217 protein-coding genes and 4 pseudogenes (2 of these 221 cut by a window edge) are annotated in these 230686 nt (G+C 42.6%); 69 read left to right on the top strand and 152 right to left on the bottom strand.

Annotated features, from left to right (window positions below; genetic code table 11):
- The 21 genes from MHB37_RS11950 to MHB37_RS11850 form a co-directional block, all read left to right on the top strand.
- Positions 1 to 3996, top strand: the 3' portion of a protein-coding gene (locus MHB37_RS11950; RefSeq protein WP_405169288.1) for a phage tail spike protein. It extends 429 nt beyond the left edge of the window; only the last 3996 of its 4425 coding nucleotides appear in the window; the start codon falls outside the window, past its left edge; the stop codon is at positions 3994 to 3996.
- Positions 3997 to 4083: 87 nt separating this feature from the next.
- Entirely contained in the window at positions 4084 to 4794 is a 711-nt protein-coding gene (locus MHB37_RS11945) for a hypothetical protein (RefSeq protein WP_405169287.1), read from the top strand.
- Between the two features lie 129 nt (positions 4795 to 4923).
- Positions 4924 to 5664, top strand: a complete 741-nt coding sequence (locus tag MHB37_RS11940; RefSeq protein ID WP_405169286.1) for a hypothetical protein — start codon at positions 4924 to 4926, stop codon at positions 5662 to 5664.
- 120 nt (positions 5665 to 5784) lie between these two features.
- Positions 5785 to 6276 (top strand): hypothetical protein, encoded by a 492-nt coding sequence (locus MHB37_RS11935; protein WP_405169285.1) that lies wholly within the window; start codon positions 5785 to 5787, stop codon positions 6274 to 6276.
- 19 nt (positions 6277 to 6295) lie between these two features.
- Complete coding sequence (locus MHB37_RS11930) at positions 6296 to 6901, top strand: phage tail domain-containing protein (RefSeq protein WP_076130184.1); 606 nt, start codon at positions 6296 to 6298, stop codon at positions 6899 to 6901.
- Positions 6902 to 6917: 16 nt separating this feature from the next.
- Positions 6918 to 7562 (top strand): hypothetical protein, encoded by a 645-nt coding sequence (locus MHB37_RS11925; RefSeq protein WP_076130185.1) that lies wholly within the window; start codon positions 6918 to 6920, stop codon positions 7560 to 7562.
- Positions 7562 to 8203 carry a hypothetical protein gene (locus tag MHB37_RS11920; RefSeq protein ID WP_405169284.1) on the top strand — a complete coding sequence of 214 codons (642 nt, stop codon included), beginning with the start codon at positions 7562 to 7564 and terminating at the stop codon, positions 8201 to 8203. The genes MHB37_RS11925 and MHB37_RS11920 overlap by 1 nt, the downstream gene beginning before the upstream one ends.
- Before the next feature lie 20 nt (positions 8204 to 8223).
- Positions 8224 to 9375 (top strand): hypothetical protein, encoded by a 1152-nt coding sequence (locus MHB37_RS11915; RefSeq protein WP_405169283.1) that lies wholly within the window; start codon positions 8224 to 8226, stop codon positions 9373 to 9375.
- Between the two features lie 24 nt (positions 9376 to 9399).
- Positions 9400 to 9942 (top strand): hypothetical protein, encoded by a 543-nt coding sequence (locus tag MHB37_RS11910; protein WP_076130188.1) that lies wholly within the window; start codon positions 9400 to 9402, stop codon positions 9940 to 9942.
- A gap of 83 nt (positions 9943 to 10025) precedes the next feature.
- On the top strand, positions 10026 to 10649 hold the full coding sequence (locus MHB37_RS11905; RefSeq protein ID WP_076130189.1) for a hypothetical protein: 624 nt from the start codon (positions 10026 to 10028) through the stop codon (positions 10647 to 10649).
- 19 nt (positions 10650 to 10668) lie between these two features.
- Positions 10669 to 11019: a hypothetical protein gene (locus MHB37_RS11900; RefSeq protein ID WP_076144787.1), complete on the top strand. Its 351-nt coding sequence runs from the start codon at positions 10669 to 10671 to the stop codon at positions 11017 to 11019.
- A 17-nt stretch (positions 11020 to 11036) separates the two neighbouring features.
- Positions 11037 to 11606 carry a hypothetical protein gene (locus MHB37_RS11895; protein ID WP_405169282.1) on the top strand — a complete coding sequence of 190 codons (570 nt, stop codon included), beginning with the start codon at positions 11037 to 11039 and terminating at the stop codon, positions 11604 to 11606.
- A 4-nt stretch (positions 11607 to 11610) separates the two neighbouring features.
- Entirely contained in the window at positions 11611 to 12729 is a 1119-nt protein-coding gene (locus MHB37_RS11890; RefSeq protein ID WP_405169281.1) for a hypothetical protein, read from the top strand.
- A gap of 16 nt (positions 12730 to 12745) precedes the next feature.
- On the top strand, positions 12746 to 15709 hold the full coding sequence (locus MHB37_RS11885) for a hypothetical protein (protein WP_405169280.1): 2964 nt from the start codon (positions 12746 to 12748) through the stop codon (positions 15707 to 15709).
- Positions 15710 to 15766: 57 nt separating this feature from the next.
- Entirely contained in the window at positions 15767 to 16936 is a 1170-nt protein-coding gene (locus tag MHB37_RS11880) for a discoidin domain-containing protein (RefSeq protein ID WP_405169279.1), read from the top strand.
- A gap of 49 nt (positions 16937 to 16985) precedes the next feature.
- Entirely contained in the window at positions 16986 to 18152 is a 1167-nt protein-coding gene (locus tag MHB37_RS11875; protein ID WP_405169278.1) for a hypothetical protein, read from the top strand.
- A 62-nt stretch (positions 18153 to 18214) separates the two neighbouring features.
- Positions 18215 to 20212 (top strand): hypothetical protein, encoded by a 1998-nt coding sequence (locus MHB37_RS11870; protein ID WP_405169277.1) that lies wholly within the window; start codon positions 18215 to 18217, stop codon positions 20210 to 20212.
- A gap of 40 nt (positions 20213 to 20252) precedes the next feature.
- On the top strand, positions 20253 to 22070 hold the full coding sequence (locus tag MHB37_RS11865) for a DNRLRE domain-containing protein (RefSeq protein WP_405169276.1): 1818 nt from the start codon (positions 20253 to 20255) through the stop codon (positions 22068 to 22070).
- A 67-nt stretch (positions 22071 to 22137) separates the two neighbouring features.
- The gene (locus MHB37_RS11860; protein WP_076130198.1) at positions 22138 to 22692 is read left to right on the top strand and encodes a phage holin family protein; all 555 of its coding nucleotides are present in this window, start codon (positions 22138 to 22140) and stop codon (positions 22690 to 22692) included.
- A gap of 14 nt (positions 22693 to 22706) precedes the next feature.
- On the top strand, positions 22707 to 23549 hold the full coding sequence (locus MHB37_RS11855; RefSeq protein WP_076130199.1) for an N-acetylmuramoyl-L-alanine amidase: 843 nt from the start codon (positions 22707 to 22709) through the stop codon (positions 23547 to 23549).
- Between the two features lie 18 nt (positions 23550 to 23567).
- Positions 23568 to 23954 (top strand): hypothetical protein, encoded by a 387-nt coding sequence (locus MHB37_RS11850; protein ID WP_405169275.1) that lies wholly within the window; start codon positions 23568 to 23570, stop codon positions 23952 to 23954.
- Between the two features lie 243 nt (positions 23955 to 24197).
- On the opposite strand, the gene MHB37_RS11845 is transcribed toward MHB37_RS11850, so the two are convergent.
- Positions 24198 to 24587 carry a zinc ribbon domain-containing protein gene (locus tag MHB37_RS11845; protein ID WP_405169274.1) on the bottom strand — a complete coding sequence of 130 codons (390 nt, stop codon included), beginning with the start codon at positions 24585 to 24587 and terminating at the stop codon, positions 24198 to 24200.
- A 393-nt stretch (positions 24588 to 24980) separates the two neighbouring features.
- Between MHB37_RS11845 and MHB37_RS11840 the strand changes: the two genes are divergently transcribed.
- Positions 24981 to 26180, top strand: coding sequence for a tyrosine-type recombinase/integrase (locus MHB37_RS11840; protein WP_405169273.1), 1200 nt, complete (start codon positions 24981 to 24983; stop codon positions 26178 to 26180).
- Between the two features lie 296 nt (positions 26181 to 26476).
- On the opposite strand, the gene MHB37_RS11835 is transcribed toward MHB37_RS11840, so the two are convergent.
- The gene (locus tag MHB37_RS11835) at positions 26477 to 26818 is read right to left on the bottom strand and encodes an ArpU family phage packaging/lysis transcriptional regulator (protein ID WP_405169272.1); all 342 of its coding nucleotides are present in this window, start codon (positions 26816 to 26818) and stop codon (positions 26477 to 26479) included.
- 769 nt (positions 26819 to 27587) lie between these two features.
- Between MHB37_RS11835 and MHB37_RS11830 the strand changes: the two genes are divergently transcribed.
- From MHB37_RS11830 to MHB37_RS11800, 7 genes and pseudogenes are all read left to right on the top strand, one after another.
- Positions 27588 to 27755, top strand: a complete 168-nt coding sequence (locus MHB37_RS11830; RefSeq protein ID WP_254924592.1) for a hypothetical protein — start codon at positions 27588 to 27590, stop codon at positions 27753 to 27755.
- A gap of 441 nt (positions 27756 to 28196) precedes the next feature.
- Positions 28197 to 28816 (top strand): annotated as a pseudogene (locus MHB37_RS11825) (dihydrodipicolinate synthase family protein); the annotation flags it as partial.
- A gap of 246 nt (positions 28817 to 29062) precedes the next feature.
- Positions 29063 to 29248: a hypothetical protein gene (locus tag MHB37_RS11820; RefSeq protein ID WP_139330169.1), complete on the top strand. Its 186-nt coding sequence runs from the start codon at positions 29063 to 29065 to the stop codon at positions 29246 to 29248.
- A 638-nt stretch (positions 29249 to 29886) separates the two neighbouring features.
- A complete protein-coding gene (locus tag MHB37_RS11815; protein WP_405169271.1) occupies positions 29887 to 30972 on the top strand; it encodes a hypothetical protein in 1086 nt (361 codons plus the stop codon).
- 618 nt (positions 30973 to 31590) lie between these two features.
- Entirely contained in the window at positions 31591 to 31842 is a 252-nt protein-coding gene (locus tag MHB37_RS11810) for a DUF3951 domain-containing protein (RefSeq protein ID WP_036686019.1), read from the top strand.
- 572 nt (positions 31843 to 32414) lie between these two features.
- Complete coding sequence (locus tag MHB37_RS11805; protein ID WP_339173500.1) at positions 32415 to 32945, top strand: GNAT family protein; 531 nt, start codon at positions 32415 to 32417, stop codon at positions 32943 to 32945.
- Between the two features lie 515 nt (positions 32946 to 33460).
- Positions 33461 to 34288: a hypothetical protein gene (locus tag MHB37_RS11800; RefSeq protein WP_076189826.1), complete on the top strand. Its 828-nt coding sequence runs from the start codon at positions 33461 to 33463 to the stop codon at positions 34286 to 34288.
- Positions 34289 to 34450: 162 nt separating this feature from the next.
- On the opposite strand, the gene MHB37_RS11795 is transcribed toward MHB37_RS11800, so the two are convergent.
- Genes MHB37_RS11795 through MHB37_RS11785 form a run of 3 tightly spaced genes read right to left on the bottom strand, consistent with a single transcriptional unit; the run spans position 34451 to position 35288 of the window.
- Positions 34451 to 34777, bottom strand: coding sequence for a YolD-like family protein (locus MHB37_RS11795; protein WP_076279830.1), 327 nt, complete (start codon positions 34775 to 34777; stop codon positions 34451 to 34453).
- Positions 34778 to 34789: 12 nt separating this feature from the next.
- Positions 34790 to 35128: a hypothetical protein gene (locus tag MHB37_RS11790; protein ID WP_076130556.1), complete on the bottom strand. Its 339-nt coding sequence runs from the start codon at positions 35126 to 35128 to the stop codon at positions 34790 to 34792.
- On the bottom strand, positions 35091 to 35288 hold the full coding sequence (locus MHB37_RS11785; RefSeq protein ID WP_305953709.1) for a hypothetical protein: 198 nt from the start codon (positions 35286 to 35288) through the stop codon (positions 35091 to 35093). Before MHB37_RS11785 ends, MHB37_RS11790 begins: the two co-directional genes overlap by 38 nt.
- Positions 35289 to 35466: 178 nt before the next feature.
- Here MHB37_RS11785 and MHB37_RS11780 point away from each other — a divergent pair, with 178 nt between their 5' ends.
- Positions 35467 to 35640 carry a hypothetical protein gene (locus MHB37_RS11780; protein ID WP_405169270.1) on the top strand — a complete coding sequence of 58 codons (174 nt, stop codon included), beginning with the start codon at positions 35467 to 35469 and terminating at the stop codon, positions 35638 to 35640.
- Positions 35641 to 35706: 66 nt separating this feature from the next.
- On the opposite strand, the gene MHB37_RS11775 is transcribed toward MHB37_RS11780, so the two are convergent.
- Positions 35707 to 35946, bottom strand: coding sequence for a hypothetical protein (locus MHB37_RS11775; RefSeq protein ID WP_076189823.1), 240 nt, complete (start codon positions 35944 to 35946; stop codon positions 35707 to 35709).
- 134 nt (positions 35947 to 36080) lie between these two features.
- Between MHB37_RS11775 and MHB37_RS11770 the strand changes: the two genes are divergently transcribed.
- Positions 36081 to 37040 carry a hypothetical protein gene (locus tag MHB37_RS11770; protein ID WP_405169269.1) on the top strand — a complete coding sequence of 320 codons (960 nt, stop codon included), beginning with the start codon at positions 36081 to 36083 and terminating at the stop codon, positions 37038 to 37040.
- A gap of 33 nt (positions 37041 to 37073) precedes the next feature.
- On the opposite strand, the gene MHB37_RS11765 is transcribed toward MHB37_RS11770, so the two are convergent.
- The 5 genes from MHB37_RS11765 to MHB37_RS11745 form a co-directional block, all read right to left on the bottom strand.
- Positions 37074 to 37508 (bottom strand): hypothetical protein, encoded by a 435-nt coding sequence (locus MHB37_RS11765; protein ID WP_081386269.1) that lies wholly within the window; start codon positions 37506 to 37508, stop codon positions 37074 to 37076.
- A 78-nt stretch (positions 37509 to 37586) separates the two neighbouring features.
- Positions 37587 to 38051 carry an NUDIX domain-containing protein gene (locus MHB37_RS11760; protein ID WP_076183322.1) on the bottom strand — a complete coding sequence of 155 codons (465 nt, stop codon included), beginning with the start codon at positions 38049 to 38051 and terminating at the stop codon, positions 37587 to 37589.
- A 48-nt stretch (positions 38052 to 38099) separates the two neighbouring features.
- The gene (locus tag MHB37_RS11755; protein WP_339173492.1) at positions 38100 to 38543 is read right to left on the bottom strand and encodes a hypothetical protein; all 444 of its coding nucleotides are present in this window, start codon (positions 38541 to 38543) and stop codon (positions 38100 to 38102) included.
- A gap of 125 nt (positions 38544 to 38668) precedes the next feature.
- The gene (locus MHB37_RS11750) at positions 38669 to 38959 is read right to left on the bottom strand and encodes a DJ-1/PfpI family protein (RefSeq protein ID WP_405169268.1); all 291 of its coding nucleotides are present in this window, start codon (positions 38957 to 38959) and stop codon (positions 38669 to 38671) included.
- A complete protein-coding gene (locus MHB37_RS11745) occupies positions 38956 to 39747 on the bottom strand; it encodes an AraC family transcriptional regulator (RefSeq protein ID WP_340395493.1) in 792 nt (263 codons plus the stop codon). The genes MHB37_RS11750 and MHB37_RS11745 overlap by 4 nt, the downstream gene beginning before the upstream one ends.
- 311 nt (positions 39748 to 40058) lie before the next feature.
- On the opposite strand from MHB37_RS11745, the gene MHB37_RS11740 reads away from it, so the two are divergent.
- A complete protein-coding gene (locus tag MHB37_RS11740) occupies positions 40059 to 42557 on the top strand; it encodes an Ig-like domain-containing protein (RefSeq protein ID WP_405169267.1) in 2499 nt (832 codons plus the stop codon).
- A 118-nt stretch (positions 42558 to 42675) separates the two neighbouring features.
- Here the strand turns inward: MHB37_RS11740 and MHB37_RS11735 are convergent, their stop codons facing one another.
- Complete coding sequence (locus MHB37_RS11735; protein WP_405169266.1) at positions 42676 to 43101, bottom strand: GNAT family N-acetyltransferase; 426 nt, start codon at positions 43099 to 43101, stop codon at positions 42676 to 42678.
- Between the two features lie 12 nt (positions 43102 to 43113).
- On the bottom strand, positions 43114 to 43755 hold the full coding sequence (locus MHB37_RS11730; protein WP_405169265.1) for a uridine kinase: 642 nt from the start codon (positions 43753 to 43755) through the stop codon (positions 43114 to 43116).
- A gap of 118 nt (positions 43756 to 43873) precedes the next feature.
- On the opposite strand from MHB37_RS11730, the gene MHB37_RS11725 reads away from it, so the two are divergent.
- Positions 43874 to 44122 (top strand): hypothetical protein, encoded by a 249-nt coding sequence (locus tag MHB37_RS11725; protein WP_076136059.1) that lies wholly within the window; start codon positions 43874 to 43876, stop codon positions 44120 to 44122.
- A gap of 132 nt (positions 44123 to 44254) precedes the next feature.
- Positions 44255 to 44932, top strand: a complete 678-nt coding sequence (locus MHB37_RS11720; protein WP_405169264.1) for a DUF1796 family putative cysteine peptidase — start codon at positions 44255 to 44257, stop codon at positions 44930 to 44932.
- Here MHB37_RS11720 and MHB37_RS11715 read toward each other — a convergent pair.
- Both MHB37_RS11715 and MHB37_RS11710 read right to left on the bottom strand, forming a co-directional pair.
- The gene (locus MHB37_RS11715) at positions 44922 to 45242 is read right to left on the bottom strand and encodes a hypothetical protein (RefSeq protein WP_340917982.1); all 321 of its coding nucleotides are present in this window, start codon (positions 45240 to 45242) and stop codon (positions 44922 to 44924) included. The two genes, MHB37_RS11720 and MHB37_RS11715, sit on opposite strands and share 11 nt — an antisense overlap.
- A 256-nt stretch (positions 45243 to 45498) precedes the next feature.
- Positions 45499 to 46395, bottom strand: coding sequence for an SDR family oxidoreductase (locus MHB37_RS11710; RefSeq protein ID WP_076141729.1), 897 nt, complete (start codon positions 46393 to 46395; stop codon positions 45499 to 45501).
- Positions 46396 to 46651: 256 nt separating this feature from the next.
- On the opposite strand from MHB37_RS11710, the gene MHB37_RS11705 reads away from it, so the two are divergent.
- A complete protein-coding gene (locus MHB37_RS11705; RefSeq protein ID WP_076130567.1) occupies positions 46652 to 46843 on the top strand; it encodes a DUF6199 family natural product biosynthesis protein in 192 nt (63 codons plus the stop codon).
- Position 46844: 1 nt separating this feature from the next.
- Here the strand turns inward: MHB37_RS11705 and MHB37_RS11700 are convergent, their stop codons facing one another.
- On the bottom strand, positions 46845 to 48440 hold the full coding sequence (locus MHB37_RS11700; RefSeq protein ID WP_076189814.1) for a helix-turn-helix domain-containing protein: 1596 nt from the start codon (positions 48438 to 48440) through the stop codon (positions 46845 to 46847).
- A 121-nt stretch (positions 48441 to 48561) separates the two neighbouring features.
- Complete coding sequence (locus MHB37_RS11695; RefSeq protein WP_076130569.1) at positions 48562 to 49584, bottom strand: ABC transporter substrate-binding protein; 1023 nt, start codon at positions 49582 to 49584, stop codon at positions 48562 to 48564.
- Positions 49585 to 49872: 288 nt separating this feature from the next.
- Here MHB37_RS11695 and MHB37_RS11690 point away from each other — a divergent pair, with 288 nt between their 5' ends.
- The gene (locus tag MHB37_RS11690) at positions 49873 to 50928 is read left to right on the top strand and encodes a LacI family DNA-binding transcriptional regulator (RefSeq protein WP_036685989.1); all 1056 of its coding nucleotides are present in this window, start codon (positions 49873 to 49875) and stop codon (positions 50926 to 50928) included.
- 176 nt (positions 50929 to 51104) lie between these two features.
- Entirely contained in the window at positions 51105 to 53540 is a 2436-nt protein-coding gene (locus MHB37_RS11685) for a GH36-type glycosyl hydrolase domain-containing protein (RefSeq protein ID WP_405169263.1), read from the top strand.
- Positions 53541 to 53640: 100 nt separating this feature from the next.
- Here the strand turns inward: MHB37_RS11685 and MHB37_RS11680 are convergent, their stop codons facing one another.
- From MHB37_RS11680 to MHB37_RS11665, 4 genes are all read right to left on the bottom strand, one after another.
- Positions 53641 to 53949 carry a hypothetical protein gene (locus MHB37_RS11680; protein ID WP_076130570.1) on the bottom strand — a complete coding sequence of 103 codons (309 nt, stop codon included), beginning with the start codon at positions 53947 to 53949 and terminating at the stop codon, positions 53641 to 53643.
- 104 nt (positions 53950 to 54053) lie between these two features.
- Complete coding sequence (locus tag MHB37_RS11675; RefSeq protein ID WP_076212728.1) at positions 54054 to 54689, bottom strand: pyridoxamine 5'-phosphate oxidase family protein; 636 nt, start codon at positions 54687 to 54689, stop codon at positions 54054 to 54056.
- Between the two features lie 18 nt (positions 54690 to 54707).
- Positions 54708 to 55277: an HIT family protein gene (locus tag MHB37_RS11670; RefSeq protein ID WP_341171787.1), complete on the bottom strand. Its 570-nt coding sequence runs from the start codon at positions 55275 to 55277 to the stop codon at positions 54708 to 54710.
- A gap of 90 nt (positions 55278 to 55367) precedes the next feature.
- Positions 55368 to 57335 carry a glycoside hydrolase family 127 protein gene (locus tag MHB37_RS11665; protein ID WP_405169596.1) on the bottom strand — a complete coding sequence of 656 codons (1968 nt, stop codon included), beginning with the start codon at positions 57333 to 57335 and terminating at the stop codon, positions 55368 to 55370.
- A gap of 162 nt (positions 57336 to 57497) precedes the next feature.
- On the opposite strand from MHB37_RS11665, the gene MHB37_RS11660 reads away from it, so the two are divergent.
- From MHB37_RS11660 to MHB37_RS11640, 5 genes are all read left to right on the top strand, one after another.
- Positions 57498 to 58364 (top strand): AraC family transcriptional regulator, encoded by an 867-nt coding sequence (locus MHB37_RS11660; RefSeq protein ID WP_076183289.1) that lies wholly within the window; start codon positions 57498 to 57500, stop codon positions 58362 to 58364.
- A gap of 2380 nt (positions 58365 to 60744) precedes the next feature.
- Positions 60745 to 61347 (top strand): YitT family protein, encoded by a 603-nt coding sequence (locus MHB37_RS11655; protein WP_076218939.1) that lies wholly within the window; start codon positions 60745 to 60747, stop codon positions 61345 to 61347.
- Positions 61348 to 61429: 82 nt separating this feature from the next.
- Entirely contained in the window at positions 61430 to 62692 is a 1263-nt protein-coding gene (locus tag MHB37_RS11650) for a DNA polymerase IV (RefSeq protein ID WP_076189810.1), read from the top strand.
- Positions 62693 to 62849: 157 nt separating this feature from the next.
- Positions 62850 to 63614, top strand: coding sequence for a threonine/serine exporter family protein (locus MHB37_RS11645; RefSeq protein WP_076129956.1), 765 nt, complete (start codon positions 62850 to 62852; stop codon positions 63612 to 63614).
- Between the two features lie 28 nt (positions 63615 to 63642).
- A complete protein-coding gene (locus MHB37_RS11640; RefSeq protein ID WP_036685970.1) occupies positions 63643 to 64071 on the top strand; it encodes a threonine/serine exporter family protein in 429 nt (142 codons plus the stop codon).
- 109 nt (positions 64072 to 64180) lie between these two features.
- On the opposite strand, the gene MHB37_RS11635 is transcribed toward MHB37_RS11640, so the two are convergent.
- From MHB37_RS11635 to MHB37_RS11620, 4 genes are all read right to left on the bottom strand, one after another.
- Complete coding sequence (locus MHB37_RS11635) at positions 64181 to 65065, bottom strand: DegV family protein (protein ID WP_076183845.1); 885 nt, start codon at positions 65063 to 65065, stop codon at positions 64181 to 64183.
- Positions 65066 to 65593: 528 nt separating this feature from the next.
- Positions 65594 to 66055, bottom strand: coding sequence for a DIP1984 family protein (locus tag MHB37_RS11630; RefSeq protein WP_076129955.1), 462 nt, complete (start codon positions 66053 to 66055; stop codon positions 65594 to 65596).
- Between the two features lie 2 nt (positions 66056 to 66057).
- The gene (locus MHB37_RS11625; protein ID WP_341144172.1) at positions 66058 to 66582 is read right to left on the bottom strand and encodes an N-acetyltransferase family protein; all 525 of its coding nucleotides are present in this window, start codon (positions 66580 to 66582) and stop codon (positions 66058 to 66060) included.
- 2 nt (positions 66583 to 66584) lie between these two features.
- Positions 66585 to 68603, bottom strand: coding sequence for a Na+/H+ antiporter (locus MHB37_RS11620; protein ID WP_076129954.1), 2019 nt, complete (start codon positions 68601 to 68603; stop codon positions 66585 to 66587).
- A gap of 251 nt (positions 68604 to 68854) precedes the next feature.
- On the opposite strand from MHB37_RS11620, the gene MHB37_RS11615 reads away from it, so the two are divergent.
- Positions 68855 to 69616: an MBL fold metallo-hydrolase gene (locus MHB37_RS11615; protein WP_339173461.1), complete on the top strand. Its 762-nt coding sequence runs from the start codon at positions 68855 to 68857 to the stop codon at positions 69614 to 69616.
- A 77-nt stretch (positions 69617 to 69693) separates the two neighbouring features.
- Here the strand turns inward: MHB37_RS11615 and MHB37_RS11610 are convergent, their stop codons facing one another.
- From MHB37_RS11610 to MHB37_RS11425, 38 genes and pseudogenes are all read right to left on the bottom strand, one after another.
- Entirely contained in the window at positions 69694 to 70329 is a 636-nt protein-coding gene (locus MHB37_RS11610; RefSeq protein WP_405169262.1) for an NAD(P)-dependent oxidoreductase, read from the bottom strand.
- 18 nt (positions 70330 to 70347) lie between these two features.
- Positions 70348 to 71241: a beta-1,6-N-acetylglucosaminyltransferase gene (locus MHB37_RS11605; RefSeq protein ID WP_143762697.1), complete on the bottom strand. Its 894-nt coding sequence runs from the start codon at positions 71239 to 71241 to the stop codon at positions 70348 to 70350.
- A 67-nt stretch (positions 71242 to 71308) separates the two neighbouring features.
- Entirely contained in the window at positions 71309 to 72175 is an 867-nt protein-coding gene (locus tag MHB37_RS11600) for a VOC family protein (protein ID WP_076189804.1), read from the bottom strand.
- Positions 72176 to 72329: 154 nt separating this feature from the next.
- Positions 72330 to 72611, bottom strand: a complete 282-nt coding sequence (locus MHB37_RS11595; protein ID WP_256715847.1) for a GNAT family N-acetyltransferase — start codon at positions 72609 to 72611, stop codon at positions 72330 to 72332.
- A gap of 68 nt (positions 72612 to 72679) precedes the next feature.
- Positions 72680 to 73024, bottom strand: a complete 345-nt coding sequence (locus MHB37_RS11590) for a low molecular weight protein tyrosine phosphatase family protein (protein ID WP_405169595.1) — start codon at positions 73022 to 73024, stop codon at positions 72680 to 72682.
- 36 nt (positions 73025 to 73060) lie between these two features.
- The gene (locus MHB37_RS11585; RefSeq protein ID WP_405169261.1) at positions 73061 to 73612 is read right to left on the bottom strand and encodes a GNAT family N-acetyltransferase; all 552 of its coding nucleotides are present in this window, start codon (positions 73610 to 73612) and stop codon (positions 73061 to 73063) included.
- Positions 73609 to 74367: a peptidase E gene (locus tag MHB37_RS11580; protein WP_143759908.1), complete on the bottom strand. Its 759-nt coding sequence runs from the start codon at positions 74365 to 74367 to the stop codon at positions 73609 to 73611. Before MHB37_RS11580 ends, MHB37_RS11585 begins: the two co-directional genes overlap by 4 nt.
- A gap of 5 nt (positions 74368 to 74372) precedes the next feature.
- Positions 74373 to 74975 (bottom strand): GNAT family N-acetyltransferase, encoded by a 603-nt coding sequence (locus tag MHB37_RS11575; RefSeq protein ID WP_051491425.1) that lies wholly within the window; start codon positions 74973 to 74975, stop codon positions 74373 to 74375.
- A gap of 81 nt (positions 74976 to 75056) precedes the next feature.
- A complete protein-coding gene (locus MHB37_RS11570) occupies positions 75057 to 75791 on the bottom strand; it encodes a metallophosphoesterase family protein (RefSeq protein ID WP_339248028.1) in 735 nt (244 codons plus the stop codon).
- A gap of 625 nt (positions 75792 to 76416) precedes the next feature.
- Positions 76417 to 76941 (bottom strand): hypothetical protein, encoded by a 525-nt coding sequence (locus MHB37_RS11565; RefSeq protein WP_339190614.1) that lies wholly within the window; start codon positions 76939 to 76941, stop codon positions 76417 to 76419.
- A gap of 175 nt (positions 76942 to 77116) precedes the next feature.
- Complete coding sequence (locus tag MHB37_RS11560) at positions 77117 to 77539, bottom strand: Rrf2 family transcriptional regulator (RefSeq protein ID WP_076100677.1); 423 nt, start codon at positions 77537 to 77539, stop codon at positions 77117 to 77119.
- 349 nt (positions 77540 to 77888) lie between these two features.
- Positions 77889 to 78716 carry a hypothetical protein gene (locus MHB37_RS11555; RefSeq protein WP_405169260.1) on the bottom strand — a complete coding sequence of 276 codons (828 nt, stop codon included), beginning with the start codon at positions 78714 to 78716 and terminating at the stop codon, positions 77889 to 77891.
- A 376-nt stretch (positions 78717 to 79092) separates the two neighbouring features.
- A pseudogene (locus MHB37_RS11550) lies at positions 79093 to 79683 on the bottom strand (4'-phosphopantetheinyl transferase family protein); the annotation flags it as partial.
- Positions 79684 to 79739: 56 nt separating this feature from the next.
- Entirely contained in the window at positions 79740 to 81164 is a 1425-nt protein-coding gene (locus tag MHB37_RS11545) for a B12-binding domain-containing radical SAM protein (protein ID WP_405169259.1), read from the bottom strand.
- An 18-nt stretch (positions 81165 to 81182) separates the two neighbouring features.
- Complete coding sequence (locus tag MHB37_RS11540; RefSeq protein WP_405169258.1) at positions 81183 to 81926, bottom strand: hypothetical protein; 744 nt, start codon at positions 81924 to 81926, stop codon at positions 81183 to 81185.
- A 21-nt stretch (positions 81927 to 81947) separates the two neighbouring features.
- Positions 81948 to 83120: an NAD(P)/FAD-dependent oxidoreductase gene (locus MHB37_RS11535; protein ID WP_405169257.1), complete on the bottom strand. Its 1173-nt coding sequence runs from the start codon at positions 83118 to 83120 to the stop codon at positions 81948 to 81950.
- Positions 83117 to 84124 (bottom strand): hypothetical protein, encoded by a 1008-nt coding sequence (locus MHB37_RS11530; protein ID WP_076129942.1) that lies wholly within the window; start codon positions 84122 to 84124, stop codon positions 83117 to 83119. The genes MHB37_RS11535 and MHB37_RS11530 overlap by 4 nt, the downstream gene beginning before the upstream one ends.
- Entirely contained in the window at positions 84117 to 84377 is a 261-nt protein-coding gene (locus MHB37_RS11525; RefSeq protein WP_175617289.1) for an acyl carrier protein, read from the bottom strand. Before MHB37_RS11525 ends, MHB37_RS11530 begins: the two co-directional genes overlap by 8 nt.
- A gap of 18 nt (positions 84378 to 84395) precedes the next feature.
- Positions 84396 to 87737, bottom strand: a complete 3342-nt coding sequence (locus tag MHB37_RS11520) for a non-ribosomal peptide synthetase (protein WP_405169256.1) — start codon at positions 87735 to 87737, stop codon at positions 84396 to 84398.
- Between the two features lie 38 nt (positions 87738 to 87775).
- Positions 87776 to 88063, bottom strand: a complete 288-nt coding sequence (locus MHB37_RS11515; RefSeq protein ID WP_076129939.1) for a hypothetical protein — start codon at positions 88061 to 88063, stop codon at positions 87776 to 87778.
- 27 nt (positions 88064 to 88090) lie between these two features.
- A complete protein-coding gene (locus MHB37_RS11510) occupies positions 88091 to 89743 on the bottom strand; it encodes a carbamoyltransferase (protein WP_405169255.1) in 1653 nt (550 codons plus the stop codon).
- Positions 89737 to 92322: an excinuclease ABC subunit UvrA gene (gene uvrA / locus MHB37_RS11505; RefSeq protein ID WP_405169254.1), complete on the bottom strand. Its 2586-nt coding sequence runs from the start codon at positions 92320 to 92322 to the stop codon at positions 89737 to 89739. Before uvrA ends, MHB37_RS11510 begins: the two co-directional genes overlap by 7 nt.
- A complete protein-coding gene (locus tag MHB37_RS11500) occupies positions 92315 to 94048 on the bottom strand; it encodes a hypothetical protein (protein WP_139329832.1) in 1734 nt (577 codons plus the stop codon). Before MHB37_RS11500 ends, uvrA begins: the two co-directional genes overlap by 8 nt.
- A 10-nt stretch (positions 94049 to 94058) precedes the next feature.
- Positions 94059 to 95252, bottom strand: coding sequence for a glycosyltransferase (locus MHB37_RS11495; protein WP_339173433.1), 1194 nt, complete (start codon positions 95250 to 95252; stop codon positions 94059 to 94061).
- 2 nt (positions 95253 to 95254) lie between these two features.
- Positions 95255 to 95521 carry an acyl carrier protein gene (locus tag MHB37_RS11490; RefSeq protein ID WP_036685924.1) on the bottom strand — a complete coding sequence of 89 codons (267 nt, stop codon included), beginning with the start codon at positions 95519 to 95521 and terminating at the stop codon, positions 95255 to 95257.
- Between the two features lie 14 nt (positions 95522 to 95535).
- The gene (locus MHB37_RS11485; RefSeq protein ID WP_076129934.1) at positions 95536 to 96705 is read right to left on the bottom strand and encodes a peptidase U32 family protein; all 1170 of its coding nucleotides are present in this window, start codon (positions 96703 to 96705) and stop codon (positions 95536 to 95538) included.
- 3 nt (positions 96706 to 96708) lie between these two features.
- Complete coding sequence (locus MHB37_RS11480; protein ID WP_076129933.1) at positions 96709 to 97905, bottom strand: glycosyltransferase; 1197 nt, start codon at positions 97903 to 97905, stop codon at positions 96709 to 96711.
- The gene (locus MHB37_RS11475; protein ID WP_179088803.1) at positions 97902 to 98816 is read right to left on the bottom strand and encodes an NAD(P)-dependent oxidoreductase; all 915 of its coding nucleotides are present in this window, start codon (positions 98814 to 98816) and stop codon (positions 97902 to 97904) included. Before MHB37_RS11475 ends, MHB37_RS11480 begins: the two co-directional genes overlap by 4 nt.
- Before the next feature lie 8 nt (positions 98817 to 98824).
- Positions 98825 to 100306 (bottom strand): class I adenylate-forming enzyme family protein, encoded by a 1482-nt coding sequence (locus tag MHB37_RS11470; protein ID WP_076129931.1) that lies wholly within the window; start codon positions 100304 to 100306, stop codon positions 98825 to 98827.
- A 12-nt stretch (positions 100307 to 100318) separates the two neighbouring features.
- On the bottom strand, positions 100319 to 101113 hold the full coding sequence (locus MHB37_RS11465; protein ID WP_036685913.1) for an ABC transporter permease: 795 nt from the start codon (positions 101111 to 101113) through the stop codon (positions 100319 to 100321).
- Between the two features lie 5 nt (positions 101114 to 101118).
- The gene (locus tag MHB37_RS11460) at positions 101119 to 101910 is read right to left on the bottom strand and encodes an ABC-2 family transporter protein (protein WP_038570104.1); all 792 of its coding nucleotides are present in this window, start codon (positions 101908 to 101910) and stop codon (positions 101119 to 101121) included.
- Complete coding sequence (locus tag MHB37_RS11455; RefSeq protein ID WP_076129930.1) at positions 101907 to 102914, bottom strand: ATP-binding cassette domain-containing protein; 1008 nt, start codon at positions 102912 to 102914, stop codon at positions 101907 to 101909. Before MHB37_RS11455 ends, MHB37_RS11460 begins: the two co-directional genes overlap by 4 nt.
- Positions 102911 to 104059 carry a DegT/DnrJ/EryC1/StrS aminotransferase family protein gene (locus MHB37_RS11450; protein ID WP_218641646.1) on the bottom strand — a complete coding sequence of 383 codons (1149 nt, stop codon included), beginning with the start codon at positions 104057 to 104059 and terminating at the stop codon, positions 102911 to 102913. Before MHB37_RS11450 ends, MHB37_RS11455 begins: the two co-directional genes overlap by 4 nt.
- Positions 104060 to 104071: 12 nt before the next feature.
- Entirely contained in the window at positions 104072 to 104929 is an 858-nt protein-coding gene (locus MHB37_RS11445) for a hypothetical protein (protein WP_076129929.1), read from the bottom strand.
- A 26-nt stretch (positions 104930 to 104955) separates the two neighbouring features.
- Positions 104956 to 105651: a hypothetical protein gene (locus MHB37_RS11440; RefSeq protein WP_036685905.1), complete on the bottom strand. Its 696-nt coding sequence runs from the start codon at positions 105649 to 105651 to the stop codon at positions 104956 to 104958.
- Positions 105648 to 106760, bottom strand: coding sequence for an FAD-binding protein (locus tag MHB37_RS11435; RefSeq protein WP_405169594.1), 1113 nt, complete (start codon positions 106758 to 106760; stop codon positions 105648 to 105650). The genes MHB37_RS11440 and MHB37_RS11435 overlap by 4 nt, the downstream gene beginning before the upstream one ends.
- Positions 106761 to 106763: 3 nt before the next feature.
- Positions 106764 to 106850, bottom strand: a pseudogene (locus tag MHB37_RS11430) (4Fe-4S binding protein); the annotation flags it as partial.
- The gene (locus MHB37_RS11425) at positions 106847 to 107650 is read right to left on the bottom strand and encodes an electron transfer flavoprotein subunit beta/FixA family protein (protein WP_256715848.1); all 804 of its coding nucleotides are present in this window, start codon (positions 107648 to 107650) and stop codon (positions 106847 to 106849) included. The pseudogene MHB37_RS11430 and the gene MHB37_RS11425, both read right to left, overlap by 4 nt.
- Before the next feature lie 222 nt (positions 107651 to 107872).
- Between MHB37_RS11425 and MHB37_RS11420 the strand changes: the two genes are divergently transcribed.
- Both MHB37_RS11420 and MHB37_RS11415 read left to right on the top strand, forming a co-directional pair.
- Complete coding sequence (locus tag MHB37_RS11420) at positions 107873 to 108859, top strand: hypothetical protein (protein ID WP_076129926.1); 987 nt, start codon at positions 107873 to 107875, stop codon at positions 108857 to 108859.
- A 33-nt stretch (positions 108860 to 108892) separates the two neighbouring features.
- Positions 108893 to 109981 carry a hypothetical protein gene (locus MHB37_RS11415; protein ID WP_076129925.1) on the top strand — a complete coding sequence of 363 codons (1089 nt, stop codon included), beginning with the start codon at positions 108893 to 108895 and terminating at the stop codon, positions 109979 to 109981.
- A 196-nt stretch (positions 109982 to 110177) separates the two neighbouring features.
- On the opposite strand, the gene map is transcribed toward MHB37_RS11415, so the two are convergent.
- The 6 genes from map to MHB37_RS11385 all read right to left on the bottom strand — a co-directional run bounded on the left by map (position 110178) and on the right by MHB37_RS11385 (position 115608).
- Positions 110178 to 110924, bottom strand: coding sequence for a type I methionyl aminopeptidase (gene map, locus MHB37_RS11410; RefSeq protein ID WP_036685897.1), 747 nt, complete (start codon positions 110922 to 110924; stop codon positions 110178 to 110180).
- A gap of 32 nt (positions 110925 to 110956) precedes the next feature.
- A complete protein-coding gene (locus tag MHB37_RS11405) occupies positions 110957 to 111943 on the bottom strand; it encodes a hypothetical protein (protein ID WP_405169253.1) in 987 nt (328 codons plus the stop codon).
- A 168-nt stretch (positions 111944 to 112111) separates the two neighbouring features.
- A complete protein-coding gene (locus MHB37_RS11400) occupies positions 112112 to 112738 on the bottom strand; it encodes an SGNH/GDSL hydrolase family protein (RefSeq protein ID WP_076279848.1) in 627 nt (208 codons plus the stop codon).
- Between the two features lie 164 nt (positions 112739 to 112902).
- Positions 112903 to 114081, bottom strand: a complete 1179-nt coding sequence (locus MHB37_RS11395; protein WP_036685891.1) for an NAD(P)/FAD-dependent oxidoreductase — start codon at positions 114079 to 114081, stop codon at positions 112903 to 112905.
- Positions 114082 to 114121: 40 nt separating this feature from the next.
- Positions 114122 to 114565, bottom strand: a complete 444-nt coding sequence (locus MHB37_RS11390; protein WP_036685888.1) for a DUF1641 domain-containing protein — start codon at positions 114563 to 114565, stop codon at positions 114122 to 114124.
- Between the two features lie 200 nt (positions 114566 to 114765).
- Positions 114766 to 115608, bottom strand: coding sequence for a DUF2785 domain-containing protein (locus MHB37_RS11385; RefSeq protein ID WP_339248014.1), 843 nt, complete (start codon positions 115606 to 115608; stop codon positions 114766 to 114768).
- Between the two features lie 221 nt (positions 115609 to 115829).
- Here MHB37_RS11385 and MHB37_RS11380 point away from each other — a divergent pair, with 221 nt between their 5' ends.
- Complete coding sequence (locus MHB37_RS11380) at positions 115830 to 116447, top strand: nitroreductase family protein (RefSeq protein WP_076129923.1); 618 nt, start codon at positions 115830 to 115832, stop codon at positions 116445 to 116447.
- A 110-nt stretch (positions 116448 to 116557) separates the two neighbouring features.
- On the opposite strand, the gene MHB37_RS11375 is transcribed toward MHB37_RS11380, so the two are convergent.
- From MHB37_RS11375 to MHB37_RS11345, 7 genes are all read right to left on the bottom strand, one after another.
- Complete coding sequence (locus tag MHB37_RS11375; RefSeq protein ID WP_076129922.1) at positions 116558 to 117178, bottom strand: hypothetical protein; 621 nt, start codon at positions 117176 to 117178, stop codon at positions 116558 to 116560.
- Between the two features lie 3 nt (positions 117179 to 117181).
- Positions 117182 to 118066, bottom strand: coding sequence for an EFR1 family ferrodoxin (locus tag MHB37_RS11370; protein ID WP_405169252.1), 885 nt, complete (start codon positions 118064 to 118066; stop codon positions 117182 to 117184).
- Positions 118067 to 118697: 631 nt separating this feature from the next.
- On the bottom strand, positions 118698 to 119840 hold the full coding sequence (gene dnaN / locus MHB37_RS11365; RefSeq protein ID WP_076189789.1) for a DNA polymerase III subunit beta: 1143 nt from the start codon (positions 119838 to 119840) through the stop codon (positions 118698 to 118700).
- Positions 119841 to 120176, bottom strand: a complete 336-nt coding sequence (locus MHB37_RS11360; protein ID WP_256715846.1) for a hypothetical protein — start codon at positions 120174 to 120176, stop codon at positions 119841 to 119843.
- A gap of 918 nt (positions 120177 to 121094) precedes the next feature.
- Positions 121095 to 121580, bottom strand: a complete 486-nt coding sequence (locus MHB37_RS11355; protein WP_076189788.1) for a DUF3888 domain-containing protein — start codon at positions 121578 to 121580, stop codon at positions 121095 to 121097.
- A 60-nt stretch (positions 121581 to 121640) separates the two neighbouring features.
- Positions 121641 to 122603, bottom strand: a complete 963-nt coding sequence (locus MHB37_RS11350) for a phosphotransferase enzyme family protein (RefSeq protein WP_076189787.1) — start codon at positions 122601 to 122603, stop codon at positions 121641 to 121643.
- The gene (locus MHB37_RS11345) at positions 122600 to 122761 is read right to left on the bottom strand and encodes a hypothetical protein (protein WP_175618940.1); all 162 of its coding nucleotides are present in this window, start codon (positions 122759 to 122761) and stop codon (positions 122600 to 122602) included. The genes MHB37_RS11350 and MHB37_RS11345 overlap by 4 nt, the downstream gene beginning before the upstream one ends.
- Positions 122762 to 122935: 174 nt before the next feature.
- Here MHB37_RS11345 and MHB37_RS11340 point away from each other — a divergent pair, with 174 nt between their 5' ends.
- Positions 122936 to 124150, top strand: a complete 1215-nt coding sequence (locus tag MHB37_RS11340; RefSeq protein WP_076190144.1) for an MFS transporter — start codon at positions 122936 to 122938, stop codon at positions 124148 to 124150.
- A 76-nt stretch (positions 124151 to 124226) separates the two neighbouring features.
- Here the strand turns inward: MHB37_RS11340 and MHB37_RS11335 are convergent, their stop codons facing one another.
- Genes MHB37_RS11335 through MHB37_RS11325 form a run of 3 tightly spaced genes read right to left on the bottom strand, consistent with a single transcriptional unit; the run spans position 124227 to position 126219 of the window.
- Positions 124227 to 124937 (bottom strand): SAM-dependent methyltransferase, encoded by a 711-nt coding sequence (locus tag MHB37_RS11335; RefSeq protein ID WP_076305295.1) that lies wholly within the window; start codon positions 124935 to 124937, stop codon positions 124227 to 124229.
- 38 nt (positions 124938 to 124975) lie between these two features.
- Positions 124976 to 125275 (bottom strand): hypothetical protein, encoded by a 300-nt coding sequence (locus MHB37_RS11330; RefSeq protein ID WP_076100716.1) that lies wholly within the window; start codon positions 125273 to 125275, stop codon positions 124976 to 124978.
- A 50-nt stretch (positions 125276 to 125325) separates the two neighbouring features.
- On the bottom strand, positions 125326 to 126219 hold the full coding sequence (locus tag MHB37_RS11325) for a LysR family transcriptional regulator (RefSeq protein ID WP_405169251.1): 894 nt from the start codon (positions 126217 to 126219) through the stop codon (positions 125326 to 125328).
- 131 nt (positions 126220 to 126350) lie between these two features.
- Between MHB37_RS11325 and MHB37_RS11320 the strand changes: the two genes are divergently transcribed.
- Positions 126351 to 127091 (top strand): SDR family NAD(P)-dependent oxidoreductase, encoded by a 741-nt coding sequence (locus MHB37_RS11320; protein ID WP_341171799.1) that lies wholly within the window; start codon positions 126351 to 126353, stop codon positions 127089 to 127091.
- Positions 127092 to 127568: 477 nt separating this feature from the next.
- Here MHB37_RS11320 and MHB37_RS11315 read toward each other — a convergent pair whose 3' ends face one another.
- From MHB37_RS11315 to MHB37_RS11305, 3 genes are all read right to left on the bottom strand, one after another.
- Entirely contained in the window at positions 127569 to 131189 is a 3621-nt protein-coding gene (locus tag MHB37_RS11315) for a X2-like carbohydrate binding domain-containing protein (RefSeq protein ID WP_405169593.1), read from the bottom strand.
- A gap of 350 nt (positions 131190 to 131539) precedes the next feature.
- Positions 131540 to 132298, bottom strand: coding sequence for a DUF6612 family protein (locus MHB37_RS11310; protein ID WP_339281967.1), 759 nt, complete (start codon positions 132296 to 132298; stop codon positions 131540 to 131542).
- Positions 132299 to 132520: 222 nt separating this feature from the next.
- A complete protein-coding gene (locus MHB37_RS11305) occupies positions 132521 to 133762 on the bottom strand; it encodes a metallophosphoesterase family protein (protein ID WP_339281966.1) in 1242 nt (413 codons plus the stop codon).
- 226 nt (positions 133763 to 133988) lie between these two features.
- Between MHB37_RS11305 and MHB37_RS11300 the strand changes: the two genes are divergently transcribed.
- The 3 genes from MHB37_RS11300 to MHB37_RS11290 are packed head-to-tail and all read left to right on the top strand — an operon-like array spanning position 133989 to position 137397.
- Positions 133989 to 134702, top strand: a complete 714-nt coding sequence (locus MHB37_RS11300) for a polyphosphate polymerase domain-containing protein (protein WP_076193893.1) — start codon at positions 133989 to 133991, stop codon at positions 134700 to 134702.
- A gap of 2 nt (positions 134703 to 134704) precedes the next feature.
- Complete coding sequence (locus MHB37_RS11295) at positions 134705 to 135433, top strand: DUF4956 domain-containing protein (RefSeq protein ID WP_036683492.1); 729 nt, start codon at positions 134705 to 134707, stop codon at positions 135431 to 135433.
- Between the two features lie 29 nt (positions 135434 to 135462).
- Positions 135463 to 137397, top strand: coding sequence for a CotH kinase family protein (locus tag MHB37_RS11290; RefSeq protein WP_341086292.1), 1935 nt, complete (start codon positions 135463 to 135465; stop codon positions 137395 to 137397).
- Between the two features lie 112 nt (positions 137398 to 137509).
- Here MHB37_RS11290 and MHB37_RS11285 read toward each other — a convergent pair whose 3' ends face one another.
- From MHB37_RS11285 to MHB37_RS11240, 10 genes are all read right to left on the bottom strand, one after another.
- Positions 137510 to 138151, bottom strand: coding sequence for a DUF1775 domain-containing protein (locus MHB37_RS11285; protein WP_405169250.1), 642 nt, complete (start codon positions 138149 to 138151; stop codon positions 137510 to 137512).
- 63 nt (positions 138152 to 138214) lie between these two features.
- Entirely contained in the window at positions 138215 to 138874 is a 660-nt protein-coding gene (locus MHB37_RS11280) for a response regulator transcription factor (RefSeq protein WP_038570057.1), read from the bottom strand.
- On the bottom strand, positions 138871 to 139644 hold the full coding sequence (locus tag MHB37_RS11275; protein WP_254857126.1) for a sensor histidine kinase: 774 nt from the start codon (positions 139642 to 139644) through the stop codon (positions 138871 to 138873). Before MHB37_RS11275 ends, MHB37_RS11280 begins: the two co-directional genes overlap by 4 nt.
- Positions 139645 to 139931: 287 nt before the next feature.
- A complete protein-coding gene (locus MHB37_RS11270; protein ID WP_339281964.1) occupies positions 139932 to 140825 on the bottom strand; it encodes a hypothetical protein in 894 nt (297 codons plus the stop codon).
- A gap of 20 nt (positions 140826 to 140845) precedes the next feature.
- Entirely contained in the window at positions 140846 to 141766 is a 921-nt protein-coding gene (cysK, locus tag MHB37_RS11265; protein ID WP_076193883.1) for a cysteine synthase A, read from the bottom strand.
- A gap of 147 nt (positions 141767 to 141913) precedes the next feature.
- A complete protein-coding gene (locus MHB37_RS11260; protein WP_405169249.1) occupies positions 141914 to 145804 on the bottom strand; it encodes a discoidin domain-containing protein in 3891 nt (1296 codons plus the stop codon).
- A gap of 266 nt (positions 145805 to 146070) precedes the next feature.
- Positions 146071 to 147765, bottom strand: coding sequence for a methyl-accepting chemotaxis protein (locus MHB37_RS11255; RefSeq protein WP_076193881.1), 1695 nt, complete (start codon positions 147763 to 147765; stop codon positions 146071 to 146073).
- A 161-nt stretch (positions 147766 to 147926) separates the two neighbouring features.
- Positions 147927 to 148625, bottom strand: a complete 699-nt coding sequence (locus MHB37_RS11250) for a Crp/Fnr family transcriptional regulator (RefSeq protein ID WP_036683474.1) — start codon at positions 148623 to 148625, stop codon at positions 147927 to 147929.
- A gap of 94 nt (positions 148626 to 148719) precedes the next feature.
- Complete coding sequence (locus MHB37_RS11245) at positions 148720 to 149244, bottom strand: hypothetical protein (protein WP_076130648.1); 525 nt, start codon at positions 149242 to 149244, stop codon at positions 148720 to 148722.
- 24 nt (positions 149245 to 149268) lie between these two features.
- The gene (locus MHB37_RS11240; RefSeq protein WP_076193879.1) at positions 149269 to 150780 is read right to left on the bottom strand and encodes a DUF4153 domain-containing protein; all 1512 of its coding nucleotides are present in this window, start codon (positions 150778 to 150780) and stop codon (positions 149269 to 149271) included.
- Between the two features lie 112 nt (positions 150781 to 150892).
- On the opposite strand from MHB37_RS11240, the gene MHB37_RS11235 reads away from it, so the two are divergent.
- The gene (locus MHB37_RS11235; RefSeq protein ID WP_076193877.1) at positions 150893 to 152587 is read left to right on the top strand and encodes an ABC transporter substrate-binding protein; all 1695 of its coding nucleotides are present in this window, start codon (positions 150893 to 150895) and stop codon (positions 152585 to 152587) included.
- A gap of 71 nt (positions 152588 to 152658) precedes the next feature.
- On the opposite strand, the gene MHB37_RS11230 is transcribed toward MHB37_RS11235, so the two are convergent.
- The 7 genes from MHB37_RS11230 to MHB37_RS11200 form a co-directional block, all read right to left on the bottom strand.
- Entirely contained in the window at positions 152659 to 154647 is a 1989-nt protein-coding gene (locus tag MHB37_RS11230; RefSeq protein ID WP_076193875.1) for a CotH kinase family protein, read from the bottom strand.
- 88 nt (positions 154648 to 154735) lie between these two features.
- The gene (locus MHB37_RS11225; protein ID WP_076130644.1) at positions 154736 to 155227 is read right to left on the bottom strand and encodes a DinB family protein; all 492 of its coding nucleotides are present in this window, start codon (positions 155225 to 155227) and stop codon (positions 154736 to 154738) included.
- A gap of 31 nt (positions 155228 to 155258) precedes the next feature.
- Complete coding sequence (locus MHB37_RS11220) at positions 155259 to 155702, bottom strand: GNAT family N-acetyltransferase (RefSeq protein ID WP_076193873.1); 444 nt, start codon at positions 155700 to 155702, stop codon at positions 155259 to 155261.
- Between the two features lie 124 nt (positions 155703 to 155826).
- Complete coding sequence (locus MHB37_RS11215) at positions 155827 to 155961, bottom strand: hypothetical protein (RefSeq protein WP_256715869.1); 135 nt, start codon at positions 155959 to 155961, stop codon at positions 155827 to 155829.
- A 79-nt stretch (positions 155962 to 156040) separates the two neighbouring features.
- Positions 156041 to 156574 carry an AAA family ATPase gene (locus tag MHB37_RS11210; RefSeq protein WP_076193871.1) on the bottom strand — a complete coding sequence of 178 codons (534 nt, stop codon included), beginning with the start codon at positions 156572 to 156574 and terminating at the stop codon, positions 156041 to 156043.
- Positions 156575 to 156690: 116 nt separating this feature from the next.
- A complete protein-coding gene (locus MHB37_RS11205; RefSeq protein ID WP_076130640.1) occupies positions 156691 to 158109 on the bottom strand; it encodes an NAD-dependent malic enzyme in 1419 nt (472 codons plus the stop codon).
- Between the two features lie 323 nt (positions 158110 to 158432).
- Positions 158433 to 159008 (bottom strand): hypothetical protein, encoded by a 576-nt coding sequence (locus MHB37_RS11200; RefSeq protein WP_076193869.1) that lies wholly within the window; start codon positions 159006 to 159008, stop codon positions 158433 to 158435.
- Positions 159009 to 159147: 139 nt separating this feature from the next.
- On the opposite strand from MHB37_RS11200, the gene MHB37_RS11195 reads away from it, so the two are divergent.
- On the top strand, positions 159148 to 160143 hold the full coding sequence (locus tag MHB37_RS11195; RefSeq protein WP_076193867.1) for an acryloyl-CoA reductase: 996 nt from the start codon (positions 159148 to 159150) through the stop codon (positions 160141 to 160143).
- Positions 160144 to 160443: 300 nt separating this feature from the next.
- Here the strand turns inward: MHB37_RS11195 and MHB37_RS11190 are convergent.
- A pseudogene (locus MHB37_RS11190) lies at positions 160444 to 161031 on the bottom strand (cupin domain-containing protein); the annotation flags it as partial.
- A 171-nt stretch (positions 161032 to 161202) separates the two neighbouring features.
- Between MHB37_RS11190 and MHB37_RS11185 the strand changes: the two are divergent.
- The gene (locus MHB37_RS11185; RefSeq protein WP_081387925.1) at positions 161203 to 162060 is read left to right on the top strand and encodes an alpha/beta hydrolase; all 858 of its coding nucleotides are present in this window, start codon (positions 161203 to 161205) and stop codon (positions 162058 to 162060) included.
- A gap of 696 nt (positions 162061 to 162756) precedes the next feature.
- On the opposite strand, the gene MHB37_RS11180 is transcribed toward MHB37_RS11185, so the two are convergent.
- Entirely contained in the window at positions 162757 to 163263 is a 507-nt protein-coding gene (locus MHB37_RS11180; RefSeq protein ID WP_036689814.1) for a hypothetical protein, read from the bottom strand.
- A 201-nt stretch (positions 163264 to 163464) separates the two neighbouring features.
- On the opposite strand from MHB37_RS11180, the gene MHB37_RS11175 reads away from it, so the two are divergent.
- A complete protein-coding gene (locus MHB37_RS11175; protein WP_076187014.1) occupies positions 163465 to 163734 on the top strand; it encodes an excalibur calcium-binding domain-containing protein in 270 nt (89 codons plus the stop codon).
- Positions 163735 to 163736: 2 nt separating this feature from the next.
- On the opposite strand, the gene MHB37_RS11170 is transcribed toward MHB37_RS11175, so the two are convergent.
- The 5 genes from MHB37_RS11170 to MHB37_RS11150 form a co-directional block, all read right to left on the bottom strand.
- Positions 163737 to 164498, bottom strand: coding sequence for an ABC transporter permease (locus MHB37_RS11170; RefSeq protein WP_076193865.1), 762 nt, complete (start codon positions 164496 to 164498; stop codon positions 163737 to 163739).
- Complete coding sequence (locus MHB37_RS11165) at positions 164495 to 165244, bottom strand: ATP-binding cassette domain-containing protein (RefSeq protein ID WP_076193863.1); 750 nt, start codon at positions 165242 to 165244, stop codon at positions 164495 to 164497. The genes MHB37_RS11170 and MHB37_RS11165 overlap by 4 nt, the downstream gene beginning before the upstream one ends.
- A gap of 122 nt (positions 165245 to 165366) precedes the next feature.
- Positions 165367 to 166992, bottom strand: a complete 1626-nt coding sequence (locus MHB37_RS11160) for a glycoside hydrolase family 9 protein (RefSeq protein ID WP_076193861.1) — start codon at positions 166990 to 166992, stop codon at positions 165367 to 165369.
- Positions 166993 to 167149: 157 nt separating this feature from the next.
- Positions 167150 to 167899 (bottom strand): GTP pyrophosphokinase family protein, encoded by a 750-nt coding sequence (locus MHB37_RS11155; protein WP_076130330.1) that lies wholly within the window; start codon positions 167897 to 167899, stop codon positions 167150 to 167152.
- A 662-nt stretch (positions 167900 to 168561) separates the two neighbouring features.
- Positions 168562 to 169140: a TIGR00730 family Rossman fold protein gene (locus MHB37_RS11150; RefSeq protein WP_076193859.1), complete on the bottom strand. Its 579-nt coding sequence runs from the start codon at positions 169138 to 169140 to the stop codon at positions 168562 to 168564.
- A 97-nt stretch (positions 169141 to 169237) separates the two neighbouring features.
- Between MHB37_RS11150 and MHB37_RS11145 the strand changes: the two genes are divergently transcribed.
- Positions 169238 to 169555 (top strand): MazG nucleotide pyrophosphohydrolase domain-containing protein, encoded by a 318-nt coding sequence (locus MHB37_RS11145; RefSeq protein ID WP_076130332.1) that lies wholly within the window; start codon positions 169238 to 169240, stop codon positions 169553 to 169555.
- An 83-nt stretch (positions 169556 to 169638) separates the two neighbouring features.
- Here the strand turns inward: MHB37_RS11145 and MHB37_RS11140 are convergent, their stop codons facing one another.
- The 3 genes from MHB37_RS11140 to lepB form a co-directional block, all read right to left on the bottom strand.
- Positions 169639 to 170499 carry an alpha/beta fold hydrolase gene (locus tag MHB37_RS11140; RefSeq protein WP_076193857.1) on the bottom strand — a complete coding sequence of 287 codons (861 nt, stop codon included), beginning with the start codon at positions 170497 to 170499 and terminating at the stop codon, positions 169639 to 169641.
- A gap of 263 nt (positions 170500 to 170762) precedes the next feature.
- Positions 170763 to 171800, bottom strand: coding sequence for an HD-GYP domain-containing protein (locus MHB37_RS11135; protein ID WP_076193856.1), 1038 nt, complete (start codon positions 171798 to 171800; stop codon positions 170763 to 170765).
- 184 nt (positions 171801 to 171984) lie between these two features.
- Entirely contained in the window at positions 171985 to 172482 is a 498-nt protein-coding gene (lepB, locus tag MHB37_RS11130; protein ID WP_076130335.1) for a signal peptidase I, read from the bottom strand.
- Positions 172483 to 172637: 155 nt separating this feature from the next.
- Here lepB and MHB37_RS11125 point away from each other — a divergent pair, with 155 nt between their 5' ends.
- Positions 172638 to 173615: an alpha/beta hydrolase gene (locus tag MHB37_RS11125; protein WP_076193854.1), complete on the top strand. Its 978-nt coding sequence runs from the start codon at positions 172638 to 172640 to the stop codon at positions 173613 to 173615.
- An 84-nt stretch (positions 173616 to 173699) separates the two neighbouring features.
- On the opposite strand, the gene MHB37_RS11120 is transcribed toward MHB37_RS11125, so the two are convergent.
- A complete protein-coding gene (locus MHB37_RS11120; RefSeq protein ID WP_076130337.1) occupies positions 173700 to 174101 on the bottom strand; it encodes a DUF4265 domain-containing protein in 402 nt (133 codons plus the stop codon).
- Between the two features lie 369 nt (positions 174102 to 174470).
- Entirely contained in the window at positions 174471 to 175328 is an 858-nt protein-coding gene (locus MHB37_RS11115) for an SDR family oxidoreductase (RefSeq protein ID WP_076193852.1), read from the bottom strand.
- A gap of 203 nt (positions 175329 to 175531) precedes the next feature.
- On the opposite strand from MHB37_RS11115, the gene MHB37_RS11110 reads away from it, so the two are divergent.
- Positions 175532 to 176341, top strand: a complete 810-nt coding sequence (locus tag MHB37_RS11110; protein ID WP_143759902.1) for a hypothetical protein — start codon at positions 175532 to 175534, stop codon at positions 176339 to 176341.
- A gap of 24 nt (positions 176342 to 176365) precedes the next feature.
- On the opposite strand, the gene MHB37_RS11105 is transcribed toward MHB37_RS11110, so the two are convergent.
- From MHB37_RS11105 to MHB37_RS11040, 14 genes are all read right to left on the bottom strand, one after another.
- Complete coding sequence (locus MHB37_RS11105; RefSeq protein WP_036689792.1) at positions 176366 to 177157, bottom strand: lipid II flippase Amj family protein; 792 nt, start codon at positions 177155 to 177157, stop codon at positions 176366 to 176368.
- Positions 177158 to 177181: 24 nt separating this feature from the next.
- Entirely contained in the window at positions 177182 to 177592 is a 411-nt protein-coding gene (locus MHB37_RS11100) for a DUF2809 domain-containing protein (protein WP_076193850.1), read from the bottom strand.
- A 9-nt stretch (positions 177593 to 177601) separates the two neighbouring features.
- Positions 177602 to 178027 carry a hypothetical protein gene (locus tag MHB37_RS11095; protein ID WP_076130341.1) on the bottom strand — a complete coding sequence of 142 codons (426 nt, stop codon included), beginning with the start codon at positions 178025 to 178027 and terminating at the stop codon, positions 177602 to 177604.
- Positions 178024 to 178611 (bottom strand): histidine phosphatase family protein, encoded by a 588-nt coding sequence (locus MHB37_RS11090; RefSeq protein WP_076193848.1) that lies wholly within the window; start codon positions 178609 to 178611, stop codon positions 178024 to 178026. The genes MHB37_RS11095 and MHB37_RS11090 overlap by 4 nt, the downstream gene beginning before the upstream one ends.
- Positions 178612 to 178627: 16 nt before the next feature.
- Positions 178628 to 179101 (bottom strand): NUDIX domain-containing protein, encoded by a 474-nt coding sequence (locus MHB37_RS11085; protein WP_076130372.1) that lies wholly within the window; start codon positions 179099 to 179101, stop codon positions 178628 to 178630.
- Between the two features lie 30 nt (positions 179102 to 179131).
- The gene (locus MHB37_RS11080) at positions 179132 to 179581 is read right to left on the bottom strand and encodes a DUF4362 domain-containing protein (protein ID WP_076193846.1); all 450 of its coding nucleotides are present in this window, start codon (positions 179579 to 179581) and stop codon (positions 179132 to 179134) included.
- Positions 179582 to 179749: 168 nt separating this feature from the next.
- Positions 179750 to 179896, bottom strand: coding sequence for a hypothetical protein (locus tag MHB37_RS11075; RefSeq protein WP_155288116.1), 147 nt, complete (start codon positions 179894 to 179896; stop codon positions 179750 to 179752).
- Positions 179897 to 179945: 49 nt separating this feature from the next.
- Positions 179946 to 180422, bottom strand: a complete 477-nt coding sequence (locus tag MHB37_RS11070) for a DUF523 domain-containing protein (RefSeq protein ID WP_076193844.1) — start codon at positions 180420 to 180422, stop codon at positions 179946 to 179948.
- A 146-nt stretch (positions 180423 to 180568) separates the two neighbouring features.
- Positions 180569 to 181135 (bottom strand): putative ABC transporter permease, encoded by a 567-nt coding sequence (locus tag MHB37_RS11065; RefSeq protein WP_036689784.1) that lies wholly within the window; start codon positions 181133 to 181135, stop codon positions 180569 to 180571.
- 164 nt (positions 181136 to 181299) lie between these two features.
- Complete coding sequence (locus tag MHB37_RS11060; RefSeq protein ID WP_038570027.1) at positions 181300 to 181479, bottom strand: hypothetical protein; 180 nt, start codon at positions 181477 to 181479, stop codon at positions 181300 to 181302.
- Between the two features lie 166 nt (positions 181480 to 181645).
- The gene (locus MHB37_RS11055; protein ID WP_036689781.1) at positions 181646 to 181825 is read right to left on the bottom strand and encodes a hypothetical protein; all 180 of its coding nucleotides are present in this window, start codon (positions 181823 to 181825) and stop codon (positions 181646 to 181648) included.
- A 94-nt stretch (positions 181826 to 181919) separates the two neighbouring features.
- Positions 181920 to 182606: an LrgB family protein gene (locus MHB37_RS11050; RefSeq protein ID WP_076130346.1), complete on the bottom strand. Its 687-nt coding sequence runs from the start codon at positions 182604 to 182606 to the stop codon at positions 181920 to 181922.
- Positions 182606 to 183016, bottom strand: coding sequence for a CidA/LrgA family holin-like protein (locus MHB37_RS11045; protein WP_036689778.1), 411 nt, complete (start codon positions 183014 to 183016; stop codon positions 182606 to 182608). Before MHB37_RS11045 ends, MHB37_RS11050 begins: the two co-directional genes overlap by 1 nt.
- A 187-nt stretch (positions 183017 to 183203) precedes the next feature.
- Positions 183204 to 183878, bottom strand: a complete 675-nt coding sequence (locus tag MHB37_RS11040; RefSeq protein WP_076130347.1) for an NAD(P)H-dependent oxidoreductase — start codon at positions 183876 to 183878, stop codon at positions 183204 to 183206.
- 150 nt (positions 183879 to 184028) lie between these two features.
- Here MHB37_RS11040 and MHB37_RS11035 point away from each other — a divergent pair, with 150 nt between their 5' ends.
- Positions 184029 to 184421, top strand: a complete 393-nt coding sequence (locus MHB37_RS11035) for a helix-turn-helix domain-containing protein (protein WP_076130348.1) — start codon at positions 184029 to 184031, stop codon at positions 184419 to 184421.
- Between the two features lie 16 nt (positions 184422 to 184437).
- On the opposite strand, the gene MHB37_RS11030 is transcribed toward MHB37_RS11035, so the two are convergent.
- The 10 genes from MHB37_RS11030 to MHB37_RS10985 form a co-directional block, all read right to left on the bottom strand.
- Positions 184438 to 184815 (bottom strand): YkvA family protein, encoded by a 378-nt coding sequence (locus tag MHB37_RS11030; RefSeq protein WP_081383451.1) that lies wholly within the window; start codon positions 184813 to 184815, stop codon positions 184438 to 184440.
- 110 nt (positions 184816 to 184925) lie between these two features.
- Entirely contained in the window at positions 184926 to 185564 is a 639-nt protein-coding gene (locus MHB37_RS11025; RefSeq protein ID WP_076130349.1) for a Vat family streptogramin A O-acetyltransferase, read from the bottom strand.
- A gap of 165 nt (positions 185565 to 185729) precedes the next feature.
- Complete coding sequence (gene rhaA / locus MHB37_RS11020) at positions 185730 to 187004, bottom strand: L-rhamnose isomerase (protein WP_076193842.1); 1275 nt, start codon at positions 187002 to 187004, stop codon at positions 185730 to 185732.
- Positions 187005 to 187090: 86 nt separating this feature from the next.
- Entirely contained in the window at positions 187091 to 188581 is a 1491-nt protein-coding gene (gene rhaB / locus MHB37_RS11015) for a rhamnulokinase (RefSeq protein WP_405169248.1), read from the bottom strand.
- Positions 188582 to 188607: 26 nt separating this feature from the next.
- On the bottom strand, positions 188608 to 189336 hold the full coding sequence (locus MHB37_RS11010; RefSeq protein ID WP_405169247.1) for a lactate utilization protein C: 729 nt from the start codon (positions 189334 to 189336) through the stop codon (positions 188608 to 188610).
- Positions 189329 to 190882 carry a LutB/LldF family L-lactate oxidation iron-sulfur protein gene (locus tag MHB37_RS11005; protein WP_405169246.1) on the bottom strand — a complete coding sequence of 518 codons (1554 nt, stop codon included), beginning with the start codon at positions 190880 to 190882 and terminating at the stop codon, positions 189329 to 189331. The genes MHB37_RS11010 and MHB37_RS11005 overlap by 8 nt, the downstream gene beginning before the upstream one ends.
- Positions 190879 to 191607, bottom strand: a complete 729-nt coding sequence (locus MHB37_RS11000) for a (Fe-S)-binding protein (protein ID WP_405169245.1) — start codon at positions 191605 to 191607, stop codon at positions 190879 to 190881. The genes MHB37_RS11005 and MHB37_RS11000 overlap by 4 nt, the downstream gene beginning before the upstream one ends.
- A gap of 26 nt (positions 191608 to 191633) precedes the next feature.
- Positions 191634 to 192392, bottom strand: a complete 759-nt coding sequence (locus MHB37_RS10995; protein ID WP_405169244.1) for a DeoR/GlpR family DNA-binding transcription regulator — start codon at positions 192390 to 192392, stop codon at positions 191634 to 191636.
- Between the two features lie 40 nt (positions 192393 to 192432).
- Positions 192433 to 194502, bottom strand: coding sequence for a bifunctional aldolase/short-chain dehydrogenase (locus MHB37_RS10990; protein ID WP_280752757.1), 2070 nt, complete (start codon positions 194500 to 194502; stop codon positions 192433 to 192435).
- A gap of 216 nt (positions 194503 to 194718) precedes the next feature.
- Positions 194719 to 195219 carry a GNAT family N-acetyltransferase gene (locus MHB37_RS10985; RefSeq protein WP_076130357.1) on the bottom strand — a complete coding sequence of 167 codons (501 nt, stop codon included), beginning with the start codon at positions 195217 to 195219 and terminating at the stop codon, positions 194719 to 194721.
- 381 nt (positions 195220 to 195600) lie between these two features.
- On the opposite strand from MHB37_RS10985, the gene MHB37_RS10980 reads away from it, so the two are divergent.
- Together MHB37_RS10980 and MHB37_RS10975 are read left to right on the top strand one after the other, a co-directional pair.
- Complete coding sequence (locus MHB37_RS10980) at positions 195601 to 196509, top strand: alpha/beta fold hydrolase (RefSeq protein WP_405169243.1); 909 nt, start codon at positions 195601 to 195603, stop codon at positions 196507 to 196509.
- Positions 196510 to 196538: 29 nt separating this feature from the next.
- Complete coding sequence (locus tag MHB37_RS10975; RefSeq protein ID WP_076280898.1) at positions 196539 to 197402, top strand: sugar phosphate isomerase/epimerase; 864 nt, start codon at positions 196539 to 196541, stop codon at positions 197400 to 197402.
- A gap of 63 nt (positions 197403 to 197465) precedes the next feature.
- Here the strand turns inward: MHB37_RS10975 and MHB37_RS10970 are convergent, their stop codons facing one another.
- Entirely contained in the window at positions 197466 to 197702 is a 237-nt protein-coding gene (locus MHB37_RS10970; protein ID WP_405169242.1) for a hypothetical protein, read from the bottom strand.
- Positions 197703 to 197844: 142 nt separating this feature from the next.
- Between MHB37_RS10970 and MHB37_RS10965 the strand changes: the two genes are divergently transcribed.
- The gene (locus tag MHB37_RS10965; RefSeq protein WP_076280900.1) at positions 197845 to 198873 is read left to right on the top strand and encodes a glycosyltransferase family 4 protein; all 1029 of its coding nucleotides are present in this window, start codon (positions 197845 to 197847) and stop codon (positions 198871 to 198873) included.
- Positions 198874 to 199030: 157 nt separating this feature from the next.
- Complete coding sequence (locus MHB37_RS10960; protein ID WP_405169241.1) at positions 199031 to 199999, top strand: family 43 glycosylhydrolase; 969 nt, start codon at positions 199031 to 199033, stop codon at positions 199997 to 199999.
- Between the two features lie 73 nt (positions 200000 to 200072).
- Here MHB37_RS10960 and MHB37_RS10955 read toward each other — a convergent pair whose 3' ends face one another.
- Positions 200073 to 200867 (bottom strand): AraC family transcriptional regulator, encoded by a 795-nt coding sequence (locus MHB37_RS10955; protein WP_076130362.1) that lies wholly within the window; start codon positions 200865 to 200867, stop codon positions 200073 to 200075.
- A 133-nt stretch (positions 200868 to 201000) separates the two neighbouring features.
- Here MHB37_RS10955 and MHB37_RS10950 point away from each other — a divergent pair, with 133 nt between their 5' ends.
- Positions 201001 to 202344, top strand: a complete 1344-nt coding sequence (locus MHB37_RS10950) for a glycoside hydrolase family 30 protein (protein ID WP_405169240.1) — start codon at positions 201001 to 201003, stop codon at positions 202342 to 202344.
- Positions 202345 to 202433: 89 nt separating this feature from the next.
- Here MHB37_RS10950 and MHB37_RS10945 read toward each other — a convergent pair whose 3' ends face one another.
- The 5 genes from MHB37_RS10945 to MHB37_RS10925 all read right to left on the bottom strand — a co-directional run bounded on the left by MHB37_RS10945 (position 202434) and on the right by MHB37_RS10925 (position 210078).
- Positions 202434 to 204851: a glycoside hydrolase family 31 protein gene (locus tag MHB37_RS10945; protein ID WP_256717237.1), complete on the bottom strand. Its 2418-nt coding sequence runs from the start codon at positions 204849 to 204851 to the stop codon at positions 202434 to 202436.
- A gap of 22 nt (positions 204852 to 204873) precedes the next feature.
- Positions 204874 to 206478 carry an extracellular solute-binding protein gene (locus MHB37_RS10940; RefSeq protein WP_076303044.1) on the bottom strand — a complete coding sequence of 535 codons (1605 nt, stop codon included), beginning with the start codon at positions 206476 to 206478 and terminating at the stop codon, positions 204874 to 204876.
- 48 nt (positions 206479 to 206526) lie between these two features.
- Positions 206527 to 207450: a carbohydrate ABC transporter permease gene (locus MHB37_RS10935; RefSeq protein ID WP_076130365.1), complete on the bottom strand. Its 924-nt coding sequence runs from the start codon at positions 207448 to 207450 to the stop codon at positions 206527 to 206529.
- Positions 207451 to 207467: 17 nt separating this feature from the next.
- Positions 207468 to 208391 carry a sugar ABC transporter permease gene (locus MHB37_RS10930; protein WP_076130366.1) on the bottom strand — a complete coding sequence of 308 codons (924 nt, stop codon included), beginning with the start codon at positions 208389 to 208391 and terminating at the stop codon, positions 207468 to 207470.
- 82 nt (positions 208392 to 208473) lie between these two features.
- Complete coding sequence (locus MHB37_RS10925; protein ID WP_076130367.1) at positions 208474 to 210078, bottom strand: extracellular solute-binding protein; 1605 nt, start codon at positions 210076 to 210078, stop codon at positions 208474 to 208476.
- A gap of 256 nt (positions 210079 to 210334) precedes the next feature.
- Here MHB37_RS10925 and MHB37_RS10920 point away from each other — a divergent pair, with 256 nt between their 5' ends.
- The gene (locus tag MHB37_RS10920) at positions 210335 to 212059 is read left to right on the top strand and encodes a sensor histidine kinase (protein ID WP_076130368.1); all 1725 of its coding nucleotides are present in this window, start codon (positions 210335 to 210337) and stop codon (positions 212057 to 212059) included.
- A 14-nt stretch (positions 212060 to 212073) separates the two neighbouring features.
- Positions 212074 to 213684 (top strand): response regulator, encoded by a 1611-nt coding sequence (locus MHB37_RS10915; protein WP_076186963.1) that lies wholly within the window; start codon positions 212074 to 212076, stop codon positions 213682 to 213684.
- 88 nt (positions 213685 to 213772) lie between these two features.
- Here the strand turns inward: MHB37_RS10915 and MHB37_RS10910 are convergent, their stop codons facing one another.
- Both MHB37_RS10910 and MHB37_RS10905 read right to left on the bottom strand, forming a co-directional pair.
- Positions 213773 to 213901, bottom strand: coding sequence for a hypothetical protein (locus MHB37_RS10910; protein WP_256715861.1), 129 nt, complete (start codon positions 213899 to 213901; stop codon positions 213773 to 213775).
- 1548 nt (positions 213902 to 215449) lie between these two features.
- Positions 215450 to 216544: a glycosyltransferase family 2 protein gene (locus MHB37_RS10905; protein ID WP_076193817.1), complete on the bottom strand. Its 1095-nt coding sequence runs from the start codon at positions 216542 to 216544 to the stop codon at positions 215450 to 215452.
- A 181-nt stretch (positions 216545 to 216725) separates the two neighbouring features.
- On the opposite strand from MHB37_RS10905, the gene MHB37_RS10900 reads away from it, so the two are divergent.
- Both MHB37_RS10900 and thiD read left to right on the top strand, forming a co-directional pair.
- A complete protein-coding gene (locus MHB37_RS10900) occupies positions 216726 to 217607 on the top strand; it encodes a DUF4850 domain-containing protein (protein ID WP_339190556.1) in 882 nt (293 codons plus the stop codon).
- Between the two features lie 131 nt (positions 217608 to 217738).
- Entirely contained in the window at positions 217739 to 218551 is an 813-nt protein-coding gene (thiD, locus tag MHB37_RS10895) for a bifunctional hydroxymethylpyrimidine kinase/phosphomethylpyrimidine kinase (protein WP_038570000.1), read from the top strand.
- Between the two features lie 199 nt (positions 218552 to 218750).
- On the opposite strand, the gene MHB37_RS10890 is transcribed toward thiD, so the two are convergent.
- The 6 genes from MHB37_RS10890 to MHB37_RS10865 form a co-directional block, all read right to left on the bottom strand.
- Complete coding sequence (locus tag MHB37_RS10890; RefSeq protein ID WP_405169239.1) at positions 218751 to 220094, bottom strand: glycoside hydrolase family 30 protein; 1344 nt, start codon at positions 220092 to 220094, stop codon at positions 218751 to 218753.
- A gap of 63 nt (positions 220095 to 220157) precedes the next feature.
- Positions 220158 to 221795, bottom strand: a complete 1638-nt coding sequence (locus MHB37_RS10885) for a sugar ABC transporter substrate-binding protein (protein WP_038569996.1) — start codon at positions 221793 to 221795, stop codon at positions 220158 to 220160.
- Positions 221796 to 221850: 55 nt separating this feature from the next.
- Positions 221851 to 222738: a carbohydrate ABC transporter permease gene (locus MHB37_RS10880; RefSeq protein ID WP_036689738.1), complete on the bottom strand. Its 888-nt coding sequence runs from the start codon at positions 222736 to 222738 to the stop codon at positions 221851 to 221853.
- Positions 222739 to 222752: 14 nt separating this feature from the next.
- Entirely contained in the window at positions 222753 to 223694 is a 942-nt protein-coding gene (locus MHB37_RS10875) for a sugar ABC transporter permease (protein ID WP_036689816.1), read from the bottom strand.
- 179 nt (positions 223695 to 223873) lie between these two features.
- On the bottom strand, positions 223874 to 224881 hold the full coding sequence (locus MHB37_RS10870; RefSeq protein WP_036689737.1) for a LacI family DNA-binding transcriptional regulator: 1008 nt from the start codon (positions 224879 to 224881) through the stop codon (positions 223874 to 223876).
- Positions 224882 to 225052: 171 nt separating this feature from the next.
- Positions 225053 to 225955 carry a transcriptional regulator gene (locus MHB37_RS10865; protein WP_076130581.1) on the bottom strand — a complete coding sequence of 301 codons (903 nt, stop codon included), beginning with the start codon at positions 225953 to 225955 and terminating at the stop codon, positions 225053 to 225055.
- A 150-nt stretch (positions 225956 to 226105) separates the two neighbouring features.
- Between MHB37_RS10865 and MHB37_RS10860 the strand changes: the two genes are divergently transcribed.
- Positions 226106 to 227611 carry an alpha-N-arabinofuranosidase gene (locus MHB37_RS10860; protein WP_076187265.1) on the top strand — a complete coding sequence of 502 codons (1506 nt, stop codon included), beginning with the start codon at positions 226106 to 226108 and terminating at the stop codon, positions 227609 to 227611.
- Between the two features lie 72 nt (positions 227612 to 227683).
- Here the strand turns inward: MHB37_RS10860 and MHB37_RS10855 are convergent, their stop codons facing one another.
- Together MHB37_RS10855 and MHB37_RS10850 are read right to left on the bottom strand one after the other, a co-directional pair.
- A complete protein-coding gene (locus MHB37_RS10855) occupies positions 227684 to 230065 on the bottom strand; it encodes an alpha-L-arabinofuranosidase C-terminal domain-containing protein (RefSeq protein WP_076303050.1) in 2382 nt (793 codons plus the stop codon).
- 176 nt (positions 230066 to 230241) lie between these two features.
- Positions 230242 to 230686, bottom strand: the final stretch of a protein-coding gene (locus MHB37_RS10850; protein WP_339247915.1) for a family 78 glycoside hydrolase catalytic domain. Its footprint extends 2222 nt past the window's final position; only the last 445 of its 2667 coding nucleotides appear in the window; its start codon lies off the right edge, out of view — the gene reads right to left on this strand; the stop codon is at positions 230242 to 230244.

Here is a 230686-nt window from a genome sequence, read left to right as displayed (position 1 = left end):
GCCGGAGATATTGATGTTGATTTTGAACTGTCTAAACGCAGCTTTGAATTCTTAGATAATAAAATACTCGGCTCAATTTATGATATTGGAAATACTTATAATGCAGTAACTATCTTCGATACAGAAAATAAATTGATACACATGAAAAAACCCGAAGTATTTGGACTAGATACAGGCTTAACTTTTTCCTATGAGAGTCTCTTGAAAAGTTTTGATAAAAAATCAGACGGAAACGAGGTTGTGACAAGACTATACCTTGTTGGGAAAGATGGTCTCACTATCAACTCCATCTCCTCTACTGGTCAAAGCTATCTCGAAGATTATTCATATTACATGTATCCTTTCACCAGAGACGAAAATAAAAATGTTCTTGAACATAGTTATTCAATGACCGACTCACTCTGTCATGCAATTTTGGATTATCAAGAATTAATTGAGAAAAATAAAGATCAATTTCAGTTATTAAAAACTCAGCGTGATAATTACAGTACAGTTATTTCAAATAAACAGTCTGAACTAGTTGACCTTCAAAATCAGCTAAAGGTAATTTATAATATCGTCGATAATTATCAACTTGGCAATAATAATGCACCAACCATGTTTTTTGAGTCACTAAACTATGATGGAATCACGAAAACTGTGGATTTTAGTTCCCTTCAAACTATGTATCAATATGGCGTGATGATAAAACTTTCTAACGCACAAAATGTACAAGTATCTCTGAATGGTAACTTAAAAACAATTGCCTCGAATAAGTGGACACTATTGGGAAAACTCAAAGATTTAACTACTAGTAGCATTTTACTAATTGGCAGCGGTATTTCTAATATTGAAATACAGGTCACCGCTATAAATGATTCAGAGTTTAATAATCTGAATAATGATGATATTATTATTGATCGTTATTCTCCAAATAATAAGCAGATGCAAATCGACGTTAAAAAAGCAGAAATACAAGAACAAGAAAGCTATCTTACTATTATTATGGATCAGATAACCTCTCTCCAATCCATTTTATCTAGTAGCAGCAATTTTACCCCTTCTCAACTAATAGAACTACAATCGTTTATTAAGGAAAATACATATAGTAATGATAATTGTATTGATCCTCTAGATCTACTTACTGAGGGTCAAAAACATTTTGATGAAGTAAAAGTACCACAATTAACAATGGATGTTGATGTAGTCAATTTTCTAAATGTGATCGAGGAACAGTCAAAATGGGATAAACTTGTATTGGGCGATTATATTACCGTAAGATATGAGCGCATAGGAGTAAAAGTAAAAGCAAAAATAATTGAAATTAATTATGATTTTGAAGGACAAACTATCTCACTTACAATCGCTAATGTAAGAAACGATGGCAGCGCAGCATCAAAAATGAATGACTTTTTGAAGAAGAATGCAAATTATTCTACTACAATCGATGCAAATAAAAAGGATTGGCTAAGCGCAGTTACAGATGTTTCTGACATGAGTTTGTTGTTTGATCAATTCTGGGATAAAGTCACCAATCAAATTAATATGAGCGTTAATAATACTGTTTTAACTGATAACCGAGGAATAACAGTTTATGATCCAAATGATATGTTAAGATTTCTAAGAATTACGGCTGGTAGCATTGGAATCACAAAAAGTGGTGGATTAAGATATGAAACAGCCTTAACACCTGATGGGATTATTGCAGAAACACTGTTAGGAAAAATTATCCTTTCACAACGTGTTATTGTAGGTGATGCAGCAGGGATTTGGATGATGGAGGGACCACGCACAACCATAAAAGATAGATATGGTCGGGTTGCAATGATGTTGGGATTATACGAAGAGAATCCAGATAAGTTTGGGATGATTATTAATCGTTATAATGGTAACGATATTAACTCTACACTAATCAACAAGGTCATAGCTAATTCTGAGAATGGGTTTACAATTCAGCGATGGAATGGTCATTCATTTGATGATAAGTTTTATGTTGATACTGATGGCTTACTTTTTGCTGAAGACATGACTACTAAACGTCTTAAAATAATATCTGATCAAAATGAATTGTTACTTGATAGTTATACCAAAGAAATGAATATTGGTAAGTTCACTGAGATAATTACTGATGGAAAACTTACAGGTATTGAAAAACTTCAAGTTCTGGGTGAAAGAACCCGAATAATGTCGGAGTATGCTAAGCTACTTGATCAAGCAAATATTTATAAAACTACAAGCAGAGATGCCTTGATTATGATTGACATCCCTCCTTTTACATTGGCTTACAACAATCTGATTTCTTACCTCTCTCCACTTCTCTCTGATAATAATATGACTATTACTTCAGATATTGATAGGGACGAATTCATTTTGAAATTTAAAGTATACTACGATCAGGTTGTTGCTATTGTTCAGGCGATTAATGATTCTATTAAATATAGTAGTTTGCAATTGGGGTCACTCTACAACGGTGTATTATTGGATTCAATAAATGGAGTTACCGTTACACGTTCTGATGAAATGTATCGAACAAGGCTAAACGCAACCGATGGAATCTCAATAGAAAAACAAGTCAATGGTAATTGGATTAAGAAGTTCTATATTAACGTTGAAGACAGTCGGCTTTGGGTTGAAGAATTGGTCGCCAAAAAGCTAACGATTGTTAACGATTTTAATGATGTATTTTTAGATATTGATTCCAGTTATCTTAACATTGGTCGGTTCACAAATATCATAACCGATAACAAGCTGACCTCTATTGAAAAGCTAACTTTAAAACAAGAGTGGCAAACTATTCAAACTGAGTATGTCAAATTACTACAGCAAGCCAATCAGTATAAAACATCTCAAAGAGACAACTATCAAACCATACTCATTGACATTCCCCCATTTACCTCTGCATTTAACGATCTTGTTGCTTATGTAATCCCCCTATTAGCTGATATGAGCGTGACAACCGACATTGATAGAGATGTATTCGCCAACAAGTTTCAAGCATACTACAATCAGGCACAAAGGATTATAAATGAAATAACAGACGCGGTTAAATGGAGTAGTTTACAACTTGGTCAAAGCTATAACAAAGTAGTTATTGACGCAATAAACGGTATTACAGTTACTCGATCAGATAGTATAGTTGAAACTGTACTGAATGCCACAGATGGAATCTCGATTAAACGTAACGGAGAAAAGGTTTTTTACGCGGACACATATGGTGTACTTCATGCAATCGATCTTGTTGCCAAGCGATTAAAAATTACTAGTGATCCTTTCGGTGGAGAATCAGAAGATGCTCTAATGATTGATGCATCGACTAAAAGGTTGTATTTGGATAGATGGGATCTTATTGGTGCGTCTCGTATAGAAACAGAAATGCTTGCAGCTTCAATAGTATCTGCTGAATTTGGTTTTATTTCTGATCTTACTGCACAACGTCTTTCAACAATGACTCGTTCAGCTATCGGTAGTTGGGCAAATTATATAAACATCGAAGGAAACTCCATACAGTGGATAACTGGTATAGCAGCTCAAGGCTCACATAAGACGCTCTCAGATGGAAGAGCGTTATATTGGGTTGACTCTTCTCAAACGGGGCGTATGACTACAGATGTAACTTCTTGGCCTGTTTATGAGTATGTTGTTGATAATAATAATAAGAAAATCAAAGCACAGTTTTCATTTGATGGTACAGGCAATGATGCTAACCCTTTTATTGATATGGGTATTGGTGACGGATCGCCAAACGGAGCAAAGGCAAAAATAGCAAAATACAACGGTGGACTGAAAATTAATTATGGAAGTAGTAACTATGGTTTTGAACGAAGTGTTAATGTTGCCGATGCTGGTATAACAATCAACTCTGAAAAAGGTAATACTACGATATTGACAAAAGATTTTACTGTAACTTCAGACAATGGGACTATCAAAATTGGTAATTCGACAGGTGCCATTATTGAAATAAGACAAGATAACAAAATAATGTTTAAAGCATCTGAGTTTCTCTTTGAAAACATATAAAGTTAATTATTTACTTAGAAAATCCGATATATAATGGTATATGATGTAAGTAAAATATAACCATATATAAATTGGAGGGTACATAAAATGAAGAAGATTTCAACATTTGCGCTTGGTTTAATAGTAGGAATATCACTCACAGCAGCAACATCAGTAGGAGCAGCAACTATCTATCTTAAAGCAATTCCTAAAACAGTAAAAATTGTAGTAGGGGACAGTCAAAAGTCTGTAGAAGCAATGAACGTAAATAGCAAATTATACATTCCTGTTCGTGATGCTGGAGATAGTTTCGGATACTCAGTAAGCGGCGTAACTTCCTCTGCTGTTACATTTCAAGAAGGAGTATCTGTTGGATCTTCTGAGACTGGGTCAAACAAAAGTAAAACAGAATCAAGCAATGTAGGAGGAGAGTATGTGCAAGGATTGCATGATAAATACTCAACAGACGGTATACTAGATGTTGATAAAGTTAAGGCTGGAATTGCAGCAGCAGAAATAACAGTGAATGCACAAGATAAAGAAACTGGAAATAGTCTACTGCATTACGTAATCAAGGAGAATAACTTTGCTGTTTATAATGTGATCAAAGTGAATAGTCTGAATGTTAACCTGCAAAACAAGGAAGGAAACACCCCTCTTCATACCGCAATAATTGAAAAAAATAATTTTTACTTTGGAGAGTTAATAAACCAATATAAGGCTGATGCCAAGATTAAAAACAATCAAACTAAACAACCTATTGACCTATCTGAGAAAAATTCATCTGAATATATTATGTTGAAAGGTTACATGATGTAGTCCTCCTTTATGCTATATCCTACGAAAAAGAGCCAGTACAATTTGTATTGGCTTTTTTGTATGCTATGTCATTTTTCTCCCCCCCTTTTCATGGTACAATTTACCTATAAAAAATAGGGGGTTTTTTGTTTGAAAAAAACAGTTCTTGTCTTATTATTATGCATAATCCTGAGCGGTTGTGGAAATCAAAAGAAAATTGATGAATTTATAACAGTAGCTGATCAATATGTGGTTGAGTCTAAATATGAGACTGCCATTGATACATATGAAAAAGCACTTGAGCTTAAAGAAGATCCATCAATTAGACAAAAGATTTCTGAGGTAGAAGAGAAACAATTCCTACAACAGATAGATGCCATTAAAAAATATAGGCAGAATGGAGAATTAGAAAGTTCTGTTGCTTTAATAAATAAACTTCTGGACAAAAAAGAGAATCCAGAACTAAGAACACTCTTAAGCGAAATAGAAAAAGAAAAGATTGCAGTTAGTAAAGTTAAATCATACCAAGAGAAAATCAAAGATGTAGTTAGTTACTATCTGCAAGACTCTAATTATATTAGTCCTGTAAAAGTCAATGAGGCAAACGGTATTTTACGTGAAGCAATATCAAACCTAGAATCACTTGATTCATCTGGAGATGCAGCAATTTACTCTTATATTAGAGAAGTTAAAGATAATTATGATTATGGTGTGGTTAAACGTTTTACTGAAAGCACAATGACCGACGATGCAGATGTCTCTGAATCCCTGGGTTTTATGTTTGATGAGATGGCAAGTATTAATGAAGCAACAGGAGAGTACTTTATTCTATTCGTAGGCGAGTCTGTCAAAGCTATAAATAATCTTTCATACCCTTCTAAATATAAATGATACAATTCATGAGGGATGTATTTAGATATCGCTATTTCATATAAAATAACAGTTTCATCAAGAAAGCCTCCACTAAAACCCTTATAAATTAAGGGTTTTTTATTATGTCTTTTTTAGGATGTGAATAAAATCGCAAAAATTGCAGTCAATGGTTCAAAAATTGTAGAAGTAACAAAACCTGAGCATGTAACTTATAGCATTGAGAACTATGTTCCGAAATACTGTGCTGGATATGATCCAGATACAAATCTATGTGTGAATTGGCAAGGGGGATATTGGACTTCTGCGGGTTCTGGTTCAACAGGAGCCAAAATTACTGGAACTGTTTCATCTTCCTCATCTCTTAAAGTAACAGGAAATAGTGCTGCAAAAATCGGAGATACCACTAATGAAGCTTGGGTAGCCTCGCCTCCAATTCCCTCAAGTAATGGTTCAACGAGATATACGGCAACTTCTCCTGTTTCTGGTAGTGGACAAGGCTCCATCACCGAAGGGAATGGTAAAAATGTAAAGCTTAATGGACAACTAATTGCAACTGTAGGAGCAGAAGTTACAACATGTTTAGGCAATAAAACAATAATTGCAGATGGAAATAATCTCATCAATATGTAAGTAAAGAAGGTGAACAAAAATGACGATACGTGATTCCCTCTTCTTCTCTTTTGCTGGAAAGGAGTCAGTTGACTATGGCATCTACAATGTCAATATGGAATCAGGAATGCAAGAAGAAATATTCGCTCCGTCTGCTGAGATTATCGAGGAAACAACTAGAGGAAGAGATAAACCATATTTTCAAGGATTAAAACGTGAACCATTGAAGTTTTCAGTAAACTTTGCATTTAAAGATACTTGGGATACTCAAAAAATTAGAGAAGTTGCTCAATGGCTAACCTCTCATGAGTACTATAAAGAACTATATTTTACTAATGAAATCGGTAATTCCCCTGAGCGAATCTTCTATGCGCTGGTTGTTGAAGATCCCACTCTTATCCACAATTGCTTGAAGCAAGGGTATATCAAACTTACCTTTAGGTGCGATTCTCCCTACTCTTATACTCCAATAACCACTAGTAGAGAATATATATGGGAAAAATCCTCTGAAAGTGTCGGAATAACTGACTTTTCACAAGGCGATATGAAATCACTTATAGTTAATAGTTCTGGGCATTTAACTCTAAACCCAATTAAACCAAAATGGAGTGACTATCCCAAAGGAACAAAATGGAGTGACCTTTAAGAAAGGAGATTAAAATTTGGCGACAACATCGAATAAGCTTGCTTTAAAAATCCCTTCATATACGGATGAAGTCGAACAAACGATCAAGGATCTCGTTGAGAACTTCATTATTCTTGATAACATATCTGAAGAATATGTATCCAAACCGCCTACCGATGGTTTGTTTAACGCTGGTAAACGTCTATGGAATAATTATCAGTCAACGCAGACACATGTAGGATGGTCAAACACGAGAACAGGAAATTGCGCACCTATTTGGGAACCTTCTAAGTTTTACAGTGTCGGAAGTAAAGTTGTACCTGCTAGAGATAACGGGCATTTTTATGAATGTATCCAAGGAGGGAACTCTGGAGTTACAGAACCAATATTCCCTGTATCAGCAAATGGTCAAGTTCTAGATGTAAGAGGTTCTAATACTTGGATTGCATCTCACATGTATAAAGTGAATGATATCGCACTGCCAAGTATAGACAATGGAAGATTCTATTTGTGTATTCAAGCAGGTGAATCTAATGCCTCTGAGCCCGTATGGTCATTGGTTGATGGTAATACCGTATATGATAAAAATGCTGCTTGGAGAAGCTATAGAATCGCAAGATGGAAAGAATCAGGTTCAGCAGCTTTATTTAAAGCTTTTGGAAAGTTTGACGAGGTAATCTGATGACAAATTGGAAAAGTATTTGCAATCTTACTGGTTACTATACTTCACCTGTACTTACCATCCCTTTGGTGTGTGATGGTGCATTAAGTAAGATTTCATGGATATCATCTATAGATCATGAAGATAGGGTTATTGTACAATCTAGGCTTTCTCAAGATGGCTTTAATTGGTCAGAATGGCGCGAGTGCACTAACAATGGTAGCATTCCTGAAATAAATGAAAACACCTACATGAATAACTTGAAAATTATGATCCGAATTATAGTTGATGCAAAAGATCATCTTGTCCCTCCTACAATTCAGAATAGTATCCTATTCTATTTCGAACCAGTCATTGTCTTCAACAACAAAGGAAACGTAAATTGCAAACCAGAAGTATGGATAACCAAAGTGGATAATGGAAGCTTGAGTATTATTAATACTTCAAGAAATAATGATGAATTCAAGTTTAATGATTTGGTAGATAAGGAGGTAATTTACGTGAACAATGATCGAGAAGACATACAATCAAGCAATGCCATTACCTATAGGTACAAAGATTTTAACGATAACTACCTTAACTTTCCTCCGGGTATGAACATCTTAAAGATCGATGGCAAAGCTAAGATAAAATTTAAATACCAATTTGGCTTACTCCAGTAATTAAAAAAGGAGATTATATATTGGCTAATGTTCAAACATATTTAGAATATAATGATCCACTAACAATTATTTTTCGCTCAGGTAGCCCAACTGATCCTTACAAGGATAGAGCTGATTCACTACCTGTCATAAATAACATGATTACACTTTTAGAAATTCCATCTAAATCAGATCGTGTCACAATTGCTGGGATGACTGAAATCGATCAAGAAGTCTTTGAAAACAGACCTTCTCTCTTACCTACCGAATTCCTCGTTAATTACTCCATTGGTGCTATACAAGTACATAGTTCACTCGAAGGAACAGCTCAATTATGTAGATATAAAGGTAAGGGTTTGATAATGTACCCTGCTAGTCGCATCTATGCTCTAACAAATAGAAATCCAGATGTGGTTGTAACATTGCAAGATTACATAGAAGAAATTCAAAGAAAACTTAATGAAACATATGATGGAATTACTCGGCTAGAGAGTACGATACTTCATTCAGTCGAGGTAACGGAGAGAGCAATATTAGCTACCGATAATGCAAATCAAGCAACTGAAAAAGCAGAAACTGCTGCGAAATTGGCTCAAAGTGCTTATGACACTACTAGACTTGTATTTTTAGAGCCTGTTGCTACTCTACAAGACATTCCCTCGAAGTACCCAACCCCTCTCGTTGGTTGGACAGTTCAAACCTATAAAGATGGAAAAAGATACCGTTATGATGGAAGTCGTTGGATTGAAATTGATATTTTTGGATCTAATCTGCAAGTTGTCAATGAATACAAAGATGGACTCATGTCTATTGCAGAACATCTGAAGTTAAAATCATTTCCTATTGAATTAAAAGAAAGAGTAATTGCATTTTCATTACCAGATGCCGTTCAAGGAATTATTGAGAATTTCATCGTATTTCCATTCAAAGGCGAAATCACTGAACTGAGCGGTTATTGTGCTACATCAGGAGAATTGGTTACAATCCTCTCTTTGGAAAAAACGAGAGACCTTAAAAATTGGTCAGAGATCACAGATAGAAGATTGCAATTTGAACCCAATCAAAATTTTGATGATAAAAAAGTTACTTTTCGAAACATTAATGTGGAAAAGGGCGACATTTTTAGGATCAACCTTACTCAGCAAGGGTTAGGAATAAATAATTTAACAATAGCTTTAAAAATAAAAATATAATACATACTAAGGAGTTTATAACATATGGCTAATCCTATCATCAGTTGGTATAACGCGCTGCATTCAGCACCTATTGCCACGCCTTTTAGTTTTGGTACTGTTGATGCAGACGATCTCTCCCCTGCTTTCACCTTTAATATCTGGAATAATAAAGGTGGGACAACAGATGTATCAAAAATGGAGGACTGCACAATTACAACACGAGACATGTCTGGTGGTCTTGGTAATACCAGTGGTTCTGAAATCGAAGTTGTAAAAAACAATTGGTTCCATTGCCAAGTTGATTCACTTGGTGAGTCCGATTTAGCTCAAGAATCCAGTCGTATTGGTAAGGACTACAGTAAGCCCATTGGTACTACAGGTTCAACTAATAAAGATAACACCGGAGCATCATATCCGACTCCTATTAAGCCAGCAGCAAAAGAAATCTTGGGAGTAAAGAACAATGGTGTTCCTACAGATGCTGCTGGTAATTTCGCCACAGTAACCTTACAGGCTGATGTACCACTTGAAGCAAAAAGCGGCCAGCAAAGCTTCAAGGTAAGGGTTTCGTATAGGTACGTTTAAAATTAAATATATATAAAACTATTAAAGAGACACTTTTGTGTGTCTCTTTTTTTATTCTCACAATACAATGTGGAGGGATTTTTTTGATTTTAGGAAACTCGCATTATCGTTTTTCGCCTGTTAAAGAAGGACAAAATTTTATATGGGTCGCTGATTATATGGATGGAACATATCTATCTGAATATAATTTTGAAACCAGAGTACAGAATAATTATTATCAAATCGACAAAACCAAATTAATCCGTTTTGGACTCATTGGAATGGGATCACAAATCTATTTCGATGTTGCTAACGGAATTTTTAATATTAATAAAAATCGAATACAAATCTCCTATATTGCCAATGAAGTTGAGTATCCATTGACAGGTAGGACATTTTTATATAATGACATCACTCAATATAAAGATGCTATTGGTGATGGAAAACTTTTATCTAAGACAGCAAGCGGAAGAATTAAAAACCATATTGAATCACATGTCATTGGATATAAAAAGGCAATGGACTTAGCTGATGTTAATATCAATTTTAAGAATCTTTTACATATCCCTCAGAATAAAAACATTCCACCTTATTTAGAAATAAAGATCTCAGTAGACAAAGATTTAGATGGTGAATTAGTAATTAGAGTTAACGGATTAGTAGCTAATAAAATTCATGCTCCACTAATTAAGAATAGAGCTGGAGTTTACAATTGGGAGCTAATTTAAAAACAAAGGAGAAAAAGACTTGGATAACTTTTATACAGATAACTATGGAAGAGTTTGGGGAAATAAAGCTATTGCTGATGAAGTAATTATCACAACATCTAACAATGAAATTACTATTTCATCAGGAAATCATGAATACACTTTTAACGTTCCTACAGGAGTTTATAAATCCATGTATGTTACTGGAACATCAGAACTTATTGAAGCGATTAAGACTGTAATACAAAACAACTCTTATCCAATCGAGGTCTTTTTCGGTGGGAATCATAAGGATGTAAAATACAATTCAATTGTATTTAGATTGTCTAATGGTGAAGAAATACAAGATATTACAGGTACATTCTACGATCACTTTTTTGATGCTGTATAAATGGAAGGTGAACTGAAATGGCAACACAAGAAATAGGAATACCTATTGAGTTTGAAAAAGGAACTTTTAATAACACTGTCTTTTTAAACGGAAAACTTCAACTTATTGAGTTAGCAAAAGATGATAATAACCAAATCATATATGCTCCAGAAGGATATTGGATCTCTGAGACTATACGTGTAGCAGATAAAGTTACATCCTTCAAATACATAGCGAAAAATATTATGGGCAGCGGTTCGTATAAGATTTACACTTCTTCATCTCCTGATGGTTTTGAGTGGACTGATTGGGCAGAAGTAAATGCTGTTGATGGGAAAATTAATTCTCCGGTTGGATATTATGCAAAGATCAAAATTTTCATAAATGCAACTTTGAGTAACATATCCATTACGATTGACAATTTTGAGACAAATGGAAAATATAATAACTCTTTTGTCAATTCTTCAAATGGTGTTTTAGAGCTAAAGAAGACATACATTTCACCTTATGTAAAAGGTTCATCTGTTAGTGAAGGATCGCTATCAAAAGCTCCAGTGATGAAAACACAATTTAAAAAAATAGATAGCATTAATATTATTGGAGGGTAAAGTCATGGGATTTCCAGCGACTACAGGGTCATTAAAAACAAAAGTTAGTGATATGAAACTCGGTGATTACATTGTATGCAAGTACGTAGCTTCTAGTGGAGTTGTGGGTGTGTTCAGTGAACTTGGGACAAGTACTGCTACGGAAATACCGGTGATAGGGTCAGCAACTCCTAATGGAAGTTTTTATTTAGTAAAGGTTGATAAAGGCTTGTTGGCTGCTGATAGAGTTATTCAGCATTTAATATCGTGGGAAGCCCTGAACTCAGGCAAAGTAATTCAAGGAATTGAATTTGTAACTTCCTCAATTAATCAAATGCCTATAATGACAGATTATAATATTCCATCAAATATCAATATAACAAAATATCCATCCAATCAGGATGGTAATGGTCAAGCATTCCGCATGTTTGATTCAGATACCAATACACAAGCAGGTTTGTTTACAGTGATGAATGGTGGAACTTTTGCTGACAACTATATTCAAATAGAGATGGATATTCCTAGATGTGTTAATCAAATGACAGTAACCTTCCCTACATCAAACGTTACAATTGATTACTATCCATCTGGTTGGACATTTCAAGGTTCAATAGATGGGAATATATGGGATACCTTATATGTGCAAACTGGACTAACTGCTTGGCAGAGAGGTGAAGTTAGAGGTTTTAAAATAATCAATAACACCTCTTACAAGTATTACAGACTTTTTCGTGTGACTGGACCGAAAAATATAGCGTACTTTGGAGAGATGAAGCTTGAAGATGCCAGTAGTTATGCAACAATCCGTTCACTCACAGGTGGAGTTACTTTTGCTGATGCTAATGGTAATGGCATTACCACTACTACTGATTTGGGATATGGCATGCTTCCTACAAACAACGAATGGGACAGATATATATCTAACTTTCCATCTAGCAAAATTCAAGTGGGGAAGACATTGGATGATGTATTCCATTGGAATGGTGTAGCTACATGGAGTCAAGATACTCCGAATTTAGCTATTAAAGCGTCTACGTCAAGAATAGCTAGAGGGTACGATTCTTTAAAAGGTGGCAGACACAACGGAAGCGCCCAAGCAGTTACATTTTATGGATTTCGTCCTGTCTTCGAATATCAAGAATAATTAGGAGGTGAAATATATGGCTACGATAGGACAAGCGTTAACAGCGCCCGAAAGTGGGTGGACAAGATATGACAATAAAGATGGGAAGTTCATTTTTTCAGGAAGTTGGGGAAGTAGTGTTAACTCAAACCATTGGAATGGGGAGGGTATATACAATGGCAGTGCTGATGCCAATTCTAAAATAACCTTTCGATTTTATGGTACAAAGTTAAGGTGGATTGGATTCTCATCGAGTGCCTATCATTCAGCAGTTAAAATTACTATTGACGGAATTTCTGAAACATTTAGTTCTGTAGGCAATGAAGTATATCAAGCGCTTCAATATGAAAAAACTGGACTATCTTTAGGTGTCCACACCGTAGAGGTAAGTGCCAATTCTGTTGCGAAGTATTTTTACTTTGATGCTATTGATGTTGATTCAGGTGGATATATCATAACTACTTTGTTAGGACAAGCGTTAACAGTACCAGAAGCAGGTTGGCAACGTTATGACAACAACAACGCAGCCATTCAATACATTGGAAGTGGGTGGCTGACAGACACTAATGCTGGACATTATCAGGGGACAGCGAAATTTACAAAAAACCCAACAGATAATATAAAGTTCACATTCATAGGGACAAAGATAAGAATAATTGCATCTAATGATGTATGGTCTGCCCTGACAGCTACTATTAAGATTGATGGTTTGCCACAAGTCTATAATCAATTTTATAGTAATGGTTATCAAAAGTTGGTTTTTGAAAAAACTGGATTAGAACTGTCACATCATACGATTGAGATAATCGCTAGTGGTGCAACATCCACTCTCAATGTAAATTTAGATGCTATTGACATTGACTCGACTGGCAGACTATATCATCCAGATGAGGTAACTGTTATTAAAGATCTTGCTATCGGTAAACGAATTCGATGTCATTATCAAGCTTACACAGGTGCTATAGGTACATTTAGTGGACTAGGAAAAGAAACTTCTGACTTTATTCCTTTCGTAAGTTCAGCTACGCCAGATGGAGACTTTTACTACATCATGGTTGAGGATTGGAATGGGCAGAAGAGATTGATTGCAGATAGAAATGTCCAACATAGTATATCGTATGATGTGCTAAATAGTACAGGTATAGCTAGTGGCAGTGGACTACCAATGACCGAAATTCTTGGAATAGGTTTCTTTAGTAGTGTTGTATATGTAAATCCTGTTAATGGATCGGATACTAACTCTGGTTCATACATCTCTCCTGTAAAAACCATAAACAAAGCCTTAGAGGTATCTATTCAAGGTGGGGCTATAAGGTTGCTTGACGGCATTCATACTATCAACACCACCAATATGTCACTCCATGATTTATGTACGATTAAGGGTATTACTTTTGTGGGCAATAATAAAAAGACAATTTTAGAAGTACCTTCATGTTTAGGCGCATATGCACAAGGTGTAGGAACAAGCGCCTATTTTTATAATATGATAATTCGTAGAAGTGATAGCGGTTTGGGCGATGCCCGAATGTTGTGGTACAGTTCCAACGTGGATTATAAATTGAGATTCTATAATGTAGCTTTTACTAAAAGTCCCAATGGTTCTTTCCCATCTAGTTGGCATTTTGTATGGTCACCTAATGTTGTAGTTAACAATAATGCATACTTTGACAATTGTTCATTTGTTGCTACTCCTACAAATGTAGAAAGCGGATCAACGACTGATGTAGTTAGATACCGAAACTGTGCTTTCGGAAATTCAACTGTATCTTCAAAAACACTTGGTGGTTTGTTCAATTCAACTTTTGACTCATCGTCATTAAATATAACATCAGGTAACTGGATGAATGCTGGTGTAGGTTTTAATTCAGATGGGACAGCAACAAACATTGGTGTGTATGGTGGGGGATATAACTGGTCTACATTCGTAGTGAAACAAATGGATACGGAACACAAACTTACCGTTCGTCTTCCAACTGGTGGTATATCTGCAACAGATAAGGACAACGAATGGGACAAATACATTGTTAGTTCTACTTTGAATGGGACAATTAAGGCAGGAGATGATAATGTTTGGAATTGGAGTGGTAGTGGTTTCGTTTGGTGTAGTACGTCATATTCTACTGCAACTCATAGAATAACAAGAGGTAAGACTACAGCAGACGCTAGAGATTACTATTCATCAGGCACATCTAATCTTATTATTCAATTCCGCCCTGTCCTTCTAATCGACTCTCAACTACTAAATAAATCATTTGTTTTATTTAATGGTGAATATAAGAAGTGGGTAGAAGGAAGTCCTGCAATCGTCGAATATCAACCTACTACAGCTATACCGAAAATGACATCAAACACCTCTCCAAATGGTCGTGCATTTTCAAGTTCGATATGGGGATCAGCTTATGATGCTTGGTACGCTTTTGATCAAATAGACAACAACGAAGGATTTGCTACCGCAGGTGGAACTGTAGTAGGACACCTCGGATACGAGTTCCCAACTGTATTAAAGATAGGAAAATATGCTGTAAGAAGTAATGCTTCTTTCACATACCTTCCTAAAAACTGGACATTTGAGGGTTCTAAGGATGGTACTAGTTGGACTGTTCTAGATACAAGATCAAATGTAACATGGACAACCGCAAACGTTGACAAGGAGTACATTATTCAAGCACCACAAGATTATAAAATGTATAGGTTGAACTTCACAGCAAATAATGGAGCGTCTTATACATCTATAAATGAGTTGAAGATGTATATTGTGACTAATGAATTTCCTGCCATCCCATCATCTTTAAAAACAATTTCGATAACATTACCTTCTGTAGACACTTTTAAAAGTGAGGGAATGAATGATTTATCTGTATTAAATAGAAAGTCTAATATATTTACTTTCCCAATGGATGACAACGGGACATCTGGCTCTGTGTTAGGTAGCGGCAAAGTTTTTAAAGAGAAGATTGATTTGAAGAGGTTCTTTGATGTTAATAGTTTGAGTGTGAAGTAGAGATTAATTCTCTACTTCTTTTTTTATTGAAATAAAAATTAAGTGCGAGGTGTTAAAATGGCGTACTTCGGTAATGAAAGTGCAGTCCCAACAATGACTTCATATAATACTCCAAGTGGTATCGTAACTTGGAGTAGCGAATCTACAGCAAGTTCATCTTATAAAGGGTGGAATGTTTTTGCTAGGAATACTACTTTTTGGCAATCTGGTAACGTTGCTTCTGCATGGGTAGCGTATCAATTTCCAACCGAGAAAAGAATAGCAAAGTATACTCTTGAAGCAGGTGCTTATCCTAATGCTGCACCAAAAACTTGGACTTTTGAGGGTTCAAATGATGGTTTGGCTTGGGATGTTTTGGATACACAAACTACTACGCAAACATGGGCGGTTGGCACTAAAAGACAGTATAGTATTAATAATCTAAAGTCTTATTTTAGATACAGAGTTAATGTTTCATCTAATATGGTTTCTGATGCTTATTCTGTATGCATTACAAATATTGAGATGTTTGAAATGTTTTATTCGAATAAAATCTTACTTTCATCAGGTGAACGAACTTATAGTCTGTCTAGAAAATACACAGAGAGTCTTATTCCAATCATGACTAGTAATACAACTCCTAGTGGGATAGCAAGTGCAAGCGATGAAACTGCTACCCCTGCTTTTCGTGCATTTGATGGAGAAGCTACGTCTACTAGATACTGGGCTCCAAATGCAAAAACTTATGGATGGGTGGCATACGATTTTAAAACGCCAACACTAGTAGGTAGGTACGATTTAACGATTATATTAAGCAACCCAACCTTTGGACCGAAAAGTTGGACATTCGAAGGAAGCAATGACGGTCTTAATTGGGTTGTTTTAGATACCCAGAATAATCAGACTACTTGGATTAATAATACTCCCAATGTTTATGATATAAAAACACCTTCGTATTATCAGAGATATAGGCTTAACATAACAACCAACAATGGAGCAGTTAGTGTAGGCGTTGGTGAGATGAGATTTTATGGAATTAAACTTCTAGCATTGGTATCATTTCATAAAAATCCTGATGAAAAAATGTTTGAAACTTATGGCATGAGTGAAATTGCAGACTTATCTATAAATATTGGTGAAACTAGTGAACCCATCAACACTAGTGATCTATTAGGTACAGGTAAAACATTCGAGCACACTGTTAATATGTCAAAGCGTCAAATAAATAAAATTTTGCTCGGAGGATAATCGTGAATAGAGGAAATGACTTATTAAAAAAAGGTAAGGTGAATAATGGATGGCTTATTATAGTGGAAATCTAATTCCGAAAATGACAAGTAATACTACTCCCAGTGGAGTTGCAAGTGCAACGACTTATGAAGCAAATCCGGCATGGAAAGCCTTTGATCAAGATGACTCAACCTATTGGCAAAGTGGATATTATGGACAAGCATCGGCAATTAGGTATAATTTTATCTCTCCTCAAAAAATCAGAAAATATACAATGACTTGTTATGGGAATAAAGCTCCGAAGAGTTGGAAATTCGAAGGGTTAAGTGCAGATGGTGTAGCTTGGATTATGCTTGATAGTCAGACAGGTCAGATCGGATGGAATGCCGTTCCTTTTAGAGAGTTTTTTATTAATAATGATAATTATTATACTGCTTATAGAATAAATGTTATCGAAAATAATGGTGACACTTATTACACATATATTTACGGGATAGAAATGATGGGCATAGTCTATGACCAAAAATTCTTGATTTCATCAGGTGATGAAAATGATGCTATCTCAGTCCTAAACAAAGCCAGTTCTGGAGAGACATTGATTCCCAAAATGAGTGCCAATATTGGAAACGGTATCACTCTGAGTGGAGACAGTGATAATTTAACATACCCCTTATGGCAAGCATTTGATAGGAATCCTACAAATACTAGTTGGTTATCTAATAATAAAGAGTCTGCCGCAATCATTATGCGCATTGACGGAAATGATAAAATACCTTATTCAATTACAGTTCAGTGCGGTTCATCAAACCTTGCTCCTGTTACATGGAACTTTTATGGTAGTAATGATGGTGCAACATGGAGTTTGCTTGGCAGTAAAAGTGGCGATACAGGCTGGACAAATTTTGAAGTAAGAGAATTTCTACTCCCAAGTGTTGATGAAGCAAATAGTTATTATAAGTTTGAAATAATAAAATCCCAAAACGATGATAGAAAGGCTTGTCAGGAATTTAATATTATTTATGCTTCTGATTCATCTAAAGTGAAATACATGAAAGAAACCGAACGTAATTTTATAAGCCATGGAATGGAAAAATCAAACACAATAGACTTGTCAAAAATGTTCAAGAAAAAGGTTTATATAGAGCAAAACTCTAAATCAATTGGAAGTGGAAAAGTGTATAAAAAGTTGATAGATACTTCAAAAATTTCAATCAAGAAAGTATCAATCACATAAACTGTACAAATGAAATGATTGTTTTATTGAAAGTTTGCTATTAGGAAAAGAAGGTGTAATATATGACAGTTGTAGGAGAAGTATTAACAGCACCAGAGAGTGGCTGGAAAAGGTATGATGATACACATGTTAAATACGTATATTCATCAGGGTTCTCAAATTCTCCCTCTACAAGTTACTATAATGGGGGAGCAAGAATTTCAACATCTATAAGCCAAACAGTTGATTTTGGCTTTTGGGGAACAAAAATTAGAGTTATAGGAAATATGCATAACTTAGGTTCAAAAAACATATCAATTTCCATTGATGAAACAACTTATTTGTTTTCAGAGTATAATACCAACATTATTCAACAAGCACTTGTATTTGAAAAAACAGAATTAACTCGTAAATTTCATAAGGTTAAGATTACTACAAATGATGCTTCTTATGTATTATTTGATGCTGTGGATATAGATGCAGATGGAGTACTTGGTGAGTATCCCAGTAGAACTTTTGTATATAACAATTCAACATATAAAAAATATACAACCAATGGATGGGAGGTAGTTGCCTCTTCCGAACCCACACAAGTCGATTACCAAACTCAAGGAATGGCAGACTTATCGATTATTCCTGAATCTGCTTGGTCACAACTGACAGGGAACGTGGAGTTATGCTTATACACTGATGATCCTGCTAAAACAGAAGTTCAATTCTCCATTGAGACAAAGCCATTTACAATTGCAGAAGAATGGGCAGATAAAACTATAAAAGTGATAGAATACACTGACAATCCAATACAAACCGAGTCCTCAATCACGCTAGAGACAGAACCATTTAGCTTATATGATGAGTTAGGTGACAGTGTAGATGTTCTGTACTACACAGATGATCCCACTAAAACAAAAGCTGAGTTGAATGTCACAGCTAATTATAGTCCGCTGGATGATATCCAAAGTGACTTCGAAGTGGTCACATGGACTAATGATGAAAATGATGAAGCATCAAGATCACTTGAAATAAAAGCTCTCCCTTTTGCTCAACTTATCCTCACTCCAAACGACATTAAAACATATGGAAATATTAAATCATTCGTTGCAAGCAAAATTGATCAGACTATTGATGGCACTTTAAGATTCATTGTTTCTTTTGATTCTGGTATCACATGGAAAATCAGCAGATTTGGGAAATGGGAGTCTGTAGCCATTGATGATTTAGACAGTATTAAAAAAAGAGGTATGAGCTTAACTACAATCAATTCACTCCCTGCTGCCAGTATAGTTGGAATAAATAGGATTGGATACTATATTGACAATAGTAAACATCGAAATGAAGATGCTAAGTTAGATTATTTGAAAATTATATCAAACGCACCAGTCAATGATATTAAATTTAATGATCTGGCATTTTACTTACTCAATACCACAGCTAATATTATCAAGCTAAATCTACAAGGCAACAAGTTAGTTGGTCAGTTAGATGATGCAGATACAGGTAGATTACAGTATAGGGTTAGTTTAAATAATAAACCCTATTATCCAGCCAATGGAGAATTTACTGCCCTCGCTCCATCCCCTTTAAACATCAGTTTTAATATATCCGAGAGAGATATTATTTTTGACCAAGAGAATGTTTTAAAAGTTGAATTTCAAGATTACTGGGGATTAACTGATTTCTGGCAAACTACATTCATCGGTACATACTCAGGCATTATGTTCAAAGATGAGAGTGGAAAGTTTTATTCAAACTCTTTTGGAGAAGTATTAAAACAATTGGACTTTGGTGATTTAATTGCTGGTCAATCAACTTTGGAACAGAAAGTCATCGTAAAGAATCAACTAGGAGTGAAAGTTCAAAACCTCATCCTAGAAGTTATGAAGGATAGATTACCAGAAGGAGTAAAAATAGAATTGTCACGTTCTAATTTCCCATTTACTCCTGAAGAACCATTGTTATTCAACATGTTTTTTGATGAGAATGAAGAATTTAATTTCTATGTAAGAATAGTTACAGAATTAACGGCTCCAGCATCACCAAATGGTCAATTTGAGATAAGAGCAAAAGCAGATTCCGTATAGTAAACGATGATCTCAATGCAATGAGATAGGATGTGTGTAAGTGGATGAAATAAATGACATTAGTAGTACCATAATAATTAAAAATAGATTATCAAATCGTATGCAAGGTAGTTTTACCCTTTTCAGACCTGCTGAAGATTTTCTAGATAGTTCTATCATCATCATGCAACATAATGGAGATGATTTAAGGTCAACGATTTCAGTAAAAGTTGAGAAATATGTTGATGTGGATTCCATTATAGATATCAAATATCGTGGGAACAGTAATACAGAAGCAGAAATTGAGGCAATAGCAGCTAACTATATGAATGCTTCTATTGAAGTAAGACCTCATAACCAAATGTTTGGTAAGTTCATGCTTATGGAAGCACCTAAAGTTAATGTTAAGCTATCACCAATGGCTGATGCCACAACACGTAGCCGTGATGATTTACGAACAATCAACTATGGTGATACAAGAAGTATGCTGACAGGTAAAAGCCCTGACGAAGATTTCGGTGCATTTATACAATTTAACGATTTATATAAAGCTATCCCAGATCTTAAATATATTGAGAGCGCAAAACTTAGGCTTTATTACGCTACGTTTATTGAAGGTGGTAATCTTGAATTACACCAACCCAATACCATCTGGAGAGAACTAGGTGTAACAGATGCCAATAAACCTCATTCGGTTGAGCTTTTAAATGATAAGTATTCAATCAATACTATTGAAAGATACATAGAATTTGATGTTTTTGATATTGCAAAAAGATGGCAATCTGGGTCATTAGATAATTATGGTTTTATAATCTCTACATCTGATGACAGTAGATATACGTTCTTTACCAGAGAATCAGATAAATCACCAGAATTAATAATCAACTACATTACATCACAAGTATATAGCATTGGTAGAAGTGAGTTAGAATCAAGTATCTTTATCTATGGTAGAGGAAACAGTGACCTATCTGCTAAGTTGATTGTCGATAGTGATATAGGAATTGATAATCTCGAATCTTCCCTGTACGTTCACAGAGCAGCAGATTTCCTACCCAACGATCTTTCAGCTAAAATTGTAGGATCAAAACCCGATTTATTTTCGAAATTGACTGTTCAAAAAAGAACTTTTAGTGATCTAGAATCCACAATTACTGTTGGTGTCCGTACCATGACAGAGATTATTTCTGGAATTGGTGTGAGTAATCCCGATATGGATTCAGTATTAACTGTTGATCCTAATATGTCATTGGCTAGTTTAATTACGGTGTATAAGCCAACTTTAGAATACTTGGATTCAAGCATCGTTTCGAATGTTCCTGATTTATTCTCGACAATTACTGTTTCTAAATATAAAAAGGCTGAAAATGAACTAGAATCTACTTTAATTGTTAAATCTGGCGAAGAATCAAATATTGATTCCATTATTTCAGTATCTCGTAGGGATATTGAAGGATCAATAACTATCAGAGTACAAGAGGACACTGAATTATCTGGATATATTCAAGTTCCAGATCGATATGATTTTGATTCTATACTCGGCTATTCGCACCCAGATATGGCTTCTGTATTAACAGTTAAATATGCTGATTTTATGGATAGTCAGATATATGTAAAAGATAAAGAATATTTAGACTCAATAATTGATGTAAAGAACATCACTGAAATGTCTGGATTCTTAATGGTTAAAGCATTTGATCAAATTGATGGCGAGTTAGCTGCAAATAATCCTGATTTGTTCGGGACGATATTACCAAGAGTTGCTGGAGACAATGATCTAGTTAGCCAGATGTTGATTAAAAAGAGAAATGTTAGTGATTTGAATAGTTACATTAGTGTTCGAGGGCAAGGCAATCGCAATTTTGTAATTATATTTTAATAAAAACTTAGGCTCCTTTAAAAAGGAGTCTTTTTGTTATATCAATTTGATTTTGGAGGAACCTATTGTGTACTGGAGGCAAATCGCTATAGATACATATGCTCATATTAAATTTTATTTTACAGATCTTGGATCGACAATTTGGGGCATGGTTGTTGGACTTTTTTTATTTATGATAGGTGAGGTTAATACATCTCTTTACGCAATTTTAACTCTATTTGTTTTAGACATACTTACTCGTATATACGCCAATTCGAGAAAATATGGAGGATATATTGAGGCTACAAAAACAGGAAAAATAAGATCCAGATTAGCTGTTCAAGGTATGGTTTCTAAGATGTTTACTTATTTCATTGTCCTCTCTATTGCAAGAATGATTTCCTATGTTGTTCCGATTGGTGTAATCAGCGAAGGTCTATCTTCAGTGATTTTCGCGATACTAATTATGGTTGAAATTCAGAGTGTTCTAGAAAATCTTTTGGATGCAAAACCTGATAAGAATACAAAGAAATTACTTTCTTTATTACTTCTTAAATTCAGAAAAGAAACAAATCGGATCGCTGATGTTGATGATTCTGAAACCGAATCTGAAGAGCAATCTATTTCAGAAAGCACAAATTAATAAAGGAGAATATTATGAAACAACAAGGGAATTTCCTTTTAATGAAACAAGAAGAGTTTAAAGAATGGCTAGATAAGCAGATTATTACTAGATCAATTAAGAAACTTCAAGTTCATCACACTGCCTCTCCAAATTACAATACACGGAAAATGGTTAATGGAATAGCTCAACAAGATCACTTTAGATGCTTGGAAGGAATGCGTGATTTCCATATTAAAGATAATGGCTGGTCTGCTACTGGACAGAACTTAACTATCTTTGAGGATGGCTGTGTTGCTGTAAGCTTAGATAGAGATTTAAATCAAACTCCTGCTGGGATAGGTTTTGCAAATAGTGGAATGATCTGTATTGAGAATATTGGTAATTTTGATAAAGGTGGAGACAAAATTACAGACACGCAAAGAGAAGCAATCGTGCATGTCTATGCTTGTCTGGCAAATAAATTAAATATCCCTATTTCTACAGATAACATTGTTTATCATGCATGGTATCAAGCTGATGGAACTAGATTACCAGATTATATTCAGGGAAAATCTAAAAAAACGTGTCCGGGCACTGCCTTTTGGGGAGACGGGAATTCTATTGCTGCTGCAAAAAAGACATTCCTTCCAGCTATTCAGAGTGAATTGAATAGACTTAATAAGAAACCACAAACGGTAATCACTCAACCACAACAAAATACAAAGGATGATGAAAAAGTGCAAGCAGTTAAGATTATTCTAACTAAAGATAATAGTGTGTCTGATGATGATGGATTTTTAAAAGACAATTCTAACTATGTTCCAATCAGTGTATTAAAAGCTTTAGGCCATAAAGTATCTTGGGACAATGAAACCAAAAAGTTGTACATTAGCTAGTTAAGGAGATTAAGTAATATGAATGATTTATATATTTACATAATTGTAGTCTTTTCTATTGTATCCGTTGGCACATTGTATATTTACGGAAAGTCTAGAGGATTTATCAAAAGTAACCTATCACTTGATATTACAGACGCTCTATCATTGTTTCGATTGATTACTGAGGTTGTACCTCTTGGTGCTGTCGTAAAAGATAAAGCTACAGCTATTTTTGATATAGCTGACTTTGTTGCTGAATACATACATGATTTAGACAATTCAATCGAAGACATAGATAAAATATCAATGGATACGGTTTTACTTCTGCTTGCTGAGTTAAATATCACCCCTACTGAGTCAGAAAAGAAACTAATTAAGATAACTCTTGATGCAAGTTTTGAGTGGCTAAAAAAGAACGTTTAAGCGTGTTTCGCTCTATTTAATCACTAAAAATAATCAAAATATTGTCATCCTAAATAAACCCCATAAAATTCCGATTTTATCAGCTTTAAACACGTAAAAAACCCTTATTTATCAAGGGTTTCTGAATACAAATTCTAAATTTATAGCCTCCCTCAAGAGAAAAACGAAGAAAAATCAATGTCATACTAAAATGACTGATTTAAGTCTTCGTTCTTGAGGGAGGCTATTTTTTTCATTTTTGGTTTAATAGTAAATCCCATCATCGGATACAAACGTCCTAGTGTTATCATTATATAAGATTTCTATAGTTTTATTCACGGGATCAATATTAATTTGTTTTACTGCTTCAGAAATTTCCTTTGAAGTTATTTGTTGAGTTTGGTCATTTGTCTTCTTAGGTCTCCCTCTTGTTTTTGGTACACTAGACACTGCTCCAGATTTAACCTGTTCTATTTCAATGTGATTAGCAACTAAATAAACTAATTTTCTTTGCTCAACCACATGACGTACACAAGTCCTATAATTAGAGTACGAAGAGCAGACATACTTTTCCTTATCTCGTTCTCTCATGCCCTTGTAGTTACCACCACAATTAACACATTTGATTTTTTTAGAAAAGAGGTACAATTTCATCCTCCTCTTTATAATGAATAAATTCCGCTTAGCTTATTATACAACAAAAGTTAGCTAGACATTCTCCCATTATTTATTGCCTCCCTCTATTTTCAGATTTTCATTATAGAGGTTTTCTCTTTCTTCTCTTCGCATCCTCACTTCTACTCCAACAAACGCAACTGAAATGGCTCTCTAGCACTAATCATTCCATGCTAGGTTGAATATTTTGTTTTTATAAATAAATATATACAAAATAAAACTGAGGTGTGGTAGAGTTATAGTGTGATTATATTAATAAATATATTTATAATAACAATAAAAATTCCTATGGTTTATTTCTTAATACGATATAATAAGAGTGAGATATGTCTTACCCCTACCTCTTATTATAATTAATAAGGAGGTATTTATTTGCCAGTATATAAAGACGAGTCTAAAAAGAAAAATAAGTGGTGGTATGAGTTTGAAGCCGGGAAAAAGCCAAATGGAAAAAGGAACGTAATTAGGAAAAAAGGTTTCTTCACAGAAAAAGAAGCAAAGGCGGCAATGGTTAAAGCAGAAAGCGAATACTATGAAGGAACATACATTGATCCGTCTAAAACACTTTTTGGTGTGTATTTGTTAGATCAATGGTTGTCTATTAAGCCACTTGCAGAGTCAACAAAAGACATGTATGACAGCTATATCAGAAACCACATCTTAGGAACGATGATTGCAGAAGCGCCATTAGCAAATTTAACAATTATTATGATTCAAGATTTTATCCAAATGTTAAAAGAAAAGAAAATAATTATTGGAAAGAAAACACCAAAAGAAACTATGTTATCACCAAACACCATCAAGAAGATTTATTCAATAATTAATACTTCCTTGAATGATGCCGTTACGATGAAGAAGATAAAAGAGAACCCAGCTAAAAAAATCATCAATAAACCTGCAACTCAGAAAACTAAATCCACTGTTTGGAATCAGGCACAGATAAGGAAGTTTGTTGAGAGTGCGGAAGGAAAAAGTCGGTATAGTCTGGTATTCAGATTCACTTTGATGACAGGATTGAGACAAGCCGAAGTGTTGGGGCTACGTTGGAAAGATGTTAATTTTGAGCAAAGTATTATTCGAATTCAGCAAACCATTACACATGATGGCAAAACACTAAAAGATGGGGCAAAGACTGATAGTAGTGTTAGACCTGTTAAACTAGACAGTAAAACAATGAATGCATTAATTAAACACTACAATATGCAGCAACTAGAAAGGAAGGAGTTTGAATCAAAAGTGGCTGATAAAAAAGCAGATGGCAAAAGTTATTTTAATGGACGTGAATACCGCGACCATGATTTAGTATTTCCTACTTTGCTAGGTACACCATGTACACCCAGAAACTTATCTAGAGCATACACTAATTTGTTAAAGAATATTGATGTGCCTAAAATTACTTTTCATGAATTACGCCACACTCAGGCAACGTTGCTTTTGACTAAAAATGTTCATCCGAAAATTGTCTCGGAAAGATTAGGTCATTCATCTGTAAAAATCACACTCGATACTTACTCACATATGCTTCCTGAAATGCAAGATGCGGCAGCCGATTGCCTAGCAGACGTGCTTTAAAATAGGGGGCATTTTGGGGGGCAGGAACCTCTAATACTAGACAAACTAGATGATACTATAAGATCAAATATTGTTGTGAATTTCAAAAAAACCCTTATAAAATGGGACTATTTGATTCTAAATGGACTAAATGATAGTGTTAATTATACTGGACACACATTTGACAGGGTAGGGGTCATGGGTTCGAACCCCATCCGTCCTATACGTGAAAGCCTTGATATTCAAGGCTTTTTTTGTTTTCTATTCACTTATCATTCTATTGAAATCCTTCATGATACGAATTTGATAAGCTTTGCCTATATCTTCTGATCCGTGATGTAATCATATTCGGTTATCATATATCTTTCTTTAATCAAAAATGATTCCATTCGTGGAAGCCTATTTACTACAATCCTTTCAATTCTCTCACAGTACTCCTTACGTGCTGCTAAACTATCAACATTGTGTATGGCAATATTCGCGGTTTGATCTGAAGTTGTTCCCGTTTCGCTTCTCGGAGTAGTTGACCATGCTGCTGTCGTGGCTGCTTCGCGTTCCTCAAAAGTTAGGAATTTATTCTCTCGATACTTATCAAAAGCCGCTTCAACCGCAGCCTGCGTCCGTTCTCTATCTATCTCTGGCAGGAAGCTTTGTTGCACCTGCTATCACCTCACTGTAAATAATCCCCCGACCGAAGCCGGGGCGTGTACCATCTTAAAACGGCAGATCGTCATCATTTTTCGGGATTACCGGACCATTCTTATCTCCTGAAGCAGCTACCTCCTCCAGAGTGAGTTGGTCCTTGTCTTCCAATTCAATCGTACCGTCTGGATTAACCCTTCCTCATACGTCTTCTCTTGGCTCTTCATGATCCTCTTCTTCGTCATCACCACGGAACTCCTCGATGCTCATTTGAGATTGCTTATTGAAATGTGCTGCTATATGAACTTTCATTTATAATTACTCCTCTCAAATTTGGGTTTTATGAAAAAATAACGTCTGCAGCTAGTGCGATAATTGAAGCAACACATATTGCTGCCATGTGCATGCCACGTTGCTTGTAAAGAATAGATTCTTTGTCAGCTGCTGAAATAAAAGATAGGATAGCGATAAAAGCAAAAATAATCTCAATCCACGTTGACGTCAGTTCCTCCCTCAATCCGTGATATATTAAATAAGAGGTGAATTTTATGAACGGTAAGAAAGTTATCACTATTCTTTTATCCATCTCTTTACTAGGTGTGATTGCTTACTTCGGAATAGCTTATGGATTACTATGGTATATCTTTAATGGGTAAGAAATGAAGATTATCCATCCCCTTTATAAGTTCAGTACAGCCAAACTATCTCTTATATCCTCCTTGTGGGAGAGAGTCTTTTTTTTGAAATTTGTTATAATTAAATAAAAACTTTTAATGAGGTGTTATCTTGCAATATTTTTTTTTAATACCGTTGGCATTTGTTTTGGCAATTCCCTTGGTTTTACTGTTAAAAGGTGATTATGGAACCAAAAACAAGGTTTCAGATAAAACTACTAGCATAGAGAAAAAATTAGACAGAATAATAGAATTACTTGAAAAAGATAAGGATGCATAAGCATTTTTATCTTTTTTCATGTCGCAATATGTATCTACTACGTCATAACCTTTGTGAGAGGAGGGCTATTAACCCTCTCTGTCCATGTATCTTCGTACTGAGAGTATCCGATTTTGAATCTGTTATGAGCCGATTTCAAGCGAGACGAACTGATAAAATAACTCAACTCGCTGGGACACTCCCAGCGTATTACGCCATCTTTGATATCTTGATATACAAAGGTAAGGATACGGAGTTTGTACATCTGGAGTCCCGGACCAAATCTGGCATGCTTCGAAGCCCAGTATTTACAGAGTTTATCGTATAAGCACTAATAGACCCTTCAGGCATAAGCTTGACAGGTTATTTTATGTTTGTTCTGAATCTAAATCGCTACGGGACAAACGTGGCAACTCATATTTTTTAACAACACCTAGCCTCTAAAATTGGTCCCTTTTTTTATTAAAGATGATGACAAGCATAAGTGCGATTCGAACTTCAGAAGTACTTCGATTAGCGGAAGATGCACAACAAGCTGGGGCAAGTGCAGTACTCTTGGCTCCTATCTCCTATCAGGCACTAACAGATGAAGAGGTGTTTTTTCTATACGAGCAGGTGACAAGTTCACTCTCCATTCCACTTTGTGTTTATGATAATCCCGGCACTTCACATTTCCATTTCAGTGATGAGCTGCACAGCAGAATTGCTGTAGAAAAAATCAGAGCTGTTATTCCACTCCATGTTACGTTTGGAATAAGCGGGAATCCATCCGCATATCCAGGCTTGAGTGCAGGTTGTGACTTATGGTCTCAGTGCTAGGTGGTTTATTTCCGAGGTTATGTCTAGATATCACAAGAATGACTCAAAGTGGCCATTTAGAAGAAGCACAACACCTTTCAACATTACTAGAACCGATCTGGAAGTTATTCAATAGCTACGGTAGCCTTCGAGTGATTTCAGCAGCTGCTGAAATAATTGGCTTAATTAAAAGTCCTAGTCTTCCCTTGCCTTTACAACCATTAAACAAATCCGTTAGGAATCACCTGAATATCATTCTAAAGGAATTAAAGTTTACTGTATAAACTTAATATAATTCATTGGGAAGTATATATGCTGCTCTATAACACTGGTAAGGATCGTTAGTTTTCATCAATATAACAAATACCCCATCAACCTTAAGTGATTGATGGGGTATTTGTTATAGTCATGCTTATGCCAAAATCACGTTTAAAATATTACAACATTGTCAATTGTCAACTATTTTGCGTTCCTTAACAATGAAGTGGGTATTTTATGAATATAATCATCTTATGCAAGGGGGCTTTAATATGAATCTCACACTGATTTTTCACGCAATTGAAACAGAATTACAACTACAAATACATTTAGTCAGTGGAGAGACATATGTTGGTTTTTGTCAGGAGAGCGACTCTACAGGTTACTTCACAATAAGAACTAAGAGTGGTTTATTTTCTTTTCCTTCTTGGGCGATCAAACGGATTAAAGAAGTGTGATATCGTAGGTTATTGAATGCATGCTCTAAATTCAAATCACTTCCAAACAAAATGAGATCCAGCAAGTTTAATAGATCCGGTGCATCCCCTCTACAATCCCACCATAATCTATAAGATGACCTATTGGATCTGGTTCCAAACGAAACCAATCCAAGTATGAGTATCCATAGAGTTGCTGGTTTCCCCACAATAAAGTATGTCTCTCTGTATTGAAAATCTTTATTGTTCATCAGTACAAAAACTCCTTGTTCTCCGAACTATCTATTTCTTCGCAACCAATCTTTTTTCTGCTTTAAAGTCCATCTTAATAACTTTATTGTTGTTCATGTAATTATCCCACGAATCATACTTCCAATTAGGTGAAAAGTTATGACTAATCACATCGATGTAAATACGACACTAAGTAAACACTTCCCGCTTCTGGCACATCTTTATTGTAAAGACACTTCTTGCATTGTAGCTGTTGCTCTTGAAGAAAAACGTGGACAAAATTGAGATTAACTCCTGACTGTCCTTGGTGAAGGGGAAGTATCCGATCTTTTTACAACTCCATAACAACTATCCTCCTAATTCTATAATAACCTGGTGTTAAGATGTATAAAGATTCATCATCTTAGATCCCAATGGAGGTAATCCGATTGAACAAGAAAAAGCGGTCCGCTACATTAGTTGTTATCCTGTTTTCAGCTGGTGTGCTTGCAGCCAGTGCGCTGCTCGTCCCCAGCCTGATGAATTCCGTAGTTTTCGCCAAGAACAGTTCGTCAATTCAGGGCAGTAACCGGCTGGCTTTGAGTGAAAGCACGATACCCGTGCTGAAGGTGGAGGCGCCGGCGCCAGTATCCACCATACAACAAGACCTGTATCAACAGATGACAGCGGCGCAAATCCAGCAAATCTATGACTTTATAGACAAGGCAGAAGATCCCCATACTTCAGGTCGGGAAGAAACCGAATCCGAAATCAACCGCAGACAAGTGTTGGACGATAAGTATGTGTATGACGGCCTCCGCCCCAAGCAGCAGCTGCCGTTAAAGGCTGGACAAGCAGATTTGTATCTAGATTTAGAAACCAATACGTACACCTACCCGGAGAGGAGTATGACTGATGAGGAACTGTTACAGCTGATTGACTGGTACTACCGGCTGAATTACTTCGTGTCCAAACGAAATCCGACTGTACCTCAGCTTCAGCCTCAGAAAATCAGCCAGGTTGAAGCTGAGGCACTGGCCTCTGACAGTGTGCGCAAGCTGTTCGATGCCGACGTGTCCAAGCTAAAAACATCGGGAATGCTGATTGAGCTGGGACTAACCAAACGTCCAACCTGGACAGTTCATTTTGCTCCTTACAAGACGCTTACCCTGCTCGGATCAGGCGAGGTATTCTGGGAATATGATGTGTTGATTAATGCAACAACCGGTGCCGTAGAGGATACGACAGCCATTAATTTGGCACTGAAGAGAACTCCCATCGACGACGACGCAGCCGGCACCATCCAGAAGGATGCCAGTTGGATTCATAAAGCCGTGCAGGTCATCACGGACAAGCAGGGAGAAACAAGAACCATTGTCAAAGCTTATCTAACCGATACCGAGTTTAACAACAAACGCGGGATAGTGGATGTTAAACTGTTGCTGGAAGATGGAAGTAGCTATACCGCGGAGTTCCGCTATCCCGATCAGACCCTTCGCTGCCTAATCTATGAAGCTTCTGACAAAGCCAATTAAGCGGAAACGTTACAGAAATACAGCAGTCGGGGCACCGCCGCCACACTGACTTTTTCAAGACCAGTTATTAATGTAATTGTGAGTATTACGCGATCACCAGATGGTTCTGATTCAGGTTGATCTGCCTTCTGAGGGGTAGCTGATGCTTTTGTTTGAAACTTAACTTTCCATTATTATTCAATGTAGTAACTACATAAAAATTGGTCTTACCGTTAGAAACAGATATATCTAAAAACCTATCTTATTACCAAGAAGCACAGTAGATGAAATACACAACATTAAAGGTTCTGTCTCTAAGAGCAGTATCTGTCGATATGGTGCAGAGGTTACATTTAAAGATGAGATCGGATATCCATATGAGTATGGTGTCTGTAAAACAACCTTTCTGTGATGCTTTAAAGTAATTAATATTTATAACTGTCAAACCACTTCATGTGTAGGTATGACTATTGTGCTACACTTCATTCGTATGTTCGAAGGTTCCACCATTTGTAAAATCTAGTGGCCCAAGCATTTCCTACTGTGCATCAAATCTCAGTCGAATGAATAGTACTCAGCAGCCTGAATCTTGTAAATATTAACATTTGATTATAAAATCAAACAAAGGCGGTGTTAACAATGAGATTAGTACTGTTCATGTTGGCTGGAGTAGGCGCGATTTTCTATCTCTCATTAGGAATCATCATTGTAAAGGTAATCCTTACAAGAAAATTACCAAATAATAATTACACTCCATTTGACTACATCACGGCCCAATCTCCTGTTGAGTTTCACGATGAGAAAAAAGAGATAGAAGAAAATGCAGACCATGGTGATGATAAGGACAAAAACATCATTTCATTATCAAAACGACGACCTTCTCTTCCCTGATGCGCAATAGGCTGCTACTTCTTCATAGCCTTTGGGAGAGGATTTCTGTAACTTCCTCTATCCCTTAATGTCATGTATCTTCGCACTACGTTTCACTCAATCATTTTTTGTTAAACTAAATTTAGATTTTGGTAATTTGTTTAGAGAGGAATTAATGATTTGAAAATATCTATCCAAACATTCTTAATCACCATGTCTTTGGTATTTGGAATTATCATCGTACAAAAAAGCCTTCAATTAATTTTTTCATCTTCGGTACTTATTAGATCACTAAATGTTGTAATGATTATTATTCTTTCTGGCTGTATTGGCGCTTTTATAAGAACATTACTTCTGCCAAAAGAGAAATAGGCTGCATTACCGCTAGATAGCCTCTATACTTCGCAATATGCGTCTACTTCGTCATGACCTTTGGAGGGACACTCCTACTCCTTGAATGATCTGTATCTTCGTACTGTGACATAAAAAAACTCTTACGTTATAATAGTGTTGAATTAAATATTGAAGGGACTGAACTATGCGCAGATATCGATATCTTAACCCCAAAATAAATAGATAATGGAGGTAATATATTGATTACAGAAATACAAACCGAAAGACTAATATTAAGAAAAATGAAATTATCTGACTCTGCTAGTTTGTTTAACATTTGGTCTGATCCAGAGGTTACAAAGTTTATGAATATCAATAGTTTCACTGAGGAAAGCCAAGCAGTAGAAATGATTAAAATTCTTAATAACCTGTCTTTGGAAAACAAAGCTATTCGTTATTCCGTAATTGAGTTAGAATCAAATCGCATAATTGGTTCCTGCGGTTATAATTCTATAGATTCTTCAAATGCTAAAGCAGAGATTGGATACGATATTAGTAAAGATTATTGGGGTAAGGGATATGCTCCTGAGGCCATTCAATCTCTAATGGATTATGCGTTCAACACTTTAAATTTCAACAGGATAGAAGCAAAAGTCGAACCCGAAAACAATAATTCCATCAGAGTTTTGCAAAAGTTAAACTATACATTCGAAGGAACAATGAGAAAGTGCGAAAAGTCCAAAGGAAAGTTTATTGATTTAAGCATTTTCTCAAAATTAGTAACAGAGTAACTTTTAATGGGTGGGCCTACATTTTTATGGTGTAGGCTTTTTATTTACTTCACGTTGCTCAACTCAACTAAATGAATAGTTTGCGGCTACTTCGTCATAGCCTTTGGGAGAAGAGGGATACTCCTACTCATCTAATGAACTGTATCTTCGTACTGTGTATTAAGTAGAGCAACTGTTGTCACATCCTCCAAACGATGTACACATTCTTCCAGTTTGTACTCACAAAACATAATACGGTAAATGATTTAATCAATAGCAACCTTTTAGTTTATGTCGTAGCTGCTGCTATTCTTGAGGCATTACATAATCTATATGACTTTTTATGTGGCCATCTAGAGCGGTAATCTACTACTACCAAAGCTTTCCCAGGCACACATCATGGCGCAATAATGGATAGATTTACTCTATTGGTCCCTATTAATCATCTATTTTTTATATGGAGCACTTAATTGACCATCTATTGATTACATTGTATAATACAGGTATATTATGTAAAATAAAGGCAGGTGAGGCCGTTGGATGGAAATATCGATTTAGATTTAGATATAAATCTTCTAGATCTTGATCCAGCCGTAAAAGTTCTTAAAATGATATATTCTTTTGAAAGCTGGCCCAATCTTCTAAAACTAGCAGATACCTTTTTCAACCGAATAACTCAAATTTATAATAATTACACACACAATAATGAACTGGAACTAAAACACCAACGACCTTTAATTTATTATTATGGATACAGCTTGCTTATGTTGGGACTAGCCCACAAAGAAATCGAAAATTATGATAAAGCTCGAACTTACATTAAAGCTTACAGTGATTTGAGTTGGTTCAAGGGATTAGATGCTGAAGGATTAAATGAGGTAGCCTATTATAAGTACATATCAGAGCCAAATCTCTTAGAAGTAGAAGTGCTTTCCGGAAATATTCAATTCATAGATCGTTATGTTTCTTTCCTTTTATCCAACACTAAAGAAGTTCTACCGGGACTGATAACTTTGTTAAAAACAGCTACTAATTTCAATTTAAACATTGAATCTCATTTAGAACTTTTCTCTAATAGTATTTCAAAATTTGAGGATACCGCTGCTGATGAAATTATAATAAATTCCTACCAAGAAACTTTTTTTATTAATATGATCAGATATAAAACAAAAATTCAAGATTATAATACAGCTATCAAATATAGCATGAAATTATTAGATTCTGCAGAGGTCACAAACTCTGATAAAATCTTTAAACAAGCAGTAGTATACTTCGAATCATTACGTTCATGTGCTGATGCTACTCAGATTAAAGATTTTGAAGAGAAAATAATAAATTTCAAAGAAAGGGTTGAGTCTCTGTGAAAAAATTTGCCGTCTCTTTATTGTTGGTCCTCACTATCGTCAGCATTGCGCCAGCACTGCCAAGTACCTCACCAGTGGTCTTATTCCACGGAGCAGAACATTAACATCAGAAGTACAGCGCGGGTTAGGAGATTGCTCCTAACCTGTTTTTTATGAAGTGCATTATGTAGTTATTGCAATAACATCCTCCATCTTGAACCAATCCCACTCCTCCTCCGACCAGCGGAGTTTAATTCCCTGTTGTTTATCCAGCTTCATCACAATACCTCGTTTTAATATATTCTCCATGGGATCAAACAGAGTGAGTGTAATCGGGCTGTGCTCTTCCATCGAACGATATAACAATATTTCAAAGCGCTCTATCTCCTGTAGATCTAGAGTGGGTTTTTCACGACGTTCCTGCTCATTATTGTCATCTATAATCCGGTTTTTATGTTCGGGCAATATCATTCTGCTACACTCCCATACGTTCTCTAATTTTTTCATCATGAAGCTGCCCTCCTAATAATCCGTCCAGTAGTTCGTTTTACTACCATCTATCCCCCATTGGAGTTCTTGTGGCTCTGACTTTCTCTTTTTAAACCTAGGGTCAATCCTTTCCCAGCCTTCAATAATTCGGGCGCTCTCGGGTGGAGTGTGTGGGGTCCATTCTATATATTTTTCGTTAACTAATTCCCTAAGCCCACTAATGATCTTATCTGGTGTCCGTCCACTCTTGATCTCTAACTCCTGTAGAGTTGGCATATGAGCATGATGCACGGCAGAGTGGCGCATGATCATTAGTAGCTTTCGTGCGGTGTCACTAAGCATAGCGCTTTTTTTGCACAGGCTGCCAAGCAAGAATATTAGCCTCCAGAAATACGCGCGGAGCTCCGGTTGATAAGCAAGTTGCGCGAATATATCCCCCACGAATCCCTTTCACATCAATTTTACGTTGAGATATCTTACCTGATTTATCTTGGTACACTATTTCAATGGTTTGACCCATACTTATTTGCATAATTACTCACCTTCCAAGGATAAGAACGTTTGTTTGTATTATAACCAAACGTACGTTCGTTAATCAATGTAAAAATATCCCGCCAGGCATGAATTATTACATACAAAGTCATCGCCCAAGTTTATAATTTGTTCTATAAGCATTTATTGCATTTCTGCAAACAAACTAAGGAGTATGAGTGTTTTTTATATGTTATAGGGGGAAACGAATATTAGGACCGATGACTGAGGCTGAAGCTATGCGTGAATGGTTTACACTCTCCGGTACAGTGAAGGAGATTTATATTATTGAGGTAGATGAGAACAATAAGGTAAGACGCCAGATCGGACCCACAAAGAAGAAAAAGAAATAAGTATAAAGTAGAAAACGTAAAAACACCCCGCCGACCCATTAAGGTTGACGAGGCTGTTTTTAATTTTTAAAAAGGAAACTGAGTAAGCGAGACTATTAACAATACAATCCCAACAATCGAGGATAGCACAGCCATTTTATCTTTCGTTTTCAAATACAATGCCGCTCCATTAAATATTAAAGCTCCGCACATCCCCAGCATAGTCCAAGACACTATCACTTGATCCTGGCCGCGGAAAAATGTGATTCCCAGAATGATTGTTGCTGCACTGAATAAAATACCGCACACTCTTAGTACTTTCAGCAAAATGCTCACCTCCGACAAATAAAACACGCTAATCTAATATATTGGTTCCGCCATAAATTATAATTCATAGATTACTATTCCTATATCTGGTAGAATTAATTAGCAATTATTAGCAGATTTAGGGGGATATAAAATTGAACAAAAAAGCTTTTTTATGTATCGTGGCAACTATTGTAATCCTTTCAGGATGTGGCAGCTCCACAACAAATTCAGAGAAAAAGAATACAACGTCTACAGGAATTACACCGTCCGAAGCAACAGCCAGCCCTTCAGAGCCCACTCCTGAGCCAAAAAAGAAACTTACAGCTTCCGAGAAACTGGCTCTCAACTATGTAGAGATTTTCCTCAATGGTTCAGATATCGAAGCGAAAAAGAAATTCGTATCCGAAAATATACTTCCAGATGTACAACCCATTTTCCAAATGGCTGAATCTACTGAGACACCCGAGAATAATAAACTTAAGAATCCTACAGTAATTGAAACAGCTGATTATACGGACAAAGATGGCGGAAAAGATAAACTCGTGCTTATCCAAGGTGAGAAGTCTTCCTCCAATAGCGAACTTATCATTTTTATTAAAAATGACAAAGTTGGTTGGGGGTATTCGTCTAATGACAAAGATAAGGATGCATTTAACGAAGTGAGGAAACTCTTCAAGGAACCTGTAAATAATACCTCTGATTCAGGTAATGCAGGTACAACTGAACAGTCTCCTGAAGCGATGCTTAAAGAAATCAGTAATTTTGTCGTTTCAGATATTTGGAATGATGGATTTGTTGATATCAGCTGGTATGCAGGTTCAGGAACTGGCTCTACGGGTGAAACAATAGATATAGATTTTACAATCGAGCAATTAGGAAAAGCTATGATTCAAAAAATGGAATACGATAGTTATATCAGCAACCTTGATGCAAAATATGATTCAATTAAAAGCATCTGGGCTAAGCTCACGGGTGAGATGGATCGTATGTACAAACAAATCCAAGATACGCCTCCTATTGCAAATGATGCAACCACCAAAATAGATACAGGATTATTCACCCAGTACTTGGAAGCCTTTACTGATGAGGTTAACAAATTACCTAATACTTAGATTAAAAAATAACGTCCCTGCCGGCCGCCACGGTTAGCAGGGATTTTGTTCGGCTTTAATGGCTTGCGACTCAAAATAGTAATCCACCAGAGCATAGATGAAACCAGCAATACCGAAAAAAATAATAGCTGTACTACTATTCAAATGGTATTCCCGTATAAAGCGTTCATCGTACACCTCGTAAAAGAAACCATATCCCGCAATACCACTCAATAAGAATATCATTATGCGGTTTACTAAAGGATTAACTATCTTTCGAATAACCCATGATAAAGGAAGCAGTATAACCGGGTAAAGAAGAACTGAAAAGAGGAACACCAGAAAAATAAAAGCAAACCCAATGTTTTGAAAACCGTAATATTCTGTTGTACTTATTTTAGTTCCTTCCCAAAGCTCCAATCCAAAGGCTGCCAGGGTGAATAAAATCGTCGAAATAAACCATAACATTATAGGCTTAACTGCACGCAAAACAATCCCACCATCTTTATGCTTTTTATACTTACAGCCGATTTTTCAAATCATCATTTCGCACTTGGTTTAGATGGATTACCTTTTTACCTTGCTGAATAATTCTTGCATGTAATCTTCCGTCATGTATTCTCTAAACTCTTTATCTAATAAGTCTATTTCATCTTGATTTATCCATTGGTAGTTAAAAATAGTCCCACAGTCTTCACCTTCTCCTTCTCCAGTGAAGCTCCACTTTTCAGGTAATCTCGTTTCTGGAATTAGAAGGTAGTCATGTCTTTCGACATTCGCATCTATAAAATCCTTATAATAATATTGTGTGCCTATTTTCTTTACTAATTTAAATTGTTTAAGTCCACTTTCTTCTTGAATTTCCCTGAATAACGCTTCTTCTTCTGTTTCCCCGGCATCGACATTTCCACCTACTAATCTAAAGGGTACTTCTGGTTCATTAAGATAGACTAATAAAGTCTTTTCTCCAACTTCATTGTCTTGCAAAATAAATCCGTATACCTTCTTTCTAATCGGTTTTCCTATCTTCATCGTGACACCTCATATCTTCAACATCTCTTCTGGGACTAAGTGGCTCTTCTAATATTGTTTTTCGATCTCCACACTATTTTTTTGTGCCCATTTATTTAATAGTGTAAAAATATCTTTTGCTTCATCCTTATTTACCTGTATCGTAATTATTTTTTTCTTTTTTCGAGCCGGAATTATATGAAAAAATATTGAAATAGGATTATGAATCACAATTTTTTTCAAGGAACCACACGTAATATTTGTTTCACCAATTACTACACTATCATCTAGTACTTCAAGTTTATGCTTTTCCTTTTGACTTTTTAACGAAATAAATAGAAAAGGAAAAACTGGCAGGACAAAAAATAAATAATAATAAACACTAAGATCAAAAAACACATTCAAACCTACGTATAAAGCATTGGCTAATAAACAATATGAAGTTAAATAAGGATATTTTTTACTATGAGGAAAAGTTACCAGCATTCTATTGCTATTGTTTGTGTCCAACATACTTACACCTCTATTCATCACCTTAATTATTTCACTTTGGATATTATATCATTAATTCCCATATATTATAGTTATGATTTCCCTTTGGAAGGGTTAATTGTCTTTGTAATATGGGTAATCCATCTTCACTTAGTCTGAATCCATGTTATAAAATTAGTATCGAATCTAAGTTGTCGAGTCGAAAACCCTCCAGGGATAAATATCAAATCATAGGCTGACAGATCAGGGGAAACCTGGTTTATTTTCAACGTCAATCCTCGATCATCCGTGACTTCTTCCTTGTTGGAACAAAAATCCCACGATACATTTTCTATCGCCTTTAGAACTCCCATCCGGGTAACCGCATCGTAAAAACCAACAAAATCTAACGTTGTCATCCCATCAAATAGAATATAAGCCATCCTCATCATTTTCATTCTACACACTCCTTCGATACTTTTCGGCGAAATTCATTGGGGGTGATCCCGTATTCATTTTTAAAAACACGATAGAAAGAACGCAAACTATTGAATCCGGAATCAAACGCGATATCCGTGACCGGATGGGTAGTGGATAACAGCAGCATATGAGCAAAGGCTACCCGTTGGCCATTGATGTAATCACGAAATGAAATATGAAACTGCTCAGAAAAGATTCGGGAAATGATAAATTTACTAATGCCAAGCTCTCTTGAAAGCGTATTCAGATTTATGTGATCTAAAAAATGCATGTCGATGTAAGCTAGGATTTTGGGGACGAGATCCATTTCTTTTTTATAGTCTACTTTTTTCATTAACAGTAACGGCAGCGCGTGCCCTAATACTACAGAGGTATAAGCCTTGAGCAGACGAACATCACATTGTTCTTTATATAGTTTATACAAGGTTTCCAGCAGATCTTGAAGCACCTTTTGTTTCGAAACTATAGGGTTATCCGGAACATGATTAAGCAAATCCCCCGCAAAATCCCCCGGAAAAGTGGCGTCAAAAAAGAACAGCAGGATCTGGCTTTTCTCTAGGGTTTTGTAGCTGTGAGGTTGATTGGAGAAAATAATCGCTATGTCTCCTTCAGACAAATCATACTCTTTTCCATTGATGTTGATATTGATTTTGCCGGACAAAACCATTGTCATCTCTACATTTTTGTGTAGATGAAGAGGATAAGTGTTATTGGTAGAAATAAAGGAGTGAAACGCCTGGTCACGATGCTGATATTTAATATTCATGTTTTTCTCCCTATCGTCATGGAATGCCAAGCACTATAGCTGCTGTAATACTAAGAACATAATATGAATTTGTTCGTTTACGCAAGAACCAAAGAGCAATAGTTGGCACAAAAAAAGATTTTTTTGGCAGGTAAATACGCCCTAAAAGTTTTAAAGTATTACCAGTAAGCTGCTTGTCGCAGACCAGTAACATTTCACTGAGAGGAGGAAGTATAACAGGAACAGCATTCAGCGATAAGACTGTATCCATGTTATACGTCAAAAAGATGAAATGGAAGAGTAAAAAATCAGGTAAGGTTATAGGTGTCTTATTGAGTTTTTCGGTAGCGTTTTCATTTTTAGGAGGTCACACACTTGCAGCTTCAGGGCAGGCAGACGGAGACAAAAGTTTTGCGGGTGCCTCTATTCTTGCTTTTCCTGGCGCGGAAGGTGGCGGCGCCTATACAAGCGGTGGTCGAGGGGGCGATGTATTCATCGTAACTACCCTTGAAGATTACGCTGTAAAAGACAAACCGATTGCAGGGTCCCTTCGCTATGGGATTTTATCTACGCCTAAAGAGGGTCGTACCATTGTTTTTCATGTTTCCGGAACGATTGAACTGAAGAGCACGTTAAGTCTCAATAATATTAAAAACCTGACCATCGCTGGACAAACCGCTCCAGGCAACGGAATTACCATTGCAGGTTGGGATACCAATATCAGCAATTCAGAGAATATCATTATTCGGTACACCGCTTTCCGTCCGGGTGCCACTAATGTGTATAATGGCAGTGATTCAATGGATGCGCTTTGGGGGAGAGACAACAACTACTTCCTCATTGACCATTGTTCCTTCAGTTGGAACACAGATGAAACTCTATCTTTATATAGAGGCGAAAATGGCACGATCCAGTGGTCCATTATTTCCGAAAGTCTGACTCTATCCGGGCATTCCAAAGGAAGACATGGCTACGGCGGTATTTCAGGCGGAGACAAAACAACATTCCATCACAATCTGTATGCGAACCATACCTCGCGAAACCCAAGACTAGGCGGAGGTTACGCAGGTGCGGCAGATGCTGATCATGTGGCGGTTGTTCAGTTCTCGAACAATGTAATTTACAATTGGGGCTTTAACGGCACTTATGGTGGAGGTTTTACTTTTACTAACTTTATGAACAATATCGAAATTGCCGGCCCAGGTACAAGAGAGAATGTAACTAACCGAGTGATTGACGCCGGTGAAGCTACCAAGCTGGGCGGTTTCTATATTGCTGGAAACAGAATTAACGGTAAGCTCACAGGCTTACTGAATGATTCTTCAGATTATGTGAAATTTTCTGGCGTACAGAGTGGTGAACAAAAGACGACCCTTGCAGCCACACCATATCTTTCCGCGGACAGTACTGGAGTTAACCATGGTATTACCAATAAAGCATTTGATAATTATGTTAAGTCCGGCGTAAAGCAAGCGAATGAATCACTATTAAAAAGCATTCTGCAACAAGCGGGAGCTACCTATCCACGTCGCGATGCTATCGATGCAAGAATTGTGGCAGAAGTCGAGCAGAACTCGGGAAGATATATCAACACTGAACATGAAGTCGGGGGTTACATTTCAGACTTTGGCGTCATTGAGGCTCAATATGATAAGCAATTTGACACTAATAAAAACGGAATAGACGACAAGTGGGAAAAGAAAAATAAAATCTGGGGCATCAAGGATGCATACAAAACGGTTACTAAAAATGGTTACACCTGGCTTGAGCTTTATATTAACGGCCTAGTTGATATGAAACACGTCGCCGAAAACCCTGATGCTAAGCTTTTAGCGCCAGAAAACAATGCACAATTTGTTACCGGGAAAGAGGTCGAAGTTAAAATTAATGCTTCCCCTAAATCCGGAAACAAAATAAAAAAAGTTGCTGTATATAATGGTTCTAAATATCTTGGAGAAGCAGCCAAAAAAGGCAACACATACACATATACCCTCAAGAATTTAACGGATGCTTCATACTATATTTCTGCAAGAGTGACCGATACCCAAGGAAATGAGACGCAGACCACAGCCACTAACATCCATATCAATGCTGCTACCTCTTCCCTGGCTGGAAAGGGTTGGACTACAGCAGATATCGGTGATCCGAACATTAAGGGTTCCGGAAGTATGACAAATGATGTGCTTACCGTTAAAGGCAACGGAAAGCTTGGAAAAAGTGAAGGTGGCACAGAACGATCCGAAGCAAACAATGCAACCAAAGATGACTTCCACTTCGTGTATAAAGAAATGAACGGAGATATGGAATTTACCGCGAAGCTCGAAGAAATCGGGGCCGTTGACAACCATGCCTTCACCGGGCTAATGATCCGCGATGACTTGAATAAAGACAGCGCCGCCGCGGCCCTTGGTATCTCCTATGTGAAGTTGTCCAAAGAGACCAGCTGGTCATCTTATCTGACGGGCAGAAACATTAAGGGTGGAGGATTTGATGAATTAACTGAAACTTTAGACAGCGTATCTGCTGCTGAAAAAGCTGGCATTCAACTTGTTTCAGATATTCCATTTAAAATTAATGGTGTGGAGCAAGGGTATTGGCTCAAGCTTGGTCGTAAGGGAGATGTTTTCTATGCTTACGGATCAACGGACGAAAAAGACTGGAAGCTAATTGGCGAGCGAACTATTGTTATGGAGGGTTCGGTATATGTCGGATTCGCCGTTGACAGCAATGATGTCGCCAATAAGATTGAGCAACTGAACTATGCTAAGTTCTCTAACCTTACTGTGGAGAATACATTCACTCCAATAGGTGACTCAGCGATAAATAAATAGCGTCTGTTCATCTCCACAGTTCCAAAAAGACGGAAGCCAGTAAAGCGGCTTCCGTCCTTTTATTGCTATCCAATTGGACCAGCACAATAAATTGCCTGATTCACTGTTCAATATGGCTTTAAAGTTTTTTCTTTAACATTACTTCATCATCCTTAACATACCCGCTCAATTCATACGCTTTAATGGCTACACGATTATCTTCTCCTGTTAAAATCTTAACTGTTTTGACTCCACGATAATAAAGCTGACTTTCCAGAAAAGAAATTAGTGCAGTAGCGACACCATTTCTACGAGCTGACTCTTTTACATACATTTCAGTAATTTCACCATATGCTTCATTATAACAAAATGATTTCAGACTTTGAGCACAGCCAAAACCAACTACTTCATCCCTTAAAGTAGCCACGGCCACCACTTCATTATTGCTGTTCAAACACTTGATGATCTCTGGCACAGGACGTTTTACTCCACCATTGAACTCATGATTTAATCTAGACAAAACATCCGCGTCACATATCGTTGCTAGCCTAACATTTGGAAGCATTCTCTTCCCCCTCTACAACGTTCCCTTTTCAAGAACAAACTCTTCATTGGAATTTTTTAAAACGATATCAAATTTATGATGATAAGAATGCATAAACAACTCATATTGCATCCTGCGCTGTTCATGGGATTTTCTTAAATAATTAATATCTGTTCCTCTTTCAGAAACATCACGTATACTCCTTCTCATCAACTCGGTTTCTCCATCCGTGTATAAGTAGATTTTCAGATCATACAAATTCGGATCAGTAAAGGCAACACTCATGCCTTCTACAATATTTACCTTCTTTTGTGAAGATATGAACATATTTTTTGTATAGTCCGTGCCAATTGTGTAAAAATCCAACCCATCCCTCAACATATGAATGTCTCTCTCTAAAGCAAATATATGATGAGCAGCAGGATGACAAGCTGTCACTTTATCGTGATAATGTACATTCTTATATTCATAGTCGATAGAAGTGTATTTTCTAAGACTAGATTCAACAATATAGGGGTCTGTATTAATATAATTCACATCATCCTGCTGCAAAAGCTTTAAAAGATTATTAGCAAACGTTGTTTTTCCAGATGCACCATGACCCGAAATCCCAATGATGATTCTATTAGCCTCACCGCTAATCAAATTAGCTATCTTATGTAACACCTTGTCCATATTATTCGCCCCTCTCCCTACTCGATCCTATGTATTCCTTACTCCGCTATGGTTTAGCACATTAAAATCAATGGTGCATTTTATATAAAGAAACTTAATAGAAAGGGGTAGATCTTCCATGGCTACTCGTCAGCCAGATTTAGTATTGATCAGTTGGAGCAGAAATCCTTTGGTTGCTGGATCAGCACGTAGGATTATTGCCGCCCGTGTTATTGGAAATGCCGTGCCGTGCAGACCTAGCTTGAGACCCAACGGATTGCTTAACACCGCTTTGGCTTGCTTATTAGACAACGATGTTGGTTTTAAAGTGGTCTTTCGTAAAAAAACTTCAAGCATTAGTGGATATATTTTGTTACAACGTAACTAATAGATTTAGGGGGCAGTGACATTGCTGCTCTCTTTTTCCTGTGTATCTCATTGCACTTAAAGTCCAATCAACCCTAGAAAATGGTGTATATAATTTATTAGAAACTGAATCTGATTGAAAATGGGTGAGTCCATGAAATTACAAGCTGTGAAAAAAAGCTATGATTTAATAGTAAGCTTAGGGATGTCTTGTGCTCCTGCTATAAATCTGCAAAGAAATAGCTTGAGGAAATTCTCCATGCCGCTCGACTGGATGGTTTCTTATTCATTGGCTGATGTAAATAGACTTTATAAGAATAGATTTCAAAATTTCATGGAATTAATAAATCTGCAAATTCTTGATGAAACACATTTTTTTCTGGAGGATGGATTACCAGTCTATCCTAATGGGAATAAAAATGCACTAGTGAAATCCTATTTTATTCAGGATACTTTATATAACATTATCTCAGTTCATGATTTTCCAATCCAGCAAGGTAAACACTGGTCTATAACCTATCCTTCGTATAAAGCGAAGCTGGAATTACGAATTAATAGATTTTGGGACAAGTTAATCCACAGTAAAAAAACTTTATTCATTAGATGGTCCGCCTCATATGAACAGGCTGTAGAGCTACAGTCAATTTTGTCTGATTTATTAAAACCGAACGAATTTATTATTCTTATTCTTATTCCCGTTCGTGAATCAACCTCGGTACAAGAATTAAATTGGAACATTAATGATATTTGTGTGTTAGAAGTTCCTGAGGATATGAACGATTATGATAGCTGGGATTATATTTTGAAAGACATACACGTAACTAATAACTAATTTCGCTTTGATCGATCATATGATTAATTATTTCCTCTGCTGCAAAAACATATGGATACAAATACAGCCTACTGATGCTGACCAATAAAGCAATAGGGTTACTAATTCCAAAATCGTATTGACTCCCATGCGCTGCTGGATTTGCGGGTTCAGGCTCTACAAGATCATACTTCTCCATCAGCCTTTCCTTGGTTCCACTATCTACTACTGTTCCGTTTCCTTTATCCGCAAGGACAGATCCCGATTGAAAACACGCCATGAATAAGACACAGCAAATGGTGAGGATCGCTAGTTTCTTTTTTCGCATCATACATCTCCTAATTCTTTCTGGGTCTCCCCTATAACTTAGAGCCGTTCAAATTATTTCTTGGGTAATCGCAGGAAAACTATGTATTCGACAATCTTGATCAGTATAGATCATATTCCATGAAAATAATGGGAGAAAAAGTCTCGAATTCTATAATACTCCTTTCTATATATAAAAACAAAAGCACCCAAAGCTAAAATTAGCAGGGTACTTTTGGATGCTTCGCCGTATTTACAATATCAACATTCCGCTGAGCGGTTTATGGAGTTGGAGTTCCGCCGTTCGCATTCAGTGTTTCGCCACTGATATAGCTAGATTCCTGGCTAGCCAGGAATACATATGCCGGAGCCATCTCCGCAGGCTGTCCCGGACGACCTAGTGGTGTGCTCGACCCGAACTCCTTCAGCACTTCCTCCGGTTGCCCACCCACAACTTGAAGAGGTGTCCATACGGGACCAGGTGCTACTACATTGACGCGAATCCCCTTATCAGCTACTTGCTGAGCGAGAGACTTACTGAATGTATTAATAGCAGCCTTGGTGGTCGCGTAGTCCAAAAGGATCGGTGAGGGATTATAAGCTTGAATAGAAGAAGTGTTAATAATGGTGCTGCCCGGTTGCATATGCTTCACCGCAGCTTTGCACAGCCAGAACATAGCATACACGTTCGTCTTAAATGTGTCGTCAAAATGCTTCGTAGTGAGATCAGCGATGTCTGGAACGAATTGCTGTTTGCCCGCGATATTGGCTAAAATATCAATTCCACCTAGCTCTTTAACCGCAGTATCGACGAGTTGTTCGCAGTATGTCTCATCCTTCAGATCGCCTGGAATGGCGATTGCAGTACGACCCGCTTCCTGCACTAGCTTGACCACCTGCTTTGCATCTTCCTCTTCCTCGGGCATATAAGATAGAACAATATCTGCCCCCTCACGAGCAAAAGCAATAGCAACAGCACGGCCTATACCGCTGTCGGCTCCCGTAACTAACGCTTTACGTCCGGTCAGACGCCCAGTTCCTTTATAGGTATCTTCTCCTGTATCAGGTACTGGATTCATTTTCTTCTGCAGACCCGGCTCCTCTTGTTGCTGCTGAAATTCCGGTCCAGCCTTAGTGTACTGAGTGGTAGGATCTTGCATCGTATATTGGTTAGACATCGATCAATTCCTCCTTTATTTTTAGAAATACATTTTTATATTTTCCGAACTCTTTGTTATGTAAACACAACCAGCACGCCTCTAAACATTCACCTTCAATAACATAGCCTTGAATAGTGCCGCAAAAATACCCCAACCACCTGTCAAGGTGGCTAGGGTATCCCCCGCCTAAAAATAAATATATGGAAGCTCACTTGTTAGTTAGGGAACGCTCCGTATAGTCTGGCGTATACATTAGATAAAGGAGTGATAAATCATGGGCTTTTTTATATTCCTCTTTGTACTGTTAGCATTGCTTAATATCTTCTTTCCTCATTTGGGATGGTACATGCGCTATGGCTGGATGATGAAAGGTGATGTAGAACCCAGTGATGCCTATTTATTAATGACTCGCATCAGCAGTATAGTGGCACTTATTATCCTCTTTTTTATCTGGACTAGTTTCTGACTTACCCTAACGCTCTTAACACATCTTCAATCTTGCGCTGATGTGACAATACCCCATAATTCATCCAGGCCATAAAATCCACCTCATATACACAGCGATTACGAACAGCGGGCAGATTGCGCCAAAGTGGTGTATCCAACAGCTCCCGTCCTTCTCCTTCCTGTCGATCAAAGGTAATGAACAAATGATCTGCAGTGAGGCTCGCAAGCTCTTCTCTTGTTAGGCTCACCCGCTTCTGTCCACGGGTCAACTTCGGAACCAATTCATGGGGCTGCAAACCTAAATCCTCATGGAGTACGCTACCTGTATACCCCAATTGCCCGCATCCGTAGAGATTGATTCCGTAGGAAGATATTCTAAGGCATGCTACAGTCTGCCCTTGGACAGAACGGTTTAGCTCTCGTCTAGCTTGCTGCGCCCGATGCTCATAATTGCCGATCACTTCCTGGACACGATCCGTTCTGCCAAAGACGGCTGCTGCGGAAAATAACGTGGCCCGCCAATCCTCTTGATGAAAAGGCAGCTTGAACAACGGAGCAATTTGGCTGCACTCATCCAGGTGCCAACGCTGAAAGCCATCATCCAGCAGGATCAGTTCGGGCATGTACTGGGAGAGCTCCTGCCAATCGCCAGTCGAAATATCAACCGCAGGCACATCGAGGAGGGACAGATACTCTTGCTTCCCCCACTGAGCGTGAGAATATTGCGCCACTGGTGTAATATCCAGAGCCAGCAGGTAGTCTTCCAGAAAAGGAGCGAACACCCGTAGCCCTTCCTGATGGAAGCTTCTGTATTGGCCGGGCGTAACGCCCACCGATCTTTTGAAACGCCGGTTAAAATAATACTCATTGCTATACCCTACAGATAACGCGATATCATGCATACGGTCATTCGTAAGCAGCAACTGCTGCTGCGCCCTTTCAATACGAAGTCCGTTCAAATGCTCTAAGGGAATCCGCCCTGTCACTTCTTTAAAAATCTGTGTGTAGCGGGCACGTGTAATGCCTGCCACTTCAGCTAATTGATCGACGGTTATGGCGTGATTGTAGTGTTCCTGCATATAGCGGATGGAACGCTGTACCGCCTCATGGGCTCCTTTCATCTGGATGACAGAGGAATTTGCCCGCATGATCAGCAGCAGTAACTCTTGAAAGCGGGTATGGCCTGCGAACCATTCAATCTCTTCCGTACTTCTGCGACTATGATAGATAGCCTCCAGCAGTAATGCACATTGTGAAAAAGGTCTGCAGCTTAGCGGGCCGGACTGGAGAATTCCTTCTTTAGTCCCCTTTTCCATTCCACTCTGCCTGCTTCCCCCCGTTTCGATGACTTCAAACGTAAGCCTATAGAAGCTAAGTCCTCGCTCCTCTGCATTGATTTTGCTTATTAGCCCAGGTTCGAACAAGAACCCGACACCTTTTTCCAGAGGAAAACGCTTCTCCTCGGCTTCTAACCATCCCTGTCCTTCCGATACAATGATCAGGGTATGATTTTGAAACACTAAGGTCTGTCCGTTCACCGATAAGGATTGGGCTTCTATGTTAATCAAGCTATAGAATAGCCTCTTTTTATTGCTGTCTTGTAAATCTTCTGCCATTCTAGTGCCCTCCAATTGAGAACCATTTTCATTCACTTTACTATAGTTTAGAATAAAAAAGAAGGTCTATCAACTATGCTGATAGACCTTCTTTATGCTATTCCTTACGACGGCTGCCGTTTTATTTCACCATAGCTTTCAGCAAGTCATCAAGCTTCATCGAATTGGCTGTGATGGCACCAGTCTGCCAGTGGGAACGTTCCATTCTATAAACATTCCCGTTCTTCACCGCCGGCAGGCTCTTCCACAACGGGCCATCAAGGATTTGAGTCGCTTCCTGATTCCCTTCAGTATCCCAGCCCCCGTTGTCAGGGAACACAATGATATGATCCGCTTCGAGCTGAGGGATAAGCTCTTCGGAGATAATAGATTGATATTCGGTCATTTCTGCCGCCATAGGCACAGGTGTCAGGCCAAATTGAGAATAAATTACACCGGTGAAACGGTTTTTAACACCGAATAGAGCAAAGGTTTTATCCGCTACGTTGAGCCGGATCACTGCTACTTTTTCCTGACCCAGGGCCTGTTGCAGCTTAGCTTTCCCCTCTGCCACTTTCTGATCGTACGCTGCAAGGACAGATTCCGCCTTCTCCGGAATACCGAGGGCATCTGCAATAGCCGTAAGCACTTGTCTTGAGTCTTGCAACACCGCCTCAGGTAGACGATAGGTTGGTGCTATCTTGGAATATTGTTCATATTTCGCCGCATCCGCACCTCCATCCACAATAATCAAGTCAGGGTCTTTTTCCAGCAACACTTCCATACTACCGGTAATATCAAATTCTGGTACATCAAGATTTAAATAATCCTGTTTGCCCCAGCTTGGATGATACCACTGCACCACCGGGGTAATGCCCAATGCCTTCAAATAATCTTCAACATAGATCCCGGCTACCCGTTGTGGTTTAACTGGAATTTCGACATCCCCGAATTCCCCGGCAATCATCCGAGTTGCACCCTCTTCTGCGGCATTTCCATTTCCTTCAGTTGGTGCGCTAGTGCTCGCTGAGGTAGATTCCTCTGCATTCTGTGTCTTAGCAACGTTTTCTTTCGCAGTATTGTTATTCGTTCCGCATGCTGCCAGCGCAGTTATTGCCATTATAAGTACCGCTGCCCATAAAAACTTCTGACCCCATCTTGCCATTGATCCCTTCACTCCTATGCTTTATTGTCATTGATTATCATTCTCAATAACCTTTATCACAATAGTAGCATGACTTTCATAGCTTTCAATGCACTTTCTCCGCAAAAAACTTATACAAACTATTTCTAGTTGTTCTGCTCTATCATTATTCGGTAGGATTCTTCTTCTATTAAAAATATGTCATCCTTTATTAATTTAATCGCAAAATTTCTTTTTTTACGATTGATTTATACGATGCTTTCGCTTACAATAAACTCATAAACGCGCGTTTATGAAAAGAGGGGAAACATGCGCAGCGAAGATATTGCTAAGTTGGCCGGGGTTTCCCGAAGTACGGTATCCCGCGTGATCAACAACTATTCCAATGTTCCTGAAGAAACCCGGGCCAAAGTGCTGCGGGTGATTGAGCAACATCAGTACGAACCGAACAGCTTTGCACGGGCTCTGGCCGGTAAGAAAACCGATACCATCGGATTGTTCGCCATCAGTATGAACGAGAAAGAGAACACTACCCGAATTTATCAGAACAATTACTTTGCACCATTCGTCGATGCCGTAGTCGACACGTCGAATGCCCGCGGATGTTACGTTCTGATTCATACGGTATACTCTCCAGACGATTTTCTGAAGGTAAAACAAGCTTTTCTGCAAAAACGGATTGACGGTGGTATAATTGTCGGCACTCAGAAGGATATTAATATCGTCCGCGAAATGGTGGGACTCGATTCTCCGCTAGTACTGATTGATTATGATATCTCAGAGATTATGTCGGAGCATCTTGACCGCAATCATTTGGCCATTGTGAATTCCAAAGATTACGAGGGCACCACAGAAGTGATTGAACATTTAATCTCCTTAGGCCATCAAGAGATCGGCATTATCTGTGGGCAAATGAATACGTACTCTGGTCGAGAACGCTACACGGCCTATGAGGACACGCTGAAAAAACATGGTCTGCCTATGAATGAGAAGTTTATCCTAAAGGGTGATTTTCTGAAAGAGACGGCTTATGAAGAGGTCAAGAAGCTGCTTGCTTCTGGTGAACCTTTGCCGACTGCCTTTTTCTCTTCCAACGATGACATGGCTATTTCAGCGATGGAAGCGTTCTCCGAACATGGAATCATTGTCCCTGAGGATATCTCCATTGCGGGTTTCGATGACATTCAGCTGGCATCCCGTATTCAGCCTAAGCTGACCTCTGTACGCTTGCCGATTTATGAAATGTCCAAGGCTGCAGTGGAAAAAGTAATCGAGCTGTGTGATTCGCAGCAGCCGACTTTCAGCACGATCAGCTTTCCAGCTCGTTTAGTGGAGAGAGATTCCTGTCAACCGCCGAAGAAGTAGCACAGATTCATCCTTCACTGAAGAATACATATTTTTCTGTGAAGCTGCTATCATCGGTTCTCGAAATCACTGCCTAATACTATCTTTTAGAAACAACGGAAAGAATCCCTTCCCTCGAGGGAATTTTTCCTGAAACTTATAAACGCGCGTTCACAATCGAAAGGAGACTTTCTCACATGAAATTCGGTACCTTTGACGACACTCGTAAAGAGTATGTAATTAACACACCAAAAACACCTTACCCTTGGATTAACTACCTGGGTAATGAACAATTTTTCGGACTTATTTCTAATACTGCTGGTGGCTATACCTTCTATAGAGACGCTCGTCTCAGAAGATTGACCCGTTACCGTTACAACAATATCCCAATGGATGCTGGCGGCCGTTACTACTATCTTTATGATGATGGTGATTTCTGGACTCCAGGCTGGATGCCAGTAAAACGTGATCTGGACTTCTACGAATGCCGTCACGGTCTTGGCTACACCTCCATTACTGGTGAACGCAACGGTATCTCTGTAAACCAGCTTGCTTTTGTACCTATGGGTCATAACGCTGAAGTACATCGTCTTGTAGTGAAAAACACGGGTTCCGCGAAGAAATCCGTTAAACTGTTCTCTTTTGCAGAGTTCTGTCTTTGGAATGCACAAGATGATATGACTAACTTCCAACGCAATCTCAGCACTGGTGAGGTTGAAGTGAAGGATTCTGTTATCTATCACAAAACAGAATACCGTGAGCGCAGAAACCACTATGCTTTCTACTCTGTTAACAAAGAAATCGCCGGCTTTGATACTGACCGCGAAGCTTTCGTAGGGATGTACAATGGTCTGGAAAGCCCGCAAGCTGTTGCTGCAGGTGAACCAACTAACTCCGTTGCCAGCGGCTGGTCCCCTATCGGATCGCACGCCCTGAACATTACTCTGGAGCCGGGCGAAGAGCAAAGCTTCATCTTTGTCCTTGGTTACATTGAAAACCCAGAAGAAGACAAATGGGAATCTCTGAACGTAATCAACAAAAAACCAGCAGAGGCTATGATCGAGCAATTTGCTACAGACGCTCAAGTGGACGCCGCTTTGGCTGCACTGGCTGCACACTGGGATAACCTGTTGTCCAAATATCAAATCCAAAGTGGCGACGACAAGTTGAACCGTATGGTTAACATCTGGAATCCATATCAATGTATGGTTACCTTCAACATGTCCCGTTCCGCTTCTTACTTTGAATCCGGTATTGGCCGTGGTATGGGCTTCCGCGATTCTAACCAAGACTTGCTCGGATTTGTACACCAAATTCCTGAACGTGCTAAAGAACGTATTCTCGATATCGCCGCTACACAATTTGAAGACGGCAGTGCCTATCACCAATACCAGCCGCTTACCAAAAAAGGTAACAATGAAGTCGGTACCGGCTTTAATGATGACCCGCTTTGGTTGATCCTCGGCACAGCTGCTTACATCAAAGAAACTGGCGACACATCGATTCTTGATGAGCAGGTTCCTTTTGACAGCAATCCGGATAACACAGCTACTCTGTTTGAGCACTTGAAACGCTCCTTCGAGCATGTAACTAACAATCTCGGACCTCACGGCTTGCCGCTGATTGGTCGTGCAGACTGGAATGACTGCTTGAACCTGAACTGCTTCTCTACAGAGCCGGGCGAATCTTTCCAAACTACTGCCAACATCGAAGGCCGCGTAGCGGAATCCGTATTTATCGCGGGTCTGTTCGTCTTCGTTGGACCGGACTATGCAGAAATCTGCCGGATGCGCGGACTTAATGATGTAGCTACGGATGCAGAAGCTAAGATTGACAACATGCGTGAAATCACACTGACTCACGGTTTCGATGGTGACTGGTTCCTGCGCGCTTATGACCACTATGGCGACAAGATCGGTTCCAAAGAAAACGAAGAAGGTAAAATCTTCATCGAACCACAAGGTATCTGTGTTATGGCCGGTATCGGTGTGGAAGATGGTCAAGCTGAAAAAGCTCTGACTTCCGTGCAAGAGCATTTGGATACTAAATACGGTATCGTATTGCAACAGCCACCATATTCCAAGTACTATCTGAACCTGGGTGAAATTTCTACGTACCCTCCGGGCTACAAAGAAAATGCTGGTATTTTCTGCCATAATAACCCTTGGATCATGATCGCTGAAACTGTACTTGGACATGGCGACAGAGCGTTTGAAATTTACGCTAAAATTGCTCCTGCTTACTTGGAGGACATCAGCGAAATTCACCGTACTGAACCTTATGTATACTCGCAAATGATCGCAGGTAAAGATGCCGTTCGCCACGGGGAAGCTAAAAACTCCTGGTTAACTGGTACTGCGGCTTGGAACTATGTAGCGATTACACAATCTATCCTTGGTATTCAAGCGGACTTCAATGGTCTGAAGATCGATCCTTGTATTCCTACAGAGTGGGACAGCTTTGAAATCACCCGTGTCTTCCGTGGAGATACTTATGTGATTCAAATCAAGAACCCGAACCATGTATCCAAAGGTGTAGCTAGTCTTACCTTGGATGGCGCAGCTGTAGAAGGTAACATCATCACTCCAGTTGGAGACGGTGCTGTACACCAAGTAGTTGTAGAACTGGGTTAATACAAAAAAAATCCGCTCACCGTTCGTTTGAACGATTGAGCGGATCGGATCTAAAATTAACAGTAGATGCCCCCTGAAGGATTCAGGGGGCATCTTTTTTTTACCCTTCCACAATATCTGCTCTTAAATCACTCGCAACCTCAAGCATTCTAGGAATCACGGCTTCATTGGCGCCAGAAACATAAATATCGCCCTGATAATGTCTAAATGGGATTGTTGTATCACCATAGCTCCACATAAAGAAATCTCCCTCAATGGACATGGTAGTGGCACCTGTTACTGTAAAAACTGATGTATAGGTGAAATCAGGTTTGGATGCGAAATATTGCTTACACTCTTCTAAAGATAGGGTTGTTGCTGAATCTCCAGCATTCTGCATTGCTCTTGTCATCCGATAACGTTTACTCATTGTGATGCCTCCATTATTATCTGTAAAATGATCAGTTGCCTTATCCAGATCAAATATAGCATACAATGAAGGGCAAATCCCATTCCATTTCTAAGTCGAAAATGTTAATATAGCCGTTTTTCATAGCTTTCTTTTAGTGATTTTGAGATATCCTCTGGAGTAACTCCAAGTTTACGGGCATGCTGCGCCAGTATTTTTGATGGATTAGGCAAGACTTCTTTCGCAAGCCAATGATCGTCATCCCACAAATGTGACCGCTTAAAGGCTTTTGCACAATGCATATAACATTCTTCAACTTCCACGCCAATTCCAATGATCGGGACTTTACCATGCGCTTCCATAGGTTTCAATATATCTTCATCCTTAACTATACTCGCGTGCCCATTTATTCTTAATGTTTCTTCAAGTCCGGGGATGATGAATATCAAACCGACTTTTGGGTTCTCAAGTATATTTCGCAAAGAATCAAACCGTCTATTCCCAGGGCGTTCAGGGATCACTAAATGTTTATCATCCAACACGTGAACAAAACCTTCTGCGTCCCCGCGCGGAGAGACATCACAAGCACCGGACGAACCGCTTGTAGCCATAAAAAGCATTGGAGATTTTGAGATATAATCACGGCAATGATGATCTATAACAGTTATGGTTTTGTTGTTAACCAATTCGCTTGGGTACCCAAATAAAGACCTCAGCTCTTCTTCTGACTCTATAACTTTTTCGAAAAAGTTTGACTTCATACTTCTCCCTCCCTCAACTTAATAAGCCCCAATGTTCTTATTTTTGCTCAAATATCCGCTTAATAATTGGGCGAAATTTTTTCTTGTTGATTCATCCGATAACTTCCCATAAGTGCCATACAGATTATCCCCATGATATCTTGGAAACACATGTAAATGATAATGCCATACATCTTGGCTGCCATCCGGCTCATTATGTTGTCTAGAAGAAACGCCATCACATTTATAAACTTCTTTAAGACCTTTAGCAATTTCAATTTCCAGCTCATGTATCCGGTTTGAGATCTCAACCTCCAATGTGTAAATATTCTCGATATGCTGATTAGGGATGATTAAAACATGCCCTTCATTATTCGGATACCAATGAGAAGCAATTAAAGCCGTTATGTAATGATCTTTATAAATAATATCCGCTTGCTTAGAATGCACATCTTCATTTTCAATGCCCGAAACCAACAAACAAAAGGGACAAGTATAACCCTCTGGAGCATGATTATAAATATAGCCCGCCTCCACTGTTATAGGATTTAAGAATATTTCTATGTTTCTTCTAATTTCGCCATTTTGCGTGTGTTCTCCTTTTTGCAAAAAGAAAAGGACAGACTGTAAATTACAGCTGTCCCCTTAGAAAATACTGATAAAACACAGTCATTCCCGAGATCAATGTCTACCTATAACTTAAACGCTGGCTTCCGGAATCCATACCTTCATTTCACCACTGCCACGATTTCCCCATAAGTAATACGGAACCGCCTTAACTTTTACGGTTTGAACTGGTGCCTTGACTCTGCTGTAAAGCTCACCACTCCAGCCCTCTTTATCTACACGTAGCCCCTCTGCCTCGACAACAACAGCGCCGCCGAGCAACGTCTCATCAAAAGCCGCAGTAAGTTCACTGCCTTCTTTTAAAGAAATCGAGCTTAACGGCTCACCATTATCGATACTTTCAAGACAATACACAAGAGGTCCACGCTGAATCGTTACTTTTTGAGCATCAGCACGCAAACTTGGATGTGCGTAGATACGATGTGCCTCCATAGGGTCATGCACTTCGATTACATCTCCTGCTCTCCACAGTCTCCGGATAACGAGGTATCCCTGCTCGATGTTCTCAGCAGTATTCATTGCTTCACCGTTGACTCTGATCTCCATTCCTTGGCTCCAAGATGGAATCCGTAAGGCAATTCCAAACTCTGCTTCCGCTGCGGGATTAATCTTCAACGAGACTTTACCTTCCCATGGATAGTTACTCTCTTGCTGAATCGCAACATCTGTTCCACCCAGCTTTGTTGTCAGCTCACTGCCAATATACAAATTCATATAGAGCGTATCACCATGGATCGTATAGATATATTGATTCAGCGAAGTCAGCAGACGCGCCACATTCGGAGGACAGCAAGCGCAGCCAAACCAACCTTGGCGCTCGGACTTCACATGATGTTTATCTGGGTTGCAGCTGCATGCCTTAGGCCATACTTCCAGTGGATTCACATAAAAATAGTGCTTACCATCCTGTGCCATTGAACCTAACACATTGTTATAAAGCGCCCGCTCCATGACGTCGGCATAACGTGCATCCGGCGATATTCTCAGCATCCGCTGTGCAAAAAAGATCAACCCAATAGATGCACAAGTCTCTGCGTACACCGAATCGTTAGGCAGATCATAATCGAAGGTGAAAGCCTCACCCCGATGCGTAGATCCGATCCCGCCAGTAATGTACATTTGCTTAGTAGTGATGTTATTCCACAGTCTCTCGCATGCTTCGCGAAGGGTATCATCTCCCGTAAGTGCGGCTAGATCAGCCATGGCAGTATACATATAAACCGCACGCACAGCATGTCCTACAGCCACTTCCTGTTCTCTTACCGGAAGATGACTTTGGTAATATTTTAAATCTAAATTCTCCTTCTGACCTGTGAAAAAATTGATACTCCCCAGACTATCCCATTGTTGCTTTAAGAAATTCGGCTGTTGACCTCGCTCATTAATAAAAAAGCTGCTGAGCTTCAAATACCGCTCCTCACCTGTGAGCCGATACAGCTTCACGAGCGCAAGCTCAATCTCCTGATGGCCATCATATCCCCGCATTTTTCCTTCTTCCGGACCAAACACAGAATCGATATGATCAACCATTCGGCACATGATGTTGAGCAGTTTTCTTTTGCCTGTAGCCTCGTAATAAGAAACGGCTGCCTCAATGAAATGCCCAGCACAGTAAAGCTCGTGGCAATCGTTCAGATTAGTCCAGCGTTTGCCGGGTTCTTTTATCGTAAAATAAGTATTTAAGTACCCGTCTTCCTGCTGCGCTTCTCCAACGAGGTCAATCACTTCATCCGCTTGACGCTCCAGCTCAGGGTCACGTTTGATGCTTAAGGAATAACCTACGGCCTCCAGCCACTTGGCTACATCACTGTCTTGAAATACCCAGCCGTAAAATTTACCGTTCTTCCGGCCCGCAGCAATCTCAAAGTTAGCAATGGCATGACTGGGCTCAGCTCCCGCTGCTTTATCGTGCAATGCCTCGTATTGATACGGGATTACAACATCCTGAACCAGCTTTATATAACTTCCCCAGAAATCATCTTTAATGCTAACGGATTGATCTTTTACAACTTGCTGATCCTGGATCGTTTTATTCATCATCATCTTCCCCTTAGCCTTATTTTATACTCGCTAATTACAATTATAGAGCGTACAATAGATAAAAAATATAATCAGAAGCAACCCCTTTTTTGTACTATTTCACACTCCTAATTCCAAGGACAATTTAAGCTCGGACTACGATAAAAAGAGAGGTAGAACACAGTGAGTCCTTCCTATGTACATTTCGCAGCGCCGCCTTTTCCATATTTTCTGGAATGCAATCACACTGTTTATCAACCCGGAGAGCAGCATCCAAATAGAAGCCATATCGGCTTATTTGATCTGATTATTGTAGAGCAAGGTTGCCTATTTATCGGTGAAGAGCATAATCAATGGGAGGTTGCGGCTGGGCATACGCTGCTTCTGCTGCCTGACCGCTATCATTATTCCGTTAAGTCTTGCGAGGAGCTGACTTCGTTTATTTGGATTCATTTTCATACCCTCGCAGATTGGTCAAGCTCTGATGGCGAGCCCGTGTATATCAACCGAGAGACACATTTCCGGCAGTTTCTTACTCATCCATATACCATTCGCATCCCGCAGTTTGGTCCCCTTCCTGATCCCTTTAAACGGAGTGGACAAGCTGAGAAGCTTTTACAGCTGTCCACTGGAAGACGTTCCAGTGCAGTTTGGGAGCAGCAAAGGATTTTTGAAGAAATGCTGCGGATGATGGATCTAGCGCAGCATGATACTTCAGAAAGTCATGCGGTAGAGATCGCCGAGAGGACAGAGACTTATATCCGCAATCATTATGCGGAGCCTCTCTCCAATGCCTCTTTAGCGGATGCGCTGCATTTTCATTATAACTACCTTGCCCGCTGCATGAAACGCGTATATGGACTGACTCCGATGGAGTATTTAACGGATTACCGTTTGGAACAGGCCAAGCTCCTTCTGCTTAAAACAGAGATGCCTATAGCTGCGATCGCAGAACGTATCGGTTTCGAGAGCACCGCCTACTTCTCGCGTCGCTTTACTCAGCAGATCGGAATCTCTCCGCTTCGCTTCCGCAAGCGGTATTCCCGATAACGGCAAAAACAGCATGCCTCATAATTGGAGGCGTGCTGTTTTCGTTGTTAATGCGGTGCGCTGTTGTAGCTTTCTTGTGTGCTGCTGGCTTTCTTCTGCGCTGCTGGCTTTCTTGATCAGCTATGAATTAATTGGACGCGAGATGCTCCTCTAGCTCGGAGAAACTTAGGTAACTATTGTGATGGAGCAGTACTCCGATTGGCAGATTTCTTGTGTACCCGTGATCCGTCCTAAATCCTTCTACTGCTCTTACTTCTTACTTCTTGCTTCTTGCTTCTTGATTCTTGATTCTTGCTTCTTGCTTCTTGATTCTTGCTCCTTGCTCCTTGCTCCTTGCTCCTTGCTCCTTGCTCCTTGCTCCTTGCAATAATTTTACCAGTTTACCTTCCTAGGCGTGGCCCACTCATACTTACCATAGCTCAACGCTGATTATGCGGCTCGACCCTCCAAAGCTTATCAGCAAGTAACTCACCGTATAGCCATCACACTACTCTCTATATCCCCCGGAGACGCGTCTGCTTAATCATCCATTCATAGCATTCCCCGTTGCGGACCGGATTGCAGCTATTTTTGATTTTCGATCCATTTTGCGGCATTTTCGGACTGTATAGCTCTTATTGCTCATAATTTTCTCCAAATCGGGCTACATTTGTGGGAATAACTGCAACTGAGTCCGATAGTGTGACAAAACGAGCGAAATCATGGAAATAAGAGCAACTGAGTCCGAACAGTTGCTGAAAAGAACGCCGCCTGCCAAATTTGCTCCTAATCGTGCTAGCCATTGTTTAAACTAGCTGTCTGGGGCTCAACCTATCTACTCCGTGCGAGAAATTAGTTACCTGTTGCTCAAACTAGCCGCCTACGTCTCGATACCTGCTACCTTTTGCTAGAACTTGATCGTATCGGACCGTATTGCAGCTATTTCAGCATATGGGTTCATTTTGCGAAGGTTTCGGACTGTATAGCTCTTATTGCTAATAATTTGCTCCGAATCGGGCTACATTTGTGGGAATAGCTGCAACTGGGTCCGTTAGTGTGACAAAACGAGCGGAATCATGGAAATAAGAGCAACTGAGTCCGAACAGTTGCTGAAAAGAACGCCGCCTGCCAAATTTGCTCCTAATCGTGCTACCCAGTGCTTAAACTAGCTACCTCTGGCTCAACCTATCTACACCGTGCGGAATTAGTTACCTAGGACTTAACCTAGCTACTCCGTGCGCAATTAGTTACCTATGGCTCAACCTATCTACACCGTGTGCGGAATTAGCTACCTATGGCTTAACCTAGCTACTCCGTGCGCAGAATTTGTTACCTGTTGCACAACCTAGCTGTCTACGTCTCGAAATCAGCTACCTTTTGCTCGATCTTGATCGTAACGGACCCTTTTACACCTATTTGTGATTTTCGGCCCATTTTTCGGAAATTTCGGACTGTATAGCTCTTATTACCCTTAATTTGCGCAGAAAAGGAGCGCATTTGAACGAATAGCTGCAACTGAGTCCGATAGTGTGACAAAACGAGCGGAATCATGGAAATAAGAGCAACTGAGTCCGAACAGTTGCTGAAGAACGCCGCCTGCCAAATTTGCTCCTAAACGTGCTAGCCATTGTTTAAACTAGCTGTCTGGGGCTCAACCTAGCTACACTGTGCGGAATAGCTACCTATAGCTCGACCTATCTACACCGTGCGCGGAATTAGCTACCTATAGCTCAACCTATCTACACTGTGCGGAATTAGCTACCTATAGCTCAACCTATCTACTCCGTGCGCAATTAGTTACCTATGGCTTAACCTAGCTACTCCGTGCGCAGAATTTGTTACCTGTTGCGCAACCTAGCTGTCTACGTCTCGAAATCAGCTACCTTTTGCTCGATCTTGATCCTATCGGACCCTATTGCACCTATTTGTGATTTTCGGCCCATTTTTCGGAAATTTCGGACTGTATAGCTCTTATTGCTCATAATTTGCTCGCAATCGAACCACATTTGTGGGAATAGCTGCAACTGGGTCCGTTAGCTCGAAAAAATGCCTTGTATCTGCCTAATAAGGTCTTCTGGGTCCGCATGGAGGCTGGGCGGTGAGTTACTCAAATCTATTGAACGTTGCGGACCCTATTGCACCTATTTGCGATTTTCGGCCCATTTTCCGGAAATTTCGGACTGTATAGCTCTTATTGCTCATAATTTGCCCGCAATCGGACCACATTTGTGGGAATAGCTGCAACTGGGTCCGTTAGCTCGAAAAAATACCTTGTATCTGCCTAATAGGGTCTTCTGGGTCCGCATGATTAGGCCCGAAATCAGTTTTTTTGCTTCACTGCAATTTTTTGGAAGTGACAAGCATATTTATAAGACATGCCTTTAATGTGGAGATGTTAAATATGCAGTCATTATTGAGATACGCGATCATCCTGATCGGAAGCTTGCTCATTGCAGCAGCAACTAATTTTTTTCTAGTCCCATATAAAATCCTAGATGGGGGAATAATAGGAATAGCCCTCATCATCAATTATTTATCCGATGCCAAAATCGGTATAGCTGTCCTTCTCTGCAGCTTTCCGATTTTCCTGTTAGCCTGGCTGAAGGAACGCGATATCTTTTTCAATAGTGTATTAGGTTTATTGACCTCATCGTTTCTGATTGAGCTTCTCGGTCCTTTGCAGTACCACTTTCTGTATTATTTTGAGTTCGGCTCCATTTCCAGCGCCATTATTGGCGGTTTTTTAATGGGAACGGGTCTTGGGCTTATGCTGCGGTTCAAAGCCAGTACAGGCGGAACGGATCTGCTTGCTCAATATATCAAAAGGTATCTCCCGCTTAACCTTGGACTCATCATTTTTTTGACAGATTTTATAATTATCGGCGCGGGGGGACTCCTGATTTCCAAAGAAACCTTCTTCCACTCCATCCTCACGATTATCGCTGGGGGTGTGGCCACAGGTCTCTGCACCTTGGAGACTGAAGAGAAATGGGAAAAAATATGAATATACACGATCATATGTTCGTATTATAATAATAAGAAAAATCATCTACCCTATCTCTACCTCACCTGGAGAGTGTGAATCTATGAATAAAGAGCGTGTTATTTTGTTATCCGATTGTCAGAGCTTTTACGCCTCCGTGGAGAAGGCCTCTAATCCGCAATACAGCAACAAACCGCTTATTGTCGCCGGAGATCCGGCTAGACGAAGCGGGATTGTGCTTGCCGCTTGTCCGTTAGCCAAATCTTTTGGCATTACTACCGCCGAGACCTTGAAGGAAGCACTCGCGAAGTGCCCCGAAGTAATCGTCGTCAGACCACATATGCAGCAATATATCGATGTTTCCTCCCAAATCACGGACATTCTACGCAAATTCAGTGACCTCGTAGAACCTTATTCCATCGATGAGCAGTTTATTGATATCACCGGCAGCCTCAGCTTATTCGGAAGCCCAAGACAGATCGCTACGACCATTCAGGACTTAATCCGCAGAAATACAGGTGTGCGCGCACGTATCGGTATAGGTTATTCCAAGGTTACCGCCAAAATGGCTTGCGACCTGTGGGCCAAGAAGAACCCGGAGGGTCTATTTACCCTCACTCAGGAAGAGCTTCCAGATGTACTTTGGCCGCTGCCCATTAGTGAGTTGTTTATGGTAGGCCGCCGCATGTCCGCGCACTTCCAAAGCATGGGCCTCACAACGATTGGCCATTTGGCACAGATGCCGCTAAGCGAGCTGAAATGGCGCATGCGGGAGAAATTCCATAAAAAATGCGATATCGATGCCGAGCTATATTGGCGAATTGCCAATGGCATCGACGATAGCCCTGTAAGTCCCGCTACCTATGAAGTAGCCCCCAAGAGCGTCGGGCACCAAATGACACTGCCACGGGATTACTATACACTGCAAGAGATCAAGACCATCATTCTGGAGCTCTCAGAGCTGGTGTGCAGGCGCAGCCGCAAGCTGAAGGTGCATGGTGCAGTCGTGTCTGTTGGCTGCCAAGGCGCCAGCTTTGATGACCCCAGCGGCTTCTCGAGACAGACTACGATGAGCGATCCTACGAATGCAACCCAGCTGGTATACGAGGCCGCCCTCGCTCTTTTCAAACAGCATTGGGAAGGTCAGCCTGTGCGCCGAATTCATCTAAGCCTGTCCAATCTGTCTGACGAAAGCCAATATCAGCTAACCTTATTTGAGTCGCGCCCCCGCTACCGTGAGCTCGAACGGGCCACTGATGCGCTGAAGAATAAATACGGGGAATCGATCATTGGACGCGCTGCATCGTTCACAGATGCCGGACAACTTAAGGACAGATCCGGAAAGATTGGCGGACACTATAAATAAACAGTGCATCTTTATACATTTTATTTCTGAAACTATATTAAAATATATCCCATATCGTTTATAATGCTATATTGAGGTTGTTATTTTCACACAATGAAGCGACAATCATAAGTATATACACATAGATATGTAACATTCCAGGGGAGGACCGGAGAAGTTGGAAAGCACGAGCAACACTAACACTACCTATTATGAAATCGTTGATCTCTGTCTTCTTGCTGGCAAGATCATGCTGCAAAACGGTGCAGAAACCTACAGAGTAGAAGATACAATGACACGTATGGCTGCTTCTCTCGGTTTTCCAGGGGCACATAGTTATGTGACACCAACCGTTATTATGTTCACCACCAATAGAACGGAGCCCGTTAAGTTATATCGGATTGCCGAGCGAACCACAGATCTGCAGAAAGTCTCAGAGGTTAATGATATCTCGCGGCGTCTGAACGAGCGTCAGATTACAGCCGAGGAAGCTCGGACACGATTAGGTGAGGTCGATGATGCCGCACATGCGTATCCGGTATGGCTGCAAATCATAGCAGCGGCGCTTACCGGCGCTTGCTTCACCGTTATGTTTAAGGGCAGCTTGTGGGATGCTCTCCCCGCATTACCGATTTCCGGGTTAGGTTTTGCTGCGGTTATCTACCTGCATCGTCTTGTGCAGACTAGATTTTTTGCAGAGTTCTCTGCTTCCTTCCTGATCGGACTTCTGGCCTTCTATTCTGTAAAGCTGGGCATAGGTCAAGAAATGGACAAAATCATCATCGGCTCCGTGATGCCTCTAGTACCCGGTCTACTCATTACTAATGCCGTTCGTGATCTGATGGCTGGTCATCTGGTCTCAGGCATATCCAAAGGAGCAGATGCCTTTCTAACTGCTTTTGCGATCGGTACAGGCATTGGGCTTGTACTATCACTATTTTAATTTTCCATGTGAAAGAGGTTAGCCCTTCATGATTTTGCAACTTATAACCAGTTTTATCGCCGCGGCAACCTTCTGTATTTTATTTAATGCGCCTAAGCGCGCTCTACTGCAGTGTGGTTTTGCTGGAATGGTAGGCTGGATGGTGTATGTAATCCTTGATGTAGAGTGTGGGCCTGTTGTTGCTACGTTTGCGGCTACTGTAGTGGTGGGCATCGTCAGCCAGCTGTTTGCCCGATCCTTCAAAATGCCGGTTATTATTTTTAGTGTAGGCGGTATTATCCCACTTGTTCCGGGTGGCCTTGCTTACGATGCTATGCGTAGATTTGTAGAAGAAAACTATAATCTGGCTGTAGAAATCGCTGTTCGGGCATTAATGCTCTCTGGCGCAATTGCGGCTGGACTGGTACTGAGTGAAGTTATCGGACAAATGTTCCGCCGTCGTGCAAGCAAAGCATAACCTTCTTACAACGTCATCTCATAGATTCAAAAAAAAGAAATCGTCTCTTGGTATAATGAGGATCATCCGTCCCTCTTCCAAGAAGCGATTTCTTTGTTTACTATCCTATCTACACAAGTACTGCTACAGGTTCAACCTCCGAATAAATACTATTGATCCGGTTATTTTTAATCCAAGAAAGTCCCACGGTACCTTCACCCGCATGAACAGCCACGGCAGGAATGTAAGTCATAATCTCCGTACGTAAATCAGGCGCCATCTCTTTGATGTCTTCTTCTAGCTTCAGCGCCATTTCTAAATTATTGGAATGCATGATGCACACATCGCTAACAAGTCCAACATCCTGTTTAAAGATATCTAACAGCGCCTGCTTCGTCTTCTTCATCGTGCGGATTTTTTCCACAACAATGACCTTGCCCTCGTCAAAACGCAGCAGCAAATTTATCCGTAGTAATTGACTAAGAATTACCTGTGTACCAGAAACACGCCCACTACGGTGAAGCTGGGACAAGCTTGCAGGAATTAAGTAGAAGGACATATTTTGAATGATATTCTCTATCTTTTCTTTAATCTCTAGGCCAGTAAAGCCCATCTTGTGCCAATGAATACCTCGCGTAATCATTTCCCGAATCGGATAAGCGCCAACCTTGGAATCAATTCCAATAACATTAGCTTCCGCTATTTCAGCACCTTGCATGGAAGCATTGTATGTTCCGCTAAGCCCTGTCGAAAGATGCACCGCGATAATCTCATCATATTCTTCCTTCAACCGTTCGTATAACTCGATAAACTCACCGATTGGCGGCTGTGAGCTGCCTACTTGATCATGCTGACGCATTTTCTCATAGAACTCATCGATCGTAATATCTATATTTTCTTTATAACACTCGTTGTTAATAATCAGACGTAAAGGAACAATATACACATGGTTGTTCTTGGCGAATTCAGGATCGATTGTACATGTACTGTCGGTTACCCAGGCAATTGATTTCATGGTCACTTGTCACTTCTCTCTTTCATGAAAGGAATAGTAGAATGTTTGAAGAGACAAGGGCCACTAAACCTTCTCGGCCAATGAATCACTCTCTCATCCTGTACAATCAACATACGAATAGATCAGCGGTTTAGGAAGTCCTCGTGCGTATTCGTAAATTATACAAGATAACGAGCGATAAGATAGGCAAAACAGGCCGATAATGCAAATTTTATTCAACTTTTTTCAACTTTATTCGACATTATTTCACATTATGTATGACGAATATACCTATCCTAATAGAGACAGTTCATGTTATGTAAAAGCCTAACCACAGCAAAAATATCCCCGTCCCCACCCTCACCGTTCTTACATAAATCAGCGCTTGGTAGTTACATTAATAGGTACTCTTTACAGTTGTTACAGTACGGGGCTAAGTTATGATTGGTCAGATATGGCCCGGCATCTGTCAATTTGTCCAACTTTCCCTGTTGGCGGGTTGCGCTCGCCTTTATAAAGATCAGTTACCTTCTGCTGTGATAAAGCTTTTTACGGTGTGATTAAGGCTACCGTCCAGTTTTTCTCCTGAATTTTAAAATCCAACTCGCGATAAGACTTAGACAGTTCATCAATCCGCTTCTGAATCTGAGCGACATCCACCGTTCTCTGGAAACGAACCTCAGAGCGGCTATACCGATCCTGAGTGATCGAAGCTTGCTCAAGCAAATCGCTAAACAGCTTCCGCAGCTGAAGCATTTTATCCCGTTCGGCTAGGGCGTCGGCAATACTCCAATTCTCATTGAAGGCAACAGATGAATTCGTTCGATTAATCGCTCGAATCAAAATCGTCTGCTCGTTAACAGCTATTTCTAGCTCATGCAAAAGAGCCTCCGGCTGCTCTGCCGGATCTTCCCCCTCCTGCACCTTAACGACCCGATCGAGCCGCTGCTTTAGCTGCGCGATTTTACGGGTAAGATCACTTCGGTTCACTAATGCTTCCGCAAGTTTCATCTTTAAGTTCCCCCTAAGATTTTCTGATAGCTGGCGATATCCAGTCTTCGACCAAATTTACAGCCAATCTCCTTGAAGTAGGCACATTGTTCATATCCATTCTTTGAGAAAAGCTGGCGACTGCGTTCATTCTCTGCGCAAACGGTAGCTACTAACACATGGAAATCCAGTTCGGCAGCTCTCTTTTCAATAAAACGTAAGGCATGCTGTCCTATTCTTTTACCCACACAAGCCGGTTTCAAATACACACTGATCTCCCCAGAGCTATCATAAGCCGGCTTACTCTTATGTCTAGCAATCAGAACATAGCCCTGAATAACATTATCCCAGGATAATATAACGTATGATTTGAACCGCGGATCATCATTCATCACTGATTGCCGCATTTCGTCCAAACTTAAAGGCTCGGTATGAAAAGAAACCGTAGTGTTCAGCACGTAATAGTTATAAATATCGAGTACATCCGACAGATGCTCTTCGCGAATTTCAGTGAATAACAAGCTTTCTCCCATTACTTTGTTCAACACAGCTAATCCTCCCAAATGGATGTTTCCAAATGATCGACGAACTTGCGTAATTTACCGGCTAGCTTGCGGTTAATAGTTCCATCCTGGTACATTTGCTGCACCTTATCCCGTTGCTCCTGAATAGCTTTCAGTTTCAATTCAAGCTTTTGATCATCAACGAGACCATCCTTTGTCCAGCCTTGACCCTGCTCGAAGCGTGAGATTAGTTGCTCATAACTGCATGCAACCTTCTCTACTGCTTTTCGGTTGTTCTCATTCATACTTGCATTAACAGCAGCTATTGCTGCGCGGGACATAGAAACCTTAGCTTTTCTTGCACATTCAGCCTGTTGCAGCATTTGTTGGCTAGCTTCCCGTTCGTTTTGTCCTGAGAACATCCCCGCAAATAGCCTTCTAATCTCTGTAAGGGATAATCTAATTTGAGAGTTGAGACTTCTGGCTAAGAAAACTTCACTATGATCCAAGAATTCTTCCATTTTCTGAGCCACTGAGGCAGGAATCTCATTGTTAGTAAGCAATCGGGTCAGCTCTTTGCGTTCAGCATGCAAGCCCACTATCCTTGCTTCAACCCCAAGCCGACGGAGTTCCTCAAATGCCGGATCGTTCGCTTGATCCTCGCGGTTCAGACTATAAACCTTTTCTCTAAATTCACTCAAAGCTGGCTGTGCGGAATCCTTGCTCTCCTCCGTCATCATACTTTGAAGCAGCGTTATCCCGGCAGCAACGACCTTAGATTTGGCCGCCTGTTCAACCTCAGTGTCCCCTGGTTCGGCAACCGGCTCTTCTTTACCTGCGAGAATTGGTAAAAAGATACTAGCGATCAGCAGTGACATCAGAATCACACCCGCAGCGATAAAGATAATTAGATCACGTTCAGGAAAAGGTGAGCCATCTCCTAACACAAAAGGAATCGAAAAGGCACCGGCTAAAGTAACCGCGCCTCGCACCCCTGAAATGGTCAGGATTAGCATGGACTTTATAGACGATTTTTCCATTTTTTGCAGGCCGGCGCCAGCCAGGGAAAATACATATACCCATATAAAACGCAGCACAAAAAGCAGTAACGTTATCGCTAATACATAACCAATCACCATAAGATTGTCCACCGCTGTATCCCGGTAGATCACTTCAATAACATCTGGAATCGACAATCCGAGAATAAGGAAGACCAAGCCATTCAAGATGTAGAGCAGCACAGACCATGTGCTGGCGGATACCAGCTGTAGCTTATACTGTGGCGAGACCGCACGATCCTTCTCGACCGCATGAATTATCCCCGCTGCAACCACAGCTAAAATGCCGGATACCCCTATTTCTTCACTGATCAGATACACAATGAAAGGAGTCAGGATTTGCAGCAGCACATGTACTGTGATGTCCTCCATCCCCAGTCTGCGGATAAATACACTGAACCGAATCAGGAGGAACGCGAGTATTGCTCCGACAATTAGCCCACCTAAAGCGATAATCACAAAGCTAATGGAGGCTTTCGGCAAAGAAAATATGCCTGTAACAGCTGCTGCAATAGCGAAGTTAAACGCAACAAGGCCAGAGGCATCATTCATCAATGATTCGCCCTCTAGAATACGATGAATACTCTTGGGAAGATGTACTCTCCCAGCGATTGCACTTACCGCCACAGCATCTGTCGGCGATAAGATCGCTGCCAGCGCAAAAGCAGCTGCGAGTGGAATGGTGGGAATCATCCAGTTAATGGAATAACCAGCGATAAGCACTGTAGCAAATACCAAGCCTAGTGCCAGCATTAAGATTGGTGCCCGCAGGTTCCATAACTCATTTCTTGGTGTTCGCTTTCCGTCATTGAACAAAAGCGGAGCAATAAATAACACGAAAAACAACTCTGGCTCCAGTGACATATGTATTCCCAAAGGCAGTAGTACGACCACTACACCCAAGCCAATTTGTATTAAGGGTATCGGCACGAAGGGAATGAATCGGTTTATGATGTTGGATATTGCGATAAGCCCAAGTAGGACGAGTACAACTAGAAATGTCTCCAAACCACATCAACTCCCTTTTTTATATTTGATTATTATATCGCAAAGCTTTAGGCAAGGGCAAAATCTAGCAAAAGATTCTTAACATTAAAATCCCCTACAAATTCCACAAAAATTCCATCAGATACATATTGACATAAATATTTATTTGTGTTATAATAAAATATTTATCTATTGTTTTTATTTTCAGTTTTGAGTAATATATGCATTAGCCTCACGGCGTCGCTCTTATTATCAATCACGGAGGGATAATAATGTACATTGCTCAAGGAATAGAAATGCTCGAGATTACAGCGCAGGTTATGGGTGGAAAAGACACGATTTACCCCACGCTACTCTGGGATGAACATGCCGCCGTACTCGTCGATACCGGATTCCCGGGTCTACTCTCTACTTTCAAAGAGGCTCTAAAAGAAGCGGATGTGCCTTGGGAGAAGCTCCGTACCCTTATTATCACGCATCAGGATTTAGACCATATCGGTTGCCTCCCTGCCCTATTGGCTGATGAAGATCTAGAGCTTACTGTTCTGGCTCATGAAATTGAGCAGCCCTATATTCAAGGAGAGCGAATGCTCCTTAAGCACACTCCTGAAGCTTTAGCGGCGGCAGCGGCTATGATCCCAGCTCATGTACCTGAGGAGTGGCGGCGTGCCTTCCTCTCTGTATTAGCCCATCCTCCTAAAGGAAAAGTGGATCAAACGCTTGTGGATGGAGAAAAGTTACCTTTTGCCGGTGGAATTACGGTGATCCATACCCCTGGCCATAGCCCAGGGCATCTCAGTCTTTACCATCATGATAGCCGTACACTTATTGCCGCCGATGCCTTGACCGTTCAGGATGGCGAGCTACAGGGTCCCACTCCTTCCGCCACACCTGACATGGAGCTGGCTTTGTCCTCTCTGAACAAATTCTCTGAGTATGAGATCGATACGGTCATTTGTTATCACGGTGGACGCTACCGCGGAGATGCAAACAGACGTATTGCTGAACTAGCAGAAGGAAAAGGAAAGCTGTAATGATACAAAAGAAGACAGAGCCTGAAATCCGGCTCTGCCTTCTCTTGTTATATAGGATCGTTATTCTTCATTATCACTTAAGACTCTGAACCCACCGTAAACCGTTCACGAATATGCTGCGGCTGTTCGATTTCATCGACAATAGCAACGGCATAATCTTCGTAGCTGACATAACTCTCGCCTTTGGAGTTCACCAGAAGATTATCCTTACCTTTTACATAAGAACCTGTTCTTGTGCCGATGGCAAAATTAGCAGATGGACTAACAAAGGTCCAAGAGAGTGCATCTGTTCCTTGCAGAATCTCCAGATTCTTGGCTTGATTCGTCGCTGTTGGCTTAATAAGGTCAGGAAAGTCATTCGTATCCACTACTTTAAGCGTTTTGGCTTCATCTACATAAAGACTTCCTGCACCCCCAACTACAATCAATCTTGTATCGGGCGAAGCCTTCAACGCTTCAATAAGCACATTCCCGGCATCCACATGCAGATGTTCTTGTCCAAACGGCGCACCAAAAGCATTCACAACCACATCGAACCCCTGCAAATCTTCAGCGGTAAGTGCAAATACATCCTTTTCAATGACATTCGCTTTACTATTTGTTACTTTAGATGCATCCCGCACAATCGCTGTAACTTCATGACCTCTATCCAACGCTTCCTGCGTAATTCGGCTTCCAGCTTTTCCACTTGCTCCAACAACTGCGATTTTCATATGATTGTCCTCCTGAGTTTACGATGTTTTCGCTTTAATATTTATATCAAGGAGCTCCTGAACGATGGTTCTATCGATATCGAGATCAAATTTTCTCCCCCAAAAGCATTCCGTGCCCCGTTGAGTGATCCGATCATAGTCTTCTATCGTTAGCGTTCTAGGATAATCCGGTCCTGTTTCCCAATCTGTATACCGCTTAATTTCATTCAGCACATGCATCTTATAAACACTATTCAAAATTATCGTATGGAAAAAAATTTCGTCTCCACATAAAGTGTTCCTAAAAAATCTGACGTATTCCGGAGAGCTTTTTGTAAAATCCAAGATGTACTCCATACATCCACCTGTAATAGACATCCAGTTTGAGCCTTTATATAAACCGTTCGGCAGAGCGCTTAATCTTCTTTGCAGAAACGGAACGCTCATAATTAGTTTAATGTACCTCATTCGGATCGCTGTCATACGCCGGGTCCTTGAGATGAGGAATCTAGGATAATAAACTGAGACCCGCTCGTAACATCCCCAAGTTTCCGCAGCATTAGGCAGCTGCAAATACTTCACAAATTCCTTACCTTCATTCACCTTAAAGAAATCTAGAATCACTTCATTTGAAGCAAGAGGCAGATCCTGACCGCTTAGGATGTGGATATAATTGAAATCCCCATGTTCTTTGATCAGCGAAAAGCACTTCAAAATGCATTCAATCTGGCTGTAATGCCCCCACTGCACATCAATAGGCTTTTCCACAAAATGAATATCGTTACGATGAATAATATCAGCTTCAATATTACTTTTCTGATCGACATGAAGGAAAAACTCTACGGACTCGTTAGTTAAACTATCGATTAGCAAATTGATCTGCTCCGGATTCTTATGACAAAGAATGATATACGCCATTTTGAATGCTTCCAACAAACTTCACCCTTCCGCCCATCTATTTCCAATATTATAAAATAAATGGACGAAAATGGATATATAATTATCTCTCTAAAACAAGTCTGATTCCAATGTTCCAAGGATCTTGGAATGTAGGATTTCCATTCACTTCTGTAACTGCGTAACCAGCCTGCCGAACTCGCTCCACCACAGCGTTGCGTTCCTCTTCATTCGTAAGAATTAAGGTAAAATAATCAATCCCCACAGTATCAGCTGGAGCCGCAGGTGCGCCCTGTCCGGCCCAAACATTCAGCCCGATATGGTGATGATAGCCACCAGCAGAGATAAACATAGCAGCACTTCCATAATTAGCTGTTAGTTCAAAACCAAGCAAATCGACGTAGAAGGCTTTCGCCTTATTTAAATTCCCCACATGAAAGTGTACATGCCCAATCACTGTTCCCGCTGGCAGCCCGCTCCATGATAAACCTTCAGAAGCTGCCAATAGTCCATCTACATCCACTGGATCAGTGGACATCATTACATGCCCTTCTGCATCATATTTCCATTCACTCTTAGGACGATCTCGATAGATTTCAATCCCATTATTATCTGGATCCTGAATATACAACGCTTCACTGACCAGATGATCCCCCTGCCCCACTTCAATCCCCGAAGAGATCAAATTGCGCACAACCAATCCAAGGCTAGGACGATCTGGAACAAGGATAGCGAAATGATACAACCCAGCCACAGAATTAGGGCGGATCACCCGCGCATTTTCAATCTCCCGCAAGATTAATAACACATTCTGACCGTCAGCGGTCATTTCCACTTCGCGGCCAGTCTGCCGCAAAACGCTTAATCCCACAACATTCTGATAAAAGGTGAGCGAACGCTCCAAATTGCTTACTCTAATCTGTACCAGACCGATCTGAGTGTCTGGTTGAAGTATTGTTTTAGTCGTCATTATAAATTCCTCCCAATCATGCTGTAACTGTTTTAGTTACAAATTAACTATCTTTAGTATAGTTACCTTCTATATGTTTGTCAATTACCTATAAAAAAATCATGTCGACTGGTTCACAGCCAAACATGATTCACAGGAACATATAATAAGTAATTCAAAAAAAGGTTTCCGGGTATTTCAACTCTCCCTTAATCCTCTGCAGTACGCCTTCCTTCAGCTCACAGACCATAAAGACATTCTCCGGTACCGCGAATTGTTTCAACTCCAGCCCATGTAGCCCTGCGGGTTGAAATCCGAATCTTGGATAATATTCGGGATGCCCGATCAAAAAGACAAGCTCATATCCGAGCGTTCTACATCTTTCTAACCCTTCTTGGATCAGCGCCTTGCCGATTCCTTGCTTCTGAACGAATGTTTTCGACCAACTGCGCTTCATCTTCCCGATCACCAAAAGCCTCAACATTCACTTGAAATACTCCATTATAGTCTGCCACAGTTTCTGTTCTAATCCTCATTTTTGTTGCTCCATTCCAGAAAATATTCGGATACACTGGATTCCAGAAGGCCGATCAAATCTTCATCCATATACTTATAGTCATCAGCTATGTTCAGGCAAATTATCTTTTTGCCCCTTACACAGTCTCTAAATTTATCTTGAATTCTTCGAACATGTTTCTTCTCCATCACAAAAATCACATCCGCCCAACCCAAATGCCCTTCAGAAATTTTAATTCTGGCATGATCTTCAGTCCCTGCAGATCTCACTTCATGGCCATCAATTCCTTGAAAAATCTTCTCCGCAGTTAGACTCCGCCAGCGATTCTGGCTGCAGACAAACAGTAGTTTAATAAGTGCACCTTCCTTATCCGATTGTTAAAAAGATATTTATTGTCTCGACTGCTTCGTGTATTCAATCAACCAACAATCTCTTAGCTCTCCTTCATGTTGTTCGTGCTGTTCAAGGTATTTCTTCTTCACAAAGCCAATCTTCTCGTATACTCTAAGGGCTCTTTCATTCCAGGCTTGCGGGTCCATGACAATTTTATCCGCCTGTTTTGCTTCGACTAGATAATTGACTGTTTCTTTAATGAGTCGCGAACCCATTCCTTGATTCCATAAATCAGGCTCGCCAATAAACTGGTCCATCCCAAAGATTTGACCTTCGAATCCCACGTAGCCGTACACCTCTAATTCTTCATCATCTATAAGATAGAACTGGAGATAACCTATATCCCGCTCCTTGTATTGCACAATACACCGTGTAACTTCAGCTTGCTCGTCGTAAAAATGCTCCTTCACCAGCTCCAAATCATGCGGGCGATCACGACCTTCATAGAACTCCAGTACAACGGGGTCTGAGAGCCATTTTACAAGTAATGCGGCATCGTTTAGCTCAAGTGTTCTCAGTCTGATCTCTTGCTTTTCAAAAATAATCATAACGCACTATACAGTTCATAAAGAGGTCTGTAGCTTGGATGTTCTTCTATTTCCGTTACGACAACACCTTGCTCGGAGTCAATCACACGGTAGGCTTTAGCTTCTTCTCTGGTCGACATCACTTTATATTCCTTATCTTTATAGATGATTGCACAATTGTTATCCACCGCGATTCCAGGCAAACCTCCACCTTTAACCATGCGTGTAAAATCTTCAACCCGAATATCCTCATTATAATGCGGACAATGAATGCCCGGCAGAATCCCCATGGCTTCAAGCTTGATATACTGCCATTCCCCCTGATCGTCGAACGCCTCAGAGTCACTATGCCCATATTCAAACCAACAGATGGAACCTGCGCTAAGCCCGGCCAATACGGTTCCAGAGGAATAAGCTTCTTTCAAAAGCGTATCTACCCCTGTATTTTTCCAAATCTCCAGCATCTTTCGGGTATTGCCTCCACCCACATAAATCAAATCAGCAGCTGTAATTAAATCTGTAATCTCATCATGAGTGTAGGTTTGGCTCACAAGCAATAAGTGACTTGTTTCACATCCAAGAATATCGCCATATACTTTGCTAAAAGTATCACAATATCCCGGCGCATCACTACTGGCTGTTGGAATAAATAACGCCTTCGGCTTAGCCTTTTGAGTTAGCTGCACAACTTTACGATCAATTTCCAGCGTTTCAAGCTCGATTAACTCTCCCCCGCCAATCACTACGATAGTGCCCATGATTTCCCCTTCTTTCACTAGGATTACATCCTATTGCTCACTCTTGGCTTACCGATGCTTGCAAAATATTCCTCTGCCAAAATGCTGTAGATCTCCAGATCCACCAGCCCTTTACCTGACCATACATGCGCCTGCCTTAACGTGCCTTCTTTCGTAAAGCCATTTTTCAAAAGCACCCGCTTCGATCGTTCATTAAAGGGCATAACCTCAGCTTGAATTCGATTGACTTCTGCAGTCTCAAATAAATATTTCACCACTAACTGAATGGCCTGAGCTGCAATCCCTTTTCCCCAATAAGGTTCCGCCAAAAAGTAACCGATCGTCACCATATCCACCTTTTGATTAAAATCCATAACTTCGATGATACCTAGCAGTATGTAAGGGTTATTTTTGAGGAAAATCCCCCATTTCACTCTTACCCCTTTGGTAAAATCACGTTCGAAATGACCGATCATATTCTTGACTGTATCTTTATTATGTTTCGGAATAATTCCACAGTACTCAAATACTTGATCATTGCTATATATCCCAAATACCTCATTAAGGTTGCTGACTTCAATCTTTTTCAGTAATAATTGCTCGGATTCCAAAGTAGGGAATTGCTCAAATACGTGACTAAGCTTCAATTTGTTCCCTCCATTACTTTTTGATGGCTTGGATTAAGGTTGCAGTTTGATTTTTCGTTTCCTTTATTATCCTTTCCTTTATTATCCCCGGACACTTCCCCTGTACTGCGCGGTTCTAAGCTCACGAATATAAGGCTCTGCAGCTGGCATATCTGCCTCAACGGCCTGTTGAACAGCTAACTCGATGTCATAAGGCACTCTTACAAATTGCATATTCAAAGGAGCTGCTGACACTCCCATGTATTCTCCCTCCATAATCACATAAGATGCCTGGGTTAGATCAAGCGGATTCCCCACACTGCCTACGTTAAATAAGGTCTTACCTTCTAGATGTTGAATAAAAGCATTATGAATATCCCCGTAACCTACGATATCCGCTTGTCGTTTCTCCTGGCAGAGATCAGAATAATCAAACAAAGATAATCGCTTTTCATAATCATCCCAAGGTTGAACACGTTCATACAGGCTTCGTGGCGAAGCATGAAATAACCGTACAAATTTACCACTCATCATAAACTCAATCGAAAACGGCAACGTGCTTAAATAAGCTAGGCGCTCTTGACCTAACAACCCGCGGCACCACCGAGCCATCTCAAAATCAACATCCTGATTCATTAAATCATCCCAGTTCCCCATAACACTGATTTCACAATTCTTTTTTATGATATCAACGGCTAGGTCTGAGTCCGGTCCTTTTCCAACAATATCGCCTAAACAAAAGACTCTGCTGATTCCCCGCTGCTGGATGTCATCTAAAACGGCCGTAAGGGCCGGTATATTTCCATGAATGTCTGAGATTATTGCAATTTGCTCCACTGTAGAACCTCCGTATATATTGATCTTTAAAAAAGTTACTTATCCTAAACTAATTGTAATTGTACTGCATCAGCGGCTGTTGCTGCTCATTTAGCAGCCGCTGCTCGTTTATAGGGCATTTTTGCCTTTCTTTTCGCTCATCCATCGACTGTTGCTCGTATATAGGGCATTTTTGCCTTTCTTTTCACACTTTCAGCGACTATTGCTCGTTTATAGGGCATTTTTGCCTTTCTTTTCACACTTTCAGCGACTATTGCTCGTTTATAGGGCATTTTTGCTTCTCTTTTTGCTTCTTTGGATGATTTCAGCCAAATCTGAGGCATTTATACCGTATATTCCACCATTCCAGCTACTTCAGCACATTTCAACGGTATTTATACCGTAAATTTCACCATTTTAGCCACTTCAGCACATTTCAAAGGTATTTATACCGTACATTCCACCATTCCAGCTACTTCAGCACATTTCAACGGCGTTTATACCATACATTTCACCATTTCAGCTACTTCAGCCCGTTTCAACGGCATTTATACCTTACATTTCACCATTCCAGCCACTTTAGTACATTTCAACCGCATTTTATACCGTACATTCCACCATTCCAGCTACTTCGTTCTAGTCACACTTAATCTTTTGTAAACTTTATGGATTGTAAAATATCCTCTATCCTCTTCATATCTTCTTTATGTACTTCATCCACACTATAAGGGAACTGCACCATAAATGACATTTCCGGTTCCTCAATAACGTAATAGATAGCTTTTCCTTTACTCCCTTCCTCTTCGAATACTTCAGTTTCGTACTTTACGGACTCTAACCCGCCTAAACTAGCTTTACTTTTTGTCAGCTCCGCCCCGTTGTTGTAATTCGTTTGGGCATCCTCGAGCCATTTGTTGACAAGCTCCATGTCCTTAGGCTTAAATCCAAAGAGCATTACTCCCGGACCTTTAAGTCCCTCAGCAGGTTTATAATCAGTCGTAGAGACTATCAACCATAATGGCGCTCCATACTTCTCAGTTACAACCCAATCATCCGGATAGTTAAAGGTGATTCCAAAATTAGTATCCTCGTATTTAGTGGTATCCTTTGATTCATTACATCCGGTAATCATTACTATAATTAGTAGTATAGGCAGTAATTTCTTTAACATTCTTTAGCTCTCCCTCAATGTATGTATGTATATTATCTTTAATCCGGCTTATAAATACAGATTCTATATTCTCTCTTACTTCCCTTCTTTGACCATAAACCTAATTAAGCCAAAAAAGACCAGAATCACGTTTTCACATGTTCTGGCCTTACTTCTAAGCTGTGATATGGAGGAATCATAGTTCTGGCATTTCATTCACAATCTGTTCCAATGTAACCTCCTGGAGAACATTCTCCATTGCTTTTTGGGCGAGTGAGAACACAGGTACAATTGCACTGGCTATATTCTTGCCAACAGGACAATCTGGATTAGGATGCTCATGTACAGAAAACAACGAGTCCTCTTCCACCGCATTAACTGCCTTATAAATCTGCAGCAGCGTAATCTCGGATGCGCTACGTGTAAGCGAGGCGCCTGCGACTCCGGGGCGTGCATTTACTAGTCCTGCTTTTTGCAGCATACTCGTAAGCCGACGGATAACTACAGGGTTTGTGTTTACGCTACCAGCTATCCACTCCGATGTGCTTTTGCCTTCTTTATTGCTGTCAATCAACGTTAATATATGAATGGCTACCGCAAATCGGGTGCTAATATTCATGGAAATCTCTCCTTCTGCCTTGCTGCAAAACATCCTTCAGATGCAACTATAATAGTTACATTTCATGCATTTGTCAAACTTTTGAGGACATGAACAACTTATAATCTATCAATATCCTCCATATAGATTTGGATGGTGCATTTTAATGAAAAAAGATCGTTGGGACATATTTTTAATAATAATAGCTGTCTTTGAATTTATTAATATAACCTACAGTTTAATATTCGAACAATCCATAGAGTGGTTTTCTTTGATTATATTAATTCTCTTTGTTTCTTTAATTGTTAATTCTAATATAAGTAAAAACAAAAAAAATGATTAAATACAACTGCCAAATGGCACTCGTATCCTAAGTGTCTTTTCCTATCTTATCGAATTCCTTTAGGATCTCAGCCACCTGGGCAGCATATTTTTTACTCAGACGCGATTTGCCAAGATTACTCTTCACAATCTTAAGGATTCGGGCATCTCGGCTCTTTGCAAATCTCTCCAGCATAACAAAGCCTTCTTCAGGCTCATTCGCCACAAATACACTCAAGCTGTATTCAAGTCCCTTAGATAATACACGAAAATGCTCAGCGTCCTCATGTTGCGCTCCCCCAACATCTATACTCTCCATGATTCCGTCAGCCAACTGAAGACAATATAGCGTATTTTCTTTCTTTTTTAAAAGAGGAGGATGCGCTAATGCCGCTACAAAAGCCCGTTGCTCAAGCCTGTTCGCACCCTTCTCCCACATGTCAATCAGCTGCCTGAGCAGGGTGAAATCATCCTCCCCTATACTTTGCAGCGCCATAGCAGACGCTTCACGCACCCTCCATCGCGAATCATTCATAGCTGTCTTGATGATGTTTTGAATCACTACTTGCTGCTCTTCTCCAGCGTAACTGTAATAAGCACCCAACGCCCTAACTGCACAAAACGGCAGAAACTCACGGGGATCATTCACCCCAGCTTCAGCTTCACTAATGTCAGTCCAAGAGACGAGCAGCTCCCAGCCTGTATCTGTTAGATTAGGATGAGCGAATTGTTTGGCAAAATGGTCTGAGAGCTCCAAATTCACTCGTGGTCCTGGGAGTTTACTCTCCTGCATCATCAAATCATTAAGCTGTACCCACAGCTCCTTATCGTTTACCCATTGCTGAAACGGCACTTCAATCATCTTTTGCTCAGCCATCTCTGGTCCCTCCGATAGTTATCTTCAGATTCGAACGATTCCTTGCATCGCATATGCGAGTTTCCTGTTCCATCAATATTTGATCAAATCTCCAGCATTAATCACTCATGGACATTTTACATCACATCAATGGCTTATGCATATAACAGATGAGGAATATTAACACCTTAGCAGAAAACTTCAAATCTAGATAAAGCGAAAACGTGCAAGACGAAAAGCAACTTATCTGTAGATAAGCCGCTTCTCTGTAACAAGTTCAATATCACCTAGGCTTAGATCGTTAAAAAGCATCCAATAGTTGCATGCAATCCTGGTGAAATTGGCATTGGTTTACCACTGAAACCTCCCCGGGAAATAAAGGGTTTTGCGCACATACGGCTAATTTATATTTCTCATCAATATGATACTGCTTAAAGTGATACAATCCGATTGCGTCATGGTTCTCCAATTGAATTCCGTTGTTTAAACGAAACGAAAACGAGTTCAATGGAAGAGATAATCCCTTCCCTATCGCTTTGATATAGCTTTCTTTAAGTGTCCAAAGGTCAAAGAACAGACTCATCCGGCCCATCTCTTCACATTCCGTCAATTGGACATATTCATCTTGCGAAAAAAAACGCTTAGCAATATTAAGATCGGCTTGCTGAATCTGCTCAATGTCAATACCGATCGGCAATTCATCCAATGCGCAAACCACCCATTCTCCTGAATGCGAAATATTAAACTCTACAGTACCCTCCCTTTTTTTTAGGGAGGGTTTTCCGTAGACATTTGTAACAAACTCGAGATCGCGGTTGTTCACTTTTAACCGTTTATTTAAGCTTACACGAACCAGCAATTCAGCAATAAGAGAATGCTGTAACGCTTCCACTCTTTTAAAGCGTTTAAGCCGCTCTCTCTTTTGTTGGGGGATGCGCCACATTAATGTTTCTAACGCAGGTTCAGATATTAGCTCAGCCACCTTCACCCCGAAAATCTCCATCGCTCATCGCTACTCCTTCAGCTCATAAGTACTTGCGGATCCTATTCATGAAAGGACAACACGTCATTCTCTATAAAAGCATCCTTCTCTACAATTTTCCGCTTATAATTCCTTACTTTTGCATCATCTTTCTCTCCTTGAAGTGCAAAAAAACTATCCCGTGTTTCATCAGAAATTCCCCAGAATTTTTGCATCACCAAGGAAGTATGCATGTAACTTTCTTCACCATCTTTATAAATCCCAAAATTAAAAAGCTGTTCCTTCACCTGTTCATATAGCTGTGTGCCAACATAAGGAACATTAATATTTATCACATAATTATCAGCCTTTAAGGCTTTAAAAAAAGGTAACATCTCTATATAATCTTGGTCATTGAATCCAGGGCATCCCAGCAAAATATAGGCTGTCCGTTTGATTCCCGCCTCCGCTGCCATGCGGAAAGCTTCCTCGACTTCCGTCAATCTAATTCCTTTATTCACCACTTGCAGCATCCTTTGGTTGGCCATTTCCACACCAAATTTCAAATGCACGCACCCCGACTGCTTCATCTTATCAAGGATATTCTGTCTCACACAAATGTCCACGCGCGCCTCTGCCCACCAGTGAAACTCAGGGTACTCCTCTTTTAGTTCAATCAGCAATCTAAGCATTTCTGAAGTGCGTTTGCCTAAGCCCGGCAGAAAGATCATATCTGAGAAATAAAATCCAAATACATGCATTTGTTCAATGCGGTAGCGGATTTCGCTAACAAAACGTTCGGGAGACATAAAGGAAACATTGCAGCCGCGCAGCGAGGGTTGATAACAGAATGTACAGCGTTTGGGGCACCCGCGCATAGACATAATGTAGTCCCAGTCTTCCGGCTTATTTTTCTGCGCTAAATATGAATCTGTCAATATCGGCAGATCGTTTAATTGCTGGGCCCATTTAACAGGCAGCATTCCCCTTGCATTCTCCTCTACTACAGAAACCGCAAGATCCTCGCCTTCTCCAACAATGATCGTATCCAAATCAGCCATATCCTTCAGCTTGGCATGTTTAAGCAAATGTCCATAACCAATACAGGTAACCTTATCTCCCCATCTCTTCTTTATCTCTTTTGCAAGGTATGCACAGGACTGAGTGCTTCCAAGCTCGACAGTAGGCATCAGAACATCGCCAACACCAATAAACACATAATCAGGCTGAAAGCATTCTAACTCATTTATGACCATATCAAAGCTTTCATGCCCCCGAGTACAGCGTTCCTGCATAAGCCAGCTGTTCATAGTCATACTGTACCGCTCTGTATAATCATGATCATCTGGAGCATTATCGCCATTAATTAACGTGACTGCATGACCCCTACGATGCAATATCTCGGCTATGTAATGCATAGCAGGACTGATCCTATTGTTTTTCGACTCAATAAGCCGGTAAAACGGGGGAATAACACAGGCTACTCTTTTACTCTGACGATCTGCCATTGATTTCGGCCTCCATTGTTAAATTTTAGTGAAACTGAGGTCTGAATCTGAGACGATGGAAGAACCGACTTTGGCAGCGGAACCGGGAAGTGTTCCAAATCTGGCACCCAAAAAACTGGCAGAGAATTGGGGCATCCAGCCATGCACATTAAAGCAGCCATTTCGGTCAAAACCGGCAATTAACATTCCCGAACGGTCGTATCTCCCTCTTGGAAGCCAAATCCAGTATTCCGAATCCGGGGTATTACCTGTCAAAAATCTCACTCTAGCCACGAAAAGAAGATACCTTTCCAAACTAAAGTTAAGATCCCCGCTGTCTTCCACCAAGTGTGCAACCTCTAGCCCTGTGTGTTTCATTAATGAAGGCGACAGCGCAGCCGATGTGCGAATCCAGCAATCTTCCTGCTCCGTTGCGGCTGTCACAAGTGGATCTTTTAAGGCCCAGCTTGAAATTCTTGTAAGCTCACCAATCTGTTCCCGTGTAATTCCCTTGGGAAAGCACAAAATAATTTCTCCATTTTCTCTCGATGAACGAATCTCTTCGCTTGTAAAAGGACAAGTCGATAGTTCGAATTTTCTGCCAATGATCTGATCTACCCCCATCCCACGATACCAGGATTCAAGCTCCAGACGCAGCATTTCGGGATCATCCGGTGAATGCTCAAGGTTTGCGGTAAACCGTTTGAGATCCGTCCGCTGAAGCACATTTGCGTTTAGCATATTATCTATAAGCTTTAACATTTGGTTCTTAGAGTTCTCCATTTCAATAAACCTCCTATACTTCTAAATCTTGTAGTATTCATTAATTTTTCTGCCTGCTGCAGTTAGCCAGCGATTGGACCGCAATGATGATATGTCTAATGTTTGTGCGGAATTCCCGGCTATTTCTTCACTGATTAGGAGTCCGGCGGCCGGGCTGTGCATAAAACCATGTCCGCTGAATCCTGACGCATGGTAAAACCCCTGGATTTTGTTATCAGCGCCCAGCACCGGATGGGAGTCCAGCGTGTCATCATAATACCCTCCCCAGCAGGATTTGATGGTTGCTTCCTGGAGACGAGGCAGTCGACGAAGAGCAGCTTCCAGATGTTTATATTCCCATTCCGGGTCTGAGTAGTTGTAATCCGGATCTTCGCATACCCCTGCAACAAAGGGCTTATTCAAGCCCGTTAACAGACCGCCTGTCTCCTTATGTAAGCCTAGACCTTCCCCGGGGAACACAATAACGGGAAAATCGGCGGGCAGCCATGGGAGCACATCTGTAACCAACAACTGCTGATGGCAGGGGATTACCGGCAACTCAATTCCGGCTTTAGCAGCCACAAATTTGGACCAGGGGCCTGTAGCATTTACAACAACTCGCGAAGTTATCGCTCCTTCTGACGTTACCACTTGCTGTATCGCGGAACCGTCAGTAATAAAGTCCGTTACAGCGACTCCAGGATAATATTTGACACCCAGCTCTCTGGAGAGCCGAATATACGCGCTTGTAATCTTATTGGGGTCGATCAATCCATCCTGCTTATTGTAAGTTGCACCGGCTACATCCTCGAGAACCAGCATCGGCAGCTTCTTTTGAATCTGCTTAGGCTCCATCCATTCCGTTTGCACACCCAACCTTTGCTGCAAAAGCATCGCATCATAAAACTCGGAAAGATTATCTTGTGCCGTGAAAATAAACATATATCCGCACTGGTCCATTTCATCCTGAACAAGGTTATACGAATCAAGCTGCTCCAGCAATCGAAAACTTAACTTGGACAATTCAATATTTATCTCCGTTGTAAACTGACTTCGCATCCCGCCTGCGCAGATAGATGTGGTTGCTCCGCCTAAACTTCCGCTTTTCTCAAGCACTACCACATCGGTTATCCCTTTTTTGGCTAAATAGTAGGCTGTACATGCCCCGACTGCTCCAGATCCAATAATAACAACTTCACATTTATCGGGTATCACCGAGAATTCTCCTTTTCTTCTATTTTGCTGATTACAGTACTAAACTCTTTCAAAAGCGCTGAAAGAAGCGCGCGCTCTTGCTCATCGATACTCTCCACTGTGCGTGCAGCGATCCGCAACAGGTTAAGGTCAGGCTCAAGATGATATTTCACCAAAATGTTTCTGAGAATAAGAGTGGTTTCGTATATATCCTCATAGCCTTTCATAATGAAATCAGAAAGGTTATATCCACATTGAGACAAATATCCAAGCCTGTTAACCATGCATTTTTTGTGCTCCCAGAGTAAATGAAACGGACGAACACAATAGAAAATTTCGTTACGCGCCAACCTATCTAAATAGTCTAGCAGCGCCCCATACACCTTCATCCCCCAACACGAACCTCCATCTGTTTCCGGGCAGGTTACCATGGTTTTCGGCTGGCGTGAATAGTAATAATCCCCTAGGCTTGCGATCAGTGTAGTTGGCTCAAAATGCATCTTATCAGCTTCATTTAGCCGGACAGAGCGAATCGAATGCCGCTCGAATGCATGAGCGCGCAGCGATGATATGATCTGATCGGCGGGAAGCTCATGAAACTCGAAGATTTTATCGTAATCCGAGCCAGCAATACTAAATGTATGACTAAGATCATCATAGCCGTAAATCATAAAATTCCTTTCGAAATGAACCTTATTAAAATAGTGCTTACCTTCTATATAAAATTCATCCAAGCTTACTTCGACATACTCCTTCTCGGCAAGACAATCCAAAATCTGTTTTACAGCAACACGTTCAGGACCAAGCCTGATCTCTTTAAAATTCAGATAGGGGAAATGCCCCAAAGATTGCTCGGGTGACAGAAATTCAAGATCCATCACATCCATATTCGCTCCAAGATATAAATGAATATAATGGTTATGCAGCCAATCCATCTTACTAGAGCAGACTTCCACTACACTGAGCAGATGAGAACTGTTCATGCTGCTGTTCACCATAGGGTACTTGATCGGCAGGTTAGGCATCTGTGGCACATCCTTCACCATTTTTACTCCAGAGATATGCCGTTAAATCTCCAACCGTAGGAAAATGTCCTGCTACCAAAAGGTAAGGATCAAAGTCCAATTGCAACGCCCGCTCAACTTCAACAATAAATTTGATGTAAGTAAGCGAATCCATTTCCAGATCTGTGAACGCACTTTCGGGCTCCAAGGAAATATCACACTTTACAAATAGGCGCAGCAATACCTCCACCCGCTGTTGTATTTGGTCCATCATATCCTCCCTGTCCATCATTTATCTCTGGCCTAATGTTCCTTCGCCTACTTGCAAAATTTCTTCCAATGACATTCCTAGTTGAGATAACACTGATTTCGTCAGCTGTCCTTGGGCTGCAGCTGAGGACGGTTCAGACAGCATGTCCGCCATTCTTGCAATCGTAAATTCGCCTAGGTACAACTCCATAATGGTTATGTTTGTATTGAATCTTTTGTTGACAATACTAACTAGCTTTAGAGCTAATAACGAATGGCCGCCCAGATCAAAAAAATTCTCGGCAACGCCGATCGCACGGCCCTCCAAACTCAACAACTCTTGCCAGATAGATTCTATCTCTGCCTGAAACTCATTTTTAGGAAGTAGAGCGCTGCTCACTTCTTTAAATCTCACATCAGGCAGCGGAAGCGCCTGGCGATCAACCTTGCCATTTCGATTTAACGGAAATCTCTCAAGTTTCATAAAGATGCCAGGAATCATATAGGCCGGCAAATACGCTCTCGCATAGTTTCGCAGCTCCGCAGCAGCAATCTCTTCATCGCTCACATAATAGGCAATCATAAGCTGCCCCCCGTTATTCTGCTTCAGCGGATGGACAAGAATCTCTTTGATCCGGTTGTAACGGCGAAATACGGCCTCGATTTCACCCAGTTCTATCCGCGCACCGTTGAGCTTGATTTGTTGATCTGTTCTTCCCCCATAAATAATCGTGCCGTCTTCGAGGAATTTGCCCATGTCTCCTGTGCGGTACAGACGTTCAGCAGCAGGATGTCTGGAGTAAGGATTGGGTACAAAACTGCGGTTAGTCAGCTCTTCATTTCCGATGTATCCTAGGCCCACTCCTATTCCGCCAATACATATTTCTCCGTAAACCCCAACGGGAACCGGCAGAAGATACTTATCCAGAATGTAAATTCGGAGATTGGAAATCGGTTTGCCGATCGGAACACTTGAATGGCCTCGGCCTTCCGCACAGTCCCAGCAGGTTACATCAATGGCTGCCTCAGCGGGCCCGTACAAGTTGAACAAACGCGCAGCGGATTTAGAGAAAAAAGAATCACGTAATGTGGTACTCAGCTCTTCTCCACTGCAAATGACATTTTTAAGTGAAATGCAGTTTTCTATTGGAACGGAGTCCATAAACTGCTGCAGTATGGCCGGAACAAAATGAATGGTCGTAATATGCCTTTCGACAATCACATTCCCAATATATTCGGGATCATGCGGTTTATCCGGTCGGGCTAATACCAATTCCGCTCCATGCAGTAATGGCCACAGCAGCTCCCATACTGCCACATCAAAAGTGAGCGGTGTCTTCTGCAGCACTTTATCGGTCTCATCCAAACCAAACTGCCGCTGCATCCAAAGAAGCCGGTTGTATAATCCCTCATAGCTGTTCATCGCGCCCTTCGGGGTTCCGGTTGAACCGGAAGTATAGATAACATAGGCTAAATCGCTGGGCTCGGCCGGCTCATTGTGCACAATTTCACATCTTAAGTCAGCTGAATAAGAGCTAATCCCGACGAGGACCACCTTATGCATCGGTTTAAACAGAGCCGCATATTGTTCCTGGGTGATGATCAGTGCACACGACGACTCACAAATCATATGGGCCAGACGTTTGGAGGGCAGCTGTGGATCAAGCGGCATAAATGCCCCGCCGCATTTAATTACCGCCAGAATTGAGGTGACTAGCTCAACAGATCTCTCCAAGCCCAATCCAACAAGGCTGCCACGCCCGATCCCCAATTGCATCAGCCTCGAAGCAAGCATATCTGAGGCCAGATCAAGCTCCTCATAACTCATGTTGTCTTCTTCGCTCAAAAATACAGCCCGCAGATGACTATGCTTCTCAGCTTGTTTTTTGATCTGGCTTATGAACCTTCGGCTGTCCAGACAGCCGAAATCGGTACAAGTATCATTCCATTCGTAGATCACTTTATTGATTTCTTCCGCGGTCAAAAACATGTGGCTGCTAACCGTAGCCTCCGGTCGCTGCAGCAGCTGCTGGAGAATGTTAATGTAGTGGTAATGGAATTGCCTCAATGAGGCCGCGTACCATTTATCATTGTTGTATTCGTAAAATAATTGCACTCCGCTTCCGGTATCATTAAGCCCAATCGTCAGGTCAAAGGCCGAAGAGCTTTTATCTGCCTTTAACGCTTCAACAGTTAGGTTGGATAACTCCAAATCCGTTTTGCCGCTCTGCACATAAGTAAACATCGTTTGAAACAGCGGATTTTCCCCTGGCCTGCGATCTGGATGCATAATACTGACCAGCTTGTCGAAAGAGACTTGTTGATAGGCAATGCCCTCATTAATTGTTTCTTTCTCTTTATTCAAAACTTCAAAGAAGCTGTCTTCAGTCTGCACATTGGTGGTGAGTGGCAACGTATTGGCAAAAAAACCGATAAGATTCCTTACTTCAATGCGGTTACGGTTAGCCATGGTTGAGCCGATAATCAGGTTAGACTGACCGGTGTATCTAAACATCAGGACCCGGTAGGCTGCCAGCATAACGTTATAGACCGTGAATTCAGGGTGACGTTTTATAAAATCCAGCATTTCATTATAGGCATCCTGCGGCAACTCTCCCCCATAATTGCACTCCGAATCGGTTGGTCCAGCAGCTTCAGGCATTGCCGCAAGATTTAAATCAAGCCGCGTATCTGCCGAAGCTAACTTGTTGCTCCAATAATCCATTAGTGTTGAATTGCCGGCATTTGCAATATATTTTTGTTCCCAGACCGCATAAGCAGAATACTGTACCGGCAATTCAGGCAAGCGTGCCACCCTGCCTTCTTCCAAAGCGTTGTAGATCTCCCTGAATTCATTTGTAAAAATATCCAGAGACAACGCATCTGAAATGCTGTGATGGAAACGAAATATCAGTAAATGCTCGGTTGGGCTCATCTGCACCAGTACCGCCTCAAATAAAGAGCCTCCATTTAATTCGAACGGTTTATTAATCTCCATTACCAACCAATCCAGCGCCTGTTTCTCCATCTCTGACTCAAGACAATCCAGACGCTCAATCCTGACCGTTGCGGGCTGTGGAACCGTCTTTTGGTAAGGTTCCCCGTCTTTTTCGTAAAATACAGTGTCTAAAATTCGATGCCTTTCCTTCAAGATACCCAGACATTCAGTCAAGTGTTTATAATTCAGACAACCCTTCAAGCGGTATTGTATCGTCATATTGTAAGCGGAGCTGGTAGGGTTCAATTGATGCAAAAACCATAATCTGCGCTGAGCACCGCTCAGCGGAATATCAGTTAAATCGGAATCAGCACGGATAGGAGGGAGACTTCTATGCATTCGCTCGGCCTGCAGCAGCGCTTCCCAATTTGATAAACCTCGAGTCATACTTCATCCTCCCGATTCTTGGAATTAAAAATCATGCATCAGGAAATTGCCTTATCATTGAGCAACACTTTAAGACAGTTAATAATCGTCAGGGGAGACTCAAAGGTCTCCGGAGTGAGACAGTTGTCTGGAATCTGAACCCGGAAGACTTCCTCCAAATCGTACAGAAGATATAAAGCCCGAAACGAATTAACTCCCCATTCGCTTAAAGTTCTGTTCAAATCAGCAGCCTGTAGCGTCTCTTTCTGTTCTACTGTGGGTAAGGCTCCATTTTTGCGGATTAGTTCCATCACTGTCGCTTGGATATATTCCTCATCTCTGTTCATAACGGTCAAATCCCCTCGTTTCCCGTATTATTTTTCGATTAAGTAATTGCCGACCGCCAGCGCATCCATAGCGGAGGTATAGAAGGTTTTGATGGCGTCGTATGGAGTCTCACACACCGGTTCTCCTCGTGTGTTAAGCGATGTGTTCATTATCAGCGGAATTCCAGACAACTTATAATGCTCGGCAATAAGCTGATGCCAGACCGGATTCACCTCGCTTCGGACCGTTTGCGGTCTAGTGGATCCATCTACATGCACGATGGCAGGAACAGCTTGCCTTCTCTCTTCTTTGACTGTGTAGGCTTTCAGCATATACGGCGAATACTGCGCCTCCTCCACCAACCAATCCGAATGTTCATCCATAATACTTGGCGCCAGCGGTCTCCAGGATTCTCTGAATTTGATTTTTTGATTGACTTTTACATATGAATCATAACTTGCAGGACTGGCTGTTATGGAACGATTGCCCAATGCCCTTGGCCCCATCTCGGCTGCGCCTTGGAACCAGCCAATGACTTTACCTCTATCAATCAGTTCTGCCGTCTGCCGGCAAATATCGGATGAATAGTTATACTTCAAACCAAGCTTTTTTAATACCTCCGATATATGGTTGTCATCATAGGAAATTCCCCAGTAAGGAGTCTTCAGTCTGCCCTTTACAGGGAGAACGGAACGTTCTTTAGAGGCAATCATGGCAGCTCCGATACAGCCCCCAGCATCATTGGTTGCCGGTAATACGAAGATTTCATCGAACATTCCGAGGCGTTCCAGCCTTCCATTCGTCGTACAATTGAGAGCAACACCTCCGCCTATCACCAAATTTTTACTGTTGCCTTGCCGGATGGTCTGCTGGCAAAGATGCACAATAGTGTCTTCCAGCGCCTGCTGCGCCGATGCGGCAATATCTTTGTGCTTCTTGCTGTATTCGACCGTATAATTGAGCCCGCCATACAGTGTATTATTGCTATAGATACGTTTTGGAGGATCACCGAATTTACGGTACATTTCCTTCATCCATATTCGGGTCAGCTTGTTATACTTATCCTCCAAACCAAGCGAACTATCAGGTTCTCCGATAGGAATCTCGTACCCGTCTTCCGTCAACCGTACAGAAAAGTCATAGACTGACTCTCCATAAGAGGCTAATCCCATCAGCTTTCCTTCTCCCGATGCTCCAAGCTGTAAATAATCACTGACTATGGAATAAAAAAATCCAAGCGATTGTGAAATCCCGTATTCTTGCTTAACCTCAATATGCTCATTCTTCCCATAGGCTACTGTGGTTGAAATATCGTCTCCTTGTCCGTCCATGACCAAAATCACCGCATCATCGAACCCGGATAAATAGTAGGCACTTGCCGCATGGCATAAATGGTGGCTGACCGAAATGATAGTGGGCATTTTTTTGCCTGATAATACCGGGTGCTTCTTGAATTTCTCCAATATCCCCAATTCTTCCGCTTTTTGCGGGTCCCATGATAAAGCAATCAGATCGATATCTTCAAAAGCAACGCCCGCTTGTGACAGACAATTGAGGAGCGACAAAACCGGGGGCTCTCCGTAAGCATGTTTTTTTCGGCAAAAACGCTCCTCCTCAGCATAGGCCACCAAAACGCCATCATGAACCAAACATGCCGCTGAATCATGTCCTAGCCCACCGCTTAAACCAAGAATTAACACGTATACTCCCCCTCTAAGTTTTGTTGATATTGATTGAGAAGCTGATTTACAATTCGACCTGTTTTGGAATTCTTGATTTCCGCGATGTTCTCTGGTGTGCTTTCACCCAAGACTTGTCCCCCCTCCAGGCCTCCCTCCGGCCCCATGTCAATAATCCAGTCCGCCATGACTAAGACATCGGTATTATGTTCTATCACAACGACAGAATTACCCGAGTCGACCAACTGCCCAAGCATATCAATCAGCTTAATCACATCATGCGGATGCAGGCCTGTTGTTGGTTCATCAAGCAAGTACAAGGTGTGGTGTCTACTGCTTTTGGAGAGCTCTCTGGCCAACTTTACCCGTTGTGCCTCCCCGCCGGACAAAGTGGTTGCCGGCTGGCCCAGAATTAAATAATCCAGCCCAATACGGCACATCACATCCAGCTTGTTATATACGGATGGTTCATCCGCGAACAGTTCCATCCCTTCTTTTACAGAGCAAGCCAATACATCTGAAATGCTATGGTTTTTATACTTTACATCCAGAATCTCCGGCTTAAATCGTTTGGTCCGGCATACAGGACATGGGGTCTCAACCGACGGTAGGAATTGCAAATTCACTTGCACAAGCCCGGCTCCCTGACAGCGTTCGCATCGGCCGCCGGGTACGTTGCAAGAAAAGTGTTTGGCCTGGAGATTACGCATTTTCGCTTCAGGCAGCGCAGCAAAAATATTCCTTATCGCCGTGTACACATCTGTGTAAGTTGCCGCGTTTGATCTTGCAGTCTGACCGATAGGGGATTGATCAAAGCTAATGACCTTATGCACATTCTCCCAGCCCTTAACATCTGCATAGGCATCAGTCTCGGTGCTTTGGGTAAAATGAAGCTGTGCGGATCGAGCCAGAACGTCGAACATAAGAGTCGATTTCCCCGACCCTGATACCCCGGTCAGCACAACGAGCTTGCCCAACGGGATATTCACACTTACCTCCTTAAGGTTATGGCGATTGGCGTTTGTAATCTCAATGCATTTCCCGTTTCCTCTGCGGCGCTGTTCAGGAAGAACCACTGTATCTTCACCAGCGAAATACTGCCCGGTCCATGATCTGCTGCACTGAATCAGCTGCTGCACGGAGCCAGCCGCAACCACTTCTCCCCCTTGCTTGCCCGCACCCGGTCCGATGTCAATAATGTAATCGGCCGCCCGCATAACATCCGGGTCATGCTCGATAACTAGAACCGTATTTCCAAGATCACGCAACTGCCGGAGCACCCGGAGCAGGCCTTCGGTATCTATCGGGTGAAGGCCAATTGTCGGTTCATCGAGAATATACAAAACTCCTGTTAAGCTAGCTCCGATTAATGAGACGAGCTTAAGCCTCTGCATTTCTCCCAGAGATAAAGAAACGGTGGATCGGTCCAAGCTTAAGTAGCCGACACCCACTTCAATCAAGCGAGCCAGCTTTTTTTCCATTTCGGAAACGATGTTCATAAGCGGATCCTGACTTCCCTCTAGCTGTTGAGCGGACACTTTACGCAACCAGCCAAGCAAATGGAAGAGCGGCATTGCAGATGCTTCGGTGATACTTTTCCCGGCTAGCGTAACCGCTCGACTGTCTGTGTTCAGCTTCGTACCGTGACAATCCGCACACTCTTGCAGATGAAAGAATTTTTCAATCTTCTCTCGATAGTCCGATTCGTGTCCGCGTTCCTTGTATCTGCGTTCCAGGTTGGTCAGAATTCCCTCGAACCTTCCCTCTGCAGCATAAGTTGGAGGGGTCTTCTCAGGAAAATGCCTGATAAATCGCTGGCTGTATACACCGAAATACAGCAGATCCCGTTCGACCGTGCCCAAATCTCTCAAGGGTTTATCAGAATCAAACACAAATCCGTAATAGTTACCGGCTGCAACCAAATTATCGGCCATTAACTGTGCTCCATGAGGATTGCTCCCCTTAAGTGCACACTGCTTCAAGCTGAGGCTGTCATTGAAAATTTCTTGTAAATTCGGTTTTCGTTCAACCCCCAAGCCCATACAAACCGGACATGCGCCTTCAGGTTTATTGAAAGAGAAATGGGACATGGTCAATGCTCTAAGCTCATGGCTGCACTCTGGGCACACGGCTTTGCCCTCATCGGAATAGGACATAGGAAGATCTTTAATCTCTGTTTCGATCGACTCATAGTTTTCCTGCCAGATGTCAGCACTACTTGGACCCTTGACTTGGCTTCCGCAATTAGGGCAAGGTCTTTCTCCGCTTTTGGTAAACAATATACGAAGCAAGGTGTACAATTCCGTTGTAGTTCCAACGGTTGACCGGGGATTTCGGTTAGTGTGGCGCTGGTCAATACAGATGGAAGGCGACAACCCTTCAATAGAATCAACCTTAGGTTTGTGGATAAAATCACTTATCATACCGAGCGAATCCATGTATTGCCTCTGACATTCCTGCTGCAAGGTATTCATGGCAAGCGTTGATTTGCCGGAACCAGACAATCCAGTTAACACCACTAGTTTGTTTCGGGGGATAGACAGAGATATATTTTTCAGATTGTTTTCTCTCGCACCTTGAATTTTAATCCAGTCATTCAATGTGATCGGCTCCTTCATGAGACATCGTCATATGCTGCCGTATGAATGTTATCCATTCGGTCTTCGCTTCAGAAATGTTCATCAGCTCACTGAAGCATGATTCATGGTTAAAAGCTACTAACAGATTTCCTTGCATCTTTGATGCTGGTTTTCGTTTTTTGCCGCTCCATATTTCTCCTTCAAAAAAACAATAGCTATCTTCATCAGTTATACAAACCCCGCCTTGAGACTGGTGGCTTTGATTTAACCAGACATACACCAACACTGTAAGGGAAGCAGGATCGGCGGTACCGTGACGTATTACTTGGTCCGCAGTCATCAGTCGGTCATGTTCCCGAAATATGGATTTCTTCTTCAATAAATCCACATATTCAAAAAAATGCTGTCTCGTATTATAGTCGCTCAGGAACTGACGAATAAGCGGACTATTCATAGATGCGAGAACATAAGCCTGCGGTTTTGTTACTAATAGTGTCTGATAAGCATATTTGGCGTACGTATATACAGAATCCGGCAGATTGCAGCTATATCTCAGCATCGTTTGACGCAGCAACCGATGAAGTTGCAGCGGGTCGGCGCATTCTTTTAAACTGGGCATTGGGCATTCATCCATATATCTAATTCCCGTTGTTAGCGGACGCGAGAATTTAAATACAATACCATCCTTGAACCAGTTATTTAACTGCTCCACCATCCGGTCTGATAAATTCGAACTTCCGGCAGCAGACCAATACTCCCTCTCATTGAACAGCTTGCTGATTTCGGTCTGATAATAGTAAGTACCTGCATTTAATTTAACAATCCGATCTGTGAAAAACAGATATGCCTCTCCAGTGATGGAGACGAGCAAACAATCGTAATTAACTAAACGGAGCTGGACGATATCCGAAGCCGCCAAGCCGCATAATCGGAGCACCGCAAAATAAAATGACATAAGCGGCGTACAATTAGCGGTTAGTGGAAAGTGATCTTCAGCCAAGGTCAACAATTCATCATAACTAAACGTTGGAGCAGTAAATTTGCTTGACCAGCTGCTGTTACGATCAGGCCGCTCAATCTGGAAATTGATATTTTCACTTGCAAAATGATATAAGGACTCCAGCGTCCCTAGAGCGGTTGGCTGAAACAGCAATGCTGCCAGATCAGCTACGCGCAAAGACAGCATATTGGATAGAATGGCCGCACATTCCAATTCAGAGTGCACTTCCCGGGAACGTATATTTCGTGGAATTGCCCGAGCGTATAAATTCGCCGGCAGAGGATCGTTGCTGTTTCTAACAATCTCCAATTCCGCTTCATTGGTCCACCAGAAGAGATCAGTCATGGAATAAGTATCGTAATAAATTAGATCGGCTTCGGCCGAACCAAACGGTAGCCAGCTTTTCTCGATCGTTACAACCTTCCATTCTTTTTTGTCTTCAACATAGCGCATAGTATAAATATGCTCATCCTTTAGCTGGTCAAACTCTTCATAAGTAAAGGTCAAAGTACAGGCAGCAACAATTTCAGCAAGACTTATTCTGACATTTCGTACGTTAAATTCTATGCAAGTCGGAACTGTTTTTTGTAAATACCCATGGAACCATGCCCGCTGTGATTCAGCTTCCATTTCATCTTCGAAATACTGGGTCTCCAGCCAAAGTTCAATATCTCCTGTTGTTAAAGCGCGATGAAGACAGTCGAGCAATGTAACGGAAATGGCGGATGTATCCAATGTCTTTTCCACACTCTTCACCTCACCTTGCTGACATTTCGGATTGCAGCATATTCTCCAGATACAGTTCGAATTTTTCAGGCTGGGCCTCCGTTATAAATTCCTGCGCGGCAGCTTTAGAGGCTGCAGAAATGGATTCGTAGAGTGTCCTGTCCGTCAGCAGCCGTTGCAAAGTCTCCACCCATATGGCAGTATCCTGTTCGGGAATAACCGGCATTGTATGTCCTGTTGCTTCATCCTTGTAAGTTTCCGTAATCGGCGTCACCGGAAGATTATAGTCAACCTTGCATTTCGATTGCATGAGACCGCCTTGGTCGCTTGCAATAACAGGAATACCTCTTAGCATCGCTTCAATTACTGTCTGCCCAAAAGCTTCAGCGCAGATGGAAGGATGAAGCCACACTCGTACCTGTTCAAAAATCAAATTCATCTCGCGCTCCGGTTCAAGCAGTGTCACATTAGGCAGAGCACGTAAAGCGGATTGTTCCTCCTGCTTCAAATCGCCCCATGTAATTATCGCAGCAAAAGGATAGTCCGGAAAAGCTTGAGCCAGCTTCAGAAAAATGGATAAACCCTTTATCTCTGTAGGGTTGCATATCGCGATGTATCCTCTGTTGAAATTATGAAAGGTTGGAAAAATACCATCCCCATAAATTGGGAAACGTAGCGAAACAGCATTGGTATAACTACCCCATTCGGTGATATTATGAGCTACGAAATCACTGTCACCAATAAAGCCGGAGACCTGGGCAAGCTCCTGTCGGAGCAGCGGATTTTCGATCCAGCTATGCGGCCCAAAAGGGAGAGTGATCACATCATGACAAATCACAACCAATTTTGATGCGCTTCCAGCCACGAGCTTTATTCCCGCAGCAACCATGGTGTGGTAAGCCATATTCACAAGAACCACGTCCGGCTTACCTTTTTTCATCAAATCCCCTGCTGTTCTGTATAACAGCATAACACTCGTGGTGAAATGGCATTCTACACCATTTACTGTACCCTGAAGACTATGCGCGGAACGAATAATATCGTTTACCCCATGCTCCTGCAGCTGTTCCTCCACCTGTAACAGAGAATCTTCCTGGTCTACCAGATGGACTACTCTACATTGATGTCCCCTGGCAGCCAGGGATTCGAATACTGCACGGTTAGCCTTGACGGCCCCTTGATAATAGGCAAAATAAGCACCTTCAGAAAGAAACAAAAGATTCATCGTCAGCTGCTCACCCTTTCCGACTGTCCCTCAATATATGCCGTCAATTTTCCGGTATCATTTAATAGTTCCAGTGCCAGGTCATCATCTTCAATGACGATTCCAAGCTGCTGTTCAATCTTAACGATAATCTGCAAAGCAATCAGTGAATCCATATGGAACGCTTCAAGTAAATCCGCTTGCGCATCCAGTTCCTCCATTGTAACCTCCTTGCTCAAGACCTCTGAAAAAATAGCGGCCAGCTTACCCAGAATCTCCTTGTTCTGCATGCTTTTATCTCCTCTCAGAAAACCTTTGGTTGCCGCTCTGCCGTATCTTGTACCAGCTGCTGCAGCATGTTCAAGCTCTTGGTCCGGGCAGAAGGATCAGGAAACGAAAGGGCTTCAACGGCAAATTGATCGCAATACCCGCATACCGCACAATCCAGCGACCGGCAATCGACTTCTTTGAAAAAATCAATAAAACCTTGCAGCTTAGAATTGTCAAGATAAACATCCAATAAGGTCAGGGCACGGATGCTCTGGCGGCTCTGCTGCGTTTGCCGGGAAAAAACCGCCTTTTCTCGTGTAACCGCACCGGCGGCTCTGCGATGGTTGGTGTGAACGATGTTCAAAATATCAGCCAAGTTCCCCGGATACTGCCTATCATGATAGGCTTTCGCCGCCTGCAACAGCCAGGCAGTAGATTTTGACCGGTCTGTCAGCTTAAAACGGTGTATGCCTATCTTCTCATATTCCGCCAAATCCTCAGGCCTGATCCAGCGCGCCTTCATGATATTCCCTGGATCATTAAATTTCTCGTAAGTGCATTTGACGGAGCAATAATCCATAAAGCTTTGGTTATCCGTTCCACGGTTGGATGAGCCATGGCTCATTACATTGTCATGATAGACCTGCATTGGACATTCATAGAGACAGGTCTGATTGACAATGACCTGGATTTCACATTCAACGCTGTTCTGTATACGTTCAAGCAGCCTGAAATCTCTGGCTATATTTTCTCTCACTGTGATCTCTTTGACGCCCATTGAATCAAAGTATTTTGCCCGTTCCACACTTTCGACCACCGCAAAGGAGGACAAGCTCACTTTGATCTCAGGATGTCTTCTCCTGCAAATATCCACAAGCAGCTGATTGGCTAAGGTGATCCAGTCTACACCTATTTCAGCAGCCCAATCCATTTGATCTACAATTTGTCGGTAGCCTTCATCCTCATATTCCCTGTTGCCGAGACAGGAACTGTTCATCAAATAGTTAAACTCTTTGTTGTACATATGGGCCCGCTTAACCGCTTGTTCAATATCGCTCCGCGTACTTATCGGCATTGCCGCAGCCGATCTTCCGCTTCCACAGCCCTCCTTAGAAGAACCACCGAAGAAGCAGCTGATATATTCGTATCCGCCCAGCTCGTCAATAAGCTGGATATCGCCGTTATATGGAACAGATATCTTCATAAATTACACCTGCCAGCTATTTTTTTGTGCCAGTGCGATCAATGCAGCACAGCAATTCTCAGTTCCGCTTAAAGTCCTCAGCTTGGACCTATAATGCCCGCGAAGCTCAGCCAAATTATCGTTCAACGCTGTCTCAACAATCTTACGGATACGGCTTGGTCTGAATGCTTGAACGGGTAGTTTATAAGTGAGCCCAAGATTTTGGAGCTGCGTACAATTATAGTCCCGTTCAAAATGTTGACCGGGAATGGTTATGCTCGGAAGTCCATGCAGCATTGTCGTAAGCATAGTATCTTGTCCGCCATGAAAGATTACCAGAGCTGCTTCCGGCATAATTTCAGCAGCCGGGATAAACCAATGGAATTGAATATTGTCGGTATGGTCAGGAAGCGCCTTAAGCTCATAATGAAATCCGCATAAACAGGCAACACGGTAGGGTTGCTTGTCAAAGATCTCTTTGACCAGCTCAATATAAATTAAAGGGGGAATGGCACTAACGCTTAAATAAATAAAAATTAGCGGCTTGTCCTGCCAGTCCGGATGCCACTGCAGATTTGAAGATTGTCTTGCCTCCAAATCCAGAATGTAACCGGCGAAATCGCACTCCTTCAACGCAGCCAGCTCCGGCTCCAGTTCCGGTAGTGTCGGTGCCATTTTAATCGTTGCTCTTGAAAATAATAATTCAGCCAGATTGGAAACAGAATCCAGTGAATAATCCGCCAACACCTCGTTAAAAGCGGCGATAGCTTTGGCAGATCCCGGATACTGTAGGTTGGCCGGGAAGGCTGGATGGCTTGGCCAGCTCGCAATCATCAAAGCGGGAATCTGGGCCACGGCAGCTGAAATGGAAGCACTCGGACGAGACTCGGCAAATATAGCGTTGGGTTTAAAAGCCTGTATCGCCTTCAGTTCAGCCTCAACCGCTTGACGGATAAAGCCCGATTCTGCCATCCCTGTCCACTCCACATAATCGGCAGCACTGCGAACATCTCCGGAATTCGCTGAAGGAAGCGGAATCGGATAGTCATAAACCTGAAAGCCGTTGGCTCGGACAAATTCAGCAAGCTTGCCGCCAATCACAAAGCTGACCGTGCAACCTTGGCTTTGCAGAACCTTGGCAATGCCCAGCGTTTTGCTTACTGATCCTACAGAACCGGAGCTAGGGGGGCTTGGAAGAAGCATAATTCTTGGCGGACTCACAAACTATTCACCTCGCTTCTATTGGACATTTCTTCGATTAAATAAGGAATCGCATGGGCGTAAGTAGGGTATGCCAGCCGTACATCGGCATTCTTTTTTATCTTTTCGTTTCCCATACGTACGGAAAGGGCGCGTAAACCATGTATACTTAGTCTGATACGCTCAGTGACAGCCTCAGGAGAAATCCATTGTATTTCAGACAGTTGAGCATATTTCCGAACCTCTTTTATCAATTCCTCCTGTGTTAGAGGAAGATCATCACTCACGTTATAAATCTCTTGAACAACAAGATTGCTCCAGGCCAACTGCATCATTGAAATAACATCGTCAATATGCACTTTAGATGAGTAACTGCGTCCGTTCCCCAGCATCTGAGTGCAGCGCATTAATTGCCGGATATAATTATGCTCAAGCGGGCCGTACACTTCAGCGATCCTGAGAATGATATAAGAAAATTTCGCATGGGTGCAGTATTGCTGGACCAGCTGCTCCATTTCGAGTGTAATTCTTCCAAATGGATGAACGGGATGGCACAGTACAGATTCATCGGCCACACAAACGTTGTCGCTTCCATATACAGCCCCATTGCTTGCCACAATGAACTTGCCATACGTTCCGCTGCGCAAAAGTTGGTCCAGCAGATTCCGCGTCCCCTCTACATAAAGCTGCCTCATCCGGGACACAGAACCAGAATGTTTGCCGGCAAGATGATAGACGACATCAATATCCTCCCCTATGCCATCCATCGTTTCAGGGTTCAGAACGTCGCCTACCCACAGTTCCATACCCAATTCTGCAAGTGTTTCGCCAACGCCTTTTTCCTTCGGCAATACAAGCCCTCTGACAGCATGTCCCTGTTCCAGTAAACTGCTTGTTAACCTGCTCCCGATAAAACCGCTGCAACCTGTCACCAGAAATCTCATGGCGTCAGGATGTGACTGGCTGCTTGATTCTGATTTCTCAGCTTCTTCCCATAGCGACCCTTGGGAATGTTATCCGTCCACTTGATTACTCTAGGCACCTTATATGCCGCAAGTCTCGCTGAACAGAATCTGATAATATCATCGGCTGATACCTGGGCATCCAGCGGCACAATCTCCGCAATCAGCTTGCTGCCATAGTATTTATCGGAAACACCAAATACAAGTGCTTCTTTAATGCCGTTATGGAGCAGCAGGACTTGTTCAATCTCTGCCGGATTTACCAAATGTCCGCCGACATTGATGTTATCAGAAAGCCGCCCCGACAAATACAGATACCCAGCCTCATCCAACCTTCCCAGATCACCCGTACGTACCCAACCCTGTTGAAAGACCTCTGCCTGCAACTCTGGCTGCCCGTAATACCCGCACGATATATGAGCGCCGCTGACCCATATCTCTCCCTCCTCTCCATGAGCAACCTCGTGCCCCTCCGGGTCAAGCAGCCGAATAGAAACTCCCAGATGTGGCTGTCCCACCGAATCTCTGATCAGTTCTTGCTCATTTGAAGGATTATAGGCAATTGCCCCACCTTCGGATGAACAGAACAATGAACGGATAGACTTGCCCGATAGCTTATAAAAGTCATTAAAAGTCGCTGCGTCCAGATGGGCAGAACAGCTGATGCACAGTCTCACTTTATCCCAAGCTACACTTGAGGATGACACGACTGACTCATTAAGCAAGGCATACATATAGGGAACCGCAAAAAGAATCGTTACCTCTTTGCGATTGATCTGCTCGCAAATTCTAGCAGGCATTGTTCCCTTCGACATGATTAATGTAGCACCGGCACAGAGGGCCGGTAGGACTACAGTGGTTAGCGTCGCGGGCAGCCACGGCGAAATCGGTGTGAACAGCTTGTCGTTTGCAGTAATCTCAAGCCCTCTACAGATAGCCATTACATTATTGTAGATGGCCCGATGGCTGAACTGTACACATTTAGGCGGTCCAGTCGTTCCTGAGGTATAAAAATTCAAAGCAATATCTTCATCAGACTGCTTATCTGCCTGTAAAAAAAGCGTTGCAGTCCTAAAAATAAACATCGGTACTCTGAGTACGAGCTCAAGCTGACTGCTGCCCTCCGAATCAATTGGATCGCAAATTAAATACTGACAATGGCTTGACGAGTGCATTCTCTCCAGTTCCGGTAAGTTCTTCACAGGTTCAAATGGGATCGGAACGGCTCCCGTATGCCAGCATGCAAGCCACAGCATGATAAAAGCAGATTTGTCTGCAACGGCTAAGGCAACTCTGTGCCCGGGCCGGATCCCCGCGAGATCCAGCTTCTCACTACTGTGCTCCAGTTCCTGCCGTAGCTCTTCATAAGAGATCGTTGATCCTTCATAATCAATGGCCGTAAGCCCTGGATTATTCAAGCAATTGAAATAAATCAAATCAAATATGGAAGAAGTGTCCACTTAGAATCCTCCTCAGCTTGAAGCACTTGCATATTTTTTCACTGCTCGTTTAAAAAACGCACTGGCTAACATTAGCAAAACCGCAGCTAGCAAGCTGCCTCCGAATAAATAGGATAGGCTTACCCTGCCCACTAATGCTTCTGCAGGAATAGAAACGATAAAGGCGACAGGAACGATCCAGGTAAGCGCCAATTGGATTGGTTTCTGATATACATTGACCGGAAATCTACCCATCTGCATGATACTGTCGAATATACTCAACATCGGACTTCCGGCATACCAAAACGCCAAAGAGCTTAATAATAGCAGTATTGAGTACAACAGCAGTAAAGCATTGCAAATGGCCCATACAAACATCAGACAAGTGGATATTCCTATCGCTTCTTGCATTTGAGAAACGCCAAGCACCATCACCGCTACTCCCACCATAACATCAAACAGATTAAGCGGAGACCAGTATCTCGTGCTCACATAAAATTGGGTCTCAATCGGTTTGAGCAGTGTTAAATCAAATCCTCCAGTCCATAGCTCCCCTTCCATCCCGGCTAATGAGCCAAGGCTTGGACCAACAAATAGATTTTTCATTGCCAAAATAAAATAGTAAACGCCCGATAATGCCAGCGTATCCGCAAAAGTCCAACTGTTAAGCGAATTTGTGTTGGAAAAGAGGATCGCGATCCCGCCAATCGTCCCGGTTAAATTAATTGCGGTATACAAAATTTTGATTAGAAAGTCACCGCGGAATGACGCTTCCTTTAGAAGCGCTGTAGAGAAAAACAATCTCAGCAAACGCATATATCTCAGCATGTTCCCTACCCTCCCACGGCCATGTATGCACGAATCCCTTTTTTCCACACTAAACGGTTACATAATATGATAACGACCGCCCAAATGAATTGAACAATTATGCCAAAAACAAGCTGTGAATGATCCAACTTTCCAAGGGAAAACTCTATCGGAAAGCTGATCATATATTGAAAAGGCAAATAATCCGAGATATCCTGCATAAATCCCGGAAGCAACGACGAAGGCGCTACCTGTCCGGCCAGCAAAAATACCAGGGTGTCGTTAATAGAAAGCAAGGACTTGATTTTATTGGTGAAAAATGCAAACAGGGAAAGTGTATAGGCCAGCATAAATCTGATTATTTGAGCCATGAGAAGAAGATAAACGGCCACCAGCAAGTCCAGACCGGATATAGCCAGTCTGAAGTTCAAAAAAATGGCAGCCACGCCGGCAACAAATATAACAAAAGGCATACAGACGATTTTGACAGCCAAATCTGACGCAACCACATCGTAAAAAGGCGATATCGGCCTCAACAATACAATCGACATCTTGCCGCCATAGATTTGATCGCCGACCGTCCAGTGTGAGGTAGGGTAGGTCAGCTGGTTCACAAGAATTAACAGAATATAATACCTCACAAAATCCTGCTGAGTGAACCCGGTTATGCTCCCATCCCCCGCAGCAACGGTCCAAACAAACATATAGATGATAGGTCCCATCATCCAACCAAGCGTCAATGTCCAGAAAAACCCTTTCTCAGCCATAAACCCGAACATAGTCCTACGTATCAGCGCAAAGCCTCCGCGAAAATTCAAAGGAGCCTCCCCTCTCGATACACTTCATCAATTACAGAATCGATTGGAGCATCATTGATTGTTACATTTCCAATGCAATAGCTATTAAAGATTTCTGAAACAATCTCAGGTACAGCTTCCTTCTGAATCTTAAACAATACGTAGCTTTCCGCAAGCTCCATGACCTGCAAGCTGTCAGTAAACTTCTCCTTTAGCTCTTCAATTGTGCCCGTTACGTCTTCATCCATAAAACTGACTTTGAGAATGCGGTAGGGAGCTATTTTACCGCTCAGCTGCTCCAGAGATCCGTCGTATAACAGCTTGCCTTGATTGATCAGTACAACCCGTTTACAAAGGGAAGAAATATCCTCCATATAGTGACTGGTAAGCAGGATGGTTGTCTCATGTTTTTGGTTATACTCCTTGATAAAACTGCGAAGCCGCAGCTGCATGCTGACATCTAGCCCCAAAGTAGGCTCATCCAAAAACAATACACGTGGCTGGTGTAACAACGCTGCTGTTAATTCACACTTGGAGCGTTCTCCCAAAGAGAGATTCCGCGCCTGATTCTTAAGCAGATGCCCTATATCCAGCAGTTCTTTTAGCTCATTGAGTCTTTGTTTAAAATCAGCATCAGAGACTCCGTATATTTCCTTCATCACAAAGAAAGAGTCCTCGACCGTAATATCCCAGGTTAACGTCGATTTGTTCCCCATTACCATACTGATGTTGCGCAGAAACTTATGTTGGCGTTCCCACGGTTTGAAGCCATAGACGGAAATGTCGCCTGATGTCGGATACAGGATACCGGAGAGCATCTTCAGCGTGGTTGTCTTTCCCGCGCCGTTAGGTCCGATGAACCCGACAATTTCTCCCGGCTCAACCCTGAGGTCGATACCTTTTACCGCCTCAACTTCGTTGTATTCCATTTTGATCAGACTTTTAAACGCATGCTTTAACCCATGTTCTCTTACAGGGACGCGATAGACCTTTCTCAGATTATCAATAATAATGCCCTCTTTCATTGCTGCCCCCTTAACTCTGCGACCACACTTAAGAATACAGCCAAAACATAATCGATCTGCTCATCAGTCAAATTGGGATAAATCGGCAAGCAGATATGACGCCGACAATAATCATCCGCTAGCGGATATTCCCCACTGAACTGTAGGGAAGCAGCGATCGGCTGCCTATGAAGCGGCGTTGCATATACCTCCCCTTGGAGCGAAACGCCTTTCTCCTTGAGTCTGTCCTTCAAATCGGAACTATCAACGTCCAAAGGCACTATAACAATGTACTTATACCAACTGCATCTGTCCTGCGGCATCACAATCTCGAAATCAGGAAGATTTTTCGTAAAGAAGGAAGTATAACGGTTGGCGATCGCTTCCCGTTGTTCAATGATCGCGTCGAGTCGCTCAAACTGGGTAAGCGCTATCGTAGCTGTGATATCACTCATTCGATAATTGTTGCCAAGCGAGGTGTGGTAAGTCTCCCAGGGCTGGGGCTTGCCATGATTGCGGAACATTCGCAGCTTCTCAGCCATTGAATGATCGTTTGTGACAATGATCCCTCCTTCCCCCGAGGTAATGATTTTCGTGGCAAAAAAGGAATAACTTCCGGCAATTCCGAAAGCTCCCGCACCTTTTCCAGCCATCCTGCTGCCATGTGCATGAGCGGCATCTTCAAATAACCAGAGCCCCTGCTCATCGCACCATTGCCTGATTTCTTCAATCTCCGGTGTAACAATTCCGCCAATATGTACGATAATAACCCCTCGGGTACGACTTGTGGCCTGCTTCTTTATTTCAGCCAGCGACACCGAGAATGTACGGGGATCAATATCAACAAGGCGAACATGCCCTCCGGCAAACAGGACACTGGAAGCCGTGGCAATAAACGTATTTGCCGGAACCAGCACTTCCTGCCCCTTTACTTCGAGCACTCTCATTACCGCTTCAATCGCACTTGTACCCGAATTAACCGCAATGGCATGAGTAACTCCTACATACCGGGCAAAACGTTCCTCCAGCTCCTGTACATACCTACCCTGACTCAACGCTCCTCTCGACAGACAATCATCAATTCGCTCCATAATGATACGCCGCTCCTGCTCAGAAAATGCAATATCGAGTGCGGGTACATCCATAACACCTTGTGTCAACTGCATGACGAACCTCCTCTACCAGTCATAGACTACAGTTTTCCCTTCAAAAAAGCCTTCCGCCGCTTGCCTGATAAATTGCTCCATATGTTCCGCATGAATATGTTGGGCAATTAGGCTGGTTACTTCAAGCTCTTGCTTCCCAATTCTGCGAGAGATTTCCTGAATACGGTCATGCGTTATGGATTCCTTAAGTATTCCAGGTCTTGTCAGATCAATAAATTGTATGTGCTGGTCTGGTGGATCGTTTTTTAAAGCCGAATGCCGTTGAACCTGCGAGAGCAGGTCCGAATCAAGTGCAACAATGGCTCTCTCCTCGCAGTCCCACACACCGCTATTTAACCCGGCCCAAATCTCATCCTTGGCCTCCTTCTTTTCAACACTGAAGCTCAAATCTTCATCCTGCTCAAGCAACCTTAATAAAAGCTTTCCTAGCAGTCCCATTCCCCACAGTTCCACCGTTTTAATGCCTTCATCTGCCAGCTCTTCACACACATTTAGTGCCACACAAAACATAGGAACAAACGCAGCTGTCACAGGGTCTAAGTCGTTGGAAATAAAGATCTGACCATCCACCCCACTGTGCAGAGGGACACATACATCCTTTGTATAATGAGGAGAAAACACAAGAGCCTGGCCTACGCGATGCTCTGCTCCAAGCCCCGCTTTAGTCACTACTCCGACACTGGAGTAAGGATAATGCCCTGGTAAATGGCATGCCCCATGAAAAAGCTGCAAGCAGGATGGGTCCTTTACCGTTCCCGTTAAAGTAAAACGGTTGGTAATGAACAATTCATTAGGACCCGGTTCCGCCTTGCGAGCAGTGGTGAAGTGTACACTAGGCTGAGGCCCCGATTCAGTGAACTTATTGTACATAGCCGAAATAACCGTCTCCTTACTGTTTATATATGGTCAGGTATCCAGGTATAACGTCCGCCCACCATAGGCGAGTGGAAATTCGGCATCCAGCCATGTGCTGTAAACTCGCCAGCCGAGTCGAAACCAACCACAAGCATCGCCTTTCCTTCATATTTGCCGTTGGTAATCCACATCTTTGTCCTTATATCCGGTGTTTGTCCTGTCAGATGCCTCATGCGGGCGACAAATACCAGATACCGCTCCAGACTCATTCCCAATTTTCCGGTTTTCTTGTATGTACGCTGTATTTCCACAGCCGTCCGATCCAGCATATCCGGTTCGGTTGTCCGCGGAACGGTGAACCAGAAATCCTCAATTTCCGGAGTTGCTGCGACCAGTTCACTCTCCAGCGCCCAATTGCGGATATTAAACAAGCAGCCTAATTGCTTGCGACTGACGCCTTGGGGAACACATAAAATGATCTCGTTTCTTCGGTCCGCTTCTTCTAATTCTTCTCTCGTAAACTGCGGCATCCGAAGTGAAAATTTTCGCTGGATGATATATTCGATTCCTAATGTTCTGTACCAATTCTCCATCTCGCTCCGGATGTATTCCGGAGAATATGTGTCGTGGACATCACTTTGAAACCTGAACATATCCTCCTTCTGAAGCAAGTGCTCATCGAGCATGACGCCAATCGTATGCAGCGTTTGTTGTCTTAATAGCTCCTTCTCAATCATCGCCCAACCTCCTGTACTGTGTTCAATGCCGACAATATTTCAGGTATGACTGTAAAAAGATCGCCTACGATCCCATATGTGGAGTAATCAAAGATAGGTGCATTGCGATCCGTATTTATTGCAATTATCGTCTCCGAATGATGCATCCCAACCTTATGCTGCACTGCCCCAGACACTCCGCAGGCAATGTACAGTTTGGGCTTGACCATTTTACCTGTCAGTCCGACTTGATGCATACTATCCATCCATCCACATTCTACAAGCGGTCTGGTAACCGCTACTTTCCCCCCAAGCGCATCGGCGAGCGCATAGATTAAACGAAGATTGTCTGCGTTTTGAATGCCTCTCCCGGCAGCAACAATAATTTCTGTAGTCTCGATGTTCTCCTTGCCCGCGGCTTCTTCAATTACTCCCATAAACTGCAGGACTGAGGAAGAGCAAGAATACTGGGAGCTTAGATCAACAATCTTGCCCTGCACGACGTGTGCGGTCTCAGCAGCGGAATAAAAATTGGTTTTTACAGTTGCCATTTGCGGCCGTCTTGCCGGTATTTTTATCTCAGCGAATTGCTCGCCCATTTGCGTCGGTCTGGTAATAATAAAATCCCCATGATCCGGTCCCATCTTCAAATCGATGCAATCGGCGCATAGCCCCGTCCGCAGGCGGACTGCAACTCTGGGGAAAATAGACCTCCCCCATGCGGTAGCCATACCTAGCACGACAGACGGTCTTTGATCCCGGAGCACCGCAGAAATCAAATTATAATGTATATCTTCGGCGTAACGCTGTATGCCCGGTTTGTTCACCATCCACACCTCATTTACTCCCCATTGAAGCAGACGCTGGGCTAGGTCTTCTATACGCTCTCCGACCACCAAAGCACAAATGCGCTGGGCTCTCATAGCCTGCAGCTGTTTTGCTGCGCTAACCAGTTCCGGAAAATATGAAGAGAGCGCGCCTTCAGCATGTTCCACAACAAGGCAAATACCTTCATGCTCAGGGTACGGTTGTTTGGTCTCCTGTACCCTGTCTTTCATTATAATGGCTTGGTTAGGACAGCAAGACGTGCAGACTGAGCAATAAGTACATGCCGCAACGTCGATACGCAAGCCCTCATCCTCATCTTTGATTGCAGCCGCGGGACAGCGTTTTAAACACAGGAGGCAATATGTGCATTGTTCCTGATCAATCCTAATCATCCACTTCTAACCTCGCTGATTTTGCTGATTATCGGCTCCAATACCCGTAGATATTCATCGCTTTCTAGCAAAATCCCCTTTCTTTCGGAGTGCTGTTCGTACACTGAAACTACTTCAGTAGCCGAGCCTGCCAAACCAACCGTCTGTGGGTCAAGGCCAAGGTCATGACAGGACCATACCAGAATATCCTTGGTTCTGGCATGCAATTTGGCAGCAATTGTTAGCGGTTTCAACTCAGAGACGGCTGTCATTCCACCAATACTCAATACTGCCGGAAGCCGGCAAGACTGTCTGGTTGTTACCCCTTCGTCATGCTGGCGGTGGAACAATACCTCATCAGTCGAAATATCCTCAAACCGTGTTACATTTATCGCGTGGGGGATATCTAGATACTCGCCGATTCCCGGACCTACCTGACCGGTATCACTGTCGGTTGAATGGCTGCCGGTCAGAACCAGATCACATCCACCAAGCTTCTCAACAGCACGAGCCAGTACCAGCGATGTCGCCAATGTATCCGAACCGGCAAAAGAAGCGTCGCTGAGCAGGACAGCCTCATCGATCCCATAACCCATGAACTCCTGTAGAACCGTTTTACAACCGGGAGGGGCCATGGAAATAAGAGTTACATTAGCATTACAGCTATTCTTCAGCTCCAATGCCACATGGATGGCTTGCCGGTCCGGATAGTTTAGCTCAAAGGTTGCCTTCGGTGGCGGTGAGGCCGAGATCTTACGGCCATCATCAATGCCACGCACATTGTATTTGTTCACGTGTGCAATAAACTTTAAACAAACCACTATTCGCAATATATCGCTCCCCCCATCACATTCTGCAGCTTTTTTTACCAGAGAAACGTATGCCAAAATGTTTCCAAAAGTACTATTCTTCGCCAGATTACCACTTCCCTTTATTATCATAATATGATTATCATCACATAATTGGAATGAACAATTATTATAGTATAATAATGTCATTTATTTCATTTTTATTTAAATATAATGGAAATATGGAGGTGTAAATTGAGTAAAATTACTTTACCCGTTTCCGATCCACTAATAAATACTTCCAACACTTATGGGACTTTGTTTTCTATTATTTCTTCGGATAACCGCATATGGCCCTGGGTTTATTCCAACTTCATTCAGCTGAGATATGTAACGGATTGGGAAACTTACTTTTTTGACAATCATGAGCTTCTTGTTGATTATTGCCCATTTCTCAATAAGTTCATATTGCCTAGAACCATCATTTCCAAGTGGTCTTCCTTTACGGATTTCGTTGTAGACTCTATCAACGGCGATTGCTATGTATGGTGCCATCTCGACCGGTACTTTATATCTGCATATCAGGAGTTCGGCCAAGAGCACCGTTTTCACGAGACATTAATTTACGGCTACGATCTTGATCGCCAAACAGTCTGCATTCGGGACAATATTACGGGCGGTAAATTTATGACCGCTCAATGCACCTTTTCCGAACTGGAATCTGCCTTTGACTATCTGTGCAGAGAAGAAAATTTTATTACGCGTGTAACTTTGCTTAGCAAAATCGATGCAGAATTTGATTTAAACGTCGAACAGATTGTCGACAGCTTGCAGCGATATCTATCCTCCAAGCGCACATTTGATTTTATTAACCATACCACTACCAGCATTTATGGACAAAGTGTGTACCAACACCTCATTTATCAAATGGAGCACCCTAAAGAGGATGACCCTGAGCTTGACATTAGAGCTTATCATTTGCTGTGGGAGCATAAGAAGCTTATGGTTTTAAGAGTTAAATATCTCCAACAAATAGAACTCCTGATGCAATGCAACCGATGGATTGAACGTTGTACTGAGCTTGAAGAACGTTCTCTTCTGAACAGAAATATGGTGCTTCGGTATAATCTGTCCATGGACCCCAAGGTGCTAGACGCACTCAAACATTCTCTGTTGACCATACAAACAGACGAAGCCAAATTATTGGGCGAAATAATAAGCGCGCTCGGCTCCAAGGGATGAATTGGAGAATTAGCAGCAGTTGGAGGGACAATTATGCAGACGTTGCAGACGTTAGAAATGGAATATTACTATAATTCTGCAGGGGAGCCTATTGCAGAGGTACAGTCACTGGGAAACTGCTATACCCGTAATATTTTTTTCATGCTAAAAAGGTATGTCAATGACTCTAGCGTATTGTACAAGATGTTTTTAGATGATTTTAATCTGAAATTAGTTACCCATACTGACAGTGACCAGTTTGAATTAAGCTTGAACGAGATCAAAGATCCCGAGGATTATATAACAGTCGCTAATAAACATACTTTTAGCAACAATGCAGAGGCAGCCATCCAGACGATAGAGACACTGTTAGCAAATAACGAAGTCGTATTTGTCAATACGTTAATGAAACGAGTCCCCTTTTATAGAACATTTGAATTAAGCCCGGCTCTGGAAACAGATCATATTGTGGATGGGCATATATTTTTGATCCTAGGGCAGACGGCAACTGATTTTTATTTCTTGGACAATTATATAAATTACAACAAAGAGTATTTCAAGCCTTATCCGCATAACAAAAATATCGGTCAAGATGCCAAAACTTCGTTTATGGATGCCTACAATCGGCAGTTTTCCTGTTTCACAGTGCATCCTAATCAAGATGAGCTTGCTGAATTGCCAGCCCGAGCCTCGCTCATTTTAAGAACCGCGCTATCGAATTATTATAAGCCGCCCTCTTGTACCGAAGGACGCCTTGAATATATCGGACGATCAGCTATCCAGGAACTGAACAATCTGTTTGCAAGTGGACGCTTCATCCTCAATACAAAGATTTCAAACCGCCCCCATGACCTTTACTCTTTAACCCGGACGACGCTCACCCGTCATTCAGATAGAAAAAAAGTATTGCTGTTGCTGCTGAATTCCTTAGCGAATCCTAATGCTCTCAGCGATGTCATTCATTATGCTCGGCAAAGCATCGAACAATGGGAACTTTTAAGGAATGTTATGACCAGGCAGTATATCATGAATGAATTTACACTTACTGACCAGATGGAAGAATACATGGCCTATGTCCTTCATGCGGAAGACCTGTTTTATCATTCCATTGAAAAAAACATCGATAACTTATGCCAAATATAGGATATAAGCGTAACGCCTCATCCTAGAAAAAAAGAGACTTGTCAAATAGACAGGTCTCTTTAAAGTATTTACCGCATTGCCACTTATCACGGCTAATAACAACTTCGCTAACGACATGGAAGGAACGGAGGGTCCGGGTAAGGGCTTTTGCTCATATCCCCCTCCATCCTCCACCCCTTTAAGTCGCCATTCGAGCTTACACACTAGTCAGAATAACAGGCTCACCTTTAGTCACGATAATCGTATGTTCAAACTGTGCTACCCGACCGTTATCTACAACACTTAGCGTCCAGCCATCCGATTGCTGCTCCACATAGTCCGCTCCAGTCGAGAGGAAGGGCTCTATCGTAATTACTTGTCCTTCCTTTAGCACCGTGGTCACTCTTGGATTATAGAAGGGTAGAATTTCAAAAGGCTTCTCATGCAGTGATTTGCCAATTCCATGGCTGCACAGATTACGCACCACTCTATAACCGCGTTTGCGAGCTTCAAGTTCCATCATTCTGCCGATCTCGTTAACCTTCATTCCTGCCCGCAGATGATTGATCACACTCATCATGGTTTCCTCTGTACTCCGGCATAAACGCAGAATATCATCGTTATAGGGCGGCAGTTGAAAAGAAACGCCAGCATCCCCATAATACCCATTCAGCTCAGCAGAGACATCAATGTTGATCAAATCGCCAGCATTAATCACTCTCGGACCCGGAATACCATGAGCAACCTCTTCGTTCACACTGATGCAGGTGCTGCCCGGGAAATTATAAGTTATCTTCGGGGCTGAGGATGCTCCGAAGCTTTCCAGAATCTCAGCTCCAATAAGATCTAACTCCGCAGTCGTCATCCCAGGGGTTACTTTCTTTTTCATCTCGGCGATGGTGTGGCCCACCACTTTTCCAATAGCTTTTAACCCTTCTAAATCTTGTACCGTATCACTTGTCATCCAACACACATTCCTCTCACTTCATGAATTAATCATTTGTCGAGCCTCTGAAATGCACTCCCTACCCACTGAAAAGTATCTTCCACTTGTTTGCCTGCTGCGTTATCGTAGTAACTTCTCTTGAAGCTATGCTCATCAACTTTATCCAGCTTTATGGAATACCGCTCAGGACTGCTGATAAACAGCTGATTTTCAGGTTTAATAGGCAGTTCTTCTATCACTTTATTTCTTCTGAGTGTAAAAAGCTTGTAGAAATAACCGTTACTCGTTCCATATTGTCCGATCGTAAAATCGGGATCACCATCTCCATTATAATCCTCAAACTGAAGCTGGAAAAAATCATTAAAGGTCTGGGCAAATTGATCATTTAACGGATAGCTACTCAGTGTTCTTCCATGCTCATCAGTCACTACTAGCCTAAATCGGCCACTCCAGTTTCTTCCCGCTAACGGACTCGGTGTAGTCCAATCTTCGCTATATGTCCCCTCTAGCAGTTGCAGATTTAAAAATCCCGCTCTCCCTGTGACCGGAGACAGTTCATTATGTGATAGGGTTACTGGACCTGTTACCTCGACAGAAGTCTCCACAGGGTCTGCCTGTTCAATGTTCTCCGTATCGATTGTTCCATAAATGAGCTTTCTTAACTGGTCAGAGTTTTTCACAGGAATTGTATAGCCCTGACTGCTGTTCTCTGCTGTAGTAAACATCCCTTCATGTCCAAGTTGATCTCCAAGCGCTATGTAATAATCTTCCGAATAGCCGTCCCCATAAACAAGCTTCATTTCAAATTCCGGACCCCAATCCAGATCATCAGAAAATTTTTTACTCTTGTTCATAGCCTCCGCAAGCGTCTTGATCAAAACAGAATCCTTTAGCGTTAAGCTCTCTGAGTGCAAAGGACGATCCGCTTGTTTCTGATCACTCGTTGCCACGGGTGTCAACGACACGCCTTCGATCCATCTGGCATTGATGAAGCCCAAATCACTTTTACATCCGCTTAACACTACGACCAATAACAAAGGTGCTATCCATATTAACCGCCTAATGCGAATCGCCTCCAATACATAAGCATATTCCAATTATAACAGTGTCTATAAATATATAAAAACGACTTTATGAACACGCGATTAAAAAAAGACTACAACCTGCTTATTAAAGCGTGGTTCTAGTCTTAAAATGGCAATTGATTAGATTGCTCCCATCGTTTTGAGCCAAGCATCCGCAATAAGTGCATGACCTGCAGGAGTAGGATGTACTCCATCATATGCCCAGTAAGCCGGTTCTGCTTTTACGGAAGCCGCTGCAAAAAGTCCATCTAGCGGAACCAGCGGCGCCCCATATTCACGTGCCAGCTCGCGGACAATATGAATTTTAGGATCAAGATCCTGACGCCAAGTTCTACGATCTTCCGGTACAGGCAAAACAAAAGGCTCTATAAGCACTAATTTAGCATCTAAAGATTTCTGAGTGCGTTCGATCAGGTCCCGATATGAAGCTTCAAACTGCTCGGGAGTGGTTTCTTCACCAGAATCAAAACGCCGCCAAGTGTCATTAATTCCAATATAAATGGACACCCAAGTCGGCTTCAAATCCAGACAATCCTTATCCCAACGTCCCTGTAAATCAACAATACGGTTGCCACCAATACCACGGTTAATAAAAGTAAGATTCTTCTCTGGATATAAATACCCCAGACGAGCGGCGACCATCATTGCATAACCTACTCCAAGTGATGAAGCGTCTTCATGATTACGCCCCCAGTCTGTTATGCTGTCCCCTTGAAACAGAATGACATCGTTTTGTTGGAATATCATAAATGAAATCCTCCTCTAACTACCTCTGTTAATATAACCCAATCTATTATATCAAATACAATGAATACAGCCTACTGAGAAACATCAATAATGCAAACATTTCACTAAAAAAACAATAACAAAAACCCCGCTCAGATTTGAGCAGGGTTTAGGGTTAAACTATATTAGTAAGCTAGGCTGAACAATCCTTTAATGTGGGACAAGTAACGGATATTACTTGCTTCCTTCATTAGAGTTGCAGGCAAGCCTTTTAACGGAGTAGAACTTGCACCAACGATGGCAACACCGTCTTTACGGCCTAAGCTAGCAAGTGTACCAGAGTTGATTGGGCTAAAGCTTTCAAACGATTTATTTTTCAAGAAGGCATACAGATTGTATCCGATCAATTCACCCATTTGCCAAGCAATTTGCGCAGTTGGAGGGTAAGGACGTCCATCTTCTGCAAAGACCACCGCGCTGTCACCAGCAACGAATACATCTTTGTGGGAAGTGGATTGCAAGAATTCATTCACCGTTGCACGACCTCGGTTAACTTCAAGACCCGATTCGCCGATGAGTGGATTTCCTTGTACGCCACCAGTCCATACAAATGTGTTAGCAATAATTTTTTGACCGTCTTTCAAGTCAATCGCATTGCCTTCTACATTCGTAACAGGAAGACCTGTCAGGAATTGAACACCACGTTTCTCCAAGCTTGCTACAGCACGTTCGATTAATGCATCTGGCAATACTGGAAGGATTTTAGGACCTGCTTCAACGAGCATAAGCTTAATTTCTTTAGGATCAACGCCATATTTTTTAGTAAGTGTAGGCAATACATCCGCGATTTCACCAACAAGCTCAACACCTGTTAAGCCGCCGCCACCGATCAGGATGTTTGCATCTGCTTCATTTTTCGATTTCGCATATTCACGAATACGATCTTCAATATGTTGATGAATTTTGTTAGCATCTGCAGCTGATTTCAATACCATACTGTATTGTTCAAGCCCTGGAATGCCAAAATAAGCTGTAGTGCTGCCAAGACCTACAACAAGCGCATCATAAGTAAGTGTCACACCATCAGAAAGAACAATTTGTTTGTTCTCCACAGAAAATGAATTAACCTTCGCGATTTTCAGGTCAATATCTTTCCCTGCGAAAAGCTTAGTTAGAGGCATAGCTACAGCACCCTCTGCAACACTACCTGCTGCAAGACGATGCAATTCTGTAATGATTTGGTGTGTAGGATACTGATTAACTACAGTAATTTTAGCTTCATCTTTTTTGAGATATTTGCGTACGGTTAAGGCGCTTAGTAGACCACCATAACCTGCTCCTAGAATGACAATATGTTTAGACATGATGTTTCCTCCGTCCCTTACGTATAAGATATGAAAATGATTATTTCTGCTTACTGCGTTCTCCAGCAACTTGAAGGTATGCATTTACGAAACGGAAAAGCTTTTGCGCTTGCGGATCTTTCAACAACTTCATAAGACCAAAAAGACCAATAACTTCGTTACTTTCATTCGCACGATCTTTTGCTTCGATCACTGTAGCTGCCATATTCTTCGCGGAATGCACTACAGGTTCAGCAAGTTCTTTAATTGCACTTACCGTATCACTTTTCAAGACATCATCCGCTGCGACAGTTTGCACAAAGTCATAGGACTTTGTAAGCACGCCAACAAGCTCAGTTAATTTTGGCAGCTGTTCCACCAAGACTGTTAATGATTCCTGAACTTCTGGTTTCAAGAGCTGTTCTAGAACATCCATTTGTTCCTTGCTAACAGCTACTTTTGGTGATTCTTGTTCAGGTTGTGTTTGAGTGATTGATTCTGACATATCCAAATCTCCTCTGCAATAAGCTTTGCTGCTTAATAGTAATGAAAAACATAAGAACTTTTAACGCCATATTTCTATTATAGCACTTATCAAGTTATAAATGTCACAAAGTTTTTGAATTTCCATAAAATTTTGTGATTTTTATTACATTATAATAAATTATTTAAATTACCAGTGTTAATTAAAACCGTTTGAGTGAATTAATGTACAAATTCATTCAAATTCTTCTCAGTTTTCAACAAAACATCCACAATGTCCATATTCTTCTCTGTTAGAAGTAACCTGAAATAAAGAGAACGCAGGAAGTTCTTTGTATTTATTCGAGTAACGTACTGGCTGTGGCTTCTAGGCCAACTGCCACATTGCGCCAAGTTGAGAATCCAATCGGTTATAGACTGCTGTGGAAGTAAATGATGATCGATGATTGTAACTATAATAGTAGCAATCCGTTCATCTTCTTCCTCCCTGAATATGTATTGATCGTTATAAAGCATCTTTTGAATAACTGCCAGAACCTCTTCCCGCACCGCGGCATCACTCTCCGAGCATAAAACCAGCTCATCCAAGGCGTCGGCGCCATGAGCTGCTGCGTGTGCCCAGCCTTCTTTTTCCATATAACCTCTTAAGTCCCGTTCTTCCTCATAATAACGAATCAAACCCTGCTTCACCTTTATAAATTCAGAGCTATCTAATATCACCTTTTCCCTATGCCGCTGGAGAATAAGAGCAACAACCAATACAGAAAATGTTCTTGTATACACCGTGAGATCTTCTTTATTCCCAATGTGATAAAACAGATGCTGCTCGTCAAGAAGTATCCACAGCAGTTCACGAAGCTCCGTATCATTAAACCAACGTTTCTCATTAATCCATTTGTAGAATGTGGAATAAATCAATTCATCACGCAGTACAGGCTCGGGATCTCCTATATGCTCAAGCATCAACTTCACATAATCCTTTATATCCTCTCCACTTCTAAGCTCGTAGTCATTCTCTTCTATTCTTTGCAAATCTATCATCAATTGTTCTCTACTATTAATCAATTTATCCACCCTTTCATCCACTGTGTTTCTACATATCCTAATATCCTAATTTATGTCCTATTTTTTGACAACAGGGTATTCAAGATTAACTTCAATAAATTTTATCATTGACGAATTTTTTAGGCTGTGTTATTTTGAGTTAGTAACATTTAGTTAGTTCATTTACAAATATCAGGTGTTGATATTTTACAACCGAATACATACACAACGGAGGAATACTTATGAGCGCTTTTACAGACTTGATTCAGTCACGCAGATCCGCTATGAATTTTGTGGAAGGGGTTATCATCCCTCAGAATGAATTAGAGGAAATGTTCTCTTATGCCAGATTGGCACCCTCGGCCTATAATCTACAGCATACAAATTACAAAGTGATATCTAACGAGAGCTTAAAAGAAGAAATTCGCGAAGCAGCTTACGGCCAATATAAAATCCATACTGCTTCAGCAGTTATTGTAGTGCTAGGAGATAAGCATGCTTATCAGCAGGCTCCAGAAATCTATGGCGGGCTTAAAGCTTTAGGAGCGATGTCACAAGAGGAATATGATGAGCAAATAGAGATGATTAACAATGCTTACATTGATAAGGATGCTTTTCAAAGAGATGAAGCAATACGTAATGCCTCTCTCTCTGCCATGCACTTTATGCTGATCGCCAAAGATAAAGGCTGGGATACCTGCCCGATGATCGGCTTCGATGCTGATGCTATCCAATCCACCTTGAATCTGCCGGATCATATGGTACCTGTTATGCTGATCACGATCGGCAAAGACAAAAAACATAAAATCAGACCCCGCGGCTACCGTAAGCCAGTCAACGAATTCGTTGAATTCATCTGATTATAGATACAGCAAAACGTTCCATCCGAGGCAAGTAGCGGGTGGAACGTTTTTTAATTGAAACTCATCATGAAGATAATGAACCGTGTGCCCGATATACAAGAGAGGCTCTACTTCGCATATTGTAAAATGGCAATCGCTGCTCGTTCCCGTCGTTCGGAGTCATCACAAATCAAAGCATCTTTCAAAATATTAAGCGCCTTAGAGAGCGTCTCCTCATCCAATTCCAGCGGACTATTCACTTCTTGTTCATTAGCAGAAACACCTGTAATCCACAGATCCAAGCGAGCGCTTGGTTTTGGACCCTTATATTGTACAACCGGTGCACTTTGGTTAAATAACTCCCGCACGCCTGCGTTTAGTTCAGAAATCGGCAGACTTTTCAACCACGTCACACCACGCCGATGGCATGTACCCTCGTCAACATTATCAGTTAACTCGTTGTAAAAATAATCTCCGAGGTCCCCGAGATGTACCCAATCTCCATCGGCCACCAGCACATAATCTCCATCTTGCATCGTATGTACAAATAGCTGAAGGGCTTGCAGATGTTGCATAAGCTCCAACTCACTATATTGGTATGTGCCAATCAATCGATCATGAAGTTCCTCTGTGCTTAGATTCTCCAGATCCCCTATTCCGGGGTAGCCGATACTCACATAATTATCCTCCAAAAATGTGCTGATCCGCTCAATCCCCAGTGGCTTCGATCCCATCCGAAACAGATTCATATGTCATTCCTCCAAATACTTAATAAAATGCTTGTAGTAGCCCTTGGATTTGGGAGTAACAAACCGTCCATCATTCGCAGAATCCTTCATTAGTTTATGAAGATTCGGACCTCCAGTATAGGGATCTACTACGCTAGCCTTAAGTCGTGTCGCTTGGATTGCCTTCTGAGGACAAGAATAAACACAACGCATACATAATAAACAATTTTGACTGAAAACAATTCCTTCTACGCCGCTACTAATATTGGATGTTGGACAGTTTCTGACACATTTTAAACATAGTGTGCAAGCGTCGGTTGTACGCAATCCTTTGGCGAAGTATTTTCCCCCTTGGTGTTCCTCACAATAGTATACTGTTCTCAGAACCCGCTCCAACACAGGGTGAATCGGCAGATTTCGTGGTGTCCGCTTTACGATTTCCTCTGCAAACAATTCCACCTTACGCTGTGCGGCTTGATACAACTGCTTATTCAACCTGTCATCATATTTAATATAAAAATTACATGGCATCGCCAAAATCGAATTGTGAAAGGGATTATATCCCTTCCCACGCAAAGAACGAAGCACCGTATTCGAAGCACCGTTATTGATATAGTGTGGAGAGGATGCCGTTTTGAATACAAATGCCGGGGTTCCATTACAATCAGGTAGCCCTTCTGCAAAACGTTCAACAAAACCGGAAGCGCCAAAGCCTAGAACCGGATGACCAATACCTATAAGATCATAGGCTTCATATTCTACAGAACGAGTGCCTTTAAAAACATCTTCCACTCTAAACAAATCTACATCTTGCCCTTTACTTCTTAGCCTTTCAGCAAATTGCTTAGCAATAATCTCCGTATTGCCCGTACCTGAGAAATAAAATATGGCCGTCTTTGCATTATGCATTCCATCCCCTCCCAGATCAAATATACCTCATTCCCGTCTGGGAAAGCTGTGAAGTTGAAGTGGGTTTTGGCTATTTGGGACTCAGTTGCTCTTATTTCCATAATTCCGCTCATTTTGCCACACTATCGGACTCAGTTGCTGCTATTCGCTCAAATGCACTCCTTTTCTGCACAAATCAGGGGCAATAAGAGCTATACAGTCCGAAACCTTCGCAAAATGAACCCATATGCTGAAATAGCTGCAATACGGTCCGCTACGATCTCAATCGAGCAAAAGGTAGCTGGTTTCGAGATGTAGGCGGCTAGGTTTGGGACGTAGACGGCTAGGTTGAGTAATAGGTAACTAATTCCGCACGAAGTAGTTAAGTTGAGCTATAGGGAGCTAATTCCGCACGAAGTAGTTAAGTTGAGCTATAGATAGCTAATTCCGCACGGAGTAGATAAGTTGAGCCCAAGACAGCTAGTTTAAGCAATGGGCAGCACGTCTAGGATCAAATTTGGCAGGCGATGTTCTTTTTAGCAACTGTCCGGACTCAGTTGCTATTTCCATAATTTCGCTCGTTTTATCACACTATCGGACTCAGTTGCAGCTATTCGCTCAAACCTACTCAAATACTGTACTTAACAAATCCTCAATCATGCGTCCTCACAGGAGTAATTAAAAAAAGTGTGGACGAAGATGCGTCTACAGGCAGGATCACCAGCGGCCTTTCTTTTCCCGCGAACCTGATTCTAAGCGTCTCACTATCGATCGCCCGAAGGATGTCCCTGAAATATTTTCCGTTAAAGGCTACTCGAAAATGATCACCTTCCAGATGCTCCAAAGGAATCTCTTCTTTTACATCCCCAATTTCTGCAGTCTTGGACACTAAACTTAACGTGTTAGAAGGAAGTACGCTGAGCAAAACACTCTCACCAGCCAATATAGAAATACGTTCAACCACATGTAATAAACGGTCTTTCTTAACAATCACTTCGGAGAGGTACGCTTTTGGGATTAAATTATTGACAGAGGGATAAGTTCCTTCTAGAAGAGCAGACTGAACCCTCAATCCATTAGAAATAAATCTGATCTGCTTGGGGCCTATTTCTAAATCGGTGCTGCTGCCTGCATCATCGTTTAATATTTTTAAAAGATCCTCCAGGGTGCTGCCCGGGATTACAACATCTAAAGGAATTGTCCCGTAATCTTCTACGCTTTCAACAACATGCTGGGCGAAGCGGATGCCATCAGTGGCGACTACACGAATATTATGCTTCTCTATTTGCAGCAAAACTCCTGTAAGCACAGGTCTGGTTTCCGATGAAGAGACCGCAAAAACCACTCTTTTAAATATTTGCTTCAGGAGAGTGTTCTTCATGCTTAACCTTTGAATGTTTGGATGATCTATGTATTGGATTCTTGGAAACTCTGCCACATCCATTCCACATAAACGAAATTGAGTGCTCCCTGATTGAATATTTAATATCAATGACTCTTCGATTTCCAGCCTAATTAGTCCAGGATCAAGCTTACGAATGATCTCATAAAAATAACGCGCCGGAACGACGATCTCACCTGTGTTGTGCACAACCACCGAATCCATTTTCACAGGGAGCTTATATTCAATGGTCATCCTTATATTGCTGGCTGTTAATATCAGACCCTGAGTTTGCGCTTGAATAAGTATTCCTGATAGAACACGTGAGGAGCAATTCGCGGATATGGCTTTTAATGCTGCCTGTAAAGCGGTACTAAGAGAATCTTTTGATACATGGATTAGCAAAGACTTCACCTAACTCTCCTTAGATTCCTTTACAAAATGCGCCTCAATGATGTTCCGAAATACTTGGGAGCGAGATGCGTTCTGATCCGCGCAAGCCTGCTCTATCTCCTGCCAAATGTCCTCAGATAACGTCAGTGATACCTTTTTAGTTACACCAGTGCTTTTTCTACCTGCACCTTCCCGAAGACCTCCCCTTGTAAAAAGAAACCCCAACTGCCCGTCTTTAGTGGCTACACCTACTTTGACTTTATCCTTGTTGTTACTTGCGCTATCGCTAGTGACTTTATCTTTAATTTCGCTAATACTGCTCCCCTTGTGTTCGCCTTCGAATTTATGATCACCCAATCCCTCACACCTCCATATTTGAATTTAGTAACTTAAATCAATATATCCACTAATTTCATAATACCATAATCGCCATTAATCCACCACATTTCTAACCACAAAAAAACACCCCAAAGATCGGAGTGTGTGCGGTGAGCTGGGCATGAGTTGGGTATTGCAACGTTAACCCATGGATTTTTTTATTTTGCTTAAAATCGTTTGGGAATCTATGAGTTAATTGCACTTTATACAACTATAAACAATACATTGTGCTGCCCGAGCGAAATAAGTGTATTCTCTGCAACTAAATTCAACGATATTAACAAATTAGTGTGAAAAGACTTCTTTTAACTGCACCAAATGCAACTAAAAGTGACTAAGCTTCTTATCTCCTGCAAATAAGTGTATAAACTGCAACTATCCCGTTTGCCCGCTCGCGGACACACGCACACACACCCTCATCATGCCACTAACCCAATCTTTATCCCCTCACGCACACCCTCATCATGCCACTAACCCAACCTTCCTCCCCTCTCCCTCACCTCATCATACCACTAACCCAACCTTCATCCCCTCACACACCCTCATCATCCCACTAACCCAATCTTTATCCCCTCACGCACACCCTCATCATCCCACTAACCCAATCTTTATCCCCTCACGCACACCCTCATCATGCCACTAACCCAACCTTCCTCCCCTCTCCCTCACCTCATCATGCCACTAACCCAACCTTCATCCCCTCACACACCCTCATCACGCCACTAACCCAACCTTCCTCCCCTTTCATATACCCTCTCCCAAAGACTCCTTTCCCTACAACTCCCATCACCATTACCTCAGAACTCCCTACTCATGTAAAAATAGCTCGCCTCATAACTCAACGCGCGGCACATATTAACATCTACTCTTCCACCCACGCGCCTTACTGAAACTACACTATCTCAGGATGTTCTGATAATTTGGTGGGAAGTCTGACTTTTTGGGGTCTTTTAGATGCTTGAACGATTCAAGCTTCACCTTAGGACCAGGAGAGATCCTAAAAGTCATGGTATCTTCTCCAACTGAAATATGTGGACCAACTGTAGGATATACGTTAAGTGTAATCAAGAAATCAAACCCACGGAAACCATTGAGCCGCTTCACCTCAGTCACATCCACAAAGTAAGGATAAACCATTGGCGATTCTCGCAAAAGCGGCGAATAAATATCTGCAATCTTTTTCTCAATATGAGGTAAAAGAAATAACATCAGCATGTCTTGAAACTTAAGTTCGCGAGAATCTTGATCTGGCAGTTGAAGTCCCGAATCAGACCTGGAAGGTGTTACAGATTGAGGTTGAATTAACCTATTTGCGGAGCAAGGTTGTGGCGTCAGAAATAGCATCACTGCGACAAGAAGGGGAGCAATCCAGCTTTTTTTCATCACAATAGCCTCCTTAGGGAACTTTATATAAATTCCCCAAAGAGACCCTATTTCTATACGTTAAATCTCAATCCTGTTAAAAAGAAAGGGTTCTCCCTTAAGATAATTTTTCAGGATCGCTAACGCATACGGCTGTTCTGCTTTTAGACCCTCGGTTTCCCTAGGATCGGATGCGTGATGGCAATAATTTTCGATCATAACCATGACCGTAAAATTCTCTAAAGTCTGAACCCACTCCCCGTCAAGCTTGGCGATACTTTCGTACCCCTTAATGACCCCTTCTCTTTGCAATGGATACAGTCCAAGAAGGGTATGTGCCACGTCATAAAGATAATACCCCCAACCACATCTCCCAAAATCAATCGGCCGAGGCTCACCCTCTTTAAATATGATGTTGCCTTGATGTAAATCTCCATGAATAACGCCATAAGACCTTCTGTTCTTATTTTTATGCTGCTTGCTTAACCAGTTGAATAATTTCTCAGCTGCCGACTGATACAGCACAAACTCATCATCCGTAAGAAAACAATGATAATGCAGCTTTAAACGAAGCATTGCTTTTCGAAAGCTATGTTCATCCCAAACAGGACGATTAAAGCCAGGGGGTAACTCCAGCTCCTGTGCCGCCTTATGTAGCTTGGCTAATAGAACGCCTTCTTTGTAAATTTGTTCTTCGGTAAGATTTTCATTCGCATGCTCCCCTTCAACCCAGCGCATTAAAGAGGCATAAACACCTTCTCCATTTCCCTGTTCCACTCTGAACGTTACAGCACCCGTGCGATCATGAACACCTTTTGGCAGGGGGACATCAATTTTGCTCTTCAAAAGCTCCAGCCACGCGATTTCGGAGTTAATTTCCTCTTTAGATCTCCCCGAATGAAGGCGCAGTAAAAAAGTTCCCTCTTTATTAGTTTCGATAACAAAGGTACAGGTATCCGATAGCTGGTTAAAACGAATCTGCGTCCAATCCAGGTCAAAGTTCTGAAGCGCTATTAAAGCTGCCTGCTTATAATTTTTTCTCATCGCAAAGGAAGGAACAATTCAGTCTCATCGGGCCAGGAAGGGTTCGCAAATTGATAGATTTCTATAACCAATCCACGATCATTACTCTGCAAACTGCTATTAAATTCTCGCTTCATTTCCGGCAATTCAAGCACTTGGACTTGGCCTTCATCATTCATAAATAACCATCCCTTCAATGATCTATAAAAATGAAAACTATCTGAAAAAATATTTATCTTGAAAATATTTTCAGAAAACTAAATAATAGAAAAACAATACTTACATGTCGGATCTATCATCTTAACCAAGGTGGAGCTTCATTACAGGCAGAAGAAAGGTTGAACATCGGCATCATGAATGCAATTCCAAACCTCAACAAGGCACAAACACGCAAAGAGCGAGCAGGGAAAGAGCCCTTTCCCATCTCTATACTCTCTCTTACGGTAGGCGCTTTTGCAATTGGTATGACTGAGTTTGTTATTATGGGTATTTTACCAAATGTGGCCAACGATTTACAGGTTAGTATTTCGACTGCTGGCCAACTCATTACAATGTACGCACTTGGAGTGGCCGTTGGCGCACCCATCCTGACCATTCTCACGCAGCGCATTCCGCAAAAGAAACTGTTATGTCTTCTCATGATTCTTTTTATACTGGGCAACGGAATCTCTGTGTTTGCACCAAACTATACCGTTCTCATGGTAGCTCGTATAATTACAGCTTTAACTCATGGTACTTTTTTTGGGGTTGGCGCAGTCATTGCATCCAATCTTGTACAACCCAATAAGCGGGCCGGAGCCGTATCTATTATGATGGCAGGTTTAACGATAGCCAATATTGTCGGAGTTCCTCTAGGAACATTTATTGGACAAAGTATGGGCTGGCGGGCCTCGTTTGCAGCGATTGCTGTCATGGGAGTCGCCGCGCTGATCGGCATCCTCATTTTTATTCCAAAGCTTAAACAAGAGAAACCAGCGAGTGTTATCCAGCAGATTGCTGCTCTGGCTAATCCAAAGCTGCTGCTATTCTTATTGATCGGGGCGTTAGGGAACGCCAGCTTGTTCACCGTGTTCACATATATTACTCCACTGCTTGAAGAAGTGACCGGTTTTGCTGAACATAGTGTGACTTGGATTCTAGTCTTATTCGGCTGTGGGGTGACCATCGGGAACATCGTTGGCGGAAAGCTTGCGGATTGGAAGCTGATGCCTTCTATCGTGGGACTTTATTTTGCAGTCAGTATGATTCTAACGATCTTTTCCTTCACGATGCATAGCCCAATAGCTGCGGTAATCACAATATTTTTCTGGGGTATGGTGTCCTTTGCCGTCATGCCAGGTCTGCAAATACGGATTATGAGTCTGGCTCAGGCAGCCCCTGCACTTGCTTCAACGACCAGCCACTCCGCCGGGAATCTCGGTAACGCAGCGGGTGCCTTTATTGGCGGTTGGGTTATTTCTCATCTAGCGATCACTTCGCTTCCTTGGGTCGGTGCGGTTCTAGTGGGCCTTGGTCTGGTATTAGGCATAGCTTGTTTTGTAGCAGAACGGAAAGAAACTGTAGCGTAAGCTTTATAGATATGTATACAAAAACGAGGGTGCTCCCAAAGTCATCATGGCTTGAGGCACCCTCGTTTTTTATATTTCAGAGGAACAATTCTGCTCTTCTAATCTTCAACATCTGCTTTGCACCTTTTTGAAATTCATAAGGAACCTCTAGTTCCTCTGCAGTAAACCCTTGCCTCACCAAATCATCAATAAGGCGGTCTAAATACTTATACCTTTTACAAGAGAGGTCGACTAGTGGAAAGATTCGAAGCTCGCCTCTCGTCACCCGCATGAGTTCCTTAACAGTCTCTAAATGAAATTCATAGTCCAGCCGATCGCTGTACATAAATAGAAAGTGAGCAGATAATGTCAGATCAAATGCTTCATCCGCAAATGGCAGATCCGGAAGTATCACAGGAACATATCGCTGCGGGGTTTGTCTTCGATCCTTAGTGCTGGCGGTTAACGCTGCGTTCCTCGCTTCGGTCAGTCCCTCGATTGATTTAAAGTAGTTCCAAACGAAATTATCCTGTACTTTTTCCATTCCGGACATCGCATGTGCAATATCTTGAGCCCCTTTGTCTGCCAGCTCATCTTCAGAGTAATAGTAAGCAATATCAGCAGCCGTTACTTCACCACCCAACTGATTCGCTATTGCTGTAAAAGAGCAAGCACCCGCAGGACAATCCAGAATGCTCTGGCCGATAAGATCTGATTCCAGCAAATCAAACATACGTATATATTCCTCATAGGTTCTGCCAATAAAAACAATTCTCTCCAAATCAAGTTTTCCCTTTGCTCCGCTCATCTCAGCTCACCTTTCCTCTTCTAGGCTCATCTACACTTCTACTTCTGTTTTAATATACGAATAAGGTAATCAATTAGAATACCCAAAATCAAAAACGTTCCAAAATGAATAATATACGTTGGGAATCTGACGCTGATTAACGCACTATTGGTTCCCCATCTCGGATTATTTACATCAACCATGAAGCTTTCAAAAGGTTCTGTAAAGATCAGTGTATCTATAATAGGGTTCAAACGTACAAGAATAATATTCGCGATCCCCACCCCCAGATAGTCACTCAGACAGATGATGATACTTATAATCGAAAGCCAGAAACTGAATTTCCTCCTAAAAAACATCAAACACCGCCCTTTCTATTTTTTCTATTTCTTAACAATTCGTTTAAAATTCAAAATATCCTTGTCACGGTTAGTTCCTGTTTTAAAAAATGATACAATCTGGAGCTCGCTTGCTTAAGCGGATAATCTGAAAGTTTACATAGGATCCCACAGGTCATATCAATAACCTTCCCCTCCAGCTTCCGTACTATAGTTCCTGCCGGGGCTGGATTCAGCACAATCTCAGGAACAAGTGCCAGGCCTAAACCACTTCCCACAAAATATTTCAGCGCTGTCATGCTCCCAATCTCCATTGTATCTAGTGGCGGCCCGCCTGATTCCTGCAGCACACTTTCTAATTTTTTACGATAAGGACAATTCGCTGCCGTAATCAGTAAGCGATGACTCTGTAGATCCTCTGGGGTGATACGTTCCTTGGATGCTAGCGGATGCTCTTCTGGCAAAAGTAACAAGAATTCCTCCGCAAATAAGGGTTCAAAATACAGCTCCTTACCGAGCTCTGGTGCCGAACACACTGCCAAATCAATTTCACCACGCAGGAGTAGTTCACTAAGTGCGGCGGTTCCCGCAATATCCACGGAGATCTTCACTTTAGGGAATTGCACCATAAACCTACTTAAAAGCTGCGGCAAACGATAGCTCGCCGTAGGGTCCGTTACCCCTAATCGCACGTTGCCAGCTTCCCCTATTTTTAAATCAGCCAAACGGCTCTCTAGTCGTTCCATATCTTTAACAATATGTAGGCTCTCTTCATAAAACAATCTGCCTGCTTCTGTTAAGCTGATTTGCTTCCCCCGCTCAAGCAATTGACATCCCAGATCAGATTCAAGCCTTTGCATCTGCATCGTAACTGTAGATTGGGCATAGTTCAATTCTTCTGCTGCGCGATTAAAGCTTCCGGAAGTTACGATCGTTTGAAAGGTTTTTATTGTTTTTAGATCCATCCTAGTGCCCTCCCCTATTCAATTCAAATTAATTGAACCAAACCTTCATTATATTCAATTATACGAAATCCACTTTTCTCTATAGAATACTTTATAACAACAACATACGCCAACATAAGGAGTGATTGAGGGTGGATCTCAACAATAAAGTCGCATTAGTAACCGGTGGAGGGACTGGAATTGGCAAAGCTGTAAGCTTGGAGTTATCCAAACGCGGAGCCCACGTCGTAGTGAACTATTCTAGATCTGAGGATGAAGCCAATGAAACCGTAAAGACGATTCTGAATCAAGGAGGGCAGGCTATAGCAATACAAGCGAATGTGTCTAAAGATCAGGATGTGCGAAGTATGGTCGATTCGATTATTCAGCATTTCGGGACAATAGATCTGCTAGTGAATAACGCCAGTATAACTAAACATATTGCTCTCGGAGATCTGGAAAAGGCAACAGAGGAAGTATGGGATGAGTTATATGATGTAAATGTGAAAGGAATGTTTTTCTGCGCCAGAGCGGTTGCACCGTATATGAACCAAAAAAATTCAGGAGCCATCCTCAATCTCGGCAGCATCGCTGGACAGACAGGCTTAGGCTCATCCCTTCCTTATGCCGTCTCCAAAGCGGCTGTCCACGGTCTTACCAAATCGCTGGCACACGCGCTGGCTCCCCATATTAGAGTTAACTGTGTAGCACCGGGAGCCGTTGCTACTAGATGGTGGTCTGGACGAGAAGAACAAATGCATAAACTAGCCCCTAATCTGCTGCTTCAGCATATTTCAACCGCCGAGAATATCGCCCAGTTCGTCTGCGCTGCGCTAGAACAGGAAGCAATGACTGGACAGATCATTACCATAGATAGCGGACAAACATTGTAACAGCCAAAACAGCAAATGGTATGTCAGAACTACTTTTAAATATCATTAGCTGGTTTTTGCGTACCGTACAGGAGGAAGTGAAGCGTTGATAGCATAATTGGGGAATTTCTCCCTAAAATTCTAAGTTTTTTGGTCATCCAGCCAATAATTAGGGAAAACCTCCCTAATTATTGGTTAATTTGCTGGAAACTAACGAATTCGCCTGATTTTCAGGGAAGAATCCCCTGATTTCGTTGATTTAAAGCAAATATCGGCTATTTTCAGGGAGGTTTTCCCTAATTACTATATAGCCAACACTATAGGAACCATAAATGCATCCGACATACCACATAACGTATACCACACCCCCTCTCATAGAACGTAGCACATAGCGTACATACCACCTATAGCCTGAGGGTTAAAGTAAGAAGCTGCCCCAAAAGTAGAATTTTCTACTTTTTAGGACAGCCTCTTCAGCATAACTATTGGTGAAGATTCTTAGTTAGGTTCATTACCCCAGATCAGGTTACCTGAGATGTAGGCGGGCGCTTTTGTCCAGTCTACAAAATTGGTATCAACCGCATTAAAGGAGTAATCTCCGGTTTGAGTGTAATTTGACCAATCCTCTTTAGCTACTCGCACTTGGATATCGATGCTCGCACCCGCAGCTAGTGAACCTGCTGCACTCGAGAATCCAAGCTCCAGATAATAATCCGCATCCGCTTTAGCCGTTGGCAGCTTCACAAACGTGCCCGTTACATTCGCGCTTCCAGCCTGTGACCAATCGCAGAAGAAGCTTTGTGCCTTCTCTCCGTCAATTGTGTAATAATATCTTAATTTCACATCAGAAAGTGCAACGGCACTTGTACTTGTGTTCACCAGCTTAAACTTTGGATTTAGCGTATTTCCGGAAGCAGTCACTGTACCGTTATACATCTGCACTTTCAGTGCTGCTGTAGGAGCTACTGACGTATCTGAGAGAGTGACAACCAAGGATTGTGTCGCTCCGGCACTAAACTCAAAGGTCAGCGTTGTCGTTCCTACCGCTTGAGTTGCCAAATACTCCTTCTTGAGAGTGACTGTTGATCCACTTACCGTATAATCCGTTCCGGCTACGAGGGTTGCCGTTCCGTTCTTGATCGCACTCAGCGTATTTCCGTTCAACGTCATAGTTACTGCAACGTCTGCCTGATTCGCTGTTTTCTTATCAAATCCAGCGCTTGTTGGCGTTATCGTGGAGTTGGATACTGGTGTTGTAGTATCCGTTACCGCTACCGCCAAAGATTGTGTAGCTCCAGCGCTAAAGCTGAACGTCAGCGTTGTCGTTCCTACCGCTTGTGTCGCTAAATACGCTTTTTTAATCGTCACTATTGATCCACTTACCGTATAATCCGTTCCGGCTACGAGGGTTGCCGTTCCGTTCTTGATCGCACTCAGCGTATTTCCGTTCAACGTCATAGTTACTGCAACGTCTGCCTGATTCGCTGTTTTCTTATCAAATCCCGCGCTTGTTGGCGTTATCGTGGAGTTGGATACTGGTGTTGTAGTATCCGTTACCGCTACCGCCAAGGATTGTGTAGCTCCAGCGCTAAAGCTGAACGTCAGCGTTGTCGTTCCTACCGCTTGCGTCGCTAAATACGCTTTTTTAATCGTCACTGTTGATCCACTTACCGTATAATCCGTTCCGGCTACGAGGGTTGCCGTTCCGTTCTTGATCGCACTCAGCGTATTTCCGTTCAACGTCATAGTTACTGCAACGTCTGCCTGATTTGCTGTTTTCTTATCAAAGCTTGCAGTTATTGGCGTAATGGTCGAGCCTGTAGCTGGTGGATTTACAGGATCAGCATACAAGGTGCCTCGGCCATTCGTACCGAGATATACACGTCCATAGATTCTTGGATCCCCAGTAATCGCCATATTGATCTTAGCGTATTGGTGAGCATCGTCATTAATACGAACCCAAGTTGCGCCAACATCATCAGAACGGAATACGCCCCGTACACCATCAATCTTAGCTACGGTGTACAATGCCATATAAGTTTGGCCCGGAGCAGCCTTACCATAACCAATAAGATCAGCTTCTTCTACATTCGTTAACTTCGTGAAGCTCGCACCTGAATTAGTGGAGTGCCATAGACCATATTTATTCTCAACCGTATTCCCTCCGGCGAACCAGATGTCACCTTCAATACCTGGAACTGCCTTCATACTGATTTGGGCTTCGTTCGGCTGTAATCCAGCCACATTATTGGTCGGGAAGCCCGAAGCTGCGGTGGCAGTAAATGTAGCTCCACCATCCACACTTACATAGAAGATTCCTGCATAAAATCCATAGTATTTGTTAGGATTCACGCGATCAGACGCTATCTTCGCGCCTGCCGGTAATCCTGCACTTGCTGTCCAAGAATTGCCTGAGGTTTTGGAATAATACACCCCGATATCTGAGGTGCTCCACAGAATGGAATTACCACTTGCAGAGACAGCTACTTGTCCATGGCCAACCGTTGTTTTGGTTCCATTGGAAGGCTCGGAGTTTGGCATGTACCAATTCACTCCACCATCGTTAGAGATACCAATGGACTTCATACTTGGCGTTTTTTCTTTATCTGCACTGCCTACCCGCACCATATAGGACGGACTCAGTTCAGCATAGTCAATACTCATCGTCGTTGCCCATGAAGGACTGGTCTGGAATTTAGTCGGCGCTACCGACAAATCCTCATGACGGAAACCGGAAACGTCACCAAGTGCAGTGATCAAATGGGAGGTTCCCGTTGGCGGGCTAATTAGCCCCAGCACTGCAGTTTCCTCCACACCTTTTGCCATGACAGAGATATTTACCTTGCCTCCGGTATCCCATGAGGTCAAATTGTTCGAGCCATAAATTGTTGCTCCAGTGCCGTACATCATTCGATTCGAGTTAAATGGATCAATTTCCAAATCACCCATCATCCAGCCTAGCTTCGGTGAAGGATCCAGGGATGTTGAAGTAGTTCCATGATCGAGCCATGGAGCAGCGGTGATGTCCATGCTGAACTTATAAGTCCGTTCTGGATAATTGCCCCAATCCCAAATGCGACTCCAAGTAGCCCCACCATTGGTACTGCGGAAAATAACTTCATCAGGCCACCAAGCGTTTAAGCTGGATACCATCAATGTGTTAGGGTGCTGAGCATCCAGCGCCAATCCACCAAAGCCATACCAGTTATCTTCACCGGTCGTAGGACTGATATTGGTCCAAGCCCCACTAGTTTTGTTGTATTTCCAAACTTCACCCTTACTGCCATCATAGGGACCTACACCATTACTATAAGTAATATAGAGATCACCTGTGGATGACAGCTCGCCGTGATGTGGCAAGAACCCCGTAGGTTGTCCAGCCAGAGCTGTCCAGGTTACTCCACCATCTGTACTCCGATATACGCTGCTAGCCGTATCGGCCACACCGACATATATCGTTTGAGTAGCGTTGCCAAGTGTACCTGTGCTCTTATCGAACGTGATCCAAGACAATCCGACAAGATCATTCCCATAATCAAGTGTCGGATTCTGAATATACGTTCCTACGTTTGGAAAAGAGGTTACCTTTGACCAAGTTACACCCGAATCAATACTCTTCCAGAGACCATTACCACTTCTAGCTCCAAAATAGAGAATGTTGTTCTTATTGGGGTCGATGACTAGACGTTCACCAGCGGAACGGCCAGGCATATTGCCACCTACTTTAAAAGGCAGTGGAGTAGTTTGCCAGGTGTTCCCCCGGTCATTAGAGCGCATAATCTGGCCATTATTATCCCAATGATTAGTATACGTACCCGTTGCCATGTAGACTTTATTAGGATCAATTGGGTCTGTAGCCAGAGCATCTACGCCATTCTTGTTCCAATCCACCCAGCCTACCGAGTCACTAATTGAGACCCAACTGGATGTAGCTTGATTCCAGCGATAGGCCCCGCCAATATCTGTTCTGGCATAAATCAGATTCGGTTCAGTTTGATTAAAAATAATTCCGGGTACAAAGCCCCCGCCAGCTCCCGTTACAACGCTTTTCCAGGTGTAAGGTTCACTTGAGGCTGCATGGGTAGTAGCTGGGAATGCAGAGAATAAAGAGCCTACCATCGCGCCAAGCAGGACCAAAAGTCCTGTTTTCCGGATACGGTTACGAATCACGTTTTACGCCTCCTACGATATAATTGGTTTGTTTATGCCTTCTTCTTACTCTATATCCCTGCTCCTCCCTCCCCCTTAATCCATACCTTCAGAACTTAGACTCCATTTTCTGATAACGCTTTCATTATAATGGTAAGGTTTTTCATTATCGAGAGAAAATGGTTATATTTTGCAGAAGATTGTCTCTAAAAATCGTACCATTTTCACACTTCAGGATACAATTTCACTAAATTTTGATTGAAAATAATTCTGCTGATAAAGAAAACCTCCGGAATAAATCCCAGAGGCTTCTGATATAACTATTCTTCACTAGTATCTACAGGCATAACAATCTCTTTTATACCATTAAAATTGCTGATAGTTGTTTGCAACGTGAGCACTGATTCTGAATTTAAGTTTTCTGATTTCAATGAAGTGAATATTTCTGCCTCCACTTTATGCGGCAAAAGTGTAGTTTTATCCAGCGTATATCTTAGTTTAATCTTGTCTGTCAAATTCTGCTTCATCAATTTCATCGTTTCCTTACTCGCATCGTGAGACGATATCTCTATCGAAAGTATGTATTCTTGTTCCTCCTCAGAAACAACGATCCCCTGAGAATCTACCCGGTACGTGTCTATATAATCATACGGGTCAATAAATCTTTGTGCGATTTGTTTTTCTTTCGCTGGAATATAATCGTCCTGCTTAATAAATAAATCATCCATTACCTTTGTATGATATTCAGTATCCGATATGTATTCTTCTCGTTCCTTTCCTTCCGCAGTCTCCGATTTTAGATATACGGTATAAGGATTTCTAACATAGTCGACATGAAATGAGGCTGCGCTCGACCAATGTTTATCTTCACTTTTTTCCGATTTGCTGGATGTTTCTTCTTGTTTCTCCATTTCTATAGTATAGCTCTCCTGCTTAGCCAGTTCACTCCGAGACATGCTGAGCAGCTCCTCTGCACGCTTATCTCCCTCTCCTTCAGCACCTGATTTAGTGTTCGTTGCACAACCTGTCAAACCTAACATACAAATGATACCGATAAAAACCATTTTTCTGATAAACATATTACTTCCCCTTCACTTCAAATGAAATCCAAATATAACTAAATCTATTTTATCATTATAAAGTTAACAGCTTATATGACGGAAAAGGTAGACATGTGAAAAAACGGCTTAAGATGCACAGTTGTTGCGCTGAATTTAGTGTTTTAATGCAAATCAAAAAAATACCTCCCCCGCCTTTACAGCAGAGAAGGTATTTAAATAATATTATCCAATTCCCTTAGCTCAATGTGTCAACACAAACTCATCCAGCAGCTTTCCATCCACATCATAGGCCTGATAGGTTAATGTCTCCCCGGTAACGTTAATGCCCGCAAACATTTGCTTATTGTTCTGAAAATGCACCGCATGATAGAACTGATCTTCTTTTTTCTCGTTAAATTTCCCTCCAGAAGCGTTGGTCACCACATAGACTGTCCCTCGTTTAGCACCTTTGGAAATCTCACCTTCTGGAACTATTTTTCCGCCACGTAACGGGTAGGATCTGGAGTATTCATGATTATGACCCTGCAGCACTAAATCAACCTCATACGTATCAAAAATATCCGTCCAATTTTCAACTTTCTTATAGGAGTTCCCCCCGTAAGCCGGTCGGTGCATCGCAACGATTTTCCACTTCTTGTCTGTGTTCTTCAGATCTTCCTTTAGCCACTCCGTTTGCTTTTTTAGATTGCTCTCTGTATTCAGTACCGTTACATGCACAGGTCCATAATCGAAGGAATACGAGGTGCCTGCAATTGAACCCTTTGCCCCATTATCCGGCAGGTTGAAGTGTGAAGTATAATACGTTGCATCCTCATCCACCTCATCATGATTGCCTGTTACCGGCATTAACGGAATCCCCGAAATCCAGCCCTGCACATTGCCAAAAAAATCATCCCAGCCTGCCGAATCCTCCGGATTCTCCGTCAAATCGCCGTTATGCACAATAAATTCAGCTTCAGGAAATGTCTGAAAAGCCTTGTTCAGCGTATTTCCCCACAGCTTAAAATCCTCTGCCGTTTCCCCTTGAGAATCCGTTACGTTGATAAAAGACACACTTGCCAGTCCATCTTCTTCCGTTGTAAATTCCGCTGCCGGACTCCATTCTCCTTCAACGCCACTACCCACTCTATAAGTATATAACGTCCCGGGTTCAAGACCCGTAGCTTCCACTTTATGAACACCTTTGGTGCCATTGTCTGTTTTGATGGAACTACTTTTCGCATCTACCCTTTGTACATCCGTATTTGCAAAAGAGGACACTTGTCCCTTTACAATCTCCAGAATGCCTGCTGCACTCGAATCACTTGTATACCAAGTAAACGCGCGGCTTGTGCTCGCATCTCCCTTAAAGGTAGTCACGAGATCATACGGTGCTGGTGAATTTGCATTACTTCCGCTTTTCGATCGTTCCAACCCATAAGCCACTAAAATAACCACAATCACAAGCACTCCTAGGATTATGGCAAATTTATAGTCTCTCATCACGGTACCTCCTTATGAAAATTTCTCTCTAGCCTTCTAAATAAGATAGCCCCCTGCAAAGTCAGAAGTCAAATCTGCACACGAATCTTTATACAGACTTTTGTTAACGCAGTGTAAAACATTCAGCAAACATTCAGTCTATTTTAAGTTAAGCATAAGGTCTGTCTCCTAGAATTAGTCAAGCAGGAAGGTTAGCCAGAGATAGAGAGAGAAACGAGGTGTGAAAATGAATAAGAAGCTTCAATTCCGGCATGAACTTAAATTTTTCATTAACTATCATCAATACCTTATATTGCGCCAGCGATTGCAAAGCTTGATTGATAAAGATCAACACGCTAATGAGAGTGGAGAATACCACATTCGGAGTTTGTATTTTGACGATATCAACAACACGGCACTTGCAGACAAGCTCGGCGGTCTCAGAGAGCGGGCCAAATACCGGATTCGCATTTACAACATTCAAGACAACATCATTCACTTTGAGAAAAAAATTAAAATGGACGATTATATCGCCAAAATCAAAGAACCACTAACCCGGCAAATGTACGACGAGATTATGGCGGGCAACTACGAAGTGCTGAACGTCCCGGACAGTCCGCTGTTCTTGGAGTTATACGATCAGATGCGCCATAACCTGCTGCGACCCAAGGTCATCGTGGATTATGTTCGCGAGCCTTATGTTTGCCACAACGGAAATGTGCGAATAACGTTCGATAAAGAACTACGTACGGGCCTGCACTCTACGGATATTTTCGATAAGGATTTGCATCCGATTCGGGCGATTGATGAGAACTTCATAATTTTCGAAGTGAAATTCGATGAGTATATTCCGGAGTACATTAAAATCGCGTTGCAGCTGGAGGGACTGAATAGGCAGTCCGCTTCGAAATACGTGATCTGCCGCAAATTCTTAAAAACTAACACTTGGGAGGATTATTGATTATGAATGCATCACTAGCACCGCTAGCAGCTACAACAACGACTACAGATACTACAAATAATTTTTCAGACATTATTAAAAACTCGGTGATCGACAATTTTGTATCTGATATTAGTATCTCCAAGATGCTGATTACCTTGGGCGTAGCTTTTCTGATCGGATACTTCATTTACCTGCTCTACAAACGTGTCTTTAGCGGCGTTTTATATTCCAAAAGCTTTAACGTCTCACTCATGGGCATGACCATGATTACAGCTACTGTCATTATCGCGATTAACTCTAACCTTGTGCTGTCCCTCGGTATGGTCGGCGCATTGTCCATCGTTCGTTTCAGAACACCGATCAAAGATCCAACTGATCTGATCTTCTTGTTCTGGGCAGCTGTAGCAGGGATTGTAACTGGAGCAGGATTTTTCACCTTGGCTATTATCGGTTCGATCATTATCGGCCTTATTTTGTTCCTGTTCATTAAACACTCTTCTATCGAAACGCCATACTTACTGGTCATTAACTGCGACAGTGATGAAAGCGAACGTGAAGTACACAGCCATATCACCAAATCCGTAAAACGCTACAATGTGAAGCAAAAAACAGTCTCCGCAAACAATATTGAATTGACGCTGGAGCTTCGTCTGGATGATAAAGTAGGCGGCTTTGTCAACACAGTCTCTGACCTAAAAGGTGTCAAAAATGCACTCTTGATCAGCTATAGCGGTGACTATGTATCTTAATTACAACGAGATGAAAGGCGGTGCCCCAGATGAAAACCAGAGGTAAGTCAATCCTGCTGAGTTTTTGCTGCCTGCTGCTGGTCATCGCCGTAGCCGGGTGTCAGAATGCAAGTCCGTCTGCAATAAATAATCCAACGTCTGATGCTCAGGACAAGGTCATTTCGAGCGATGAGAAAAAGCTAGACGAGCAGGTCTTTCCAAAAGATAAGGTCGTGGATGTCAAAATCACCTTGGACCCGGACGATTTTCAGGATATGCTGGATAATGCCAGTGCTGAAGAATATAAAATGGCTTCCGTCGAGTACAACGGTATGAAATACGATAATGTAGCTGTACGGACCAAAGGAAATCTCAGTCTCAGAAGCGTAGTACAGATGACAGACTCTGACCGCTACAGCTTCAAAATTTCTTTTGATGAGTATGTTAACCAGAATTTATTCGGCATTACTAAGATCAACCTGAATAATAATTACAGCGATGCTTCTTATATGCGTGAATTTCTGACCTATGAGCTCGCTGAAAGTGTCGGTCTCCCGACGCCGAAATATTCCTTCGTCAATGTGTATGTAAATGATGAACTGAAGGGTTTCTATCTTGCAGTAGAACAGATCAGTGATGCTTATCTGGAACGCAATTTCGGCAACACTTATGGTGCACTTTATAAAGGTGTAATGACCGGTCAGGGCAGTGATTTGACTTGGCTGGGCGATGATCCATCCCTCTATACTGGACTAGAAATGAAATCCGATAAGTCTAACGATGATATTCTTGTCGACATGCTGAATGAGCTAAACAACGGCACCGATTATGAAAAATACATCGACGTAGAGGAATCGCTGAAGTATATCGCTCTAAATGCGGTCACGGGTAATATGGACAGTTATTTAGGTGGAAATAAGCAGAATTATTACTTATATGAAGACGATGGGGTCTTCTCGATTCTGCCGTGGGATTACAATATGGCTTTTGGCGGCATGGGAAGCGCAGATGTGTTAATTGACGAGCCTACCCAAGGTGCGTTGGCAGAACGACCACTGATTGCGAAACTGCTCGCTAATGATGAATACAAAACGAAATATCATGAGATTGTTAGTGAGATGATTACTGGCTATCTAGCGGACGATACGTTCCAGGCTCGGATGGATGAGCTGAACACGATGATTTCCAGCTATGTCAAAGCGGATCCATCCGCCTTCTACACTTTCGAACAGTATGAAAATGGGATAAAGGCTGTTGAGACCTTCATGTCGAACATGGCCACAAGTATCCAGCAGCAACTCGACGGTACCATTCCTTCCTCCGGTGACGGATCAGGAAGTGGTGGTGGCATGGGCGGCGGTGGCTTTGGTGGCGGTGCTAAAAATGGCGCAGCTCAAGGCGCTGCGGGTGCTGGGCAGGCCACAGGTGCGGATGGCGCTACTGGTAATACTGGCGCAAATGCAGCTGCACCAAATACCGAAGGGCAAGCGGCTACGGGTGGACAGACTGCCCAAGGCGGTGCAGGTGGTGAACCTGGTGCCATGGGCGGACCGGCTATCCCTAATGGCGGCGAGGGGCCTGGCAGTAACTCACAAGCAGCTGCGGGTGGGCAGACTACACAAACAGGGCAAACTGCTCAGGGTGGACAGGCCAACACTAACAGCCAAGCTGCTCAAGGTGGACAAACCAACACTAACGGGCAAGCTGCTCAAGGTGGATTTGACGGCGGCGCGGGTGGTGAGCCTGGTGCTATGGGCGGACCCGCTTTCCCTGAAGGCGGCGGAAATGGTCCTGGCGGTGGCGGCATGGGCGGCGGTGGCTTTGGTGGCGGTATGCCTGGTGGTATGGGCGGTGGCGACTTTGGTGGTGCTGGTACTATGCAGCAAAAAGGCAGCACGAGTGAAGCCATCACAACTGGCGTCGCCATCCTTCTCCTAATACTAACCGCTGCTTTCGTAACCTTTTACAAACGCAAACGGCTGTAGATAAGTAAAAAGTATCCTCATCACCAATTAATTCATGCAAGAAGCCTCCGTCGTTTATTGACGGAGGCTTCTTGCATGAACACTATATTCTTGTATCACAACTAGTTCCCGCTTACTCTTTTCGCCCGCGCAATATACTTATGGTTGCTATTAAAAAGGCTAGTAAAGAGATCCCTAATGCGATATAGACCATTGGGTTGACACTGGTGGAGTTGTTCTCGCTTTCCATGATGGCATTATGTTCTTCCATGCTCATGCCATTGTCACTGGAACCATGAGAATGTTCATCCCCACCGGAGGCTTGCACAATCGAAGTAATAGAATGCGGACTTTCTGTTCCTGCCTCACCAGACCACTGCACCAAGCTGCCATCGGCATAATGCTGATAAGCATCCCAAGCAATGTCGCCTGCAGTATCAGGATTCTTTGCTGTGAAATAGAAACGTTGGAATTGCCCTGCTTTAATTCCTTCTCCATTAGCTATCCAGCTAACTTTGTTCCCCTCAATGGTAACATCCCAGCCCGGTGTAGCCTCATATTGCTTGAACTCGGCACCCACCGGGATTCGTAGATCGACTTGTACAGTCGCCACATCTTTTTCTGAAGGAACTTTAAGTGTGTAAGTCTCCCATGCTCCGGTACTGGATTGTGCTGGTGCTACGGTTACGTGCGCGCTAGCCACGGCTGCGAACAACAGAAGTGTTGCAGCGGCTGGTGCGAAGAGTGTCATTATTTTGCGAGATAATCTGTTCATAGTTAGAGTGCCTCTTTCTTTAAGTAATTTTATCATTTTTCACTTTCATCTCTATCCTCATATTTACCGCGGAAAATCACGTTTACGTGAAGCAAGCCCCTGCTCCAGAGCATAACGCGTCAGCTGCGTACGATTTTGGAGTTGAAGCTTCTGAAGGATGTTTTTCAGATGGTTTTTTACGGTATGCTCCGAAATCGACAGGCTTATGGCAATCTCTTTATTCGTCGATCCGGAAGACACACAGCTTAAAATCTCCTTCTCCCTTGCCGTCAATGACTCTCCTTCGTCCGTTACTGAAGGAACGGTAAATTCTTTCAAGATTTGAAAAGCCAACTCCCGGCTTAGCGGTGCTTCTTCATTCACAATGGCTTGCAAATATTCAATCCAGGTGGAAGGTGCCAGATTCTTGAGTAAGTACCCTTGTGCGCCTTGCTTCAATGCTTCGAGGAGGTGGGAAATTTCGTCCGATACCGTAACGATAACGATTTTGACATAGGGATATTCCTGCTTGATCCGGCGAGTAGTCTCCAGCCCGTCCATCTCCGGCATCTGAATGTCGATAAGAATGAGATCAGGCATCCACTGGGCCGTGAACGCGATCGCCTCAGGACCACTCTCCACTACACCAATGACCTCAAAACTATCATCCATGGACAAAATCTCACACATCGCCTCACGCGCATGCGCATGATCATCCACAACCAAAACCCGGTACCGGCTCATAAACTTCCCCCTCCTTTCGTAATTTCCACATTTGTCCCCGTATTGCCGGAGCTCACCTGAAGCTTCCATCCCATTCCTTCGACACGTTCCTTCATGATCTGAAGGCCGTAACTTCCGTTCACCTCAAAGGGATCATGCTGAAATCCTTCGCCATTGTCGACAATCGCCACGCTCCAGTTTTTCTCAGTGCCTGCACCTGTGATAGAAACCTTCGCCGCTCTTGTATGCTTACGCACATTAATAATAGCCTCTCGGATACAAGATAGCAGCTCTGCTTTTTCCGAAGGAGAGAGGGCTTCATCCTGTAGACTCCAATCCAAGGAAACCTCAATCATAATCTCGTTAGCCATTTGAGCAAGCTGATCTTTAACCGACTGTTCCAATGAAAAAGAGTGCTGCTCAGACACTGGTACCTTCAGATTGGCGATCGCCTGTCGAACATAACGGTTCACCTCGTGGACGGTCTTTTTGATCTGATCCACATTTTCTTCGCTGACTTCCCCATTCCTGCGGCTTGCTTCCAGACGATCTATTTTGACAGATAAAAGAAATAAAGATTGCGCCATCCCATCATGCAGTTCCTTAGCTAGCCCTTCCCGGGCTTTCATTGCCTCTTTGAGCGCACGTTCCTGCTCCAGCTCCCGCTGATTCCGCTCCATCAGCGAAAACAAAGGGACGAGCAATACAAGAGTGAACAAAAATACGAGGACAGGTGTCAAATAATTCCCCAGATCCATCGAGATATAAGGCATTAGAAACTGATGGCGCACGACCTCCCAGATCCCTACCATTAGCGTTGGCAGTAACAGGATCATATACTTGATTCGGTTATACGTTGCTGTCCCCTCCCGTACATCTTATGATTAACAATATCACCGTCACAATTCTGCTACATGACTCGATCGGGCTATTTAAAGTTCTTATTGTTACAAATTTAAGTATTTTAAAAAAATAATGCTATCCCTCATAATATTATAAGCAATATATAGTGAAAATTTATACTTTCTTATATTGTAGCAAAAAAAAAGATACATCCTTCGATGTATCTGCATCCCAGTTATAGTGGTGATGTGTAGCGTCCGTATTGAATGTCCATTTCTTTAAAAACATTTCCCTCTTTTTTCAGGAAAAATGTGTTTACGCCTTCCGCTCCCCACCACTCCATAGCGAGTAATGGACCTTCAGCAGTTTCCGCCGCAAAAAGAATAGAGAACATCTCAGGTATCACTTCCCCTCCATCATCCACTCTCCAGACGGAAAATTCATCGCCTTGAATGACAGCCGGATAATCCATAAAGGTAAGCCCGGCCTTATCTTCCAGCACGAGACTAAATAACATATCCTGATCCTGTCTAATGAATTGAACGAGATACAGCTGCCGATCACCAGACAGGTCAGCAAGTTTCCAAATGTGCTCTACTTCACGATTTTTCGCAGAAACAATATTCTGCCGCACACTTTCTGCAACATTTAGCGAGGCTTGCTTAACCTCCGTAGGCTTAACAGAGATTAGCGCATTCGCATTAAACTCTGCCTGATCCGTCAGGTAATAGGTCTCATCAGGGGTCGCATTCCCCGCTTCAACCGTATAAAGATACCCTGGCAGATTCACAAAATTGTGAGCCATCTCCCGGCCATTACTGTTCTCCGTACCCTCCTGCCATTTATTCAATTTCACTTTTAGCACTTGCCCATGATCGCCGATCGCCTCATTCAATTGTTGCATTTGCGCATCCAGCCCTTTTTCCTGCCCGGTGACTAAGATGCTCTTGCCAGACTCATCTGCAAAACCAAAATTCGCCTTCAGCTTTTCAGCTTCCAGATAAGCTGCTGGCTGCTGCATGCTTGCCGTTGGTGTCGGCTCTGCACTTGGAGAAGGGGTTGGCTTGTTAGAGCCTGAGCAGCCCGCCAGCAGTAGAACAATAAGGAAACTCACACTGAGCTTATTCATTCCCATTCCTCCAGACGAAACTAAAATATTCCCATACTAAGATACCGTTCCCCTGTGTCAGGTGCAATGCAAAGCACGCGTTTGCCAGCCCCAAGACGACGCGCTTCCTGCAACGCCGCCCATACAGTGGCACCACCGGATGGACCCAGCAGAATTCCTTCTTTTGCAGCCAGCGTTCTTACCGTCTCCAAGGCAGCCTCATCCGCGACTTGAACGATGTCATCGTAGACCTGTGTATTCAAAATGGCGGGTACGAAGCCCGGACTCGTTCCTACCAGCTTATGTGGTCCTGGCTTTCCTCCAGATAATACGGGCGAGCCTTGCGGCTCAACCACAAGAACCCGGATATCAGGTAGATGCTCACGCAAAACCTCACCGGTTCCAGTTATCGTGCCCCCAGTTCCTGATGAAGCAACAAACATGTCCAGCTTACCTTCCATTTGCTCCAGGATTTCCAGAGCGGTCGTAGTCCGGTGAATATCCGGGTTGGCTTTGTTCTCGAATTGCTGTGGAATAAAACTGTTCTCCACTTCTTTTCCCAGCTCAATCGCTTTTGCTATAGCTCCCGGCATCCGTTCTGCTGCGGGCGTCAGCACAACATCCGCACCATAAGCCTTTAGAATATTGATTCGTTCCTTGGTCATATTATCAGGCATGACAAGAATCGCTTTATACCCTTTTGCCGCGGCATTCATCGCTAAGCCTATCCCTGTATTTCCACTAGTCGGCTCAATGATCGTCCCGCCCGGCTTCAGCAAACCTGCTAGCTCGGCTTGCAGGATTAGATTATAAGCTGCCCGGTCTTTTACACTGCCACTTGGATTAAAAAGCTCCAGCTTCACGTATAGTTCTGCATCTTGGGGGCTAGTCAGCCGATTTAATCTTACAACCGGTGTATTCCCAATCAGCTCTGTTATATTGTTAACCACTAAGGATGTCATTTTAGAGCCTCCTTCATTTCTGTACCTTCCATTATTGTAACGTGAGCAGCACCTCCTGTCGATTCAGAACCTTAGTTTCTGCAACCTGAAAACAACCGTCCCCCACGAAAGCGGGAGACGGCTGTTCAGTACTGGCAGCATTTATTTTTAAGGATTAACGTTAATCGTAAAAGTAGACGTATTATTTTTAATATTCGTTACCGTGTTGGTAATCTTCAGATTGTTAAAGGTGGCTGACCCTCTGGCAGGACCTTGCCCAGCCTCAGCCGCTTCATTTACCCAGATGCCCACTCCGGATTTGCTGTCAAAAGCATCTCCACTCTTTTGCGCACCGGAAATTGTGACATTCGTGAAGAGGGTATCTGTCACTGGGAATTGCGGCGTGGAGCCGACATAGTTGGTCTGGAACATGATGCCATGATAGGTTGGATCAATGATATCCACATCACTGACACGAATGCCTTGGAATACCTTAGAGGCTGAGAATACCCAGATTGCCGGGAAGGTCTGTGCACCCCAGAAATGTCCACCTGCACGAACAATGGAAATATTCTCAAAATTCGTTGTCGGTGAAGCGCCAAAGCCGTTCATTGGATACCCGAAGTCAAGTGAGCTGATCGTAATTCCAGAATAGCAAAGCGTGTCAGCAATATAAATGTTGCGGAAGGTATTGGCATATCCGCCATAGACGGCTACACCTGCTGCCCGCCAGGTCAAGATTGAAGTGAGATTCTCATAAATATTATCCTTCATATCTGCACCACCGGAATCAATAGCCGAAAACAATGCAAAGCTATCATCCCCTGTTGCCCGTGCCTCAATATTGGACACGAGATTATTCGTGCTGCCATTCGTCATATTGATGCCGTCAGCGAAGGTGTTGCGGATACGGGAGTTTTTGATCACCATGTAATCCGTATTAGCTCCCCAATACATACACACCTGATGTTCGGTCCAGATGTTATCGATCGTAATATTTGCCACATTGGAGAAATCAAATACTTTACCCGGGCCATCAATACGTGATGTGTAGTTCCCAAAGTAAGCAAAATTCGCAAAAGTAGAGCCGTTAGCGGTATCGCTTGCCCGGAAACCGATATCCGTATTCTCCTGATTCGTTGGAGCGTAAAATCTCGTATACCATGGGCCCGCACCAATGATCTTCACTGCTTTTCCATAGACCTGAAATTTACTGGAGGTCTGATAGTTACCGGCTGGTAAATACACACCTACGAGATTTCCGGTCGTATCCATGCGTACTTTATCTAGCGCATTTTGCACATCCTGATGTGTAAAGCCGGCTGGGACCGTATATTTGGCCGGATCTGGATTGGCAATCGGTGATACCTGCTCCAAACTGATGAAATCAATGGCATACTGCGAGGTATTTGCCACATCCTTTTGCAGTCGAATCGTACTACCTTTCGGAATCGTGCTGTCGAACATAATGTTAGCTTCATCATAAATATGCCGCGGAGAACCCGCGCTTGGTGAATTGCCGGGACTTATCTCTGAACCGTACAGCCATGCATATTTAGAGGTCAGATTAATCGCCTTGGTATAAACTCCGTTCACATAGATGTTCAGTGTAGCATTCGTACCGTCTCCACTCGCCGAATCTGGAATGGAGAAGCGGGTGACCAGTGTATTAGTGTCAGCCTTAGTAGTGAATTCTACATAACTGCCTGTAGTATTCAGTGTGACTGCTCTTCTGCCTGAAGCCTCACCCGCAAGATCTCCAATGGTCCGATTAGCAGTAAGCTTCACAGCCCCGCCACCAATCACACCCTCCTCAGCCTCATACATGTCGTAAGGCATATTGGCTCCACGACCTACAAAAAGAGACTGTGTTTGAATATTATTGGCCTGTTTAACTGGCAGCTCATTAGTGTCTACGGCAATTTCCGTCTTCACAGTATATTTGCCATTAGCTGCTGTCCAAGTGCCAAGACTAACAGGAGGCGCTGTTACTCCACTGCCAATCACGCCGTTATAGGTTCCAGTTAAGGTTTGGAGTACAGCATTCGTAGTAGCATCCAGAACCTTCAAGGTTATGTTATGCGCACCCCCTGCGGATGCTGCTGTCCCTTGATTCTTGATTGCCACCGAGAAGCTGACCACATTGCCGCCTGCTGGATTGCTTGGTGTCCAGCTAACAGGGGAAGCTACTAGATCAGAACTGGATACGGGAGCAATAATAAGAGAATTTGGGCTAGTGAAGCTGTTATTGCCTTCGTTCAATTCAATAACCGTATTATTCTCGTCAACCTTTGCAGTTAAAGTATAGGTAGCAGCATCCTTTGCGCCCATATTTAAAGTGACGTTCGTAGATGCGCCAGCCGCTAATGCCCCCACTGGGCTAGTGCCTACAAGTGTGCTGCCCAAGTAAAAATTCACATTAGTCGCTATGGAAGCTAACGTTCCAAGGTTTTTTACCGTTGCATTTAAAGTAATGGCATTGGTCTCTACTGGAGCTGAAGGTGACCATGTAAGACCGGTTATCGCCAAATCCGGATTAGCAGCTGGTGCACCCATCACTTGGAATTCAGCGATTTGTCCAGCGGTTGAACCAGTATTGGTGGTAATCTTCAACTGTACTTCACTAGCCGTGGCCGTTACCGGAATAGTGACCGTATTGCCAGTTGCCGGATTAAAAGTATACACGGTTGCTGGCACAAGACTAGTAAAGGCTGTTGTATTCTGATTATGCCCAAGCACTTGAATAGTCTGAGTACGTGTGGACCAGGCCGATGATGGATTCAGTTTGAGGACAATGGATGTAATATCGGCATTACTACCCAGGTTTACAGATAATGTATTGGGATAACCTCCTCCTGCTCCTTCCCAGTAAGTAGTTACATCACCGTCATTCGCATTTGTAGGAACAAAGGTAAAGACGGAAGAGGAAGCGTTGATGCTTTTGTTCAAAGCCAGATTGGAACCCGCCCCAGGCGTTGGTGTAACTGTTGGTGTCGGGGTCGTTGTTACAGTTGGAGTTGGTGTCGGTGTTGGCGTAGGTGTTACTGTCGGTGTCGGAGTTACCGTCGGAGTTGGGGTAGGTGTTGCCGTTGGTGTCGGAGTTGCCGTCGGCGTTGGCGTAGGTGTTGTCGCAGAAGCTGGAGTGACGTTCAAATTATCTAGATTCACATTTCCAGTGTCTCCTGCATCGTACTTATAAGTAATCGTGTTAGCACCAGCATTCAGAGCCAGCGTCTCAATCTTTGTTGACCAAGTATTCCAATTGGCCAGATTCGCAAGTGAGGTTTGCTTAATTTTAGTTCCATTCACATAAACACTAATGGTTTTTGTACTGCCTGATGCATTTGAAAATCTTAATGTAGCATCATAGTTACCAGCAGAAGCCACATTAACGCTAAATGCAGTCGCAGCACCTTGATTTAGGTAACCATCAACAAATCCTGTACCTGTATAACCTGTATGATCCGTGTTAACCTTGGCACCACCGGATAATGCGGCATTCTCCGCTTCATATCCTGAGGATGGAGTTGTAGTTGTATTACCATGAACCTCAAATTCCGCTAACTGTGCTGCTGGCCAGACCGTATTGGATGTGAAATTCAGTTTAACATATCTGACATTCGCAGCTGTAAAGCTGATGGTCACTGTATTGGAATCAATCGTTGGATTAAATGTATAATTGGCGGAATCTACTAAGTTATTGTAAGTTGCATCATCTGTACTTCCTTGCACCGCTAACGTTTGAGTTCTTGTTTCCCAATTCGTTGGCAGCTTTAGCACAACCTGATTCACGCTGCTTGCTGCCCCTAAATCCACTTTAATCCATTGCGGAAAAACACCGCTTGCGCTCTCCCAATACGTTCCTTGGCTGCCGTCATTAGCATTGGCTGCTACGTATACATCACCGAAGGAGCTTGAAGTAATAGTCTTCCCTTGGGCTAAATTCCCCGCAGCTAAACTCACCGAGGGATATAACGTTAACTGACCTACAAATAATATAACAATTAAACAATAAAGTACTGCCGTCTTCCCGGTAAATCTTTTAGAAGCTGCTATCATTGAATAACCACCTCCCAAAATTTTGTGGAGCTATACAGCAGAAAGGATGCGCTTTCAAAACAGTAGTTTTATAGACATTCGCCTCCTACATTTGAAATGATGGATTACGGATACAAGCTAACTAATAACGCTAATAATATAAGTTATAGGTAGATGGCCGTCGATGGCGATTTCTATGCTTTGTATGTGGGATATTACGTTCAACAAAAAAAGCCTCGGAGAGGCCAAGGGGACTATATTGCCCCTTAACTCTCCGACGCTTCATGTTATACATTAAATCTAGCTACCAACCCTTGCAGTCCATGCGCCATTGTACTTAATTCACTTGCAGAGGATGCAATTTGTTCGACCGAAGCCATTTGCTCTTGTGAGGCTGCCGACACATGCTGAGTACTCGCAGCGGTTGTTTCCGAGATTTGCGTAACGTTACGAATTGACTCTACAATCTCATCCGCAGCCGCCGTAATCTCCTCCACGGCTCCAGATACTTCCTGAACCTGTTCGGCGAGTGAATCTATAGATAGTCGAATCTCACCGAAGGAACGTCCCGCTTCCTCGATAATCTCCGTACCTCCCTTTACTTCACGCATGCTGCTCATCATCACCTTCATGGCATCATCTGCTTCACTTTGGATCCCAGTCGCCATTTCTGCAATTTGATTGGCGGATTCCGCGGACTGCTCTGCCAGCTTACGGACCTGATCGGCAACCACAGCGAAACCTCTACCTTGTTCACCAGCACGAGCTGCCTCAATCGTCGCATTTAGGGCCAGCATATTCGTCTGCGAAGCGATTCCTTTTATGACTCCTACAATACTGCCAATCTCCTGGGATCGATTCACAAAACCTTGGACTTGCTGTGATAAAGATTGTATGGAGTGATTAATCGATTCCATTTGCTGCCCAGCGGCCTGAAGGGATTCATCTCCTGTAATGGCAAATGCCGCAGAGCGATGGGAGGCTTCCGAAATGTCCTGGACACTGGCAGCAATTTGGCCGATTCCTAGTGATATTTCTGAGATTGTAATTGTATTGGTCTGCAAATCATTCATCTGTTTGGCTGTTCCGGAAGCGACTTCACCCATAATATCCGATATTCGTTCTGTGGCGCCTGCCGTCACTCCACTATCTGACCTAAGCTTTGTAGAGGAACTCGCGAGACTATTTGCTGATAACTTCACCTGTTCAATCATCGTGCCCAGATTATCTGTCATTTTATTAAAGTTAAACGCCAGTTCACCAATCTCATCTTTAGAACGAACACTTAACTTGCGCGTAAGATCGGCATCCCCATCTGCAATTTCCTTCAACTGAGTGTTCACATCACGAAGCGGTTTAATAATTCGTCCAGAAATTAGCAGCGCAAGGATCACCGCGAGCACTACCGACAATCCGGTCACACCAAAGCTAGTAATCAAACCGTTATTACGATGCGAATTTGCCAGGCTTTGTCCATTCTCTATTTCCTCCATGAGCATGTTCTGAAACACAATCTGAGATTCAATCATAGCGTCTAATGACAGGTTCGTGAATTTCTTCTGCGCTTCCGGGAAGTTGCCTTCCTTAGCTAAGGCAAAAGCTTCCTTCAGAACGATTAAATAATCATTCCATTTGCTCTTCAGCTCAGCTACACCCTTTAACTCAGCTTCACTTAATCGGGCATTCTCCAGCTCTGTAATAGCATTTTCAATCAATGGGAGCATTTCTTCATACTGCGCCAGATAGGAATTCCGCTCATCATCTGTGTTACTCATCACATAACGAGCACCCAGCTCATCTGCGGTACGAATCTTATCCGTTAAGCCTTGAACAAGTGACAGCTTGTCCCAGTTACGATTAACCTGATCTGTCAATTGGGTAACCTTCCCCTGAAACAATGTGTTTCCGGCTATCGCCACTAGAAAGACTATGATCACAGCAGTAAATCCTAAGACTATTTTCCCACGGATACTTTTCACCATCGGTTTTCCTCATCTCTATATGTATGTAGGTCTATTTGGTACTTTTATCCTACTAGCTCTCCCTTAAGCCTCTCTGAATTTGAACTGAATGTTTGCTTAAAAAAACAAAAAGACCCCTATTTCCGGCCGAGGGCAGGAACTAATGGTCTTTTGAGATCTTTTTATTCGTATAAATTTCCGTTAGCCAGCTCTGCCAGCTTCGATTCATCCAGTACGCTTAAGCGTCCACGATTTCGTGTAATGATTCCTTCATCAATAAAACGACGTACGATTCGATTAAGATGCCGATAGCTTGTGCCAAGCAATTCTGCTGTCTCAATAAGACTTGAGGTCCGAATCTCCTCCACTCGCCGGTCACCGTTTTTATCTGCGAACAAAGACATTAAATAACTGGCAAATCGATTCTCCACAGGATACAACAGGTTAAGTGCGGAGGCTTGACCGAGCGTATGCAATTTGTGACTAAGTTCTCCGACGAGAAAACGTAACAACGCTGTATTTTCCTCAAGCTCTCTCAGGAGTAGTCTTCTCCCTGCAAAAAGAATCAAGCTCTCACCCACAGACTCCACTTGATTCTTAACAGGGAACCGGTGAAGGAGCTCTACATCCCCAATCACAGATATCGGATTTGTAAACCGCACCAGCATAGATTTGCCATTTGGCAGCAAGGTCTGAATTTTGAGCTTGCCCTCAACCAATATGAACATCCCATCCAATTGATCGCCAACCAGACACAGCTTTTCTTCATCCGCGTAACGTCTCAACTCCATTTTATGCGTTACCAGCGGGCTAAATATTCCGTCCAGACCGTTCTTCACTGCCAAGGCACGGACAGCCTCACGGTCATTTATCGTCTGCATGTAGTGCCCCCTCTATTGTTTGCTCCAGTGTAATTTAGAATACCCCACAAAAAAAGGACATATGTCCTTTTTAATAAGGTTTTCCTATGACACTTTACATTACAACAGAATCCACACAATAACGAATCATATCTACCTTCTGATCCTGCAGCCAAAATTCAATACTCCGATGGTTGATTTTATCCACGTATCCGATAATCTCAGCCCCTTGCTCCCCTCTTTTATAATAAGAAGTGCCATAAGCCTTGATCACTTCGTCTGCTGAAGCTCCAATATGAATATCTCTTGCCGTACTCATCGTATGATCGGAATAGACGCTGATTAGAATGATCTTATCATCACCACGTGCTGTGGCTATTGTTGTCTCGTGACCCAGATCGTAATACTGATACCGCTCTATATCATTATTTGGCTTAGGTTCCCTAGCGATTGAATCAAGGCTTTGAAGCAGCTGAATGCCGCCCAGACTTTCCTGTTCAAGATGGGTGCTGGAAACACGCGAGTAATGATTTTGTTTGGGCGCATTGTATAAATAGATATGATAGATCCCGTAACTTAAACCTACCGTAATAAAAATGATGATAAATGACCAGCCTCTTTTAAATGGCTTCTTCCTCACTGACCTCACACCTTCTTCTTACCTTTACTGTGCAAAATATTCAGCCAGCTCACGCTGCGCCAGATATTGCGGGAAATTAAACGACTGCCATGCCTGCTCACGCTTATTGAGTTCTCTCCATTCATTCTTTAAAAAATCATCCAGCATCCCATCTTCCTGTTCACTAAACTTTATCAGAGAAGGGATGACCTCCGGAGATAAACGGACCAAATAATTGGCGTCCAATTTACCACTCGCTGCATAGCGATCCATATTTTTATTAGCGATAATAACATCCATCCCGATATAGTTCATGACGACGTAGGAGATCAAGCCCAGCACAATATAACATTTCGCCAATGGCACACGCTGAACAGCTATCCGTAAGGCTGCAACCACCAACAATAAGCCCATAAATATCATAAATGCATGCACTAAAAACCGAGTCGTGGTATAGCCATACACCTCTTCATAGAGAGTCAGACGGGTATAGGCGGAATATAGCATAACTGTCGAGCAACCAACCAGAATGTAGAGCAGGACATTAATGAATTTTTGCAGCCCCCCACTTCTTTTTACTTCCGATACCAAAGCCAGCAGCAAAATCACGAAATTAATCGCAGCCACCATAATCAGCTCAAAAAATCCACTACGTGCGTAATCAGCATATGAGCTGCCCTCTGGTAAAATCCCTTCCCATGCTCCAAACAAGTAAGAAAACTGTACGAAAACAAACAATACATATACCGTGTTAATGGCTATAAGAATCGTCGTCATAATTATCGGATCCATTTTAAAGCTTACAGGCGCCAGCACTGGACCATATTCCTTAGGCTGCATATTCCAGTCATAGATTTTCGAATCCACATACCCCCACACTAAGCCGAACAAGCCCATGCCCAGCAGGATAATCCACAGCACCCGCACAAAACCTTCCCCAAATGAAATCTGATCCAGCACATTCGGCAGCGCCAGCAGTACATGATGAAACACTCCGTCCGCTGAGGACAGCAGAGTCACCACAACCAGCAATATTGGAAAAGAGATCGCAAGTCCTATCAGCACTTTCCCCATAACCTGCTTACGCTCGTCCTTCATTTTACTGCCGCCAGACCTTTTAATGATCGTAAACACAGTGCTCCAATGGCGGAAATTCTGTGGAAGCACATGCTCCAGCGTGTTCCCCACTAATCCAAGCCGGCTCCAAGCCGGCCGTTTATCACTAAGCAAATAAGTCATATGTAATAAAATCAACACCGGGATCACCAGCAGGTTCAGCCCAAAGAAGAAAAAATTATGAAAGAATAAATAGGTTAATGAAAGTAGAAAAATCGCTCCAAACCAGAAGTAACTGAATTTGTTAAGCTTGCGGATTTTAGCCTTGGCATAATAAAGCATGAACGCATAGAACAGACATACAAAGATTGGATACGATAGGCCCGCCAGCTTCCCATAAAATAAATACTGATGAACTATTGCCAGTAAGAACGCGGCAAGCAAAGCAGCAAGCGATCGATTAAGCCTAAGTCCCGTTCCCGTTTCCATTTCCTCGGTCATGGTAATTACCCCCATTTTCTTACTTTCTCATCCTTATTTTACGTGATAAAATAAGAAAAAAAAGAGAAAGAATTTATTTATAATTTCCTATTTTCCGAAAGGAACCAAAACAATGAAGCTGCATAGCCAATTTTTAAAGCTGCAATCTCATTTTGGGGGAGCCACAGAAATCTCAGTGACGATGGATGAGTTGGCATTGATTTTCGGCTGTACACACCGCAATGCCATGCATATTGTGAATAAAATGATGTTGCAGGAATGGATCAAATGGACGCCTAAGCGTGGGCGGGGAAGCCGCTCTTTGCTGCAATTTCTTGTTCCCTCCGAAGAAATTGCCCTTCAATCCATGATGCAGGCGATTAGCCGCAAAGATGTCCACAACGCTATAGAAGGCATCAAAACCCATGCCAGCTCCACCTCACTGCAGGATACACTGCAGGGTTGGCTGCTGACCTATTTTGGGCATCATTCTGAAATTCGTAGTGACAAACAAATTGATACTCTCCGGCTGCCTATTACCCAGCAGCTCCATACCTTCGATCCGCTCTATATGAATTTGCTGGCAGAGTCATTTGTTTCCAGCCATGTTTTCGACGGGTTAGTGAAACGAAGCGGTGAACGGGACAAAATTGTTCCCTGTCTGGCTCACGCCTGGGAAGTCGATGAGAGCCGGACGCTCTGGACTTTTTTTCTGCGCAAAGAGGTGTTATTCCATCATGGAAAAGTGCTGACAGCCAAGGATGTAGTCTATTCCCTGGGACGGTTGATGCAAACCTCTAAACGGACACTCTATAGCTATATTTTCAAAGAAATCCAGCGGGTCACCGCATTAAATCCATCTACCGTTCAAATTACGCTTAAGCAGCCTAATGAACTATTTCTGCCATTTTTGTGTACGAGCAGAGCCGCAATTGTACCGCGTGATTTAGAAGGAATGGATGAGCAGAGCTTTGGCCGTAGACCCGTGGGGACTGGCCCCTTTAAGGTTGTGGATATGACCGAGGACACTTGTGTGCTGGAGGTTTTTCCTTATTATTTTCAAGGACGGGCTCATTTAGATCGGGTTGAAATCCTTTATGTCCCGTGGGATACCGAAACGTCATCCTCTGATACGGGTTCTGCTTTTCACGTGATTCAGAATCCCTCATCCGCCAGTTCTTCGACCTGGAGCCGAATTCATTCGGAGTCTTCCATTCGGAAATTCGTCACCTGCAATACGCAAAAAAAGGGACCGCTAAGCGATCCCCTGCTTCGGGCAAAAATAGTCTCCTGTTTAAAAGACGATTCAGCGTCCATCGAGCAAGAAGCGATAATAGATCAAGAAATCACGTTGCAAATCTCTACGATTCCACAATATGCTGGCGATGCTGATTTTATTGCCACTAGACTAGAGCAACAAGGTTATAAATGCAATGTCATTTCCGTGTCTCCAGAGGAATTTAAAGGTCCGATTCGGCTGGAATCAGACCTGATTGTTTTCTCATTATTCCGTGACGAGGATGAACAACTTCGTTTATTTGATCTATACCTCACGCTCTCCCAGCATATTGAACCGCATACCCGGGCGGATATAGAAGGCTGGCTGTATACCATCGCGCGCGAACCTAATCCGGTGGCCCGAGCGGAAAGTTTCAGTATCATCGAGAACCGTCTGATTAAAGAGCACCACCTACATATTTTGTATGAAAAGCCGACTCAGACAGCTTATCTCCCCTCTGTCCGCGGGGTTAGCTTCAATAGCCAGGGTTGGGTCGATCTTCGTCATGTCTGGTTTCCGCCACTGCTCTCTAGCAGCAGCACGAGTTGATCTGCTTGAATTAAAAAATGCGGAAATCCAGAGCTTGCCCCGGATTTCCGCATACGCGATAAAGCTAATTATTAAGCTGCTGTTTTAGTCGTAGCTGTAACTGTAGAAGTCCCTGCATCCCACTTCACATCCATATTCAATCCCTCGGAAATAAATCTTACCGGAACCAGTGTCCGATTTCCGATAATTTGCGGAGGAACGTCGAGTGTGAGTGCTTTGCCATTGATGTAAGCAGTCTTGCTGCCAATGGCCATTACGATCGTTGTATTGTCTTTTACTGCGGTGATTTTCTTAGTCGTTTGATCCATGGTTACTGTAGCACCCAGAGCATTAAAGATTGCATTCACTGGCACCAGCACCCGGCCATCCTTATTCACAGGAAGCTGATCTGCAAAGCTGACCGCTGTTCCGTTTAAAAGTACGGATATTCCCTTAGTGCCCGTCGTGTTCGGATTCGTTGTTGATGGTGTTGTAGTTACAGAGGGAAGAGGTGTGACGTTAAGTCCTAGCTGGCCTTGCAGATTAGCGAGTCTGTTCAGCGCAAAGGTCATAATCGAACCTGCAGCCATTGTGCCCATACCTTGTCCCCCGCCTCCAGCGTTACCTGTTGGAGGTGTAGGATTACCATCAGTCGCAGTCGCTGTATTATCAGGACGTGCTGGCGGTGTCGTTCCATCCGGTGGTGTCATACCCTCCATCCCTTCAGGAGGAGTCATGCCTTCCATCCCAGCTGGCGGAGTCATTCCTCCACTACCACCCATTTCACCTGTTGCTGAGTAAGTAACATTACTTTCAAATTGTTCCATGGTATAAAATTTGGTTGGGTCTGCTTGAACGTAAGGTTTGATTAAGGTAGCCAATTCAGTAATTCTGCTCTGAATTCCTTCCAAATAATCAACCAGCTCAGATACATATTTCAGGTATTTAGTCTTATATTCAGGCACTTCCAACAGATTAGCAATCATTGGGACCTGATCTAAACTTATCCCAAGCGTTGGATTATCAATTGATGCAGTTACTGCGCTGGTATTGGCTGCAAGGGTTGTTGCCGATGTAGAAGTTGTGCCCGCAGCAGCTGTTGTATCTGTTGTCCCTGTTCTGCCGCCTCCGCCACCAGAATACCCGTTAAAGGACATGTTCATATCCCATGGAAGTACACTAAATTTACCGGATGCATCCCCGTACAACATATAATTATGACCTTTATCCCCGTTATAGCTGTCATAGTTACCCAATACAGCATTAGCGGCAATATACTTCAGTGCCGAATCCACATCTAGCACACTTTCAATAGAACCCTTCTCACCGGCAGGCATCTCATTCAGCACCTTGATGAAGTTCTTTAACGAAGCTTTATCATCTTCCTTACCTGTATCATAAGTTATTGTTTCGTAGTCACTGCCTTCTTTGTACTGCAGATAACTTTTTTCTTCTGTATCATACAGAACACCATCGTCATAATTTTCTCCATAGGTACGTTCTAGATAGCTATCATCTATCGCTTCCACACCTACATAAAAACCATATAATTCTCCGTTGATATACAGGTTGGTGAACACAGTCAAAGGTGCATCCACACCTACAGAACGAAGCGCTTCGTAATGTAAATATTCACGAATATACGAAGGGTCTGAGTAATTGTTGTTCAGTACCATTTTATCAAGACCAAGTAACGTTTGCTTCTTATCATATTTATCAAATTTCAGCCGGAAGCTGTATCTGTCCGAGTCTGTCATACTGGCTACCGATTTTAACGTCAGATTCCCTTTAGTAGAAAATCCAACATTTTCAACAACATTCCCGTCAACTTCAACCTTAACTTTTTTGTATTCTTTTTCGAGGGGACTTGCTAATATACTTTTCCAATCCGCATCATCAATCGTTACTTTAACATCAATGATTCTGTCACCCGCGAACAGGGATTCATACGCTTTCGTTACACCTGCATCCGCCGCACTAACTACGGGCGTGTTTCCAGCAACACCAAACGCCGTTGAGACGATAGCAAGACTTAGTGTAGCTGCCATGAACTTTCTCAGCAAATTTTTCTTCTTCACCATGTGTAATCCTCCTTGAAGTACAGATTTATGTTTTCGCAGTTCAAGGAGATTGTAAAATATGAATCTGAGTATACGCTGAATAGCTTGTCTACACTTTGCCAGGTAGGCTGTTTATCAGCCCTTTGCCAATCAGATTAGCTGAAACCGGCGGTTTTCCGATCTCTCTAGCCCAGACCGATAATTGCCCGACATGATGAATCTCATGAGCAATCACATGGCGCATTACCTCACCCCAGGCATCGGTCACGATCCTGCCATCCGGAAGATGATCCTCAAAAATCCTCTGCTCCAGCCCCTCATGCCAAGCCGTTACAAAAGGTTCCACCTCTGTGTGGAATTTTGCATCCAATTCTCGTACTTGCTGCAAAGTCTTGTACCGCTCAAAATCCTCTTGGAAATCCGGCTTTCCTTGCAATACTTGAATCCAGCTCCACTCCACATCAACAATGTGAAAAAGCGTCTTAAGAATACTGCCTACACCACCTATACGTGTTGCGAGCAACTCCTCCTCAGAAATATCTCCACACCACTCATACCATTGTTCACGGACCATCCAGTTATATTGAAAAAATGTTTGCAGGTTAAAAACCTCCTAGAAAGTTGTGTGCTTTTTAATGGGAGCTTAAATGTTTTCGGTATCCCTCCACCTTTTCATCTCTATAACCTAACGATTCATAGAACACATGCGCTTCCTTCCGCTGCTCACCGGAGACTAAAATGATATAATAGCAGTCTCTTTCCCGGGCCGCTTGTTCAATGGCGTTCATAAGTTTTTTGCCAACGCCTTGACGGCGTGCCCGCGCTGAAACCACCACATTCTCAATCACCATAAACGGTTTGCAGTCCCCCACTAAATCCTGACACACGATCCCCATCAAAGACCCTAGTAACTCTCCTTCTACAAAAGCACCCAACAGGATGTAGCGGTTATCCGCCTTGACACCTTTAAATACTTTTTCAAGCTTATTAAGGTCAGACGGTTTATTCATCAGCTCTTGATATAAATTCCCCAGTTCAGGAAGAGATTCCATTTCTATTTCTTTAATAACAACCATGATTGTTCATCCTGCTTTCTTTTAAATTAACAGCCCTGCTCATACACATACAGTCCACCATTCCGTGGATGAGATATTCGCTTTCCATTATAACCTCTTTGGACCAGCTGCTGCGCCAACACCTTCATAAAGAGTAATGCCCATAATTCCAAACTTCCTTCAACTCGAATTCGTCTTTCTGTCCATCCCACTCTACTACCACTTTGATGATAGAATCCTCTCGCTCAAACGCACCAATCCCAGAATGTACGGACTTCAACTCACTTTTGACTCCCTCAATATTATTGCTGACTTCTTCTGTAGCCTGTTGAATATATTCCGCCGACCAAAAGTTCCTCCTATACCATTTGTAAATATCTCAGCACGATCTCAACGCGCTCTCCAACCGATAAATCTTCCTCTATTCGTAAAATAGGACATTCCAGTGCGGACATCCATTCCTCATGCAGCACTTTGCTCCTGACTTCAACTCCAGCAACATCATATAATGCCGCCCACTCCATAAAGGTCAGATATGCTTCGTATTTACTTCCTCCAGGCAAAATATGATCACCATATCTCTCGTACTCTCTGGCTCTTAATCTATCTAAACGAATTTCCGGTGGAAGTCCTAGAAAAATAACCAAATCGAATAATGGTCGAAGGCCATCTCCCCAGCCACATACCGCACCGCTTAAAATCCAAGGCTCCTTATGGGTCAAATCGCTTGTAAGTTTCGCTAATCGCGCATTGACCTCACGCTGCTTAGTGAATTTATGCTCCCAAAAATAGTCGTCACTGTCTAACTGTACATGTGGCAACACTTTAGCTAATTCGTAACCTAATGTACTCGTTCCTACGCCTGAGGCTCCCATAATATGAATTCTTCTCATACATTCCCCCACCTTTAAGTGGATTTACAGTTGCAATTCGGGCAATTTTCCTCCAAATATAAAAACAAATAGACTGCTCTCTAATGAAGCAAAGCAGTCCATTTATCGTGTAGATCTTATTCCGTTATAGCTGCTACGTCTTTAGGAATCCGGCGTGCTGCATCCGTGGATATAGCTGCTTGGATTACTGCCAGGCGCACCTGTTCAACTACTTTTTCGTTAAAAATACTTGGGATGATATATTGCTCATTGAGTTCATCCGGATGAACGACCGATGCAATGGCTTTTGCCGCAGCCAGCTTCATTTCCAGATTCACAGTTCTAGCCCGGCAATCAAGTGCGCCACGGAAAATACCCGGAAAACATAACACATTGTTGATCTGGTTCGGATAATCACTTCTGCCTGTCGCTAGAACGCGAACAAAAGGTTCTGCCAAATCCGGTTCAATCTCCGGTGTAGGATTAGCCATCGCAAAAACGATGTTATCACTGGCCATGCTTTTGAGATGATCCACGGTTAGAATTCCCCCACGGGACACCCCAATAAAGACATCTGCCCCTCGTATAACCTCCGTTATTCCCCCCTCAATTCCCTCAGGATTGGTTGCGGCAGCAAGCTTCTGCCATTCCGGATTATCATACTGGAGATCTTTTCTGAGAACGCCTTCACGATCAACCGCATAAATATAACGCGCGCCCGCTGCCAGCAGCAGATTACATATGGACACCCCAGCCGCCCCAATACCCACAACAACAATCCGTGCATTTTCAATAGATTTATTTACAACTTTAAGCGCATTCAAAAGTCCTGCAAAAGCCACCACGGATGTTCCATGCTGATCATCATGAAATACCGGAATGTCCAGCTCTTCCGCAAGCCGGCGTTCGATTTCAAAGCAGCGTGGCGAACTTATATCCTCTAAGTTTATCCCTCCAAAGCCAGGAGAAACTGCTTTTACGATATTGATAATTTCATCCGGATCTTTGGTATTTAAGCATAGCGGAAAAGCATCAATGTTCGCCAATTGCTTAAACAGCATCGCCTTACCTTCCATGACAGGCATCGCTGCTTCCGGGCCGATATCCCCTAGTCCAAGCACAGCAGTGCCGTCCGAAACGACTGCAACTGTATTTCTTTTCATCGTCAGAGAATAAGCTTTTCTGGGATCTTCGGCAATCGCCGTACATACCCGGGCTACCCCCGGCGTATACACTAAGGATAAATCCTCCCGATTTTTAATCGGCATTTTAGGTGTGATTTCGATTTTTCCGCCAAGATGAGCCAGAAATGTCCGATCCGACACGTTGATTATTTTAATTCCCGGCATCTTCGATAATATTGAGATAATATCTCCATTAGCTGCGTCTTGCACATTCACTGTTATATCTCGGGTAGTGACATCCTTCCCTGCACGTATCACGTCAATAGCAACAATATCTCCGCCAGCTGCGGCAATTCCTGAAGCAACATCGCCAAAAGATGCAACCGATTTCCGAATTTCGAGCCTGATAATCATTGTAGTCGCAATCGACATGAATTAGCCTCTCTTTCTTCAATCCTATTATTTAAAAAATACTATACTTTCCCATTTAAACATATCTTCCGCCTATTAACTAGATCAACGAAAAATTTTTCTTCTTACAGTATTCCCATCCGCACCCGACCCAAATACATCAGGTATGACAGCTACGGGCACAGAGCCATTTTTCCCATAAAAATAAAATTCATCATAATCTTAAGTGTATGTAAGCATAAACAAACCGTAAGCTCTTCTACTCTTCATTACCTTTTCTGCATGCTGTAGAGCATCCTGCCGATTCCTTTTCTCCACTAACCCTTTCTAGTTGTTCTCCTTCACTAAGGTCTGTACTGCTCTTCTAGCAAAACAACCTTACCTTCTACAAATGTCAGATGGAATAATCTATCCATTAGCTCTTCGCTAATAAAACTCGTATAGTCCACTTGCTGATGTCTCGCCCCGTTTAGTTCAGCTATAGTTACATCAGTCTCCAGCTTAACCCGCTTAATTTCTTCGCTTGCGTTTCGGATATAGAATCCATTAGGCAATGATTCGGGTTCTAGTACACCATCTTCTTTAGCTGCAATTTCTGCCGCCTCTCCACCGAACCATTCCACCTCATCCAGATCCAGATAAACCGTATTCCCTTCTGTGATAACGCCCTTTATAAAAGCTAATTTTTTCTCCACTTGCGGTAACTTATAAATAATTTTTTTCAGTTCCTCCACACTCTCACCCTGCACTCCGCTCTCAGAGTTAGATTGGATTGAAATCTCACCTATAGTTTGAACTAGCTCCTTGGTAGTTGGGTTAGTCTCTTTTGGTGGCTTGTTATAAAAAGAATATCCATTAAAACCAAGTGAGACTAATGTGATACCCACTAAGACTGTAACCCTTAAATTTTTCCATTTCATAAGCTTCACCCTCTATCACGTGATTTAACGGAACCTTAATAAACAATTGCGCTATATCATAGACAATCACTAGTTGACCGGGCAGAATAAATATTATATACATGTCTTACCTATAACGTAGTTGAAGGAGCTCACACTTATGACAGAATCATTTCAAGCGTTAGTTGTCGACAAAACAGAATCATCCTTCTCCGTAGCTGTTAAACCGGTTACCCTAGAGGATCTGCCAGCTGGAGAGGTTGTAATTAAGGTTGCTTACTCCAGTGTAAACTATAAAGACGGTTTAGCCAGTATTCCAAACGGTAAAATTCTAAGAACATATCCCTTTATTCCAGGGATAGATTTATCCGGTATTGTGGTATCTTCCACAGACGAGCGGTTTCATAAAGGGCAGCAAGTCATTGCAACAGGATATGGTGTTGGCGTATCACACTTTGGTGGCTTTAGCGAATACGCTCGTATTCCCGCAGGTTGGATCACTCCCCTTCCCGAAGGCCTGACGCTTAAAGAAGCTATGATCTACGGTACTGCAGGACTGACAGCCGCCTTATCCATACTGGCCCTGGAAGATCATGACGTTTCCCCGGACAAAGGCAAAGTACTTGTAACAGGCGCTACCGGCGGTGTAGGTGGATCTGCTATTGCCATGCTTGGCGCAAAAGGGTATAGCGTAGTGGCAAGCACAGGTAACGCCGAAGCTGCCGATTACCTTAGAGGTATAGGAGCCGAAGACGTGATTTCACGTGAAGAGGTCATTGGCGGCGCCAGCAAACCCTTGGACAAACAATTATGGCAAGGCGCAGTAGATTCGGTGGGTGGTGACACCCTTGCCGCAGTTTTGAGTAAAATCACCTACAGAGGTTCTGTAGCTGCAAGTGGCTTAACCGGAGGCACTTCAGTTCCAACTACAGTACTTCCGTTTATTCTTCGGGGTGTTAACCTTCTCGGCATAGATTCCGTTGAATGTCCTGCAGACCTTCGCCAGAAGGCTTGGAAACGGATGGCGAGCGATCTGAAGCCAAGTCAGCTGGAGAACCTCGTGGATCGTGAAGTCACGTTAACCGAGCTACCGCAAGCATTGGAAGATATTCTACAAGGAAACCTTAGAGGAAGAGTACTTGTCCGTTTATCCTAGGTTTAACAACGAAACCTCCCGGAATCTAGAGTTCCGGGAGGTTTTTTTAGTTTACTCTTGGTTATTCGGATATTGGTAATGCGGCTGCTGCTGTACATAGGGTTGTTGGCGATAATGCTGATCATAACCCTGCGTATAGTACCCTTGCATCGGGTATGGCTGATAATTAAAGGCTTGTGTAGCTGGAGGCATTTGTGAAGATATCGGGATGGGTTGCGCCTGCATATGAGCGTATGGATTCATATTTGGCTGCATATTAGGATGCATATTTGGTTTAACATTGGCTTGCATATTTGGAGCCATATTAGGGGCCATATTAGGAGCCATATTGCTGCTGCCCATTACTTTATCTTCTTCGCAGCAGTCAGCAGGAGGGCCGATGAAGGTTCCAGGCTTGATTGGAGCTAAAGCTTCTTTTACCTTAGCTTCATTTAAGCAGTAAGTATGGGCTAATACATTTGCCGGGGTTTTGCTAAGAATATCCGAACCTAAGATAACCTCAGGAATAGGTGCGTCAAAAATCGCGAGCAGATGTGTATTATCGACAGTAGCTATCTCATAATGCCACCAGCCTTGCGGCACATTTGCCACTTGACCCGGACAAATCGGAAAATGCAGAAGTTCATTTGTGAACGGATTGATTAAAGACACTACCGCTGAACCGCAGATACAATATACAAGCTCTGCAGCATTTTGATGATAATGAGGTTCAACCACATTTGATTTGCTAAGAAAAATATCCAGCAGTGATATGTTCTCGAGCGTATTCAATTGTTTAACCGACAGCAAGTTAATGAAGTTGTTGGCATCTTTTTTAAAAAGTGTATTAGTGTTCACATCAAAAGTAAACTCTGTATTGGGGGACGTATAGTCCATGTATGAAGTCACTTTTTTTCCTACCTTTCTGTTGCTATAAATTTTTGCTTTCCCTAAACACAAGATATGCGTTTGCCTATGCCTAGGTGCGGAGATTCACTACTCCTGATAAAAATTCATCTTTCTTTTCTAAACGGGGCATCCTCTAAGTATTACACTCTCACCCCACATAGGAGGCACAGTATGAAATCGATTCGCACAAAAATAGTGTTAGCTTTATGTATCACTGTCTTTACAATTATGGGTTTCCAGCCTATGAATCTTAGCTCCACAGTTGAGGCCGCCAATAACAAAACAGCAGCGAAACAAGCGTCTCTTACATTCGTTCTAGTTCATGGGTCTTGGGCTACTGCTGGTTTTTGGGATCAAACGGCCGCCGCACTTCGCAGCTTAGGGCACACCGTCTATACTCCGGAATATGCCGGACATGGCGGGGACAAAAACAATAATGTAACACATGCGCAAATCACACAGTCTGTTGTCGACTATATCAAGCAAAAAGACTTAAAGGATATCATTCTGCTCGGACATAGCTTTGGTGGTTCGGTGATCCAAACCGTCTCTCAGCAGGTACCGGATCGAATCAAACGTCTGGTATTCTTCGACGCCTTCGTACCACTGGATGGGCAAAGTGTGGCGGACCAATTTCCAGCTGATTCGCTGAAGTACTTTGAACAGCTGAGAGATACTTCCGGCAATAACACCATAACGCTCCCTTTCCCTCTTTTCCGGGATACATTCGTCAACACCGCCAGTCTTGCGGAAGCGCAAGCTTTTTATAAACAAGCTCCTCCTGAGCCAGCAAGTCCACTTTTCGAAAAGCTTGATCTCAAGAAATTTTACAGTCTCCAGATCCCTAAAAGTTACCTTTATCTAACGGAGGACACCGCGATACCGCAAGGTCCATACGGATTCCACCCTACACAATCCAGTCATTTAGGCGTCTTCCGCTTCATCGAGGGCAAAGGAGATCACATGACCACCGTTCGAACCGAACCCAAAATGCTGGCGGAATTAATGGTGAAGGCGGGAAGAGATTAGTCGCTTAACAGCTGGATAATCTAGGTAGCTGTTGTGGCTTGGCTGGGGTTTTTGGCGCTGAGCTGGTGATTGAGCTGAGCTGTGTGATGTGAGTTGGGCTATGCGATGCGAGTTGGGCTGATGACGCTGGGCCGGGCTATGCGATGTGAGCTGAGCTGGCGGCTCGAGCTGCGCTTTGTGAGCAAGCTAGACTACTGACGCTGAGCTGGGCTATGTCATTCTGAGATAGCCTTGCCACTTTGAGCTGGCATTGTCACTCTGAGCTGAACATTGCGACTTTAAATACACTAGAGTTTGGCGGTGATCGGACCGAGGAGCTCTTATTTTCATAATTTCGGCGATTTAGCCTTGCTATCGGACTCAGATGCAGCTATTCACCCAAATGTACTCCTATAATGCGTGATTTCACGGGAATAAGAGCCATACAGTCCGAAACTCTCGCCAGGACGACCATAATGCCAAAATAACTGCAATACGGTCCGTAACGATCTGTGAAGCGAGGTTTCTTAAATAATCACCAACGTAAGCTGATGATTTGTGACGCTGAGTTGGCATTGCCACCCTGGGCTGACATTGTCACTGATCATTTGTAGAAAAACAGACCACGTGGACTAAACGATGTGCTTTCGAATCAAAAAAAGAGCAAGCGTATGGGCCCCCCTACTACGCTTGCTCTTTTTCCTATCCATAACCAACCTACTTCCTAGGCAATCCGCCACGCGGCAGCTCGGGGTCCGATGTCACTCCGGTAATCACCCAGCTATTCTTCTCTTGCACAAGTGAGATTGTCAAAAGTATAGAAGGTGCTGGTCCACTTGAAGTCGCAGTATCCAGACGCATTTCTATGACCTCTGAGTTCTTGTTAATTATCGTTTCTTTAGTGACCTCGTAGTTCGTGATCCAAGGACTTGAGACACCCGTCACCCAGTTTAGTTCAACAAACCGCGGATACATAATCTTTTTGAAATCTTTAGAGAAGATCGAATATTGAATCGAGGCATTCCGATGCTGTAATCCGAACCCGTATAGCTCTGATGCTTGAATTGCAGAAGGTAATATAATGCGCCTAGACTCCGGAGCTGGCTTGGGCATAGCCGATAGCAGTTCTCCATTAACGTGAGTCATAGTAACGGGAGCTGATGCACCCATAGCCATACCCGGCAGAAGCAACAATCCCGCAATTAGGGCAGTCGCCATTTTCATTTTGCTAATTAGAATCACCTCATTCGTAGCCTGTTCACTACATGTGAATTGAATCTAATTATTCCCCCACTTCACTCATAAATATGTACACGGTTTCCAAATCCACCAATAATGTATACCTCAATGAATTAAACTGGTAATATAAAATACAATGATACTACACAACCAGCAATTTCATTAAATTTTTATAGGAGTGTTCCCATGAAAAAAATCTTAAACATTTGTCTAGCAGCAGGTCTGCTACTCACTCTATCCGTCGCTACCTTGAATACAGCAAGCGCAGAATCCAAGGTCAAAACCTACAAAAACTGCACGGAGCTAAACAAAGATTACAAAGGTGGAGTTGCCATTTCCAGCTCAACCAAGAACAAAGGCGGCAAAACGAAATACAAACCCTACGTATCGAAAGAACTCTATAATGCCAATAAAAAAAGCGACCGTGACAAAGACGGAATCGCTTGTGAGAAATAGGCTTAGCCTTGCTCCACTATTTGCTTGAGCCTTAGATCCGGCGTGAAAAAGAGTCGGTAGCTCAGTACACTGAGCAGCATACTCGTTATGGCAGCAGAGGCAGTGAACGAGAACACAATTAATATCTGATAACGAACAGCTACTACAGGATCAGCGCCCGCGATGATCATTCCGGTCATCATTCCAGGGAGTTGAACAAGCCCAACCGTCTTCATACCGTCGATGGTAGGAATCATGCTGAATTTTACAGATCTTTTTCTAACTTCCTGGATCGCCTGTGGGATCGTTGCGCCAAGAGACAACAACGTTTCAATCTCCCCTTTGCTCTGCTGAATTTCATGCTTGATATGGTTAATGAACAACCCTGAAACCACCATAGCACTGCCAATGGTCATGCCGCTAATCGGAATGATATATTGTGGCGTAGCCTCAATGATATGTAAGCTGAGCAGAATGCCCATCATGAGCAGTTCCATAGTAGCAATCGCCAGTCCAATTCTCCAGACTAATCCGCGCAAGCCTTTGCCTCTTTTGGCTGCATTCCATGCGGCTACACTGATCATAAAGAGTATTATCACAATTACATAAATGACCTGATCCGATTTAAAAATAAATTGCAGCACATACCCCACCGCAAGCAATTGAATGGCCGACCGCACTGTGCCTACAATGATATCTTTTTCCAGTCCGAGCTTTTGCCACACGGAGACCAACATTGTCCCTAATACAAACAGAAGCGTGAAACTTAGTGCTGTATAACTCATAACAACGACGCTCCTTCCGAAGGCCAAACGAACCTTTTAGCCAATTCTTCCGCAGATTCAGCAAAAAAAGACTCGCTCACATGCTGTTCCAACCTGCCTTTTCCCATAAACCATGTAGTTGTGCTTATTCTGCTCGCCTGCCTAAGATCATGAGTGACCCAAATCATCGAAGTGCCTTCTTCCTTATGCCAATCCTCTAGTAGCTTCTCAACCATTTGAGTGCTGTTAACATCGAGCGAAGCGGTGATTTCATCGAGCAATAATACCGTAGGTCGGAGCAGCAAGGATCGAATTAAAGAAATCCGCTGCTTTTCACCACCCGAACAATCTGCCGCTTTTTTGCTTAAATCCAAATGCTCCAGCCCCAATTGCCCAATTAGTCGCTGCACTAGTTTAAGATCATAAGGTTTGTCATGCAGTCTGCTGACAGTTCTTAAATTATCCTCCACACTGCCAGACAGCATGACCGCTTGTTGTGCTACAAACCCTATTTTCATCCTCCATAATCTCGCATCCATACTTTTATATGAAGTCCCCTTTACCAACATATCTCCCTCATCCGGAGCATCCAAGAGAGCCAGGATTCTAAGGAGTGTACTTTTCCCTTGGCCAGAGGCACCAATCAATGCGATGCGGTCCGATTCAGCTATGTCTGCGGAGATCTCCGAGAAAAGATATTTCGAAGTTTGCTCGTTACTTTTCCAGTTAAGTTTTGCAAGTCTCTGAATCTCAAAAATACTACTCAATCCCCTACCTCCTAATACCATCCGCTAAAATAGCATACCGTCTAGTATTATAGCATTTCAGCTATAAAAAAGAGAAAGACATCCAGTTTCAGGACGTCTTTCCCTATTCGAACTATTGCATTTTATTGATTAAAACGGGCCACAACAAACACCGCAGGTGAATTCCAATAGATCGTCACTTCATTCGTAGAATAGCTAAGCTCATGATCGACAAAGCACTGCGCAGCTGGTTTTCCTTGTAAATGCTCAACTACATATTCATCATGCAGCCCACGATCTGGCCCCCCTGACACCAATCCCGGCACCGGATCAGCCACATGGTCACCTACAGAAGGGCGATGATGCGGATTCATCACGGCATGATCCCCAAACCCGGTAACATAGCTGATATCCAGAACGTTACGCCCTATCAGATAATGTAGATGATCTAAGGCACAGTCCGCAAAACCGGAGTCTCCACTAAAATATTCAGCCGCCAGCAGCAGCATTGCATTGTTCATTACTAGCATATTGCTGCCCCAGATATAGTCCTCCTCTTTTAAGGAGATCCTATAGCCCTCCTCACGACTCTGTTCCGCTAATCGTTGTGCCTCAGCAACAAGCCCTTCTTTTAACGAGGCATATAAAGCACGGTCTGCTTGCTCCTCACCATTTAACAGATAAGCAATAGTGCCATAGCCCCCCATATCACCCCAGCCTAAACTGTATTTTGGAAAAGCAAGCTGCACTAGCTGCAGAACAGCTTGATGATATTCCTCTTTCCCTGTCGTACGATACAGCTCCGCCGCTGCCCAATACCGCTCGTCCTTATCGACTCCATCCCCGTATTCTCCAGTGCTAATCTCAGGCGGATTCGTAAAACCGGGTACATCTGGATGCTGTACAACCCATTCCCATGCTGCCCCCGCAGCATCCAGACATTTATGCGCAAAAGCAGCATCAAAAGGCTCGTACACTCTTGCAGCCATAGCCATAACACCAGCAAAATCCCCAGTTGCAGTAGCAGATATTGGTGAGAAGTACAGGTCTGCTGTATCGTCCTCAGGCATAACATCCAGACCAGGAAAGCTTAACGTAGTCAATTTATGGTATACACCACCTGTTGCGGAGTCTTGCATTTTAAACAACCAATCGAGCTCCACCCTGCATTCCAGCAGCACATCTGGCGTAGATCCATCACTTTCAGGCAATGGGATAGCGCTTACAAAAGCCGAGGGATATAATTCATAGGCAAGCAGCATATCCGCGATAGCTTTCGCACCGGGACCGCTATATTTTCCATAATCACCTGCATCATGCCAGCCACCCGAACAGTCTAGTTGAAGATCCGGTTGCCCATATACAATCCCTTTTGCAGTATGGCACGCCTTGTGCTTCCAATCTCCAGCATATTCTTCAGTCAACTCAACGCCACAGCGATAATAATAGAAAGCTTTCAGCAAGCCCTGTTGAAGCTCATGATAAGGCTGATCTGAGATTGTAAAGGATGCCGAAGCTACACCCTCGCTCTGCTCAATCCGATATCTTCCCTCAGTATTGACTTCCGAGAAATCACCTGTGTGCAAAGTTACTCCACTGGCTTTATCAAATCTTCCAGCATCTGAACTACCTTTGAACACAATAGTCCCACTATCAACATCAACTACCTGAAAATCATGCTCAGTACCTGTAAATACTGCGATCTTTTGTCCATCCAGCGGATATCCGATTTGATTCACAGTAATGGTGCGAAGTGTACGCTCGCTCATCTTCATTCTCCTTTTATGTAAAAATGATGAAGCTAAAGTAACCATTCTCTTCTAGTTGAGAATACTCTATTCTAGTTATCTATGGCAATGATGTATACAAGAAAAAAACCTAGAGTCACCCGAAAGGAAACGGATAACTCTAGGCGGACAAAACAGCTTATTTGTCGTCAAGCAATTTAATAAAGTTAGCTGGAAGTGTGAACTGCTTATTATGAACCACTATACGGCGAAGCTCTTCCTCGAAGGAGCTAAGATCATCTTCATCATCGTCTTTAATTTCCTTTATATCCCGGTGCAGACGCTCCATTTGCAGATCAAGGGCATGAGCGGCATCCGCCGCATTTTTCAGTTCACGAGTCATACTCTCAGGTACTGATTTATTATATTTATAAAAGATTTTATGTTCGAGGCTTGCCCAGAAATCCATAGCAATGGTACGAATTTGAACTTCTACACAGACAAGCTCCTGGCGATCGGACATAAAAACAGGGACTTGAATCAGCAAGTGAAGACTCTGATATCCGTTAGGTTTAGGGTTCTTAATATAATCCTTTACCTCAAGGACCGTTAGATCATCCTGCTTCTGAAGCATCTCACTAACATGATAGATATCAGAGATAAAAGAACAGGTGATCCGCAGACCAGCGATGTCTTTAATACAATTTTTCACTGAATCCAGCGATAATTCACCATTTTTGCGCAGCATCTTGTTCATGATACTTTCTGGAGACTTAATACGCGATTTGGTATGTTCAATTGGGCTGTAATCATGCAGAGACTGAAACTCCTGTTTTAGGATCTCAATCTTCGTTTCCATCTCATCCAATGCAAATTTATAAATTAACATGAAACGAGTGATATCGTGCTTAAGCTTCTTAAATTGTTCGATTTGATTCTCGGGGGTCATTATCTCATTTCTCCTCTTGTAGCGTTTCTCTATATTTATCATAGCCAATCCACTAGTGAATTTCAAATTCAGCGGTAATGTAGCCATAATCCAAACCTACACTTCGTTTGATTACGTACCTTTTGCGCCGTGAATCCGCTTGCGAAGTCGCTATAGGACCCAGTTGACCTTATACACAGTATAATCCCATAATCGGGATGCTATCGGACTCCATAATCGCTATTGGCAAAAAAAACACAAAATATGAACCTCTTCATAAGAAATAACGTCACTGGAGTCCGAAACCCTGCTCAAACGGAGATAAACCTAAGAACCAAACCCATGATGCCCAAGAAACTAAAGTAACCCAAATAACCAAACTAGCCAAAGACCCTCAATATGTTACGGACCGTATTGCAGCTATTTGAGCTTTTGGGTCATTTTTACAGAAGTATCGGACCGTATAGCTCTTATTACCATGTAACAGTGTAGAATCCGTGTGGTTATGAGTAAATAGCTGCAATATAGTCCGATAGCTCGCCTAAAACATTCGAAATGGAGAAATAAGGTCAGCTGAGTCCGAGCGGTAAAGGTCATAGAGAAACTAATGCCTGATTTCGGTTGGTTTACGTCCAGATCACAGTGTACCCGAGTACCCGATCATTAAACTAATAGTTCATTATTCAGTTGAGCTGTTTCCACTTTTGCTCAAGCGTTTGCGGAACATACTCCTTCAATAGAGTTAAGAGTTCCAACGGCTCGTTGGATACGTTTAGCAGACTGAGATGCGAAGAATTAGAGAAGCCTTCTTGGATACTGTTATGTATCAGATTCATCAGAGGATCAAAATAATTCCTGATATTTAGAACCCCTACCGGCTTCTTGTGTATGCCAATTTGTGACCAGCACAAAACCTCAAAGAGCTCCTCATACGTTCCAAACCCTCCAGGTAAAGCAATAAAGCCATCTGCCAGCTCTCCCATTTTTGCTTTACGGCCATGCATATCCTCTACCTCTATCAACTGCGTTAACTCTCTATGTACCATTTCCCCATTAAATAATCCTCTAGGCATTACCCCGATTACCTCGCCTCCACCATTCAAAACAGCATTAGCGACCTCACCCATTAATCCGATTTTTGAACCACCGTAAATTAAACGATAATTATGCATAGCCATGTAGTTACCAAGTTCAACAGCTTTAGCTTTATAATCCTCATGCACCCCTAAATTCGATCCTGCGAAAACACATATTGATTTCAAAATCTCATCTCCAAACTATATATTGATAATGTCCGCTATCTAATATACTATATGTTGGAGTATAAATCATGTGAAAGATTAAGGAGTGCTACATAATATGGAAATTAACGATGTGCAGAAATGGATTAATCATTTTTATGGAGAACGAGGCTGGACTACTTATGGTCCTTTTATAAGAGTCGGATTCTTAATGGAAGAGACAGGTGAAGTCGCTCGAGCTGTACGCTCCTATGAAATCGGCAGAGATCGACCGGATGAATCGACTCGTACTCCAGAGCAACTGAAAAACGACTTGATTGAGGAAATCGGGGATGTTCTCGGAAATATCGCATTGTTAGCTGACTTATATGGCATCACTTTAGAAGAAGCTTTTACTGCACATAAAGAAAAATTAGTGAAGCGATTTAATTCCTAGGGACGAAGTAATCCTAGAAAAAATAGGACTACAATCGGCAAGACCGAATTGTAGCCCTTCTTTATTTTACTCTTTAAGCCCTGTTAAGCTTTACCGCCTAAAGTATGATTCGAAATGGCTTTGATTATTGTTTCCCAATCATCCGGGTGGACTTCGTGGCCCGTTCCTTCCAGGGTTAGAAGCGACGCATTAGGAATTTCCGCCGCAAGCGCCAAACCATGCTCTATAGGAAGCACCGTGTCTTCTGTGCCGTGGATAACCAAGGTAGGAACCATGATATTTTTTGCCTTGCCCTCGTAGCCGTCATCCCCTGTAAGAAGAGAATGATTAAACATGCTAAGCAAGTTGTTGGCACGTTTTATTTCCAGCCTTACTTGTTTATACGCTCTTTTCTCATCGAATTTATGTTTTGAACCACAGAGTATGCCGGAACCTGAAACCAAATAATTGGCTACCTCTTCCTCATTAGACCAATCCAGTGTTGCTCCATTTGCATGGAATGCGAGGATCCGCTCATCCATAGGAGGCAAGTTCCGATCATTATCGTCAGATTCGAAAAAACTTGATGCGATCAAGGTTAAGGTTAGAACTTTTTGCGGATGACGTGTAGCAAGGACTTGCGCAATCATTCCGCCTAAGGACATTCCAACGATATTTGCCTGTTCTATATTATAGGCGTCTAGTAACCCAGCAGCATCATTTGCCATGTCCATCACGGTATAATTGGAACTCCCAGGCTCATAAACAACGGAACGTCCAACATCCCGGTTATCATAACGAATAACGTAACGTCCGGTATCTGCTAATCGCTGACAGAACTCTTCATCCCAATAAACCATAGAACAGGTGGCACCCATAATCAGCAATATCGCAGGATTGCTAGGATTTCCAAAACTTTCCGAACATATATCAATTCCGTTTACTTTTACTATTTTTTCGCTCATTGTTCATTCCTCATTTCATTCGAATTTTATCAATGAATGCACAGTTAAATAAGACTCAATACATTTTCAAAAAAATGGATGATGTCATCATTGAATTGCACCTCAAATTAACGTAAACGAATGAATTTGATAATCACGATAAGCACTCTCCTATTCCATATTGAAGGGTTTTTAACCCAATTTCGATTATAACACAAAAAAGCTATCCCCTGATTTTACGGATCAGGGAGATAGCCTCCTATTTATCGCCACAAAAATATTCGTTAAATAAATACTTCTTCAACAGTCAAATTACGCTCTTTAGATAAGTCTCTAAACGTAGTCTCATTTATTTTTACCAGAGGTTTGAAAATATCCAACGGATTATTCATAATAATCGTACCTTGCTCACCATTGCTAAGCTGAACGCTCTTACCCACAAAATTCGGCAATAAATGTCCGATCAGAGCTTGTACCGCATTTCCATTCAGCTTGCCAAATCCAAGCTCATGTACCTTGCGCAGAACGTTAATCAGGCCTTGTTTTGGTTGATTCGCTCTTCCTAAGGTCATGCCTACATAAGTATTTGCGACAGCAACAATCTGCGTATACGGATGCAAGTCCTGTTTACGGAGATTGTTAGGATAACCTGTACCATCCTCGAATTCATGATGCTGAAGCGCCACTAGTGCGGTCTTTTCGTCATTCATCGATTTAAGGATAATATCGTATCCATACGTAGTATGACGTTTTAGTTCTTCTGATTCTTCGGGAGTTAAGTTATCCGTCTTATTTAAGATATGTGGAGCAATCTGGCTTTTTCCGATATCGTGCAAATAACCGGCTCTACTAATCTCAAATCTTTCGGCTTTTGTATGACCTAACCAAGTCGCTATGTAAAACGATAACAGTCCGACCTGCAATGAATGATTGTATGTACTGATATCATCACGTTCCAGCAGCAATAATAAAGAAACGACATCCTTTTGTTCATCCAATTTCTCCAGCAATGGCTGCAGCGTATTATCAACATCCGACTGCGTAAAGCTACCCTTGCTGAGTGCTTCCAGAAATATAGATTCATAGTTTTGGATGGCTTGATCAAAATTACCATCTATCCCTTGTGTCACATTCATTTCTTCATTATCCAGCACCATCATGCGTGGTTCAATATCGACATAATCAATCTGATGCCTCATCAGGATGGTGATTTCTTCTCCGTAGACCACTGTCCCCTTCGGAAGCACGTGTAGGCCAACACTATTGAATGTATCTGTGATTAGACAATCGCCATGTTTGAGATCTGTGACATGAGCTTTCAAAATTCAGCACCCCTTACTATATGTAGGTATATTTTACCTTAAGGATAGCTAAATTCTTCCAAAGTAACAATATGGTTAAAGACTCATTAAAGCACTCGGTTAGTTCAAAAGACCCCCGCGACTTCAGCACCCCTAAATCTATTTTTAGAGATTAAGCCTTACATTTATCCGTCTTACACACTACCTAAAAGGGATTGCTAAATTCAGCGATCACTTTCCCAATCAGCTTATCCTTCGACACAAATGGAGTATCCCACAGATGAGCATCATAGCTTATATTCCGGTTATCTCCGAGAAAAAAATAATGATCGGCGGGTACCGTAACCGGTCCAAAAGTGTAATCCATCTGTTCATTGAGGTAAGGTTCGTTAACCTTCGCTCCGTTTCGGTAAAGTGCGCCATCTTTAATTTCCAAGGTATCTCCAGGCAGCCCCATTAGCCTTTTTACATATCTTTTATTCTCATCACCAGCTACAGGTGGCGTAAATACAACAATATCTCCATGCTCCAGTGTGGTCATCCATAACATTTTCTCAACAATTAAGCGATCATTGATTTGAATCGTTGGGATCATAGAGCCCGTTGGAACTCTCATGGCTTCAGCAACATAGGTTCTAACAAACAAAGAAATAACCACTGCGATCACAATACTCGGCAACCATTGCTTCATAAATTTCAACATTATTGCTCACCTCACATTCATATTATAGAGTCAAACTTTTTTAGCTGGTTCATATTCAGTTCATATTGTCGTCATGTATAGTTCATCTTCATCGGGTAAGCTTTCTTTAGCAACTCATTAAGGTAGCTAGAATAAAGCGATTAGAACAGGAGAAGATGCGATTGAAACCAGAAGAAGAGGTTATAAAAAAAAGGATGAATAAACCGCTGAAAATTATACTTATTTCCTTAGGGGCTTTAGCTACTGCAATAGTACTTTTTCTAGTGACTGTTTTTGTCGCTAATATTTTCCTCAATAAATCGGACCAAGCTAAAATAAAACCCTATGGTCAGTCTGTAAGCGTCGATGGTAAAAATATGAACGTTTTGATTCAAGGAAAGGGTGAAGAGACAGTCGTGCTCTTACCTGGTTATGGAACGGTGGCACCGGGACTTGATTTTAAGCTGTTAATAGATGAACTATCTCCATTTTACAAAGTTGTCGTGATTGAGCCTTTCGGTTATGGATTAAGTGATAGAACTGAAAAAGAGCGAACCACAGAAAACATTGTGAGTGAAATTCATGAAGCTGTAAAGCAGCTTAATATTGACCGTTATATTCTAATGGCACACTCTATTTCCGGTATGTACAGTTTGAATTATGTGAACAAATATCCAAACGAAGTGAGTGCATTTGTCGGGATTGATAATAGTATTGCAACGGAAGACAGAATAGGTGTTAAAATACCAACAGGAAAATTAAAACTACTTAGAGAATCAGGCTTGGGCAGATTGTTATTTAAATCAAGTGGAAATCCCTATGCTGAATTGCCGTTTGATGATGAAACTAAAGAACAATTGAGATTGCTTACGCTTAGAAACACTTATAATTACACTAACTTAAATGAAGTGGAACATATGTCTTCTAATTATAAAGGGGCTCTAAATTCAACTTTTCCAAAGGATCTCCCCCTTTTGCTCTTTGTTCAAGGGGATGATACTCTCTTAAAAGATTGGATATCATTGCATGAAGAGCAAGTCAAAAATTCCGTACAAGGAAAATTGGTAAAACTTGATGCAGGACATTATCTGCACCATACCAAATCAAAAGAAATCGCCGAAAATTTTAAGACATTTATGGAAGAATTAAAATAAAAAGCGTTTCTTCTATTCTCCATGCTGCGGTCATCATGTGCAAGTTTCCTTGCATTTCATGACGCAGCATTTTTTCCTTAGTATTTAAATCTCGAACCGCTCAATAATTCGATTCATTTCCCCATCAACATCAATTGAAGTATTCTTAGGAATATGAATGACGAACAAACCGCCAAAGATCAACTCACATTTGCCTTCATTCTCTATAATTCTATGTTTAAAAGCTGCAATGGCCGTTGAATCAACAGCTTCTTTACTAAGCAGCCAAGCGTATCTTTTGAAAGGAGATTTCTGAACAGTCTCTTGGTAATAATAGACTCCATTTTCTTCCTTCACCTGTATAATATCTCCCATTGTAACAGCCGGATTAAAAATCGGTGTCTCTTCAATTCGAAATTTATCTTTGCCAAATGGAGTAACATCGAGGATTTCTATTTCACGGCCATCTGCGTTGAAGCAGATATGGATTCCGGACGATTCTAGCATCGGCACACCTCTATCCTTGTTCAATATCTAATCTTGTTCATTCTAAATAACACAAAACAAAGTAAATACATTAGACTCGTAATCCCGAACAACCTAAAGATTCCGGGTGTTAATAACATATATAAACTGTAGGGAAAACTCCAGATAAATGCAAGCAGCATTAGCCGACTTCTGTTTAAAAAGACACCTATTGCTAATAACCCCGCCGGTAATAACAACATGATTATACTAATCACAAGAGTGGAGCGATTCGTAATCTCAGCATAAGGATTGATGAATATAAAAATTAGCCATAAAAAAACGGTCATCAAACTGGACACATAACCTATTAGTTTAATGATTGTTAAATTTATGGATGACTCCATCCTATCACCTCAATTCTTTCGCAATAATTCTCTCCAGCCACTTCCATGGAAGCAGCGTTTTGCCTAAAATTAAGATTCGCGTACCTTTGCCGATAGGATAACGTAGCCGTGGTGCTTTCATTTCGGTAATACGACCGATAAGATTAGCCACTTGACTAGGGTCAGGCGCTGTCTCAGCAGTATGTTTGGAATATCGTAGCACAGCGTCAAGACGCGCTTTATACGGAGAATCCTCCTTACGTCGAATTTGCTCCATGCCTTTTCCCCATATCGGTGTACGGAAGGAGCCCGGTTCAATTAATACCACCCTTATTCCATAAGGGGACATTTCATGACGCAGGCTTTCGCTGAAGCCTTCAACAGCAAATTTAGAAGCTGCATAAGGCGCATAACCTGGAAATCCGGATAATCCACTTACACTTCCCACATTAATAATCGTGCCGCTCTGCTGTTCTCGCATAATGGGCAGCACAGCTGTTGTCACAGCCACTAATCCAAAAAAGTTCGTCTCCATTTGCCGCCGCCATTCCTCCATAGATATTTCTTCTATGAAACCGCCAATGGCAAAACCTGCATTATTGACTAGAACATCAATTCTTCCAAATGTTTCGTGTACTGAAGATATTGCTGTCTCTATAGAATCGCTGTCAGTTACATCCATGGTCATTAAATGAAGCTGCTTTAAAATCCCTGCCTGCTCTGCCTGCAGCACCAGCTCGCCTTTACGGCTTAAATCACGCATGGTTGCTATCACCTTAAACCCCTGTCCAGCTAATTTGAGCGCTGTCAGCAGTCCAAATCCACTGGAGGTTCCGGTAATCAGAGCCACTCGATCGTGCCCATACTCTAGATGTGAACTCATATTTACTCCCCTTTGTATTTCACAATTATAAAAATAAGCAAACAAATGTTCTATTATTCATTGACTATCCATTAATTTCAAGTTATAGTAAGAGCATCTTTATATTTCTGTGCGGGAGAAGCACCTCGCAAGACAGGCGTCAATGCCTATCTTGGAGGTGCTTTTTTGCGTATATTAACTAATCCATTAAGGAGCTGAGAGGAATGTTTAAGCCAAAAAACACCGTCAGATGTAGAACGAACATTTTCAGAATTAGGGATTTAAAATGGATGGCTCAAGTAGTGCTGGTAGCAGCTTTCTTAACCTGTAACCTCACACTTGTGTCTGCTGCTACTGGCTGGGATTCCGCGCTGGATGACATTAACAGTCTTCATGGTAATTATACCGCGCTTCAAGCCACCCTCAAGACAGATAACTCAAAAATTCAGAAGTTACGCAAACAGAATAATGACGCTCTGAAATCTATTCGTACCGTCATACAGTCAACAGATCAAGCACTGTTAAGCCGCTTATCTTCAGAAGCTAGCTCAGTTCAGAAGAAACATGCTCCCCTTCTGGAACAATACAGCACACTCAGTAAACAGTCTACCGCAGCCAAGAAAGCTAAAGACTTGAAAACAGTCACATTGCTGGACCTGAAGCGTAATAAACTAAAGGCTGCTGTAACCCTCGCCCGAGCCGAAATTAAGACAAAGACAACCGCTTTGGCAGCCGCTCGCAAGCAAACCGCTGCTAAGCTTAAACCCGTCAAAGATGCGTTGGCACCCATCACTGCTTTAAAGAAACAAATAACTGCCGAGAGTAAGAATCTCGCTGCCACGCAGAAAGTACGCGCGGAAGCTGACAAACAATATAAAGCAGCTGTTAAGCAAGGAGATGCAGTTAGAGCCGCCACAGAATTGAAATCATCCTATGAGCAAATGAAACGAATTCATTCCATGCAGCAGAATATTTACAGCTGGGAACAGAAGACTTCGCTAGCACTACGAGCAGCAGAATCTAAACTTCCCTAATGATTATGATTCGCCCCCACCGGCTCAAATCAGCTTCACTAACATACTAATTAATTGGGCTGCAGGCACAATTAGGAGCTGAGCAAATATAGTGCCTACAAATCGTGAACCCATCAATACCACATATATTTTTCCTAGCTGATCACGGTATTCTACATTTTCAGTAGCCTTATGGGTAATAAGACCAAGCTGTGGGTCGATAAATATGGTCAGCAGAATAGTCGCCATACCGTTAATCAGTCCGGAAGCTTGAGAAGCAGTCGTGCTATATTGAGGCATTAGATGAGCAGCGTACAAAGATGATATGACACCTACGGTGTAAAAGGCTGTCACAAAAACATTCATCACAATAAAACGTTTAGGAATCCCCAGGTATCTGAAGTTATATAGATTCACTTTTGGTTTTCTTATGTATTTTCTGGTGTTCTTTAGTTGCCCGATCGTCACACTGGTAAGCAGTTTTGGGATAGAACCTTCGATTTCAAGCTTAGAGATGATTCTCCCAAACAAGCCTACAAAGGTAGGGAACACAGCAATGGCAATTAAAGTCCCTAATGAAGAAGCCAATAATATAATTCTCAAGTAATTAAGAAGTGGAAAATCGGAATGTATTTTGGCATAATCTACGAATTTAGCCGTCAGTGGAGCTTGGATCATATTTGCAGTTCTTGAGACGAGAACAATAATGCCTGTGAGAGATAACGCAATGGCTATCTTGTTCAGCTTCACTCCGGCGTATCGTACCGAATACGATAAGGTTTCTGCCGTGTGAATAATCATCGTAAGCAAGCATACCACAATCAAACTATTTACCATTTAAAGGTTCCTCTCCAATAAACACTATTTATTATTTCGGTGCACCTTTTGGTGAAAGTATTGATCCAATCCATAACAAAGGGCAATGCCCACTAAATATCTAACAAGGTCGATCCACAGGAATCCTTTTCCGAGAATTAGACCACCCAATACTGTAGAACGGATGCTGTTGATCCACTCCGCTTGATACAGCTGGCTAAATTCTATGCCGAAGCTAAACACCAAACTCCATACAAAGGCGAGCCTTAGCTTTTGATTTACCAGTAGAACCCGAAACATAAAATAAACCATACTGCCCCAAAGCGCATCTCCGAAATGTCTAGATACAAACAAAGGCAGCTGATCCGTGAATACTCTAGTGCTTAACCCCAATACAATAACAACGAGGCAGATACAAATATAAAAAATTCTTTCTTTCAGATCATTGATCCTCATTTCCAACCTCTATCCAGCTTCTGACTTAAAATTGATGCTTGCGATAATACTAATCATTGCGATATAAAACGGATAAATAATCATGGCTCCTATTATGATCAGTCCTGTTACCGGTGCAGGTTTATCTGCAGGTTCTGTGATTGGGAACCAGGTTGCGAATAAACTAATGAATAGAATCAAATAGGGAAACCATAGGATCGTAGTGAAATACATGGATTTTTTTCCGCTCAAATATTTTTTTGTAAGCCAAATAAATACTATAGAAGATAATAAAAATAAAACAAGCTTGAAGATAAACAGCAAGGTATCTACTTTTCCCAGCTCCAAGCCGGAAATTCTGCTGATTCGATAAATATTCAATGGCAGCTCTATTACAACAAACAACATAAAGGCATAAAGTACGCTTAGTGCATTCAGCTTTATAAAATATTTCATCTGTTCAGCACTTCGGAGTCCCACAGCCGCTCCACATGGGTAAGCTCCAATTCTTCAAATTCCAGCTTATAAATATCCGGCTTGGACGTCTGTTCAAAGAACTCATATCCATACTTCTTATCGAAGTAGTTCAGGATAATGGTCATGATATTCCCATGCGTACCTAATGCGATTTTGCCGCCTTTATGCTGTTGAATTAATTGCTTGATGACAGGAATTGCACGCTCTTGTGCTCCCTGGGTACTCTCTCCATCCGGCATTTTATATTGCTTGTCGCTGAACGATGTCCGAATGCCCCGCAGAAAATCATCTTCACTGATTTCAATCTCGACACTTCCGATTGCTCGTTCTCTGAGTTCTTCATACAGTTCAATCTCTTGGTTCGAAGCTTCTGCCAAATATTTAATTGTCTCTACGGCTCGTCTATATGGGCTGGATACAAAATATGTAATTTCCTCCTCCGTCAAAAGCTCTTTGATTCTATAAGCGTCTGCGTGTCCTTTTTCGGATAATCCCCGTTCCCGCTCATTCCCTAATACAAAAGGTGACACTGCATGTCTAACCATATAAATGTATGTCTTCATGAGGCACTCCTCTCAGTCACTCGAATATCGTTGCAGTCTTCTCTCGGTCTTTTATAAAAATCTCTCTAGGATAAAGAATTGCAATCTCTGGCAGCTCGTTCTCTTTGAAAAATTTAAATTCTTCGATCTCCCCATCTATAGCTCTAAGCGTTCCTCTGATAATAGAGCACTCAAATACAATAACCGTATATTCTACCTGATCGCCATTACTATATTCGTATCTATATTTCGCTCCACCAAAAACACCTAAAATCGACGTAGGATGAACCATCAACCCTGTCTCTTCATATACCTCTCTGCGTAAGGTTCTTCCGGGACGCTCCCCTGGCTCAATCGCTCCCGCAGGCAATCCCCACAAAGATTCTCCTGGCTTGCGGATGAACAGAATCTCATCCTCTTTATTTCTTACTACTGCAGCTACGGAAGGCATCATTAATAATTCTGAGCCCACTTTCCCACGAATCCCTTGATAGTACTCAGACATCGGCATATTGATCATCCATCCTCTCCGTAAATGGGTTTATAATCTTTCTTTTAAAAAGCTGACCACGTTTATTTTCTCACCGTCTGGCTGAACATTACATTGAGATAACTCGACATTAAACCGCTCACCTGTCTCTATTAGTTCAATCGCTTGGCATACATATTCGATCTTCCCGGGACTACTACTCCATGCATCTCTTGTATCATCCTTTACCCAATGAAGCTCTTTACCATTAGAATAGAAATCATGAATTAACCGTCCACTATCCGTGGTTGGCTCAATCAACATCAGGTTATCCCCTTTACCTTCACTAAACCTTTGAACGGTTTCTTTCATCCTGTTTAAATCTTTTTGATCAAAATGTATTAAAATATCATCATGTTTAGACTCATCTGAGCCTGTCTCACCTAGATCGGCCGCCAATACGCCTACAAGCACAGCAATCATAAATAACTGCACAATGATTATCCATGTTCTAAATTTCATAGTTCCCCCTAAATTCTTTCCTTGGACTTCCCAAAAACCCACTATATGTATATTAGACATCACTATGAAGGAATCCTTTAGATTTCACAATATGCATAGCCGTGGACAAAAAAAGCTTCCGAACTCAAAAAATGCTGAGCTCCGGAAGCAGTTACAATGAGGTGAGTCTTAGTGTTTACCTTTTGTGCCAGCAAGCTGTACGATCATAATGACAAGAACGAGCAAAGCAATGAGCTGATCAATACTCATCTGCGTCCGCCTCCTATCCCAAATGAAGGATGGCTCATCGGACGGCATTTCCTCTCCCAAGGACACTGCTTCGTTCCCCTTATACACACTATGTATCCTGCAGCCTATTTATTACTTAAAGAATGCCATGCTCGTCCATACGTGCGAGTTCCTGCTCGACTTCATCCAGCTGATCTTCGCCAAATACTTTAAACCCATTTTTCCTCAACAGCTCCGTAGTGGTGCCCTCTCCCGGTGCTTTCGTATCTTTAAAGGTTCCATCATAAATATACAGGCTTCCGCATGAAGGACTGTCTTGTTTTAAAATAGCTAATGCAACCTGATGTTCCCTAGCCAGCTTTAGTGTGGCTTGAGCCCCCTTCATAAATGGCTCCGTAACATTAACGCCTGCCCCCGTCACTACCCGATCTCCTTGCCGCTGTGCGTCAGGACGAGGGGTTGGCAAACCTCCCACTACCTCTGGACAAATATGGACAAAACGCCCTTCCTCATACCACTTTAGGAATCGGGCATCGAGACACGGAACATCGCCATTATCATAACGTACTTTATGCCCTAACAGACATGCGCTCACTAGAATCTTCCCTGTCATCGTTATCGCCACCAGTCCGTCTAGTATTTAATATATTGCTATATTATTTATGACTAGAAACGGATATGCAATATCGAAATGCCTGTCCACGAAATGTTTGTGCTTGATACACAAAAGAAGACTCGTAGTACACATATAGAAAACCATTACTTCTGATATTGAGGGGTTTTCTCCATCCGATACCGGCTCCAGCAGGTCCATAATAAATCCGCCATAAAGTAGAACCCCACGATCGGAAGCACGAATTTCCAAATAGGCTGAACACCCGAATATAAAAGCTCCATAAGCGGCTGAATTACATACACACTAGCTACTGAAAGCCCCCACCAATATAGAGAAAAACGCAGGCAAATATGCCCTTGCAGTTGATAAGACATTCCTGAGTAATCCCACCATTGCTTATGGAATACCGTTTTTAACAGCCAACCGCTTATAAATTCCACAGCAGAAGGAATGATTAGCGCAAGAAATAGGAAAAGCGGAAGTGGCAGCGTCAAATCTCTAGCAATCAATAGCAATAGTGGAGCAAAGCCGTACATCGGCTTAAATGGACCTTTTAGAAATCCTTCTTTGCGAAAGCTTCCATTACTGTATAGATTATAGGTCCCTTCCAATACCCAACCTAAAAAGGAATAGACCATAAAATAAAAAAAGTATTGGCCCACCACAGTAACTGCTATATCTCCACTTAACGAAAATATAGGAATAATCATGACCTAATCTCGCCTCCCGTTGTCATTATTTTCTTAGTTGTCCATCCGGCCCTATTATGTCTTGATCGTTCTGGAAATATGCGCACAAAAAAAGACATAACCCAAAAGGTTATGCCTCCATTCCAGAATTCCAGGAGTAAAAGTCTCCCACTTGTTACCTCTAATTATTTATGCTCTTCTTCATGAGGTGTCGTCAGCAACTGATCGTCGTTTTGTTTCTTCAGTGCATCCATCTTAAGCTCACTGCGTACGCCAAAGTTTGAACCGTACTTTTTCTCAAAGTTTCCTGCGAGAGCCTCACCACGTTTTTGCCGGTAACGGCTGTTCTCATTCCGACTACGCATTCCATTTCCTCCCTGTTGGCAAAGATCTGTGAAATTTGCGAAAAGCTAAGACGAACTTGGAGAAAACACTCTGATGAGGTTGTACTTTTATTTATTATACAATACTTACTATAATCATCAACAAAAACAGACTGTCCCCTAAAGGACAGCCTGTCTTCCGAATCATTTACTCCAAATTATCGGGAAGCGGATCTGGGTGTGAGGATTCAGCAGGTTTGGCTACCCACTCATCTGCCTCTGGCTCGATGTCTACACCGTTCTCCATCTTCTTAATTTCAGCTAATGAATCGCCTTCTTTATTTTCCTTGTTGCGGATTTCCGCTTCATCTTGTGTGTGATCGGACATGTGAAATCCTCCTCAGGTGCTTTGCTTTTTTTGTTCCTTAGTTATAGTTACCCGATGGAGTGTTTTGCAAACATAGTCCAATTAAAAGAATAATTTAAGGGTACATCATCCACGCTACAAGTGGGCCGATACAAGAGCCAACTACGGCGCAAACAGTCATCGCAACCGAGCTCATCGAAACGGATTGTTCACCATATTCCAAGGCCTTTGCTGTTCCTAGAGCATGTGAAGCGGTTCCTAGACCAATTCCGATTCCAACCTCACTACGAATTCTAAACAGTTTGATGATAAAAGGTCCGCCAATCGCACCTGTAAATCCAGCAATCATAACAAATACAGAGGTTAAAGAAGAGTCCCCACCTAAGCTGTTCGAGATCTGTATCGCTACAGGTGTAGTGATCGATTTAGGTAATAAAGATAAAACATATAATTTAGAGAAGCCTAGACCTGCCGCCAAAAGCAGTCCACTAAACATCCCTATAAGCAGACCTACAATGGCTCCGCCCAGAATTGCCGGGAGATTCTCAATCAACACATTACGTTGTTTATATAATGGGTAGGCTAACGATACTACAGCAGGACCGAGCAGCTGATTAATCCATTTGCCGCCTATCATATATGTATCATACGGAATATGAAAATATAGTAGTAAAGTTACAACAATCACTGTTGCTGTAAGCGCGGGAATAAGTACAGGAATACGAAATCGTCTATATACTACTGACATCATCAAATAAATAGCTACGTTAAGCAGTACAATACCTGTTGCGATAAAAAACATTATATTTCCTTCCCCTTTTCGCTTAGTCTCTTGCCGCTCCATCCCGCTTTCAGCTTGTTGTTTACGCTAGTAAGCCATTGGCTAGAATGTGCAGCTGCGGCAATCGTGAGAACACTGCTAACGATAAGGATTAGGATTAATAGTAAACCTCTACCACTAAAGATATCCATATGATTCACGATCCCAGCTGTCGCTGGAATAAAAAATAACGGAAGATAAGCTAATATCGTTGTAGCACCCTCTTCAATCCACTTCACAGGCACGACCCTGAATAACAATAGAACAAAAAGTAACAGTAATCCTACGATACTCCCGGAAACGGGGAGATGCAGTTGCTTTTGCAGATAGTCCCCAGCCAAGTAGAACAAATATAGCAGGAACACTTGGATAATAATGCGAATGATTTTCATGATGCAGGATCCCTTCATTATTAAGTTAAAGCGATAGCGCTAATATGGAGTCACCTTCATAAGGGTATCAGAGTTTTCATGAAACTTTCAATTAATTTTTGAATCTTATAAGAAATATCGCAAAAAAACCTGCAAAATCCCCAGAATACAGAGACTTTACAGGCTCAAAGATTAAGATTCAATTTCGTTAAACCCACTGAATTACTTGCTCTGCACCTTGACGCGTCTTACCACGTGGTTCATTCAGGCGATATCCGAAAGCTGCCATACAGGAGATTCCAAAATGCTCAGCGTCCAAAATCCCTTCTTCTTCCAGAATCTGCTCAACCTTAGCTTTATCAAAACCTTCCATTGGGCAGGAGTCGATCCCGATTAACGCAGCTGAAGTCAGCATATTCCCAAGCGCCAGATAAGTCTGCCGGCAGCTCCATTCGAACATTGCCCGCTCATTCTCCATCAGTCCGAAATCAACCTTCAAAAACTTATCAAAAACTTTACGTTTTCCTTCCATTCCTTGCGGAGGCAACTCCTGCACATTCTCCATGATCCCTTTAATATAATCGGAGTCAGCAGCCATATCTTTAGGAAGACGTGAGAGAATAAGCACAAAATGGCTTGCGGTTGCCAATTGCTTTTGTGCGCCCCAGGCATAAGGACGTAATTTTTCACGTACTTCCGGACTTTGTACTACCACAAAACGCCAAGGCTCGAATCCGAATGAACTTGGTGACAATCGTCCAGTTTCCAGAATAAATTGAAAGTCCGATTCACTAATTTTTTTATGGCTATCGAATTCTTTAGTTGCATGTCTGAACTGATATGCAGACAGGATTTCATTCTTGTTTAACGATAAAGTATCCATGAGTAACACTCCCTTTACTTGATTAGCATCGACGAGCATTTGACTGTTTGCCGATCACATGCTTAATATTAGTGTATATATCACTTCTTTAAAAGTACGCACAATAATGTTATGTAGTATACAAAATGATACCATGGGAGTTGAACAGCTATGCGTGACCGAAAAGGTGGCTTCGGAAATTTCCCGGAAAGCAACAAAGAAGCTTGCCCTGTAGAATTCACACTGGACGTTATAGGAGGCAAATGGAAAGGAATTCTCATCTATCACTTGATTGATGGCACGAAACGTTTTAACGAATTCCGCCGGATCTGCCCGGGCATTACCCAACGTATGCTGACCCTGCAACTAAGAGAGTTGGAAGAGGATGGGGTTGTACACCGTGAGGTCTACCATCAGGTTCCCCCAAAAGTCGAATACTCTTTAACTGAATTCGGCAAGACACTGATTCCTATTATTAAACTCATGAAAGATTGGGGCGAGGTGTACAAAACAAAACAGCTTTCCGCAGAAAGCTGTCCTGAAGGTACAGATATTACGGTGTAGCTCAATGCTGCACCTTTTATTTTTCCCCATTAAAAAACGCTGCAGCTTTTTCCTTATGTTCGTTGGTTACCTGACCGGATATCGCTTTAATGCCTGCTGCGATAATCGCTGCATCATCTGTAAATCCAAGGCCTAGAATCGCATCGGGTATAGCATCTATAGGAGAAATAAAATAAGCCAATGCACCGAAAGCAATTCCTTTCGCCCATAAAGGTGTTTTAGCGTCGACGGCACAATAATACATTGCGATAGCATCTTTAGTAAATGGAATTTTGCCTGCGAACTTTTTAGTTTTCGTCCAAAAATTTTGCGTTACCATTTCCTCATTTTCTTTGCTATATGGAAATTCCTCTGCAGTGAGCTCCATGCTATTCTTGACCTTATCCTTCTTCATTGCCGGTTCCCTCCGAAAGGTTCATATGACGTACATACCTAAAGTATTCCCTCAATTGAGGTTTATATCTTTAAGATAAACTAAAGTCCGTATCCTGAACCTACTTACGATTAATTGATCGCTTTGATTTTCGTTAAATCGCTGCTGCATAACACTTCAAGATTCTTAAAGATTCGCTCAGCATCCCAATCCCACCACTTCAGCGCTTCAAGATATTCGATCATTTCATCATCAAAACGTTGTCTGATCACTTTGCAGGGATTTCCTCCAGCTACACTATACGCCGGAATATCCTTTACAACTGTAGAATTGGCTGCGATAACTGCTCCGTTTCCAATATGCACACCTGGCATAACCGTAACATTTTGTCCAATCCAAACATCGTTTCCGATGACTGTATCACCTTTTAGCGGCAGATCTTTTAAATCCGGGACCGCCTGTTCCCAGCCATGGGCCATGATATTAAACGGATAGGTCGAAACCGAATTCATCCGGTGGTTGGCACCATTCATGACAAATTCAATGCCTTTGGCAATCGCGCAGAATTTTCCAATAATAAGCTTATCGCCAATAAAATCATAATGATGAGTCACACGTTCCTCAAACTTCTCTGCACCGTTTATATCATCATAATAGGTATAATCGCCAACAATGATATTGTCTCTTGTAATCGCATTTTTTATATAGCAGATACTTTTAATTTGTTCATTGGGATAGAGCGTATTCGGGTTCGGTCCATATTGTTTCATAGTTTGCGCCTCGCTCTCTTTTGGATAAAACATAGCAGAGATCAGAGCTGAATTCAAATCATGTACGATTCATAAACATAAAAAAGCGGCTACCTGCCGGTAACCGCCTATCTTTTATCTACTTATATTGTTAAAGTTCGTTCTACTTCACTTCTACTTCTACCTCTATCTTTTCGATAAAACCTCAGCCTCATACTGTTTCACTTCATTTAGCCAGCTTTCCCGGACCGGTACGCCATTCTTCGCACAATAATAATCCCAAATGGCTCCAAACGGATACGATTTAAATTCCTCGACCAAGGCAAGCCTTGAAGTGTAATCTCCATCCAGCTCAATTTGCTTCAATTGCTCGATTGGCTCCAGCATGGCACGAAGCAAAGCTTTTAATGTATTTCGTGTTCCGATCACCCAAGCAGCAACATGATTGATACTTCCATCAAAAAAATCTAATCCAATATGCGTTCTGTCCAGAAACTGACCACGAACCAGTTCACGGGCAATCTCGAGCAGCTCATCGTCCATAGTTACCACATGATCACTATCCCAGCGTACTGGACGGCTAACATGCAGCAGTAATTGATCCCCAAACAGCAGCCAGGAAGACAGCTTATTCGAAATCGTCTCGGTTGGATGGAAATGCCCAGCATCGAAGCACACCGCCTTGCCCCGGCTTAGCGCATAACCCATATAGAATTCATGTGAGCCAACCACGTAACTTTCCGAACCAATACCAAACAGCTTACTTTCTACAGCATCAATGTTATATTGCTGATCGATTTCCTCGCTGAAGATTTCATCGAGTGACTGCTGAAGCCGTACCCTTGGTGACAAGCGGTCGATCGGCGTATCTTTATAACCATCTGGAATCCAAAAATTAGTGACACAAGGCTGACCTAATGCTTGGCCAAAGGACTCGGCGATTCGACGTGAGGCCTTGCAATGAGCGATCCAGAAGTTGCGGATTTCAGGATCTGGGTGACTCAGTGTGAAGCCATCGTTTGCTTTTTCATGAGAAAAACAGGTAGGATTGAAATCCAATCCGAGTCCCTGCTCTTTGGCCCAGCTCACCCATCGCTCAAAATGCCTAGGCTCTAACGCATCGAGATCTACAGTCTCTTCGGTATCCGCATAAATAGCATGTAAATTTATTTTATGTTGCCCTGGGATGAGTGCTAGAGCCTGTTCCAAATCCCGGCGCAGCTCCTCCGGATACCCGGCCCGCCCCGGGTAACTTCCGGTAACTGCGATCCCGCCGCTCAGTTCTTTTTCCTTATTCAAAAAACCCTTCACATCATCCCCTTGCCAACAATGCAAAGAAATCTTAATTTCCGCTAGCTGCTCCAACACTTTATCTACTTCGATCCCATGCTGTGCGTAAAGCTTTTTCGCTTCATTGTAGCTGTTCTGAATGCTCTGTAAGCTCTCTTTACTCTGCTCCATGTTTGAGCCTCCTGATTTTTAACTTAGTGTGTTTTAGATGAGGCATTTATGCCTCTCTTTCGCTCGTTTTCCACTAAACTTAGCTACTAATTAACGACCTGCAGCCGGGCAAACTGTGCCAAAGCCGCTTCTTTGGTCGTGGGGTCCATCCCCTTCGGTATATAAGATGTTACTTGGAATGAACGACTTATAATTTCTCTCGCCTCTTGAAGATCAGTTACAGCACCCGTGCTGATCATCTGCACCACCAGATTGCCTAAAGCCGTAGATTCCGTGGGTCCGGCGTGAATTTCCATCTCCAGCAGATCTGCCGTAATCTGGCACAACAGACCGTTATTCGCACCTCCGCCAACGATATGCAACCTCTCTAAGTTGTCACCCGTCAATTGCTGGAGATCCTGAATGTAGAAATAATAAGATAAAGCAAGACTATCAAATACACATCGAGCCATTTCCCCAGGCGTTTGAGGAACCAACTGTCCTGCTTCCACACAATAGCTGCGGATCTCGTCAATCATGCTCTGTGGATTCATGAATCGTTCATCATTGCAATAAATGATCGATCTAAAGGGGATTTCTTGTGCTGCCAGCTCTACCAGCTCACCGAAGCTGTATTGTCCGCCGTACTCCTCACGAACCTTTTGAATCAACCACATGCCCATAATGTTTTTAAGAAACCGGAATGAGCCGTAGGCTCCCCATTCATTCGTATAGTTGCGTAACATTGCCTCTGGACTTGTGATGGCTGAACCCCGTTCCACCCCGATGAGTGACCAAGTACCACTACTGAGAAATCCCCATTTCTCGCTGTTTGCCGGAACCCCTAATACAGCTGATGCTGTATCATGAGAGGCTACTGCTATGAACTCGCAATCTGGAAGATCACCCCGAACCGCCAAGTCCTCCGTCAACCTCCCAACAGGTTCCCCAGGTTCTGTTAAGGGAGGGAATTGCTCTTTTGAAAGACCAAGCACCGACAGAAGATCCTCATCGTAATCACGAGTGTGAAGATTCAGCATCCCAGAGGTGGAACCTATCGTCACTTCACTAATCTTGCGACCCGTAAGCCGATAATAAAGATAATCAGGGACCAAGAGGATGGAATGTGCTGCTTCCAGCTCCGCCTGATCATGCACAAACAGTTGATACAACGTATTTATCGGGAGATATTGTATCCCCACTTTTCCGTAAACGCTTTCAGTTGAGATGTTACGATGCAGCCTCTCTATCGCTCCATCCGTTCGGGAGTCACGATAAGAAAAAACCTCATGGATCCGCGCTCCCTCCTGATCGAGAAGTACATAATCGACACCCCAAGTATCGATGCCCACGGTGCAGCGCTCGATCCCTCTAGCCTTGGCCTGCTGTAAGCCCTTGACGATTTCAGCAACTAAATAATCTATATCCCAATATAGATTACCATTTTGTTCAGCGAATCCATTACTGAAGCGATGAATTTCTTCTATAGACAGGGTTCTTCCCGGCTGCTGCAAGGTTCCACAGACCACTCTCCCACTAGAGGCTCCGATATCAACAGCAATATGATTCTGAATTTGATTATGAGCTTGTGTATTCATCCCTATACAACACTCCTTATCTCCTATCAGCCTACTAGCAAAGCGAATACGATTCCTGGACCATGCACGCCTATCGTCAGATCATTCTCAATATCCGCTGAACGGCTAGGTCCGGAGATAAAATGGATGCCCGCCGGCAGCCCCGATGGCCCAGCTTCATCAAAATCAATAAGCACCTCACCGAGACGAGTCTTCAGCCGCTCCAATGGAACGATGGCAATTAATGCGGTAGGTAATAAGCTGACTGAACGGCCTTTATTCTCAGAGGACAGCACAGTAATGGAGCCTGTATAAGCAACTGCATAATCCGCAATCACAATTCCAATATCAGCCTCGGCCGCCCTAGCTTTCCATGCCTTCTGATCATCTGTATTCCAGACAGACACCCGTGTATCTGTGAGTTCCTCCTCTAGTCGAAGTGCTGCTAGCTCGGTGACATTTTGCCGGAGAATATACCGTGCGAGCATCTCATTGACTTTGCTGACGATGAAAGCTTTGGCTTCATCCATATCCTCCATACGAAATACATGACCACCTGCGCTTTGAAAATTCGCCGTAAATTGTTCGATCCGTTCCTCCGGACTCCACTGAAATTGCTGCCAGTACTGCGGTGCACCGCGAAAAGGATGTGCAGGAGCTTCAGTAATTCTCGGTCGCTTCAGGCGGCGAGCGATATCATTCATGAATCCCTGCTGCTTTTCAAGTGAATCCTGCTCCATACGTTCCAACCAGTTACTGTGCTTCTCTTCAGTCATGCCCGGCCCCTCCTTCCAGCTCTTCCCGCTTCCGCTTCGCTAGTAAATCTTCCATTCGCTTCTGTATCACCGGGTCCATTTCGCGACTGTTCTTGTCTAGCTCCTGTTGCAGCCCCTTCCAGCTCTCACGGAAGGATTGATCTGCCAGCTTCGGGGCGATCCGATAATTGTTCCAGCCTTTCAGCGGCCCCAGTTTCGACGGAATTCCTCCGTCTCGCACGAGCAGCTTTTGCCCGATTCTACCTACCTTCATCACATTACTAAATCGCTGTGACTTCGCCATAATCGCCCCAAAACCCTTCATGCCGAGACCTTCTGCCTTATCCCCATAACCACGTTCTACCTTCCGCCGCCGTAAATAAATGAGCATATCATGCAGAGGGATTTTGACCGGACAGGCTTCATAACATGCTCCGCACAGGCTAGAGGCTGAGGCGATGTCATCCCATTGATCTACATTTTTATTCAGCGCCGGGGTCAACACCGCTCCTATAGGTCCGCTATACGTTCCCCCATATGCATGACCGCCAATATGACGGTAGACAGGACAAGCATTCAGACAAGCTCCACAGCGGATGCAGTTCAGCAGCTCCTGAAACTCAGGATCACCTAGCTGCTCAGATCGGCCATTATCAAGAATAATAATATGCTGCTCTTCCGGCCCATCACCGTCATTATCCCTGCGGGGACCAGAAATACCCGACATATATACCGTTAACTTCTGCCCTGTTGCCGAACGAGGCAATAATGTAGCCATCACTTCAAGATCACTCCACGAAGGAATAATCCGCTCCATCCCCATCAGGGTAATTTGTGTTTTCGGTAAAGTGGTGACCATACGAGCGTTGCCTTCATTCTCGAACAGCACCATCGAACCCGTCTCTGCAATAGCAAAGTTACAGCCAGTCATTCCGATATCCGCATCAAGGAACTTCTCTCTCAGCTTTCGCCGTACAAATCCAGCAAGGATAGTAGTTTCTGGCAAAAGCTCCTCTCCTGCCTCTTTGGACAACAGCTCGGCAATCTGGTAGCGGTTCTTATGAATCGCCGGAATAATGATATGTGACGGGGTTTCCCCGGCTAGCTGGATAATATACTCTCCCAGATCCGTCTCTATGGTCTCCACACCGATGGATTCCAACGCCTTATTTAAATGCAGCTCCTCAGTAACCATTGATTTGGATTTGACCACAGAAGCTGCCTGTTTTCGCTGCGCGATTTCAAGGGCAATCTTCACAGCCTCTTCACCCGTTGCTGCAAAATGAATATGTGTGCCGTTTGCTCTTGCCTTGTCTGCAAAAAGGTTCAAATAGTAATCAAGATGGGCGATCGTGTGTAGACGAATTTGCCGCCCACGTTCACGCCACTCTTCCCAGTAACCGTGATCGTTAGCCGCTTTTTGTTTTCCATCACGCAGTCTCTCCGTGGTAAAACGAACAGCCTTGCGTAAAAAGTCATTATTCAGTGCCAAGTCTGCACGCTCTTTTACTGTTGCTGGCTTCCCGTTCTCTGAACTCGCCGTGGAATTGGTGGTGGCTTGGCTCATTTATCAGTCACCCCCTCATATAGCAGTTCTGCTAAATGCATAACTCGAACGGGTTCGCGGCGGTAACGCAGATTCCCGGCAATATTCATCAGACAACCCATATCCAGACCCGTTAGGATTTCTGCTTCCGTCTCCAGCACATGATCTGATTTCTCAGTGACCATCGCCCCGGAGATATCAGACATTTTCACGGCAAAGGTTCCACCAAACCCACAGCAGTCCTCAGCAAAAGGCAGTGGTATCAGCTCCATCGACTTCACATTTTGCATAAGCTGCATAGGTTCGTCGCGAATCCCCAGAATCCTTGTGCCATGACAGGAAGGATGATAGGTAACCTTATGCGGAAACACTGCTCCTAGATCAGTTACGCCAAGCACCTGCACCATAAACTGGCTGAATTCATAGGATTTGCGTTGCAAATTCTGCGCCTTGACCAGATTAACCGGATCTTCCTGAAACAGCTTAGGGTAATGATGAAGCATCCCCGTACAGGATCCGGAAGGTGCAATGACAAAATCACTGTCATCGAAGGCCTGCAGAATCGTAAGTGCAGCTTGCCGCGCTTCATTCCAATATCCACTGTTGTACGCAGGCTGTCCGCAGCACGTCTGCACCTCCGGGAACTCCAGCTGTACGCCATATCTGGCCAGCAGACGAGCCATGGCTTCCCCGACCTTCGGGAACACGGCATCGCTGACGCAAGTTATAAACATCGATACCTTCATGCCTTCACCTCCTGCACAACTATTTACTACACCGTCGTTATTGCGATGTTCAGCTTCTGCAACTGCTTCATTTGTTCTTCAACAGGGTTGTAATCCGTTATTAGGACATTAACATCACTAGGAGCCGCAAAATGTGTGAACGCTTGAATTCCGAATTTACTGGAATCGCATAATAAGATCACTTGCTCCGCTATAGAAATCATCTTTCGTTTCACCATAGCTTGCAGCTCATTTGATTCACTAGCGCCACGTTCGAGATGAAATCCTTTGCAGGAAAAAAACATTTTATCCACGTGATACAATTCAAGCGAACGTTCTGCTAAATGACCCACATAGGACATTGATCTGCGGCTCAGCTGTCCGCCTGTAGAAAAGACCTCGATCCGCTCCTTCCCGCTTAACTCTGCTGCCACTCTAGTAGAATTGGTCAACACAGTAAGCGGCATATCCGGCAAATGCGAAGCCATATACCAAGCCGTTGTACTGGCATCCAGCAGAATTCGATCGCCCGGCTTAATCATCATTACCGCCTCACGGGCAATCCGCTGTTTCTCCGCTGCATTCATGATTTCTCGTTCAGCATAAGGGGTCTCCGGTTGCCGGTCACGCAGGCTAACTGCTCCGCCATGCGAACGCAGCAGCCGCCCCGCTTTTTCCAATCGATCCAGATCGCGGCGAATGGTTTCTTCCGTCACTTGGCATAATGTACTCAATTCTGAGACACGGATACTGCCGCGTTCATTCACTAGTTCTACGATTCGTTCATATCTGTCTGCAATCAGCATGATTTCCCTCCGTTATCCCTATCTATATTCAAGCTACCTCTTATCTAGTAAAAGCTGCTGGCACTCCACCATCGATTGTCAGCATACAACCCGTAGTTTTCTCTGACTTGGAAGAAGCAAAAAAAGCAACGCCTTCGGCAATATCACGTGGATAAATATTAACTAGCAGCGTCGTGCGTTTACGGTAATGCTCCTCTAATTGATCCGGCTCAATCCCGTAAGCAGCCGCCCGTTCATTACGCCAGTTCGAATTCCAGATAGCTGATCCTTGTAGAATTGCATCGGGCAGAATCGTATTGGCACGGATGCCAAACTCTCCACCTTCAGCTGCTATGCAGCGGGCCAGATGGGCTTCGAGCGCCTTGGCAGAACTGTAAGCCGAGACGCTTTTACCTGCAAAAATAGAATTTTTGGAGCCGATGAATACCATGCTGCCTCCGATTTTTTGCTCCTTCATCACTTTAAAAGCTTCGCGTGCAACGAGAAAATATCCTGTGCCCAGCACAGAAATATTCAAATTCCACTCTTTCAATGAAGTCTCATCAAACGGACTGGAGGTTGCAAGCCCAGCATTATTAACAATAATATCGACCCCGCCATAAAAAAGGGCTGTCTCCGCATAAGCTGCGGTTACCTGCTCTTCCTGAGTTACGTCCATTTTAACGGCGAATGCACGATTTTCACCAAACTTAGCGTTAATCTCTTCCGCTACTTTTTGTGCACCCTCCAGATTGAGATCTGCCAATACAACATGCGCTCCTTCTGATACTAAACGACGAGCCGTCTCACTCCCAATTCCCCCGGCACCACCTGTAATAAAGGCAACTTTACGGGAGAACTCCGCTTCTGCCGGAGCCAATGATAATTTATATAATTCCAGGGGCCAATATTCCACATTGTACGATTCATTCTCACTTAGAGAGACGAAATCTCCCAGCGCAGTAGCTCCGCGCATAACAGCAATCGCCCGGTGATACAAGGCTCCGCTGATCTTAGAATTGCTCCAGCTTTTACCTGTGTTGATCATGCCCACGCCAGGGATCAGGATCACACGTGGCGCAGCCTCGAACATTACATCGCCTTCATGTTTATTACGGTCGAAGTACGCTTTGTACTGCTCCTTATAATCGCTAATCGCTTCGCTCAGCTTCGCCTTCAAGCCATCGATATCATTGGTATTTGGCTCCCACGCAACAAAAAGCGGCTTCATTTTGGTATGTACCAAATGATCTGGACAAGCTGCGCCTACACCGGATAACTTCTCCGAGTCAGCCCCTCCTACAAAACGCAGCACATCCTCCGCATCGTCGAAGGTCAAAATCATTTTACGCTCATCGCTGACCGCGCCTCTGATCAGTGGCATCACTGCCGCCGCTACAGCCCGCCGCTCTGCTTCTGGAAGTGCTTCTGATTTGCGGCCGCCAAATAGGTTCTGATCTTCAATTCTTTCTTCAATATAACTTTCCGCTTCGTTAATTATGGAGATTGTTTTGGCATAACAAGATTCAGGTGTATCCCCCCAAGTCACGAGACCGTGTTTCTCCATCAGCACTAATTCAGCTTTCGGGTTTGCGAGCACACCTTCGGCAATCATTTTGGATAAAGTGAAGCCTGGACGGATGTATGGCACCCATACGAAACGATCCCCATAAATCTCACGGGCAATTTCCTTACCGTTATGAGCGCAGCATAAACTGATAATGGCATCTGGATGCGTATGATCCACATGCTTGAAAGGTAAAAATGCATGCAGTAATGTTTCGATAGAAGCACGCGGATGTTTAGGATCAATCATACAATTTGCGAGATAAGCTACCATCTCTTCATCTGGCATTTCATCACGTTCAAATAACGGGGCAATATCCTGAAGCCTTAGTCCGGTAAAGTTGCCTGCTTTCATCGTAGCAAGGTCAGAGCCGCTGCCCTTCACCCACATTACTTCTACCTCACGCCCGCGAAAATCCAATTCTATCGTTTTGCTGGATGTATTCCCTCCGCCAAAGTTACAGACTCTGCGATCTTCGCCCAGCAGATTAGAGCGGAACACTAATGCATCCAATCCCCCGTTTAATTTCGTTTTCCGAGATGAATCCCATAAGTTTTGTACCATTTGTGAATACCTCCGTTTTTGAATGTTTGTTTTTTTGTTTATTTTTGTTTGTTTTGATTTTAAACTATTTGTTTGTGTTTGAATAGAGCGCTTTCAACAAAATTTTAAATTTTTTTCACATTTTAGACGAATCTCCATTGGATGAACTACAATAACATCGCGAATAACAAAAAAGAGCTGCCTCTTGGCAACTCCTCCCCTATTTTTCACACCAGCTTAAAGGGTGATCCAGTAGTTACATTTTTCATTCTCAATGCCATGTAGTATTCCTTTGTTCGCTTCAATAACCTTTCTCGAAGATATATTATCCGGCTCACAAGTCAGCATGACCTTATCAATCCCCATGTCCGCAGCTTTTTTTAACAGCTCTGCCAAAAAAATCGTACCATAACCCTTTCCTCTTTCACTGGGTCTGATACTATAACCGATGTGTCCACCGGACTTCCTCAATTGATCATTTAAGGAATGTCTTAGTTTTCCGACACCAACAGGATAAGCGTCAATCAGTAGCCAGTAGTTGGTTTGTGCTACATACTGTGGCGGAAGATTATCACCTTGTGAAAGTGCTATCCGATCCCGGATGAAATCAGGAAATTGACTGTAAGCCAGATCAAATCCGTTATTGACGAATCCATTCTCCCCCGGACCTATCTCCACAATCAGCTCAAAAATATCGCGTCCATCTGAAACACTAGCTTCCTTTAGCTCAACGAGCATAATCATCCCCACCTAGAACGTTATTAATAACTTCCCTATCAAAATTTACCGCAAAAGAGACCGGCATGCATTATTTAATTGCACATTCTACAACTAAAATGATCTTTAATGCTCACGCCTAATGTGTTAAGTGTACTTTGTGCAATTAAATTCGCCCAATTTAGCTGAATCAGCTAAATACGAGAGAAATAGTTGTACGAAGTACATCTATTTCACCGTAGTGAGAGTAAAGTAGCAATTTAGTTGTATGAAATACACTTATCTGGTCTGCACCCCTCTTTTCACAGGAATGTTCCTATTGCGCGCTCCTCCTTCCCCACTCTCGTAGTATACTTATTGGAATAAGATACAGATGTTGTATTTTCACTAAGGAGGTTTGTGATGGTAAATAGCTTTAAGAATGCCAAGGTGCAAGAACGAGTGTGGCAATCCTACCAACAGCTAGTTGATCAGTGGCCTATTCCTCTTGAAGAGCTCGATCTCCCAACCACATATGGGCTGACGCATTGTATCCTTACCGGGCAAAAGAGTAATCCCCCTTTATTTCTGTTTCATGGCGTTGGTGATAACTCGGCGGTCATGTGGCTCCTTAACATCGAGGAATTATCGCGGCATTTTTACTGCATTGCTATTGATACTCTGGGCGGACCCGGAAAAAGCATTCCTAATGCGCACTTTAATAAACAAAAGTTTGAGCAGGTGGAATGGATTAATGAAATAGCCAAACATCTGAGCATAGACATCTTTAATATTGCAGGGGTGTCAAATGGAGCCTATATTGCTTTTAATTATGCAACCAAGCAACCGGACAAAGTGAACCGTGTGATTTGTTTGGAAGGCGGAATGGTCACCACACCCATCAAAGCCATGCTGCAAACGCTAATGATGATGTTCCCAGAGATTCTGATTCCCACGGATCGCAATTTACTGAAAGTGCTGAAGAAGTTAAGTGCGCCTGACTCCCCTTTATTTGACAATCACCCAGAAGTAGCTGCTCATCTAATCCTTTTAATGCGAGCTCATAATCAGCAAGCTATGTTTGTTCATAAGCTTCAAAAATACGATAAAAACGCCGCAGTTGCCGTCAGAGATAAGCTCTATTTTTTAGTAGGAGAACACGCGTTAAAACAATCAAAGGATTTCATAGATATTTTAGAGGATGGAAAGTTTCATTACCAAGTGATCCCCCGTGCGGGACACGGCATTAATCATGAGCAACCGGATAGAGTCAACACTGAAATCATCAATTTCCTGACCCGCGATAATGATAAATCACTTGCATCCTTATGAAAGCGTTACTATTATGAAGGTTATTACTCATTACTCTATTAAAGGAGAGGTTACTCATCAGATACGGAACTCTAGCCCACACATTTGGCTGCCTGCCGCTCAAGTCGTTAACTGCAACCCTTCAGAATTATGATATCGATTTTGTTCAGCTTGCATTATCCAAAGCCATTCAGGACATCGACACTTCTACCGGTAAACTAAGTCCAGGTCTTGCCAGCTATATTGGCGAACAATTTGACAAAGCAGGAATACGTATCGGTGTTTTGGGCTGTTACATCAACCCTGTTCATCCGGATCCTGTCATCCGGAGAGCTGAGATCAATCGTTTTAAAGAGCATCTTCGTTATGCCCGCCAATTCGGCGCACCTATGGTGGCAACAGAAACAGGTGCGCTGACTACTTTTCAAGCACAAGATCCGATCCATTACGAAGCTATCGGCTGGGATACGTTAAGGGCAACTGTAGAAGAACTTGCAGAGGAAGCTGAAAAATGGGGCGTTTTTCTAGGACTAGAAGGGGTCTGCACACATACACTTTCTACACCAGACAAGATGCGCCGCATCTTAGATGAAGTCCCATCAAGCTGTATAGGTGTTGTATTGGACCCTTGTAATTTTATTGGCACGGCTGCGCATTTGCAGGATCAAATTGTCGATGATTCCTTTAGATTATTCGGCGACCGTATCATTCTTGCGCATTTAAAAGATATCTATCAAGATGGTGAAAAAGCATACCACGGAAAAGCAGGCAGCGGAGTATTCCATACCGAGGCTTTCCTGCGCAAACTCCAAGAATATAAGCCAATGATCGATGTGTCATTAGAAGATATCAAGGATCTGGAGGTTAATGAAACCGTTGCTTTACTGAAGAAGCTTGCACCTATAACACAATAAAAATCCATTTCTGAGGATAGGTGTTAGCAGCAGCTGCGCATCTATCCCCAGCTTTATCTATGCTCAAAAATAATGATTCCAGTTATTGAGCAGATGATCATCCTCTTTCTGCAGCAATTTAGAGGCATATACGATTTGACCTGTATGATAGGAATAATGCTCTGCCGCTCCGATCATAATCTTTTGAATACTCCAAGTATAATTCTCCATTCCAGCCCCCTCAGGGAAACTAATGGTGACCTCCTGTTCTAGATCAGTCTTCGTCAAATTGCCCACCACCGAACGGCTTTCTTCCCTCATACTCCCCCCTCTTCCTTCTCCTTTTCTTTATAAACTTGATAAATGGTACTTTTCTATAGGAACTGAATAAAATAAGAAATAGAACGATTGAATAATATTGTTTCACTATTATAGCTCTAACTTGGAAGGGACGGGATTATCAATGAGATTCACATTCCCTATTCTGACCTTATCTCATGGCGGAGCACAACGTATGCTAGTAGAGCTCACCAATGGGCTGACAGACTTGGGTCATCAGGTCAATCTCCTTTTGCCTGTGGATGGCGCTATTTCTTATGATGTGCGCGCAAACGTAATCCGCTCCTCACATATGAATATTCACGAGCATGACTTTCCTCCCGGAGACGTCATTGTTTCTAATTATTTTACAACTGTCCCCATCGCCCAAGCAGCAAGCCAACAAGGAAAAGGGGTTCATGTACGATTATCTTTATGTTATGAGCCACCTTTTTTGCCGGATAACGGACGCTCCTTCCCCTCCTATCACATCACTGAGCATCTAATCGTTTTATCACGTTGGCAGCAGGAGCTGATCCGTTTAAATCATGGCATCACCGGCAGTATCGTGCCCATTGGCATTAGCTCCTCTTTTAAAAATATGAATATCCGTCACAGTCTTCAAGAGCCTTTAAACATAACAGCTATATTAAGAAAAACAGAACGAGGTTTCTCCTGGCACCGTGAGCAAGATTATCTTATAGAACAGCTGGATTACGTAAAAAGCCAATATCCCGATGTAAATATTAACTTCATCAGTCCGCCTGACGAGTTCAACACCTCAGAAATTCTCCAAAGAATGAAAGCTACTGGCAAATATCGGTTCTTTACGCCAGCAAATGATGAGGAGCTCTGCTATCACTATAACGGTGCGGATATTTTTGTTAGCTCAAGTATTTTTGATACAGGCTCTTTACCGGGACTTGAGGCCATGCGTTGTGGAGCAGCGTTAGTCTGTGTATATTCAGGCGGGAATATGGAATACGCCCATCACAAGAAAAACTGTTTGCTCTCTTATCGATATGAGAACCGGCTCGGTGAAGATGTCATCCGCTTAATACGTGATCCCAACTTAAGAACTAAATTAGCGGAGCAGGGGGAAAGATATTCGCGCAAATGGACTTGGGAAAATAGTGTCAGATTATTTGAACAAGCGATCACAGATTTATTATAAAAATATAAAAAAGCAAGTCTCCGGTGGCCGAGATTTGCTTTTTTATTGATCCAAAAGAATCATTGACTAGAGAAATAATACAAGATATTATGTAAGCGTTATCAATTGCAAAATAATGAAACACTTTAGAAAAATCTAAACTAAAAGGAGAAGGAATATGGCGAAAAAAGGTAGGCAAGGTTATCGGTTGTTATTGTTGTCTTTTTTAATGCTTTTTACAACTGTTTTCTCAGCAGGATCGCAAGCTCATGCAGCAACCTGGAATCTGACTGGAGATACTAACGTACACGACCCTTCATATATCAAAGAGGGAAACACACATTGGGTATTCAGCACGGGATCAGGTCTCCAAGTGATGTTTTCAAACGATGGAACAAACTATATTCGCTCCCTTCCGATTTATAACTCGAAACCCTCCTGGTGGAGCTCTTACGTTTCCCATCAAGAAGGGCTAGATGTATGGGCCCCAGAAATTTTCTACTATAACGGTACCTATTACCTCTATTATTCAATCTCCACATTCGGCTCAAGAGTGTCTGCTATTGGTTTAGTAACTACTAAATCGATCTCCGGGGGACAATGGACGGACCAAGGTGTCGTTATCTCGTCTAATGACGCCTCCAATTATAACGCCATTGATCCTAACATTACGGCAGATGCTAACGGAAACCTATGGATGACCTTCGGTTCCTGGAGCAACGGGATTTACATTACCTCCATCAACAAAACAACCATGAAGCCAACGGGCAACTCGTATCGCATTGCGACTAAATCCGGAGGGATTGAAGGCTCCAGCATGGTTTACAATCCAAATACCGGATATTATTATCTATTCGTATCCATTGGCCAATGCTGCTCAGGTGTAAACAGCACCTATAAAATTGCAGTGGGACGCTCAACCAGCGTACTGGGTCCTTTCTATGCGAAGGACGGTACCGATATGAAAAATGGCGGGGCTACGGTCATCGATAGCGGCAACAGTTTTTGGGCGGGTCCTGGTGGACAGGATATATACGGAACCAACGTTATCGTCCGCCATGCTTACAGTGTCGCCGAGAATGGCGCACCCAAATTGTTAATCAGTGATCTCGAATGGGATTCTGCTGGCTGGCCTTACTATAATTAACGTCTAATCGAGGAGTTGCCCCTAAGCCCTATTCTGTGATTTATGGGGCAGCTTCTTTTTACTGCTAAACCTTCTACTCTCTCTTTCGATAAATACCTGGCGAGACACCATAACGCTCCCGAAACACCCTGTGAAAATAGGTATAACTTCCAAACCCCGTCTCCTCTGCTATACGCTCTAAGGTGTAATTGGTATTGTCCATTAATCTCAGTGCCATCGCAAGCCGGATTTGCCCCGCATATTGCATAATAGAATAACCGAATTGGATTTTGAATACATGCACGGCCCTTGTCACACTAATTCCAGCATGAGCGGCTACGTCCTTTAGTCTGATCTCTGAAGTAGCATGCTCCTCCACATAACTCTTCATCTTAAGTCCGTGTAGAAGTGAAGCCGAAGATGATGCAGGTGCCTCTTCCATAGCCCGATCTAACAGCAAACATAAAGCTTTAAATAGCGCTTCTAGTATTTCAGGGCTACCCCCGTCTAGTCTTCTATTCTCCAGATCAAGCTGTTGCCATATACTTTGCAGCTTACCATCATCCGCAATTCTTACCTTTTTGGGTCGCTCACGCAGGTTCCACCAGTGGTCCACCCATTCCCCTGTACACATTACAAAATAGTCCACACTATGTCCCAGAGGACTTTTCTTTTCACCGATTCTCAGATCATATATATCATAGGGCTTAAATAATAGTAGATCCCCAGGTACTACGGTAGTCATTTCTCCATCAATGAGGACTTCACATTCCCCTTCGGCTTGCAGCCTGATGATATAGGTATCCAACCCACTGCGATATAGTTGCCGAAAAGGCTGAGTATGGCGGATAAATCCACACAAACTAATTTGAACGCTGTTTGTTTCCATCGCATTTGCTCCTCTTTCTATAGTAATCAATGACCAGATTGTTGAGGTTCTTAGCCATATAGTTTCTTCAAAGTGCAGTGAATCTCCTTCTATAATAAAGACAGAATTCATATGTAGGAGGTTATCAACCATTATGAGTAAAACTATTCGCGTCATTCAAACCGCTAAAGAAACCACGGATCGTTTAACAGAAAAGGACCCTCTGATTTTCCTTCCCGATACGTCAGGAGTCGAATCAGAGCTAATCAATATCTATGATGATCTGGAGTATCAAGAAATTGAAGGCTTTGGTGGAGCCCTTACGGAGTCCTCTGCCGTTACTATCGCTAAACTTAGTGAAGCTAAACAAAAAGAAATCATTGACGCTTATTTTCATCCTGAGCACGGCATCGGATACACCCTTTGCCGCTCACACATCCAAAGCTGCGACTTCTCACTGGGCAACTATGCTTATGTAGAGGAAGGCGATGCGGAGCTACGTTCATTCGATATTTCCAGAGATCACGAATCAATTATCCCCCTCATAAAAAATGCTGCCGCAGCAGTAGGTGAAGATTTTCGTCTGTTCTCTTCCCCATGGAGTCCTCCAGCGTTCATGAAGACAAACGGGCAAATGAACGGAGGCGGAGCTCTTAAGCCTGAATATCGTGAGGCTTGGGCTAACATGTTCGTTAAATATATTGAGGCGTACGCTGCAGAAGGGATTGATATCTGGGCTGTCAGTGTTCAGAATGAAGCCAAAGCTGTACAAAGATGGGATTCCTGCCTGTATACCGCTGAAGAAGAAAAGGATTTTGTGCGTGACTACTTGGGACCTACTCTGGAACAAGCGGGCTTGGGCCATGTAAAAGTTATGATCTGGGATCATAACAAAGAACGGGTATATGACCGTGCTAAGGTTGCTTTTGAAGATCAAGCAGCGTCCAAATACATATGGGGAATCTGCTTCCATTGGTATTCCGGTGATCACTTCGAAACCCTCTCTGCTGTACATGATCGTTTCCCAGATAAAAAGCTGTTCTTCAGCGAAGGCTGCCAAGAAGGTGGCGTTCATCTCGGCTCATGGAACACCGGTGAACGTTACGGACATGATATCATTGGCAATCTGAACAACTGGATGTCGAGCTGGACAGACTGGAACATTGTCTTGGATGAGCAAGGTGGACCTAATCATGTAGGAAATTACTGTGACGCTCCAATTATCGGAGATACCAAAAACGATGAAATTACTTTTGAGAGCTCTTTCTATTACATCGGGCACTTCAGTAAATATATTCGTCCGGGTGCTAAACGCATTGGTTTCTCCAAATATACAGATAAGCTTGAAACAACAGCTTTCCGCAACCCTGATGGCACTATTGCTGTTATCGTTATGAACCGCACAGAGCAAGAGCTTCCATTCACCCTGCGCTTCCATGACGAACTGGCTGAGAACATGATTCCGGCTCATGCCATTCAAACCCTGCTAATTAAGTAGCAGCGGTTCATTCCTAATAAAAAAAAGGTTCTCTTTATGCCAGCGCACAGAGAGAACCTCCTTTTTTATTAAATTCAATGAAATAGTGCTTAAAGTCTTGCCGACAGTATTTCGCATAACGCTCCATACAGTGTATGTTCAAGATCCAACGAGGCAAGAGAAGCCAGGGCTGCCATCGGCGTTACTGCTGCTTTGACTACATGGTAAATTTGTTCTTTCAATTGGAAAAGAATTTGCGCACGGTTCAGAAGGCTGAACACCTCATCATCTACCGAATTCACCGCAATCCGGGCATCTGTGAACGTTACCTCCAATGAATGCTCTACCGCTTGATCCGAAATCATGATCGTAAGCGTATGTGTAGCCTCATCATAGTCCATGTTTGCTTCGATTTCTGTGCCGCCAGCGAATACCTGTACCTTCGTATCAGCAAAACCAACAAAGGACAGCTTCCACGATCTCCGCTCAGGCACAACCTTTGTATTTCCCTTAGCAGAGAGGATCTTGAAGCTCGCTCTATCCCCCATTTCCAGGATCATTTCTGTATCACACCATTGATCGTCCTGATCCTCCGCAGTATCGCCCTCATCCTCCCAGAGATGAAAATGACCCCTTCCTCCCGCAAATACACGGACCTCCATATGCCTCGGATTATCCACTGAAGAGGTAAATTGCGTCAGATCTGCCATGGGCACAATAGCACCCGCTTTAGCTAATACAGGGATATTCTCAAGATTGCGATAAAGAGAAAGCTTTCTGCCACCGTCGTACACTCTTCCGTTAAAAAAATCTATCCAAATCCCTTCAGGTAACCAAGCCTTAAATTCGGCAACGCCTACCTTTGGGTTGACCGGCTGTGTAATCGGACAGGCAATAAGTTCCGTTCCGAAATAATATTCATTGGGCACTTCATAGGCTTCATTCGACAACGCATGATGATAATACATCGGTCGGATTAACGGAAGACTATCGCGGCTGGCGTAGCGATTCATAGTGTACAGATAGGGAAGTAAACTATGCCGCAAGCGCAGGCAATCCTTCATCACATCTTCCGCAATCTTATTGAATCGCCATGGCTCCTTGCTGTTAAAGGCACTAGCAGAACTATGTAACCGCAGAATAGGTGAAAACACACCGAATTGCACCCAGCGCATTGCCAACTCATCGTCTAAATAACCATTCATATGGCCCCCGATATCATGGCTCCACCAACCATATCCCACGTTGGCGGCGTTGGCTGTGAAGTATGGCTGGAAATCCAGCGACTCCCAAGTGACAATGGTATCTCCAGAGAAGCCCACAGGATAACGATGGCTGCCAAGACCTGCATAACGGGAAAAAGTAATCTGCCGGTTGCCGCGCCGGCCGCTATCCAGATAGTGATAATGGTTCAGCATCCAAAGCGGATCTAGTCCCGGTACTTTAGTCACTCCACCCTGCTGCCAATCAATCCACCAGAAGTCCACACCTTCATCCTCTAGCGGATGATGCAGAAACTTAAAGTATGCCCGCAAAAAATTCGGATCCGTGATATCAAATTCCACAGCATCCCCTTTTTCCGGGTCCATCCCCATCTCTGCAGCAATGGCCAGATAAGGATCTTCAAACGCCCGTACACCGTCTGCTGGATGTACGTTGAGCGTTACTCGAAGGCCTTTTTCATGCAGCCATGCCAAAAATCTTTGAGGCTCCGGAAACAGTTCCCGGTTCCAGGTATAACCCGTCCAGCCACTGCCGTACTGCGGATCAATATCGACGAGATGCCAATCCATATCTATAACAGCGACGGAGAACGGAATTCGCTCGAGCTCAAACCGCTCCATTAACGCTTTGTATTCTTCTTCTGAATATCGGTAATAACGGCTCCACCAGTTGCCAAGGGCATAACGTGGCAATAGGGGCGTACGACCGCAAAGGTGATAGAAATCCTTCAAGCAGTGCAAATAATCATGACCGTATCCAAAAAAATAAACATCGAGGCCAGCCAACGCCCGTAGCTCGACCCGTCCATCCTCTTCCAGTACTAGGGAGGTGCTATCATCAATTAACGTATACCCCGCACGTGAAAGTAGTCCGTGCTCCAGCGAAATGGCACCATCTGCATTATCCAGGGTACGTGCAGTCCCTCCCAAATCTTGGACTGTATCTCCATAATTCCAGACACTCATTAGGTGACCCGCTTCGTTTCTCACCCGAACATTGAGACCATGCCGGGAGAAAGGCTGCTTGTCATAAGTTAAATGCAGGCGCTCCGTAATCAACTCAAGTTTATTCCCCAGATCCATTACGCGGAACTCTGGAACCGGGAAATTGCGATTCACAACGGTCTGCGACGCCCGATCTTCGAAAAAACCTTCCTCACTATATTCCATCCGGATAAGCTCCGGAGTTAAGACAGTGAACCGATAGCACTCCCCCTGAATAATCGCGTCAGCATTACTGCCTGGTTCAGAATGCAGCTTTAATTGGGCCGCCAAAGGGGTTGGCTCTTTCATTATATTTCCCATCAAGTAAAAACCTCATTTCTTGTTATTCAACGCCCATATAACGGCTGAAAGCATCTGTCCGAATTTTCACCATCTTTTCGAGGCCCATCCCCCGTAGCTGCTTCACATAGTCATCCCACTGCTCGTCAATAACACCTGAGATTATAAATTGAGCACGCATTGTATTGACGTAACTATCAATATCGGTGGTCAAGGTCGGCAGCTCCTGAAACTCTTCTGCAGTGTACATTACGTTGGGGAAAGGTGGTGTTGTGTAGTCACTTCCCAGCTTATCGAGTTGTAGCTTCAGTCCATCTCCGGTTTTAGGATTTAGAAAGATGGTCTTTTCAAAAGCTGGGCTTACATATTTCGGCCCAAAATCCCGGAGTGACTGTTCCCAATACCAAGCATCCGCACTGGTGCCGGTTGGAGGGTCCATCAATGTATACGTACCGTTGTCATTTTTCTTAATCACCGTTCCAATGGCACCCCAGAAATTCTGAATGCTGGCTTCATTGGTATAGAACTGATCCGCCCAGCGTGCTGCAATTTCTGGATACTTGCAGGATGTGGTGATCAACAGCTCGTTGCGTTCCAGATTCATCCCATACGGGTTCCCAACGGTGTAGCGCTTCCCGTCTGGTCCAGCAATTGGCGGAATGGTCACATATTGATCACTCCATTTGCCAAACATAGCGTCTGGCGTCCACTGATAAGAGAAGCCTACGATTGGGGCATCCGGATTTAGAAACTTTGCCGATCTCATCGTTTCGTCTTGAGTGAATACTTCTTTATCAAGTAATCCGTCTTTAAACAATTTGCTCTCCCATTTGAGCCCTTCTTTGTATTCCTCTGAAATCGGGTAATAAACCGCATTTCCGTCCTTGACCACCATGAAGTTATTATTCAAATCTGCAATTCCGAAGGGACTGATTAGATCATTACTTAATTCGATAAAAGGAATCTCATCCTGTTTTCCGTTTCCATTCGGATCTTGTTCTTTGAATGCTTTTAGCACGTTATAAAGATCGTCTATCGTATCCGGTACCTTCAAACCCAATTTGTCCAGCCAGGTTTTATTAATCACAGGCTGACGTGAGCTTTTAGGACGTGAGGGTAATCTTGCAGGCAGCGAGTAGATTTTCCCGTCAGGAAAGGTGCTGATTTTTTTCATTTCCGGTGTTTCTTCCATAGCTGCTTTGAGATTAGGCATGTTTTGCTCAATATAATCATCTAACGGCCGAAATAAGCTTAAATTATTGACGATATCCGCATCTCCAAAGGTCTGACTCCCTAAAATGATATCTGGTAGTGTGCCGCTGGCCAGCATAATAGACTTCCGTTCACTCCAATCATTGGAGGACATCACCTGCCACTCGATTTTGACATTCGTGTTCTTCTCCAAATCCTTGAGCCATTGATTCTCGGTAAAAGAATCTCCCATGCTTACCCACCGGACAGTGAGTACTTTCAGCGTCACAGGCTTATCCACTATCGGCAATCCTTCTTTGTTAAATTCGCCCGTCTCAGGTTCAACAGAATTAACCCTATTGCTCCCTTTACAGGCAGTAAGGCTAGCAAGCAACGTTGTCACTAAAAGAATGACGGTGATTGTTCTATATATCCTGTTTTTTTGTTGCTTTTTCATAACGTTCTTGCTCCTTACGAATGAATGTTAGTAGAATAGCCGAATGTACTATTCCTTCACTGCGCCGATCATTACCCCTTGGTTAAAGTATTTTTGTACAAAGGGGTACACACACATGATCGGAACCGTTGCCACGATAATAACAGAATACCGCATCATATTGGCGAGTCGTAGTGCGATTTGCGCAGCTTCCCCGGTTCCCATCCCCGACTGCATCTGATTGGTGATCAGAATATTTCGCAGAATCAGCTGCAAAGGATACATATTAGGATTTTTCAAATAGATCAAGGCATTAAAATATGAATTCCAGTAACCAACGGCGATCCATAGACCCAGCACGGCAATAATCGCCTTCGATAGTGGCAAAACGATCTGTACAAAATATCGAAGATTTCCACAACCATCGATCTGTGCAGCTTCCCATAAATCTCCCGGAATACTCGACTGAAAAAAGGTGCGGGCAACGATAATGTTAAACACCCCAACGGAGAAAGGCAGTACCATCACCAGAAATGTGTCGTACAGATGGAAATCACGGATCGTTAGAAAAGTCGGAATTAACCCCCCATTAAAAAACATCGTAAAGATGAAAAACAGGGAAAGATATTTTCGCCCCACAAGATCCTTTCTGGACAACGCATAGGCCGCAGAAATATTTACAATTAAACCGATTGCGGTCCCTACCACCGTATACATGATGGTATTCCAGTAACCGATCCAAATATTTTCATGACGCAGCAGCTCTTTGTAACCATCGAAGGTGAACCCTTTAGGAAATAACCAAACCTGCCCCCCCGCCACCGCGGAAGGATCACTGAACGAAGCAATGACGATAAAATACAGCGGATAGATTAAGATAACTAGAAAAATTGCTGATATAACATACATCACTATTTCCATTATAGTATCCGAAGAACGATTCTTCTTTATTTTCCCCACATTCCCTTTAGTAACTGTCTCTAAACCTCCCATTTCAATTCTCCTCCCTTCTACCACAAGCTATTTTCGCTTAGTTTTTTAGAAATCTGATTGACCATGATCAATAAAATAAAATTAATAACGGTGTTAAACAGGTTGATCGCCGAGGAAAAGCTGTATTGACTGCTGAGCAAGCCAATTTTGTAGACATAAGTAGAAAGAATTTCGCTTGAAGTGATGTTCAAGTCATTTTGCATTAAGTACACTTTTTCAAACCCAACCCCAAGCAATCCACCGACCCGCAAAATAAGCAAGGTTATCGCTGTTGGCATCAGCATCGGAATATCGATATAACGAATTTTATGCATCCGGCTTGCTCCGTCTACGGTTGCCGCCTCGTACAAGCTAGGATCAACTGCGGAGAGCGCAGCGATAAAGATAATGCTGTCCCAGCCGACATGCTGCCACACATCCGACCAAACATATACACTGCTGAATAATCCAGCGGAGCCAATCAGATCAGGAGCCTCTTTTCCAAAAAGACTATATATATTGCCCAGCAGTCCGGTGCTAGGTGAGAACAAAATCATCATTAAACCCACCATTACTACTGTGGAGATAAAGTGCGGCATATAGGACACCGTCTGGAAAAAACGTCTGAACCGGTTAGGTCTCATCTGGTTAACCATCAGCGCCAGTATAATTGGAATCGGAAAGGTAATCAGACTGTACACACTGATGATCAATGTGTTTTTAATCGTTGATGAAAATTGATAGGAATGAAAAAATTTCTCGAAGTACTTGAATCCAGCCCAAGGGCTGCCTCCAATTCCCAACGCCGGGCTATAATCCTTGAAAGCAATCAGCACCCCGTACATTGGCTTGTACGCGAATAATAACGTCAGAACTACAGCAGGAAAAAGCAATAGATAGAGACCCCAATTTTGTTTGATTTGTCCGAATTTCCGCCCGAAATGAAGTGGACTAGATTTCATGACATCCCCTCCTTATTTAAAATAGAGAATGCTACCCCACAGCTATCCTGCAGGGCAGCACCTTTTTCGAAAGACGAATAGGTTATTTCACGTTCATATAACGGCTGTAAGCATCCGTGCGAATCTTAACTAACTTTTCAAGTCCCATTTTATTAAGCTTGCTCACATAAGCATCCCAGCCCTCGTCAATTCCGCCTTTGCTAATAAATTGCGCCCGCATAGTATTCACATAGCTGTCGATATCCGTAGTCAAGGTTGGCAGCTCCTCGAACTCCTCAGAAGTGTACATTACGTTAGGGAAAGGTGTGGTTACATATTCACTGCCCAGCTTATCCAGCTGCAGCTTCAGTCCATCTCCACTTTCAGGGTTCAGGACAATTTTCGATTCAAAGGATGGGCTCACATATTTCGGTCCAAAATCACGTAGCGATTGATCCCAATACCAAGCATCTGCGCTGGTTCCAGCTGGTGGATCCATCAATGTATAAGTGCTATCATCGTTTTTCTTAATAACCGTTCCAATCGCACCCCAGAAATTCTGAATGCTCGCTTCGTCAGTATAGAACTGATCTGCCCAACGTGCGGCAACCTCAGGATATTTGCAGGACGTGGTGATCAGCAGCTCATTACGGTTAAGATTCATCCCAATCGGATTCCCGATCGTATAACGTTTACCATCTGGTCCGGCAATCGGTGGAATCGTCACATATTGATCGCTCCATTTCCCAAACACGGCGTCTGGAGTCCATTGGTACGTAAAGCCTACGATTGGAGCATCCGGATTCTGGAACTTAGCCGATCTCATCGTATCGTCCTGAGTGAATACCTCTTTATCTAGCAAGCCTTCCGCATACAATTTATTTTCCCATTTGAGACCTTCTTTGAACTCCTCCGAAATAGGGAAATATATCGCTTTTCCGTCCTTGATGATCATATTATTGTTATTTAAATCGGCAATTCCGAAAGGACTAATCAAGTCATTACCAATTTCAATAAAAGGAATCTCATCTTGTTTTCCATTCCCATTCGGATCTTGTTCTTTAAAAGCTTTGAGCACGTTATAAAGCTCATCAATCGTTTCAGGCACCTTCAAGCCCAATTTGTCCAGCCAGGTCTTGTTAATCACAGGCTGACGTGAGCTTTTTGGACGTGCAGGAAGTCTTGTTGGCAGGGAGTAGATTTTCCCGTCAGGAAATGTGCTGATTTTTTTCATTTCTGGGGTTTCTTCCATAGCTGCTTTGAGATTAGGCATATTTTGCTCGATATAATCATCAAGCGGCCGGAAAAAGCTCAGATTATTTACGATATCGGCATCCCCAAAGGTTTGATCTCCCAAAACGATATCCGGAAGCGTGCCACTTGCCAGCATAATCGACTTCTGCTCACCCCAGTCATTGGAGGACATTACTTGCCAATCGATTTTGACATTCGTATTTTTCTCCAGATCCTTCAGCCATTGGTTTTGCGTAAAGGTGTCCCCCATACTCCCCCAACGGACAGTCAGCACTTTAAGTGTCACAGGCTCATTCACAATCGGCAGACCTTCTTTGTTATAGCTGCTCGTTTCATTTGTCGCTGCATTATTCCCGTTGTTACCGCCGCAGCCAGCAATTCCAAATACCATCGCAGCCGCCAGCAGACCCACAGTCCATTTCTTTGCAGTTTTTTTCTTACTGTGTTGACTCATCTCTTAATCCCCCATTTCAATTTATCAAAATGCATCTGAATAGCTTTATAATAACTTCTTATTTTTTCGTATTCCGGACACATTAAGACGGTTATCCAGACCTTTGAATTCGCTTACAAAAAATACAAAAGCTAAATGCTCTACTTGGGGAGATTAAATAACAGTATCCCGACTTCTGTATGTGCTATCCGGACTTTGAGGGAAATCGATAGCGAGTTCTTATGTTTTTTTCACGCAGAGGTTTTATAATGACTTTATGATCAAAAAAACAGCGAAACACAAAACCTACCCCATTCGCCATTATATAAAAGTCATGATGTTGGTTTCATTCACAGTCCTTATTCTGGATTTAGGAATCAGCATCGCTTCCATTTCCATCGTTAAGCAGCAGTCCACTCGAAATTTGCAGGATACTGCGGCGCTTTACATCAATCGTATTAATCATGATTTTGCCTACATTAATCACTATATGGGCTGGACGCTTGGGAACGATGAGAGCTTACTAACGATGAATACTTACGGGGTCAACAGTATCGAGTTCTTAAAAGCAAATGATAATCTGTTCAAACGCTTTACCGAGCTGCAAAAAAACTACGGGCATGAGTATAACTTCTTCTACTACTTGAAAAATGAGACCTATTTTTTGAATTGTGCACCGATCAGCGTAACCTATACGGATTACAGGGAGCTGAAAAAGAAGATTATTTCTTATATTGATGATAAGGAGATGTATGAGAAGTTTTATTCCAAATGGACGCCTATTCTTGTGAACAACCATTATTATGTAATTAATATCGTGCCCTATTACAATCGTTATTTAATTGGACTGATCTCCGCAGATAATCTGATCCGGCCGCTACGCCAAATTAATCTTGGCGCCAATGGTTATGTTTCTCTAGTAGATGAGAATGAACAGCCTTTAACCAGTCCGATCTCCAATAGCGGAACGTTAATAACGGAAAATGAAGGATTCGCTAATCTTTTGCAATCGCGTACAACCATCAACAGCGCATTCTCAGACACCACCTTCAGCACCAAAATGGTCATTAAATATGGCATATTCGAAAAAATCATGATTGCCCAGCTGCTTATTATGTTATTGTTCTTCATTGTGACCTCCACGTTATGCATTGTTCTGCTCTTTTTCAAAAAAAGAGTGTTAGGTCCGATTCAAAGCTTCTCCGATAACCTTGCTTTCATTAATGAGTCTGGGCAACCCGCAGATTTCAAAAGCAGTGAGATTATAGAGCTGGAACAAGCAAACACTCAGTTTAAAGGCTTGGTTGAACAAATCAAAACCTTTAAAATCGCTATGTACGAGCAGGAACTGGAGAAACAAAGAATACAGCTGGACTATATGAAGCTACAGATTAAACCACACTTTTTCTTAAACTGTCTGACTAGCATCTATAGCATGGCGCAAATTCATATGTATAAAGAAATTGAAAATATGACGTTGTCTACCTCTAAATATTTCCGTTACATTTTTCAGAATGGCGAGAATTTTGTCCGGTTGGAGGATGAAATCGAGCATGTCCGAACCTACTTGGAGATTCAAAAGCAACGTTATCAGGACGCATTTATTTATTACATCGAACAAGAGGATCAGGCAGGCAGTGTGGAAATTCCACCGTTAGTGCTGCAAACCTTTATCGAAAATTCAATTAAATATGCGATTTCACGCGAACATGAAGCCGAGATCAGACTTACAGTACAACGATTACAGATGGAACAGGAAGAAGAAATGCTCGTTATCCAGCTCACCGACACCGGTCCCGGTTTTCCACCTCAGGTGTTAGAGAAACTTAATCTTGGAGAGCCCTTGGATCAAAGTAAAGGTACGCAAATCGGCATTATGAATACGCTTAAAAGACTAGAGTACCTATATTTAAAAAGAGCAACCGTCACCTTCTCCAATTTGGAGGGCGGCGGCGCTAGTGTAATCTTATATCTTCCGAAGCTTCCTAATAAATCTAAATGAATGGAGAGCAAACTATGAATGTACTGCTTGTTGATGATGACTTTTATGTTATTGCCGCATTGCAAAAGAAAATAGATTGGGAATCACTCCACATTGATACTGTTTATACGGCTAATAATGTCGCTCAAGCACGTGAAATAATAGAAAAGCATTCTGTTCAAATTCTGATTTCAGATATTGAAATGCCGCAGGGCAGCGGACTGGAATTACTAGCATGGATTCGCGAGGGAAATTATAGTATTCAGACAATTCTTCTTACCAATTATGCAGATTTCAACTATGCGCAGAAAGCAATCGAATTGCAGAGCTTTGAATATTTCCTCAAGCCCATTGAATTTGACAAGCTGATGTTGATCATCCAAAAGGCGGTCACCCAAGCAAAAGAGCAGCAAAAAAACGAAAAAGCCATTCAGGGCGGTTACTTTTGGCAAAAAAATCAGGCGAAGATTCTTGAACATTTTTGGCGGAAGCTAGTTAGTGGCAGTACATCATTTCCGATTAAGTTGGCAGACATCACACATGCCATTGAAGAACAAAACCTCTCCTATCAAATGAGCGATACTCTACAGCCTTTGATATTTAACTTATTCCCTTACAATGGCAGCATGGGAAAAGAAGAAAAGGATCTGTTTGATTTTGCCCTGCTAAATGTATTGTACGAATTGTTTCAGCACCCTTGTTTTACCATCGAAAGCATTCTGGAATATAGAGATTATAACTGGATCGCCATTTTAAAATGGAACCAGGCACCAGACACGCAACTGCTTGAAGCATTATGTTCTTCTTTTATTCAAAAGGCGAATCCTTATTTAAAATGTGATGTCTGCTGCAATATTGGCTTATACGATAAACTGAGTAATGTAGGGAATGTTCTAAAACAATCCCTGACTATGGATGAGGAAATTACGAGATGCAGAAATCAGACCTTTTTGGTGGAGGCTTATCTGCAGCAAAATAAACCGGGCTATGCACCACCGGATCTTGCCTATTTGGAAGAGCTGCTGAACCAGAATAAATTCACTGCTTTTCTTGTAGAAGTTACACAATATTTAAAGGTCATGCTTAACAATAGAACACTTGAGACCTCTGTCCTTAGCTTGTTCCGTTTAGATGTAGTTCAGCTAGTCTATTCATTTCTCAACCTGAAAGGGATACGATCGCACAAATTATACTCTGGCAAAACTAATGATAAATTATCTATGCACTCTTTGGATTCAATCGAGGATATGGAAGAATATCTTAAATACCTTGTCACTACAGCCATGAAATATCGTGACTTTGCTGCCCAGCCTAAGTCCGTCGCAGAAGAAATCAAACAATACATTCATTCACATTACGGCGATGACCTGACCCGAAATGATTTGGCTGAAATTGTTTATCTCAATCCTGATTACCTGGCAAGGATATTCAAACGAGAAACTGGGGTTTCATTAGGAAGCTACGTCATCCACGTCCGAATCGCGGCTGCGAAACATCTATTAGAAACCACAAATATGTCTGTATATACCGTCGCGAACAAAGTCGGCTATAGCAACTACTCCTATTTCTCCAAGCTTTTCAAACAAGAGGTAGGTCTCCCTCCAAACGATTATAAGAAGGAACAACAATACAATCCAGCTTACTAAAAGAGGGTAACCAAGCATCTAGTTCATGGATGCTGGGTTACCCTCTTTGGGATATCTTCTGAATATTAATTACTGTCTACCTTTAATCCTACGCTGCTGATAATGATCCACCTACGAGCTTACTCTTGCGCCCAGTAATCATACGCCACGCCTGTACTCCTACACTGCCGGAGTCATTTACGCCGAGCTTACTCTTACACACAGTAATCATCCGCAATGCCTTTACTCCTTCGCTACCGGGAATCTTACACCCCTGACCTTACTCTTACATCCAGTAACCATTCGCCCCAGGTGCTTCCGGACTCAGATGACGCTATTTGCCCATTTATTGCCTTTTGAGCACAGTTTCGGACTCCAGTGCAGCTATTCCTGAGATATTGCTCCAAACCGAGTGTGTTTCTGGTCAATAGCGACTATGCGGTCCGTTAGAATTCCAAATGTGCCATAAAGCAACGTTTAAGGTCAGCTGGATCCGATAGCTACTTCCTACGCGGAAATCTGGAGCTAATTAGCGTAGCTTGCCGGGGATCAAGGGGACAGCGCAACTCCGCCAGTAACTATCCGCTTCACTCTTGCACACAGTAATCATCCACCGCACCTTTACTCCTACGCTACCGGGAATCTTACACCTCATACCTTACTCTTACACCCAGTAATCATCCGCCACGCCTTTTCTCCTACACTACCGGAGTCATTTACGCCGAGCTTACTCTTACAACCAGTAACCACCCGCCCCACTCTCGCCTCAGGTGCTTCCGGACCCAGATGACGCTATTTGCCCATTTATCGCCTTTTGAGCACAGTTTCGGACTCCAGTGCAACTATTCCTGAGATATTGCTCCAAATCGAGTGTGTTTCAGGTCAATAGCGACTATGCGGTCCGTTAGAATTCCAAATGTGGCATAAAGCAACGTTTAAGGTCAGCTGGGTCCGATAGCTGCTTCCTACGCGGAAATCTGGACCCAATCAGCGAAGCTTGCCGGGGATCAAGGGGACAGCGCAACTCCGCCAGTAACTATCCGCTTCACTCTTACACCCGGTAATCATCCGCCACGCCTTTTCTCCTACACTACCGGAGTCATTTACGCCGAGCTTACTCTTACAACCAGTAACCACCCGCCCCACTCTCGCCTCAGGTGCTTCCGGACCCAGATGACGCTATTTGCTCATTTATCGCCTTTTGAGCACAGTTTCGGACTCCAGTGCAACTATTCCTGAGATATTGCTCCAAATCGAGTGTGTTTCATGTCAATAGCGACTATGCGGTCCGTTAGAATTCCAAATGTGCCATATAGCAGCGTTTAAGGTCGGCTGAGTCCGATAGCTACTTCGTACGCGGAAATCTGGAGCCAATCAGCGAAGATTGCCGGAGATCAAGGGGACAGCGCAACTCCGCCAGTAACCACCCGCCCCACTCTCGCCTCAGGTGCTTCCGGACTCAGATGACGCTATTTGCCCATTTATCGCCTTTTGAGCACAGTTTCGGACTCCAGTGCAGCTATTCCTGAGATATTGCTCCAAATCGAGTGTGTTTCAGGTCAATAGCGACTATGGAGTCCGTTAGAATTCCAAATGTGGCATAAAGCAACGTTTAAGGTCGGCTGGGTCCGATAGCTACTTCGTACGCGGAAATCTGGAGCTAATTAGCGTAGCTTGCCGGGGATCACGTGAAGGTTCCCCACTGCCAGTAATCTTGCAAGCTCTAAAAACGCATTAATGCCCCAGCAGTTATAATCAGAACGGCTGGGGCATCTCTTTTACTAAATTAAGCCTGAAGCGCTACATATTTATCGCCAAGCAGATTTTTAAAATAGGTGCGATTGTATAACATACTAGGATGGGATGGATAAAAACTCAACGCCGTTTCATTGTGATGATTCGCCTTCTCGTGTTGGCCGAGACGATCATAACAAAGTGCCAATTGAAGATGCGGCAGCCAGGTATAAAAGATCCCATTCTTCATCCCCATCGAATCGTTATCCCGCGGTAGCTGAATCGCTAGCTCATACCAGTATGCGGCTGGATGCAACTGGCCTTTTTCCAGCAGAAGTGCCCCCAGTCGGCAACAGAACTCTGACCGTGGTTTATCATACTGCAAGGTTTTACATAACGCTTCAAATGCACCGTCTTTATCCCCCAACCGTTCCCGGCATTCGGCAAGCTTTAGGCAAGCCTGGAAATTATCTTCAATCCAGCCCTGTCCACCCGCTAAGAAAATCTCATAGTATTTGCAAGCCTCTTCATTTATAGCATGATCCCTTAATTCATTCGCATAATAATACTGGTCTCTCGGCGAAAATACTTCACCCTGTGCAACTCGTTTTTGATAAATCCGCAAATTACGATCTGTGTATTCCTTATCTTTCTCATGTGTGATGCAGACATCACTACTAAAAGAAGGACCACTTACCTCTAAATACTCATGAACAGGCCCAATCCATTGAAAGTTGCAGCTGCGCCGAACCAGCCTGTTGCGGCGTAAACTAGCTGTGACATTTCCCGCTTCGTCAAAAGCCAGATTATATTGCATGTTCACACTGTGAATATGTCCGGGCAGGATTTCTTTTAGTTTTTTAAAAAGAATCTGATCCTCTTCCTTTATATAATCATCCGCATCAAGCCACAAAATGTACTCCTGAGTAGCTTTGCTAAAGGCAAAATTACGTGCGGCACTAAAATTATCAATCCATTCAAAATCATAAATTACAGCTCCGAAGGACAACGCAATCTCTTTTGTTTTATCCGTCGAGCCTGTATCCACGATAACAATTTCATCTACGAGACTTGCAATGGTAGACAAACATCGGTGCAAGCTTTTTTCTTCATTTCGCACTATCATACATAAACTAATCGTAACCATACTCGCCCTCCTACACGCTTTGTTTGAAATTCTTTCTATATTGATATGCAGGGTTTAAGAAACGGACTCCCTCTCTATCCCGCCCGATCATGAAGAACTTCAGAAATATAAAGGTTATGTAAGAAACTTTCCACTCCATTCTTAGGTCTATATAAGTAAGATCAAAGGAGGTACAACATATATGAAATCCAAACGAAGAGGAGTTAGAAACGGCTGGATCTTAACTTCAATATTGTGCGTCGTAATTGTACTAGTGCTGCTGATTGGATATAAAGGGCTCGACTGGGGTACACCTACCACACCACCTACATCCACCAACGCACAAACTAATAATGAAGCAGATAACAAACCCAGCTCCACTCAAGAAATGCTCGAATTTCCGAGCAGTGATCCCGATAATGGGCAGGTCATCATTCCACTGCACACTACGCTCGCGCAGCTACATATTGATAGTGGTGACGAATATGTAAATACAGAAATCCCCCCCATACCTGAAATGACCTTTGCTTTATCTCAAGACATGAAAAACCAAGTAGAAGCAACGCTGGTCTACCGCCCTGATATCGGTGGAGGTTATCTTCTACTCGCTCCTGCCGGATGGCAGGCTACCGCGGTTGTCGGTGCTAACGGTTCTTATGGAGTTACCTTTCAGGATCCGAACCATCCGGAACAAAACATGCACTATTCAGATACGGCTTGGACTTGCACAGGTTGTGCCATCACTGCAATCGGAGCCTATTTTCCGGAAAAAGCCGAATGGGCTGACGCGCTGGGATTTACCATTAATAATCCACTTAAGTTTAGCGAACAGCATATTTTAGGTACTGCCGGAGCTGAAGCAAGAACGGTCAGATATACGCTTCAAGCAGACGCGAACGGCTATCAGGATGAGGGTGCTGCCTATTACGATAAGGGAGAATGGGGTTATTTATTCCGCAGTATCGGAATACATCAAGCTCAAACATCCCCACAGCAGGAAGTAGTGGAGACCCTCATGAAGTTCTTTACAGATAATCATGGACCGCTCTTCATTGCTGACCCAAACGCAGAGAAGCTGGACTAAGGGCGGGAATTTTTAGAGGAAGGTATTTTCAACCTTGCTCTTGCTTTTAGAAAGACGTAGGTGCTATTTTTTGTTATAATCAATGCAATGCGTTGTTTATGAATTCAGACATATATAAAGGGGACGTAACCATGACTCAAATTATTAAAACTCTAACTATTGCAGGCAGCGACTCCAGTGGTGGCGCAGGCATCCAAGCGGATCTAAAAACATTTGAAGAGTATGGTACCTACGGCTTTAGTGCCTTGACCACTATCGTTACTATGGACCCGGACAACGGCTGGCACCATAATGTTTATCCAATTGATGCCTCCATTGTTGCTGAGCAGTTAAAAACTATTTTCGCTGGTGGCCCGGTTAATGCCATGAAGACAGGTATGCTTGGAAGTGTTGAAATTGTGCGCGTTGCAGAGCAAGCGATCAAAGAAAATCTTCAGACTAATGTAGTTATTGATCCAGTTATGGTGTGCAAGGGTGAAGATGAAGTCTTGAACCCTGACAGCGCTGAGGCTATTCGTGACTTATTGCTACCACTAGCAACTGTGGTCACCCCAAACTTGTTTGAAGCAGGTGTTCTTTCAGGTCTTGGCAAACTTACTACCCTTGAGGAAATGAAAGAAGCTGCCCGTCTGATTCATAAGCTCGGTGCACGTAATGTCGTGGTTAAAGGCGGCAAAGCACTCGGCGGCGATCAAGCGATTGATATCTTCTTCGACGGTTCTGAGTACACTGTATTCCAAACAGCCAAAATCGAACCCGCTCACAATCATGGAGCTGGATGTACTTTTGCCGCAGCAATTACAGGCGGTCTAGCTAATGGCTTAACGGTTCATGAAGCTGTTGCAAAAGCTAAAGATTTTGTCTCCGCAGCCATTCGTAATGGATTTGCGTTTAATGAATATGTGGGTCCTGTATTTCACGGTGGTTACCGTTTAGAACGTTAGAACTCGCAATCCAATTACACAAAAAATAAATGGCAGTCCAGACGCTGAACTTCAGCTCTGGACTGCCATTTTTATTTACTATTATTGAAAATCCGTAAATTCAAAACTTTGCTTACCGAACATTGATTTTTTATACGATTATTTTCATAAAAAAAGCACCCGAATCAAGATTCGAGTGCTTCTGAGCTACGTCCTCTAATTATTTTATCAAAATGGATAAAGCACTTTTTGACGCCAAACGGAAAGATAATTCATCCGCTCCCGGCAAGTTCAAAGCCACATTCTCAGCCTTTTCACTATCGTTGAACAGAACAACTGCAATAGAGTTATCTGTATTCTTAAAAGCTACGGAACGAATCACTTCTTGATTGGCGGAGGCGTCAATGCGCACAGCCTTCGGACGAATAAATTTACTGAAATGGGCCAGCGCATAATAGTCGAGCGTATACGTAAGCTCCTTGGTCTCTTGGTTGACTGTCACAACACCACGACAAGTACTTTTGCCAAAACCCGGTACGGTTGGGCCGTTCTTTTCATCTAAGGCCATATTCCATAACACAAAGGATTTACTATGATTTCTAAGAATATCAATCCCTGTTCTCATTACATTGGAGAAGGCTTGTTCAAACGGAGGAATCCATTCTCCACCAGAACCTTCTGTAAAATGCACTTCTTTATCAGCAAAAGCTTTCAGAACCTCTGATTGCGCTGACGCATTGCCACCATACCAGTGCCAAGCTACACCATCCACTTCATCTTTTGCATAATCGAGCACGGTTAACGGATAATCTGGACGATCCCAGTTGTGGTCGTAGCAGAGAATTTTTGTAGCGATGTTATGCTTAACAAAGCTCGGCTTCAGGTAGTTTTTAATGAAATCTTTTTGCGCCTCAGGCAACATTAACATACTAGGGTAGTGTTTGGGTTCAAATAAAGGCTCGTTCTGTGGTGTTACAGCATAAGTTGGCAATCCGTGCCCTTCAAAAGCTTGAATATATCGAACAAAATAATCGGCATAAGCCTGATAATATTCTTGTTTAAGTTCTCCAGCAATCATCGATCCGCTAGTCTTCATCCAACCTGGTGCACTCCATGGAGAAGCCATCAGTTTGATCTCAGGGTTAATTGCCAGAGCTTGTTGCAACAAAGGGATAATGTCTGCTTCATCATGTGCGATAGAGAAGTGGGTTAATTCCGTATCCGTTTCCTGTGCAGGTCTATCGTCATAGCTATAAATATCTCTAGCATAATCCGATGCCCCCATTGGATTTCTTAATACGGACAAACCAATTCCATCTTGTGCGTCAAAAAGCTTGCTCATGACTTCCTTTTTCTGTTCGTTGTCCAGGACTTGATTAATCAAATAAGCGGATGAATCCGTAAAGGATGCTCCAAAGCCATCCATTTCCTGAAAGGTTTGATTCTCGTCAATAGTTACAGTAGTGGTCGCCTCTGCGTCAGCAATTGGAGTTAATTGTTGCAGACTTTGCTCTACAAACAATGTATTCTCCCCGGTGGATTGATAAATTTTAAGCTCTGGCATGTTGTTTCCCTCCATCTTTCTATGAAGAGGCCCCAGTGAAGGGGCCACATTCTATTATCTAACTTATTTAAGGCCTAATTTTTCTTTGTTGTTTTTCATTTTTTCAGAACGAACTTCTACAATCTTATCCCAGTTGTTATCATTCAAAAATGTTTTGTAAGCAGCCAAGGTGCTGTCGAATGTAGCATCGTCTTTAGCACGGATCATACTTACAAGCGTAGTGTTCCAAGTAGTATCAATTGCAGTAAGACTGCGAGCTTCAGGCGTTCCTTGAGCCGGGTTAATGTTTTCAAGAATAAAGTGTGGTTTTAGCTTTCCTTTGCCCCACTCTTGCATTTGTTTAATGGAATCTGCGAACGCGTCATTACTCAGCGCTTTATCACGGTCATGTCCAAAGAACATAAATTCGCCCATCCGGTAATCTTTTTTGAATTTATCGGCATTATTTAATTGCAGGTCTTTGATTTCAGGCAAGAATTCAATTTTACCGCTGTCGTTAACTTTATAGGTCTCTCCTTCAATACCGTAGTTCATGAGCTTTTGTCCTTCGTCGCTGAGTAAATAAGTGTAAATTTGAATCGCTTTTGCAGGATCCTTAGCCTTTTTAGTAACATAGCTAATCATCCAACCTGTAATTCCGGATTGATTCAACGTTGGTTCATGTCCAACAGTACTTTGTGGGCCATCAATAGCGATATATTCCTTGCCTGGATTTTCTGTCATGAAGATTTGCAGGTTACCACTTTGTTGAGGGGTTCCATCCAAAAGTATTGTTGCATATTTACCGGATTTCACTTTTTCTTCAAAGGCAGTACCGTCATCAGCAAAACTGTCATCACTGATATCACCATTTCTGTAGACTTCATTTAACGTTTTCAACCAAGTCAAGTAATCCTCATCCAGGTTACGGTTGTAGAATTCGCCATTTTCAGTTTCCATCGGCACTCCGATGAAGTCCTCCAATACATCTCCCAAAGAACCAGTGCCTGAACCAATGGAGTTAAAACCAAAAGGAATCATGTCCGGGAATTGTTTTTTGATTTGTTGCATAACGCTCTTGAATTCCTCAGGAGTTCCAAAGCTTGGTTTTCCAATGGCTTCGTAAACATCCTTGCGGATGACAAAGGCTGTTTTAGCAGGGATGTTACCGCTATCATAATCGTTTTGCGTATTGGAATAGTTAGGGTATCCATAGGTCTTGCCATCTGCTAACTGGAACCAGTTCATCGTATCTTTTTCTGCAACTTTATTGAAATACGGATCATATTTATCTGCCAGATCATTTAAAGGCAATGCCCATGTAGCAGCTTTTTGTACGACTGGAGAGTTGGAATCAAAAATAGTCAACAGATCTGGCATTTCACCGCCGGCAAAAATCGTATTCAGCTTAGTGTCATCGCCTGTAATGAATTTAATGTTGATGTTTAAATCCTCTTTAATTTTCTTGGTGACAAGGTCTTTTCCGAAATCAGTATTCCACCAGTCTGCATTCACGTACCAAGTCAGATCTGTTGTCTCTTTTTTTGTATCCAGCTTCCATGCCGGTGTTTCCGGATCTATAGTATAACGGCCTTCAATGGAGCTTAACTCTTTACTGGAGCTGTCAGAATTACCTTTCGATCCACAACCTGTAAATACTAATACAACAGCCATAAGTGCCGTACAAAGTTTGAGTCCTTTTTTCCCAAATGCTTTGTTCATCTTTTATTTCCCCCTAAAATGTTTTGTAAGCATTCACTACTTGGAGATTTACTTACTATTCCTTCACCGCCCCCATCATCATGCCTGAGATAAAGTACCTCTGTAATATTGGATACATCACAACAATCGGCAAAGTTGTAATGACAATTGTTGCTAGTTGAACCCCTTTAGTCGTAGTTTCGATAATCGCAGATCCACCAACATTTTGCATGGATTGTGTTTGCGACTGAACAATGATTTCATAGAGCTTCATCTGCAGCGGGTAGAGCGATTGATCGGTAATATATAACTTGGTAGTCATAAAGTCGTTCCACTGCCCAACCCCGTTAAATAACGCAATGGTGGCCATAGCCGGCATGGAAAGAGGGATAAAGATTTTTAGGAAAATGCGCCAGTCACCTGCACCATCAATTTTGGCTGACTCTTCAAGTGAATCCGGTACATTTCTGAAGAAGTTCATTAGAATAACTACATCATAATAACTGAACAAGGCCGGGATAATATAAACCCAGAAGCTGTTTAAGAGGCCTAATGATTTAATCAATAAATACGTAGGGATCATTCCACCAGAGAAAAACATAGTGATTACACCCATGGCAACATACAGCTTACGTCCACGTATGTATTTCTTACTCAAGCCATAACCGATCATGGCACAAAAGAATACGTGGGTAATGACACCAATGAATGTTTTGGCAAGCGATACTACGAATGCTAAACCAATGGTCTCATCTTGAAATACAGCACGATAATTTTCCAAAGAGAACTCTGGAGACCAAAATATGAATCCGCCTTCCGCAAGCGCCTTGCCCGAACTTAAAGAGGATATGACTACATTCCATAAAGGAACGACAATAATGATTGTACAAATACAGAGCAGGATAATATTTAAGGTATTAAAGATTCGACTATCGAGATCTTCTTTAGCCACCGTACGATTCACAGAAATGCCTCCTTCTACAGAACTGATTGATTATCATTTAATTTACTGGATACTTTGTTGGCGCTAATCAGTAGGATGACTGAAACGATGGAGACACCTAAACCAACAGCAGTAGCATAAGAGAAGTCACCTTGCGTCATACCCATACGATACACATAAGAATTAATGACCTCCGCCTTAACGCGGTTCTGAGAATTCATCAATACCAGGGTTTGGTCCAGATTTGATCCTAATAAACCGCTTACAGTGAGAATCAGATTTAAACTGATAATCGGTTTCATGTTAGGAAGCGTGATATTCCAAATTTGTCTCATACGGCTTGCGCCATCTATTTTGGCAGCCTCATAATAAGTAGGATCAATTTTCGACATAATGGCTAAGTAGAGAATCGTTCCCCAACCAGCCTCTTTCCAAATATCGGATAACGTTGCAATCCACCAGTATTTATTCGCATCAAGCAAAATATTTACCGGTTTCGAAATCAGTCCCAAACTGAGCATAATCTCATTAAACATACCGGATGAGGAAAACCAGGCAATCAGCATCCCGCCGAGAACGATCCAGGACAAAAAGTGTGGTAAATAAGAGATGGTTTGCACTATCTTTTTAAAACGTCCACCACTTAATTCGTAAATCATAACGGATAAAATAATAGGAATAACAAACCCTATGGCTAATTTCAGAAAGCTGATCCCTAATGTATTGACTACAGCGTCCCAAAAATATTTATCAGATAAAATAATTCTGAAATTATCGAGCCCTACCCAAGGTGCAGAATCGAGCGTATCAATTACGGTGTAGCTTTTAAAAGCAATCGTCAATCCGTAAATCGGAATAAAACAAAAGATAATCATAAAAATAATTCCCGGGATGACCATGGATTGAATTTCCCATTGTCTCTTATAATCAATTACAAATTCTTTGACCCTCTGCCCCATAGGCTTTTTCCCGCTCATTGGATTCTTTCCGTTTGTTGGCACTACGGCTAATTTATCCACTTTTTCTTCTCCCCTCCAAATCATGATCCCCAAACAATAAAAACGTTTTTATTTTTTCGAAAAAAAAACCCTCCCAAAACAACAAAATTTTAAAAAATGATCGGGTGAAACCTTGAACCCATTACATATATGTGTTCTTACCGACCAATCTTTACTTGACTAGAACCTCTTACAACTAATTCACCCGCCAATTTCATCATCTCGCCCTGTTCCTTCTTCTGAATCATACGAACGAGGTGATTAATGGCCAAAATACCTTGTCTAGCAATTTGATTTCTTACAGTAGTTAAAGGCGGTGAGAAATATTGCGCAATATCAATATCATCAAACCCCATAACACTAACATCTAGCGGAACTTCGTATCCATGCGATTTCAAAGCTTGAATACATCCAATTGCACTCAAGTCGTTCCCTGCTAAGAAGGCATCAGGTATTTTATCAGGACTATAGTGAAGAAAAGATTTTATAGCGTTGTAAGTGCTTTCTTCTTCAAAATATCCTTGTATAATATACTCTTCATGCGTGGGTAGCTGATACTGACGCAAAGCAGCTAAGTATCCTTCTCTCCGCTGAACACTGTCGTACATCTCATCCACACCAGATATGTAAGCAATCTTTTTATGCCCTAGACTGATTAAATATTTGGTCGCTTCAAACCCCGCTTCAAAGGAATCAAATATCACGCTTCCCATCGTGTCGTTCTTAAGCGGCCGATCCAGAAATACAGCCTTGATCTTGTCTTTCACCATTGCAGCAATTTCTTCTTCGTCTATTCTCAGCTCTTCGTAGATAATGACACCATCCACTCGCCGGCCTAGAATATTGCTCATAATCACTTGTTTATCCTTGGTAACAAATACATTCAGCCCGTAACCTAGCCGATCACATTCACGCGACATGGACTCAACCAGCTTATAGAAGTATGGACCCGACACACTTGTTGTGAAAAAACCCAGCATTTTGGTTTTCCCATTCCTAAGGAGCTTACCGTTCAGGTTAGGAACATAATTTAATCGCTTCGCAACCTTAAGAACATGTGATTTCGTCTCCGGGTTCAATACATCTACGTCATTTAGCGCGTTGGAAACCGTAGAAATGGAGACTCCAGCCTCTCTGGCAACATCTTTGATCGTTACCTTTTCCATAATGATTCAATCTTCCTTTACGAATAAAAACGTTTTTATAGATTTAAATTAACATAAAAACGTTTTCATTACAATATATTTTTTATTTTTATTTTATCAGAGGTAATAATTGGTACACAAGCTTAAATTTTCTACAGAATCTTATAAAACACCTCTTCTGCAAACTCGAAATCATTCATAATACACTCTAAACATAATGTCTTGCTCGTAATTCCCAAACCCACGGCCATATATGGTTAGTCCCCCTCTTCTCCGTCCGCTATTCTCTGCCGTTAAACGAAAGGTCCACTGATCCTGCTCTACTCGTACATCCTCCAAGGTAATATCTGAGATTTGCTGGCCATCTACAAAGGTTCCACCTGTATTAATCCGCAGAACCTTCAGCAAACCATATTGGTTAACATCCGAACGCCACCAAATGGGATTTAATCGTCCTCTAGTGAGGCCAAAGTCGCCCGGACTGGTCCATTTTCCTAAATCCTGACCATTCATCATAAAGCCAATATCCGACGGCCACTTCTCATTTACATGTGGAGCTTCGGAACCTATTTCTAGCGAAATCTCAATTTCCTGCACCACTTGATCTTGAAATAGATAATTTGGAATCTTGTACTCGATAGAACCTTTCGCAAACCATACAATGCCGGCATTCACCCGTTCCGGGTCCAGAAAATAACGTGGATCATCATAATAGCCGATCAGCTTCTCAGTAGTAGCAATCCCGCAGGTAGGTAAAGCCTGAATATCGGTATATTGCCCTACAGGGATAGACACCTCAACCACCTTTCTGGCAACTCCACGGGAGCCCGATAATTTAATCTGCAGGTAATTCGCAGACAAAGAACAATATTTATAGGTCCCTCCATTTACTCGTCTCATTTTAGAACTGATCAGGCCTGCTTTTTGCAGCTTTGCTACATGAGTACTGACAATTGCACTACTAAGGTAGAGCTCCGCTGCCAGCTCTTTGATGTGCATCTCTCTGCGGTCCAGAAGTTCAATAATTCGCAGCCTAACTTCACTTGCCAGCGCTTCATACACCTGCAAGGATTCAGAATCTGTGGTTAAGTACATTTCAACGTCTCCAATGCTTATTGAATTAGTATTTTAACGAATCCTAAATTAATTCATTGCTTATTATAAGCTAAAATCAGTATCATGTAATCATAAAACAATTACTTAATTAGTGAAATCATTAATTCAACTAGAGGGAGCTGTACACTCATGCCGATTAAATCGACAATGATTATTGACAAAGATTTCAGACTAGCTGAAGTAGACCCGCGGATTTACGGCTCATTTATCGAACATTTAGGAAGAGCAGTTTACGGTGGCATTTATGACCCGGGTCACCCTACTGCGGATCAGAATGGTTTTCGGAACGATGCCATCGAAGCTATTCGTGCCTTAAACGTTCCTATCATCCGTTATCCTGGAGGCAACTTTGTATCCGGTTACAATTGGGAAGATGGGGTTGGACCCAAGCACGAACGCAAGCAATCTCTTGAATTAGCTTGGTGGACCACGGAAACCAATCAAGTGGGTACCAACGAATTTGCAGATTGGGCTAAGCTCGTAGGCAGCGAAGTCATGATGGCAGTTAACCTTGGAACACGCGGCATCGATGCAGCTAGAAATCTAGTAGAGTACTGCAATCATCCTTCCGGCTCCTACTACAGTGACCTGCGGATCTCTCATGGGTATAAAGAGCCTCACGCTTTTAAGACCTGGTGCCTCGGAAATGAAATGGATGGTCCGTGGCAGATTGGAGCTAAAACCGCGGTCGAATATGGACGGTTAGCGAACGAAACTGCAAAAGCTATGCGCTGGGTCGATCCAACGCTTGAGCTTGTGGCTTGTGGCAGCTCCGGCAGCGGCATGGACACTTTTGCCGAGTGGGAAGCTACCGTGCTTGATCTTTCTTATGATAATGTGGACTATTTATCACTGCATACGTACTACAATAACAACAATGACGACACGCCTAACTTCCTAGCCCGCTCTATGGATTTGGATCATTTCATCAGCAGTGTGGCTGCCACCTGTGATTATGTTCAAGCGAAGAAAAAGAGCAAAAAGAAAATTAATCTGTCGCTCGATGAATGGAATGTATGGAAATCACAAGGCAGCAGCCGTGCCGAACAACATTGGCAGATCGCACCGCCAGAATTCGAAGATGTGTACACACTTGAAGATGCACTTGTTGTGGGCTGCTGTCTTATTTCATTGTTGAAGCATGCTGATCGTGTGAAAATGGCCTGCTTAGCGCAGCTGATCAATGTAATCGCCCCAATTATGACTGAAAATGGCGGACCGCTTTGGCTGCAGACTACTTATTATCCGTACCTGCATGCTTCCCTTTATGGTCGTGGAACCGTACTTCACCCGCTGATTTCCAGCCCTAAATACGATTCCAAAGATTTCACTGATGTGCCTTACTTGGAAGCCATTAGTGTATACAACGAAGAGCTGAATGAAGTAACCGTCTTCGCTGTAAACCGCCATTTATCCGAAGGACTAGAGCTCGACGTGGATCTGCGCAGCTTCAGTTCCGTAAACATTATTGAACATATTGTACTGGAACATGAAGATATAAAAGCTGTAAATACCAAATCCAATCCTCATAACGTGATGCCTAGCCAAGGCAAAGCCGTTGTTGAGAGTGGACATGTAAAAGCCCTTCTCGCAAAAGCTTCCTGGAATGTGATTCGTCTGCGGGTGAACGGCTAAGCTAACTTGTAATAGTCATAGAAATGCCCCCATGAATCTTTAATAAGCCATCGATTCATGGGGGCGTCTTCGTTATTTTATTCTGAAAATTGTCACGGATTGCTTCGGAAACTCATAACTAAAGCTGCTTCCTTCTGTCTTAAAGCTGGTTTGTTTCGGAGAGACCTGCTGCTTATTCTCGAAGTTATTTTCGTCCTCAAGCGGGTATCCCGACATTTCATAGACTTCGATGGTCAGTGCTTCTTTTGCCAAAGATTCCAGTACAACCTCAGCAGAAACGCTGTTCTCTTGTACGTTTACAGTCTTGAGGATAATATCCCCCGTTAAATCTTCCACACTTGCCGTGTAATACAGCGGTTCGATGACCGGAAGTTTATCTTCTGTCTCATTCACCAGTTCTCCGTTAATAAAAGTACGGATCTGTCTGCCCACTACTTCTAGCTTAAGATCGTATTCTACATCTGTTTCAACCGTAAACATAGCATGCGTCAGAACAGAATTTCTTTCGTTGATAATTGAGGCCACAATCGAATCCTGATTCTGCCAGCCACCCAGCTCCCAGTACAAATGATTCTGATCATCCGCTTTACCAAAATAAAAGATAAACCCTTTATTTCCTGCAGTTCGTGTAGCCTTAAAATGCAAAGTATAGTTTTCCCACTCTGTCTCACCAAGCTCTAGTGTCCGTTTAGCCGTTCTGTTCTGAGCAGGGTCAGGCAGATTTGAAACTTCCTCTGATAAGTCAGAATACGTTTTCACTTCTCCCGTAATATTGTTGACTAAGGTGATCTCGGAGAAACGAGCAGCAGAGGCATCCACACCGAAACTGACGGCTCCAGTGATCGCTTCCTTTCTGCTTTCCTTCGGTGCCGTGAAGCCATCTGCTTCCATCTTCAGCAAATGATCTCCCTGATGGTTCATGAATAGCTTTTGCACATAATAGTTTGCCGTTCCGTACACTTCATGATTATTGAACCAGATCATATCCGGCTTCCAGTTAATATAATCCACATTACAGAGCATTGGAGCATAACAAGCTAAGCCAACGGCATGGGCATTATTTTGCAGACCTGTCATAAATGCTGCTTCCACCAATGCATTGTAATAGGTATTGCCCCATGAGGCATATTCACCGAGGAATACCTTTGGCTCATCGGCTTTGAAATCATCATAACGATGATGATTAGCCAGGAACCATTCAGGTGTACAGTAATAATGCTCGTCTACGAGGTCAGACTTGTTCTCTTTTGCCGACGTCCAGCCCCGTTCATATTCCTGGCCGGCAGAGAACGGGCCACTAGAATTAATGACCTTGATTTCCGGATATTTTGCTTTGATGGCTTGATGAAAGTAAGGATATCTCTCGAAAAAGGGTGCACCTACCTCTTCATTCCCAATGCCGACATACTCCAGCCCAAAAGGCTCAGGGTGACCCAGTTCTGCACGAATGCCTCCCCACTTCGTGGAAGAATCCCCCTTGGCGAATTCAATTAAATCCAAAGCATCCTCAATCCAAGGCGTTAATTCATCCAGCGGTACCATCCGTTTATGATGCGGGTCGTAGCCGCCCGGAAGAACGGGGATCGGCTTAGCTCCAATATCCTCACAGAACTGAAAATATTCATAATAACCTAACCCAAGCGTTTGATTATATGACCAGTTATTGCGTCTTGCCGGTCTTTGTGCAACATCCCCAATCGTATTCTTCCATCTGTACATGGAGTCTCTGTCATCTGGATCCAAGGAACCGTCATGCACCAGACATCCTCCTGGGAACCGCATAAATTTAGGTTTTAAATCAGCGAGCAGCAGCGAAATATCTTCACGCATGCCTCCGGGTCTATTCTTAAAGGTCTTCTCAGGAAACAGGGAAACCATATCCAGATATACCTTCCCGTTACCTTTGGTAACGATTACAAGACGACTGCTTGTGTCCGTGCTATTAGCTGTAATAACGGCTTCATATCGGGTCCATTCAGAGCTGCTTACGGCGATCTCCACTTCACCAAGAATGGTGCCGTCTGTGCTTTCGATGTTTACGGTAAGCGGCACATCAAAGCTTGTCTCCCGGCGGGCATACACCGAGAAGTTATAATTCTCGCCTTCTTTTACCGGAATACCACTGTTAAAGCCTAGATTCATCAGGCCAACGCCGTCACCTTCAGCCACAATATCGATGGCAACATAATGTTGGTTACGATCATTTAAGGGCTTGCTGTCTTCTACAGAGATATTTACCTTTCCATCTCCACGTTCTACAGGCTCCCAAGCCATCAGCGCATGATAATCTGCCCGGTCAATCGGGTCGAATTCAAAAGATCGGTTCTGAACTAGTTCAGCGTAAAGCCCACCATCGGCCGCATGATTCAAATCCTCGAAGAAAATACCGAATAGATCGCCTAACTCCGCCCCCCGCTGCTGCGTATGTATCGTCAATTTTCCTTCTGTCTTCATTCTTTTGTCTTCCTCCTTGTGAATTCCAATTTGATTTATATTTATATTACTTAGTTCATATCAATATAAATCATTATAATAACTCCTCTCTATATTCGTCAATTCAAAAACGAAAAACTGACACCGAATACCCCTCGCTCGATGTCAGTTCACACTAGGAATCCCCCTAGTATAGGTTATAAAGAATACGTAAATTGATAGCTGCCCGAACCTAATTGAAGTCTCACTCCGTTATCGACCAAGCTGATGCTGTGCACGCCTCTGGACTGCTCCACAGGAACTTCATTTTCTAATAACCCTAGTTGATTGGCTCCAGGCAGAACGACAATACCGTTGGTATTGGCAGGAATCGTAACGTGAATCATCATTCCATCATCCTCTGATCGCCGCCACGCTGACTCTACTTTTCCGTACATGGTTTCAAGACTAGCTTCTGCGTAATCCAGACCGGGGCCAGGCTGTGGCTTGATATGAACGATTTTGAAACCAGGCTCCAACTCATCAGTTCCGATTCCTGCAACGTAACGATACAACCATTCACCTATTGCGCCATAGGCGTAATGATTGAAGGAATTCATATCTGCACTCCAGAAGCTGCCGTCCTCCTTGATCCCATCCCAA

Origin of the sequence: Paenibacillus sp. FSL H3-0286, from assembly GCF_045040705.1 — a bacterium.
Classification (GTDB): Bacteria; Bacillota; Bacilli; order Paenibacillales; family Paenibacillaceae; genus Paenibacillus_AQ; species Paenibacillus_AQ odorifer.
This window is presented reverse-complemented; position numbering and strand designations above follow the sequence as displayed.

Excerpts from the sequence above, each read along its gene's own strand:
- MHB37_RS11945 (WP_405169287.1), top strand. The coding sequence starts at position 4,084 with ATGAAGAAGATTTCAACATTTGCGCTTGGTTTAATAGTAGGAATATCA.
- MHB37_RS11930 (WP_076130184.1), top strand. The coding sequence starts at position 6,296 with ATGACGATACGTGATTCCCTCTTCTTCTCTTTTGCTGGAAAGGAGTCA.
- MHB37_RS11920 (WP_405169284.1), top strand. The coding sequence starts at position 7,562 with ATGACAAATTGGAAAAGTATTTGCAATCTTACTGGTTACTATACTTCA.
- MHB37_RS11910 (WP_076130188.1), top strand. The coding sequence starts at position 9,400 with ATGGCTAATCCTATCATCAGTTGGTATAACGCGCTGCATTCAGCACCT.
- MHB37_RS11895 (WP_405169282.1), top strand. The coding sequence starts at position 11,037 with ATGGCAACACAAGAAATAGGAATACCTATTGAGTTTGAAAAAGGAACT.
- MHB37_RS11890 (WP_405169281.1), top strand. The coding sequence starts at position 11,611 with ATGGGATTTCCAGCGACTACAGGGTCATTAAAAACAAAAGTTAGTGAT.
- MHB37_RS11885 (WP_405169280.1), top strand. The coding sequence starts at position 12,746 with ATGGCTACGATAGGACAAGCGTTAACAGCGCCCGAAAGTGGGTGGACA.
- MHB37_RS11880 (WP_405169279.1), top strand. The coding sequence starts at position 15,767 with ATGGCGTACTTCGGTAATGAAAGTGCAGTCCCAACAATGACTTCATAT.
- MHB37_RS11875 (WP_405169278.1), top strand. The coding sequence starts at position 16,986 with ATGGCTTATTATAGTGGAAATCTAATTCCGAAAATGACAAGTAATACT.
- MHB37_RS11870 (WP_405169277.1), top strand. The coding sequence starts at position 18,215 with ATGACAGTTGTAGGAGAAGTATTAACAGCACCAGAGAGTGGCTGGAAA.
- MHB37_RS11855 (WP_076130199.1), top strand. The coding sequence starts at position 22,707 with ATGAAACAACAAGGGAATTTCCTTTTAATGAAACAAGAAGAGTTTAAA.
- MHB37_RS11850 (WP_405169275.1), top strand. The coding sequence starts at position 23,568 with ATGAATGATTTATATATTTACATAATTGTAGTCTTTTCTATTGTATCC.
- MHB37_RS11845 (WP_405169274.1), bottom strand. The coding sequence starts at position 24,587 with ATGAAATTGTACCTCTTTTCTAAAAAAATCAAATGTGTTAATTGTGGT.
- MHB37_RS11820 (WP_139330169.1), top strand. The coding sequence starts at position 29,063 with ATGAATCTCACACTGATTTTTCACGCAATTGAAACAGAATTACAACTA.
- MHB37_RS11810 (WP_036686019.1), top strand. The coding sequence starts at position 31,591 with ATGAGATTAGTACTGTTCATGTTGGCTGGAGTAGGCGCGATTTTCTAT.
- MHB37_RS11795 (WP_076279830.1), bottom strand. The coding sequence starts at position 34,777 with ATGATGAAAAAATTAGAGAACGTATGGGAGTGTAGCAGAATGATATTG.
- MHB37_RS11785 (WP_305953709.1), bottom strand. The coding sequence starts at position 35,288 with ATGCAAATAAGTATGGGTCAAACCATTGAAATAGTGTACCAAGATAAA.
- MHB37_RS11760 (WP_076183322.1), bottom strand. The coding sequence starts at position 38,051 with ATGAAGATAGGAAAACCGATTAGAAAGAAGGTATACGGATTTATTTTG.
- MHB37_RS11755 (WP_339173492.1), bottom strand. The coding sequence starts at position 38,543 with ATGTTGGACACAAACAATAGCAATAGAATGCTGGTAACTTTTCCTCAT.
- MHB37_RS11750 (WP_405169268.1), bottom strand. The coding sequence starts at position 38,959 with ATGAAAATGATGAGGATGGCTTATATTCTATTTGATGGGATGACAACG.
- MHB37_RS11745 (WP_340395493.1), bottom strand. The coding sequence starts at position 39,747 with ATGAATATTAAATATCAGCATCGTGACCAGGCGTTTCACTCCTTTATT.
- MHB37_RS11735 (WP_405169266.1), bottom strand. The coding sequence starts at position 43,101 with ATGCTTCCAAATGTTAGGCTAGCAACGATATGTGACGCGGATGTTTTG.
- MHB37_RS11730 (WP_405169265.1), bottom strand. The coding sequence starts at position 43,755 with ATGGACAAGGTGTTACATAAGATAGCTAATTTGATTAGCGGTGAGGCT.
- MHB37_RS11725 (WP_076136059.1), top strand. The coding sequence starts at position 43,874 with ATGGCTACTCGTCAGCCAGATTTAGTATTGATCAGTTGGAGCAGAAAT.
- MHB37_RS11720 (WP_405169264.1), top strand. The coding sequence starts at position 44,255 with ATGAAATTACAAGCTGTGAAAAAAAGCTATGATTTAATAGTAAGCTTA.
- MHB37_RS11715 (WP_340917982.1), bottom strand. The coding sequence starts at position 45,242 with ATGATGCGAAAAAAGAAACTAGCGATCCTCACCATTTGCTGTGTCTTA.
- MHB37_RS11710 (WP_076141729.1), bottom strand. The coding sequence starts at position 46,395 with ATGTCTAACCAATATACGATGCAAGATCCTACCACTCAGTACACTAAG.
- MHB37_RS11705 (WP_076130567.1), top strand. The coding sequence starts at position 46,652 with ATGGGCTTTTTTATATTCCTCTTTGTACTGTTAGCATTGCTTAATATC.
- MHB37_RS11700 (WP_076189814.1), bottom strand. The coding sequence starts at position 48,440 with ATGGCAGAAGATTTACAAGACAGCAATAAAAAGAGGCTATTCTATAGC.
- MHB37_RS11695 (WP_076130569.1), bottom strand. The coding sequence starts at position 49,584 with ATGGCAAGATGGGGTCAGAAGTTTTTATGGGCAGCGGTACTTATAATG.
- MHB37_RS11690 (WP_036685989.1), top strand. The coding sequence starts at position 49,873 with ATGCGCAGCGAAGATATTGCTAAGTTGGCCGGGGTTTCCCGAAGTACG.
- MHB37_RS11685 (WP_405169263.1), top strand. The coding sequence starts at position 51,105 with ATGAAATTCGGTACCTTTGACGACACTCGTAAAGAGTATGTAATTAAC.
- MHB37_RS11680 (WP_076130570.1), bottom strand. The coding sequence starts at position 53,949 with ATGAGTAAACGTTATCGGATGACAAGAGCAATGCAGAATGCTGGAGAT.
- MHB37_RS11675 (WP_076212728.1), bottom strand. The coding sequence starts at position 54,689 with ATGAAGTCAAACTTTTTCGAAAAAGTTATAGAGTCAGAAGAAGAGCTG.
- MHB37_RS11665 (WP_405169596.1), bottom strand. The coding sequence starts at position 57,335 with ATGATGAATAAAACGATCCAGGATCAGCAAGTTGTAAAAGATCAATCC.
- MHB37_RS11655 (WP_076218939.1), top strand. The coding sequence starts at position 60,745 with ATGCAGTCATTATTGAGATACGCGATCATCCTGATCGGAAGCTTGCTC.
- MHB37_RS11650 (WP_076189810.1), top strand. The coding sequence starts at position 61,430 with ATGAATAAAGAGCGTGTTATTTTGTTATCCGATTGTCAGAGCTTTTAC.
- MHB37_RS11640 (WP_036685970.1), top strand. The coding sequence starts at position 63,643 with ATGATTTTGCAACTTATAACCAGTTTTATCGCCGCGGCAACCTTCTGT.
- MHB37_RS11635 (WP_076183845.1), bottom strand. The coding sequence starts at position 65,065 with ATGAAATCAATTGCCTGGGTAACCGACAGTACATGTACAATCGATCCT.
- MHB37_RS11630 (WP_076129955.1), bottom strand. The coding sequence starts at position 66,055 with ATGAAACTTGCGGAAGCATTAGTGAACCGAAGTGATCTTACCCGTAAA.
- MHB37_RS11615 (WP_339173461.1), top strand. The coding sequence starts at position 68,855 with ATGTACATTGCTCAAGGAATAGAAATGCTCGAGATTACAGCGCAGGTT.
- MHB37_RS11610 (WP_405169262.1), bottom strand. The coding sequence starts at position 70,329 with ATGAAAATCGCAGTTGTTGGAGCAAGTGGAAAAGCTGGAAGCCGAATT.
- MHB37_RS11600 (WP_076189804.1), bottom strand. The coding sequence starts at position 72,175 with ATGACGACTAAAACAATACTTCAACCAGACACTCAGATCGGTCTGGTA.
- MHB37_RS11595 (WP_256715847.1), bottom strand. The coding sequence starts at position 72,611 with ATGAAGCGCAGTTGGTCGAAAACATTCGTTCAGAAGCAAGGAATCGGC.
- MHB37_RS11585 (WP_405169261.1), bottom strand. The coding sequence starts at position 73,612 with ATGATTATTTTTGAAAAGCAAGAGATCAGACTGAGAACACTTGAGCTA.
- MHB37_RS11565 (WP_339190614.1), bottom strand. The coding sequence starts at position 76,941 with ATGTTAAAGAAATTACTGCCTATACTACTAATTATAGTAATGATTACC.
- MHB37_RS11560 (WP_076100677.1), bottom strand. The coding sequence starts at position 77,539 with ATGAATATTAGCACCCGATTTGCGGTAGCCATTCATATATTAACGTTG.
- MHB37_RS11555 (WP_405169260.1), bottom strand. The coding sequence starts at position 78,716 with ATGGCTGAGCAAAAGATGATTGAAGTGCCGTTTCAGCAATGGGTAAAC.
- MHB37_RS11545 (WP_405169259.1), bottom strand. The coding sequence starts at position 81,164 with ATGGCAGATCGTCAGAGTAAAAGAGTAGCCTGTGTTATTCCCCCGTTT.
- MHB37_RS11540 (WP_405169258.1), bottom strand. The coding sequence starts at position 81,926 with ATGGAGAACTCTAAGAACCAAATGTTAAAGCTTATAGATAATATGCTA.
- MHB37_RS11530 (WP_076129942.1), bottom strand. The coding sequence starts at position 84,124 with ATGCCTAACCTGCCGATCAAGTACCCTATGGTGAACAGCAGCATGAAC.
- MHB37_RS11525 (WP_175617289.1), bottom strand. The coding sequence starts at position 84,377 with ATGATGGACCAAATACAACAGCGGGTGGAGGTATTGCTGCGCCTATTT.
- MHB37_RS11520 (WP_405169256.1), bottom strand. The coding sequence starts at position 87,737 with ATGACTCGAGGTTTATCAAATTGGGAAGCGCTGCTGCAGGCCGAGCGA.
- MHB37_RS11515 (WP_076129939.1), bottom strand. The coding sequence starts at position 88,063 with ATGAACAGAGATGAGGAATATATCCAAGCGACAGTGATGGAACTAATC.
- MHB37_RS11495 (WP_339173433.1), bottom strand. The coding sequence starts at position 95,252 with ATGAATCTTTTGTTTCTTTCTGAAGGTGCTTATTTTGCCTATTATCAA.
- MHB37_RS11490 (WP_036685924.1), bottom strand. The coding sequence starts at position 95,521 with ATGCAGAACAAGGAGATTCTGGGTAAGCTGGCCGCTATTTTTTCAGAG.
- MHB37_RS11485 (WP_076129934.1), bottom strand. The coding sequence starts at position 96,705 with ATGAAGATATCTGTTCCATATAACGGCGATATCCAGCTTATTGACGAG.
- MHB37_RS11465 (WP_036685913.1), bottom strand. The coding sequence starts at position 101,113 with ATGCTGAGATATATGCGTTTGCTGAGATTGTTTTTCTCTACAGCGCTT.
- MHB37_RS11455 (WP_076129930.1), bottom strand. The coding sequence starts at position 102,914 with ATGAAAGAGGGCATTATTATTGATAATCTGAGAAAGGTCTATCGCGTC.
- MHB37_RS11450 (WP_218641646.1), bottom strand. The coding sequence starts at position 104,059 with ATGCAGTTGACACAAGGTGTTATGGATGTACCCGCACTCGATATTGCA.
- MHB37_RS11445 (WP_076129929.1), bottom strand. The coding sequence starts at position 104,929 with ATGTACAATAAGTTCACTGAATCGGGGCCTCAGCCTAGTGTACACTTC.
- MHB37_RS11440 (WP_036685905.1), bottom strand. The coding sequence starts at position 105,651 with ATGATTGAGAAGGAGCTATTAAGACAACAAACGCTGCATACGATTGGC.
- MHB37_RS11415 (WP_076129925.1), top strand. The coding sequence starts at position 108,893 with ATGCAGACGTTGCAGACGTTAGAAATGGAATATTACTATAATTCTGCA.
- map (WP_036685897.1), bottom strand. The coding sequence starts at position 110,924 with ATGACAAGTGATACGGTACAAGATTTAGAAGGGTTAAAAGCTATTGGA.
- MHB37_RS11400 (WP_076279848.1), bottom strand. The coding sequence starts at position 112,738 with ATGATATTCCAACAAAACGATGTCATTCTGTTTCAAGGGGACAGCATA.
- MHB37_RS11395 (WP_036685891.1), bottom strand. The coding sequence starts at position 114,081 with ATGTCTAAACATATTGTCATTCTAGGAGCAGGTTATGGTGGTCTACTA.
- MHB37_RS11390 (WP_036685888.1), bottom strand. The coding sequence starts at position 114,565 with ATGTCAGAATCAATCACTCAAACACAACCTGAACAAGAATCACCAAAA.
- MHB37_RS11380 (WP_076129923.1), top strand. The coding sequence starts at position 115,830 with ATGAGCGCTTTTACAGACTTGATTCAGTCACGCAGATCCGCTATGAAT.
- MHB37_RS11375 (WP_076129922.1), bottom strand. The coding sequence starts at position 117,178 with ATGAATCTGTTTCGGATGGGATCGAAGCCACTGGGGATTGAGCGGATC.
- MHB37_RS11370 (WP_405169252.1), bottom strand. The coding sequence starts at position 118,066 with ATGCATAATGCAAAGACGGCCATATTTTATTTCTCAGGTACGGGCAAT.
- MHB37_RS11355 (WP_076189788.1), bottom strand. The coding sequence starts at position 121,580 with ATGAAAAAAAGCTGGATTGCTCCCCTTCTTGTCGCAGTGATGCTATTT.
- MHB37_RS11350 (WP_076189787.1), bottom strand. The coding sequence starts at position 122,603 with ATGAGAAAAAATTATAAGCAGGCAGCTTTAATAGCGCTTCAGAACTTT.
- MHB37_RS11345 (WP_175618940.1), bottom strand. The coding sequence starts at position 122,761 with ATGAATGATGAAGGCCAAGTCCAAGTGCTTGAATTGCCGGAAATGAAG.
- MHB37_RS11340 (WP_076190144.1), top strand. The coding sequence starts at position 122,936 with ATGAATGCAATTCCAAACCTCAACAAGGCACAAACACGCAAAGAGCGA.
- MHB37_RS11335 (WP_076305295.1), bottom strand. The coding sequence starts at position 124,937 with ATGAGCGGAGCAAAGGGAAAACTTGATTTGGAGAGAATTGTTTTTATT.
- MHB37_RS11330 (WP_076100716.1), bottom strand. The coding sequence starts at position 125,275 with ATGTTTTTTAGGAGGAAATTCAGTTTCTGGCTTTCGATTATAAGTATC.
- MHB37_RS11325 (WP_405169251.1), bottom strand. The coding sequence starts at position 126,219 with ATGGATCTAAAAACAATAAAAACCTTTCAAACGATCGTAACTTCCGGA.
- MHB37_RS11315 (WP_405169593.1), bottom strand. The coding sequence starts at position 131,189 with ATGGTAGGCTCTTTATTCTCTGCATTCCCAGCTACTACCCATGCAGCC.
- MHB37_RS11310 (WP_339281967.1), bottom strand. The coding sequence starts at position 132,298 with ATGTTTATCAGAAAAATGGTTTTTATCGGTATCATTTGTATGTTAGGT.
- MHB37_RS11305 (WP_339281966.1), bottom strand. The coding sequence starts at position 133,762 with ATGAGAGACTATAAATTTGCCATAATCCTAGGAGTGCTTGTGATTGTG.
- MHB37_RS11300 (WP_076193893.1), top strand. The coding sequence starts at position 133,989 with ATGAATAAGAAGCTTCAATTCCGGCATGAACTTAAATTTTTCATTAAC.
- MHB37_RS11295 (WP_036683492.1), top strand. The coding sequence starts at position 134,705 with ATGAATGCATCACTAGCACCGCTAGCAGCTACAACAACGACTACAGAT.
- MHB37_RS11290 (WP_341086292.1), top strand. The coding sequence starts at position 135,463 with ATGAAAACCAGAGGTAAGTCAATCCTGCTGAGTTTTTGCTGCCTGCTG.
- MHB37_RS11285 (WP_405169250.1), bottom strand. The coding sequence starts at position 138,151 with ATGAACAGATTATCTCGCAAAATAATGACACTCTTCGCACCAGCCGCT.
- MHB37_RS11280 (WP_038570057.1), bottom strand. The coding sequence starts at position 138,874 with ATGAGCCGGTACCGGGTTTTGGTTGTGGATGATCATGCGCATGCGCGT.
- MHB37_RS11270 (WP_339281964.1), bottom strand. The coding sequence starts at position 140,825 with ATGAATAAGCTCAGTGTGAGTTTCCTTATTGTTCTACTGCTGGCGGGC.
- cysK (WP_076193883.1), bottom strand. The coding sequence starts at position 141,766 with ATGACATCCTTAGTGGTTAACAATATAACAGAGCTGATTGGGAATACA.
- MHB37_RS11260 (WP_405169249.1), bottom strand. The coding sequence starts at position 145,804 with ATGATAGCAGCTTCTAAAAGATTTACCGGGAAGACGGCAGTACTTTAT.
- MHB37_RS11255 (WP_076193881.1), bottom strand. The coding sequence starts at position 147,765 with ATGGTGAAAAGTATCCGTGGGAAAATAGTCTTAGGATTTACTGCTGTG.
- MHB37_RS11250 (WP_036683474.1), bottom strand. The coding sequence starts at position 148,625 with ATGCAGACGATAAATGACCGTGAGGCTGTCCGTGCCTTGGCAGTGAAG.
- MHB37_RS11240 (WP_076193879.1), bottom strand. The coding sequence starts at position 150,780 with ATGACCGAGGAAATGGAAACGGGAACGGGACTTAGGCTTAATCGATCG.
- MHB37_RS11235 (WP_076193877.1), top strand. The coding sequence starts at position 150,893 with ATGAAGCTGCATAGCCAATTTTTAAAGCTGCAATCTCATTTTGGGGGA.
- MHB37_RS11230 (WP_076193875.1), bottom strand. The coding sequence starts at position 154,647 with ATGGTGAAGAAGAAAAATTTGCTGAGAAAGTTCATGGCAGCTACACTA.
- MHB37_RS11220 (WP_076193873.1), bottom strand. The coding sequence starts at position 155,702 with ATGGTTGTTATTAAAGAAATAGAAATGGAATCTCTTCCTGAACTGGGG.
- MHB37_RS11210 (WP_076193871.1), bottom strand. The coding sequence starts at position 156,574 with ATGAGAAGAATTCATATTATGGGAGCCTCAGGCGTAGGAACGAGTACA.
- MHB37_RS11205 (WP_076130640.1), bottom strand. The coding sequence starts at position 158,109 with ATGTCGATTGCGACTACAATGATTATCAGGCTCGAAATTCGGAAATCG.
- MHB37_RS11200 (WP_076193869.1), bottom strand. The coding sequence starts at position 159,008 with ATGAAATGGAAAAATTTAAGGGTTACAGTCTTAGTGGGTATCACATTA.
- MHB37_RS11195 (WP_076193867.1), top strand. The coding sequence starts at position 159,148 with ATGACAGAATCATTTCAAGCGTTAGTTGTCGACAAAACAGAATCATCC.
- MHB37_RS11185 (WP_081387925.1), top strand. The coding sequence starts at position 161,203 with ATGAAATCGATTCGCACAAAAATAGTGTTAGCTTTATGTATCACTGTC.
- MHB37_RS11180 (WP_036689814.1), bottom strand. The coding sequence starts at position 163,263 with ATGAAAATGGCGACTGCCCTAATTGCGGGATTGTTGCTTCTGCCGGGT.
- MHB37_RS11175 (WP_076187014.1), top strand. The coding sequence starts at position 163,465 with ATGAAAAAAATCTTAAACATTTGTCTAGCAGCAGGTCTGCTACTCACT.
- MHB37_RS11170 (WP_076193865.1), bottom strand. The coding sequence starts at position 164,498 with ATGAGTTATACAGCACTAAGTTTCACGCTTCTGTTTGTATTAGGGACA.
- MHB37_RS11160 (WP_076193861.1), bottom strand. The coding sequence starts at position 166,992 with ATGAGCGAGCGTACACTTCGCACCATTACTGTGAATCAAATCGGATAT.
- MHB37_RS11155 (WP_076130330.1), bottom strand. The coding sequence starts at position 167,899 with ATGACCCCCGAGAATCAAATCGAACAATTTAAGAAGCTTAAGCACGAT.
- MHB37_RS11145 (WP_076130332.1), top strand. The coding sequence starts at position 169,238 with ATGGAAATTAACGATGTGCAGAAATGGATTAATCATTTTTATGGAGAA.
- MHB37_RS11140 (WP_076193857.1), bottom strand. The coding sequence starts at position 170,499 with ATGAGCGAAAAAATAGTAAAAGTAAACGGAATTGATATATGTTCGGAA.
- lepB (WP_076130335.1), bottom strand. The coding sequence starts at position 172,482 with ATGTTGAAATTTATGAAGCAATGGTTGCCGAGTATTGTGATCGCAGTG.
- MHB37_RS11125 (WP_076193854.1), top strand. The coding sequence starts at position 172,638 with ATGCGATTGAAACCAGAAGAAGAGGTTATAAAAAAAAGGATGAATAAA.
- MHB37_RS11120 (WP_076130337.1), bottom strand. The coding sequence starts at position 174,101 with ATGCTAGAATCGTCCGGAATCCATATCTGCTTCAACGCAGATGGCCGT.
- MHB37_RS11115 (WP_076193852.1), bottom strand. The coding sequence starts at position 175,328 with ATGAGTTCACATCTAGAGTATGGGCACGATCGAGTGGCTCTGATTACC.
- MHB37_RS11110 (WP_143759902.1), top strand. The coding sequence starts at position 175,532 with ATGTTTAAGCCAAAAAACACCGTCAGATGTAGAACGAACATTTTCAGA.
- MHB37_RS11105 (WP_036689792.1), bottom strand. The coding sequence starts at position 177,157 with ATGGTAAATAGTTTGATTGTGGTATGCTTGCTTACGATGATTATTCAC.
- MHB37_RS11100 (WP_076193850.1), bottom strand. The coding sequence starts at position 177,592 with ATGAGGATCAATGATCTGAAAGAAAGAATTTTTTATATTTGTATCTGC.
- MHB37_RS11095 (WP_076130341.1), bottom strand. The coding sequence starts at position 178,027 with ATGAAATATTTTATAAAGCTGAATGCACTAAGCGTACTTTATGCCTTT.
- MHB37_RS11090 (WP_076193848.1), bottom strand. The coding sequence starts at position 178,611 with ATGAAGACATACATTTATATGGTTAGACATGCAGTGTCACCTTTTGTA.
- MHB37_RS11085 (WP_076130372.1), bottom strand. The coding sequence starts at position 179,101 with ATGCCGATGTCTGAGTACTATCAAGGGATTCGTGGGAAAGTGGGCTCA.
- MHB37_RS11080 (WP_076193846.1), bottom strand. The coding sequence starts at position 179,581 with ATGAAATTTAGAACATGGATAATCATTGTGCAGTTATTTATGATTGCT.
- MHB37_RS11070 (WP_076193844.1), bottom strand. The coding sequence starts at position 180,422 with ATGACAGGGAAGATTCTAGTGAGCGCATGTCTGTTAGGGCATAAAGTA.
- MHB37_RS11065 (WP_036689784.1), bottom strand. The coding sequence starts at position 181,135 with ATGATTATTCCTATATTTTCGTTAAGTGGAGATATAGCAGTTACTGTG.
- MHB37_RS11060 (WP_038570027.1), bottom strand. The coding sequence starts at position 181,479 with ATGCGTAGTCGGAATGAGAACAGCCGTTACCGGCAAAAACGTGGTGAG.
- MHB37_RS11055 (WP_036689781.1), bottom strand. The coding sequence starts at position 181,825 with ATGTCCGATCACACACAAGATGAAGCGGAAATCCGCAACAAGGAAAAT.
- MHB37_RS11050 (WP_076130346.1), bottom strand. The coding sequence starts at position 182,606 with ATGTTTTTTATCGCAACAGGTATTGTACTGCTTAACGTAGCTATTTAT.
- MHB37_RS11045 (WP_036689778.1), bottom strand. The coding sequence starts at position 183,016 with ATGAAAATCATTCGCATTATTATCCAAGTGTTCCTGCTATATTTGTTC.
- MHB37_RS11040 (WP_076130347.1), bottom strand. The coding sequence starts at position 183,878 with ATGGATACTTTATCGTTAAACAAGAATGAAATCCTGTCTGCATATCAG.
- MHB37_RS11035 (WP_076130348.1), top strand. The coding sequence starts at position 184,029 with ATGCGTGACCGAAAAGGTGGCTTCGGAAATTTCCCGGAAAGCAACAAA.
- MHB37_RS11030 (WP_081383451.1), bottom strand. The coding sequence starts at position 184,815 with ATGAAGAAGGATAAGGTCAAGAATAGCATGGAGCTCACTGCAGAGGAA.
- MHB37_RS11025 (WP_076130349.1), bottom strand. The coding sequence starts at position 185,564 with ATGAAACAATATGGACCGAACCCGAATACGCTCTATCCCAATGAACAA.
- rhaA (WP_076193842.1), bottom strand. The coding sequence starts at position 187,004 with ATGGAGCAGAGTAAAGAGAGCTTACAGAGCATTCAGAACAGCTACAAT.
- rhaB (WP_405169248.1), bottom strand. The coding sequence starts at position 188,581 with ATGAATACACAAGCTCATAATCAAATTCAGAATCATATTGCTGTTGAT.
- MHB37_RS11010 (WP_405169247.1), bottom strand. The coding sequence starts at position 189,336 with ATGACTGAAGAGAAGCACAGTAACTGGTTGGAACGTATGGAGCAGGAT.
- MHB37_RS11005 (WP_405169246.1), bottom strand. The coding sequence starts at position 190,882 with ATGAGCCAAGCCACCACCAATTCCACGGCGAGTTCAGAGAACGGGAAG.
- MHB37_RS11000 (WP_405169245.1), bottom strand. The coding sequence starts at position 191,607 with ATGAAGGTATCGATGTTTATAACTTGCGTCAGCGATGCCGTGTTCCCG.
- MHB37_RS10995 (WP_405169244.1), bottom strand. The coding sequence starts at position 192,392 with ATGCTGATTGCAGACAGATATGAACGAATCGTAGAACTAGTGAATGAA.
- MHB37_RS10990 (WP_280752757.1), bottom strand. The coding sequence starts at position 194,502 with ATGGTACAAAACTTATGGGATTCATCTCGGAAAACGAAATTAAACGGG.
- MHB37_RS10985 (WP_076130357.1), bottom strand. The coding sequence starts at position 195,219 with ATGCTCGTTGAGCTAAAGGAAGCTAGTGTTTCAGATGGACGCGATATT.
- MHB37_RS10980 (WP_405169243.1), top strand. The coding sequence starts at position 195,601 with ATGGTAAATAGCTTTAAGAATGCCAAGGTGCAAGAACGAGTGTGGCAA.
- MHB37_RS10970 (WP_405169242.1), bottom strand. The coding sequence starts at position 197,702 with ATGAGGGAAGAAAGCCGTTCGGTGGTGGGCAATTTGACGAAGACTGAT.
- MHB37_RS10965 (WP_076280900.1), top strand. The coding sequence starts at position 197,845 with ATGAGATTCACATTCCCTATTCTGACCTTATCTCATGGCGGAGCACAA.
- MHB37_RS10960 (WP_405169241.1), top strand. The coding sequence starts at position 199,031 with ATGGCGAAAAAAGGTAGGCAAGGTTATCGGTTGTTATTGTTGTCTTTT.
- MHB37_RS10955 (WP_076130362.1), bottom strand. The coding sequence starts at position 200,867 with ATGGAAACAAACAGCGTTCAAATTAGTTTGTGTGGATTTATCCGCCAT.
- MHB37_RS10950 (WP_405169240.1), top strand. The coding sequence starts at position 201,001 with ATGAGTAAAACTATTCGCGTCATTCAAACCGCTAAAGAAACCACGGAT.
- MHB37_RS10945 (WP_256717237.1), bottom strand. The coding sequence starts at position 204,851 with ATGGGAAATATAATGAAAGAGCCAACCCCTTTGGCGGCCCAATTAAAG.
- MHB37_RS10940 (WP_076303044.1), bottom strand. The coding sequence starts at position 206,478 with ATGAAAAAGCAACAAAAAAACAGGATATATAGAACAATCACCGTCATT.
- MHB37_RS10935 (WP_076130365.1), bottom strand. The coding sequence starts at position 207,450 with ATGGGAGGTTTAGAGACAGTTACTAAAGGGAATGTGGGGAAAATAAAG.
- MHB37_RS10930 (WP_076130366.1), bottom strand. The coding sequence starts at position 208,391 with ATGAAATCTAGTCCACTTCATTTCGGGCGGAAATTCGGACAAATCAAA.
- MHB37_RS10925 (WP_076130367.1), bottom strand. The coding sequence starts at position 210,078 with ATGAGTCAACACAGTAAGAAAAAAACTGCAAAGAAATGGACTGTGGGT.
- MHB37_RS10920 (WP_076130368.1), top strand. The coding sequence starts at position 210,335 with ATGATCAAAAAAACAGCGAAACACAAAACCTACCCCATTCGCCATTAT.
- MHB37_RS10915 (WP_076186963.1), top strand. The coding sequence starts at position 212,074 with ATGAATGTACTGCTTGTTGATGATGACTTTTATGTTATTGCCGCATTG.
- MHB37_RS10905 (WP_076193817.1), bottom strand. The coding sequence starts at position 216,544 with ATGGTTACGATTAGTTTATGTATGATAGTGCGAAATGAAGAAAAAAGC.
- MHB37_RS10900 (WP_339190556.1), top strand. The coding sequence starts at position 216,726 with ATGAAATCCAAACGAAGAGGAGTTAGAAACGGCTGGATCTTAACTTCA.
- thiD (WP_038570000.1), top strand. The coding sequence starts at position 217,739 with ATGACTCAAATTATTAAAACTCTAACTATTGCAGGCAGCGACTCCAGT.
- MHB37_RS10890 (WP_405169239.1), bottom strand. The coding sequence starts at position 220,094 with ATGCCAGAGCTTAAAATTTATCAATCCACCGGGGAGAATACATTGTTT.
- MHB37_RS10885 (WP_038569996.1), bottom strand. The coding sequence starts at position 221,795 with ATGAACAAAGCATTTGGGAAAAAAGGACTCAAACTTTGTACGGCACTT.
- MHB37_RS10875 (WP_036689816.1), bottom strand. The coding sequence starts at position 223,694 with ATGAGCGGGAAAAAGCCTATGGGGCAGAGGGTCAAAGAATTTGTAATT.
- MHB37_RS10870 (WP_036689737.1), bottom strand. The coding sequence starts at position 224,881 with ATGGAAAAGGTAACGATCAAAGATGTTGCCAGAGAGGCTGGAGTCTCC.
- MHB37_RS10865 (WP_076130581.1), bottom strand. The coding sequence starts at position 225,955 with ATGTACTTAACCACAGATTCTGAATCCTTGCAGGTGTATGAAGCGCTG.
- MHB37_RS10860 (WP_076187265.1), top strand. The coding sequence starts at position 226,106 with ATGCCGATTAAATCGACAATGATTATTGACAAAGATTTCAGACTAGCT.
- MHB37_RS10855 (WP_076303050.1), bottom strand. The coding sequence starts at position 230,065 with ATGAAGACAGAAGGAAAATTGACGATACATACGCAGCAGCGGGGGGCG.